The organism is Marinomonas posidonica IVIA-Po-181 (genome assembly GCF_000214215.1).
GTDB lineage: Bacteria > Pseudomonadota > Gammaproteobacteria > Pseudomonadales > Marinomonadaceae > Marinomonas > Marinomonas posidonica.
Genome location: NC_015559.1, coordinates 1,556,621 through 1,782,500 on the forward strand (window position 1 = coordinate 1,556,621; position 225,880 = coordinate 1,782,500).

Below are 225,880 nucleotides of genomic sequence, written 5' to 3' on the forward strand. Positions count from 1 at the left end.
GCCTGCGCGATGAACTTAGCCAATATGAGGAAGAGGGTGTGGTCGTTACCATAGACCCTGTGTCCCGTTGTTTGTTGTTGTATCCCTTGTCTGAATGGGAAGTGATTCAACAAAAATTGGATAAATTGCCCACATTTCAACCACAAGCTCGACGCTTACAACGTTTGTTAGTAGGGCATGCAACCGATTTAGAGGTGGATAAGGCTGGGCGTATTTTGCTGCCAGCGCCGCTACGAGAGTTTGCTCGATTAGATAAAAAGCTGACCATTCTTGGGCAAGGCAAAAAACTCGAAATTTGGAGCCAAGAAGAGTGGGAAGCGCAAAGAGAAGATTATTTGTCCCAAGATGCGCTTGAGGACTTACAGACAGAAACCATGATGGATATTTCTTTATGACGAATGCCGAACACGAACACATCAGTGTGATGCTAAATGAATCCGTCGACATGTTGGTGACCAATGACAAGGGTGACTATGTAGATGGTACTTTTGGTCGAGGTGGTCACACGCGTTTGGTGCTTAGCCGACTTAAAGACGGTCGTATGTTGGGGTTCGATAAAGATCCAGTGGCCATTGAGTTTGGGCGTGAGTTAGCTGCCGAAGATGCGCGATTTAATATTGTTCAAGACAGTTTTGCCAATATGGCTGAGCGTATTCCACAAGTGTTTGGTGATGCCAAAGTTGATGGTGTCATGATGGACTTAGGCGTTTCTTCTCCTCAGTTGGACGATGCTGAACGTGGTTTTAGCTTTATGAACGACGGTCCTCTGGATATGCGTATGAACCCAAATGAAGGGTTGAGTGCCGCTGAGTGGATAGCCCGTGTTGATGAAAAAGATCTTGCTGATGTGATGTATCAATACGGGGAAGAGCGTTTTTCTCGTCGTATTGCGAAAGCGATTTGTGAATACCGTTCGCATACGCCAATTGTCACGACATTGCAGTTGGCAAAAATTGTTGCTGAAGCTAATCCTGCTTGGGAAAAGGGTAAGAACCCTGCCACTCGAGCATTTCAAGGGATCCGCATTCACATTAATAATGAATTAGGGGATTTAGAGAAAGGCTTGGAAGCGGCGGTGGATGCGCTGAAAATTGGCGGTCGCTTGGTGGTGATCAGCTTTCATTCACTCGAAGATCGCATTGTTAAGCGTTTTATGAAATTGAAAGCAAAAGGACCGGAATTGCCTCGTCATTTACCAATTCGGAATGCGCACTTAGACATTAAATTTAAAACGATTGGTAAGGCGATTAAACCCTCAAAAAACGAAGTGGGTGACAACGTGCGTTCGCGCAGTGCGGTGTTGAGAGTACTGGAGAGGGTGAGTGATTAAGACCCGGTTCACACCGTGGATTTACTTATCCGGTGTGCTAACTCTGACTTTGGTCTCTATGGCCGTTGTTGTACAGGTTTATGAGTTTCGGCAAGATTTTTCGTATCTGCAGAAGCTTAAGCAAGAAGAAGTCGATTTTGAAGTGAAGTGGGGGCAGTTGCTTTTGGAGCAAAGCGCTTTAACTCAGCCCAGTCGATTGGAGCAGACGGCCATTAAGAATTTAAAAATGCACGCACCATCTCAAGATGAATTAATAATAGTGAAACCATGAAGACAGTAGATAGCTCTCAACATATAGGAAAGTGGCGCTTACGTTTTGTGTATGGCGTCGCTTTTGTATTGTTTATGGTTGCCGCCGGGCGGTTATTTTATTTAACCGTCGTTGATAAGGCTTTTTTGCAGAACCAGGGCGAAATTCGAGCAGTAAGGACAGAATCCATACCGGCAACCCGTGGGATGATTTTAGATCGTCGGGGTGAGCCTTTGGCAGTCAGTACACCTACTTGGACTATTATTGCAAACCCTAAAGCCTTGTGGAAAATGCCCAGTGATCCCACCATTGGCGTAGGGCCTGAGCAAGAGATTAAGCGTTTGGCCGAAGTGATGGGGGTGGGCCGAGCTTGGTTGCAAGAAAAATTTGAAGCCAACAAAACTCGCTCTTATATGTATTTGCGTCGTCAGATTCCACCGCAAGAAGCAGATGCCATTATGGCTGCAAAAGTGGTAGGGGTGAGTAAAACCAAGGAGTACAAGCGTTTTTACCCAGCTGGTGAAGTGGCTTCTCATGTGGTTGGTTTTACTAATATTGATGATAAAGGCCAAGAAGGTATTGAGCTGGCCTACGATCGTGCATTGCAAGGGCAGCCGGGTCAGCGTAGTTATGTTAAAGATTTGTCGGGCAATATTATTCGCGGCATTGGCGCGGAAAAAAATGAGCGCCCAGGTGAAAATATTGAGCTTAGTATCGACCTTAGATTGCAGTATTTAGCCTATCGGGAGCTTAAAGCAGCGGTAAATGAACATAGAGCTACTTCGGCTTCGGCGGTGATTTTAGATGTCAAAACGGGTGAAATCTTAGCGATGGTGAATCAGCCATCTTATAACCCAAATGACAGAGCGAAATTAGAGTACGAAGACCTACGAAATAGAGCGGTTATTGATTTGTTTGAGCCGGGCTCAACAATGAAACCCTTTACAATATCGGCGGCGTTGATGTCGGGTCAGTACTCTACTGAAACAACCATCAATACGTCCCCCGGTTATTTGCGTTTTGGGCGTTTCACCATTCGAGATGCGGCTAATTATGGTGTGATTGATTTCGAAAAGCTGTTGATTAAGTCGAGTAATGTTGGGGCGTCTAAGATTGCCTTGTCCTTACCGCAAGATGCGGTTTGGAATATGGATTATGAGTTAGGAATTGGTTCTCCGGTTGGGATTGGCTTTCCTGGAGAAGCGTCCGGTGTTTTACCTTCTCATCCAAAGTGGCATCCCTCAGAAATTGCGACCTTGTCTTATGGTTATGGCCTATCTGTGTCGACATTGCAATTAGCGCAGGCGTACATGGCCTTGGCGAATGGTGGTTACCGAGTGCCCATTACCATTTTTAAGCAGGATGTACCGGCAGACGGTAAACAAGTGATTCCTCATCAAATCGCAAAAGATGTGGTGAAAATGATGGAAGCCGTGGTTCAGCGTGGTTCGGGTCGTGCCGCTCAGATTCCAGGCTATCGTGTGGCTGGAAAGACGGGCACGGTACATAAGGTTGGTTCGAAAGGGTACGAGTACGATCAGTACATTGCTTTATTTGCAGGGGTAGCCCCTGCCTCCGACCCTAGATTGGCGATGGTGGTGATGGTGAATGATCCAAAAGGTCGAGAATATTATGGTGGTGAAGTCGCCGCGCCGGTATTTTCGCGAGTTATGGAAGGCGCTTTAACGACCCTAAATATTTATCCAGATTTGCCAGAGGGGTTAAGGGAGGTAAGATTGAAGACGAAGAAACTTCCTTATCAAGTAGCGCAAGGAGGCTAGCAATATGCCAGTTATATCCCATCAAGAATTACTAAATTTGGCGGGCTATTCTGAAAAGAATAGCCCGCGTTCTGCTTTATATACCCACTTAGAAATAGACAGTCGAAAACTGGATGCGAATGGGGTTTTCTTTGCGCTTGCTGGTGTCGGTTCCAACGGTTGGGATTACTTAGATGATGTGGTTGCCCTAGGTTGTCAAATTGCCGTCGTACCGACTGGAGTTGAGCTTGAACGTTATGACATAGAGCTTATTGCCGTCGATGATCCGGCCGCTTTATTAGTGATGTGTTTGCATCAATATTTTGGCCGCATGCCAAGCAAGATGATGGCAGTCACTGGGACCAATGGTAAATCGTCTATTTGTTTTTATGCGGCACAACTTGCCGAGATGATGGGGTATAAGAGCGGCCTGGTGGGTACCTTTGGGATAGGGCCACTGGAGCAGTTGCAAACGGCGGATCAGACGACCCCAGATATTTTGACCATGCATCAAACCTTGATGTCCTTAACTCAGCAGGGTATTGACTATGTGGCTTTCGAGGCTTCTTCTCATGCTTTGGATCAAGGGCGAATTCATGGGGTGCCTTTTCAGACGGCGGTTTTCTCTAATTTGACCCGTGATCATTTGGATTATCATGGGGACATGGCGTCTTACGCGGCTGCGAAGCAAAAGTTGTTTGCCTTTCCCAGTGTGCAAGAGGCCGTGTATTGCTTGGATGATGAGTATGTTGGTTTTATGACTCAACCTGCGATAAATGCCCATTGTATCTATTACAGTGAAGCCAATTCACAAGCCGATTTTTATACCAAGCAATTGACGTTGGAGCCCACTGGATGCCGTTTTGTCTTGTGTCATCCAGAAGGTGAGACGGATGTATTTTTACCTTTGCTAGGTCGTTTTAATGTACAAAATGCTTTAGCGGCTTTGGCTTGTTTGTGGTCAGCAGCAAAGAATAAGGCCGCGCTCATAGCCTGTTTGTCTGAGTTGAAAGGTGCTCCAGGTCGAATGGATAAAGTCGAGGTATTAGCCGCGCCCCTTGTTGTGGTGGATTTTGCCCATACCTCAGACGCATTAGAGAGTGCTTTAAACGCGATTAGAGAGCATATTAATGGGCGCTTAATTTGTGTCTTTGGTTGTGGTGGTGATCGAGATCGAGGTAAGCGACCTCTAATGATGTCAGCGGCATTGGATAATGCGGATTCAGTATGGCTTACATCAGACAATCCAAGAACCGAATCAGTTGAGCAAATCTTTTCAGATGTGTTGGCGAAAACTGACAGTCAAGCCTGTTACCATCTGCAGGCCGATCGACGCTTGGCGATACATGAGGCGATCATGTCTGCGAACCCTGACGATGTTATTTTAGTGGCGGGTAAAGGTCATGAAGCCTATCAGGATATTGATGGTGTTAAGTATCATTTTGATGATAAAGAAGAAGCTTATAAGGTGTTAGAGCATTATGTTAGTTAGTTTGTCTCTTAAAGATATTGCCTTTGCTTGTGATGGTGAGTTGGTGGGAGACAACCAGTTAATCCGTGAGGTGGTGACGGATACTCGGCGAATCGTGCCGGGTTGTCTATTCGTGGCTTTACGTGGCGAGCGTTTTGACGGTCATGATTTTGCTGATCAGGCCATGTCCGCTGGTGCCGTTTGTGTATTGAGTGAGATTAAATTAGAAGGTGTTTGTCATGTGAAAGTGGCGAACACGTTAGAGGCATATGGTCGCGTGGCCAATTTGGTACGCCAAGCGTTTGCTGGTCCAGTGATATGCATTACCGGAAGTAATGGTAAAACCACTGTAAAAGATTGGTTAGCTCAATCACTTGCAGGCCAAAATGTGTTAAAAACACGCGCGAATTTGAATAATCAAATTGGTTTGCCGCAGACATTGTTAGAATTGCAGCCATATCATCAAGTGGCTGTCATAGAAGCGGGTACAAATTATCCAGGTGAAATTGCTAATCTGGCTCGTATTGCGGTGCCGGATGTGGTCATTTTGACTAATGCCAGTGGCAGTCATTTTGAAGGCTTAGGATCGCTGGAAGGTATCGCCAAAGAGAAAGGTTGTTTGATTTCTGGAGCGGCGGAGCAGGCAACAGTGATTTTAAACTCGGATGATGGTTTTTTTGATTATTGGTGTGGTTTAGCAGGTCAAAGAAAAGTGTATTCTTTTGGTTTTACCGAGCAAGCGGATTTGTATGCAAAGCACATTGAGTTAGGTGCGGATAGCAGTCGTGCCATATTGTGTTATCAGGGCGAATCTTTGTCGGCTTTGATTGCGAGCCCAGGTCGTCACCAAATTGCCAATGGTATGGCGATGGTGTTGGCCTTGTTGTCGGTTGGGTTTTCTTTTGCTGCTGCTGTTGCCACGTTGGCTCAGCCTATCCAAGTGGCTGGACGAATGGAGCGTTTGAAAACAAAAAAAGGGGCTCTGCTGATCAATGATTGTTACAATGCCAACCCAACGTCTGTTAAGGCGGCAATCGACGTCTTAACGATGCAGTCTGCTCAATCTACTTGGTTGGTATTGGGCGGTTTAGGGGAGCTTGGCGAGCGCCAAAATGAATTTCATGCAGAACTAGGAGAGTATGCAAAAGCCAAAGGAATTACTAACTTGGTCTGTTTAGGGTCTTTAGCAGCCATCGCTGGAGAGGCATTTAAGCAACAAGGTGGGAGCGTATATTTTTGTGAGAATCATGAAGAAGCGGCTGTTGTAGTACAAGAGCTAAATGAAAACCATGCTATTTTAGTGAAGGGTTCACGCTCAGCTAAGATGGAAAAAATTATAGAAAGATTAAAAGATTAGGATGTTCTTGAACGATGTTACTTCTTCTAACGACCTATTTAAGTAAGTACCACACATTTTTTACTGTATTTAATTACCTGTCATTACGCGCCATTTTAGGTGTGTTAACGGCATTGGTTATTTCCTTGCTAATTGGCAATAAAGTCATTGCCATGTTACAGCGCCTGCAAATTGGTCAGGCGATTCGTGATGACGGCCCACAAACCCATTTATCAAAAGCGGGCACCCCTACTATGGGTGGTGCGCTGATCATTTTTTCCATTTCGGTCAGCACGATCCTGTGGGGTGATTTAAGCAACCATTATCTTTGGTTGGTGGTCTTGGTGATGTTAAGTTTCGGTGCTATTGGTTGGGTGGACGATTATCGTAAAGTGGTTGAAAAAAACCCTAGAGGCTTGCCAGCAAAGTGGAAATATTTTTGGCAAAGTTTTTTTGGTTTAGCGGCGGCGATATTTTTGTATCTTACGGCGACAACGCCTACTGAGACGTCATTGATTGTGCCTTTGTTCAAAGACGTCGTGATACCGTTGGGGATTTTCTTTGTGGTGCTAACGTATTTTGTCATTGTTGGTACTAGTAATGCGGTTAACCTGACAGACGGGCTTGATGGGCTGGCTATTTTACCGACCGTTTTGGTCGGTGGCGCGTTGGGTATTTTTGCTTATTTGACTGGTAACAGCCAATTTTCCGAATACTTATTGATTCCCTATGTTCAAGGAACTGGGGAGTTGCTGGTGTTTTGTGCTGCTTTAGCCGGTGCGGGATTAGGCTTTTTATGGTTCAACACCTATCCTGCGCAAATTTTCATGGGGGATGTGGGCTCGCTTGCGCTTGGTGCGGCTTTAGGTGTGATTGCGGTCATTGTTCGACAGGAACTGGTGTTGTTTATCATGGGTGGTGTGTTTGTTATGGAGACCGTGTCTGTCATCTTGCAAGTTGCCTCCTATAAATTGACCAAGCGTCGTATTTTTAGAATGGCACCAATTCATCATCATTTTGAGTTGAAGGGGTGGGCTGAACCAAAAGTGATTGTGCGTTTCTGGATCATTACTGTGTGTTTGGTATTGGTTGGTTTGGCTACGCTGAAAGTACGTTAGGAGAGTTGTCATGTCGTTGATCGGGTCAGATCGGGTTAGAGCCGTTGTCGGCTTGGGAGCGACAGGCTTGTCTTGCGCGCGCTTTTTGGCGAGTAAAGGCTTGGACTTTTATGTGGTTGATTCAAGAGAGCAGCCACCAGGCTTAGAAGATGTAAAAGCGTTTTGTCCGCCAGAGCGGATTTTTACCGGTGAGCTTGAGGTGTTGGAAACCTTAGGGGTCACCGAATTGTTTGTTAGTCCGGGCATCGCCCTTAAGACCCCTGTTTTACAACGTTTAGCTGAGCAGGGCGTGTCGATGCGTGGCGATATCGATTTGTTTTGCGATTACGCCAACGCACCTTTCATTGCGATCACAGGTTCTAATGCGAAAAGTACAGTCACCAGTTTGTTGGCTTTACTGTTGCAAGCTGTAGGGCATAAAGCCATTGCTGGCGGTAACTTGGGGTTGCCAGCATTGGATCTATTGGCACCAGATGTAGATTTCTACGTATTGGAATTGTCGAGCTTTCAGCTTGAAACCACTCATGCCTTGCAAGCGGATGTCGCTTGTTTATTGAATGTGTCAGAAGATCATATGGATCGTTATGACGATTTATATTCTTATCAACGTGCTAAGCAGAGAGTCTATCGTGGTTGTAAAGCGGCTGTCTGTAATAAGCAAGACATTCTTACCGCACCATTACTCGCAGAAGGTGTACCAGTTCGAGCCTTTACCACTAAAAGCCCTGATCTTAAAGAATTTGGTTTGTTGCCGGATGATTCTGGTGCATGGCTGTGTCGTGGTGTTGAGCGTTTGTATCATACGTCACAAATTGCCTTAAAAGGTTCGCATAATCATGCCAATGTCTTGGCTTGCTTGGCCATGCTGGAATTGCTCAAAGTGGATGTGACATCGCCAAAAATTGCAGCGGTACTAGCAGAGTTTGGAGGCCTGGCTCATCGATGTGAGACAGTACGAGAGCATCAAGGGGTTACTTATATTAATGATTCTAAAGGTACGAATGTAGGGGCAACCTTGGCGGCTTTGCAGGGGTTGGGAACACATCAGAGGAATATTTTGCTGTTAGCGGGTGGTGATGGTAAAGGGGCTGAGTTCAAAGATCTTACCAAGCCTATGCTAACCTATGTTCGCCACCTTTACTTGTTTGGTAAAGATGCACAACGTATTGCTGATATTGTGCCTGAAGGCGTTGAATTATCTCGCTGTGACACGCTTGATGAAATGGTTGCGGCGTCCTCTCAGATTGCTCAGCCTGATGACATTGTCTTGTTTTCACCCGCATGTTCGAGTTTGGATATGTATAAGAACTTTGAACAGCGTGGTCAACATTTTGTTGATTTGGTTAATCAGCTATGACTTGGTTAGCCCTGTTTGATCGAGTGTCTTGGCGCGAATTCATTCGTGTGGATGCATGGTTTTTAGCGTCTGTAGTGGCCATATTGGCGCTGGGTTTGGTGATGGTGTCAAGTGCCTCTATTTCCATTTCTGAAAGCATTCATGGTCATCCATATTTCTTCATGTTAAGGCAATCACTCTACCTTTTGCTTGGATTGACGTTCGGAGCGGTGATGTTGTCATTACCCACAGCGCAATTGCAAAAATGGGGCATCCTGATGATGGGGTTGTCTTTGATTTTATTGATTCTGGTATTGGTGCCGGGCATAGGTAAGAGTGTTAACGGGAGTCGTCGCTGGATCAATCTAGTGGTCTTTAACTTGCAGGCTTCGGAAGTCGCTAAAGTCTGTATGGTGGTGTACGTCTCTGGTTATTTAGTGCGTCGTGCTGATCGAGTTCGCGAGGGCTGGGTTGGTTTTGTCTTGCCTCTTTGCCTTTGTAGTATTTTTTTGCTGTTTTTGCTTTTTGAACCCGATTTTGGTGCTTCTGTAGTCTTGCTGGGAACTGTCATGGTGTTGCTGTTTCTTGGTGGTGCGCCCCTTTATCAATTCTTGCTCTTATTAGTCGCGGCAGTTTCTATGCTTGGTGTCGTGGCAATATCAGAGAGTTACCGTTTAAAACGACTGATGAATTTCATTGATCCTTGGGCTGACCCCTTTAATGAGGGCTATCAATTAAGTCAGGCATTAATCGCTTATGGACGCGGTGAGTGGTTCGGTCTCGGGTTAGGAAACAGTGTGCAGAAATTGTCCTATTTGCCTGAAGCCCACACGGATTTTGTGTTTTCAATTTGGGTTGAAGAGACTGGGATGGTTGGTGGTTTATTGTTGATTCTGTTGTTTGGTCTGATGGTGAGTCGTGCGTTTAAGATTGGTTATCGTGCTATGTCACTTGATCGACCTTTTGCCGCCTATACGTGCTTTGGTTTTGCCATTCTTATTTTGGCGCAGGTGATTATCAATATTGGGGTGAATACGGGCTTTTTACCAACCAAGGGGTTGACCTTGCCGCTGATTAGTTTTGGTGGCAGTAGTTTAATTATTACGCTGGCCAGTTTGTTTGTTGTGGCCCGTGTGGATGTGGAAAATCGTCGTGCTCAATTATCAGATTCGAGTGCCAATATGGATAAAGAGAGTGAGCGATGAGTAATGTAAAAAAAGTCGTCATCATGGCTGGCGGTACAGGTGGTCATATTTATCCTGCATTGGCGTGTGCGCATGACTTTAGGGAAAAGGGCATTGAAGTACATTGGTTGGGATCGAAGGGGGGGATGGAAGAATCCATTGTGCCGCAACACGATATCCCACTACATACTCTGTCTATTAAAGGTGTGCGTGGTAAAGGCGTGTTGGGTCTTGTCGCTGCGCCGTTTCGTATTATTCATGCCATAGGTCAGGCGATTGCCGTTTTGCAATCTCTAAAGCCAGACGTGGTATTGGGCATGGGCGGATTTGTTGCTGGGCCTGGTGGTGTTGCAGCGAAATTGCTTGGTATCCCGTTGGCGATTCATGAGCAAAACGCGGTGTCTGGGACGACAAATAAACTGTTGGGCAAAGTGGCTGGTTTAAAAATGCAGGCGTTTTCGGGAGCTTTGCCTAACGCGTTAACGTTAGGTAACCCAATTCGCCGTGATATTTTGCAACAAGTAGTGCGCTCATCTCGTTTGGAAACAGCAAGGCCATTAAGATTGTTGGTGGTTGGTGGGAGCTTAGGGGCGAAGGCGATTAATGACGTTGTTCCCAAGGTGCTTGCAGAATGGCCTTTTTCTCAGCGACTGGATGTTTGGCATCAAACCGGAAAGCGTAACCATCAGGAAGTTCAGGCTTCGTATGGCATTCTAAAGGTTGAGGCACGAGTAGATGCTTATTTAGAGAATATGAATCAAGCGTATTATTGGGCCGATGTGGTATTGTGCCGCGCTGGTGCAATGACGGTCAGTGAGTTGGCGGTAGCCGGTTTACCTTCGATTTTAGTGCCTTATCCTTTTGCCATTGATGATCATCAAACAGAAAATGCTCGTCATCTTGAGAAAGTGGGTGGCGCATATTTGCTGCCACAGCCTGAGCTCAGCAGTGAGAAAGTCATTTCTATGCTGGCGGGTTTGTTAGAAAGTGAAGAAACATTGTTGAAAATGGGAGGGCAAGCGAAGTTGGTTGCTCATCCGAGTGCAACACAAGATGTGGTTGCGCATTGCTTAAGGTTAGTTAAATCATGATAGAAAACAAAGCTCAATACGATATTCCGACCATGCGTCGAATCCAGAATATTCACTTTATTGGTATTGGTGGAGTGGGGATGTGTGGCATTGCAGAGGTGCTGCATAACCAAGGGTATCAGGTATCTGGTTCTGATCTTAAAGCGTCTTCTACGACGGATCGTTTAGCAGAGTTAGGGATTAAGATATACATAGGGCATTTGGAAGAAAACGTTCATGATGCTCATGTGATTGTCGTATCCACTGCGATTAATGAAGAAAATCCAGAAATTATTTGGGGTAAAGAGCACCGTATTCCAATTGTGCGACGTGCCGAAATGCTCGCAGAGCTGATGCGCTATCGTCATGGTATTGCGGTGGCCGGTACGCATGGTAAGACCACCACAACCAGTTTGATGGCATCAGTGTTGGCGGCGACAGGTGAGACGCCAACCTTTGTAATTGGTGGTCGGTTGACTAGCGCTGGTACGAACGCACAGCTTGGTAGTAGTTCTTATTTGGTGGCTGAAGCGGATGAAAGTGATGCGTCTTTTTTACATTTGCAGCCTCAAACGGTCATTGTTACCAATATTGATGAAGACCACATGGATACCTATCAAGGTGACTTTGAAAAAGTGAAGCACACTTTTGTTGAGTTTGTTCATAACCTGCCTTTCTATGGTTTGGCGGTGATGTGTGTGGATGATGCGAATGTACGAGAGATTTTGCCCGCGCTGAGTCGCCCAGTATTAACCTATGGTATTGAGCAAGAAGCAGACTTTTATGCGACGGATATCAAGCAGACTGGTCGCTATTGTGAATTTATGGCGCATCGTCCTGAGGGTGAACCGTTGAAAATACGCTTGCCTATGCCGGGGCGGCATAATGTCTTGAATGCACTTTCTACGATTGCTGTGGCGACGGATCTTGGTGTTGATGCGGCAGCCATTCAAGCAGGTTTGATGGGGTTTGAAGGGGTTGGTCGACGCTTTCAGGAGCAGCAACCTTTGGCGCTTAGTAACGGTTCAGAGGTTATGTTCGTTGATGATTATGGTCATCATCCAAGCGAGGTATTGGCGACCATTAAAGCCATTCGCGAAGGCTGGCCAGAGAAGCGTCTGGTGATGGTGTATCAACCACACAGATTTTCTCGAACTCGTGATTTGTATGAAGATTTTGTTCGCGTGTTATCGCAAGTGGATGTGTTGTTGTTGTTGGACGTTTATGCGGCGGGGGAGCAGCCTATAAATGGTGCTGATAGTCGCTCTTTATGTGGCAGTATTCGCCAGCGTGGCACAGTCGATCCAATTCATGTGGGTGGTGAATCCGACTTGCGGTCTATTTTAAGTAATGTGTTGCGAGAGGGCGACTTGCTCATTACCCAAGGTGCTGGTGATATCGGTGCTGTGTCGAAAAAATTGTCTGTGGATGGGATTTGATATGTTGAAGTCGTTGCAAGATTCAGTGATTGCTGTGATTTATGGTGGTCGATCCGCAGAGCGTGAAGTGTCGCTTGAGAGTGGCACTATGATATCTAAGGCATTGCGTTCTAAAGGTTATCAAGTCGTTGATGTGGATTTGTATGGTGTTGAGCAAGCGGCAGATCCTATTGCTCAATTACAATCCATTGAATTTGATCTGGCTTTTATTGCTTTGCATGGTGGTGAAGGAGAGGATGGCCGAGTTCAAGCATTGTTGGAAATGATGGGTAAGCCCTACACCGGCAGTTCTCCATTAGCCTGTGGTTTTGCTATGGACAAAGTCCTTACCAAGCGATTCTGGCGAGGTTTAGGTATTCCGACACCGGCTTATTTGTCCTTTTCTGGAGAGGCGAGCGTTACTGAAATAGAGCAGGCGATGTCCTATCCATTGATTGTGAAGCCTTCTCGCGAAGGGTCTACTATCGGTATTAATAAGGTTGCCAATCAAGCAGAGTTAGAGGCGGCTTTGCAGCAGGCTTTAGAATACGATTCGGATGTGTTGGTTGAGGAGTTTGTTAATGGGCCGGAATTTACTATCACCATTATAGATGACGAAGCTTATCCGCCTATTGGTTTGCAGCCTTCAGAAGACCACAAGCTTTATGACTATGAGGCGAAATATCTGGCAGATGATACGCAATATCTTTTGCCTTGTGGTTTGAATGATGTAGATGAAGCTGAGTTAAAACGTTTGTCACTAGAAGCTTACCGGTCATTGGGTTGTCATGGTTGGGGGCGTGTTGATGTGATGCGAGATCAGCAAGGTCAGTTTTGGGTGTTAGAAGTAAACACCGCACCTGGTATGACGTCTCATAGCCTTGTGCCGATGGCAGCAGCACATGTTGGATTGGATTATGCGGCCTTGGTGGAAAAAATCGCACTGCAGGCTTGGTCTCAAGTAAGGTAAATGACATTTATGAGGCTGGCAGCGCTCATTGGAGCGATACTTTTGATCGTAGTGGCAAGTTTTCAAGGCGAAGATTCCCCTGATGCTTGGTTTGCGATTGAAAAAATTGAGATCAAAGGGGATTTTCAAAATACTTCACAAGTTGGCTTGCAAAAAGAATTTGCACCCTTGTTGGGGAGAAGTTTACTTGGTCTGTCGGTGAGCGAGGCATTGGCTGTGGTTCTGTCATCGCCATGGGTAGAAAGCGCAGAGGTTCGTAAAGTTTGGCCAAATACCTTGCAGGTGGTTGTTCATGAGTATATCCCGCTTGCATACTGGCGTGATGGGCAAATCATTTCCGCTTCTGCTGCTGTGATTTCTCCTAGTGTGTTGCCGGATTTGCCGCTGCCGATTCTTTATGGACCTGTGGATTCAAGTGATGTTGTGCTAGAGCAATTCGGCTTAATTAGCCAGGTGTTGGCATCGACGTCATTGCGGATTGCGAAACTCACTTTGGAACCTAGGGGGGCTTGGCAGATTGTTTTTAGCAACGGCCTAGCCGTTAAGCTGGGTCGAGATGAAATTTTAGAGCGATTGCAGCGCTTTATAGCCGTGTATAAAAGCGATTTATCAGGTAGAATAGAACAAATAACTTCAGTCGACGCCCGTTATCCTCATGGGGTTGCCGTGGGCTGGAAGAAAAAAAATTGATTTTGGCCCGTTTGTTGCTTTTTTAAACAATAAATGGGCCGAGTTACAACGTACATAATGCCGGGAAGGTGAAATGATAGTCGGTCTAGATGTAGGCACATCGAAAGTTATCTGTTTAGTTGGTGAAGTGCTGGCTGATGGTAGTTTAGAAATTGTCGGTATTGGCTCTCATAGTGCTAAAGGAATGAAGCGTGGCGTTGTTATTAATATAGAGTCAACGGTTCAGTCCATTCAGCGAGCGGTTGAAGAAGCGGAGCTGATGGCTGGTTGTAATATACATTCGGTTTACGTCAGTGTGGCAGGCAGCCACATCCGAAGTCTTAATTCTCACGGCATTGTTGCCGTGAAGAATGGAGAGGTTCAAACGGAAGATATTGAACGTGTGATAGATGCGGCTCAAGCCGTGCCTATTTCATCCGACCAACGAGTGCTGCATATTCTGCCTCAGGAATATCATATTGACTCGCAAGAGGGGATTAAAGATCCGCTTGGTATGTCAGGTGTTAGATTAGAGGCCAATGTTCATTTGATTACTGGTGCGGTTAACGCAGTAATGAATGTTGAAAAATGCATTAAGCGATGTGGTTTGGGCGTAGATGGTGTCATCTTATCTCAGTTGGCGTCCAGTGATTCGTCATTGAGTGAAGATGAAAAAGATTTAGGTGTTTGCCTGATTGATATCGGTGCCGGTACTTCAGACATTGCAGTTTGGATCGATGGTGCCCTGCATCATACCGCTGTGGTGCCTGTGGCAGGAGATCAAGTGACCAATGATATTTCAATGGCCTTGAGAACTCCGACACAGCATGCTGAAGAGATTAAGGTGAAATACGCTTGTGCTATGTCTTCTATGGCGTCTACCGATCAAGTGTTGCAGGTGCCCAGTGTTGGGGATCGTCAGCCAAGATCAATAACACGTCATGCTTTAACAGAAGTGGTAGAAGCAAGGTATGAAGAAATTTACAATTTAATTCTGGATGAATTAAGACGCAGTGGTTATGCCGAGCGCATCCCTGCAGGTATTGTTATTACTGGTGGTACGTCGCTCATGGAAGGTGCAGCAGACTTGGCGGAGAAGGTTTTTCAGATGCCAGTACGGTTGTCTGTACCAGATTGTACTAAAGGAATGTCAGATATTGTCGATAACCCGATATATTCAACCAGCGTTGGATTGTTGGCTTATGGTAGTAAAGAGGCTGATGTAGCCGAAATCGCTAAAGGGATGATGTCTAAGACGCAAACTAAACGTGAAGCATCAATTTTGGCTCCGAAGAATGAAATCAAGTCATCTTTCAGTGCAACGAAAGCTTGGCAGAAGTTGAAGCATTGGTTTCAAAGTTACATCTAACCAAAATTGATAGCGAATTTTTTTGAGGAGCGAGTAAGCCCATGAATGTCTTTGATATGGCCGAAGATAGTTTGACCGACAATGCAGTGATTAAAGTTGTTGGTGTAGGCGGTGGTGGCGGTAATGCTGTTCGTCACATGCTTGAAAATCAATTGGAAGGTGTTGAGTTTATTTGTGCTAACACTGACTCTAAAGCCCTAGTCGGGTTTGATACAGGAATTTCATTGCAGCTTGGCTCAACCATTACTAAAGGTTTGGGTGCAGGGGCAAATCCAGAAGTAGGGCGTGACTCTGCTTTGGAAGATCAAGAGCGAATTACTCAGTTACTGACTGGCGCGGATATGGTGTTTATTACCGCTGGTATGGGAGGCGGTACAGGTACTGGTGCAGCCCCGGTTATTGCTAAAGTTGCGCGTGAGTTAGGCATCCTAACAGTCGCTGTTGTGACTAAGCCGTTTCCATTCGAAGGCCGCCGTCGAGCAAGAGTAGCTGAAGAAGGTGTTAAAGAATTGCGAGAAAATGTCGATTCATTAATTACAGTGCCGAACGAACGTTTGTTGCCCGTATTAGGAAAGAACATTTCTCTGCTAAAAGCGTTTGGCGAAGCCAACAATGTTTTGTTTAACGCCGTGCAAGGTATTACAGACCTCATTATGCGTCCTGGTCTTATCAACGTCGACTTTGCTGACGTAAGAACTGTGATGTCAGAAATGGGTATGGCGATGATGGGGACAGGTTCAGCTTTAGGTGAAGATCGAGCGAGAGTTGCGGCTGAGGCGGCAATACACAATCCATTATTGGAAGACATCAACTTAAAAGGTGCGCGTGGCGTGCTGGTAAACATTACGGCAAACGAAGAAGTCGGTTTGTCAGAGTTTACCGAGGTGGGTGGCATCATTGAAGAATATGCATCGGAAGATGCAACTGTTGTAATTGGCTGTGCGATTGACCCGAGTGTGGGTGATGAGATGCGAGTTACAGTAGTGGCTACTGGTTTAGAGGGTCGAAAGGCAGTTGAAATGAAGTCTGCTGTTGGCGAATCTGTTGTCTCTCAACCAGTTATGACTAAGGCTGAGCCGGTTATTGAGAAAGAAGTGGTAACACCTCAAGAAACGGTTCAACCAGTGTCAACGCCTTCACCAAGTGTGAAGGTGGAAACGGTAGAGAAAAGCCTAGATGAGTCTAATGAGTCTTCGGATTCAAATTCGAATTCAGGTAGCGATAAATTATCGTATTTGGACATTCCTGCATTTTTGCGTCGTCAAGCTGACTAGTTTAAGTAAAAATGATGCAAAATCAAAATGTTGGATTGTATAAAAAATGAGTTATTGATATATTTGTAAACAAATGTATCCAGTCATAAAAATGTAGGAATAGAATGGTACGCCAACACACACTTAAGAACATTATTCGAGCAACTGGCGTTGGTCTGCACTCTGGCGAGAAAGTGTATTTGACACTGAAACCTGCCCCTGTAAATACCGGCATCGTATTTGTTCGTACGGATCTAGACCCAGTTGTCGAGATTCATGGGGATGCACGCCTGGTGGGCTCAACAAACTTTGCAACTGCTTTGTCGCAGAATGGTGTAGAGGTTAGTACTGTTGAGCATTTGCTTTCTGCTATGGCTGGTCTAGGGGTTGATAATGCTTATGTTGAGGTAAGCGCTAGCGAGATTCCATTAATGGATGGTAGTGCGAGCCCTTTCGTTTTCTTGTTGCAGTCAGCAGGATTGGAAGCGCAAAATGCGCCGAAGAAATTTATTCGCGTTAAAAAACCAATTCGCATCGAAGATGGCGATAAGTATGCTTCTCTTGAGCCGCATACAGGTTTTAGATTGTCATTCAAGATTGATTTTGAGCACCCAGCTATTGGTGAAGATGTTCAAACGACGACACTCGATTTCTCGACCACTACCTTTGTTAAAGAGATCAGTCGTGCACGCACATTTGGTTTTATGAAAGACATCGAATACTTCAAAACGAATAATCTTGCGCGTGGTGCGAACATGGAAAATGCCATCGTACTAGACGACTATCGTGTATTGAATGAAGAAGGTTTGCGTTACCGTGATGAGCTTGTTCGTCACAAGATTTTGGATGCAATTGGTGATCTTTATCTTCTAGGTCATAGCTTGATTGGTGAGTATAAAGCTTACAAGTCAGGTCATGGTCTGAACAATAAGCTTTTATTGGCGCTTCTTGAGCAGCCAGAGGCTTGGGAATACGTTGTATTCGAAGATGAAGCACAAGAAAATCCTGTGTCATACGTTGAGCCCGCTTTCGTTGGTGCTTAATTAAGCGATCAACTAGGTAATGTAAAAAACCAGACTATATGTCTGGTTTTTTTGTGTCTAGGTCCTTGATATTTCATGTTTTGTCACACATTACCGTGATAGACTCTATTTATTACTAATTGGCTACGTTGAATTCGAGATGTTAGGAACTGTAATTAAAAAAATTGTCGGTACTAAGAATGACCGAGAAGTAAAACGTTACAAGAAAGTTGTGACACAGATTAATCAGCTTGAAGAAAGCTTTAAATTATTATCGGACGATGACTTATCCGCTAAAACGGGTGATTTTCGTGAACGGATTGAGCAGGGCGCGTCACTGGATTCTATTTTGCCAGAAGCGTTTGCAACCGTTCGTGAAGGCAGTCGTCGAGTGATGGGTATGCGTCACTTTGATGTTCAGTTGATTGGCGGTATGGTTCTGAATGAAGGCCGTATTGCCGAGATGCGTACTGGTGAAGGTAAAACACTAGTAGCAACCTTAGCTGTCTATCTAAATGCTTTGAGTTCAAAAGGTGTTCACGTTGTTACGGTCAATGACTATTTGGCAAAACGTGATGCTAATTGGATGAGACCGCTTTATGAGTTTCTAGACATGAGTGTCGGTGTGGTTTTCTCTGGGCAAGAAAGAGAAGACAAAAAAGCGGCTTACCTTAGTGATATTACCTATGGTACGAATAACGAATTTGGTTTTGACTATTTACGAGACAACATGGTGTTCCGTCTGGAAGACCGAGTGCAGCGTGATTTGAATTTCTCTGTGGTGGATGAAGTTGACTCCATCTTGATTGATGAAGCGCGTACGCCTTTGATTATATCGGGTGCGGTTGAAGACAGTTCAGAGCAATATCGTAAAATTAATGCTTTGGCAGGCTTGCTTATCCCTCATGTTGAAGCGGATGAAGGTGAAGAGGGACAAGGCGGACATTATGTGCTTGATGAGTCTCAGCGAAGCATTGAATTAACTGAAGAAGGTCATGGTTTTGTTGAGTCTTGGTTGGTTGAACAGGGTATGTTGGAAGAAGGTGAGAGCCTTTATGCCGCCTCTAATCTAGCCTTACTTCATCATGTTCATGCTTGTTTGAAAGCGCATGTCATTTTCAAAAAGAACGTGGATTATGTGATTCAAGGTGACCAAATTGTCATCGTTGATGAGCACACTGGCCGAACCATGGCTGGGCGTCGCTGGTCTGAAGGTATTCATCAGGCGGTTGAAGCAAAAGAAGGTGTGACGATTCAGGCAGAGAGTCAAACTTTGGCATCGACTACCTTCCAAAATTATTTCCGCTTGTATGAAAAGCTGTCTGGAATGACGGGAACAGCGGATACGGAAGCATTTGAATTTCAGCAAATTTATGCTCTGCAAGTGATTGTGATCCCGACCAACCGTCAGGTTCAGCGTAAGGATTATAACGATCTCATCTATATGTCGACTCAAGACAAATTTGAAGCCATTGTCGTGGATATCGAAGACAATGTGAAGCAGGGCCGACCAGTTTTGGTTGGTACAGCGTCGATTGAGTATTCTGAGTTACTGTCGAATTATCTAAACAAGAAAAACGTCAAGCACAACGTTTTGAATGCTAAGCAGCATGAGCGTGAAGCTGAAATTGTGGCGGAAGCGGGTCGACCTGGCGCTGTGACGATCGCGACTAACATGGCAGGTCGTGGTACGGATATTGTGTTGGGCGGTAACTTGCAGGTTGAGTTGGATCAACTTGGTGAGTCTGCTTCAGAAGAACAGATTGCAGCATTAAAAGAGGATTGGCAAGGTCGTAATGATGCCGTGTTGGCGGCCGGTGGCTTGCATATTATTGGTACCGAGCGTCATGAGTCTCGTCGCATCGATAATCAGCTGCGTGGACGTGCTGGACGCCAAGGTGACGTTGGTTCTTCTCGTTTTTACTTGTCACTAGAAGACAATTTAATGCGTATCTTTATGTCTGACCGCATCAAGAAAATGATGGTGGCCTTAGGCATGGAAAAAGGTGAAGCGATAGAGCATAAGATGGTCTCAAATGCCATTGAAAAAGCGCAGCGTAAAGTGGAAGGTCGTAACTTTGATATTCGTAAGCAGTTGCTAGAATACGATGATGTTGCCAACGACCAGCGTCAGGTAATTTACCGTCAGCGCTTTGATATGATGGTGTCTGAAGATTTGTCTGAAGCCATTGCAGCGATGCGTGAAGAGGTTGTTACTGGGGTAATTGATGAGTTCATTCCGCCTCAAAGTATCTTTGATATGTGGGATGTGGCAGGGCTAGAAGAAAAAATTCGTAATGAATTCAGCTTGACGATTCCCGTATCACAATGGCTTGAAGAAGATAAGAAATTGTATGAAGAGCCATTGCGTCAAAAGGTTCTTGATTGCTTTGTAGCAGACTATCAAGCAAAAGAAGAGGTAGCGGGTGCTGAGCAATTCCGCTCTTTTGAAAAGCAGGTTTTATTGCAAGTTCTGGATACATTGTGGAAAGAGCACTTGCAGACGATGGATATGCTGAGACAAGGCATTCACCTTCGAGGCTATGCTCAAAAAAATCCTAAGCAGGAATATAAGCGTGAAGCGTTTGAGTTGTTCCAAGGTTTGATGGAGCAAATCAAATTTGAAGTGGTGCAAATTATTACTAGAGTGAAGGTTCAATCTGCTGATGAAGCAGAGAAGATTGAGCTGGCTCGAAAAGAGCAAGAAGCGAAAATGCAGATGAATATGGTTCATAACTCTGTTGATTCTCTTGCTGACTCAGCGGAAGGTGGGGCGACAAATTCAGCTCAAAATGTACCTAAAGTGGGTCGTAATGAGCCTTGTCCTTGTGGTTCGGGTAAAAAATATAAACAGTGTCACGGTAAACTGGTGTAATTGGAGTAACAAATAAATGGCTGTTGGCTTGCAGGATTTTCCGGCTATCCCTGAGATTGATGGGGTGAGAATTGGCGTTGCGGAAGCAGGTATTAAAAAGCTCAACAAAAAAGATGTTGTGCTCTTTGAAGTGTGTGAAGGTGCGAGTGTCGCTAGTGTTTTTACTCAGAATGCATTTTGTGCGGCGCCAGTTCGTGTCTGTCGATCTCATTTGGCGCAAACAAATGCGCGCTATTTATTGATCAATACAGGTAATGCTAATGCTGGTACCGGCCAGCCTGGTGTTGAAAATGCTTTGAAGACTTGTCAGGCATTGGCGGAGCAAGCTGGCGTGTCAGTTGAATCTGTTTTGCCCTTTTCAACCGGCGTGATTGGTGAGCCGTTGCCAGCGGATAAGATCATTGAGGCCATTCCAGCGGCATTGTCTAGCTTGTCTTCGGCTAATTGGGCTGATGCAGGGCTGGGTATCATGACGACCGATACTTTGCCGAAGGGCTCGTGTCGTGAGTTTGAATTTGAAGGTAAAACATATCGAATTGGTGGTATCTCAAAGGGGGCGGGTATGATCCGTCCTAATATGGCTACCATGTTAGGTTACGTCTGTACTGATGTGGCAATTGCGCCTGACTTATTGCAGCAATTATTGAAAAAAGCGACAGACAAAAGTTTTAATCGCATCACTGTAGACAGTGATACCTCTACTAATGACGCTTGTATTGTCATTGCCACTGGTAAAGCGGGTAATGAAATGATTGCTTCGTTGGAAACGCCGCTGGCGCAAGCGTTTGAAGATGCATTTACTGACGTGATGCAAGAGCTGGCTCATGCCATTGTTCGTGATGGTGAAGGAGCGACTAAGTTTGTCACGGTAGAGGTGATCGGAGCAAAGCAAACTGATGATGCGACTAAGACTGCGTTCGAGATTGCTCATTCTCCTTTGGTAAAAACGGCCTTGTTTGCTTCGGATCCTAATTGGGGTCGTATTTTAGCGGTAGTGGGCCGTGCTGGTGTGGCTGGTTTGGATGTTGATCGAGTACAGCTTCACATTAACGGTTTTGAGATTGCGCGTGATGGTGGGCGCTCTCCAGATTATCTAGAAGAGCACGGAGTGCAGGCGATGGCACCAGAAGACATTCATATCTTGGTAAATTTAGGGATGGGTGATTCTGCAGACACGGTTTGGACGACGGATTTTTCTCATGAGTATGTCACCATTAATGCTGAGTATCGTACCTGATGTTGATTAAAGTCGCTGTTGGTTTGATATTGCGTGATGAGCAAGTATTTATTGCATTGCGTCATGCTTCACAGCATCAAGGCGGGCTTTGGGAGTTTCCTGGTGGTAAATGTGAAGCGTCTGAAGCGGCTGATGTGGCCTTGGCTCGTGAGCTCCAAGAGGAATGTGGTATACAGGTTGAGGCCTGTGAGCATTTTGATACGATTGCGCATGATTATGGTGATAAGCAAGTAGAGCTGATTTTCTTCAAAGTTACTGACTTTACTGGTGAGCCTTCTGGTTCAGAAGGTCAAGAGATTCGCTGGGTGTCGATCACTGAGTTGGCGGATTACGATTTTCCTGAGGCGAATGTGCCTATTGTTAAAGCATTAATGTCAGATTGTTAATGAGTTTGTCAAAGCATAAAAAAAGAGCTCAATTGAGCTCTTTTTTTATGCTTTGACAAATAGGGCTTCTAAGCGAAGGTTTAGTTAAGAATTTGAGCCAGCAGTTGACGGACAGTATTGGGCTCAAAAGGTTTACCACAGACGGCATCAACGCCTTCTTGAGTAATGTTTGAAAGTTGACTGTCTTCTGAGTTTGAGCTCACCATCAAGATTGGGATGTGGGCGATCTCAGGATTTTGTCTGACAGCTTCAGTGAGTTCTCGACCATCCATTTCTGGCATGTTGTAATCGGTCACAATTAGATCAAACTCTGATTCATTAAGCCGTTCAATTGCTTCACGGCCATTCTCCGCAAATTCAATGTCTTCTATGCCCATGGTGTTCAGTGTTTTACTAACGTGCTTTCTTGCCATCAAGCTGTCGTCTGTGACCAGAACGCGTAAGCTTTTCGGGTCAAACATTTCTAAATCAATTTCCTCTTCAACGATGAGGTCGAGAGTGGCGTGAATGGCACGTTTTAAGTCTTTTTGATTGAAAGGTTTGGGTAAAATGGCCAATACGCCAGATTGTTTCAAGTGCTCTAAATAGTTGCGGTTGCTTTCGCTGGAAATCAGCATGAAGCATTGCTCTTCTGTGGCTTGATTGCTACGAATTCTATCAATTAATTCGTTTGCCGAGCCATCAGGTAAATACATAGAGGAAATAACGAGGTCCGGCGGAAAGTTGGATAGAGTTGAGATGGTTTCTTCTATGTTGCTGGCATATTCAATTTGCTTAATGCCGGCATCTTCTAATGCTTTTGTGATGATTTTTCGTTGTGTTTCAGACGGTTCAACAAGGAGAAAGGATAAATCGCTGATGACTGCATATGTGCTCATGAATGTCCTGGCCTATTGGTTATCTTTATATTCATTAATGTCGTAAAAGTTGATTCAACTAGTGATGACACATAGGTAATTCTATTATACTAATTGGGTTAAAGTATTTTATCTAGCAGATTCAACAATTAGAGGTTTTCATGCCAACGGCGAGTGCATGTCACATTTTGGTTAAAACGAAAGCAGAAGCAGCTTCTATCAAGAATAAATTGGATAAGGGTGCGGATTTTCATAAGTTGGCAAAACAGTTTTCGACTTGCCCTTCTGGAAAAAAAGGTGGCGATCTTGGTGAGTTCCACAAAGGTGATATGGTGCCAGCGTTTGATAAGGCTGTGTTTGGTGGGCCTTTATTAAAGGTTCAAGGTCCTGTGAAAACTCAGTTCGGCTTCCATTTGATCAAAGTGTTGTATCGAAACTAAATCTTTTTTTGGTAAGTATTTATCCATTTTCAATAGGAATTAGATCATGACAGTGCCAGTACAATTAGATGACCATTATTTCGTAACGCCGCAGATTTCGGTGGAAGACTTAGCGGCGTTAAAAGCGCAAGGTTTTAGCTTGATTGTTAATAATCGACCGGATGGTGAGGCAGAAGATCAGCCGTCCGCCCAGTCGCTTAAAGAAGCGGCTGAAGCAATGGGCTTTGAGTATGCATGGAACCCAATTGAACTGCCTAAATTGGCTCAGTCTCATGTTGATCTACAGGGTAACGTTTTATCAGAGTCAAAGAAGACGCTTGCATTTTGTCGTACCGGTACCCGTTCTTCTGTTTTGTGGGTGCTGTTAGAAAATGGCAAGGGACGAAATTATAGTGATCTTGTTGCTGAAGTGTCCGCAAAAGGTTTTGATTTGTCTCGTTGCGCGCCGTCTATGGCTCCTTTGGTTAAAGGCTAGTATTGATTTTTTATGGTAAGTCGTCCGTCATTAGAAACTGCTACAGCGTCTGACCCAGATCGTTTTGTTGAGCCTTTGGAATTGGGTAAGCGAGTCAAAAAAATTCGTTTGGCAAAGGGTTGGACTCTCGAAGAAGTGGGAAAACGAACAGGAATTGCTCGATCTACTTTGTCAAAGATTGAGAATGACCAAGTTTCTCCTAGTTTTACCATAGTGCAAAAGCTCATTAATGGGTTAGAAATGGATTTACCTCAGCTGTTTGTTGAGGCCAGTGATCAATCCATTGCAGGGCGACGCGATATTACGCGCAAAGGAAAAGGAGAGCCTCATCCTACAGCCACTTATGAACATGAGTTGCTAAATTTTTCCATTAGTCGCAAAAAAATGGTGCCTTTTAAAACACGAGTAAGGGCCAGAGCCTTTGCTGAGTTTAAGGAGTGGGTGCGTCATGATGGTGAAGAGTTCTTGTTAGTGCTGCAGGGTAAAGTTAATTTTTTCTCTGAGCTCTATGAACCAATTGAATTAAAAGAAGGGGATAGCGTGTATTATGACGCCACTATGGGGCACGCGGTTACCTCTTTGTCAGCAAAGGATGCTGAAATATTGTGGGTAGTCGCCCGCTAACATTTAACTAAAAGCGAATATTAAAATAAGGTTGTATATAGTTATGAAAGACTGGGAGTTAACAAGTTGGAGAAATAAATCGGCCCTTCAACAGCCGATTTATCCAAGTGCTGAGCATTTGGCTCGAGTTGAAAGTACTTTGGGAAAAATGCCTCCTCTTGTTTTTGCAGGTGAAGCACGTCAGCTGAAGGGGGCGTTAGCGAAAGTGGCTAACCGTCAGTCTTTTTTGTTGCAGGGCGGAGACTGTGCCGAAAGCTTTGCTGAATTCCATGCTAATAATATTCGCGATACGTTTAAAGTTATGTTGCAAATGGCGGTGGTGTTGACCTACGCCGGAAAATGTCCCGTTGTTAAAGTGGGTCGAATGGCTGGTCAATTTGCTAAGCCAAGGTCAGCCGGTACCGAAACTGTTGGTGAGATTGAGTTACCAAGTTACCGTGGTGACATCATTAATGGTATTGAATTTACTGAAAAAGCGCGTGTGCCAGATCCGGAGCGTCTGATTCAGGTTTACAATCAAAGCTCGTCGACTATGAACTTGTTGCGCGCCTTTGCTCAAGGTGGTTTTGCAGATTTGCATCAGGTGCATAAATGGAACTTGGATTTCTTGAATGCCAGTCCGGCGGGCAGTCGTTTTCAGGGCGTGGCAGATAAAATTGATGATGCGTTGCAATTTATGGAGGCGTGCGGCATTGGGCCAGGCTTAGCGCAATTGACCGAAACCGAATTCTACACGTCCCATGAGGCGTTATTGTTGCCATATGAAGAGGCGTTAACACGCCAAGATAGTATGACGGGTGAGTGGTATGACTGCTCGGCTCACATGTTATGGATTGGTGATCGTACGCGCCAATTGGATGGTGCGCATGTTGAATTTTTGCGTGGCGTACAAAACCCAATCGGCGTTAAAGCGGGCCCTTCTATGGACCCAGAAGATTTGGTGCGCCTATGCGATGTTTTAAACCCTAATAACGAAGCGGGTCGCTTAAATGTGATTGTTCGTATGGGGGCGGATAAAGTAGAAGATGGAATGCCTGCCTTGATTCGTGCGGTGGAGCGTGAAGGTAAGAAGGTGGTTTGGAGTTGTGATCCAATGCATGGCAATACCGTCAAGGCATCTACAGGCTACAAAACACGTCATGTTGATGATGTGCTAAAAGAGGTTCAGCAATTCTTCCAAGTGCACAATGCTGAAGGTACTTACGCCGGTGGTGTGCATTTTGAAATGACGGGGCAAAATGTGACTGAGTGTGTTGGTGGTGCATTTCAAGTAACGGAAGCTGATTTAGCAGATCGATATCATACGCATTGTGATCCACGTTTGAATGCGGATCAGTCTTTAGAGTTGGCTTTCATGATTTCTGAAACGTTGAAAAAAGCTCGGGCTTGATGTTTTAGTATTTTTACCTCTCTTCTTCCAAAACAAAAAAAAGACCAGCTTGAGGCTGGTCTTTTTTTTGTTTGTGCTTGATCTAGATTGATTAGCCTTTGCGTTTTCTGAAAGCCGAAGAGGCGGATTTAGAGGTGATGTCGATTTTAGCCATGATGCTGGCCATTTCACCTGCTTCCGCTTGCTGTTGGATCTTTAGCTTTTCTTCTCGTTCTTTTTTTGCGGCGCGCTCTGCTTCGTTGAGCATTTTTTGAATGCTGGCTTTGCTGCGTGTGCGAGAAGATGTTTTTTTAGTTTCTTTAATTGGTTCCACAGGTTTATCTAGTCTGTCCTCACCAATAAGCTCGCCGAAAAAAGACTTTGCAGTGGGTGTGGGTTCAATGGCTTTTTTCGGCAGTTCAATGGTCTTTTTTGCGGCCGTTTTTCTTGGTTTTTTCACAGGCTCGGCTGTTGAAACGCCATTGGCGTCAAACATGGCTTTTTTACCAAAGTTGACATTAAGGGATTTCTCAGCGGTTTGAGCGATCTTGTAGCCACGTAAGCTTTCACCATTGTAGATGGTGATGTAATCCGTCTCTAGCTCGTAAAGTTCCTGTTTATCTGTTGTCTCAAATAACTCTTCAACCGTGAAGGCTTCCATACCATGTTCTCGTATGTCGTTGTAGAGTGGAAAGTCTAGACCTTCGTTTGTTGCTTCTACATATTGTTCAAAGCGCTGAAAACCGCTATTGAAAGATGTGCCTATGTAGTGTTTTCCTGAAATGTTATTCGTGATTTTAAAAACAACCAAAATTGCAGCCTCTTAGCTTGTCTTTTTTAAATAGCAAATAACCTCTATTCACCTTTTGCTGAGAAAGGGTGATTGAGGTTGTTAAAGAATATAGTGTTAGTGTTTGACGACGATATTAAGTCCGTCTCGAACATTTAGATGGACATTTTCGACGCGTGCGTCTTGAGCGATAAAACGGTTCAAGTCATTTACGGCGATGTCACTGTTTTCTTGCGGGTCTAAAACTCGGCCTTGCCAAAGAGAATTATCAATGATGATTAATCCGCCTGATTTTACCAAAGGTACTACCGCTTGATAGTAGTTAAGGTAATTGCGTTTATCGGCATCGATAAAGACAAAGTCAAATTCACCGTCTAAGGATTCGATCGTCTCGAGTGCTGGGCCAAAAACCGCTTCGATTTTGTGTCCGTACTCGCTACGAGCAAAAAAGGATTGAGCAAATTCAATGGCTCTTGGATTGGTTTCACAGCAGATAAGCTTACCTTGTTCAGGCATACCTTCCGCAATGGATAGGGCAGAATAGCCTGTAAACATGCCTATTTCTAGAGCACGTTTTGGCTGCGCTATTTTTGCCAATAGCTTCAAAGTGCGGCCAATGGTCTTTCCTGACAATTTATTCGGGTAGCCCATATCAGAATAAGTCTTTTCAACTAATTCTAATAATAGGTCTGGTTCTGCTTGAGTGGTATCAATGCAGTAGTTGTCAAGAATATTGAGATCCATAACGCCTTGGTTCATGAAGTGTGTGAAACGGATGGCAATTTTACCCACTGTGTTGAGAATGTCTATGGCTGAAGGTGAGAAAAAGCACTTGATTTTTTTCTACCTCAAAGAATTCACACCTTTTGCGTAATTGCTAAATTAAGGTCGCAAGGGCGTCAGAAAAATGGTAGGTTAAGCGCTGAAATTTCCATGTGCTCTTTGGTATGGAGCACCACTGACTCCGATAGGGGAAAAAAATGCCTGTAATTACTTTGCCTGATGGCAGCCAACGTTCTTTTTCTGATTCCGTAACTGTGATGCAAGTGGCTGAGGACATAGGTCCTGGTCTTGCGAAAGCCACCGTTGCTGGTCGTATCAATGATCAACTTGTTGATGCTTGTGAACTCATCACTGACGATGTAAATCTTAGCATTGTGACTGGTAAAGATGCCGAAGGCGTCGAGATCATTCGCCACTCTTTTGCTCACTTGGTTGGGCATGCCGTCAAGCAGCTTTATCCTACCGCTGAAATGGCGATTGGTCCGGTCATTGATGAAGGCTTCTATTACGATATCGCTTATGAACGTCCTTTTACACCAGATGACCTTGCGGCCATTGAAAAACGCATGGCTGAATTGGTTAAAAACGACTACGACGTTGTTAAGAAGATGACGCCGATTACTGAAGCACGTCAACAGTTTGTAGATCGTGGAGAGTCTTATAAAGTCGCTTTGATCGATGATATGGACGATTCAGTAAAAGAAGTGGGCTTGTATCATCACGAAGAATACATGGATATGTGTCGTGGACCACATGTTCCGAATACCCGTGTATTACGTCATTTTAAACTGATGAAGTTAGCAGGTGCATACTGGCGCGGTGACTCTAACAACGAGCAATTACAGCGTATCTATGGCACAGCGTGGAATGATAAGAAAGAATTAAAAGCCTATTTGACTCGAATTGAAGAAGCGGAAAAACGCGATCACCGTAAATTGGGTAAACGACTTGATCTTTTTCATGTGCAAGAAGAAGCGCCAGGTATGGTGTTCTGGCATCCGAAAGGTTGGAGCTTGTATCAGGTTGTTGAGCAATATATGCGTCAGAAGCAACTTGATAATAATTATCAAGAAGTTAAAACACCTCAGATCGTGGATAGAGTGTTGTGGGAGAAGTCAGGTCACTGGGGCAAGTATCATGAAAACATGTTTACAACGCACTCAGAAAATCGCGATTATGCGGTTAAACCAATGAACTGCCCATGCCATATTCAGGTGTATAATCAAGGCCTTAAGAGCTACCGTGATTTGCCTTTCCGGATGGCAGAGTTTGGTTCTTGTCACCGTAATGAGCCGTCGGGTGCGTTGCATGGCATTATGCGTGTACGTAATTTTGTGCAAGATGACGGCCACATTTTTGTTACTGAAGGTCAAATTCAACAAGAAGTATCTGAATTTATCGATCTGTTGCATGAAGTTTATGCGGACTTTGGTTTTGATAATATTATTTATCGTTTGTCGACTCGACCAGAGCAGCGAGTGGGTTCGGACGAAGTGTGGGATAAAGCTGAGAAAGCCTTAGCCGATGCTTTGGATTCGGCTAACTTGGCGTGGGAAGAGTTGCCAGGTGAGGGGGCTTTCTATGGTCCTAAAATCGAATTCTCTTTGAAGGATGCCATTGGTCGAGTTTGGCAGTGTGGTACCATCCAAGTTGATTTCTCTATGCCAACACGATTGAACGCGCAATATGTTGCTGAGGATGGTTCGCGCCAAACGCCAGTGATGTTGCATCGTGCCATTGTTGGATCATTAGAGCGTTTTATTGGGATTTTGATTGAAGAAAACGAAGGTGCTTTCCCTGTTTGGTTAGCCCCTGAGCAAGTAGTGATCATGAATATCACCGATCGCCAAGCTGATTATTGCTCAGATTTGGAAAAAAGATTGAATTCAAATGGCTTTAGAGCAAAACTTGACTTGAGAAACGAGAAGATCGGGTTTAAAATTCGCGAGCATACTCTTCAACGAGTGCCTTACATGATCGTTATCGGTGACAAAGAAGTTGAAAATCAACAAGTCGCTGTTCGAACACGTACAGGTGAAGATCTTGGAGTAATGAGTATTTCTGATTTTGAAGATTTGCTTCAAAAAGAAGTTGCTCGCCGTAGCCGTAAACAAGAAGTGGAGATAGAGCTATAAAAGGTAATATGAATCGTGGACGTGCCGCTAGCAAGCAGCGTCCTCAAATCAACGAGAACATTCGAGCAACCGAAGTGCGTCTAATCGCAGCTGATGGTGAACAAATTGGTGTTGTATCGATTGAAGAGGCGCTTAAAGCAGCTCAAGAAGCGAGCCTTGACTTAGTGCAAATTGCTGACTCAGATCCAGTTGTTTGTAAAATTATGGATTACGGTAAGCATATTTTTGAGCAGAAGAAAGCCAAAGCTGCTCAGAAAAAGAATGCGAAGCAAATCCAGGTTAAAGAAATGAAATTCCGTCCAGGGACGGAGGAAGGGGATTATCAGGTAAAACTCCGCAACCTGATACGTTTCCTTGAAGGCGGGGATAAGGCCAAAGTATCACTAAGATACCGCGGTCGTGAAATGGCCCATCAGGAGCTTGGTATGCAGCTTATGAATCGAGTCGCTCAAGACTTAGAGGAATATGGTGCAGTAGAGCAAGCTGCGAAAATGGAAGGTCGTCAATTGACTATGGTGCTAGGCCCCAAAAAGAAGAAGTGATTTCATTGGCTAGCCTATTTAGGTTAGCCAGCTAGAAATTACACTAACATTAACGAATGCGAGAGTGGTTTTATCATGTCCAAAATTAAGTCACACAGTGGCGCAGCTAAGCGCTTCAAACGTACCGCGAATGGTTTTAAGCATAAGCAGTCTCATACTAGTCACATTTTGACTAAGAAATCGACTAAGCGTAAACGTCATCTTCGTTCTTTGAACCAAGTTGCACAAAGCGACAAAGCGTTAATTGTACGCATGTTGCCATACGTTTAAGTTTCATTTTTAGTCATTAATTATTAGTAAAGGGTTTATATTATGCCTCGCGTAAAACGTGGTGTTCAGGCTCGTCGCCGTCACAAGAAGATTTTAAAGCAAGCTAAAGGTTACTACGGTGCACGTAGCCGTGTATTTCGTGTAGCTAAACAAGCTGTCATCAAAGCTGGTCAATACCAATACCGTGACCGTCGTCAGCGTAAGCGTCAATTCCGCGCATTGTGGATTGCTCGTATCAACGCAGCGGCTCGTCTAAATGGTTTGTCTTACAGCCGTTTCATTGCTGGTCTTAAGAAAGCCACAATTGAAATCGACCGTAAAGTTTTGGCTGATCTAGCTGTGTACGAGAAAGAAGTTTTTGCAGCGATCGTTGAAAAAGCGAAAGCAAGCTTGGCTTAATTCTGACGTAGCCTTAGGGTGATTCGATCTTGAAAGAGAGTATCTTAATAGAACGAGTTATCCAATGCAGTCTTTGATAGGGGAAGAGCAAGCGCTCTTCCCCTATTTTATTTTTTGGAGTGTATGATGGAGAACCTAAAGCAGATTCTTGCTGATGCGCTAAGCGCAGTAGAAGCATCTGAAAGTGAGTCCGCGTTAGATGATGTGCGTGTACATTATCTGGGTAAAAAAGGCGCACTGACCGCTTTGTTAAAACAACTTGGTAATGTTTCAGCCGAAGATCGACCTAAATTTGGTCAATTGGTGAATGAAGCAAAAGGACAAGTTCAAGAAAAGCTAAATGCTCGTAAAGGTGATCTTGCCAAAGCCGCCTTGAATGCAAAGTTAGCCACTGAAACAATTGACATCTCTTTGTCTGGTAAAGGCGATGATGTTGGTGGTTTGCACCCTGTTACGAGAACCATGGATCGTATTGAAACTTTCTTTCGGGGCATAGGTTTTGATGTGGCTGCGGGGCCAGAAATCGAAGATGATTATCATAACTTCGAAGCGTTGAATATTCCGGCGCACCATCCAGCGCGTGCGATGCAGGATACTTTCTATTTTAACCCTAATACGGTCCTGAGAACCCATACCTCGCCTGTTCAGGTACGTACTATGGAAACGTCTCAGCCGCCTATCCGAATTATTTGTCCGGGTCGTGTTTATCGTTGCGATTCTGACCAAACTCACACGCCTATGTTCCATCAAGTGGAAGGCTTGTTGATTGATGAGAATATTTCTTTCGCTGATTTGAAAGGTATTCTTCATGAGTTTTTGAATGTGTTTTTCGAAGACGATTTAAAAGTGCGTTTTCGACCAAGCTATTTCCCATTTACAGAACCGTCCATCGAAGTGGACATCATGCGTACCAACAGCAAGGGCGAAGAGTCTTGGTTGGAGGTGTTAGGTTGTGGCATGGTGCATCCAAAAGTATTGGAAATGTCAGGTATTGATCCGGAAAAATACACTGGATTTGCTTTTGGTATGGGTGTTGAGCGTTTTGCCATGCTGCGTTACAAGGTAGATGACTTGCGTATGTTCTTTGAAAACGACTTACGTTTCCTCAAGCAGTTTAAGTAATCAGTCGACCTAGGATGTTTATATGAAAGTTAGTGAGAATTGGCTAAGAGAGTGGGTCAATCCAAACATCAGTAGCGATGATTTGGTTGCTCAAATTACCATGGCCGGCTTGGAAGTAGACGAAGTAATTCCTGCTGCGGAGTCGTTCAGTGGCGTTGTTGTGGGTGAAATATTGGCCGCTGAGCCGCACCCTAATGCCGACAAATTGCAAGTGTGCCGTGTATCGGATGGTTCTGAAGAGTTCCAGGTAGTATGTGGTGCACCGAATGCGCGCCCAGGTATCAAGATTCCGTTTGCCAAAATTGGTGCGGTATTGGGTGCGGATTTTAAAATCAAAAAAGCGAAGCTGCGTCAGGTTGAGTCGTTTGGCATGTTGTGTTCCGCCTCTGAATTGGGTGTGAGTGAAGATAACGATGGCATTATGGAGTTACCGCTAAGCGCTAAAGCAGGTGAAGATTTCCGTGCTTTTCTTGGTCTAGATGATCAGATCATTGATGTTGATCTGACACCGAACCGCAGTGACTGCTTAAGTGTTGCAGGTTTGGCGCGCGAAGTTGGCGTGTTGAACAAAGTCGACCTTACATCTGTTGCGATTGAAGTGGCAGAGGTGACCATCACTGATACTTTCCCGGTGAAAGTCGATGCTACAGAAGCATGTCCTCGTTACCTTGGGCGTGTTATTCGCGGTGTTAACGTCACGGCAGAAACACCATTGTGGATGACAGAAAAACTGCGTCGCAGTGGTATTCGTTCCATTGATCCTATTGTCGACATTACTAATTACGTGATGTTGGAATTGGGTCAGCCAATGCACGCGTTTGACTTGGCGAATTTAAACAGCTCAGTGGTTGTGCGTATGGCTGAAGCGGGCGAGAAAATCGTACTGCTGGATGGTCAAGAGGTTAGCTTACGCGAAGACACCATGGTGATTGCAGATGAGCAAGCGCCGCTGGCTATTGCCGGCGTGATGGGGGGGGAAGGTTCTGGTGTAAACGAGCAAACACAAGATATCTTCTTAGAGAGTGCTTTTTTCACACCGTTAGCCCTTGCTGGTAAAGCGCGTTCTTATGGCTTACACACGGATTCTTCGCATCGTTTCGAGCGTGGTGTTGATGCATCGTTGCAAGAGAAAGCCATTGAGCGTGCGACCCAGTTAGTGTTGGAGATTGCTGGCGGTCAAGTGGGTCCAATGACACAGGCGGTAAATGAAAGTGCTTTGCCAGTTGCTGCAGAAGTCACTTTACGTCGTCAAAAGTTGGATCAATATCTTGCAGTGTCTTTGGATAAAGATTTGGTGACGGATATCTTAACTCGTCTTGGTCTGGATATGGTGGAAGTAACGGATCAGGCTTGGGTGACGAAAGCGCCTTCTCATCGATTCGATATTGCCATTGAGGCGGACTTGATCGAAGAGGTTGCTCGTATTTACGGATACGATAATCTGCCTTCGTCCATGCCAACGGCTGCGGTTAACTTTACGCCATTGAGTGAATCCAAAACGCCGATTCAATCTTTGCGTTCTACCTTGGTCGCTCGTGGCTATCAAGAGGCGGTGACGTACAGCTTTATTGATCCGAGCTTGAGTAAGCAATTTTTGCCTGAAATCGAACCCGTTCCGTTAGAAAATCCGATCTCTGCGGATATGGGGGTCATGCGTCCAAGCTTGATTCCTGGTCTGGTGAAAGCGTATTTGTACAATCAGAACCGTCAGCAGTCTCGAGTGCGTTTGTTTGAAACGGGGCGTCGTTTTATCGGTACGGTTGAAGCGCTAGATGAGTTGGATCAACAGTTACAAATTTCAGGTTTGATTGCGGGTAGCCGTCATCCAGAAGCTTGGTATCACAACAATGAAAAAGTCGATTTTTATGATTTGAAATCGCATGTGGAAGCTCTGTTTGAGGTCAATAACGGTGGTCAGCCAACGTATCAGCGCTCTGAGTGTGAATTTTTGCACCCTGGGCGTTCTGCTGATGTGTATTTGGACGGTCAATTTGTTGGCATGATGGGGGAGTTACACCCTCAGTTAGCCAAATCCCTAGGGGCGAACCAAACGCTTTATGTGTTTGATATTGCCTTGGAAGCGGTATTGAATGCAAGGTTACCTGAATACAAAGCTGTGTCTCGTTTTCCTGAGGTGCGTCGTGATTTGGCCTTGTTGGTTGATCGCGCGGTGCCGGTTAGTGAGCTGGAAAAAGTCATCGTGGAATCCGCTGGTGATGCCTTCAAAGGAGTCTTGGTTTTTGATGTTTATCAGGGGCAAGGTATTGATGAATCGCAAAAAAGTGTCGCTTTGGGCTTGACGTGGCAGCATCCTTCACACACTCTTAGTGATGAAGAAGTAAACAACTCTGTCGAACAGACTGTGAAAGCACTGTCCGAACAATTGGGAGCCGTTGTAAGGGGGTAGATTTATGGGATCGTTGACGAAGGCAGATTTAGCTGAAAACTTAGTCGATTCAATTGGTCTTAGTAAAAAAGATGCAAAAGATTTGGTTGAAGGTTTTTTCGATGTGGTACGAAGCTCACTTGTAGAAAGAGAACAAGTTAAACTGTCGGGCTTTGGAAATTTTGAAGTTCGTGAGAAAAGTCAGCGACCAGGTCGAAACCCGAAAACAGGGGAAGAGATTCCTATCACGGCTCGTACTGTGGTGACCTTTAGGCCAGGGCAGAAGCTTAAGTCTAAAGTTGAAGACTACATGCAAGAGTGATCTGTTGTTTATGATGAAAGCCACCTTAGGGTGGCTTTTTGTTGTTTTGGGATTCGAAAACTTTAGAACAGAATTATGAGCGGACAAAGTCGATAAAATTTCATGGTTTTAGGTGAAATAATGATATTTAGATCAATGCTTAATCGATTATTCTCCGTTTTAGAACTCGCCAGACTAAATTGAAAAAAAAATGATAAAAGTCTTCCCTTTTCAATTCGTTATAGTAATATACGCACCCGCTGACAACGACAGAGTTGTTGTTTGCATCGGGGCGTAGCGCAGCCTGGTAGCGCACTAGCATGGGGTGCTAGTGGTCGCAGGTTCAAATCCTGCCGTCCCGACCAAGAATTTGTTTTAGCCGCTATAGCTCAGTTGGTAGAGCATCTGACTTGTAATCAGAGGGTCCCGAGTTCGACTCTTGGTGGCGGCACCATTTCTTGGTCAAAGTTTCTCACCTGAGGTGAGGGATGAAAAACGATTTTGCTTTTATTTGGCCGCTATAGCTCAGTTGGTAGAGCATCTGACTTGTAATCAGAGGGTCCCGAGTTCGACTCTTGGTGGCGGCACCATTTAATGATTTAAGTGAAGATAAAAGTGAACTGCGTAAGATAAGCCGCTATAGCTCAGTTGGTAGAGCATCTGACTTGTAATCAGAGGGTCCCGAGTTCGACTCTTGGTGGCGGCACCATTACTACTTATTAAAAGTTAGTAATACACAATTTGATTTAGCGTTTAGCCGCTATAGCTCAGTTGGTAGAGCATCTGACTTGTAATCAGAGGGTCCCGAGTTCGACTCTTGGTGGCGGCACCATGCTTTCTTTAAAAGTATCGGTTTAAGGTTAAATGAATTGGGTGTGTAGCTCAGTTGGGAGAGCGTCGCCCTTACAAGGCGAATGTCGGGAGTTCGAACCTCTCCACACCCACCACTTAATAGGAAAGTGGTTAAACAATCTATGACAATGGAGCGGTAGTTCAGTTGGTTAGAATACCTGCCTGTCACGCAGGGGGTCGCGGGTTCGAGTCCCGTCCGTTCCGCCACTTACTTTTGATAGGGTAAGTTGGTAAGTAATACCATCATTACGATGGATGTGTGGTTCAGTTGGGAATTGTCCTGACAAGGCGCATAGATACTGGGAGTTCTTAACTCCTCATCTTCCTCAAAGATGTAAAACTACGATGGGTGTGTAGCTCAGTTGGGAGAGCGTCGCCCTTACAAGGCGAATGTCGGGAGTTCGAACCTCTCCACACCCACCACTTAATAGGAAAGTGGTTAAACAACCTATGACAATGGAGCGGTAGTTCAGTTGGTTAGAATACCTGCCTGTCACGCAGGGGGTCGCGGGTTCGAGTCCCGTCCGTTCCGCCACTTACTTTTGATAAGGTAAGTTGGTAAGTAATACCATCATTACGATGGGTGTGTCGCTCAGTTGGGAATTGTCCTGACAAGGCGCATAGATACCGGGAGTTATTAACTCCTCATCTTCCTCAAAGATGTAAAACTACGATGGGTGTGTAGCTCAGTTGGGAGAGCGTCGCCCTTACAAGGCGAATGTCGGGAGTTCGAACCTCTCCACACCCACCACTTAATAGGAAAGTGGTTAAACAATCTATGACAATGGAGCGGTAGTTCAGTTGGTTAGAATACCTGCCTGTCACGCAGGGGGTCGCGGGTTCGAGTCCCGTCCGTTCCGCCACTTACTTTTGATAGGGTAAGTTGGTAAGTAATACCATCATTACGATGGATGTGTGGTTCAGTTGGGAATTGTCCTGACAAGGCGCATAGATACTGGGAGTTCTTAACTCCTCATCTTCCTCAAAGATGTAAAACTACGATGGGTGTGTAGCTCAGTTGGGAGAGCGTCGCCCTTACAAGGCGAATGTCGGGAGTTCGAACCTCTCCACACCCACCACTTAATAGGAAAGTGGTTAAACAACCTATGACAATGGAGCGGTAGTTCAGTTGGTTAGAATACCTGCCTGTCACGCAGGGGGTCGCGGGTTCGAGTCCCGTCCGTTCCGCCACTTACTTTTGATAAGGTAAGTTGGTAAGTAATACCATCATTACGATGGGTGTGTCGCTCAGTTGGGAATTGTCCTGACAAGGCGCATAGATACCGGGAGTTATTAACTCCTCATCTTCCTCAAAGATGTAAAACTACGATGGGTGTGTAGCTCAGTTGGGAGAGCGTCGCCCTTACAAGGCGAATGTCGGGAGTTCGAACCTCTCCACACCCACCACTTAATAGGAAAGTGGTTAAACAATCTATGACAATGGAGCGGTAGTTCAGTTGGTTAGAATACCTGCCTGTCACGCAGGGGGTCGCGGGTTCGAGTCCCGTCCGTTCCGCCATTTTTCCTCAAGATATAAAATTAAGATGGATGTGTCGTTTAGTTTGGATTTTGTCCTTATAAGACGCATTGATTGCGTGAGTTTATAACTCCGATTGTCAGATCTATAATTGCAACGGGTGTGTAGCTCAGTTGGGAGTTGTCCTGACAAGGCGCATAGATACCGGGAGTTCTTAACTCCACATCTTCCTCAAAGATGTAAAACTACGATGGGTGTGTAGCTCAGTTGGGAGAGCGTCGCCCTTACAAGGCGAATGTCGGGAGTTCGAACCTCTCCACACCCACCATGATTTTGTTTTTTTTATCCTCTCTTTAGATACTCTTTCTCCAGTGGTTCTATTTTTAATTACCCCCTTTTTGCGGAAAGCTCATCTATCTAACACATTCCTTTAGCTTTTGTCTTCTGATAAGGAGTCAACATTGCTCGCAGGGTGATGATGAATGCTATCCACTTATTCCTTGTCCTTCTATTGCCTTCTCTTAAAATATCGCAACTATCTGTCTATACTATATAAATATTCAAATGCCAGTACGGGGTTTGTGATCGCATAATGGGTGGGCTGTAATGTCATTACTTGATAACAAGCAATTATTAAATTTGATTCGGTACGCCCCAGTAGTGGTTGTATTTGTATTTGCATTAGCCGTAAACCTGATCGCAATTAAGGATAACCGTGATCAAGCCGAGCTAAGTATCCAAAACTTACGAGAAGAGCTTATTCTTCAGCGTAAAGACTCAATTCGGTCTCAGGTTCATCAAGTTTATAAGCAAGTTTTGCTTGAGAAGTCTCAATCAGAAAGCGAGCTGAAAGACCTTTCTAAACAACGTGTTTATGAAGCATTCGGAATCGCTAATCATATTTATGCTCAAAATCTAGGGAAGCCGAAAGCCGAGGTCAGTAAACTTATTGTTGAAGCTCTTAGGCCGATTCGCTTCTTTGATGGTCGAGGTTATTTTTTCATTATTGCTAATGATGGCACCGTTATTATGAACAGTGCCCATCCTAGCCTAGAAGGCAAGAATGCTTGGAATTTACAGAACAGTAGAGGCCATTTTATTACGCGTAAAATGCTGAAGTTGACAGGTGAAAGAAATGAGGGCCCGCTGAAATGGCATTATAAAAAACCAGATTCTATAGATGACCAAGAGACGGAAAAAGTCGGATACCTAAAGAAATTTGAGCCTTATAACTGGTCTATTGGTACTGGTGAGTATCTTACTGACTTTGAAGAGGGGGTGAAAACGTCATTGTTAAAATGGTTCTCAGGATATGAATATGGAGATAATGGTTATTTTTTTGTTATTCAGCGTAATGGGACTTTATTAGCACATCATAGAAACGATTTCTTAGGTTTAAATCTATCGGTCGGGAGCAAGCTCGACCATGAGTTGATGAAAAACATCTCGACTCAAGTCAAAAATGGTGGTGGATACGTTCGTTTTTCAAAGCCACTTACGTTAAGTGGTAATGCATCATTAGAGCAAGTGAGCTACGTCAAAGAAATAAAAGAGTGGAATTGGATTATTGGCACGGGCTTTAGTGCTCAAACGTTTGAAAAACACATACGAGAAAAAGAAGAGCAATTGATTGAATTAAATAATCAAAGCTTAATTCGATTGGTTTATCTCACGATTATCTCAATGGTTTTACTGACATTCTCTTCCTTGTATGTGGGCAACTTGATTGCAAGGCGTTTTGGCATTTTCCAAAGTAAGATAAAAGCCGATTTTACTGAGCTCAATAATACCAAAAATAAAATGGAATATATGGCGCTACATGATGCGTTAACGGGTCTGCCCAACCGTATTCTTATGCTTCGAGACATCGAAGAGAAAATTCAATTATCGAACCGGAAAGGCGAAAAACTAGCCATCATGTTTGTTGACTTGGATAATTTTAAGAATGTTAACGATCTGTATGGGCATTATGCAGGGGATTTATTGCTTGAAGTTGTGGCAGAAAGGTTTAAGGCATTTATGGACCTCCATAGCAGTGTTTCACGATTTGGTGGTGATGAATTTGTCTTCTGCTTTTCAAGTTTAAAGAACAAGGCTGAGGCACAAGCAAAAGTCAAATTAATAAATGAGGCTTTATTTTCGCCTGTCATTATAGAGGGTAGAACACTAAATGTAAGCTGTACTATTGGTGTGTCTATGTGTCCGGATGACAGTGTGAATCCGGAAACTTTAATCAGTCAGGCCGATACAGTACTGTATAAGTCTAAAGCGGATAAAAAAGGCGACTTTCTTTTCTACAGCAACTGTATCAGTAAGCAAATTAAGCGAAAAATGAACATCCAGAATGAGCTACTTCATGCCATTGAAAAGGATCAACTGTCACTACATTATCAACCGCAAATGAGAGCGATTGATAAAAAACTGGTTGGTGTCGAAGCCTTAATTCGTTGGAAACATCCAACATTGGGCGATATTTTTCCTGATGAATTTGTATCTATTGCGGAAGAAACAGGAGGCATTCACGAATTGGGCTTATTTGTGTTTAGAAGAGCATGTGAAGATATTTGTGCATTATCTTCAAATGAAGAGGACGCGATTAATTTATCTGTAAATATTTCCCCAGTACAACTGCTTGAACCCGATTTTGGCCCTATCATATTAGATATTTGCCATGATGTTGGTATTGATCCTAAACGTATTACTTTAGAGTTGACCGAAAATATATTTATTCATCGCTTAGACGTCGTAAAGCCCTTGTTAAGTAAACTTAGAGAGTTGGGTTTTGCGTTATCGTTAGACGACTTTGGCACAGGGTATTCTTCACTTAGTTATATCAATAGCTTACCACTCACTGAAATTAAGATAGACCGCTCATTTATCAATAAATTTTTGGAGATTTACCAAAGTGACATGTTGGTTCGTATGATTATTGAGATTGGACGTTTATGTGGTTTATTAGTCGTTGCAGAAGGTGTTGAAACAAAAGAGCAATTTCAAAAGCTATTGAGCTATGGTTGTAATCGAGTTCAGGGTTATTATTTTGCTCGCCCTTTAACCATAGAAACGTTATCTGAAACAATCGCAATATTTCAGTCTGAGAATGAATCCAATCATTATTTGGATAAATAATAGACGTAATGTTTAGGGGGCAATAATGAAACTTCCGGTATGGTGGCTTGTTGGGCTAAGTTTTTTTTCCGATGTGTTAATGGCTGCACCGCAGGAGATATCGCTTTGGCGTCATATGTCCAGTGAAACTGTAGTAAGGAACTCATTGGCGGCCATTCAACGTTTTAATGACAGCCAGAATAAGTGGCGTGTGGTGCCTGATCTTATTCCTGAAGCATCTTACACTTTGTCTATAAGAGCGGCTGCTCAGGCAGAGTTGTTACCTTGTATTATAGCAATAGATCAACCGCTTGTTCCAAATTTTGCATGGAGAGGTTTTCTTCATCCATTGGATGGATTGTTGGATGATAAAGTATTGGCTTCTTTAAATACGACAGGAAAGGGAGTTTATAATGGCAGAGTCTACTCTGTAGGAGGAGCAGAGGTTGCTTTAGCCCTTTTTACGACTAAGTCTCTTCTTGAAAAAATTAGTGTTCGTTACCCGACCATAGATAGGCCATGGAATAAAACAGAATTTATGGCAGTGTTAGATGCCGTCAAAGCAACAGGGGATTACCAATACCCATTGGACATGAGAGCTCAAGACGTGACGGAATGGATTCCTTATGCTTGGGCGCCTTTGATGCTTTCGTGGGGGGCTGATCTTATCGATCGTAGTGACTTTATGACTGTCGAAGGCGTTCTGAACTCCCCAGAAGCAATACAGTTTGGTTTATGGATACAAAGCTTAGTGCAAGATAAGTATATTAATGCCTATCCACAAAACGATAATGGCTTTGTTAATGGTGACATTGGTATTCAATACGGTGGCTCATGGTCTTTAACTTCCTATTATAATCGATTCAAAGAAGATTTAGCGGTACTACCCGTTCCAGATTTTGGTCATGGCGCTAGGATCGGCGGTGGCTCATGGCATTGGGCGATGACCGAGTCATGTTCTTACCCTGAAGCCGCAAAAGATTTACTGACTTTTTTAATGACGGCGGAAGAGCAGGCTGCTGTGTCTAAAGTCATCGGTATTTTTCCGACAAATGCTAATGCTCTAGAACTAACAGACAGTTATTCAGAAGAAGGACGTTGGCGTATGTTGTTTGATTTTTCTAAACGTTTTTCAATATTGAGACCTGAAACACCCGCCTATGCAGTGATCTCTTCTAGTTATAAAAAAGCCATAAGTGATATCTTGAACGATATGCCGCCAAAGCTTGCTTTCGACATAGCGGTGGAAAACATTAAAGTGGCCTTTGAACGAAATCAGAACTATGGTGCTCGCTAACGTTTGTTAGATGAGACGTCACTTTTCAAAGGAAGATTTGCTCTGGTAAATTGTTTGAGCTATCTCATGTATCCAGCGAAGATCAACGCCTTTGTTGATTATAAAAGGGCATCTATCAAAAGGCTCGAATGATTAGGTGAGGATGCCTGTCGTTAGGGGGTATTGTTCAAGGCAAATTGAAACTCAGACTTCGCAATGGAGACACCGTTGACGATTATCTCAACGGCGTGTTGCCCTGGGTAATAGACTCGTGTTGTCACCTGTTTGAATGGATGTCGCTTAGTAAAATTAAGCGTGTTTCCTGCTTTAAGAATGACTTTTTTACCTTTATACACCTTGGGTGAAGTGACACCATTTTTCTTCTGATGATGAATAATATAATCGATCATCAAAGATTGGTTCTCAGACGAGTCTGATACAAGGTGTAATTCAAATTCTAGATGTTCGTTTAAGTATACGGTTGGTGTTGCTATTTTGAGTTTGGCTTTTTTAACTTGAACTGGAAGGTAACCAAAGACTTGCAACGCAGTCGGATGGCTTTGCTTCAACAAGGTGCGGCACGCATGGCGTATGAGTTTTTTGCGATTTTCGTCTGCATCGGCCATCCATTTTAGAGCAATGTTTGCCGCAAGGTCTGGGTGATCTTTGGCAATGTCATTTAGGTTATTGGCAACAGAACGACGCACATACTCTTCTGGATCGTCTTTTAGTGTTTCGAGTAATTCAATGACAGGCATTGGATTCGCGATGAAGTCGGGTAATTGCATTGCCCAAGGAAGGCGAGGGCGAATGCCTTCGGAGACTAAGCGTCGAACATGGTAATTGTCGTCCGTTGTCCACTCTTTCAACGTGGCGAGTGTCTTTGATTTATTCTCTGATAATAGAAAATGACGTATGCCGAACTCAGACGAAAATCGTTTCGTCATTTCTTTTAATAAGGCCATGGATAAGTCAGGGTGACCTTGTCCGTACCAGCCCACATAATCCGCCATTGGCATAATCGCCCAACCAACAATGCCGTCGTTATCTGGCGTTAACCCATAAATATCTTCTGTTTTATAGGGACGTAGGCTGGCGAATAGAATGTCAGACGCTAACGTAAAATCGTTAGGTAAATAGCAAAACATCGCCTCGGTGATTTGTTTGGAGCGTTCCTTTAGCTCTAAATTGGCGAGGTCATTTGTGGCGAAATCAACAAAGCTGACTTGGTCGAATTCACTCCAAGCCGCTTGAAAATGTGCCGCCATCGATTCGATCACTTGAGGATTAAACTTATCTTTGAAAAGCTCGGGCATGAAGCTGTGCCTTGTCTATTAGAAATGAGGTAAAAATTATAGACCTATTTAGTGTCAGATTCTGTCAGTAGCTCATTGATTACAAAGGTGATAATAAGGAGAGGTGCCAATCATTCCGGCGCCTGTTCTTAAAGAAACGTCCTTACAAATAAAATAAATCAAAAGGAAGTAATGATGGGGTTTCAATGTTTGGTTGGGCCATACTTAAAGTGAAGCCCTTGTCTATCAAATAGAATATAGAATTAGAATAACGGCATTAGGGACAAGCCTCGACAGCTTGATTTATTGAGAATTGCCCCTATTTTTTACTCACCTCGTTGATTTAAATTCCTAGCCTAAGGCCTGGCTGATTAAGGCAAACTGACGTATCTTGCTGTCTCTTTGTGGTATTTCACCGCGTACCATTTCTACTACGGTATCCACCTGAGGTAAGCCAATTTCGGTTAACCAAGTGTTTAGCTCACTACTTTGCGGTATGTCGATACGGACAAATTCATTTATATGATCATTGATCAATGATTGGATCATGACTTTGGCTTGCTCTTGTGAGGATGCGATAACAGGACCAATCGCATAACCACGGCCAAATTGACGTATAAGTGCAAAGCCAGTGATGTCACCTTGTGTTTCCATCGCGATGCCAGAAGCCGATTTTAGGATTTCATTGAGTGTTGTTGCTCGAGTAAGGCCGCAGGCTGTTTCGGCTAACTTGGCGATTTTTGCATAATCTTCTCGGTCAATGTGACGCAGTTCTTCTTTCTCATTTGTTTCAATCGCAATCGCATTTTCAACGATGGCTTGGTGCTGATAAACCGTGCCAGAAGCCCTGAAGCCAAAGCTTTCATAAAGAGGTTGGCCTGAGGGGGTTGCGAATAGCAGGACATTTTTCTGTTCACCGATCTCGTCCAATATTTGATTCATTAGCTGGCGCCCAATGCCGTTGCCTTGTTTTTCTGGAGAGACAATGACCATACCAAGAGACGAGTATTTTTCGCCATGGTCCCAACACAAGACGGTACCAATGGGTTGATTATGGTATTCCGCTACAAATCCAGAGCCGAGATGATGAACCATTTTCCAGTCATCAATACGATGTGGCCATTTTACGGCTTGGGAAAGCGTGTAGGCCGTATTCAGGTCGGCTTCAGTCATCGCGCGGTAAGAAATGGAAAGAGGGGTTTGAGTCACTGTCATGATGGCTTGTCTCCTTATAATATGAAGAATATTTTGGAGCTTGAGTTAGGTAAATACTAGGATGTTCTTGCCGTAAAATAAGGTGAAAATGAAATTCGGCAGTAAGCTCTGAGAAGCCAGCATTGATAGTATAAATCTACCGAAATATTGTTCCGTAACGGCACAATATTGTGATGATTTAAAAGAACCTATGAGGATGTTATTCAATAGAATAGTGTAAGTGATAGGCTAATAATGAATAGGTCATCACCAAAGACGCAGTGGCTTTAAATGAGAAAGCACTCGTCTGTTATTTAATTAGGCGAGTGCTTGGCTAACTAAAGCAAAACTATGGAACTCAGACTCTGCTTTTTTAAGTGGTTTATTTGTCATGGCGGTGACCGTATCAAATTCTTGCATGCCTGATGTGTTTAGGAAGTCCGTAAAGAGCTTGTCTTGTTCTGCTGTATCGATGCGTAGGAATTGTCCAGCATGCTGATTAACATGAGGGGCGATTAAGGCAATGGCATCAGCACTGTTTTGAGCAACGACTGGTCCAATAACATGGCCGCGACCAAACTTTCGACATAATGCAAATCCCAAAATCTTATTATTACGGACGAGTACCGAGCCTTGAGATTTTTCTAGGACGGTTTTGATAATGTTGCTTCTATCAGTACCAAAGGTACTTTTATCCAGTTGCAGTATGCTTTCTGTATCTTTGGGTTCAAGTTGTCTAACACTTTCATTAACGACAAGGTGAGATGGATCTATCGACGTGGCAATGCCTTGATATTGAAAAATGGTGCTGACGGGTTGGAAAGAAAGTGACGTATACAGTCGGTATCCAGCTTTTGTTGAGCTCAAGACAATGTCACGATCTTCGCATTGTGCCATCACGTGCTTCATCATCCAGCGTCCACCCCCTAAAGCTTGTAGACGAGGCGAGGTAATCACCATACCAATAGTGGTGAAATCACTGCCTATCGGAAACCACATGCCAGAAGCGACGATTCGACCAATTGGATCACAGCCCACAAATCCCTTCCCTAATGTTAGTAACATGCGCCAATCCTCAGGGCGATGTGGCCAGAGTACGGTGATTGAAAGCTCATGTAGCTTATCGATATCCTCGAGCGTCATTTCTCTGATGGTGAGTTCGTATGTTTCTAATCGCTTCGATGTCTCGCTAGGCACGTTTGCCACCTCTACTTTCTATAAATACAGTGGATTGTAAATACAGCGCTTAGTTTGTCATTGCGTGCCACTAAATACTAGGACGTTCTTGCCACTTAGGCTTGTGATATCAGGGTGATAGACACAAATGAGAATTCAGCATCAATGGCTTAATCATCTTGCTACAAAGGTAGCTTTATATCGTCGTCTTACTTTTTAACGGCATAAAACGCTTCTTCTACCCGCTTAAAATAGAACCAACAGCAAACGCCATGCTTGTGATGACTTCTATTCGCTCAAGGTTCGTTTGTGTAATTCGTATTAAGAGTGAGGAAATGAATACATGACATCTTTTAGTCCAGTGGATGTGCAGATTCCTAATAGCCACTTTATTGGTGGTAAAGCTTTCAACCGTGGTGAAGAAATGGATGTTTGGCGTCCATCTGATGGTCAGGCTTATGCTTCTATTTCTGTTGCTGACCTTGATTTGGTCGATCATGCCGTGGAAAACGCATGGCAGGCTTTTCAGCAAAGTAATTGGGCCACGCAATCTCCTCGTGATAGAGCAAAGGTGATGAAACGTTGGGCAGACTTGATTGAAGCGGATGTGAATGTGCTTGCTCCCCTTGAGGCAATGGGGTCGACTCGCCCTATCTTGGCTGCGACCCAGTGGGATATACCATTTTGTGCAGAGGGTATTCGTTTCTTTGCTGAATTTGCGGACAAATGTGGTGGCGAAGTGATTCCAACGGCTAACGGTAGTTTAGGAATGACAATTACTGAGCCTTATGGTGTGGTTGGTGCGATTGCCCCTTGGAATTTTCCTTTGGTCATGGCGTCTTGGAAAATAGCCCCAGCCATGGCGGCCGGAAATGCCGTGGTTTTGAAGCCTTCAGAAATGACCCCTTTTAGTGTCGTGCGTTTAGCTGAGTTGGCCATCGAAGCGGGCATCCCGCCGGGTATTTTTAATGTAGTACAAGGGGATGGCCGTGTTGGTGATGCTATTTGTCGTCATCCACGTATCTCGAAAGTCACCTTTACTGGATCGACCAAAACCGGCGCTCTGATTATGACGGCTTGCGCACAAACGGGTACGAAACCCGTGACACTAGAGCTGGGTGGTAAGAGTCCACAATTGGTATTCGACGATATTAAAAGTATTGATAAAGTCGCACGCCGAATTGCGGCTGCGATTACCACGAATGCTGGCCAGGTATGCGTGGCTGGGTCACGCCTTTTGGTGCAAAAGGGCATTGCCGATCAGCTGGTGTCACGTATCTCCGATATTTTTACTGAGATGGTATCAGGCCCTACTTGGCAAAGTGATGTCACCATGTCTCCGATTATTTCGTCACGAGAATTGGATCGCATTGATGGTGTTGTACAGCGTACTGTTCAACAAGGTGGTGAGCTCTTTGCTGGAGGTGGGCGTTTAGATGAAGAGAATAGAACGTTTTATAAACCGACCATTTTAACCAATGTAAATATGAGCATGGAAGCCGTACATGATGAGATCTTTGGCCCGGTTTTATGTGTGGAAACCTTTGATAGCGATGATGATGCATTGCAATTGGCATCTCACCCATCCTATGGGTTATCGGCAGGTCTGCATACGGCCGATTTAAATCGTGCAATGCGCATGGTGAAGGCGTTAGAGGCTGGTACCGTCTGGGTAAACCGCTATGGCCGTAGCTGGGATTTTGCGATTCCAACAGGCGGTTTTAAAAGCTCTGGCATTGGTAAAGACCTTGGTCGCTTTGCTTATGAAGCCAATCAAAAAACCAAAAGTGTACTGATCGATTTTTCGGCTGATGAGGCCTAATGATTTATGGCGCCTAAAAGTTTGCCTATTAACGACATTCTGTTTTTATGCAGTAGATTGTGCTGAGGCAAAGGGGCAATACCGCTGAAAATGCGTTACAGGAAAACGAAATCGGGCAAAACAGGTTTTGTTTTAATGATGTAATAAATTCATCAAGTATTTTTAGTTCAAAGAATGTTAAGGCGTTTCAACGAACTCTTTTTGAGTGAATTAAAAATACCGGTTACTGAATCGCTAAATGGAGAGAAAACATGTCTACCCTGAATCCAAAGTACATTACGTTCGATTGCTATGGCACTTTAATTTATTTCCAAATGGGACCTACCGCGCGCCGTGTCTTTGAAGATCGAATCGCTGAGGAAGACATGGACCAGTTCGTAAAAGACTTTGCCGCGTATCGTTTGGATGAAGTACTAGGTGATTGGAAGCCTTATGATCAAGTGGTCTGCAATGCGGTTAAGCGTACTTGCCAGCGCTGGGGGATTGAATACCGTCATGATGAAGGCATGATTTTCTATAATGCTGTTCCTACTTGGGGCCCGCATTCTGATGTGCCTGATGCCTTGGCACGTTTAGCGACAAAATTTAAGTTAGTAGGTTTGACTAATGCCATGGATGAACAAATCCCTCATAACATTGAGAAATTAGGCGCGCCTTTTCATGCTGTTTATACCGCTGAACAAGTTCAGGCTTATAAGCCTAATTTAAAAGGGTTTGAATACATGCTGGACAAACTGGGCTGTGGTCCAGAAGAGGTTTTACACGTTTCTTCTAGTTTACGTTATGACTTGATGTCGGCTCATGATATGGGCATTAAAAATAAAGTCTTTGTTAACCGCGGTCATGAGCCTTCCACCCCTTTTTACGAATATCATGAAGTTAAGGATTTAGCGGGTTTGGCGGATCTGCTGGGCGTTTAGTCTGTCTTTCATAGTCGGAGTCATCATGAAGTTAGAATCCTATTGGCTAGACACAGTTTCCACTTTCACTAAGGGTGAGCAAGGCGCTGCATCTGGACAGTACGATGTGGCGATTGTGGGGGGTGGCTTTACTGGACTTTCGGCGGCCATTGAGCTTGCTAAGCAAGGTCTTTCGGTTGTTTTGTTTGAGGCTGATCGTATTGTTGGGGAAGCATCGGGTCGTAATGGCGGTCAATGTAATGCGGGACTGGCTCATGATTATGCTGCCTTAGCACAGCGTATAGGAACAGAACAAGCCCGTGCGTTTTACCATTCTTATATGGCGGCGGTCGATACGGTGGCTGACTTTGTAAAAGAAGAAGCCATTGATTGTGACTTTACTCGCCATGGTCGCCTTAAATTAGCGGCTAAGCCTACGCACTTCGACAAGTTAGCTCGTGCTCATGACATATTGGTGAACGACGTTGACCCTAATGTGATTATGATGTCCGCCGATCAAGTGCGTGCCGAACTGGGGACAGATCAATTTTATGGCGGCATGTTGCAAACCACCAGTGCTCAGATGCACATGGGTAAGTTTGGCTTAGGCTTAGCCGATGCCGCCGTGAAATATGGCGCGAAGCTTTATGAGACGGCGGCTGTAGACGGAATTGATCGCCTATCCACTGAGCGTTATCAAGTAACGTCTAGTCGTGGCACAGTGACGGCGGATAAAGTATTTCTGGCGACGGGTAGTTCGGCAAATGGGCCTTTTCGCTACTTTCGTCGACGCCTAGTGTCAGTCGGTAGTTTTATCGTGGTTACCGAACCATTGGCCCCAGAATTATTGTCACGTCTTTTGGTCAAACAACGCAGTTATGTCACCTCTAAACACATTGGTAATTACTTTCGGCTAACGCCTGATAATCGTTTGCTCTTTGGCGGCCGTGCCCGTTTTGCCATGTCGAACCCTCGCTCTGATGAGAAAAGTGGCCATATTCTTCGGGCTGCAATGGCCGAAGTATTTCCAGAACTTGGTCAGGTTCGTATTGATTATTGTTGGGGCGGTCTCGTGGATATGACTGCGGATCGCCTACCAAGAGCAGGCCAGCACAACGGCATGTATTACTCACTTGGTTACAGTGGGCATGGGGTTCAAATGTCAACGCACATGGGGAAGGTGATGGCTCAGGTGATGTTGGGAAATGAAATGGCGAACCCGTGGCGAGCGCTAGATTGGCCGTCCGTACCTGGTCATTTCGGAAAGCCTTGGTTTCTGCCTTTTGTCGGAGCTTATTACCGCTTTCAGGACTTAATTCACTAGAAACAACATAAAACAAGGTTTCCGCCTCTTAGGGGCAATAAATAAAAAATTATTATAAATAAGATAAGAATTTATAAAAAAAGCGACACACAAAAGACATAACAACTCACAAAAGGAACCATAAAATGAAAGATGAAAAAACGCGTTCGTTGGTGGATCAAAAGAGTTCAAATGTAGTAACACAGGGTGTTTCACGACGTCAGGTGTTACGTGGAATGGTGACAAGCGGATTGGTTGCCGCAGGGTCTGGTGTTTTAGTGCCAGGTTCGTCTATGGCGTTTGCTGATACCATGAAAGGCACCCGTGGTGGCAAGATTAAAGTCGCCAGTCAATCTGGTTCTACGGCGGATACGTTAGATCCAGCGAAAGGCTCAGGTTCAACCGATTATACTCGTCAATACATGTTCTATAACGGCTTAACCATGCTCGATGAAAGTCTTGCTCCGAAAATGATCTTGGCGGAATCCTTTGATACTCAAGACGCTCAGAATTGGGTCATCAAATTGCGCAAAGGCATCACTTTTCATGATGGAAATCCTTTTACTTCTGCCGATGTGGTATACAGTTTAAATCGTCATAAAGACCCTAAAACAAGCTCTAAAGTCGCCAGTGTAGCGGCGCAGATGGTGGATGTTAAAGCTAAGGGGACGCATGAGGTTCATATTAGTCTGGCCACTAAAAATGCGGATTTACCTGCGATTCTAGCGGTATCTCACTTCTTAATCGTACGTGACGGTACAACGGACTTCAGCAAAGCCAATGGTACAGGGCCTTTTATCTGTAAAGAATTCCAGCCTGGCATTCGCTCTGTTGGTACACGTAATCCAGATTATTGGAAAAAAGGCCTTCCATATTTAGATGAAATAGAGCTGTTCTCTATTCCCGATGAGCCAGCTCGAGTTAATGCGTTATTGTCTGGCGATGTACATTTGATTAATTCAGTAAACCCGCGCTCAATGACCTCGTTAATCGCCAGTCCATTAGCGCGAGTCATACAGTCAGATTCTGGTGGTTATACGAATTTGGTGATGCGTGATCAGCTTGGTCCAGTGCAAAATCCTGATTTTGTATTGGGCATGAAATCTCTGCTCAATCGTGAACAAATCCTTAACATTGCTTGTCGTGGTTTTGGCACGATTGCCAACGACCAACCGATTCCGAAAGGGCATAGATACTACGCGAGCGGATTGCCACAACGTGAATACGACCCAGAAAAAGCCAAATATCATTTCAAAAAAGCAGGCGTATTAGGACAAAGCATTCCATTGGTGGCGTCTTCTGCCGCCGATAACTCGGTTGAAATGGCGCAATTGGTTCAATTATCAGGACAGCAAATTGGTCTTAAACTGGACATAAAACGCGTGCCAGCGGACGGTTATTGGTCCAATCACTGGATGAAGGACTCGTTAGGCTTTTCCAATATAAACCCTCGTCCAACCGCCGATTTGATTTTCAGTTTGTTTTATCAATCTAACGCCAATTGGAATGAATCTGGCTGGCAAAATAAGCAGTTCGATGAATTGCTTATAGCGGCTCGTGGTGAAATGAACGAAGGCAAGCGCAAGCAAATGTATGTCGACATGCAGGCGCTTGTTCATGATTATTGTGGTATTGGTATTCCTACCTTTAGCAGCATCAATGATGCCTGTAGTAGTAAGTTAGGTGGTTATAAAGCACATCCGCTTGGTGGTTTCATGGGTTACATGTTTGCAGAGCAAGTTTGGCTGGAAGTGTAAGGCTCATTTCCTTGTTAATAATGTTTGCGTTGTGGAAGTGCTTTCCACAACGCTCTGCACGATAGGTGAACCATGAATCAAACCATTTCACGGCTTATTATGAATCGCATAGGGTTGGGGTTGTTGACCTTATGGATTGTTTCATTAGTGATTTTTATGATCACCAATTTATTGCCCGGTGATGCCGCACAAGAACTATTAGGCCAGTCAGCCACCCCAGAAACTCTGGCGGCGTTAAGGACTCAGTTAGGCTTGGATTTACCCATTTACACTCGTTATGTTCAATGGCTTGGTGGCTTACTTGTTGGCGATGCGGGTTATTCTATGGTCAACGGCATGTCGATTATGGAGCTAATCTGGAGTCGTTTGCCCAACACATTAATTTTGGCCGCCTTTGCGACCATTGTGTCAGTGCCAGTTGCCTTGTCGATTGGTATTTTCTCGGCCATGTATCGTGGTTCTTGGTTTGACCGTTACAGTAATATGCTGGCGGTATTTGCGGTATCTGTGCCTGAATTTCTCATCGCTACCATTGCGGTATTAATCTTTGCTGTAAAACTTGGGTGGTTTTCGGCTTTATCGCATATTGAGAGTGCACATACTTTTGGGGAGATGCTGACAGTCTTTGCGATGCCTGTACTGACATTGTGCAGTGTTTTGGTTGCTCAAATGGCACGAATGACTCGGGCAGCCGTCATCGATCAGTTAAGTTCGCCTTATGTGGAAATGGCTTTATTAAAAGGCGCTAGCCCAATTCGAATTGTACTACGCCATGTGTTTCCTAATGCGCTTGGCCCAATTGCCAACGCCATTGCTTTGAGTCTGTCTTATTTATTGGGCGGTGTGATTATCGTTGAGTCGATTTTTAATTACCCTGGTATAGCGACCTTAATGCTTAATGCCGTCAGTACAAGGGATATGCCCTTAGTACAAGGCTGTGCCATGCTGTTTTGTTTTGGTTATCTCATTTTAGTGTTGATAGCGGATATTTGTGAGATTGCATCGAATCCGAGGTTACGAACATGAGTAAGAATACGACTTCTGTTACACCGGTTGCCTCCGGTCATAATGTATCTTTTTTCTCCCATTTTCATTTTCATTCTATAGGGGGGGGCATTGGTGGGGTTTTAATTCTGTTTTGGGGCGTCATGGCGATTATTGGGCCGATGGTTGCACCCTATGGTGCTAATGATTTTGTGAGTTATGACGTCTTTGGTCCAATGAGTATGAAGCACTTTATGGGAACAGATTACCTTGGCCGAGACATCTTTAGTCGAGTGCTAAATGGCACGCCTTACACCATTGGTGTTGCGTTAGCGGCTACCGTGGCCGCTTGTACGGCCGGTGTTGTTTCTGGCTTGGTCGCGGCGGCGTCGGCTGGTTGGGTGGATGCGGTGATTAGTCGAGCCCAAGACGCCTTGATTTCAATTCCCAGTAAAATGTTTGCTTTGATTATGGTGGCGTCGTTTGGTTCTTCTGTGCCTTTGTTGATCATAATGGCGGCAATCGCTTATATGCCAGGTAGTTTTCGTATTGCCCGTGCGTTGGCCGTCAATGTGATGACATTAGATTATGTTCAGGTAGCGCGGCTTCGAGGTGAATCCATGCCTTATATAATCTTTAAAGAAGTCTTGCCTAATATGTTTCGTCCAGTCATAACCGATTTTGGTTTGCGTTTTGTGTTTATTGTGCTGTTGTTAAGCTCCATGAGTTTTTTAGGGTTAGGTATTCAGCCACCTGATGCGGATTGGGGCTCTTTGGTTCGCGAAAACATCTCTGGTTTAGGGGCGGGTGCCCCAGCGGTTATTGCGCCTGCTATTGCCATCGCGTCTTTGACTATTGGCGTCAACTTACTGATCGACAGTATCGGCAATTAGTCCGCACCCCATTAAGGAGAACAAAAGATGACAGAACTGGTAAAGGTAAGTGGTTTGCGTGTTGCTGTACGATCTGGAGGAGTGGATATTCCGATTGTTCATGGTGCAAACTTTAGTCTCAACAAAGGCGAAGTATTAGCATTAATTGGTGAATCTGGTTCTGGCAAAACTACGATTGCTTTATCTTTAATGGGCTATGCTCGCAGTGGTTGTCATATTGTAGAGGGTTCTGTGCACATTGATGGTGTGGATGTCTTGACGCTATCCCCAGCTCAGCTAGCGAAAGTCCGTGGTCGTACCGTGTCTTATATCGCGCAAAGTGCGGCGGCTGCGTTTAATCCATCAAAAACCATCATGGATCAGGTAATAGAAAGTGCCATGATTCATAAAACCTGCAGTCGTAAAGAGGCTCAAGAAAAAGCCATAGGCTTGTTTCGTGAGTTGGCATTGCCTAATCCTGAGAGTATAGGTGAGCGTTATCCACATCAAGTGTCGGGTGGTCAACTACAGCGTTTAATGGCGGCCATGGCATTGATTACAGACCCTGCGCTGGTGGTACTGGATGAACCGACAACCGCTTTGGATGTGACGACACAAATAGAGGTATTAAGAGCGTTTAAAAAAGTCGTGCGTGAACGAAATACCACCGCTGTGTATGTGTCTCATGACTTGGCGGTTGTTGCTCAAATGGCAGATCGTATCGTCGTGCTTAAAAATGGTGAAATTCAAGAGAATAATGTTACGAAAGGGATTTTGGAGGCACCACAACACGACTATACCAAAAGCTTATTGTCCGCGATGAAACCAGTGGCTCGTGAAGAGATGGTTGAGCAGAATTCAATGCCGTTGGGCACTCCTTCGCCATTGTTAGAAGTGCGCCAATTAGAAGTGTGTTTTGGTCATAAAAAAGTCCTTCAAGATATAGACTTAAAAATTGGTCGAGGAGCCACCGTCGGTGTCATTGGTGAATCTGGTTCCGGCAAAACCACGTTAGCAAGAAGCATTGTTGGTTTGGTTGAACCCAGCATAGGAAATATTTACCTGGATGGTTTGTCTCTGGAAGCGTCTGCCTCTGATCGTACGCGAGAGCAATTACGACGTATTCAGTATGTTTTTCAAAATGCCGATACCGCCTTGAATCCATTACATAGGGTAGAAGAGATTCTTGCGCGCCCGTTGCGTTTTTATCATGGCATGAAAGGACAAAAGCTGCATGATCGAGTCATCGAGTTGCTTGCCTTAGTGCATTTACCCGAAAGCATTGCCAAACGTCGCCCAACGGAATTATCCGGCGGTCAAAAACAGAGAATAAATTTAGCCAGAGCCTTAGCCGCAGAGCCTGACATTATCCTGTGTGATGAAGTGACATCGGCTTTAGACACAGTCGTTGGGGCGGCCATCCTGGAATTAATGGCCGATTTACGTAAGAAGCTTAACGTTTCTTACCTTTTCATCAGTCATGATATCAGCATGGTCCAAGCGATTTGTGACGAGATAATTGTTCTTTACTCTGGCTTCAAGGTGGAACAAGGCTCAGGGGAGTCCTTTCAGCGTCCACCTTTTCATCCCTATACGCAATTGTTAATTGATTCTGTGCCGGAGATGCAGCAGGGTTGGTTAGAATCGACTAATGCGAATCATGAACTTTTACCTGCGATCAGTGCGGCGAAACCAAGTGTTGAATTGTGTCCGTTTTTGGACCGTTGTTCGGTGCGTGAGGAAGGCAAGTGTAATCGTATTATTCCTTTTCGGAAAAAGCTTAACAAGGGCAATGAGATACTTTGTCATCATACATTCATTGAAGATATGAGTGATGTGTATTCCCTAAATAGTGGCAAAGTCTGTGTAACGGCCGAAAGGGCGTAAAAATATTTATTATCAAGAATGTTGTAAATATGGCGGTGTTAACAAATAGAGAAGAGGTGTCCATGGATGATTTAGGCGGTTTGCCTGTCAATGAGCTAAGCGAATCAGGGTTGTGGCACTTGAATGGATCGGAACCACAAGCGATTACTTTGGCAAAAAACTATATTGATCAGCATTACAGAGAATCCATCAACCTCGACTCTTTAGCGGCTTTGGTCGGATTGACCCGATTTAGTCTGGCTAAACAGTTTCGTCAACAAGTCGGAATCTCTCCTTATCAATACGTCTGTCGAGTGCGCATTTACAATGCACAATCCTTGATTAAGCAAGGTGGGCGGCCGACGGAAATTGCTGGCGCGGTGGGTTTTTTCGACCAAAGTCACTTGGCGAAACATTTTAAGCGCTTGTGTGGTATTACGCCTAGTCAATATCGTGAACGTTTTAATCTGGCCAATTAGATCGTATCCTACTGCTCTCATTAACTCGTATTTTAAGTGTTTATTTGCTGAGATATAAAGTCCTCTCGTAACTGGATAGAAGCATTACGGGAGGACTTTTTATTCTGTTTACTTGTTTATCTAATTGTCGCGGGTCTTATGATGGGAGTTAAAAATCAGACACTTTACCCCAGACACTTTTTTGTAATCGAGACAGCTGATACTGCTTGTGTTCAACAAAGGTTTCTTTTCCTGCAATCATTTCCGCGATCAATTTCCCCGCCCCTGGCCCGATGCCAAAACCGTGACCTGAAAAGCCAGCGGCAATCATAAATCCGGGCATATTCGTGGCATGATCAATAACAGGGACGCCATCAGGTGTGCTATCAATGTAACTGGCCCAAGCATTCTGGACGGGAATGTCCCCAAGTTCTGGCAACAATAGACGAGCACGTTTTAGGGTTTCATCTATTAATTTTTTGGAAGGTCTAGGATCTAAGATACGATTTTTTTCCATGGGAGTCGGTTGATCTAATGCCCATTTTTTGCGGGTTTCATGGCCTGCTAGCCAAGCTTGTAAGTCACCTGGAGACAGCACTTTCCAACGTTTCGCAAACATGGGTAAAAAGTCCACCGCAAAGCGTAGTTGCTGTGGCGTAATATCCACATTAGCCGTTCCAGAAATGGCTAATGTATAGCCGCCATTGCTACGCCGTGTTACTGATATACCTGAAGTATGAAGGGCATTAGGAATTCCTTTGGCACCCGGCATAAGGGAAAGAATGGAGGACCTTACAGCGGATTGTGGGAAACGAATACCAAGTTGATGGCAAAAAGAGGATGCCCAAGCGCCCCCTGCCATAATGACTTGGGAGGTTTTTATGACGCCTTTCTCTGTGATGACACCAGAGACTTTACCTGCTTGAGTTTCTAGGCCTCGCGCTGCGCAAAATTGATGGATACTGCCGCCATGTTTCATCACGCCTTTGGCAATAAGCGGTGCGGCTATAGAAGGGTCAGCAATGCCATCAGAAGGGGAAAATACGCCGCCTAACCATGGTTTATTGGTGGCTCCACCGCGTTCGGCGGCTTCGCTAGGGGTGAGCATATGAGTAGTCACCCCTTCGCCTTCGGCAAAGTCACGCCATTTATCCCAGCCGTCTAATTCGGCTTGGTTATCGGATAAATAGAGAAGACCACAACGTCGAAAGCCCAAATCCTCACCAAGATCGGCTGTAATTTCTTCCCAAAGATCAAGACTTTTGGTAGCGAGTGGAAGCTCTCGGGCGTCACGATTTTGCTGACGACACCAGCCCCAGTTTCGGCTGGATTGTTCGGCACCAATTCGACCTTTTTCGATTAGGGCGACGTTCATGCCTTGGCGAGCGATAAAATACGCTGCACATACACCGACGATACCACCGCCAATGACAACAACATCGGCGTGTTCTGGCAACTCTGGTGTTGATGAAATACTTATTAGTGGAGCGGGCATCTTGTTCTCCTAACCTATGATCACTGTGTTTTCAGTGTTCAAATTATGTCATGTGCTGATTTGTTCAATATGTTTGATGACTACGCACTCTGCAACTCGCCTAGGCGAACGACGGTGACGCCTGGTCGTAGTTGACGAACGGAGGGCATGACTAACACGCAATTTTCATAAGGCGTTGTGACCTGTTGTCCATCTTGATATGCGATAACACTGTTGGCTTTCTGAAAAACTTCGAGACCTTGATAATGGTCGGTAAAGTGAAAATCCATGCTGGTGGCGACAACCGGTTCGGTGACTTGGACTATGTTCATTTTTGACTCTATGGGTTGAAACCAATCACTGGGTAAGTCCTTGTATTGGATAAGGCCATGTAACATCAAAAAACGTGCGGTCACATCACGTGCGACTGTCACGGCGGAGCTTTCCCAATGTTGTCCGCACTCGACTAACAAGGCATTTTTTGTGCTATTGGGGTCACCAAAGTCAGCATAATCACGCATACGACAACCTTCAGGGTGGCCTTCATCGCGAATAATCCAAGCCGGGGATTGTTGCTCTAGAGCAAGCTCTAACCCTTTATCCTGTGGACCGCATACGCAAAGTGGAGGGCATTTTTCATGCATGGAATGTAAATCTAACAGAACGTCTACTTCGTCGATGATGGGGCGTAATTGACGAGCACGTTGTAACTCTGTGGAATCTTGACTGAGGTCGTCGAGTATCTCTTTTGTCCAAACGCGGTTAAGGTCTTGGTCAACGAATCGCGATGCATCAGGATGTTGAGAGTCAAAGGTTAGATAAGCGGCAACATTTGCAAAAGCGAGGGTGAGCTTACCTTGGCGCGGCTGAATGGCTAAGTCGATGAGTTCTTTAACCACGATCGCGCCACATACTTCGTTACCATGAGTCAGCGCATTAATCATGACATGAGGACCCGCCACACCGCTGTCGAAATGATACAAATAAGGAATCTCCCCATTGCCTGTTTTGTAAGGCGTAATGTCTGGGAATGCTATCTCGATTGGATAATCGGGCAGAGATTCATTGTGTGTGTTTGTGTCTTTTTTCATCATTGAAATCGTCTCCAATATTAATCCAAGTTCCCTTGGCAAAGGTATTTAGTGTCCATGTAATCATCTAAACCATAGCGGGAGCCTTCTCGGCCATAACCGGATTCTTTTACGCCACCAAAGGGGGCGGTCTCTGACGCGATGGCACCTTCGTTGATACCAACGATACCGGTTTGCATCTTGTCTGATACGCGCCAAACTCGTTTGATGTCATTTGAATAGAAATAACCCGCCAAACCGAAAGGGGTGTCATTCGCCGCATTAATGACTTCTTCTTCTGTATTAAAACGGAATAAAGGTGCGATTGGTCCAAAGGTTTCATCGTGGGCAAGTTGCATATTCTGGTTCGCATTGGTGAGCACAGTGGGCGCAAAATAATTTGGGCCAGTTGCCATCGCATTTTGAATGCGTGTACCTCCCGTTAGTAAGGTGGCGCCATGTTGAAGGGCGTCTTGTACATGACGCTGTATTTTGTCTATCGCTCGATCATTAATCATCGGGCCGATTTGGCTGTCTTCCTGATCCCAGGGCCCAACCTTTAAAGAGGATACGCGTGCTACCAATTTTTCAGCAAAAGCATCATAGACGCGATCATGAACAAAGATGCGATTGGGGCAGACGCAAGTTTGTCCACCATTACGAAATTTAGCCACCACCAAGCCTTCGACTGCCGCGTCTAAATCGGCGTCTTCAAAGACGATAAAAGGCGCATTGCCACCTAGCTCTAAGGAAAGATGCTTGAGGGTCGCGGCCGATTCTCGAGCCAGAATTTTGCCAACGGCGGTGGAGCCTGTGAAGGTGATTTTGCGCACACGAGAGTCTGTCAGCCAAGCGCCCACCACATCGGACACTCGGTCACGTGATGAGGTGACTATGTTTAATACGCCGGCAGGCAGTCCGGCTTCTTCTGCCAAGACGACCAAGGCCAATGCGGTCAGGGGTGTGTCTTCGGCAGGTTTGGCTATGACGGTACAGCCAGCCGCCAGCGCCGGGGCAATTTTGCGAGCAATCATGGCTAATGGGAAATTCCATGGTGTAATGGCGGCAACTACACCAACAGGCTCTTTAACGACCATGAGTTTCTTTCCTTGAACCACGTTAGGAATGATGTCGCCATAAGTTCGTAATGCTTCGCTCGCAAACCAATCAATATAAGATGCACCATAAGTCACTTCGCCACGTGCTTCGATAAGCGGTTTACCTTGTTCAAAAGACAGAATACGGGCTAAATCTTCAGTGTTGTCGAGGATTAATTGATGCCAACGAAGCAGGCATTGTGAGCGTGTTTTAGCCGGTTGATGTCGCCAATTTTCAAAGGCTGAATAGGCCGCATCGGCGGCGAGTTTTGCATCATCGGCGGTACTGTTTGTCGCTTGAGCAAAGAGCAAGTCTGTGGCGGGATTGCTAATGGGGTATTGTTCGTTCTGTAGGCCGTTTTGCCATTGACCATTAATAAAATTACCGTTTCGAATAAGCTCAGGGCGATTCAGAGTCAAAGTCATTGAGTTGCTGCCTTTAAAATACAGTCATGGTTATAGTGATCACTATTTTAGCGACAGCAGACTAATGATTGCGTTTGTTATGGCGGGATGAAATCGCAGGATTGTGTGTTTTTCCTGCCAGATTCAGAAGCTTATGCTGTTGAGGCAATGGAAGGTGAGACAAGTTAATCTGTCGCGTGATGAGGATTTTAGAGATTAATTTTCTGGGGCGAAGAGGTTATCAATTGGGTAATATTTTTTGACAATGGGAGATTTAATGACGATGTAGCTAAAATATTTATCGATGAAAATATTTTGATCCAATAAGTTTTCCATCACTTCTTGATAATGCACCACATTACGCGTCAAAAAAATCAGCTGGTAGTCGAATCCACCACTAACAAGGTGGCATTCTTGAACTTCATCGACTTTACGAATGTAAGCTTCGAATTGAGCGAAATGATCGGGTCTGTGATCTTTGAGTGTGATTTGTGTGAAAACGCGCTGGATAGTACCAAGCTTCTCTAATTGAATATGAGCACCGTAATCTATGATATAGCCAGCTTTTTCAAGACGCTTAACCCTAGTTAAACAAGGGCTTGGAGATAGGCCAACGGCATCGGCTAGGTTAACATTGGAAATACGTCCGTTGCGCTGTAGATGGCTTATAATACGAATATCAAGTCGATCTAGTTTCGGCGCGCCGTTCATCAAAACCTCCTTTTATTTTAATCAGTTAGGTGCTTCTGATACTAACAGCAAACATTGCGAGGCGTCATCTATTGATACGCCGCAATGTTTGATTATGACAAAAGAAGCTAAATTTAGGTCGGGATTGAATCATTCAAAGCAAGGCGAACCTCTGGTTGTTCGAGTACTTCGTCAAGCGTACGCTTTAAACGCTCAAATAAGAGATCAAAATCCTCTTTTGTATAGCATAGTGCTGGTGCAAAGCCAAGAATGTTGTCGGTAAAGGCTCGGAAAATTAGCCCGTGTTTATAGGCTGCGGTAGAGATGCGTTCAGACAATTTAAGGGCTGAATCAAAGCGTGCTTTGCTGTCTTTGTTGGCGACCAATTCGATTGCGCCCAGTAAACCACGGTTACGGACTTCGCCGACCAATGGGTGGTCAAGCATAGACGCTAAACCGGCCTCAAAATGACACGTTACGGCTTGACCGTTGGCTAATAAACCGCCTTCCTCATAGAGTCGAATGACTTCCAGTGCTATGGCAGCGCTGACAGGGTGAGCAGAATAAGTATAGCCATGACCGACTGGTACATCGGGCGCACAGCCATCGGCAATGCCTTGGTATACAGCGTCACTCATCATCACCGCGCCCATCGGTGCATAACCTGAGGTGAGGCCTTTTGCCATCGTCATCAAGTCAGGCGTAACGTCTTCCGCTAAGCTGGCAAACATGGGGCCTGTACGACCAAAGCCTGTGATGACTTCATCCACAACGAACAGTATTCCCAGTTCATTACAGCAATCCTGCATGGCTTTTAACCAACCTTTTGGAGGAACAATCACGCCGCCAGAACCGATTACAGGTTCACAGAAAAAGGCGGCCACCTTGTCGATACCAAGCTCTTCCACCTTGTTTTTTAAGGCCATCACGGACTCGGCAATGATATTGTCTGGGCTTGTATCGTGTTCACTGCGATAAGCGTACGGACATGGAATGCGATGCTGATTGGGTAAAGGGAGATCAAAGTGGCGGTGGAAGACAGGTAGCGCCGTTAGACCAGCACTTTGAGATGACGAACCATGGTAGCCACGTTCTATGCTGATGAAATGTTTTTTGTTGGGTTTTCCTATGGCATTGAAGTAATTAACAATAAAGCGGATAGCAGAATCGACGGCATCAGAACCGCCGAGGGTGAAATACACATGTTGCAAAGATGTGGGGGTAATGTCGACTAGTTTTGCCGCTAATTGGATGGCGGGTTCAGAGCTAAAATGGAAATAGCCCGTGGCATAAGGCAGTGAACTCATCTGTTCTTTAGCAGCCTCTATAATACTTTCTTGACCATAGCCTACGTTGACGCACCAGAGCCCCGAAAAGGCATCGAGCAGTTCTTTCCCTGTACTGTCTGTTAAATAGGCGCCTTTACCTGATTTAAGAATGGTGGCTCCGCGTTTTTCATGAGTACGATAATGAGTGACAGGGTGGATAAGATATTGTTTATCTAAGGATACTAGTGTGTCGTCTTGCATGATGAGTTCGCCATAGGTCATTAAAAGGTGACTTCTATAGTAGTCTCAAAAAGACGGCGTATTCTGTTGAGTCAGATAGGTAGAACAAGGCAAATGTAACGAATTTTCCTTGTCGGCGGAATATTGTTTGGTTTGTTGTTTTTAAAGGTTTTTATCGGCTTAGATGCCTTTTAAAGTCTCCGTTCGAAGGTTATCGTATTGGATAATATCGCTATTTGTTCAGTGGTTCTGACTGAAACACTTAAATGCAAAGACCTAACTTAAAGGAGAGACGTGAATGAGCCCTGCTATTTTGTTTGCCACCAATTCCCCAACGTATTCGACGACTTTAATGAATCTATGCCGTGAGCTTTATCCTCAGGTTGAAGCATTTTTACCTGGTGATGAAGGCGCAGAAAGGGCTCAATTAGCGGCGTGTTGGGCACCGGACCCGGCGCTCTTGAAACACTACCCTAATATTCAATTGATTCATTCTGTGGCGGCCGGTGTGGACCATATTGGTACGGATCTTTTGTCTTCTGGTGTGCCTATTTGTCGGGTAGTTGATGATGGACAAAAGGTGGGGATGTTTGAATATATTTTATGTGGGGTTTTGAGGGTACAGCGCAATTTCGATAAAGCGGCTATGGAGCAAGCATCGCAACACTGGCAAAGATATCCGATGCGTAAAAGAGCTGACATGCGCATTGGTGTCTTAGGCTTGGGGGAATTAGGCGGTTATGCGGCAAGCCAATTGGCTGAGTTCGGTTATTGCGTCTCTGGCTGGGCTCGAACAGAAAAGTCTCTGGCGGGTGTCCGCTGTTATAACGGTATTGATGGTTTACAAAAATTGCTTAATCAGTCGGATATTTTGGTCAATATGTTGCCGCTCAATGGGCAGACCAAGGGAATTTTAAACGCGGATTTGCTTAGTCAATTACCAGAAGGGGCGTATTTAATTAATTGTGGTAGAGGCGCTCACTTAGTCGAAAATGACCTAATCGAGGCCGTCAATAGCCAGCATTTACGTGGGGCATTATTAGATGTCTTTAGTGTCGAACCCTTGCCTTCTAGTGATCCATTATGGACAACAAAAGACATTTTTATCACACCACATATTGCTTCTGATGCGTCTAAACCTGAAATTATTCATCAACTTGTCAGAAATGCCATTAAGCTTTCTACCGGAGAAGCTCTTAATAATCAGATTAACCCTATGTTAGGCTATTGAAAGGTCAGAAGGTTGAAAAAGGGATGGTCAGATCTTGTTTTACTGAACGATCTGGTCATCACATTGCTTCCATTGTCGCTAAAATGTATAGATGGCAAGTTTAAATACAGTCTTTGAGTAGGAAATGCTAAATCAAGTTGAGGCTAATGCAATTGCCTCAAATACCCTTAAGAAAATAAGGGGCGTGGATTTGGCTTGATCTCATATTCTTCAGCTTAATGCTGTTTATTATGACTGCGGTATTTTGTCTTCTTAACCTTCTTTAATATCGTCTATACTTTTACTCTAATTCCATCTTTTATGATTTGTTTTCAATCTGTCCCAATGTAACCTTTCTCAGTTATTTTTGCATATAGTATTGCGCATGAAATACATACTGGTAATATCAGATGACGGGACTCTATAATAGAAACGTATAAAGTGATAAATCGTAAATTCCAATAAAAATAATAATGGAGATTATTATGACTACCTCATCTAAAGGTTTGTTTAAAGTAAGTGTTGTTGCTGTGTCTGTTGCTGCAGCGTCTAGTGCCTTTTCGGCTGGTTTTGCTTTGAATGACCACAGTGCTACTGCTTCCGGTGCCGCACTTGCTGGTGCTGCCGCTTCTACTAGTGATATTTCTTTTAGCTTCTGGAACCCAGCATTGTTCACAAACGCTGATACTACGACCTTCATGGCCTCTGGTGCTTATATTATGCCGAGTATGGATGTGACTCTTAATTCAGCTGAAGATGCTGCATCTGCTGCTAGTTCAGGAGCATTGGCGAACCAAGATATATCTTCTGATGGCGTTACTCAGGACTCAGTCGATGATACGCTAGTGCCTTCACTCTATTTTGCTAAGCCTATTTCGGATAAAACCGTAGCCGGTATTTCTTTGAATGTTCCTTTTGGCTTATCTGGTGACTATGGTCAAGATTGGGCAGGTCGTTTTCATGCCACTGAAACTGGTATTCAAGATATCGCTCTGAGTTTTGCTTTAGCGCACCGAGTTTCTGAAAAACTCTCTGTTGGCGCAAGTGTGCAGCTACATCAGGCTGAGGTAGTGCTTGAGTCTGCGGTGGGAACCTCAACAGCTCTTGCGGGAGGAGAAGGTATTGGTAGAATTGAGGCGGACGCCACTGGTTATGGTTTTAGTCTAGGTGTGTTGTTCGAACCAGTGAAAGGAACTCGTTTGGGTGCCGGTTATCGAAGTGAAGTGGACTTTGATTTCGAAGGCGATGTCAAGTACACAGATGTTTCTTCGACCCTAACAGCTGCAGGTCTGGTAGACGCAGATGTTACCGATTCTATTACTTTCCCATCAGTGTTAACTTTAAGTGTAGAACATGATTTGAATGACAAAGTGACTCTAGGCCTTTCTGCTATTCGTACTGGCTGGGGGGCAATGGATGGTATCAACATTGATTTTGATAGTACCCAATCTAATTCAGTACTTACCTTTGGATTTGAAGATCAGTGGATGTATTCTGCGGGTGTAAACTATGTTTATTCTGATAAGTTAACCCTACGAACTGGTGTGGCAATGGACAATTCCCCTGTCACTGATGAATATCGTTCTGCACGTACACCAGATGGCGATCGTAAGTGGATTTCAGTTGGTGCGACATACGACTTTAACGATATGACTTCAGCAAGCTTTGCCTTCACGCACGTGATGATTGAGGATGTGACGGTAAATCGTGATGGTTCCCTAACGGAAGATGGTGCTCGAGGAACTTTAAACGCAGACTATGAGTCTTCTGCTAATGTTTTCTCAGCGTCTGTTAGCATGGCGTTTTAATCTGCACTGTTATTCTAAACAATATGAAACCAGAGCCTAGGCTCTGGTTTTTTTTGCTTCGAGTTCAGAGTGAGACGATTTTTTTGGGGAGTCAATGTCTGCTTTTTAACTTGGATCGTTGTGGTGCTTTGGTGCGGTGATGATTTTGTATGACCTTAAGCTGATCTAGTCGTAATGATATAGATTAAGTGCTAAGTCCCCTAAGTTCTAAAGAATAGCGCTACTATTCAAAGTGAAAATGAAGTGATGAAGGTAAGTGGATTGGGTATTAATAAACCATTCTGTGTTGCTTGGCTTTTTCATGACCATTGGCGGTCCAGTCAGAAAGCGGTGAGGGTTTCGAGTAGTAGTAACCTTGTAGCGTGTGGCATCCAAGAGCGATTAGCAGCGTTGCTTGTTCTTTTGTTTCGATGCCTTCGGCAACCACTTGCATATTAAGCGAATTGGCTAATTGAATGGTGGATTTCACGATATCAACATGCCGTTGGTCTTGTGGTAATGGTGAAACAAAGCGGCGGTCAATTTTTAAAATGTTGGCCGGAATGTCGACTAGTTGTCCAAGAGAGGCTTGGCCTGTACCAAAGTCATCAATGGCAATGGCGTAGCCATATTGTGACAAGCTGCGTAAGCGCTTATGTATCAATGGATGGGTCATGACAGAGCTGGTCTCTGTTATTTCCAGTTCCAGCATGTTGCTCAACCAAGGGTTATCGGCAATCAGGGTCATGAGTAAGGCAAAGAAGGCATCATTCATTAGTTCCTGTCCGGCTAAGTTCAGCGCGATGGGAGTTTTGATGTGCTCTTGATGCCATACGGAAAGTGTATCAACCAGTTCTCTCACTAGGTTTTCCGCCAACAAAGGCAGCATACCTAAATCTTCGGCCAGCTTGATAAACACCATTGGAGAAACAAACACCCCTTCGTTTTTCCAGCGAGCAAGGGCTTCAAAAGAGCGAACTTCTCCGCTTGCATTCACTTGTGGTTGTAACCAAATATCAATTTTTTTGTGCTTAATGGCCGCGCTAAGTTTTAGGCTTAGGTTGTGCTCTCGGACCAATTTGCTTTCTAGGTTGTGGTTATAAAAAGAGAATTTATCTGTGCTGGTGGAGTACTCTAGCGCCATCTCACAATGTTCTAGTAACTCTTCTGCGGTTTTTCCATCTGTGTGGTAATACGAGATACCGAGCTGGTAGTCCATATTCAGTCTTCGGCCGTCTAGCATAAGCTGTGCGGGCAATAAGGATTGGATTAAGGCAGATAGGTTTTTTTGAATTAAATGGGTTTGGTTAAGCGGAACAAAACAGGCAAATTTTACGCCCCGTAAACGGCCAACAATGGCTTGGTCAGACAGTTTGTTTTGCAAGGCTTTGGAGAAATTTAAAATAATCTTATTGGCGTTGTCTTTGCCGTATTGTTTGTTTAACAATTTGAACTGACTGATGCGAATAATAAACATGGCGCCGGTTAAGTGATGCTCTTGCTCATTGATCTTGATGTTTACCTGACGGCAAAAGTTTAAATGATTTGGTAACAAAGTCAGTAGATCAAAGTGAGCGAGTCGGCTGTTGGTTTGTTGAGTGTTTTCCAATTGCTGCTGAATGGCGCGAAACTCGGTCATATTATCCAAGTGCAGAATATAATGACCATGATTGGTGAGAGAGGCACGACGGACTTGAATGTGCATATCTGTGTTGTGTTTTAGCGTGCATTCAGCTTTGTTTGATTGCCAGAATAACTTTGATTCATTGTTAAGGGGGGAAAGCCAATCGCCCATGCGAGTGCCGGAAAATGTCGAATGGTGCTTTTGCCCGAGCAATTTTTTGGCTAACTGATTGGCTTTTATCAAAACACCACGCTGATCACACAATAGGGTGGGCGTACCTGTGTTCTCAAAGAACTCCTCATACAATAGATAGTTTTCATTGAGCTTACGATACAGAGCACGCATGCGAGTGCTGTGATTTTCTAATGAATGTATGATCTGTGACACCGCCAAGGGTAAGCCAATATTGAGTGTCATAAAGGTTAATAGTTGGAAGTAAAATGAGGAAGACTCATTGGCTGGCAAACTGTTTAACCATTGTGTGGTCACGAGATAAAAAGGGACAAAATTGAGCACCATAACCACTAAAGAGGCTTTAAAACTAAACAGTAATCGAGTGATTAAAGGAATAGAGTAAAGTGCAATGAGAGCATACTTCTCGGACTCTTTCTCTGGGTTTGTGAGCAACATAACACCACTGACTAGGACCAGTGATAAGACGAATAGAGAAGCGGTTGTTTGAGAGTGGTTTTGACTGAAATACAACAGAGTAAATAATGCACATAAGTACAGGCTGTTCATTTCAAAGAAAAACAATTCACCGTGAATAAACAGTGAATGCAACTCTGAAATGAAAAAAATACTGATGGTCAATGCTATCAGGATTCGAAGGATGCTCAGTTGGAAGGAGGCCTCGCTCTGTCCACTGGTCTGATCCGAATCAATAAAAAAGTACTGCTTTAAAGAGTCTATCAACATTAATCAACTTCATAATGTAAAAAGAAAGGAGCCACATAAAACGGCTCGTTCTAGACAGACAGTACCGAAAAATAATGGCTTTGACCATGCAAGAAATGGCTTAAATCTAACTAATTATGTATTAATTTGCCGTAAATGGTTGTCCCAGTGAACTGTTGGGTGTTTATTGATCAAATTGATTTGTTCTTGTACAGGGTTGCTGACAAATTGGCTACCAGTGCCTGTGGTTAGAATAAACTCGTGCGCATTACCATGGGCGATTAAACCACATACATCGCGACAATTATCAATGCCTAGGAAGGTTTTGCTGTCGACATGCCAATAGGCGACAAAACCACCACGAGGGGTGCTAATGGCCAATACGTCTCCTGATTGGTCAAAGCATACGCTACCGCAATATTGTTTAAATCGGGCTCTCACTTGTTCTGGAATCGGTAAATAGTCCAGCTCAGGCTGATCGATGCGCGACAAGGCAACCAATGGAACCTGATCCCATAATGGACCTTGATATTGAAAGCCGAGCGCCACCGTGCCTTTTTGATTAACATCTAAATGACGAATGCTCAGCTGGTGTAATTCTTCAGCATTGGATGCTTGGTTTAATCGCTCACCATTCTGTAATGACAGATAGGTCACATTAGGCGACATGGTATCCAAGTTAAGAATTTCACGATCTTTGCGAGGATGGGTTTTCAAACCACCATTGGCAATGACTAAGACATCGTCATTTAGTAAAACTGATTCATGAGGCCCAATACCATGGCTTGAGTACACGTTTAAAACCTGCCCACTTGGCCACTCACGAACAAAAATTTTACCTTCACCAGAAGGATAATGATTTTCTTGAGTAATTAAGCGTTGTCCATCATGGCTAAAGATCGCATGACCATAAAAGTGGTGTTCTTTCTCTGGCTCAATACGTATCAATTTTTCGTGAGTGGTAACATTGAAGAAGTCCATATAAAAGCCAGGTCGTCGTGCCACGATCCCGACAATAGTTTGGTTGGGGTGCACAACAGGAGCATGAGCACGATCAGGTAATCTTGTTTGCCAGAAAAGATTCCCTTTTGTGTCAAATAGGCCAAAAAAATGCTCTGTTTTGCTCTTTGAAAATGCTGAAGCAAATAGCGTTTTTTCGTCATTTGATACGGCGATAGAAGCCCAAGATGGCGCGCTAGCAAGCGCGCCGCTCAATGCTAAAAAACGGCGTCTTGATAACATTTTTAATCTCCGTCGCGACTGTTAAAGCCAATCTGGAAACCCAGTTGAGTGACTAATTGTGCTAAATAGGTTTGGCTAGCGGAAATCGATTTAACGAGTGGCGTCGCCATCTCAATGCGCTGGGCTTTTGAATAGCTGGATTGGAAATAGTCATCTGGCAGTTGCAAAGCCAATTTTTGATTATTGATTAACGCCTGCTCAAGTTGATTAGCCAGTTTAGGGTGTTGTTGCTGTGCAATGTCGTATAGTGAAGGCTGACCAGCATGATAGATTTTACGATAGGACATTAGATTGGCTTGAATGGACGGCAATGAAAGGTGACTGCGATAGAATTCCGCCAGTTTCAGGTTTTCATGCCCATTGTAGCCAATTGGTGTTTCCAGTTTTGCGTCTTTCACTGCCGACATGTGTTCAATCCACTGTTGCAGTACTTGCTCCAATGCCGCTTGTTCTGCATCAAACTCCGCGCCTTCTTCTGCAAAGATCCAGTCTTGTGCGCGGCTATCTTGCCATTGCTTTGCCACATCGCTAGCACTGCTAAATTGGTGTGCTGTCACTTTTTCTAATAAATGGCAGTGGTTTTTGGTTTTCATTGGGGTGAAATCTGGATGATACAGAAGGCTTTCTATGGCGGTTAGGCCGCGTACAGCAATACTAGCAGAGGTCCAAAATTTAGGCGCTTCCATCACACTAGAATCTTGTTGAGCCAGTGCTCTTAGCTGGCGCTGGGTCACGCCTTTTTTATCTGGCCAGTATTCGAATGCATAGTAACGCATGAAATAAGTAACAGGGCCAAAGTTTAACCATTGTACTTGTTGCCAATCGAGCACGTTATTTTGGAAAGCCGTTTCTGTAGACGCTTGGTTGGCTTTGGTCGGGGCCGCGCACAATTGGGTAGTTTGTTGAGCAAGGGTATCAGCAGAAACTGCGTAGGTATTATAGCCGCTGCGAATAACGTCAGAGATAATGCCATTTAGTGGTCCTTGCCATTGTCCTGCAAAGCTAAGCAAAGGGACACTGGCACTAATCGCAACAGCCATGATTTTTGGAAAATACTTCATTACAACGACTCCAGAAAATAAATGAGTTTTTGGCGATATTCTTTGCTCAAGCGTTTGTAAGCTTGCTGACTCGATTTGGCTTCACCGCCATGCCATAAAATGGCTTCTTCAATTGTCCGAGCTCGTCCATCATGAAGAAAGCCCACTCGACCTGATACTTTTTCGGATAAACCAATTCCCCAAAGAGGAGCGGTTCGCCATTCTTGAGGTTCGGCGGAGTAAACGGGAAAACCCGAACGTAATTCTGCTCCCATATCGTGTAGAAGCATATCGGTAAAAGGGTAAAAAGTGCGATTTTTTAAGGCTTTATATGGTGAGCCATTGCCTGTTACCATTTTGGGAGTATGACAGCTAGCACAACCTGAATTGATGAAAATGTCTTTTCCCGCTAAGAAATCAGGCTCTGACAAATTTCGTATAGCTGGTGGCGCGGCTAAAGATACGAATAAATCGACTAGTCGGGACTGTTGTTTGTCCACCTCGAGATTATCCAGATGAGGGCTATTACCATTCGGACTCTTCATGCAGTCTGTTTGAAATGTTGTACAGTCGCCTGAAGGCGATGGGAATAGAGTGGTTGAGAGTCCCAAATCAGTATTAAAGGCGAGTTGGTTTTGTGCCGTTACGCTGGGTGTCGTGGCTTTATAGCCAAAACGACCGACTATGGGGTTGTACGGGCCTGGTATCCAGCTGACTTTACCGCTTATACCGTCCTGATTAATGTCGTCTGGGTCGGCCTTGGCGATGATGTATTGGTCAGGAATATTGTCTAGCAATCCCATGCCGACTAACGACGGGGAATTCAGTAAAGTAAACCCCGTGTCAGGTTCAAAAGGGCCATAGTGTAATTTGCTCCAATGAAGCTCTGGCTTTCTAAGTGACACTTTGTGTCCATCATCTAAGACTTCAATATGGGTTTCATAGGTAAGGTAAAAGTCACCTTCAGGTAGAATGCCATTGGTACTTTGGCCTTGAAATTGGCCGCCATAATGTTGATCCCCCACATTAGGGTAAATGCCATCATGATGATTTGTTGTATTGGCATAACGCTTCCCTAAACGAACCATGAAAGAAGGGATGGTTGCACCACGAATATGAGCTTTTGGGGCATGGCCTCGACTATTGTTGACATGGCAGTTGTTACAGGATCGAGTATTGTACAGTGGCCCTAAGCCATCACTGGCTGTTGTTGATGAGGGCGCGGGCACCCAAAATTTCTGAAACACGCCTTCGCCAATGCGAAATTCAAGCTTTTCATCCGCCGACAAGGTTGGCAGTGGCTGTGAATATTCACTGGCAACCGAGATATTAGTAAAACCAAAAAAGCTGGCAAAAAGGCCAGCTAACAATAGCAAATTTTCATTTTTCGATCTGGTCATAGATTAGGCAAACACCACTTATTGACTAAATGACACAAAAGTCTTGTGACCCCATGCACATGTAAAAGGGAAGGGGCAAAACACCGAGTTCGATATCACTCTGTATTTCACGCCTTCCCTATTATAACGCGACTGTTTTCGATTATCGCGTTAGGAGTATTCTATTCCAATGGTCTTATTCGAATACTGCACTTGGGTTATCAAGGCTATCAGAACCTTCTAACGCAATGTCCTGCAGACCAAGAGTTTGAATGATCTCTTCCGTTACATGTGTTTCCACAACTAAGGAATCGACAAAGTCTTGAACCAATTGGTTGCCTTGTGTGTTGTTCATAGCAATCAGAACATCAAAGGTTTGACCTTGTGCCGCTGCATCTACCATAGCTTGTGCGGCGTCTTCTGTCATGTCCAATTTCTGCTTCATGTTGCTGTCTAGAACCGCATTTTGTTGAGCGACGAGTTGTGATAAAGAAGCGCCTTTTAACCAGCTGCCATCAACACGTTGATATTCACCAAGGTAAACATTTTTAATGCCTTTGGCATCGTAGTAATGTGACCAGTGAGTGTTGTCAGAGAAGCAATCATGCTCTTCTTCAGGATCATGCAACATTAGGCCCAATTTAGTACGTTCACCACCTAGCTCGCCGTAAGCTAAACTGCCCATTCCGGTTAGGATAGTAGAAAGACCTTCATCTGCAGATTGATCAAGTAAAGCCTGACGCGCCGCGCCGCCTTGTTTCCAGTTATCAGTCATTTCTTCTAAATCAGAGATGAGCAAATCGGTTGCCGCGGTTAGGTATTCACGACGACGATCACAGTTACCATTGGTACAGTTATTTAGGTCGAAGTCAGTCGCTTTACGCTCACCTGCGCCTGGGTTAGTACCATGTAAGTCTTGACCCCAAAGGAGGAATTCAATCGCATGGTAGCCGCTAGCAACGTTCGCTTCTACACCATCGGCTTCTTGCAAGTGATCAGCAATAAGCTTTGGTGTGATCTTACTTGTATCAACCGTTTCGCCACCAATGACTAAGCTTTTAGAAGCAATAACATTTGCGGTGTAAAGTGGGTTTAGATCCGATTCACTGCCGTAACTACTGGTTGATACATAGTCGATAAGACCTTCATCAAGTGGCCAAGCATTCACTTTGCCTTCCCAGTCATCAACGATAGCATTACCAAAACGGTAAACTTCACTCTGTTGGTAAGGAACACGAGAAGCCACCCAAGAGATGCGTGCGGCTTTTAAGTTAGCTTCGGTAGGATTGTCTAGGAAACGATTGATTGTAGTGCGAAGATCTTGCGCGGTTGTTAAAGAGTCACCATAGATGGCTTCTGCAATGTCAGCGTAATGAGTAACAACAGAATCAGCTGTGACAGAAGCGGAATCATTTTTAACATTGGTTGTACCGCATGCCGTTAGTAGCGCACCTGCTACACAAACCGCAACCGGTGTCAGTAATCGTTTCATTTTGATGCTCCAATATTGAATTGTTACAACACTATATTTGAAATGAAAACGATTATCAATGCGTCCTTTCACATGCTTTTTACGTATTTTGTATTTTAATGTTAATTACTTAGTTGAATGATAAATTTAGCTTATAGTCCGCACTGATTGTAGAAAGCATTTTCGGCTGTGTTGGCTAAACCGTATTCACATGCTTTTTCTCGTAATAGACTTTTACCTTCCCAAGAAACGCTCATGCTGATGGGGGATTTATGTTTATAGCTTGGAATAAAGCGATAAGCGGCAATCACATCAACAGAACTGTTTGGGCCAACTTGCACAGATTGTCCAATTAAGCGTTGGCGCGTCTCTTTGTTATAAAGCGTGTAATCTGTTGTGTATTCTTGGTCACCATTATCATGCGAAAAATTGAGCCAGATTTTACGGTAGGTTTGAGGTTCCGAGGTTGGATTTTCAAAACGCAATTTGGTGTAAATGACTTGAGCACGTGAAAGACTGGTCTGAGCATTATTACTCACGTTTAAATAATGGCTGTGATTTTTTTGCCACGGCATGTTAGCGCCAAAAGAGACATCTACTATTTGAATGGTTTGTTTGGCAAACAAGGTGCCAGTGTAATCCATGAGGTCTTTCACTGGTGCATAAAGTGCGAGAGCAGCAAGTCCTAATGCGGCCATTTTTTGAAGACTAGGGACGGAGGCGAAGCGTTTAATCATAACTAAATCCTTATTTTCACTTTAAGAATATTAATTTAACTGTTTGTTTATACAGTACTGTATGCCTATACAGTTTTTATGTAAAGCCTCTGAATGAATAAAATTTGCACATTTTTAAAAAAAACACTTGCTTTTGTCTTATTGCCTTTTCTTTAAAGAAAAAATAAAAAATGTTTGATTTTGTGTAGTTGATTGAAAAATAAAGGAAAAAACAATCTTCCCACAAGCTTCTTCACGGATTCTGTGGAAAATAAAAAGCACAATAAAATTTCATTAATTTTCTTTGGAGTTTTTGACTAAGCAATGAAAAAAAGCGCCTAAAGCTCTATAATGCTGCCAAAATTAACTTGAGGTAGGCTGTGGATAAGCAAGATGTGATCATAATTGGAGCAGGGGCGTCGGGTTTAATGTGTGCTGCAACGGCAGCGTATCGTGGCAGAAAAGTTTTAGTGCTCGATCATGCGAATAAAGCGGGTAAGAAAATTCTCATGTCAGGAGGCGGACGTTGCAACTTCACTAACATGGATGCCGCCCCGAAACATTTTTTATCGGATAATCCTCATTTTTGTATCTCTGCATTGCGTCGTTATACACCGCAAGACTTTGTTGATTTAGTGGATCGTCATGGTTTGGATTATGTTGAAAAGGCCCCAGGCCAGCTTTTTTGCGAACATTCTGCGAAAGACTTATTGGCTATTTTAATGACGGAAGTGGAGTGGTCTGGTGCTGATATTAAGCTGAATATCAAGGTTGTAAAAATTGACTATCAAGATGACATGACCTTGGTGACCACAAATCAAGGTGTATTTGCTTGTGATTCATTGGTGGTTGCTACCGGTGGTTTGTCGATTCCAACCATGGGTGCGACTGGTTTTGGTTATGATATGGCCAAACAAGTCGGCCATGAAGTGTTGCCGACACGAGCAAGCTTAGTGCCGATTACGGTTCAGCCGGAACGAAAAGAGCAGTTTGCCGCCTTATCTGGTATTGCCTGTGATATCACCGCCACTTCTAAAGGTGTGTCGTTTCAAGAGCCTATGCTCTTTACCCATCGAGGTGTCAGTGGTCCAGCTATATTGCAAATTACCAACTTTTGGCAGCCGGGTGAGTCGTTGGGAATCAATTTGATCCCGAACTTAACGTTAGAATCTCTAATGGCATTACGACAGGAAGCACCGAAAAAGAGTTTTGAGGGTTATCTTTCGAGTTTATTGCCAAAACGTTTAGTGGAACTAGTGAAAGTGCGTTTTGATTGGTTAGATCAGCGCTCTGCACAAACTTCAAACGAACAAATCGAGCAACTGTTCCAATACCTTAGTCATTACGACATTGCACCAAATGGTACGGAAGGCTATCGCACCGCGGAAGTCACATTAGGTGGCGTTAATACCAAGGAAATCTCGTCAAAGACCTTTGAATCGCAAAAACAAAAAGGTCTCTACTTTATTGGTGAAGTGCTGGATGTCACTGGTTGGCTTGGTGGGTATAACTTCCAGTGGGCGTGGGCGAGTGGCTTTGCCGCTGGTCAGTATGTGTAATTTTGAACTTAAAACAGGGACGTTTTAGTTGTTGCGGTTGTAAGCGGTGTTGGCGCTTTGGTCGACGCTGTAGATGGTCCAGCGCTGATTAGCGAATTGCTCTTTTGCAAATACTTCTGCAACAACACGGCGGTTCTGGCTGCGGCCTTCGGGGGTGTCATTGGTGGCGATAGGACGGGTTTCACCGTAACCGATGCCTTTGACGCGGTTGGCTTTAATGCGGAAGCTATCAACTAATACATCTGCAATAGCAGAAGCTCGCTTTTGGGATAAAACGCGATTTGATTCTGCTGACCCTGAGCTGTCTGTATGGCCTTCAATGACAATGTTGCTGTGTGGGTGCTCTTGAAGGAAGGCCGCAAGGTCTTTTAATTCAGAATAGAAACGTGGTTTGATATTCGCTTTGCCTGAGTCAAACAATATGTTTAGTTCAACAGAAAGCAGTTTTGAAGTTTGACTCGAGCAGCCTTCATTGTCTACGGCAGAGTCTGATGGCGTGTCTGGACAAAGATCACGAGCGTCAATTACGCCATCACGATCGGTGTCTGCAAGACGGGCCTTTACATTTGACGCATACAGGCTTTCGGCTGTCGCGAAATGGCTAAAGGCAAGCAGGCAGGCTGCAATGCTGATGTGTTTAATGATTGACGTCATGAATAACTGGCTCTTTATACAACTTTACTACTTAAGCTAATTTTAATTTAAAAAATGATCACTAGCCATGGGCTTTTTGTATCTTTGTTTTGTTAAATTGTTTTTATGTAGCGTTTTGTTAAAGAGGGGGCTGTTTTCTACCAGCTTCCTGTGTTTTCCATCGATGCCCAAGGTTCAGCAGGTTCTAACGAGCCGTCTTTTTGAAGCAGCTCAATTGAGATGTTGTTTGGGTCTTTAATAAAGGCCATGTGGCCGTCGCGTGGTGGTCGTAGAATGGTTACACCCATATTTTGTAGGTTGTCACATACTTGGTAGATATTGTCTACTTCAAAGGCCAAATGGCCGAATTGGTCGCCACCTGAGTAGCTTCTATCATCCCAATTGTGAGTCAGCTCAACTTCAGGTGCGCCTGGTTCAGAGGCGTAGTAGATAAGTGAAAACTGGCCCTTTTCACTGTCCATACGGCGTGTTTGTACCAAACCCAAGCCTTGTGTGTAAAAAGTATGACTTTCCTCTGGCTTATCTGTTCGTATCATTGCATGTAGGTAACGAATCGACATGGTTCTCTCCTTTTTGATTTCTGCTTGCATGGCATTATGGCGCTAAGATTCAGTAAATACAAAAGGTTAACTCGGACTTGCATGCTTTTTACTCATCTTCCCATACCCAACGTAAGGGTTCGCCAAAATCATCATAAATGACTTTTTTCTTCGGTCTAGTCTTGTTTGTTTTCGGGGCTGACGACGAAGAGGGCGGGTGTTTCTTATGCTGAATTGCGGCCACCACATGATTTAGTGGTGTGCGGTCTTGTCTTGGTTCACTAAAGCCGATGTGACTCGTGTTATACTTTCCATCAACAAGGCCTGATTCGCCCATGTCGACTTGTTGGATTTCCCCTTTGGCTTTGATAAATTCCTCGACCAAAGACTCGAGTTCTTGTCGTGTCTCTTTTTTTGTGGTTTTAGGTTTTATCATGGCACTTATTCTATGGAAAATCTTGTTGTGAATGAAGGCGTTACAGATTCAATGAAAAAGTCATTAAACATCCATATTAAACGTAGAGGTAGCTGGTGTCTATTAGCAACTTAATTGTGCATGAAATTCAGAAGCATGAAGGTGAACGCAAGGCCATTTTGATTGCGCGTCCGAATGAAAACCCAGTAGATAGTCAGGCGGAAGCGTTGTCAGCGCAAGTGACCAACTTATTTAATCGATCTGGAATGAACACTGGACGATTTGCCAATCCACAAGGCAGTGATGAGGGGTCTCAGTTACCGGGTTTACTGTATAAACATTTTAAAGATAACGACTTTGCCGATTTTGCCGCGTTTACAAAAGATTGTGCTGCCGAATACTTGAAACACCTTGAATCGGTAGAAGAGGCGGAAGGTGGTTTGTTGTGGTTTAACCATTATGAACTTCATGACACGCACTTTTTATACATTGTTATGTTGAAGCGTAAAAAAGGCATTGGTCTTGGTGCGGATTTGAGTTTGTCGCAAATTGAACAGATCGAAATGGAAAAGCTCCACATGGCATTGCGTATCAACTTGACGGCTTGGCAGTCTGGTGATGAAGGACGTTACATTGCGTTTCGCTTTGGTCGTGCTCCTAAATTTGAAAGTGAATACTTTACACATTTTATCGGTTGTGATGAGCCGAAAGCCGCAGCGAAAGAAACACGCAAATTGGTGGATTTGACATCGGCGTTTTGTCAGGCAGAAGGCATTCCTTCAAAGCAAGCAAATGAATTCAAGAAAGTGGTTTCTGAGCATTGTCAGTCAAAAGCAGAAGAGCGTGAGCCATTGGAGATTAAAGATATTGCGTCGCAGGTTGAATCACGTTTCTCGGTTGAACAAGCCAACAAATTTTTAGAAATTGCAGATTCTGATAGTTTTAAAATGGAGAAAGAAATCTTCGTTGAAAAAGCGGCATTGAAGAAACTAACGCGTTTATCGGGCAGTTCCCGTGCCTTAACCTTAAGTTTTGATAGCGAGTTGCTAGGGGAGTCGATTAAGTTTGATGCAGACTCCGGCACCTTGGTGATCAAAGATTTGCCAAAGAGTCTGCTGAAACAATTACAAGCTGTTAGTGATTAATTCGACCGTGAAAAAAAATTGAATGGAGAGGCTTATGATAATCCCAATAAGCCTTCCAGTTCTTTCATACTGTTGAAGACTTCAGTTGCACCGGCGGCCAGCTGTAATTCTGCTGGTACGCTTTCACTAAAAGCAAACACCCGCATACCTGCTGCCCGTCCTGCTCGAATGCCCGCCACGGAATCTTCAATGACAATGCAATCTTTTGGCTCTGTGCTTAGTGCTTGAGCAGCGGTTAAGTATAATTCTGGTGATGGTTTTCCTTTGGCCACATCTTCAACACAAAATCGTGTGCTGAAACGCTCTGCAAGCTGAATCTTATTCAGTTTATAGTTCATCTCTTGGCGTCTGGCATTGGTCGCCATGGCGATCGGAACCGTGATTTTATTCAGCAATTCGACGACGCCTGTAATGGGGGCTAACTCTTCTTCCATTAGCGCTTGGAATTTTTGACGATAGATTGAATCAAAGTCATCTGGTAGCGCTTTGCCAAGCATTGCCTCGGCATTTTGTAGATTCTCTTGATTGGTAAAGCCGGTGAATTTGTCATGAAGTGTTTGATCGTCAAGCTCTAGCCCTAGCTCTTTGAGCATAGTGCGAAGTAAGTCATTTGATAGGTTTTCGGTGTCAACGATCACACCGTCGCAATCGAATAGAATGGCTTTGTAGGAATGCATCATATAAAAGCATATTGGGTTGAGAATGTGCTTTGATGATAACGAATTATAGGTAGGTTAAGGAAGGGAGGGGCTTTATTGTTTTTCTCCCCAGAAGAAAAATGTTTTACGATATAATCATGCGTCTTTTAAGAGACGTTTGTTGTCTAGGTTGCGCCAAAGCGGCTAAGAGTTAGCTGGCTTGGCTAAGAGTTTGAGAGCGAAGGCTGATTTTTTTGATAGAGCGAAAGCTTGTTTTAAAGAAAGCCGCAATTGCTTTAGCTTGGCGAGCACGCTTTTGACGACGAGCATGATCTTCAACTGTGGTATCTTTATAACCCCATTGTGCAAGTAGTGCTTCGTATTGTTTTTGAGAATCCATGAGTCTCTCCTTATAGGTCGGTTTGCAAAAATGTTGTTTTATTACAACAAGAGTAATACTAGTTAAGGCTGACCCATTGAACAAACGATCCTTTTTCACTCTATAGTTGAGTTTTTTTCACCTTTATTAAATTCTAAGGAAAATTGTCTTGTATCAAGCATTATCTCTGTTCTCAAAAAGTTGGATTTTTAAACGTCAAGACCCTAAGGTGGCACCGGAGGATTTGGCACAAATTCACTTTTTGACAGAATCAAAAGCAGAGCAAATTTGGCGTGATTACGTTAGTCAGGATCAGCTTCATCCAGATCTTTTTACCGAGTTTGATTGGCCTAAGAAAGTCCCTGAAGAGCTTGAGATTAATAAGGTTCAATGGGAAAAAGCATGGGACAGTGATTTATTAGAACTGCCGGAGGCCGTGCTGGCGCACTGTCACCATTGGGGGGAGGACACCACTGTCTATTTTTGTTGCCACAATGAGCAAATTTTTGAGCTCAGCTGGGGAGTGTTTAAGCGGACTTGGAAGGCCTTCTTGTTTTTAGATAATGGCCCAATTTTGGTGGGTAAAAAGAAGAAGCAAGCTTTGCAGTTTCACTCTAATGGTTGGGTTAACTTACTTTTGAGATAAATTAACTGTATGAAAAGCAATCAGTTAATCTGCGCTTTTTTGTAATTTTGCTACATTTTTATTGGTGTTTTGCCAAATGTAGGTGATGAGACCAAATGTTTGTTGTTACCTGGTATGGTCATTGCCTCGTTTACGGCTGTTTAAGCAGGCTTGGTTAAAGGCTTGATAATAACGCAATAGGTGTTCGCTCTGATCCTTGTGGCCTAAGCTGTCTAACAGCATGGCGGTGACTTCTGCGGTAGCAAACTGCATGTCATGCTGCGAATGTCGTACTAAAAATGAGCGCTGTGCTGCTTGGTTGATTTCAAAGTGAGGAATGGTCTTTAACCACTCGCTTTGATGGAACATCTTGCTGGCTTGTTTCCAGGTACCATCAAGAATGACAAAGGTGTGCGGCTTTCCTGTGTTTTCTTTTATTACTTCTATCTGTTGTCTCATAGCTCTTCCTTGTTTTTGGGCTGTTAACGTATTGGGGAAGAGAAGAGTGCAGTGCTGTTTGTTTTCATTTAGCTGGTTTAGGAGAGCTTTTTCTGGTTCGGTTCTGCTCCAGATAAAAGCCTGTGTCTGATTCGGGAAAAGGTCCGCGATCAGTCGGCCACTGTTTGTCGGTTTGTGTATTTCGTCCCGGTGGTAAAGCAAAATAAAGTGAATGGCCGCGTTTTGTGTTTGCCTTTGGTCGCAAAAGCAAGCTGATTTCGCCATTAAGCAGCTGGCGCATCGGTCAGCATTTGAGCCTCTTGCTAGAAAAGGTCGCATGGCTTTGGATTTGCAGTCTTCTCTCAATTGATCGACGGCGTGTTTTTGAAACTCTCTAGTCATCATGGTCTTCGTTTTTAAAGTAGAGCGTCATTATGGTTTTTTTTAGCCTAATGTCTATGGGCGTTTTAGTTATTAAAAATGCCATCTTGTGTCATTGTCTTATTGCTCTTAAATGTATAAATTTGTTAACAAAAAATGGCAAATTTACGATTTCCTGAAGAAAGCTTTAAACAAATTATGCAAATACAGAGGAATGAATTGGAAGCTTCTTTTTAGCGCTGTTCGTGATCTCTTTCTCACGCTAAGGTGTGAGATATTATTTTGGTACCACTGAGTTATTTATGAGTCGTTATATCTCTCCTGTGTTGTATGTTCTTCTGATGTTAGTGGGATGTATGGCCTTTGTTTCAATTGCTGGTGTTCGAGTGGGGATCTTTGAACCACTGACAGGTTTTTCCATGGTGCGTGAAAGTGTTTATGCTTCATTGGTGTTATCTGTATTGGCCATTGTTTCACTAGGCGCTTGTTGCAAAGAAAGAAATATCGGTAGTCAGCGTTTCTTTTTCTTAGTACTCATTGTGTCTCTTGTGTACAGTTTTATGTGGATCGGCTTTTATTTACACCGCTCTGATTTACCTTCTATTAATGACATCTCCACTGACACAGAAATGCCACCTGCGTTTTTGAATGTGAATTTCATTCGCAGTTCCAACGAGAATGACCTTGCTTACAACCCAGATTGGGCACCTATTCAGAAGAAGCATTATCCAAATGTTAAACCCGTATTTACGCCTGAAAGTAAGCAGCAGGTGTATTATGTCGTAGCGGATTTGGTGCAGGATCGTGGTTGGGATGTTGTCGCCAAATACCCGGCAGCAGGTATGATTGAGGCAACCGCTCGTACGCCGATTTTTGGTTTTCGTGATGATGTCGTGATACGTATTTTGCAGGTGGATAATGACAAGGTTCGCATAGACATGCGTTCTTGCTCTCGTGTTGGTCGAGGGGATTATGGTGTGAATGCTCAGCGCATTGAGTCTTTTATGACGGATTTGAACACTCGTCTAGAACGCTCCACCATGCCCAAGGTCAACACTGTTCGATAATTGCACTGCCAGTTTTGGTATTGAAAATCTGCTCGTCATTGAAAATCAGATAGGCTAGGCTTTGATGATTATTCAGTAAAGGGCATGGTGACGTGAGTCTTCGACAGCAGCAAAAACAACATACTCGATCTAAAATCAAAACCATTGCCAAGCAGGCTTTTCTCTCCCAAGGCATCGCCGCCACAAGTACTCGTTATTTAAGTCAGCAAGCGGGCATTGCTGTCGGCACCTTGTTCGTGCATTTTCCCGACAAGCTAGCGCTGGTGAAGGATATCTTTTTTGATGAAATGGATATCGCGCTAAGGGCGGGTGCTCAAGCCCAATCCCATTGTGTGTCACCGCTTGAATACTTGTCGCAGATGGCGCAAGTCTTGTTCCGTTTCTATGATGAATACGCCGAATTTACACGAGAAGTCTTGCTGGATAGCGTGGTGACAGGCGGTTTTCACACCAATCAAATTACGATTATTTCTGAAGGCATTGTGAAGCGTTTCCAGCACGTGGGAGTGGATGAAAAAACGGCGCATGTTTTTGCTGAAAATATGGTCGCAAATTATTGGTTTGTATTACTGGAAAGTGTACCAAAGGGGCAGCTCGGGCACGCTGCGATGGCGCGTCTGAAACGGTTAAACTTACCTTTTGAAGTGTCTTATCAAAACGCCGCAAAGAAATCACAGTAAAGCGCCTTTCTTTTTTATAAGGCGAAAAGAAGGACGTATAAGCTGATTAGTTAAGATCGTTGGCTTTGCGAAAAGGTCCTTGATAATCAAACAGTCGCTCTGTAACTTGCCAGTGCTGTTTGTTCTTTTTCGCGATCACGAAATCGGGGGTAGGTAGGTAGTCTATAAAAGGTGCCACTTGCTCTGCTTGATCAAACTCTAGGGTCTGGCTTGCGTTGGCAATACGACGCCCAAATAGCTCATTAAAGCTTTGTCGAGATTTTTTATAGTCGAAGCGGAAGGTTTCAGTGAGAGTTAAGCCATCTTCGTCATGGTAAGTGATTTTAATGCTGTTGTCTGAAGTGTGTATGCTCGGACTGATGCCTGCGCAGCGCAGTACTTTGTTGTCTTTTAGGTTTAATGCTTTTCTCAGTAGATCATCTGGATCAATCAATTTTTCTTGGCAATGTTGGCAGTGTCGAGCGGCAATGTCGTTTTCTTCATTGCAATGAGGGCAGCGTTTAAATCGAAAGCGATACGAACATTGCTCTTCACCATGCGGTGTTTCAATCAGCCCGTGGCAACGACGCCCAAAATGCTCGATGACATTGCCATCAGCGTCTTTTCGCCCCCAAAAAGTATTCGCAAAATCACACTCAGGGCAATGGATTTGCACAGCGACGGAATCGGCGGTTGGTCGTTTTTCACCTATCTCTGGCTGGAAAATATTGTAGCCGTTGTTGGTGTAGTCCAATACTAGGCAATCTTTCTTGCCTGGGCTTGAACGCAAACCTCGCCCGACAATTTGTTGAAATAAGCTAATGGATTGTGTCGGGCGCAAAATGGCAATGACATCCACGTGTGGGGCATCAAACCCTGTGGTCAACACAGACACATTGACCAAATACTTTATCTCTTTGGCTTTAAAGGCCTGAACCAGTGAATCCCTTTGTTTGTTCTTGGTCTGACCTGTAATGAGGGCGGTTTGATCAGTAGGTAAATAGCTAACGATTTCTTTCGCATGGTCTATGGTGGCAGCGAAAATCATCACTCCTTGACGGTCATGACTCAGTTGCAAAATCTGTTCGCTGATCGCTTGTGTAACCCGTGGGTGTTTGTGGATGAGTTCATTTAGGGCGATATCGTCCGTGCTGTGTTCACCATCGAGACTTTCTGTTAATAGGCTGAAATCGTAGTGGGCAATGGCTGCATCGTAATGGATTGGTGGGGTTAGGTAGCCTTTCTTGACCATGTGTTGCAGTGGTAATTCGTATATGCATTTTTTAAAAAAGGCGTCTTGCGTTGGGCGAGCGTAGCCGTGGTAATGTTGCTCATAAATCCAGCCGCTGCCAAGTCGGTAAGGTGTCGCGGTTAAACCAAGAATTTTTACCTTAGGGTTGAGGGCTTTGAAGTGAGCGATGGTACTTAAATATTGGCCATCATCGTCTTTGCCGATACGGTGGCATTCGTCAATAATGACTAGGCTAATCGCTTGATCAAATCGTTCTAAATTGGCGGAAATTGACTGGATGCTGGCAAAGATGGTTTTCTCATCATGGCTCTTCTGTTTTAAGCCAGCCGAGTAAATGCCGGCGGAGGAGCCTGTCGCGACGAATTTAGCATGATTTTGCTCGACCAGTTCTTTTACGTGTGCAAGGCAGATAACGCGGCCTTTTGCTAGTCGACTTAACTCCGCAATGACTAAGCTTTTGCCAGCGCCAGTTGGCAATACAATCACCGCAGGGTCATCAGAGCGCCGAAAGTGCGCTAGTGAAGACTCGACGGCTTGAATTTGGTAATCGCGAAGTTGAAAAGCTGGGCTCATGGTCAGATTATCTAGGTGTGTTAATTGTGTGGCTACAGTATGATAACCAGATTGGCAATTTTGCCTGTTTAGGAGTGATTAATCTATGCCTCTTGAAACTTTATCCGCTCCTTCTTTGTACGTTGAAAACTCGATTCCGACCTTTAGTCGAGAGGCACCGTTTGCCAATGTCTTGATGGATCTGCAAACTCAGGGCTGGAGTGTACAAGACCAGTTTTTTTCCGATGAATTTACTCAAGCTCTGATGGATGAGGTGCACGGCATTGATCATGCCAATATGCAGCAGGCTGGCATTGGGCGAAAACAAGATCATCAGGTGATGTTAGATGCCCGTCGTGATTATATCCAATGGATTGACCCCGACAGGCCGATACGCCGTGATTTTCTGAAGGTGATGGAAGAATTAAGGGTGGCTTTAAATCGACGACTTTTTCTGGGGTTGTTTGATTATGAGGCGCATTTTGCTCGTTATGAAAAAGGCGCATTTTACGAAAAGCATCTCGATGCCTTTCAAGGGCGCAGTAATCGAGTGTTATCGACGGTATTGTATTTAAATGATGATTGGCAAGACCAAGATGGTGGTGAGTTTGTACTGTACGACGAACGGGAAACCGATAACGTACTAGGGCGTTTTTACCCGCAAAGAGGTCGTTTGGCGATTTTTCTAAGTGAAGCCTTCCCGCATGAAGTGTTGGCCGCCAATCGAACTCGGCACAGTATTGCTGGTTGGTTTCGTATCAATAATTCCACAGGCCAAATAGTCGACCCTGATCAATAAGGTTTTTTCGCTATTGCCGTTTTAATCTGTTGCTATTTTTTGTACCAATAAACTCGAAAAATGGCGAATAAATCTCTATAATGCGCGCCGTTAATCATTGCTCTGGTTTTACGTTCCAGACCGCATAGGAGAGAAAATATGTCAAAAGTCGTTGTATGTGCCCTTTATAAATTCGTTGAACTTCCGCATTACGAGTCCATTCGTGAGCCTTTATTGAAAGTCCTAGAAGACAATCAGGTGCGTGGTACCTTGCTGTTAGCAAGTGAAGGGATCAATGGCACCGTTGCCGGATCTCGCGAAGGCATCGATACCATGTTGGCTTGGTTGGATCAGCAGCCGGGACTGGAAAACATAGTATCTAAAGAATCTTATGACGAAGATATGCCGTTTTACCGTACCAAGGTAAAGCTGAAAAAAGAAATTGTCACCATGGGGGTGGAAGGGATTGATCCAAAACGTGTGGTCGGCACATATGTGAAGCCACAAGATTGGAATGACCTAATTTCAGACCCAGACGTTATGCTGGTCGATACTCGTAATGATTACGAAGTACAGATTGGAACTTTTCAAAATGCGGTCAACCCAAAGACCGATACCTTCCGAGAGTTTCCGTCTTACGTGAAAGACAACATGGATCCGAAGAAACAGAAAAAAGTGGCCATGTTCTGTACTGGTGGCATTCGTTGCGAAAAATCCACCGCCTACATGTTGGAGCAAGGCTTCGAAGAAGTGTATCACTTAGAAGGTGGTATTCTTAAGTACTTAGAAGAAGTGCCAAAAGACGAAACCATGTGGGAAGGTGAGTGTTTCGTATTTGATAATCGCGTTTCGGTGAATCATGATTTGGAAAAAGGTGAGTACGACCAGTGTCACGCTTGCCGTATGCCGATTACCGAGGAAGAGAAGGAAGACGAGCGTTTTCAACAAGGTGTCAGCTGTGTGCATTGTTTCGACAAATACACAGACGAGCAGCGTCAGCGTTTTATTGAGCGTGAACGTCAAGTGCAGTTGGCTCGTCAGCGTGGCGAAGAACACATTGGGGCAGAGGTTTTAGATGCGGTTGAGAAACACCGTCAAGAAAAGGCCGCTGAAAAAGAGCGTCAGCGCAAAATTCGTGAAGCCAAAGCGAACTAATTAGAGCGCAGATCGGCATTGAATGAATAGGCTTACTCATCTGTGTAGGCCTATTTTGTTTTTGCCAAACGCTTGATCTTTAAAGTGAACTTTTTTGCTTTCAGGGTTAAATAGTTAGCATTCTAACGTCGAACAATGGTTTCGAAATTGCTCTGACTACCGTACAATAAAAAATCGCTTTTCATTAGCCAGAATTCATCATGAGTTATCAAGTTTTAGCACGTAAATGGCGTCCTCAGACCTTTCTTGAAATGGCAGGGCAAGACCATGTTCTCCAAGCATTGGTAAACGCTTTGCGTCAGCAACGTTTGCACCATGCTTATTTATTTACAGGGACACGAGGGGTTGGTAAAACCACCATCGCACGTATCTTTGCTAAGTGCTTAAACTGTGAAATCAATGGCATTTCTCCAGAGCCTTGTGGCACTTGTGACAGCTGTCGCGAAATTGCCGAAGGTCGCTTTGTGGATTTAATCGAAGTCGATGCGGCGTCTCGAACCAAGGTAGAAGACACTCGAGAGCTGCTTGAGAATGTACAATATGCACCTACTCGTGGTCGTTTTAAAGTCTACCTGATAGACGAAGTCCACATGCTGTCGACGCACTCGTTTAATGCCTTGTTAAAAACCCTTGAAGAGCCGCCAGAGCATGTGAAGTTTCTATTGGCCACGACCGATCCGCAAAAGCTCCCAGTGACCATCCTTTCTCGTTGTTTGCAATTCAACTTGAAAAACATGTCTCCTCAACGTGTGGTGGATTACTTGCAAACGGTATTAACCACAGAACAGGTGCCATTTGATCAGCCGGCTTTATGGCAAATTGGCCAAGCCGCCAATGGTAGTATGCGAGATGCTTTGAGTCTAACGGACCAAGCCATTGCCTTTGGCGATGGTGGTATCTCCGAATCCGGTGTGACCGCCATGTTAGGTTTGGTCAATCAAGCTCAGATTCTTGACTTGTTGGAGCGCATCGCATCAAAAAATGCCGCCGATGTATTGTCTCGTATTGAGGCTCTCGCAGATTATCAACCGGATTTCGTCGCCATTTGTGGCAGTTTATTGGATACCTTGCACCGTGTGGCGATTGAGCAACAAGTGCCGGGCGCCTTAGCGGATCAGTTAGGGGACTTAGCGCAGATCCAAAATATTGCCAAAACGGTGAGTCCTGAAGAAATTCAAGTGATGTACCAGAGCTTGTTGGTTGGCCGTCGAGATTTACATCTAGCGCATTCGGCTCGTGCAGGGTTTGAAATGCTCATGTTGCGAATGATTGCTTTCCGTCCTGCGCCCCCTATGACCGTGAGTCATCAAATGCCTCCGACGGTGGCAATGGAAAAAAAAACACCTGACGTTGGCCCCAACAGTACATCTGAAAACACATTAGACCCTGCTGCTGAGGCTGAGGCCGATGTTGCCGGAATGACATCCGCTAACGGGTTAGCCGATGCGGAAGATCAACGCCAATCCGACCACATTCAAGCAAAGCAAGCAGCGCCAATACAAACATCTTCGCCGTCTACAGAGCTAAGTGCGGATGAACGTCCCCCATGGGAAGAGGCGCCAGCGGACGAAACAATCGATGAGACGGTAGACGACAATATAGCGCCTGCGGCACAGTCTCAAGCAGTACAGCCTCAAGCAGTACAGCAAGCGGATTCAATGCTTGAGCCTATTGCTGCTTCAGAGAATTCAGAGAGTGCAGCGTCAGATGTCGAGAGTTCAGATCTCTCTCGTTCTGAGGTAGACGCGTCTACCGTGATGACGCGTGAAAGTGAGCGCCCAGTAGAGCATTCAACTGAGGCACCAAAGGCAGATGTTGAGAGCGTGGTCGATCTTGATTCTGGCCAGGACGACCGTAAAATGTCTGAGCGAGCGGTGGCACGAGTGGAGTCGTTGCTGGAAGCGTCTCATAATGCGTCTGAGTCGATTGATGATGACGAAGAGGAAGATGAAGAAGAGGCAGAAGAGCGAGCCATTGCGGATGTGGCTGACCCCTTTAACCCTGCTGCTGATCTTGTTGAAGCGTTAGCCTCTGAGGTCATTGAAGCAGAGCCTGAATCCGCTGAGAAAGATTCATCAGACCCTAGACTGGCCAAAGTACCAGATACCATAGCGCAACCTGCTTTGGGGATGCCATTACCTGAGCTGAATCATTATAATGAGCTTACCATGCAAATCTGGTGGCTGGTGGCACCGCGCTTACCTCTGAGAGGCTTGGTGCAGAATATTTTAATGAATTCCAGTATGGTGGATGCCAGTGACCAAGGCATTCGACTGCAAGTGCCGCTTGAATATGGGCACATGCTAAACCAAGTTCGTTATGAACAAATTCAAGGGGCATTGGGGGATTTTTTTGCCATGCCAGTGCCTTTGATCATTGATACTGTAGAAGAGACCGAAGGGGTCACTGCAGAAGAATTCGCGGCCAGCAAGCGTGCAGAAGCCTTGCAGGTAGCGATTCAACATTTGAATTCACACCCGGTTGTGCAAGCCTTGTCCAGTACAATGGGCGCACAACTGGTTTATGACTCAGTAAAAGTTAAAGCTTAATAATTTGGAGAGAAATGATGTTTAAAGGTGGTATGGGCAACATGATGCGCCAAGCGCAAAAGATGCAAGAAAACATGCAGAAGGCGCAAGAAGAAATTGCCAATATGGAAGTAGAAGGCCAAGCGGGAGCCGGTTTGGTGAAAGTCGTGATGACGGGGCGTCATGATGTGAAACGCGTTTCTATCGATGATTCTTTGTTCGAAGACGATAAAGAAATGCTGGAAGACTTGATTGCCGCAGCGATGAACGATGCCGTGCGCAATATTGAACTTAACCAGAAAGACAAAATGGAAGAAGCGACAGCCGGTATGTCTCTTCCACCAGGCTTTAAAATGCCTTTCTAGGAGCTGACCTCTTGTTTAGTCCTCTTATTTCGGAACTGATTGAGTCTTTGCGTTGTTTGCCTGGTGTTGGGCCGCGTTCAGCTCAGAAAATGGCTTTATACTTGTTGGAACGTGACCATCAAGGCGCCGACAAACTGGCCAGCTCACTGCGCGAAGCTTTAGACAAAGTTGGGCGTTGTGGCAGCTGTCGTACGTTAACGGAAGAGTCCGAGTGCGATATTTGTCAGGATCCAGAGCGCGATAAAAAGCACTTATGTATCGTTGAAACACCAGCAGATGTCGTGGCGATTGAATCGGCTGGTGCGTATCGAGGGCGTTATTTTGTCTTGCTTGGGCACTTATCTCCGATTGATGGAATTGGGCCGGAAGAGTTAGGACTGGATCGTTTGGAGGCCTTGGTGGTCGAAAACGAAGTAGAAGAAGCCATAATCGCAACAAACTCCACAGTAGAAGGCGAGGCGACTTGTCATTATATTGCGGAAAAACTCAAAACATTGAATATTAATGTAAGCCGCATTGCCCATGGTGTGCCCATGGGCGGTGAGTTGGAATACGTTGATGGCAATACTCTGGCCTTAGCGTTAGAGGGACGGAAGACACTCTAAAATGAACGATCATGATGAGGCGTTGAATATTGTATGGGTCGCAGATAATGCGTCCTTGGCCAGCTGGTGTGACTATTGGGCGGAATTGCCTGTTATTGCGGTGGATACTGAATTCATTCGTCGCACAACCTACTTTCCGATTACCGGCCTAATTCAGATCAGCGAAGGTGAGAAAGCGGTTTTAATTGATCCTTTAGGCATTGATGATTGGGCACCATTAAAGGCGTTAATGGTGAACACAGCTGTGATGAAGGTGTTTCATGCCTGTTCTGAAGATCTCGATGTGTTTGATCGTTTGTTAGGGGTACTCCCAACGCCTTTTTACGATACTCAGGTGGGTGAAGCCTATGTCAGTGCGCAATGGTCATTGAGCTATGTGAAACTGATTCATGAATACCTGCGCATTGAAGTGGCAAAAGATGAAACCCGTTCAGATTGGACACAGCGCCCATTGACCGATGCGCAAAAACGTTATGCGGCACTGGATGTGGTCTACCTTGCGAAAGTCTATCCGATGCAGGTGGCGCGTCTAAAAGATAAAAAAATGCTCGATTGGGCATTGGAAGACTGTGACACACTGAAGTGGCAATACCAGATGAACTCAGACCCAGAGCAAAACTGGGCTGGTGTGAAAACCGCATGGCGTTTGTCTCCAGAAGGTCTGACCTTGTTACGTCTGTTGTTTCTTTGGCGCGATGAACAAGCGCGAAAAGAAGACGTGCCAAAGGGACAAATACTGAAAGATCGTACTTTATGGTCTATTGCTAAAATTCTACCAACGCATCATAAAGCCATTTCCTCTGCCGAGGAAATTACGGGTCGTCAGCAGCGCTTGTACGGAGAAACCATTCTTGAGAAAGTCGCAATGGTAAAAGAGCTGTCAGCTGATGAATATCAATCGCCATTGGAAACGCCTTTGCCTTCTCAGGCGGGGGAGTTAACCAAAGCGGTGAAAGCCTTCGTGCGTGGTCGAGCAGAAACCATGGGCGTGGCACCAGAAGCCATGATGAAGCGCAAGCTGTTAGAACCTGTGGTGCGCCATTTGTTTGATGGTTCTGCCATTGATTGGCAAAATCCAGCCATGACGGGTTGGCGTCAAGATGTCATCGTGAACCCGATTTTAGATAAGTTTAAAACGTCCTAATCGGCCATTTGATTGGTCAAGAGAAAACTATGAAACAGCAACTGATTATTGAAGTGTTCCATTCATCGAAGCGAGAAGGTATGTACCTTTTCGTGGAGAAAGCCGTGGGCGTATCGAAAGTGCCAGAAGCGCTTATGGAGCGCTTTGGCAAGGGCATCAGTGCCATGACCATGTTACTGACACCAGAGAAAAAGCTAGCGCGTGCAGAAGCGCAAAATGTGATGGATGAAATCCGTGATAAGGGTTTTTACTTACAATTGCCGCCAGTGAAAGATGACTATTTGTTGGATCTTTATAAAACCCCAACGGAAGCTGTTTACTAACTATGATTGCGAAGCGTTACGAACCTTTCTGGAAAACCGTGCCATTGGAACAAATGTCATCGGATCAATGGGAATCCATTTGTGATGGCTGTGGTAAATGTTGCCTGCAAAAATTGCAAGATGAAGACACGGAAGAGGTGTTTTACACCAATCTATCTTGCCAACAACTCAATTTAACCAGTTGTCAGTGTAATGTTTACGAAACAAGACAGACTAAAGTGGCCAGCTGTATTACTCTGACACCAGATCAAATCGATGAGTTTCATTGGTTGCCTGATACCTGTAGTTATCGAGTGTTAAATGAAACCAAAGAATTGCCAAGCTGGCATCCTTTGGTGGTTGGAAGCCATAAAGAAATGCTCCGTCAGGGGCTAACCGTCCAGCACTATGCTGTGAATGAGCAATCGGTAGAGGAAGAGGACTGGGATACCCATATTATTAAGTGGGTACACGGTATGCCGGAACCTTATGATGTAAGTTAATCCGATTGGTTGGTCAATTACAGCAGTGTAATTCAAGGAGTTCGCAGACGTGAAGTGGTTGAAATTAAATACAGTGTTGTTATTGGCCCTATTAACCTTTTGGGGACCTCTTGCGAAAGCCGACGCGCAATTTCGAGTCATTGTCGATGCGTCAGGCAGTATGCTCATCAGTGATCCTGATAAACTCACCTCCGAGGCCTTACGTCTCATTTCCAATTTGGCGCCAGATGAAAAAGCCACCTTAGGAATTTGGCTGTTTGGCGAAGCACCACGAGTGTTGGTGCCAGAAGCCCCAGTTAATATTCAAACCAAGGCCAGAGTCGCCAGTTACGTTAACAGTTACCTTACGCAAGACGTTAAAACGGACTTAGAAGCCATTATTAAACTCTTGCTTGAGACGCCGGATGCGGGTGGTTTGGAGCCAGGTTTTGACCGTCACTGGATTCTGGTGACCGATGGCATGGTAGACATCAGTTTAGACGAAGCAATAAACAAGGCGTCCCGTGATCGCATTCTCAACGAATTGTCGCAACAACTTGAGTTGTTAGACATTCATTTACACACCGTATCCATGACAGGTTATACCGATAAAGCCTTGTTAGAAAGCTTGTCCCTTCGCACCAATGCAACCCATACAGAGGTGGCCGTCCCCGAAGATTTATTAGACACCTTTGATCGTATTTTCTCGCAAGCCTCTCCATCCGATGAATTGCCTTTGGACGGTAATCAATTTGTGGTGGATCAAGCCATTGATGAATTAACTCTTGTGGTATTTCATGAAAAAGGGGTGTTACCAGAGGTCATTTTACCTGATGGCTCTTCGTTGCCGATCAAAGGGGACTTTAATGTGTCTGTGTCGGCGGCGGATCATTACACCTTGATCAGTGTGCAAGATCCTTTGCCAGGCACTTGGCAAGTTAAAAATGTGGATTTATCGCGCAGTAGCGTTCGTGTCATTACCGATTTGAGTGCGCGAGCCACCAAAATTGCCCCCGTCATTTTTATAAATGAAGAGATTTATTCCTCTATCGGTATTTTCTTAGAGGGTGTGTTAATGCAAGACCCGCAGCTATTGGACTTGGTTACGGTTAAGCAGACCTTGTATCGCTTGAATGGCGAACAAAAAGAGGAAGTTTTGTCTTATGATGTGCCCAAAGCCAATGACCAATTCAAAATCCGTCTGTCAGGGATTGGTGTGGCGGGTAATTACGAGTTAGTCAGTGAAGTAGACGGGCAGACCTTTAAACGTCAATTGAGTCAGTTCTTTACCGTACATCCTGCGATTGAATTTAAAGGCTCGGCGCCAAGTGATAACCTCGTGGCCTTTACGGCGACACCAGTGAATTTGAAGCTAAACCTACTGCGCTCTAGTGTCGTGTTGGAGTTTACGGATAACAAAGGTGACAAGCGAACAGAAGAAATGCCACTCATCGGGCAAGGTTACTGGGAAAAGGTCATGCCAGTCTCTCCGGATGATCATGTGATCGTTCGGGCGAAATTATCTGGTGTGACGCAAGCGGGTTTGCGATTTGAATATCAAACGCCGGAGTGGCATTTTGATCGACTAGGGGAAGCCGATACGACGGTTGGTATTGGAGGGCAAGCGGTTAAAAGTTTACTGGTATCGCCTTCCAATTCCACTAATCGAGAAGTCATGCCAGTCATGGTTGCGCCGGCTATTTCCATTGTGGAAGAAGATGGTGAGCCAGTAGACGAAACGGTCGATAGCGCCCCATCCGAATCGCCCATGGCCGAAATAGATGAGGTAATGGATGAAGTAGACACCATGACATCGACCGATTGGATCATGTACGCAGCACTGAATATCGCTGGCTTGGCGGTAATTGTGGCGGGTGTTTTGTTGTATCGACGCATTCGCAAGAATGGGTCCAAATAAGAGTGAAATAAGCGAGCATGTGTGAATTGTTAGGCATGAGTGCCAATGTGCCAACGGATATTTGTTTTAGTTTTTCAGGCTTACGAGCCCGTGGTGGCCGGACTGGACCACACAAAGATGGCTGGGGAATGGCCATGTATCGAGATGGCGATGTGTGGGCCATTCATGACCCCAGACCCAGTGCCGATTCAGACATGGCGGAAGTGATGAGTCATACGTCGTTAAAATGTGACATCGTTATTAGTCATATTCGTCAAGCAAACGTCGGGGCTGTGTGTTTGCTCAATACTCACCCTTTCAGTCGTTTATTGTGGGGCAAGACTTGGTCGTATGCTCATAATGGCCAACTGGAAGCCGCAGAGGCTTTAGTGATAGACAAAACACACCCATTAGGCAGTACGGATTCAGAACGGGCGTTTTGTTGGATCATTGAACAACTTCAACGCCGTTTTGATAACCTTGAACCAGAGGTTGAAAGCTTGTCGCAAGCTTTATCAGAATTGGCGCTGCAGCTAAAAGAGCGTGGCGTCTTTAACATGATGCTATCGGACGGCAAACGGCTCTATTGCTTCTGCACAACCAAGCTGCACTGGATTACACGGCGAGCACCTTTTCAAAAAGCCAGTTTGTCCGACGAAGACGTTATTGTCGACTTCCAAGCCGTGACCACGGATAAAGACGTGGTCACGGTGATTGCGACGCAGCCGTTAACTCAGGACGAAAGCTGGCAGCAAATGCAAGAAGGCGAACTGTGTGTGTTTGATGGTGGTGAAGTCGTCTGCCAGATAAAACATTCATCATCGGTGGCCTAAGGTTCAGTGCGTCAGTTAGGACTGACGCTGACAAGCTTGGGAATAAATAGTTTGGATAATAGCCATCTTCGGGAACTTTTTATCTGAGCACCAATAACTGGTATCCTTGCGGCATTTGAACAGTAACAGAGTAAACAGAATGATAAATGACAATGAAGTAATTGCCACATTAGAAGAGCTGGAAGCCTTTGTATTGGCGGTTGAATCGGGTGGTTTGGGGTTAAACAATGTGGCAGGACTGGCGCTTGCCACCAATAACAGTAATGGTCGTCCTTTTGTTGCGGTATTGGATGATAATCAGCAGCTTTTATTGGGACGATGGGTATCTGATGAGGTGTTTGAGAATGGTAAAGACATCGTTCGATACGGACCACGCAAACATTAAACACAAAGCATAAAATCAGTCATCTTCTGGCATTCGTTAGAGATGATAAAAAATCCCCGCTTAAGCGGGGATTTTTGTTTGGTCTAAGCCTAAAAGGGCAAAACGAAAAGGCTTATTGCACTAATTCGTTGTCGCTGAATTCCCCTTCAAACAAGGCCGTTGATAGATAGCGTTCACCCGAGTCAGGTAAGACCACAACGATTTTTTTGTCTTTGTAGGCCTCTTGTTGGCTTAAACGCTCGGCGGCCACAACCGCGGCACCACAAGAGATACCACATAAAATGCCTTCTTCACGCATGAGGCGTTTGGCCATGGCAATCGCCTCATCGTTGTCTACTTGTTCAACCAAATCAACCATCGACAAATCTAAGTTTTTAGGTACAAACCCCGCACCAATACCTTGAATCTTATGAGGGGCAGGCGTCGGTGTTTCACCCTTTAAGGTTTGAGTGATCACAGGGGAGCTAGTGGGCTCAACGGCCACACTGATGATGTCTTTCCCTTGGGTATTCTTGATGTAGCGACTCACGCCTGTAATGGTGCCACCTGTGCCAACACCTGCAACGAAGACATCGATGTCCCCTTTGGTGTCTTGCCAGATTTCGGGGCCGGTGGTTTGCTCATGGATTTCCGGATTGGCTGGGTTGTCGAACTGTTGTAACAGCACGAACTTGTCATCTTGAGCAATTTCTTGTGCTTTCTCAATTGCCCCTTTCATGCCTTTGGCGGGCTCGGTCAAGACAATGTTGGCCCCCAATGCTTTCATAACCTGGCGGCGTTCTAGACTCATGCTGGCGGGCATCGTAATGGTGATAGGGTAGCCACGAGAAGCCGCCACGAAACACAATGCAATACCAGTATTGCCACTGGAGGGCTCGACTATGGATTTGCCTTCGGTAAGTAGACCTTTCTTTTCTGCGTCCCATACCATGTTGGCGCCAATGCGGCACTTTACTGAAAAAGCGGGGTTGCGGGATTCGAGTTTAGCGGAAATGTTGCCGTTACCAATGCGATTTAAACGTACCAGCGGTGTATTGCCAATGGTAAGCGAGTTATCTTCAAATACTTGATGAGACATAGCATTCTCCTTTTTTGTCTTTATGATCCGAGTAGATTTGTTTCACTATAACCTCTTCATTGGGATTAATGTTAGAATTTCCAACTATATCGATAGAATGTGGTACGCCTTACCCTTTATTCAGCGTCCCCAACACCCTAATCAATTAGGATACTTCTTTGGAAACCATGCAAAATCATCTTGTGATGACGCGAGATCGTCATCGTATTAGCCGTAAACAAGAGCAAATTGAAAAACGTCAAAAAGACGGTCAGCCATTCGATAAAATGGCCAATGAACTGACGGAACTAGTCGATACCTCAAGAGCTCGCTATCAGGCACGTTTAGCGGCGATGCCGACAGTGACCTATGATGAAAGCTTGCCTGTTGCGGCGCGTGCCGATGAAATTATTAAGGCCATTCAGGACCACCAAGTGGTGATCATAGCCGGTGAAACGGGCTCAGGTAAAACCACCCAATTACCGAAAATGTGTTTGCAAGCCGGTCGTGGCCGAGCTGGACTGATTGGTCATACTCAACCGAGGCGAATTGCGGCTCGCAGTGTGGCCGAGCGTATTTCTGATGAGCTTAACGTTGATCTGGGTGAACAGGTTGGTTTTCAGGTCAGATTTAGCGATGAAAGCTCAGATAATACCTTAATAAAGCTGATGACCGACGGTATCTTGTTGGCCGAAATACAGCAAGACAAACGCCTGTATAAATACGACACCATCATCATAGATGAAGCGCACGAACGCAGTCTGAATATTGATTTCTTGTTGGGCTATCTCAAGCAAGTGTTGGCTGCTCGTCCCGATCTTAAAGTGATCGTGACCTCGGCCACGATTGATGTCGAACGTTTTTCGCAGCATTTTGATCAGGCACCAGTGATTGAAGTGTCCGGTCGAACCTACCCAGTGGAAGTGCGTTATCAGCCGTTATTAAGTAAGGCAGACTCTGATTTAGACGAAGACCAGAGCATGGAGCAGGGCGTGTTGGATGCGGTGGAGTTGCTTATCGCAGAAGAAAGAACGTCCGGTTATCGCGGCGCGGGGGACATTCTTGTCTTTTTACCGGGTGAGCGTGAAATACGAGAGACTGCCGAGATTCTAAGGCGTGCGGAACTTAGATCGACCGAAGTCCTGCCTTTGTATGCCCGTCTCACGGCCAGTGAACAACAGCGTATTTTTAAACCTCATTCAGGTCGACGCATCGTGTTGTCGACTAACGTGGCGGAAACCTCCTTGACCGTCCCGGGCATTCGATATGTGATTGACCCAGGTTTGGCACGCATCAGTCGTTACAGTGTGCGTTCGAAAGTACAGCAATTGCCCATTGAAAAGATCAGTCAGGCCAGTGCCAATCAAAGGGCAGGTCGTTGTGGTCGAGTCGCGGACGGAATTTGTATTCGCTTATACGATGAAGCGGATTTTTCCAGCCGCTCGGAATTTACCGATCCTGAAATTTTCCGAACCAATTTGGCCTCTGTTATTTTGCAAATGGCGAATTTAAAACTCGGTGCGGTTGAAAAATTCCCATTTGTTGAAATGCCGGAAAAACGCATGATTAACGACGGTTACCGAGCTTTGACAGAGCTTGGTGCGTTGAAAAAAGATCGTTTGACGCCGATTGGTCGACAACTGGCCAAATTGCCCATTGACCCCAAATTGGGCCGAATCCTGATCGCCGCTGAGCGACATGGGGTATTAGCGGATGTGGCGATTATCGTCAGTGCCTTGTCGATTGCCGATCCACGGGAGCGGCCTCAAGACAAGAAGACGCAATCAGACCAAGCCCATGCACAAGACAAAGATGAAGACTCAGATTTCGCCGTCTTCTTGAATTTGTGGGAACGCTATGAAGGCCAACGTCAGGCTTTATCGCAAAACCAACTACGACAGTTTTGCCGTAAGCAGTTTTTGAATTTTATGCGCATGCGAGAATGGCGAGACATTCATCGCCAAATCATGATCGCCTGTAAGCAATTAGGCTTTAAAGACCGCGCCAGTGATGCACGAAATTATGAAGCCATTCATCGCGCCTTGCTTGCTGGCTTGTTCACTCAAGTGGCAAACAAAATGGACGACAGCAAGGAAATGCTCGGTTGTCGTTCACGCAAATTGTCCATCTTCCCGGGTTCTATGTTATTCAAAAAGCCGCCGCAATGGGTCATGGCAGCGGAATTAGTCGAAACCAGCAAACTGTATGCACGAGTGGTGGCTCGGATTGATCCGATTTGGATTGAAGAATACGCCGCGCCGTTTGTGAAGCGTCAATATCTTGATCCTCACTTTGAGGCCAATCAAGGGCGAGTCATGGCCAATGAGCAAGTGTCGTTATACGGCTTGATCATAGTGCCGAAACGACGCATGGACTATGGTCATGTTAACCCAGAGGAAGCCCGTGAAATTTTCATTCGCACCGGCTTGGTCGAACGGGAATTACGTTCAAAGCAGGCTTTTTATCGACACAATAAAGCCCTAATTGATGAGTTAGAAACACAAGAGGCGAAACTGCGAAAACGCGATATCTTAGTGGACGATGAGGCGGTTTTTAACTTCTACGACCAGCGTTTACCAGACACTGTCCGTAATCTAAAAAGCCTAGAGCATTTTGTGAAGACGCAGCCTGATGTCTTGATGATGACGAAAGAAAATCTGATCAATCAGGACGTGGCACTGGATGACGTGGCTTTTCCAGATTCATTTGGGTTGAATGGTGTGGCCTTGCCGATTGATTATAAGTTTGAACCGGGCAAGGCAACCGACGGTGCCACTTTGAAAGTACCGGTGGGATTACTGCGTCAGTTAAGCATTGAAGATTTGGGCTGGGCCGTACCCGGCTACATCAAAGAGCGGTGCGAAGCCTTAATTCGTGCTTTACCCAAAGCCCTGCGTCGTCGGTTTGTGCCGATTCCACAATTTGTGGATCGTATTTACCCTAATTTATCGAAAGAGAAAGGCGATTTACTCGAACAGTTAAGCTTGCAGATCAAGCGTGAAACCCTGATTGATATCCCATTGAATGAGTGGAATGCGGAAAAGCTTGAGTCTCACTTAACATTGCGACTGGAGGTGGTGGATGAGCGTGGCAAAGTACTCGGCAGTGGCAAAGATTTAGCTGGGTTACAGAGTCAATTCAGTGATCTAGTGGAAGAAAGCTTTGCTAAATTTGGCACCAAAGCGCATGAAGCGGATGATCTAACCGAATGGCCTGAGCAAGGCATTCCAGAGCGCCAAGAGATCAAGCAAGCGGGAATTAAAGTGACCGCTTTTCCGGCGTTAGTGTCTCAAGGTGAAACCGTTTCATTGAAAATGTTCGATGATCAAAGCACGGCGACCGAAGCGCATCGCAAAGGGGTGATTACATTACTTAAACTGACCTTGAGTAAAGAGGTGCGCTATCTTAAAAAGAACTTGCCGCATTTAAAAGAATCCATGTTGATTTTTTCGCCTTTGGGAGCGAAAGAATCCTTATTGGATGATTTGCTCAGCGCTATTTTGGATAAAGTTTTTTTAGACGGTCGTCCCTTGCCTCGGGCAAAACAAGATTTTGAGCAATGTGTCACGACCAACAAGGGCAATTTGATCTCAATGGCCAATGAAATGGCGACACAGTTGTACCGAGTGTTAGCCTCTTATCAAGGCGTTGCAAAGCGCATGAAGGGCAGCATTCCTTTGCCTTGGTCGCGAATCTATGGCGATATTCAGTTCCAGTTAAAGCAACTTATTTATCCAGGTTTTATTGGTAACACACCCTTGTTCTGGTTGGGGCAATTGCCAAGGTATTTCAAAGGCATTGAAGTGCGTTTAGAGCGCTTTCAAAACCATTTGAACAAAGAGAATCAGTTCGTGTCTGAGTTAGAAGGGCTTTGGCAAACCTATCATAAGCAGAAAAAAGCCCATGATGATAAAGCGCTGTATGATCCGGAGTTGGTGAAATACCGCTGGATGTTAGAAGAGTATCGAATTTCGTTGTTTGCTCAGTCGGTTGGAACCTTAGAGCCTATTTCAGCAAAACGCCTTGCGAAACAATGGCAAGAAGTCAAAAAATTAGTGTAATAAACATGGGTTAGAATGTAATAGCTAGCCGAGATTTCCATTAGTAGGGATTAAATAATGCTCAATCGTATCAATGTCTTGTTGTTTGGCTTTATCATGATGTTGGCTCAATCTACTTGGGCGGCCACTGAGGAAGACCCATGGGAAGGCTTTAATCGTGCGATGTTTTCCTTTAATGACGCGGTGGATGGCGCGGTCCTTAAACCCTTAGCGAAAGGGTATAAAGCCGTTACGCCAACGCCAGTGCAAAAGGGCGTGAGTAACTTTTTCTCCAACCTAGGCGAAATCGGCAACATCACCAATAATCTATTGCAAGGTAAATGGGATCAGACAGCGTCGTCTACATGGCGTTTTATCATCAACAGTACCGCAGGTTGGCTGGGTATTTTTGATGTCGCCAGTGAGTTGGGGTTAAAAAAATACGATGAAGATTTTGGTCAAACCCTAGCCTATTGGGGAGTGTCGTCAGGTCCTTATCTTGTCTTGCCGTTCTTCGGACCGTCGACTGTCCGAGATGGAACGGGCCGAGTGTTTGATATGACATATGACGATGGTATCAGTTATTTGTCGCTGAATTCTGATGAGAAAACCGGCTTGTTTGCGTTGGATGTAGTGGAAACACGAACGCGATTATTAAACGCTGAATCTATGATCTTTGGGGATAGATACAGTTTTATTCGAGATGTGTATTTACAGAACCGTACTTATGAAATTTATGATGGTAATATTCCTCAGAAGTCAGAATCCGATAGTGTTACTAGCCCTGATGACAGTTGGGGCGAAGATGATGATTCTAGTTGGGGTGACGAAAACGAATCTAGCTGGGGGGACGAAGACGATTCCAGCTGGCAAGATGATGACAATGCAGGGAGTAGCTGGTCGGAGTAATGAGGTACGACCAATATGAACCGAAAACCATCCTCGATCAATTTTTGGTTTAATGACGACTACTTTCGAGACGTTATTTTAAAAGGTTTTTTGTGTGTAATTGGTACCGCCAGTGCCATTCTAATTGTGCTCAATTTGTTAGTTGGGCAGACCATACTGGCGCTATTGGAAATGGTTCTATTGGTCTTTACCGTCAGTGTTTGGTTTATGCCCAGAGATTGGCGCGTCTTTAAATGGACTGTACTCTGTTACGTTGCCTTTCTTTTTGGTGGCATTATCGCCTCCATTGCTCTTTCCTCCTTGTTTTCTGGTCGTCAGGTATGGGTGTTGATCTTTCCTGTTGCTTCTTATTTGATGCTAGGTCGACGTATTGCCATGTGCCTTAGTGCGATTTGCTTGGGACTGGTTTCAGCGATCATGATGGTTCGCTTTGAGGGCGAATACCAAAGTTATATGCGTGGGATCTTGGTTAATTTATTGCTGTCCTATGCGTTTATTTGGGGCTTGAGTCATGGTGCCGCACTAGTCATTAAACGAATACTGGCAGCGCTTAGGCAGATCGCTTCCACAGACCCTCTGACTGGTTTATCAAATCGCAGAAACATTGATGTTAAGTTCAAACTGGCATTGCACAGTAAGATAAACTCGACAGGAGGTTTAGGGTTCGTTCTGATGGATTTGGACCATTTCAAAGACGTAAACGATACCTATGGTCACGATGTTGGGGATGCCTTGCTGGTGGACTTTGCCGAGCGACTGCGCTCCTTTAATGAAGCCGATCCTGAATACAGTCTATATCGGTTAGGAGGGGAAGAATTTTGTGTTTGGTTACCAGGTCATCTCAGTCAGTCTTGGTCAGAAGCCTTTTGCCAATACGTGCATGACACGCCGTTTATGTTTCAAGGACATACGATTCATTATACGGTCAGTATTGGGTTGGTTACGTCGGATCAAACCACAGAGACCTTTCAACGTCTATATTCGCTGGCTGATAAATGGTTATATCAGGCCAAAAAATCAGGGCGAAATAGAGTGGTGGTTGAAACCCTGTAAAGGTCAGAGTGTCTTATTGAAGGGTGACTTTTAATAACTTTCCAGAGTCCGTCCCCAAATACAGAATCCCTTGAGTGTCTTGAGCAATGCAGCGCAAGCGCTCATTCAAGTCTTCAAGATAACGGGTTTCCTGAGTGGAGCCGTCTTTTTCAATGTGAATTTTGTTTAAATGCCTTAATGCGAGAGCAGTAGACAAAAAATCACCATTCCAGTTTGAAAACAATAAGCCATCGTATTTGATCAAACTGCTGGGCGCGATGGAAGGAATATACACCTTGATCGGGCTATTAATACCGTCTTTTTCCGTGCCTTCCCCAACGCTCACCGGACCCCAGTATTCTTTGCCATAAGAGACAATCGGCCAGCCGTAATTAGCGCCCGGGCGGATCAGGTTAATTTCATCCCCACCGCGAGGGCCATGTTCATTCGACCAAAGGGTGTGGGTGTTATTGTCATAAAACAAACCTTGTGGATTGCGATGGCCATAACTCCAGATCTCATTACGTATATTGGCATGTGAGACAAATGGATTATCCGCTGGGACCTTACCATCCAGATTTAAGCGAATGATGCTACCCGCATGATTACCAAGGTCTTGGGCATTTTTTCGAACGCCGCGATCACCAATGCTAAAGAACACATGCTGCTGGTCATCAAAGGTAATGCGGCCACCATAATGTTTGCTGGTTGAACTGGCAGATTGGCTGACCAATAAGTCTTGCCAATGGATCAAATGGTTATTGTTTAACTGAGCTCTTGCCAAGCTTGTGACAGAACCCGCCTCAGTCGGTTTCGAATAGGTGAAATACAACCAGCCATCTTGTCCATAGTTGGGTGATTTGGCGACATCCAACAAGCCACCTTGGCCACGGTTATCAACTTTAGGAAGGTTATTGAGAGCCTGCTTTTTACCACTGCTTAGGTCGACCTTATACGCCTCACCTTGCTTGATCGTCACGATGGCAAATTGGTCATCAAGCAGGCTAATGCCCCAAGGTATGCCGTTAAACTTGGCAACTTGTGTGACATTAAGGTGCTGATCATCACTAGACACGTCGGTCGCGTATCCGTTAAGCGATAATAAGCTGATAAAAAGCATGATCCAATAGCGCATTTGGCCCCCTGAAAATTTTCGATCAGTATATAGAAAATAGTCAAAGAAACCGCAGCTGGAAAGCCATTTCCTTTAGTATTGCTGATTGCTTACCTAGTTTGATGAAGTGTTCAGCATCCCGTTCATTTTCGGATGAAAGCGTGATCAATTGCGACCAATTGGACATAACTGCGATCAATTGGACATAATTGCGACCAATTTAGCCCAAATAGCGTTCGCCTTGTGCAACATTGCGAGTGACCACGGCATTGGCGGCAATAATGGCATCATCCCCTATGGTCATGCCGGGGAGGACTTTAGCACCACCGCCGATCCACACACGGTTACCTATGTGAATGGGGCGAGCAAAGCACTCTCCAGAGGCTCTTGCCGCAGCGTCACGGGGGTGATCTACCGTATACAGATGTGCGGCAGGACCGATTAACACTTGGTCGCCAATGTGGATGGGAGCGCTGTCGAGAAGCACACACTGAAAGTTGATGTAGACGCCTTTACCCAAATAAATCTGGCTGCCGTAGTCGCATTGAAAACCGGGTTCAATAACAACCAGTTCAGACTGTGCAAATAAGCGAGTAATGTGCCTGAGATTGCCTTTACTGGGGTGTGCGTTGTATTTGGCACAGGCAAGACGGGCGGCTTCGCGCTTTAGGCGAAGATCTAAGTCTAAGCTGTTGAAGTGCTCACCGTTAATCATTTTTTCAAATTCTGTCATCATGCCTAAGCCTTAAATGGTGTCATCCTTTGTTGCTCATAGATGTTGCTCATAGATGTTGCTCATAGAGCAGCCATAAAAAACGCGACCTAGGTCGCGCTTTTAGAGCATGGTTACTGAACGATAAAACGCCTTATAGCATAGAAGCCAAAGTGTCTTCTAGTTTACGCTGGTCAACGGCGAAGTTACGGATGCCTTCTGACAGTTTTTCAGTCGCCATGGCGTCTTCGTTCATTGCCCAACGGAACGCTGATTCTGTAATCGCAGCGGGTGCGGCTTTCACGTCCGTGGTTGGAACCAATTTACGTTCTAATGTGCCTTCGTCTTTCTTCAATTCTTCTAGCAAAGCTGGGCTAATGGTCAAACGATCACAACCAGCCAGTTGCTCGATTTCACCAATGTTACGGAAGCTTGCGCCCATCACAACGGTTTTGTAACCGTGTTGCTTATAGTAGTTGTAGATTTCCGTCACAGACACAACACCTGGATCGGTTTCGGCTGTGTAGTCTTGACCAGTGGATTTTTTGTACCAATCTAGGATACGGCCCACGAAAGGAGAAATCAGGTAAACGCCGGCTTCAGCACAGGCTTGTGCTTGAGCGAAAGAGAACAGCAGCGTCAGGTTACAGTTGATGCCTTCTTTTTCTAACTCTTCTGCCGCTTTAATGCCTTCCCAAGTAGAGGCGGCTTTGATCAAAACACGGTCACGAGACACGCCCGCTTCTTCGTATAGCGCAATCAACTTACGCGCTTTGGCAAGCGTTGCGTCTTTATCAAAAGACAAGCGTGCGTCTACTTCGGTAGAAATACGGCCAGGAACGTATTTTAAAATTTCTGTACCAACGATCACCGCAAGTTTGTCACCCGCATCTAGAATTTGCTGCGCTTTGTCGTTACTTTGAGTTTTTGCCCAAGCAACCGCTTGCTCAAGAAAAGGAGCGTATTCAGGAATTTGAGCGGCTTTTAGCATTAGTGATGGGTTAGTGGTCGCATCTTCTGGCAAAAAGTCTTTGATTGCCGTGATGTCACCTGTATCGGCCACAATGGTCGTGAACTCTTTTAATTGAGATAACTTGTTGCTCATTGCTCTTATCCTTTGTGTTGATGATGTTTGACCAAATCAATGGCCTCTAATAATACGTTAACCTTTGCGTCGGCTTTATGACCATTTTCGGAAAGATAGCGACGGAACTGTTTGCCGCCGGGTTCACCTTGGAAAATGCCAAGAATGTGACGCGTTAAATGAAGCAATCGTTCACCTTGTGCGAGCTTTTCTTCAACATAAGGCACAAATGCTTCCAATGCTTGATATCTGTCTGTGACCACAGGTGCATTGCCATAAATAGCTTGATCGACTTGGCTTAACAACCAAGGGTTGTGATACGCCTCGCGGCCAATCATCACACCGTCTACTTTTAGCAGATGGGCTTGGCATTCCTCTATGGTTTTAATGCCGCCGTTAATGATGATTTCAAGGTCTGGGAAATCTTCTTTTAACTGATGAACATAATGGTACTTAAGCGGCGGAATTTCACGATTTTCTTTTGGGCTCAAGCCCTGCAAAATGGCATTACGCGCATGCACAATAAAGGTCTTGACTCCTGTGGTGGAGACCTCGCCAACAAAATCACGAACCACACTGTAATCTTGTTGTTCATCCAAACCAATACGATGCTTAAGCGTCACAGGAATGTTGCAGGAATCCTGCATTGCCTTCATCGCGTCTTTGACCTTGTCAGGATGGGCCATCAAACAGGCACCAATCAAACTGTTTTGCACGCGATCACTCGGGCAACCCACGTTCAAATTGACCTCGTCGTAGCCACACTTTTCCGCCATGGCCGCGCATTGACCTAAATCTTTAGCGTTGGAGCCGCCTAATTGCAAGGCAATAGGGTGCTCGCATTCATCGTAATGCAAAAAACGCGCTGGATTATTGCCTTGTAATAAAGCACCCGATGTCACCATTTCAGTATAAAGCAAAGTGTTCTTCGTCAAGGTACGCGCAAACACCCGATAATCAGACGTAGTCCAATCCATCATGGGTGCGACGGAGAAGCGTCGGTCTAGTGTATCGCTTGTGTTATCTGACTTAGCGTCAATGGTATTCAAAGTGTCTGCTTGCATTTAAATGATCGTAAAAAGTAAAAGTGGTGACTTATGGGGCATTGCCCCAAAAGACAGCAATAAATGAGTGTCGTTATTATGTCATAAAATTACAGGATTGTGATATGGGGAGCCTTGCATAAAGTGTGGAATTGAAATTTTCTTTCTGGTGTGAGCGGTGAGAAAAGAGTTGGTAAAGTCTTTTAAAATGGTAATGAGTGCATGATCATAGAGCGCTGTTACCAAAGCCTGACTGATGACTTAGGCATCAAATTCTCCAGCCACGATATACGCAAACTGGCCCGCGACTGCTGGCAAGACATGGGCATCGATTGGACTTTCCTATTTAGATAAGTGGGAAATGCTGCTCAACCACGAACGGGACGGACTGGACAAGCGCTACATGCACACCCATTCGAGAGAACAGATGCGCAAAGCGTTGGGGGAGTGGGAAAAAAAATGATTGACAATTCAAAAGCTTAAATCAAAGATAAGCATCAATTTAAAAAAGTTATAAAGGTTATCTGATGTCAGAAGGTTCAAGGATTGGTTTTCTAGATAAAAGTATCAATGGAAGCATAAAAACTATAAAGGCTAAAGCAAAGTGGAATAAAACTAAAGCCAGTATCATTAATGCGTTAATTATTATGTTAGGGGCTTTAATTACGTTAACACTTGGAGTTGATGTAGATGAAGACCTTGTCAGGATTCAAAAAAATTTAGCATTAATTTTTGGAGCATTGCTCACACTGTTAAGTGGTTGGAATGTTATATTTGACTATAGAAAGCTATGGATTAGACAAAAAATAACTTTGTTAGCTTTGTATCAACTTAAAAATGAATTTGATTATTACAAAGTGGATGAAAATTCTAATTCTGATAATATGAATAAAAAAATTGATAGCTTTTTTTTAAAGTATCAAGAAATATGGGATAAAGATGGCCAAGAATGGAGGGATATTATTAAAAATGAAAAGATAAGGGAGTAAAATGATTGATTTTAACTAATCTCTAAAATAACTTAAACCACTTTCTCGTTGAATATCTTTAATTACATCGAATGAAATTGGCCACTCATTTTCTATTTCTTCAGGGAATTTAGCTGATAACCAGATTAAGAAAAATATGATGCTTTGTCGAAAAATAGGTTTTGTATTGGCTTTATCTTTTATTAGTTCAATATACATTGTTTCTTTTTGAAAAAAAGTTTCAATTTTCATCGCTAAGTTCTCATCTATTATATGGTTATAAGAATTCCAAATTATAATGGAAGACTTTTCAAAGATGGGTGGGACCTCAATCAATACATAATAAAGATTATCCAAATAGGATTTTATATTATATTTTTCAAATTTACTTATGTTTATTTCATTGTTTACGGCACCAAAATATTCATCAGTTGTTTCAATTAGAGCCATGCTCCTTGCTACTTTTCTATGAATATTTGGATCTATGTCTTCTTTTTTTTCTATCTTATAGAGTGCATCGTGAGTTAATTCTGCATAGGCATGCTGAAGTAGAGTTCGTACCTGAACTTCACAAGGTGTATCTACCTGTACTTCTATATCATTTATCAAAAAATCTCCCGTTGGTCTTAAAACATAGTGCATTGACTGATAATCAAAAATTAGAGGAGATTTATTTCTTTCTTCATGAAAATCTCTACTTGAGCCAATGGTCCAAGATTGGCTCTCCTCAATAATGGTGCAAATTTCTTTAACATCTTCTAGAAGAAGGGTTATGAATCGTATGCCAACTTTGTCCTCTATTTGGTTATAAGGGTCATCATAACTCTTGTTGCCGCGGTAAAATGCTTTATCTATTAGCGATGCCTCTTCTTTAATTCGACATGATGCTGGAACTTTCAAAAAACTATTTATATTTTTACCTTGGTCAGTAAGAGTTTTAAGGATTTCATTTTTTACAAAATCCCCCCAAGCCTTATATCGATCTATTTCTTCATTCCAACGCTTTATAAATTCTTCTTCATTCATTCTTGACTCTTTAGTTCATCTTTTATAATGATTTTAGTCCATTTCGGGATGTTTCCGTTTTTATCTGGATCCCCTTCGATTGTTGTAAATGTAACGTTGTTTTTAAATTCTTCTGGCTCGCCTATAACGCTAATGCTATTTTTGAATGACAGCTTTCTATATTTCAGTTTGGTTTTTATTTCTGATATGTCTTTTAAAAAATTGCTTCTTTTGATTTCGTTTTTATCTAAAAAATCAAGAAATTCTTTTTTATCTTTATTTTCTAGATATTTCTCTGAAAAATCTACGGGGCTAACTATGTTTGATTGATCAACTTTTAAATATGTAGTCAAGGCATTAAGGTAGTCATTTCTTTTTTCATTATCAATATTTGCAGACTTTATAAAGTTCATACCCTGATTATAAAATTGCATTGTTTTTCTAGCTGCAGTATCTGGATAAACAAAGCCTAAAAAGTCTTTCAAAAAATAATCTGATGAAACTTTTCCGTTAGCACCTGAAACTTGTTGATCGGAAACCCAAACCTCCCAATTTTTATTAGGATCCATTTCTTTTTCATTATAATTTGGTTTTTTTAAAAATGCTGCACTTTTATAAAGTTTGGTGCCGGGCGTTAGTAGCACCTCCTGTAAAAATTTCAGTGATATTTCTTTTGTTAATGGGTCTTCTATTTTTTCATATCCGCTGTGTATTTCTGCTTTAATGATTCCTAAAAAATCTCTTCTAGGGTAATTACATTTACCGGTAAATATAACTATTATTCCTCCAGATTCAGATGCTTTTTTTTGAGCTCTATCAAGTTTTTTTGTTATTTCAAATGAACTATTAATGAAGTCTGAATCGGTATCAGTGATTGATTTTTTAACGATATTGATCAGATGGTTTGGGTCATTGGTATCAATTAACATCTCTACTGCCTTACTATTACCACCAATAGCTTCGTCATAACGACTTCTAAAGTTATCTAATGCTGAGGCTTCGAAATTTGTAAAGTCAGTATTTTGAAATGGAAGTTTCTTAGTTTGTTTGTCTTTATCTTTTTTGTAAATCTGATGAATAATAATACGATCAATAATAGGGCTCAAAAACTGCATAAATTTTCTCTGTTAGTATGCAGACAAGCTAAGAGAAGGAGAGGTTAACATTGCTCCACCTTCCTTGGTTGTCGCGAAATTGTCATTGGTTAAATTGTTAATTCGATACTATGTGACCTGTCACACTTTGTCAGCCCCTTGCTGACATTTTCTTTACCTGAATTGTGAACTTTTGTTAGTCAGTTGACCTCCCAGCCTTCCTGATCTACTATTTCCCTGCACTGGCAAAATCCAGTGTCGGGATTGAGACCCCGTTTTACAACAGCGGCCTAGAACACGCTCCGCGTGTTTTTTTGTGGCCGAGATTCGCCTGTTATGGTGGGTCTTTGTTTGGGCAGCATTCGTGTTGGCCGTTACCTGTTGGCGGTAGTCTCAACCTGAACTTAGATCCACCACCTTAATTGAGATTGAGACCTTTGTTATGGTGGTCAATGATGACAACAGGAGGCCATAGATGGCTCACTTAATGATTGCTTCAAAAGACATCCGTACACTCGACGGACTGTATTCCCTTAATGATCTTCATAAAGTATCTGGCGCAAGTAAGAAGCATCAGCCAGCAAACTTTTTGCGATTAGAAACCACCCAAGAATTAATTGCTGAAATTGAAAACTCCTCAGATCTGAGGAATTTAGCGGTTAATAAAACTCAGGGGAGAAATGGCGGTACCTATGTCTGCAAAGAACTGGTTTACGCTTATGCCATGTGGATCAGCCCCAAGTTCAACTTAGAAGTCATCCGCGCCTTCGACCAAGCCCAAACAGAACAACCGCCAGAACCCTCCCAACAAAGCCTACCTAACCCCATCAAAGACTATGAAAAACTCAAACTCATTAATGACGTGGCCAAATTCCTAGGCATTTCCGAAAGCATCGCCGTCGTCTCCGCCACCGACATCATGGACATGGTCCAAACCATCCGTAACTACCAACAACAACTCGCCAAAATCCAAACCAGCCCCGCATGGGTCGACCAAACCATCGAACGCATCAAAAACGTCACAGGAAGACACTTCGGGGAAGGGTAGAACAGGGAAGAACAAGGGGCAAAAGCCCCTTGGTTTAGCGGATTTACTAGCTTATAAAAAGGGCATTTTCAAAACTCATTAGGTCATTTTTTTGGCTATAATAGTTACACCTTCAGTATAGCTGTACCCATACCCATAGCTATAACAAGTACTAGCACCACCACTGTTAACCGCTGCTCTACTATAATTGTCCCATTTATAACTATATGCTCCCGATATAATCGATTCTATGGTAACAACCTCATAACCTTCTTTGTTAAGTTGTTCAATTGCTGAATTCATGTCATTAGCAAGTCGCTGTCCATCTATTTCATTATCAGACCACCCAGTTTGTTTCCATTGGGTTTCTCTGGTTACTACTTCCTTTTCGCCGCCAAAGAAGCCCTTTTTTTTCTCGCCTGTCGGAACTTTAACAGTAACGTCTTTTCCTACAGGTTTAAAAAATGCATTAACATAAACAACCTTGTTCAACTTACTCTCCAACGTAATTTTAATTATAAATCTATATTTCTAGATTTTTCTAAATAGTCTTAAATTTAGATAACAAGTGTGGTATCGCAAAGTACATACATATAAAACCAACTACTAGAAGTTTAAATGCTACTTCTTACTAAAGTACAAATACCAATTATAAATAATAGACTGACGAAAAATATATCATGATATTTTGGAGGAGATAAAACAAAATTTGGAATTCCCTAATAAAGCTTAACAGGACAACCACCTCTCAAACCCAATAATACCAAGGGTTTTGGTGGTTGCTCTGCTATTTCCCCCAATAAATTTGGGGTCAGATAAAAAATAGCGTCTAAACTTCAAACAGCGCCACGAGCAAAAACACCTTCCCGCGACCACTGACAGAGCAGCGGTCGCAGAAACCGATAGCTATTCCCTCCAAGGAAAGCAACTGCTCAACAACATAGTGTCGTCCATGAAACTCACCAGCAACCCAGTCGTCCTACCTGCGAGTGAAGTCACCGACATGATACAAGCCATCCGACCTTTACTTGAAGAAGTAAGTAAAAACAAATCGCCCAGCTTTCTTTCTATCAAGGGCAACCCGACTGGGTAAACGACAACATCACCCGCGTCAAAGACTACGCCCAACGTAACTTTGTAGACTTCTAAGTGATAAGCAACTAAAGCCCCGATGTGGGCTTTAGTTGTTGTTTTTATTGAGGTAAAAAGATAAGTTGAGGCTAACAGCTTAATTAAGCTAGATTTTTATTGTTAATGTTTTATTAAGATTTTTCGGATTTATTATCACGGAGTTAAGTATGAGAAACGCTTTTTTATTGGCTGTAATTGGTGCTGCTATGATCTCAGGGTGTTCGACAACGAATCAAAAAACGAATGCTAAGGTAGAAAAGACTAAGAATATGACGAGCGAGCAGTTAGTTGGGGAATGGGGGTGTTTGACCACATATTCAAATCTTGATCTTAGGACTTTTGACAGTATAAATATTAAGAGCGATGGTTTTTTTACCGATCTTTCAGATACTTATTATCCAATCATGGACGATCCTGAGCATACACTTTTCTCATATACCCGTTATTTAACGGGTTCTTGGGTGCTCGCTGATAACAAACTATCTTATCTTTTTTTGACACAAGGAAAAATAATGCATAAAGAATTTAAGAATTCACCGTTATGGGAAAAGATTAAAGCGGAAAAACAAGAAGAAAAAGTAAGGTTGATGGACAAAGTAATTTATAACGCATTGTCTAAACCACCTCCTCAAGACGAGTCAATTACTCTCTCTATTAAGATGTCTAGTTCAGATATGTTCACATATGAGCAGACATATGGTGGCAAAACATATGATGGTTTTTGTACACGAAAATAATAGTTAAGGATCAGACAAAAACAACCCTGAACCTCTCAACCCCCAAGCCCATCCCTGATGGGCTTTTTCGTTTCTAATCCCCACAAAATGAGGAATCCCATGCGCCAAATGATGTCGCTCGGTGGTTTTGTGTTTTCGCTGAGCGAAGGCTCGCCATACGAGGGTTTGCAGCACATGAGTGAAGGCGGTTGGGTCGCGGTGGCGGTCAAAATCCGATGAGCTAAAAAATAAAGCAAATAAAGCAAATAAAGCAAATAAAGCAAATAAAGCAAATAAAGCAAATAAAGGGGTCAGTCCCCTTTAATTTTAATTGCTAAACCACACCTTCCCAGCGGAAATGAAAGGCAACTGGTCCATCGGCAAAGTCACCGCACGGGGCGACAGTAAAGCAGGGTACAGGTGTGTTGTGGTGGCTAGTGAAGTGGTTTGAGGGATTGTTATTGGAAGAGGATAAAAAAGTATTTAGTATCAATTGATCACGATATCATCAGCAGCTTACTTTAAAAGGGAAGTGCTGATGGTAAGTAAAAGTATTTTGGAAGCAATTAGTGTCTAGCAAACTCTGGGTAGTCCATTTATTTAAAATTACCAATCTAGTCAGAAATGAGTGCACCTTCACTCATCATAAGTACGAGGGTGTTATTTATTTGCATCACGGAATCACACCAACTAAAATCCCCGCTTTTAAATTGTAAAATGACAAGGAAATGTCGATGGCATACCGTCTCGTTAAGCTAGACAGCTTAATGGAAATAGAGTTTTCTTCCGTTGAAGGCAACTTATCGCAAGTAGATCAAAACAGTCTCAAAACCATTCTTCCTAAGGGAATCAAGGCGGCGGATTTTTTGGAAAAAGTCGCCTCAGGGGAATGGGTGCTGACCACAGATTCGCCCATTACCCCCTTGCTCCTGCGCAGCACAGACACACAAGAACATCCTTCTGGCTGGCAAATCAACCCCAAGGCCCAGTCTGCTTTCACCGACACCACCTTAGCTGCGCTAACACAACGCATCAACATGATTGGACAGAGCCATTCTGCTACATCGGCGACTTCCACTGGCAGCCTTCATCCTGCCATTGAGCCCAATTACACGCCAGAACCTGTTGTCTCAGATAAGCAAACCACAACAACAAAATCGCTCACCCATGAGTACAACATAGAAATCGCTTTCTCAAACCAAATGCCGCAGGACCCTATCGGTTTCAGTGTCAGTCTTGTTGATCAAGCAGGGAAAAAATCTCAGCAAAACTGGAACGCCAGCCCTACTGAAATGGGCAGCAAATACAGCCTAAAAACAGACTCTGACGCACCGCGCAACCTCACTTTCTCGGTGGCGGAAAAACGCCTTGGTCTGTCGTTAAAAGACGTCAACATGGTGCCACTGGGTTCAGGAACAGTAAAAGACGCCTTTGTTCCCATCATGCCTGTGGTGCAATACGGTGAACGCTTAGGCATCACCGCAACGGGCTACCTTTACCATTTTCAAGACACGCGTCTTATTCAAGCTTACCAGTGGACAGAAGAACAGGGAGACATGGGCTTTAGTCCATTGCCTGCGCTTCCTGACAATACGCCGTACCATCATGTCAACTTAGCGCTCCTAGTGTATTGGAAAATAAATGGGCAAGTCGTCACCGATCAGCACTTGGTATATCGATCCACTCCCTTTACTCAGGAAGAGCTCGACCAATTATCTTACGATTGGCTAGAGCAACACGGGGTTCATCTTGACATAGAAGCCATCTTAGCCGTCACGCAGAGCGCGACCTTGGCACGAGAAACACCTAATGACACGAAAGCCGATGAACCACTCACGACAACCCATACCGTAACGGTCTCTTCGTCCTCCTCGCAGCGACAATCTTGGCCCGAGATAGCCCTACAATATGGCGTCTCCGCCAAAGCGCTGCTAGACCATAATCCAGCTTACCAAGACAATCCCAGTCTGTTAAAAACAGGCGATGTACTGAACATCCCAACCACCTCGGCCCCGAAAAAGCAGTGGCCTCACTACGAGTACCCACCGGAAGCGCCTAGCACCTATAACAACCCGAACAACAGCCACTATCAATACGGGCAAGGCAAAGACGAGCTCAATTCAGCACGTCACAGACCCATACGCCCCCTCAAGAAACACTTTTTGAGCAAAGGCTTGCCACTGGTCAACATTCAACCTGAACGCATCCTGCGCATCGGGGTGTTTTTCGATGGTACAGGGCAGAACAACAAAAACGACGCCTATAAGGAAGATCATGGGGACAAATCCCGTACCAACATCGCAAGGTTGTTTGAAGCTTATCCAGAAAAAACGGCCGAATCAGCAAAAATTTATGTATCAGGCGTGGGCACTGTAGACGACGCTTGGCAACAGCCAACCCTCATTGATTTGGGCGAAGATGAAACCAATCCTTCTGCCGCCACTGGCCTGTATGATGACAACGGTGCCAATAAAAAATGGCAGATCCTCATTAAAGAGCTAAACAGAATCATCAGTTTATTAGGAACTGACTATCAAACCATTACTCACATTGCCTTCGACGTATTTGGCTTTAGTCGTGGGGCCGCCTTAGCACGCCACTTCATTAATGCTCTCATGACAGAAGGTTTGCCAGACTACAGCAAAGCACATCACGCCCCCGCCGACAGAGCGCATTTAAACGCCATGGGCCGCATGCACCCAAACCTGCTCGGTGGCGTGGACCATGACGAATATCACGAGAATAATAATGGCTATTACGCAGACGAAAAACGTAACGCCAGCGTACGATTTGTTGGCCTGTTTGACACGGTGGGCTCCTTCTATTGGCCTGGCAACGAAGACAATGGTCAGTTTCAATTGACGTTAAGACCACAAGACGTGGGACGTGCGGTACAAATCTGTGCTCATCATGAGTATCGAATTAACTTCCCACTCAGCTCTCTTAAAACCCAAGGGCAATTACCCGCGAACTTTTACGAAGAAGTCTTCCCCGGTGCTCACACCGATGTGGGCGGCGGTTACCCTTTTGTTGAACAATACGCCAAACAAGGACTGCCGGAACGCTATGGCGCTCCCACCCAAAGCACCTACAATCATGAACTGGTCAAGGTTGTCTCCTATCAGCAGCAAAGAGAAGACTTGGCTTATCAAGGCCGCTTGGTGGATTTTGATCAAGCCTTTTATAACGCGCAGCAACGCCATCAAGATGAATGGAACGAGGAATGCCAATACACCTACGGCCAACATGGTAAAGTCACTTTTGAAGACGGTGTTTTGTACTTTTATCGCTTACAGCCCATCGACGCCAGCTTAGCCGGTTTGGCGCAAGAGCGCATGAAGCAACAAGCGGAACGCTTTGGAGTTGAGTGGGATGGTGACGACTATAACCTGCCAAAAGACTATAAAGATAGCCCAACTCAAACGGCCTTATGGCCTGCTCTTGCAGATTTGCCCTTAGGAGACATTAGCGCTAGTGATTGGCAGGCTGAGCTTCCAGAGCACTGCGTGCATCGTTCCCACGACAAGGTCATTCACCCCGGTTGCAGCGACTTTATAGAAGACCGTGTCAATGGCATCGCCAACCAAGCTGAGTTTAAACATGACCAACCGAACACCCCATTAAACACACCGAACAGGGAAGTGTACGACAATGAATAAGCTTTTATTATTGCTCCTGACCAGCTTGCTGTTGCTCACAGGCTGTGAAGACGAACCCTTTTATGTGGCCAGCATCGGTAATGGGGGCAGTCTAGACGGCCCGTATAGTATGCGAAACATCAGTGTATATGATGTATTGGGCGGCGGTGGTGGCTTTGGTTACGGTGCCGTCAATGGATACCCAGGCGCCAGTGCCAGCATCGGTAAAATGGGCGTGCCCAATCAGATTGAAGGTTATTGGGCAAAAAAATACCCAGAAGGAGGGTTTCAATACTATTACCGAATTTCCGCCGCCATCGACAGTGACTTAGCAGAGCTGAAAATTCGTACATTGCAAGACTATTACCAGAACTTTGATCGTAAAGATGGCTCTATGCAAGTGTTAGTTGAGGGTCAAAACATCAAGCTACTTTATACTTTAGTATGTGTCGACTTATATGCAGATTGCTCACCTAAAAAAGACAGCGACCCAAATAATTGGGTGCAAAAATCACCTCGCCAAGTAACAGATTTAGTTGTTTTATTCGATGGCATGGGAGAATCCTCCGCGACGCCGTTTCCCGATTCGCCGTATGAAGAGAACTGATAAGGTTGAATATTGGGAAGTGTACGACAATGAATAAGCTTTTATTATTGCTGCTAACCAGCTTGCTGTTGCTCACCGGCTGTGAAGACGAACCCTTTTATTTAGCGAGCATCGGTAAAATGGGCGTACCCAAGGAGATTGAAGGTTGTTGGGCAAAATATAAGCAATTAAAGGGGGCAGACCCCTTTAATTGCCACTTTTTATGTGGGAGTTATACATAAAAAATGTTAAATCATAGTGCAGAAAAAATATCCAAACTAAAGAATATTGATCTTTGGGAATCGTATGTTCTCGGCTGGGAGCGTGCTGATGGTACTCTATCTATCAAGATTGATGCTGTACTACTGCCTAACCATGAGGTTTACACAAAACCAACTCCAGAAATGTGGGCTTGCTACAAAAAAGGAAAGCTACAGTTTAAAGGGGTTTCATCACTTGAAGGGTATCATGAGCTAAAGTCCGATAGAGCAGCTACTGACGCATCTGGTGAAAAAGACTATGGTCACATTGAAGAGTTTAAATTCACAAAGCTTGGCGATTATTATTTTGAGATTGAATTTGCTGGTCCTTTAAAATTCAAAGCAAAGGAGATTGATTTTGTACTCACCAACGTATAACAAGCACATTAAAAACTGCCCACCAAAATGTTGGCTGGACTCGCTACCGCTCGTCTTTTATGTGGGCGTTAACTGCCTGTGAAAATTTGGAAGAAAGTCGCAATTTCCTTGGCAGCCGTGGTTGTTGGCGTTCCACTAGCAATCGCAGGCCTATTCATTTATGGAACCAGCGGCATGTGCGGCAACGAGATCTATTCTGAGGTGCTATCGCCCAATGAAAAGCATAAAGTTGTTGTGTTCCAAAGAGATTGTGGGGCTACGACAGGTTTTAGTACTCAGATTTCAATAATTGAATCTGACGACGAACTGGAAAATGAAAGTGGCAATATATACATTATCGATGGGCACCCAAAAGATGTCTCTCCTAGCATTAAATGGGCTTCGGACACAGAACTTAGAATTGAGAGAAGATTGACAGGTTCAGAATATAAAGCTGAAACTAGCTTGGGATTCTTGAAAAAGATAAAAGTCACTTATAGCGCAGGCAGCAGTTAACAAGTTTGTCAAAAGGATGCACCTAATTAAAGCTATTGCCCAACGTAACTTCGTTGACCCCTAAGCGATAAGCACAAAAAAGCCCATGAAAGTGGGCTTTTTTGATTTGATAGTTTGGGGCCAGATACAAAATAGTTTTTAATTTTCATCTGGCTAAAAATGGCAGTTTCTATTTTCTATTTGAGATAAGGATCGCTAAGACTGTCAAATTCATTGTAGTTGGATTTTAGGCTTTAGTTGCAATGGCTTAAGCTGGTCTTGTAACTGCTCGATATATTCAACGATTAAGTGCTGACAATCTTCAGGAAGTTGAGAGATGTCATTTAGTGTGATGTGTTCGATCGCTTCGAGAAGTTCTAGCAGGTTCAAGTTTTCCATAATTCGTCCTTTTACTTTGTAGAAGCCCTTCCTAGTAGGCTAAAAGTGAAATACGAAATTATCACTTTTAGTGATCAAAAGGCAGTAACTTTAAACGCAAAACGAAAGTTTGATTACAGGTGCTCAAACGGATAAGAAAACGATCACAAAGCACATTTTCAATCAAACTAGATACATCCAGCCACCTCTGTTTTCTAAGAGGTACTTTACAAAAGAGCACTTGTCAGGCAATTGGCATTCTCTCAATGGTTTGCTCATGGTTTTTAAGTTGCTTCATTAGAAGACAAAATGCGTTATCGCGTATTTTAGGAGTGGTGGCGTCTAATGTGTCTATCGAGAGTAAAACAGTGACTGCTGTAGCTTGCTGAGAATACTTAAGAACGTCACCGTGGGGAGCGTCGTTTTTGATGCTGTAATTGTCGATCATATTCCTTATCTCCATGTTCCATAGCCCATAAATCTGTAGGCTTTATCTGTACAAAAAACACTGGTTTTTGAGAATCATCGTTACAAATCAAAACTACATGAGATAAACATTAAAATCTAGGGGTTTTTTTATGGAAAAAACACTGATATTGAATAACGTCGAATATCGCTACGCAACTTATGACTGTGAAGGCTCTGATAACTACGGAGTATTTCTCTTAGGAGCCTTACAAGAAATCGCCACGGTTGAGTTCTTTTCTAAATTTTTTGCACGTACTTTGAACATAATTGTTATTGAGGCGCCGGGTACGGGTGAGAATGCGGTGCTCCCCGGAACGGTTACTATCCGAGAGCAGTCGGAAATGGTGTTAGGTCTTATTCAGTACCTTGGTGTTGAAGAGGCACACATTTTTGCTGTTTCTTATGGTACGGCAATAGGGGTTGAGCTATGTGATATTTGGAATGGCGTTAAATCTTTATCTGTCGCGTGCGGTGTGCCTGGCATTCCTGAGTCAGCTAGAATGGCAACGATCGACGTGATTGCGGCCGCTAGAAGAGACCGAAAGACATTCGCTAATACATTTGTGAATGTGCTGACAGTTGATAAAGATATCATTCCTAAAAACGGTGTAATTAGGCGCTCGGTGATTCGAAGTGTAGCAAAGTACGATGATTATCGTGCCACGTCATTTATTGAAAATAGTATACGACTGTTAGCGCACAAGCCTACCAATTTAGCGGCGGTCTCGATGCCAGCGGTTGTAATTGTTGGTGAGCATGATCCTTATGCAACTCTTAAGATAACGAAAAGCTTTGCTGATCAATTGCCGAATGCTCACTTTGTTGTTCTAAAAGACGCGGATCATCTTTTGCACCTACAACAGCCTGAAAAGTTAGCTCAAGCTCTTATCGCTTTAGCGAAAAATCAAATTAGAACAACGGAGGAGTTTAAACAGCTAGCGAGTTAGCATAAGCCGTGGCGACGCCTTTTATGATTTCTATGACGTAGGGCTTTTGTTTATTTGGAAGTCTTCGCAAAGATTCAACGAGCAGCATGTCACGGACATGTTGCTCTCCTCTAAACTTATGAAACTCATTATATTCAACCATGTGATGGGTAAATGAAAAGTGATCCGAGAGCTGGAAGCCAAGCTTCATGCGAGCCCCAACAAGTATGGATAGAGGCTGAGGGTTGTCTTCATCTTCTAATACGCTGTAACTGTAGGGTGATAGGCCTAAAACCTTCGCCATAGTCAATTTACTTAAGTCATGCTCCGCACGAAACTCTTTTCCATATTTAGCTAAAGCGCGGTAGTAACTGTCACCGAATGTCTTTAAATCAATGATTTTTGGGGCGGCATATTCTGTGTCAATCTTGTGCGTCAGGAGAGGTAAGGATTTTACGAGTTCATCTAGCGTTGTTTTGCCGTCATCGTCAAGATAGAGATAGATGCATTTAAGGACAACATCAAACTGCTCATGCGGCATTCTGCCAATGTTTATAAGAGCTTCAACTGCAGATGGATCCATTCCACGAAACTCTTCACTAATGTTCGCGCCGCGGTAGAAAGATGTCATTGGTAACATGGTTATCCAGCTAAAGGCTGCGATAAAGTGAAGAGGTCGGACTGTCGAATATCGAGGTTGAAAATAACGCTTTAGAAGCCCCGGTTCAATGTTTGAGAATCGTGCAGCAAGCGTCTCCGGCGTCCACCCTTGCGTGCGTTTTACATAGACCATACTTTCGACAGCATTTTGCTCAAAGCCTTCGAGCAATTCGCTTAGTTGGTCTAACATCTCATCCGGTAAAATCTTCAATGTGCGTTCCTAGTTCTTAAACTGTATCAGCCTGTCATTCTATCACTCGTGCGTACTATCTAAAAAGAGTATCGAAATAGGTGAAATAAGAGAGGTTTAGAAAATTTTTTTGCTAAAAAAGGTCTAACGACAAAATCACCCGCGTCAAAGGCTTCGACTATGGTTGCTTTTTAGTCTTTTTAAACTGAAACAATTAAAGCTCACCTATGGGCGGGGTAATGAATCAGTTAATTCCCCTTGTCTTTTATATAAAGGCAAACTAGTTTTAAAAAAAATTTATTATTGATAAATCTAGATCTATAGGATTTTTTAATATAAAAGGAGTGTATTGTGCCAACAATAAATGTAACTGTTCCATTAACCCCATCATATAATTCCGCTTATAATCATTTAGTAGTAATTGAATCTGAAAGCATTAATCTTTCTATTGACCTTAAAGAAGGAACTCATACCTATACAAGTTCTTATCAAACGGTAGGTACTTTGAAGTATTTTGCCGTACCTAGACTTGAAGCTGCAATTAGATTTACTTATACCTATAATTCTTCGGAAGATGTGCTCGAGGTATATGGAAATGATTTCGTTGCCGCGGATAAGTCTACTTGTTTGTTAACAAAACCAGCAAAATCAAACCAAATATGCTATCAGCATACATATAAAAATGACTTGGCTCCTTGCGGAAAGAATCCAAATTGGAACTATTCTCTACAATACACACCAGGGTTACCCTCATTACTAACTAATACAATACGAAGTGCTAATGAAAAAATCATTGCTGCTGCAAAGTCAGTTTGTAAAATTGTTCGTATTCATACGCCCCCTCCACAACTTGATACTATTGAAGACACTCATAAATGGATGAATATGCATAGTGAGGATGGAGCATTTTTAGGCGTGTATGATCCTGAGAAAGAATATCCCGAAGGCACTTTAATGACCAATCATATAGAGTCTACTTGGGGGGGAGTCGTGTTTTTTAATAAAAATGAACATATTGCTAATGTTATCGGCTCTACACCAGACCCAAAGCTTCCCGGTAGCAAGCCTTGGATTGAGCTTTGGGAAAGGCAATTTGGGCTCGAAGATGAATGTACATCTCATAATTGGGCATCTGGCAATGCATTTCCATGTAATGATCATGATAAAAAAAATAGTAGGTGGTCATGTTATTTTAGGGCAAGTAGCGAAACGTATGCCTAATGGTAGTAATAACGTTTATATAATTCCTATTTGTAAGAAACATAATGGTGATGATAGCGTGTATATGAGAGCTGATATTTATTTACGTGGAATCTGGTTAAATAATTATCTGAATTGACCTTACTGGCTAGTTTGAAAACTTCGGGGGGTGAGGAGCTAGATGAAAATTATACATGTTTCACCTAGCCCCATTCTCAATGATTCATGGACACTCATTCGCCCATATCGCTTTTACAAACTCAGGGTGATCGATAAAGGGATTTCGATTGCCTTGTAGTTCTTCTACTCTATCATTTCGGCGTTTCTCAAAGTCTGTTACGGCAAACTCTTCATGCCACTTAACCAGCGTACATAGGTCGCCTATGGAGGGTTGTCCGCTTTGCTTTGCGTTACTGTCTAATATGATTAAGTCTGGCATGTTCTCTGGTGAGGCGTTGTCGCCTTTTTCATAGCGAACTGCCATGTAGAAGATCATGCGGGCGATTTGGCCTTTGGCTCTGTCTGTTGGCTCGAAGGATTCGTTGGCTTTGTCTAGGTAGGCGCCAGATAAGACTTGGCTGCCGTCGGCCAGTTTGTCATAGACTGGCTCGCCACCTTCATCGTAACCATAGTTGCTGTGTGCGCCGTTTATGTTGCGATCAGCAGGGCGTAAGTGGTGCAAATCTGTGTATCCGTCTTGGCTTTGTTTTTTGAAACCACGTGATTTTGGCCATACGTGTTCACGATCCCATGAGTCGTTTTTGCTTTTCCCTCTGTTCGCCTGGTCGATGCGTCTTACATCATCCAGGTACAGCATTTGGACTAAACCGCATTTTGGCGCTTCATCTGGACAAGCTGAGTCGGTGTAAACCAGTGCTTCCCACACATCCATTTTCACCCCATCGTACCAATCGTTATTGCCACTCTTTGTGTATTTTAAGGCCTTCTGACCATCTATGATGGTGTGGAGTTTGGTTTTTAACGCGACGCCTGCAAGTCCTTCGGTATCGTCGTAATAGCCAGCCGACACACCAGCTGAAAAGAATATAAAAAATACAAAAACACTGCGAAACATAACCCACCCCTTGCTTTGAAGATTTGGGTGGATTGTAGGTTAGTGTCAGGTATTTTGTATGAGGGAAATTGCAACGTTTTGTTATTTCGTCAAAACACGTATGTATTTGAAATTTAATGAATTATAAATATATTTTAGAGGGTTGGATGGACTGCATGTTTGATGAAACTTTGCTTGGGTTGGTGAGTTCAACCCACCCAAAAGTGGGTTGAACTCTGGGTAAAACGAGTGGTTATTTATTTACCTTCCTTCCATAGAGGCTTATTTTGGCCAAGTAGCTTGTTTCGGCCATGTGGCTTGTTTTGGCCAAGTGGCTTGTTTTGGCCAAGTGGCTAGTTTCGGCCAAGAGGCTAGTTTTGGCCAAGTAGCTTGTTTCGGCCATGTGGCTAGTTTTGGCCAAGTAGCTAGTTTTGGCCAAGTAGCTTGTTTCGGCCAAGTAGCTTGTTTCGGCCAAGTGGCTTGTTTTGGCCAAGAGGCTTGTTTTGGCCAAGTGGCTAGTTTCGGCCAAGTAGCTAGTTTCGGCCAAGAGGCTAGTTTTGGCCATATAAGGGCTTTGTGGTTGGTGACTTGATTGAAAAGGGATGGTTTTTTTGGCCAGTTAGGCAGGTTTTTGAACGTTACTTCGTGTTTCATATCTTAATCCTTAAAAAAATGAATAACGGGAACGGCAATGTGTTTTTACTTTGAATTCGCCCGAACAAAAAAATGAACAGGCATTTTAAGGCTAGATCCAAGTTTTAAAGAAAGCAAGTTTCCTATTTGGATGTTGCGGATAATGTGGATTAGTCTTTAGCGTCCAAAGCTTTGGATTTGTCGGCTTGTATGCGTTTATAAATTTCGTGGCGATGTACGCTTATTTCACGTGGTGCTTTGATCCCAACCCTAACACAATTGCCCTGTACACCGAGCACGGTAACTTCCATATCGTCGCCAATATTGATGGTTTCACCTGGACGTCGAGTGACTATTAGCATAATGATATTCCTTTACTGATGAGTACTGGTTAAAAATACAGTTAAAACTGTATTTCGGTCAACAGTTTTTGTTGTTTATTTTGATTAATCCTTATTGTTGTTTAGCAAAGGTGTCGTTTTGCCTCTTTCGCTACACCAATGATTTCCATATCAGAGTTCAATTGAACAGGGAGATAATTGGAATTAAGTGGTTTTAAATAGCGATTTCCAGCATCCATCACCAGTTGTTTAAAGGTGATTTCTTGTGAAGTGTTTAATTTTGCCAGCACCAGATCGCCATGCTTCGGTGAGGCTTCTGGCTCGATTAAAATGAGATAGTTTTCAGGGATGCTTAAACCAGATATGCTGCTCATGCTGTCGCCGATCACCATGAACCAAAATGCTTTCGATGAAGCGCTGTGTGGGGCTTCTAACATGGTATCTGCGGTCGAATCTTGTCGGCCAAACAGAGTATTTTGGCTTAACAGTGGGCGCATGTTGTTAGTAGAGTTCTGATTATTGTAGCGGCTCCTTTCCTCACGCACTTCGTCAAGATGACCTGATAGAAGCCACTCTGGATCACAACGAAGCTGTTTGGCAAGGGACAGTAATTTGCGTGGGTTTTGGGTTCGGCCATCTTCGATTTTCTGTAAAGACTGCTGAGTAATACCGACACGTTTGGCTAACTCTGCTTGAGTTAGTGCCAGTTCCATCCGTTTTTCTTTAACGCGTTTTGAAATGCTCATCCGAGGATAGTTACAACTTTATCTGTATTTGACAAACAGTATAAGTTGTTTTTAGATACAATAAAGGTTGTATATAAGGAGGTAGTATGTCAGCGATAGCAAAAGCAGTCGAAGTAGTAGGGAGTCAAACTGGATTAGCGAAAATATTAGGAGTTAATCAATCTCATGTCTGGAACTGGCTGCACATTCATCATAGGTGTCCAGCAAAGTATATCCGCTTAACGGCGTTGGCAACGAAGGGCGAGGTGAGTGAAACTGAGTTGTTAATTGATCATGAAATAGCGCGTCAATAAAAACGCCTTTCGCTGCATTGAGGGAAAGGCGTTTTCGGCCGTCATGGCTTGATGTTTACCGTCGCATCAGGTCATTCTGATGCGACGGTCTTATTAGCTGTCGCTCGGTTGTTCTCCCGGCGGTATGATGTTTTTCTGATGCAATTCATTTTCATCATGGCTTGCTCCGCTAATGGGGCGAATGTGGCCATTATCGCGATAGAAGCCAATGTCTTTTAAGTAATGGTCATCTAGATGACGGAATACTTGGTTCGTGCGACGAGCTTCGAAATAGTCTTTAGCGGCGTTAAATAAAGCGATGATACTCATAAGTGTTCTCCAAAATAATAAAATTTAAGGCGGAACTTACGAGGTTTTAGAAGGGGTGACCGCGTAAATTCCGCGGTCAATGAGGTAAAATTACACAGGCATTGAACGCGTACAGATTGAGATTGATCGAACTTGTTTATTGCAAGTTGCCATAGAAGAAGTTCGGTGATTATTCAGAATGAATGTGGTCATCTTGCTTCTCCTTTTATCTGTTGGTCCATTTAGGTAATTTTGCTCTTTGAGCTCGTTTATTGAGCCTCATTATTTGTCTTATGTCAAACAATTATATTGAAATAACGCATTTTATCTTTGCACGATAAAAGGTGTGACGAACTTTTTTGCTGTACAATACATCGCAATTTTCCCCTGTTCATATTTGAGAAGTAATTATGGCGACTAAAGCAACGGTATATAAAGCCTCGGTACAAGTGTCTGATATGGATAGACATCACTATCAAGGGTATGACTTAACTTTGGCATTGCATCCGTCGGAGACCGAAGAGCGCATGATGGTTCGTCTCGCTGCCTTTGCTTTGTTGGCCGATGAAAAAGAGGGCGATGAGCAATTAAGTTTTACCAAGGGCATCAGCACAGAAGAAGAGCCAGACCTTTGGCAGAAGAATTTTTCCGATGAAATTTTACTTTGGGTCGAATTAGGGCAACCAGATGAAAAACGTTTACGCAAAGCCTGCGGTCGCGCTCAGCAGGTTGTTGTCGTGAATTACAATGACAAATCAGACATTTGGTGGGAACAAAACCGAGGTAAGAATAGTCGTTTTCATAACTTACGGGTACTGCAATTTCCAGAACATCAAGTCCTAGAACTGGCCAAAATATGTGCTCGTTCGATGCAGTTGAATGTGACCATCCAAGATGGTGAAATGTGGGTCTCTGGTGAGCTGGGGGAATGTGCCTTAACACCAAGTTGGCGCGGCGAGCAATAAGCTCGCCTTATCTCGTTAAACGGCTTTGTTAAGGGTGCGTTGAAATAACGCGACGGCTTTTGCGTAATATTCTAGGGCCAACGCAGGATCGTATCTATCTCCCTCATCTCGCATAAAAGCATGTTGGCCATTGACCTCATACCAGCTAAACAATCGATCTGTTTCGACCAGTTGTTGATAGATTTTCTGGCGTCCTTCTGTGGGCACATGAGGATCTTGTTTACCCCAAACCATCACCAGTTCCGCTTGAATTTCCTTAGTACGAGTAAAAGAATCGTTTCCTGCTTGGCAAGGTAAGGTGTTGGAATGAATGTCGGTTGCGTATAGGCAAAAAGCCGCTTGGATGCGAGGGTTTAATGCGGCTCGATACGCCAGATGCCCCCCTAAACACACCCCCATGCTACCAAATTGGCCAGTACAATAGTCTTGTTGTTCAAAGTAGGTGAGCATGGCGACTGTGTCTGAATCATAGGATTCCAGAGGCTTAGTGAATTTGTCATTGTTGCCTTTGTCTTTGCCTTCGTCATCATAACCCAGCACAGTACCGATTGGGTTCAGTTCATGGAACACTTCCGGCACGATGATGACAAAGCCATGGCCAGCCATGATGGCCGCTGAACGCGCGATCGGGGCAGTTTGTTGAAAAATTTCAGAATAAAAAAAGACACAAGGAAAGCGACCTTCCGCTTGAGGGCGATAGACGGTGCAACGCATTGTACCGGTTGGCGTGGTAATATCTTGGTCGTGACGCTGAATGATCATGTTGGTCCTTAGAGGCGTTGTTGCTTTCTTACATGATAAGCGACCAGCCTTCATTGGGCTAGACTCAAAGCGCGCAGTCTTGTTGCGCTTCTTCTGTTAACAAAGAGAGTAAATGGTTGGGTTGTGCGAATATTAATCATCAGTGCGTATGAAGCAAGCAGTCATAAAGTGTGGGCAAAGGCGTTAATGAATGGCCTAGATCAGCATGATTGGTGTTACATGTCTTTGCCTGCTCGCCACTTTGCTTGGCGTATTCGTGGTAATGCCATGAGTTTTGCGTTTGACCCCAAGTTTAAGGACACATTGCAAAAGCCTTATGACTTGGTGATAGCAACCTCAATGACGGATTGCGTTGGGCTGAAAGCTTTTTGCCCTGATTTGCAAAATATTCCTTGGATTCTCTATTTTCATGAAAATCAATTTGCTTATCCTGCGAGTGACAACCAGCAAGGTTTGATCGAGATGCAGATGGTAACCTTATACAGCGCTTTGGCGGCGGATCTGTGCGTGTTCAATAGTGCGTTTAATCAAAGGTCTTTTTTTCAAGGAGCGAAGGCACTGCTGAAGAAACTGCCAGATTACGTGTCACCAGATTGGTTGGCGAATACACAAGCTAACTCACAGGTGATTCCCGTTCCAATTGAATGGCCGCTTGAGTGTTTGATTGAAAAGCCGTTTAGCACAGAAGGGCAAGCGGATTCTCTAATGGGGGCTAGCAGGCTCAAAATAGCTTGGTCAGCGCGCTGGGAATTTGATAAAGGCCCAGATCGCTTATTCGCCATTTTACAAGCATTGGAAGCCACGGGTTTGGACTATGAAATGGCCATCATGGGAGAACAATTTCGGTCTGTGCCAGAGGTGTTTACGAACATTCAGCGTCAGTTTTCACATCGTATTACTCAATTTGGTTACGCCGAAAGCCGAGAGCAATATTTTGCCATATTAGCCTCATCAGATCTCTTTCTTTCAACTGCTTTACATGAGTTTCAAGGGCTGTCTGTCTTAGAAGCGGTGGCGGTAGGTTGTGTTCCCATTTTGCCTAATCGCCAAGTGTATCCTGAATTATTTGGCGAGGAGTGCTTGTATCAAAGTCATCTCGATGACCTGACAAAAGAGGCCAGCAGTGCCGCCGATTTAATTCAGTCTTTTGCTCAACATCGCATAAAGCCGCCCTCAGTAACGGATTTTCGTCTAGAAAATGTGCTGGCGCGTTATCAAGCATTGATTCGATTATTTGAAAAATAATGTCTATACATTGATCTTATAGAAGTTGTTTTCTACCACTCTTCCATTCATGAAATATCGCCATGTCAATGGCCTCAACTGTGGCCCTTTTAGTCGAATATAAGGTCTATAAATCCGCTTCGATGGCGCTTACCAATGTTTCATTATCTGGCGTGGTATCCGGTGCAAAACGCGTTATGTCGCCATTTTTTCTGATGAGGAATTTTTCAAAATTCCACACCACTTCTGGAGCAGCAGTAGGCTCAATGTCATATTGCTTAAGCATGTTTTCCATTCCTTCACGGTGTGGTGTGACAGGGACGGCCTTGATTAAATCTTGGTATAAGGGGTGCTTGTCTTCGCCTGTGACGACAAGTTTGCTGAACATAGGGAAGGTGACATCGTAGGTAAGACTGCAAAATTGCTGAATTTCTTCATTGGAACCGGGCTCTTGACCTGCGAAGTCATTGGCGGGGAAGCCTAAAATTTCAAAGCCTTGTTCGTGATACTTTTTATAAAGTGCTTCTAAGCCTTCGTATTGAGGGGTTAGACCGCATTTTGAAGCCACATTGACCAGCAAGAGTGTTTTGCCCTGGTAACGGGATAGATCGACTGGCTCGCCTTGAATATTGTTGACGGTATGATTTAGCACTGCGCTCATTCTGTTCTCCTTCGGATGGATCTAGGGTGAATCTTGTGTTTATTAGCTTATCTCACTATCGCATCGCTATGACGGCCTTAATGCGTAAACAATGTTACTTTTCCATTTTGAGGGGTTCTAGGTCCAAACATTGTCCTTGCATGGCTTTGGCATCTTCCGAATCATGTGTGACCAACAGGGCCGGAATATCTGACTGGCGAATTTGCTCTAGCACAAAGGCTCTGACATCGCGGCGCAAGGCTGGGTCGAGTTTGCTAAAGGGTTCATCCAAAAGCAGATAGGCAGGTTCGGCTAATAAGGTCCGAAGTAAGGCGACACGAGCTTGCTGTCCGCCAGACAGTTCTGATGGCAAGGCGTTGGCTTTGTCTGGAATGCCGAGCTTTTCTAATGCTTGTTGTGCCTTTCGTTGACGGGTTTTGCTCGGCATAGATTCCGGTATGGCGAAGAGTAAATTCTCAATGATGCTCATGTGAGGGAACAGCAGTGGCATTTGTTGCAACAGTCCCACCTTGCGTTTGTTGGTTGGTAAATCCTGAAGGGGCTGCTTGCCCAAATACACTTGACCACTGGCGTTAAGAGAGGTGTTCAAGGTGCCGCTTAAAAAGTGCAACAGGCTGGATTTTCCTATGCCACTGGGTCCCATGATCGACAAGACTTCCCCTGGTAGGATTCGAAAACTTAGATCCCGAATCAGAGGTTGCTGACCTAGGGTTAATGAAAACTGATTTACGCTAAGCACGAGTCATCCTTATAAAGAGAGATTTAAACGCCAGCCGCCATCTTGTCCAGCGCGGTGGTACCACCAACGCCAGCCAAAATACGAAAATAGGAAAGAGGGTTTGCAACAACGCCATGCTGCCCACTTGTTTTCTGTCACCGGATGCAGCCCGTGTTACGGCTTCGGTGGTTAAGGTGCTGTAACGTCCTTCACCAGCAATCAAAGTGGGAAGGTATTGCGCCACACTGACCGAAAAACCAATCGCAAAGGCCGTGAACAAGGCCGGTTTAAGCATGGCCAGTTTAACCGTCAGGTAATTACGCCAAACATTGGGCTTGAGTCGGTTGGCTTGTTCTAGATAGGCTTGATGGTAAGCCAGATACGGGTTTTTTAAGGTGAGGTAGACGTAAGGTAACACGTATAAAAAGTGCAGCATCATCACGGCGATGAGATCACCGTTTAGGTTTAGGTGGATTAACAGCACATGCAGGCCAAATAAAAAGCCAATTTGCGGCAATAAAATCGGCACATAGATGAGCCAGTCAAAGGCATGCGATGGAGGGTTTGACGCTTGCAGTGAAAGTCGCTGTGAAGAGTGCTGCTGTGATGAGCCATGACTAACGCGTTTGATTTCTAACATGATAAGGCTAATCACACTGGCCAGTAATGTACTTACCAGTGCAATGGCCAATGTGTTGTTGGTCAATTCCATTAATAACGGCGCAGCACGCTCTAAATTATCCAATGTCCATGTGGTGGGGAACACATCGGGAAAGCGCCAGCGTTTGGTCAGAGACCAGATGGGCAATATGACCAGAGCCAGCAGACCAATCAGCAAACTGAAGCACGCCAACATGGCGCCAAGGGACAGCAGCTGATCGGATAAACCTCGTCGTTTGCCGTTGCTTCGCTCCGCACGAGTCAGTGTTGCTAAGAGTCGATGACTTAATTCCCAGCCGGCCAGCACGAATACAATCACCAGCATTAAGCTGATGGCGCCCGCGCTGGCGTTAAATCGCATCGTTAAATCTGGGTCGTTAAACCAGCGAAACAAGGTCACGGCTAAGGTAGAAGGGGTGTTTGGCCCAATGATCAAAGCCAAATCCACCACCGTCAGGCTAAAGCTAATGACGATAAATAGGGGTAAACGGATCAAGGGGTAAAGCTGCGGGATCAACACCTTACGCCAAGCGGTAAAACGACCATAGCCTAACGATTGACAAGCTTGCAGGCTGTCGCGGGCTTGAATGCTTTTCATGCTGGCTAACATGACGAAGAGCAAGTAGGGCATTTCCTTGATGACCAAGGCGAAAATGAGCGAGAGTCCATAAGGGTCTTGCACACTGATCCAATTTGGTGGTCGTTCAAAATCGGTCAGCCATGGGCTGAATAAGCGTACTAACCAGCCAGATGGGCTTAGCAGAAATACCAAGCCGATTGCTATGGCGGCATGAGGAATGGCCAAAATAGGCGCAAGAAGGTTTTCAATGGGGCGAAAAAACGGTTTTTCATAGCCCCAAGCCAATAGCGCCAATGCCAGCCAAAGAGCCATAACAGGGGCCAGAATGCCGCTGATCAGGGTGAGTTTTAAGCTGGCGAAAAACTCTGTGTTGGTGAACAGGTTTTGCCACGGGGTGAAAGAAAATTCGGTTTCCCCAAGCGGTGGAAAATAGTGAAAGGCAGGCAGTAAGGTACCAACCAATCCCGCCAAAATGGGCAAAAGTAATAAAGCGCAAATCAGCCCAGTGGTCATTTGGCGGTATTTGGTTGGCATAAAGCAGTCAAATTCCAGAGAAAATTGAAAAAAGGCGTGTTTATGAAACTGAATGTCTCAACAAGCCAATTCGTTTACAAACGAGCGAGGTTAATTCGCATAACGTTTGCGCCATTCGGTTTCGAGCGCGCTCACCCAGCTACTGTGTGGTTCTGGTAGGGTTTGCCCAAGCTCTTCGATAGATAGGGTGGCGATGCCGCGAGGCAAAGCATCAAATTTTTGTTGGTCCGCTGCACTGAGTTTGTCATACGATAAGACACTTAGATCGCCCCAGACAGTTGGCGTTTGTTTGCGGATCTGAGCTTCTGGCGACAGTAAGAAATTGGCCACAACTTGCGCTCCAGCGGTGGCGCTACTGTTATAAGGAATGGCTAAAAAATGAGTGTTGCCTATGGTGCCACCTTGGAATACATAAGAGCGAACCGTATCGGGCAAGTTGCCTTGGTCAATTTGCACCGATGCGGCGGAAATATCAAAACTCAATGCAATGTCGATTTCTTGGTCGTCGAGCAAACGCATCATTTCCTCAGCGCCAGAAGGGAAGTTTTGGCCGCTGCGCCAAGCCACTGAGTGCAGTTGGTCTAAGTAGGCCCAAAGTGGCGCGGTGACTTTGTTGACGTCCACTTTGTCGACGGGTTGTGACAAGGCTTTACGGTGAGGGGATAATTCGTAAAGCGCTTGCTTCAAAAAAGTAGAACCTAAGAACTGTGGGGGTTCAGGGTAGGTAATTCGCCCTGGATTTGCCTGTGCGTAAGCCAATAGCTGAGTCATGGATTTGGGCGGCGCTGACAGTGTGGCAGTGTCGTACATGAAAATGACTTGTGCCATGCCCCAAGGGGATTCCATGCCGTCTACCTGAGTGCCAAAATCCTGAGTCAAACTTTGACGGGCATCTTCATCGACATAGTTTTGGTAGTTTGGTAAGGCTTGGCTAAAGGGCCCAAACAAGAGTTGATTGTCTTTCATCGCGCGAAAGTTCTCGCCATTCAGCCAGATAAGGTCGATAGAGCCTTGCTTGTCTTGCCCCGCCGCTTTTTCGGCTAATACACGATTTACGGCATCAGCAGTATCGGTTAACTTCACCTGTTTTAAGGTGACTTGATATTTGTCTTCAATGCGCTCCGCAGCCCATTGGATGTACTGGTTGATGTTGTCTGCGCCACCCCAAGCGTTGAAATAGACGGTTTGACCTTGAGCGGCTTGTAAGGTGTCTTGCCAATCGGCTTTGGTGATGGGGGAAGTGAATAATAAAGCGCTGCTGATGGAGGCGGCTAGGATGGATTTGATCACTCTTTGCTCCTAATTTTATGGTCAATGTAGCATGTTTCACTTGTTAATAGCGTTTAGACGTAACCAATGAGCCATTTATTACACTGATTTCATTATAGTATTTGGTTTTTATTAACACGGCGATTTAGCGTACCATGGGCAAGTTTATTTTTGAGCCCATATTTTCATTTTAGCGCTCAGTCCAGTTCGAGGTTGTATGTCTTACCAAATCTATTCTCACGTCTTACCCAGCGCATCTCCTGGTACCCAGCGAGTGTTAAAAGCACATCATTTTGGGGAGGCGGGCGCTCGTCCTAAAGTGTATCTTCAAGCGGGTCTTCACGCGGATGAATGGCCTGGTTTTTTAGTGTTGAATAAGCTGATTGCTTTACTGAAGAAGGCCGAACAGGCGGACTTGATTAAAGGTGAGGTGATTATCGTGCCTGTGGCGAATCCCATTGGCTTGGCGCAGAATTTTCACGGTTATATTCCAGGGCGTTTTGCTTTTTCCGATGGTGGTGGCAATTTTAATCGTAACTGGCCGAATCTAGGGGGAAAAGTGGAGAAGCGCATTAAGGGCGATGTGGCTTCTGAAACAGACGTCAATGTATCTGTGGTGCGTCGGGCGATTCGTGAAGAGTTAGCGCTATTGCCTGAAATGACGGAGTTGCAAGGAATGAAAAAGACCTTGTTGGCTTTGTCGATGGATGCGGACGAAGTGATTGATCTGCATTGTTCTGGTGAAGCCTGTATGCATGCTTATGTGCCGCAAGAATTTGAAGACCATTTTAAGCCTTTGTTAGGGCTTTTAAACGCGACTGTGGGTCTGTCTGAATTGGAAACCGGTGCGGCTTCGTTTGATGAAACCAATGTCAGTGTTTGGCGCTCGTTGAAAGCCCACTATGCGCATTTAATTCCCTGGGGTTGTCGCTCTTTGACTGTGGAATTGCGAGGTGAAAATGACATTAGTCACGAGTTTGCGGAGCAAGATGCGCAGGCTTTGTATGATTACCTAATATATCGAGACATAGTGCAAGGTGTTGTTGCTGAACCCGATGTGTCGGCTGTTAACTATTACCCATTGGATGCCATGGATTTGGTCAAAGCCCCTTGTGCTGGGATTGTCTGTTATCACAAAGCCATTGGCGAACCTGTGGAAGCGGGTGAAGTGATCGGTGACGTGGTGAACTTGCTGGATGACGATGTGGATGGGTCGCATTACCCATTAGTGTCTCGTGCGAACGGCGTGTTTTTTGCCCGAGTGCAGCGCCGTTTGGTGATGTGTGGTGAATCGATTGCGAAAATTGCTGGCAAAGAACACTTAGCTTACCGTGAAATCGGTCATTTATTTGAAGACTAGGCCCGTTATTTTGACCGATTCCATTCTTTCCGCTCCCGCTCTTTCTTTAACGCCTGAGCAATTGGCCGTTGTCCATCATGATTTGCAACAGCCTGCTAAGGTCATTGCGGTGGCTGGCGCGGGTAAAACCACGACACTCATATCGCGTATTGAGTATTTATTATCGCAAGGCATAGACGCGTCGCAAATTGGCGTGTTTATGTTTAATAAGAGTGCTCAAGAAGAATTTTCTCAACGCTTGGCTCAACGCCTTCTGCCACAAGGGATTCGCTCCCCCAGTGTGATGACCTTTCACGCCTTTGGTATGCGTTTTTGTCGCCGTTTAGAGCAACAGGCTTGGTTGGAGCCGGCAAAGTTGCTAACCGATGATTTTAGCTTAATTAAGTTGTTGCGAGAGGCGATGTCGCGCTTATTAAAGCGCGGCGAAAAAATTACCCTTCAGGACGAGAAAGAGTGGCTGGAAGATGTGCTGCTGTTTATTGATCAAGTCAAGGCATCGAACTTGTCGGCTAGCGATGTGTTTGAACAACTGGGTTGGTCGAAGGAACGGCGCTTTTTTGTCGCTCTGTTTGAGGAATTGGAAGGGCTGCGTCAGCGCCAGACTATACGTTTTTTTGCCGATTTATTGAGTGATCCCTATCAATTGGTGAGGGATTTATCCGAGCCAGATTTACAGCGTGTGCGCGCCTTGGTGCCGAACTTTCAATATCTGTTGATTGACGAGTTTCAAGATATTAACCCTTGTCAGTATGAATTGTTAAAACGACTTTACCCAATGCCTTGTCAGTGGATGATTGTTGGCGATGTACAGCAATGCATTTATGAATGGCGTGGTGCCAGCCCTGATATTATGGCCCGTCAATTTGATGCGGAATTTACCGAAGTAAAGACTTTTCCTTTGAGCAGCAGCTTTCGCTTTGGTCATGCCATCGGGCTGATGGCATCTAGTGTGATCAGTGAGAACGATCCAGAGGCTTTAGTGGTGGGGCTGGGTGAGCGGACGCGGGTGTCTTTCGCGAAATCGCCGAAGACAGGTAAAGCCTTGTTAGGGGAATTAAAAGCCTGGGTCGAAGAGGGTAAAGCCTTAACCGACTGCGCTGTCTTGGTGCGTTTGTACAGTGATATGGTGCCAGTGCAATTGGCTTTGATGCACAAAGCCGTGCCGTATCAGTTGCATGGTGATTCGCCCTTATTAGAGAACCGTCAAATTCGCATGTTGATGGCGTATCTGGCCGTCATGGCGGGGGGCTTGGAAACACCGAATCATTTTTTTCATCCAGACGATGTCGAATACCTGTTGACCGTGCCCAGTTTAGGCGGCGCGGTGGCGCAACGACGACTGCTTATTCAGCAAGCGAAACAGTCGCCGCATTTACTGCCGCAGATAGTTGAGAATATGGCTGATGCGAGTGAGGGTTGGCGTGCGAAAAAATTGTATGAAAGAGCGGATTGGTTGCGCAGTTTGAGTGCATATCGCAAGGATCCTGCACAAGGTTTGGTGCATACGCTGGAAAAATTGGGAATTTATCGTTATTTCGAGAGTACCAGTAGCAAAGACATACAAGCGCAGGAAAAAATCGCCACCTGCGAGGCATTCATTGCGTATGTACGTGGTGTGGGCGGCGATGCGGCGAGCATTTTACAACAACTTGCCAGCCTCAATGAACATCAGTCGGATGTGGCACAAGGTGTGCATCTGATGACGATCCATAAATCCAAAGGCTTGGAGTTTGGGCAAGTACTTTTGTGTGGGTTGCAGGAAGGTCGATTTCCCTATTATGAGGAAGACTTGAGTGCGATCGACAAGCAAGCAGCGAACGAATTGGCTGCTGAGCGGCGTTTATTCTATGTGGCCATGACACGAGCACGTCAGAAACTGGTACTATTGGAAACGCCAAGTGCGGAAGAGAACAAACAAATGAAGCTGGGGAGCATTCCCCGAGCCGGTTTAAAATCTTTGTCATTATCCCGCTTTATTTTTGAGGCTCAGCCTCATGCGGTTAGCCAGATTTGCGATGCCTGGTATCAGGCGCGTAATGGCGATGTAATTGACACAGAAAAAGGCTCTGTTTTTCAGCGCTACTTGGCGTTTGTTCAGCCTTCACCTGAAGTCACTTTCCGTCATAAAATGGTAGAGAAAGGGCAGCTTAAGCCGGGGGACAAGGTGCGCCATGATCAGTTTGGTCAAGGGGTGATTGTCCGACAAGAAGAGGACGATAGGCAGATGATTATTGTTGATTTTGGCGAAGCAGGGTTGAAGCGTTTTAACCCAAAACATACGAAATTAGTGAAGCTTTCTTCACGGACTTAATCCGTAACAGGAGACGTTAAATGTCCATTCCACTCATAGATTTAGCCAAATTAACCCATGAAAGCGACTCAGTGCGTTTACCTGAGGTAAAGGCGTTGGATACAGCTTGTCGAGAAATCGGCTTTTTCTATCTTACCAATACGGGCGTACCCGCTTCATTGCTGAAGGCGTTGATGCGTGAGGCAAAACACTTTTTTAACCAGCCTCAAGAGGTTAAAAATGCCATTGATATCAAAAACAGTCCTAATCACCGAGGTTATGGCAATATTGGCGAAGAACAGCTCGATGAAGTGACGCATGCGGACTGGAAAGAAACCTTTGATATGGCATTGGATTTTCCGGCGGATCATCCATTGGTTGCCAAATACCCGACCATGTATGGACCAAATCAAAACCCGAGTGATCCTGCGACCTTGGAAGTCCTGCAAGAGTATTATGTAGAGACCTTCCAAGTTGCACAAAAATTGCTGACCGCCATGGCCCAAGCCTTGTCTTTACAGGATGATTTTTTTACTCGTTGTTTTACCGATCATGTCACTGTGATGCGGATGATTCATTATCCGCCACGCCCTGAAGCGGCTCATGATAATGGTGCTGGCGCGCACACGGATTATGGTTGTGTGACCTTGTTGCTACAAGATCAAACCGGTGGCTTGCAGGTGAAAAATCGTCAAGGTGAGTGGGTGGATGCCACGCCAATAGAGAATGCTCTTGTGGTGAACATCGGTGATTTAATGCAGCACTGGACAAACGACGAATATGTGTCAACGGCTCACCGTGTACGCGCTTCTTTACCGGATGTACATCGTTATTCTTTCCCATTTTTTGTTGAGCCAGACTATGAGACGGAAGTGAGTTGTGTGCCAAGCTGTCAGTCTGACGCTAAGCCAGCTAAATATGACAAAGTTCTAGCGGGTGATTGGATTCAATCCCGATTTGATGCCACTTATGCTTATCGTGAAGACAAGCATTAAGAGGCGACGTTAAAAAGGATTGAATGTCAGAAATGAAATTGAGCGCGTTAAGCGCTCAATTTCATTAGGTCGGGTAGAGCTTGAATCTGATATTGATTGCCTTTGATTTTAGCAAGATGCCCTGCCGGTACTAATGTCCAGCCTTGATTGGAGAGCTCTAACGGTTCTGAACCAATGACGATATGAGTATCAAATGCTTTGCAATAAAGGCTGGGCGCTTGCTCGTCACTGGAAAAACGCACAGCGATCATTTCATCACCGTTAGACACCACAGACGTAAATCTCAAGGGTTCTTGAATGTCTTTCTGTTTCATTAGATCGAGAATTTGTGCCAGGGTATCGGCAATGGCTTGTTCCGGATCTTGCTCCAAACCATTGGCAATCATCAATAAGAAAATCACTTCAGAGTCAGTCGCACCTTGGCGTTCGCCATAGAGAGATTCAGGAATCAGTCGATCCAATTGATAGCGAATGGATTCATAACCACCAACTTGTCCATTGTGCATAAACAGCCAGTTTTTATAGCTGAATGGATGGCAGTTAGAGCGGCTGGTGGCGGTGCCTGTCGAGGCGCGGACATGGGCGAAAAAGAGGCCACTCTTGATGTGCCTTGCTAGGCTTTTTAAATTGCTGTCGCTCCATGCGGGTAAAATTTCATGGTACAAACCTGGTTCACTGCGTTCGTCGTACCATCCAAGCCCAAACCCATCTGCATTGACAGTGACTTCAGATTTTTTCGCACTCAAACTTTGATGAACGAGTGAATGCTCTTGTTCAAATAACAATGACTCAAGGTATACCACGTCACCCTGATAGGCCATCCAACGACACATTTTGTTCTCCTGACTACAAGAAGCATAAAATTAGAGAAAGATAAAAGGGAAACCAAGGGTTTCCCTTTGCTTTGTCGGTATCTTAATGATTAGACATTAAAGTAACTGATTTTGTTCGATAGTTGTTTCGCTAAATCGGCCAGTTGCCCAGCCGATTGACTGATTGCATGAATTGAGTTGGTGGTCTTTTCCGTAATGCTGGTGATGTTCGATACATTTCGGTTTACTTCTGCGGTGACAGAGGCTTGTTCCTCTGCGGTGGCTGAAATACGGTCGTTCATTTCTCGAATCTTAGACACCGACTGATTGATGTTTAACAGTGATTCTTCTTCGTGTTTCACTTGCTCTACTGCGTCCGTCGAGCGTTGATGGCTAGACGTCATCGCTGCAACGGCTGATGAGGTACCTGATTGCAGTAGGGTGATCATTTTTTCAATCTGTTGCGTCGCATCCTGAGTGTTTTGCGCAAGATGACGAACTTCGTCGGCTACCACCGCAAAGCCTCGACCTTGTTCACCCGCTCGTGCCGCTTCAATTGCCGCGTTTAAAGCAAGCAGGTTGGTTTGTTCAGCAATGCCTAAAATGACGTTTAGAATGTTGCTGATTTCATTGGTGTTAACTTGTAATTCGTTAATGGTCTTGGAAGAATCGGCGATTTCTTCGGCCAACTCTTGAATGCTGTGGATGGTTTTGGTGACAATATCCGCCCCTTCATTGGCTGCCGTTTCGGCAGTATGAGCGGCATTACTGGCATCCGTCGTGGATTCTGACACGTGCACTGCTGTCGCCTGAATCTCTTGCACTGCTTGTGAAATAAGATGTGTTTCTTCTTGCTGGCGGTCCACCATAGTGGAGGATTCGTCGGTAATGCGATTCAGGTCATTTGCGGCATTGGTCAACATGTCGCTGGAGTGAGCCACATCATGAAGAATGCTGCTAAGTTGGACAACCAATTTGTCCATGGCGCCTTCTAGCATACCGATCTCATCTTTACGCTTGCTGTTGACTGGTTCTTGCGATAAGTCCCCTGATGCGATGCCTTCCGCACGACGGACGGCTTTAATAAGAGGGCGACAAATACCATTGACGATCAACAAGCTGATGGTGATACCGATAATGATTAATAACGCCGCCACGCCGCCGCTTGCATAAATGGCTTGGTCTAATTTGCTGTTTTGATTGTTTGCCACTTGATGGTTGTACTCGTTGATGGCGCTGATGATGGTTTCCATCTGAGTATTAACACTTTCTAGGCTCGCGTCAGCAACCCGTCGAGCTTTATTGGCTTGTAGGGTTTTAAGTTTGATCCACCAACCATAGGTCTCGGTACTGGCTTTCAAGAAGGTCGCCTGTTGCACTTCTAATAGGTCAATCTGTTCTAATAGGTTGGTTAGGCCATCATTTTCTGGCATTTCGTTCAGAATGCCTTTTACGCTGTCGATGCTGGTCAGTAGCTCATCTGTATAAGCTTTGAATTTTTCTTCTGATTCGGCGATCAGTTCAGTACCGTAGCCGCCCATGGATTTGGCGATCGATACTTGGAAATAACCTCGTTCAAATTCGACTGATTGTTGCAGTAAAAGTTGGCGGCTTTTTTCCAAATGCTTAACCAGTTGCAGGCTTTGTGATGAGAGGCTTTGCAATTCGGAAGAAACGGATTTACTGGACAGAGCCGAGCTAATACTCAAGCCAATAATGACTATAGAGAAGAGAGCAATAAGTGAAAATATTTTGGTGCGTACGGACAAATTTAGCATAGTTGCTCCTGAGTTGTCTTTGTCTTGAGTTGAGCAATCCTTATGCCAGTTACAGTTACATCTAGATACAAATACTGTTTAACTTTCAATGTGCTTCATACTCCTTTTTGGAGACTATGGAGGGGGAAGCCTTTTACTTAAAGGCTTTTTTATAATTGGTCGTTATTATTGCGTGTAGAGTTGCGATAGGCAAGACTTGTAAGAGTGTGTAAACAAAAAGAATTTGAAAAGGTTTGAACTTAGGAAGATGGCTTTAAAAAAAGGATGACTGAAAAGTGGGCATGAAGTGGTTCAGATGTGTTTCCATGCCCAGTTTCGGTGCGATGTAGCTGATGGGGTTTAAGATTGTTTTTCTGGTGCTGAGTCGATGACGACGTGATTTCCTTCTACTTTGAAAAAGAAACAATCTCGGCGGTTGGTATGACAAGCAGGGCCTTTTTGATCCACTTGCAATAAGATGCAGTCACCGTCGCAATCAAAGGACATGGAAATCAGAGATTGGCGATGACCTGAGCTTTCGCCTTTGCGCCAATAGGTTTGTCGAGAGCGTGACCAATAGCAAACCTGTCCTGTTTCTAGCGTTTCACGAATCGATTTTTCATTCATGTAAGCCAACATCAAGACTTCACCCGTATCGTGTTGCTGGGCAATGGCAGCAACTAACCCGGCATCGTCTGTTTTTAAATTGGCTAACACCGTCTCCAGTGGCAATTGCTCGCCTTTTGCCAAATTCTCATACGCTTTTAAACTCATTTCGTTACCTTATATTCAGAAATGGCACCTTTACCAATGCCTTCAAAACCATGTGCTTCAATGAGGCTGCCAACCTGTTCATGCGCTAATACATAGGCTACGTGAGCTGACAAGGACTCTACCGTGGTGTCGCAATTCAACATATAGACTTGCTGGCTATCAATGGTCAGTTCAAATAAGCCTTGTTGACTGGTGTAGCTGAAATAATGGTGTGGGCGGCCGTTAATGTCGACGACTTTTTGCAAATCTTCTTGTGTGCCCAGATAAATGTCTTGCCAGCGTTTTGCCCAATCTTGCTCTAATGCGGCGTCGGCTTTGCCATCACGATAAATTTCAATGGTGGATCGATGACCATGAGCGATACGTTGGCAATTTCCGGCGTGCTTCTTTAGACCATGGCTATATTGATACTGAGCGCCAGATATGGACTCTGGCGTAAAGCGAATACTGACGGCTTCTAATTCTGCCGGCAATAGGTCTAGAATTTGTTGTTCTACCCAAGCGGCCGCTAAAGAGGGGGTAATTTGCTGACAAGGTAATGAGCAGATTGCTTGTGATGGTGCATCACATTGGAAATGTCGACCGTCTTCATGATCGAACTGGAAAGAGACACGATCATTGTCTAACTCAATAAGCCGACTGCTTGGGTGCTCAGTTGGAATGGCGAGCATGTGATCTATGTTGTCGTCTAGCCATTTTTTAATTTGCTTTTTCACTATGCTGAAATCGCAAATCATGCTTTCGTCATTCAGCTTGCCGGTCAGCACGATGTCTGTCTGCCAGCTTTCTCCTAACAATCCGCGTTCTGCATCAAAGTAGGAAAAATCCACGTGAGTTAGGTTTTTTACAAATAGCTTCAACTTGCTACTCCTCAAATCTGATGACGCGTATCTTACCTTAAATACCATGGCGGATATAGGCGAGCCCGAAGCCTTTAGAAATAGAGTCGGTTGTTCGAGCTGCTTGCTTAGGCGTTGTCGATATCCTAGTCGATATAAAGACAAGTGGTGAAAAGGGCATTAGCAACAGAGTTTACGGTTGGAAATGTGACCGGTGAAAAAAGCCGAATCAAGAAAAGCCGTGGTAAAAGGTGAGGGTGGTGGGGATTGAGCAAGATGAGAGCCCAAAAATTAGTTTGGCCAATCATTTTAACTATTTGAAAATACATAAGAATGCGGTTGATATTTCAAATTGGCCGCGTATAATCTCGCCCCAAGGTCAACAGGCCTCCTTTATGGTGTCTCTGCTGGTCCCCTCGCAACAATAAATCGTTAATCTGGTCAGGTCCGGAAGGAAGCAGCCACAGCGATGGACTTGTGTGCCGAGGTGCGGCTGGTAGAGATGCCACCTAATTCTTGTCATTCCAAGCAATTTTTCAAACCGATTATTTCCCGATACTCTTTCCATGTCATGACTCGTTAGCCTAGAAGCCGATTCTAAGCCCGTTAACTCGTCATACCGCCTAATGAGTTTTTCGTTTCCTTTTGTCCCCACTGAATGCCTGCATGCCACGTCTTTTTTGTTCTCTCTGGCTTACCCATGTCTCTGTTTACCCTACGATATTTTGTTAAAGATAAATGATCGCGTAATTTCTTGTTATCTTGTATGAACTTTGTATGAAGTTTCTGAGATGAATTCTATAGTTATTATAGTTAGGGAGGGTGCGGATACGTCTTCTGAGGGTGTGTTTTATCAGAAGGAAGGCATTTCAAGGCAAGTGTTGGAAGAGGCCTGTTGTTGAATGTCCGGATTTGTTCGCTCCTTGCCCAAATGGAATGTCATGTCTTTGGAGAACATAATGATGACACGTTTATGGTTACTTGTTGCACTTCTATTGCCATCCCTATGTGCCGCACAAACTTTGACCTTTGGTGTGGTGCCACAACAGTCGGCGAAAACGCTGGCAGCGAAGTGGTCTCCGGTGCTGAGTTACATCAGTGAGCAAGCGGGAGTGACTTTGCAGTTTGCCACGGCGAAAAATATTCCTGAGTTTGAGAAGCGCTTGTTAGCTGGGGAATACGATCTGGCCTATATGAACCCCTATCACTATGTGGTGTTTCACCAAAAGCCAGGTTATCAAGCCATTGCTAAGCAAAAAGATAAGCAAATACGAGGCATTGTCGTGGTGCGAAAAGACAGTGCTATTCGTTCGTTAGAGGATTTGCAAAATACGCGTTTGGCCTTTCCTTCTCCTGCGGCATTTGCGGCGAGTATTTTACCTCGAGCCCAAATGACTCAGGAAAACATTGTTTTTACGCCTTCTTATGTTTCTTCTCATGACTCGGTGTATTTAAACGTGGCTCGCGGTTTTTTCCCGGCAGGGGGCGGTGTGATTCGTACCTTTAATAATACGTCTCCTGAGGTGCGAGATCAGCTTAAAGTACTGTGGCGAACCAAGCCTTATACGTCTCATGCGATCGCCGCACATCCTAGGGTTCCTCAAGCGCAACTGACTAAAATTGTTCAAGTTATGATGCAAATGAACGGTGAGCCAGAGGCCATGGCTTTGCTTAAGGTGCTTAATTTTAAAGGGTTAGAAGCGGCTTCAAACGATCGATGGGATGACATTCGCGACCTTGATATTAAGTTGCTTGATTATATGCTTGAGTAACCTTTCTATTGAATCGCGCAAGGGAAGGGAGAAGTAAATGTCATTAAGGTTAAAAACCATACTGGGCGTCGCTTTTATCGAAGCGATTTTGTTGGCGTTGTTGATTTCCATGACATTGAATTATTTGGAGTCAACCAACTACGATGGTTTATATAAGCGAGCGACCACTACAGCGACCTTGTTTTCGACAACCACTAAAGACGCGGTGATTTCTTATGACCTTGCTTCGTTAGAAGACTTTAGCTCTGAGTTGATGGCCAACCCGGATATTGTCTATGTGAAAGTGCTGACACCCGAAGGTCAGGTGTTTACTCAAGCTGGGGACGAGCGTCTTTTAACACGCGCTTTTATAGAAGATGAGGATGTCTCTGCTGTAAACGATGGTGTTTTTGATATCAGTGCCTCCATAGAAGAAGGCGGTCAGGTATTTGGTAAAATTGAATTAGGGATTGATACCACAGGGTTAAGCCAATCTATAGAAGAAGCCCGAATCTGGAGTGCTTCTATTGCGATTGGCGAGATGCTGTTAGTGGCGTTGTTTTCATTTTTATTGGGGACTTATTTAACCAGTCGTCTCAGCAGACTCACGGAGGCGGCCAATCAAATTTCACATGGCAGCACTGAGTTTAGTCTATCGACAAAAGGCAATGATGAGATTTCCGATGTGGCTGAGGCATTTAATCAGATGTCTCGGCGTTTGACTCAAGCGGCCGAGCAGAGGGCCGTTTATGAGCAACAGTTAGAGCAGTTAAACCAGACACTTGAAAGTCGAGTGGAGCGTAGAACCGAGCAATTGAAAAGTAACATTTATAAATTAGAAGGCACCAATAAGAAACTGCAAGTGGCTCAGGAGCAATTGATTCAATCCGAAAAAATGGCGTCTATTGGTACGCTGGCGGCAGGCGTCGCACACGAAATCAATAACCCGATTGGTTATGTGATGAGCAATATCAAAACCTTAAAGGAATATAATCAAATCTATCAAGAGGCGATTAATCGCTTTTTAAAACTGACGAGCCAAGTGTCGGAAGATGTCGACCCGTCTCTACAGGAGCTGATGGTGTGGCTACAACAGCAAGACATTGAGTATATTCAAGCCGATGTGTCTGAGCTTATGAGTGATACGGTAGAAGGGACATTGCGTATACGAGAAATTGTCGCAGGCCTAAAAGACTTTTCGCACGTCAAGCTTCAACAGGAAATGCAGGAGGAAGACCTTAATGAGGCGATAAAAAAAACCTTAAAAGTGGCGCAGAACGAGCTCAAGTATAAAGCGGCTGTGAAAGTCAAATTAGGCAATATCCCTAAGGTAAAATGTCGTATCGGCCAAGTACAACAAGTACTGCTGAACCTTTTTATTAATGCGGGGCATGCTATTACGGACAAGGGCGTCATAAAAGTGATAAGCGGGGTGATGGGAAAAGAAGTGTATATTGCTGTGAGAGACAATGGCACAGGGATAGCGAAATCGCTTCAAGAAAAGATCTTTGACCCATTCTTTACGACGAAAGAAGTCGGAACGGGAAGTGGTCTTGGTTTATCCATTACGTATGGCATTATGCAAGATCATAATGGCAGAGTAGAGCTTGATAGTGCCGTGGGTAAGGGCAGCACTTTCACACTGTTTTTTCCAATCGACTAGCCGTTTTATGGCACTAGCTCGCTTATTTTTTGACGTCAATAAGGCGTACCCAGTTCACCTCATTCCACATTACTTTCAAAAAGACGTTTAGCCTATTTTGCAGTTGAAATGATGCGGTATTTTTATGCCGTATAGTGTGAGTTTTTTATCGACCTGTTACTTATCTTGGAGAGCTGGCTCTGCCTCTTTTATTGTTAAGAGACGGGCGGTGTGTCCGCTGCAAAGTTCGAAGGAATGCATTTATTGAGGCGACTACTAGCGACTCGTGAGGTGGAAAATCTCATTGGTTTAAAGGACACATTCTTAATGGTATGTCGTCATAGCGGGTCAAAAGGGAACACCAATGAATCTTTAGTGATCGATTCATTGGTGTGGTGGCGCGTTATACTTTGAATTGAGCTAGTCGCTCATTAAGGTTTGTAACCTCTTCAGCTATGCTGTAGTTGGCGGTTGCGACCTTGCCTGTGTCTTGGCTGGTTGTTTGAGAGATCTGACTAATGTTGTTAACGCGGTCGAGAATTTGCGTTGCTACTGATGATTGTTCCTCGGTCGCGGTGGCAATTTGCTGATTTAAATCCGCAATGTTATTCACCGCGCCAACCACTTCTTCAAAACGCTCTGCTGTCTTTCTGCCAATAACGGTGCAATGTTCAGTGACTTCGATGCCTTTGTTCATACTGTCCATTGCGTCTTTTGCACCTGCTTGAAGATTTTCAACCAGATTTTGAATGTCGACTGTCGATGTCTGGGTTTTTTGTGCCAAAGAGCGAACTTCATCGGCAACCACGGCGAAACCTCGACCAGATTCTCCTGCGCGCGCGGCTTCTATGGCGGCATTCAGTGCTAGCAAATTGGTTTGTTCTGCAATGCCTTGGATCGTGTCTAACACGGCGCCGATGTTATCTGTTTCTTTGGCCAGATTGTCGATGCTGTGAGCCGTGGCTTGCACGTCTTTTGATAATTGAGTGGTGATTCTTTGGTTTTCTTCTGCCGTCGATTTGCCTTGTTCAACGAGTTCCAACACCTCAGAGGCAACATTCGACGCGGAAACGGTATTTTTGGCGACTTCTTCCGTTGCGTCACTCATTTCGCTGACTGCGTCAGCCACAAGGCTGGTTTCCGTTTCTTGCTTGTCGACTGAGGCAAGGGTGTTTTTCACTATCACCGACGCTTTGGCTGAGTTGCTGTCTAAGCGCTTTGAAGACTCTGAAATACCAATAATGATGTTTTGGAGTTTGCTGATGAACTGGTCCAGTTTGTTCGCCACCTTTCCCACTTCATCGTTACGTTTGAAGTCCATTCGAAGGGTTAGGTCGCCATTGCCATTAACCAAATCATCTAAGCGTACCAAAAGGTCTTTTAGTGGCCCAATGATAGAGCGACCAATGAAGACTGGAATGAGGATGCCCACTAGTATGGAAATCGCAATGACAGTCGCAATAACGTTGAGGGCATGTTGTTCATCGGCAAACGCGATGTTGGCGGAATCTAATGCAAACTGTTGAGATTCATTCAAAACCGAAATCATGTGTTTGTCTAATTGCTCATTAGCATGCTCGATCTCTGCAATAGTGTTAAGGGCGTTTGTTATGCCGCTGCTCTTAATCGTCTGTAGAAAATCTATAATAGTGTGTTCTAATGCGAAGAATTCAGATTCTATCTTGATAAATTCTTCTAGGATGACGTCATATTTTTGTTTTGCTTCAGCGCTTTCAAGATTTGACTGTAGTGTTTTAATGGTTTGATCAGCCATTATGATTTCGTCATGTAATTTTTTATTGTTTGTTTCTAACATCGCAATTAAGGCCACCGTTTCTTGTGATGTACCTTTGCCCTTGACTTCATCTAATAGTGCATGAGAAATGACTTTTTCAACGGTGATGGCTTGTTGTAATTGGTGTTCTGTAACAAGGGTTAACGTGTTTGTTAGGGGAAGGTGGTCGTGTGCTATTTCTTTGATTTCATGGCCAATTTTTTGGAATTGGTTGATCGAAAAGCCGCCAACTACAATAATCAAGAGCAATTGAATAGCGCTCATTATGAAGAATTTATGGGAAATTTTCAGCTTAGATATCATATGAACTTCCTATTAGTTTAGAGCTATTTGATAATAAATATCGTAGTCATATTGTTGAGGTCATGCTTTATATAAACTTCATCGTAACCTTCTGAAAGTCAGCAACAAAGTTAGCAACAACAATGGCGTGTGCGTCCATGCGTGTGCGTCAATAAAGATATTAAACTTCTTAGCACGAGATGTACTTTTCTATTATGCGTAGTTCCTGAGTTTATTCTATAAGTGTTTGTTTTTATTTTGTAAACTTTAGTGTTTGGTTTTTACGCTATTGTTACTGTTATGAATTGTTATTTGTAAAACGGGCGTGAATAAAGGGGGTTGAAAAGACGCTCTTGATTGAGTTCTGAGATAATCTTTTGGCCTTGGTTCTAAATCTGCATTCTTCACAAAAATACACTTGGTCAATTCTGCCTATGAAACTATACTGTACGTTTATACAGTTTGGTTTGAGTGTTATATATGCGTGTTACTTATCTTGGAGTGTCTGGCTCCGCCTCTTTTATTGCTGAAAATAGTGTGCAGATTCCTCTTTACAGCGACGCTGTGTCAGCAGGTTTTCCTTCTCCGGCACAGGATTTCGTTGAACGGACGTTGGATTTGAATGAGTTGTGCATTCCTCACCCAAGTGCCACTTTTTTTGTACGAACTCAGGGTGATTCTATGATTGAAGCTGGGATTCACAGTGGTGATGTGCTGGTGGTGGATCGCTCATTAACGGCGCGCCATCGTGACACCATCATTGCTTGCCTGCATGGGGAAATGACCGTGAAGGTGTTGGAGTTGAAGCCGGATGTTTTATTACGTCCTAAAAATAAGGCTTATAAAGCAATACCAATCACGGAAGAATCGGAGTTTGAGGTGTTTGGCGTTGTTACCAGTGTGATTCGTAAGCTAGAGCGCGGTGCATGAAAAATGTGTTTGCTCTGGTGGACTGTAATAACTTTTACGCCAGTTGTGAGACTTTATTCCGGCCTGATTTAAAACATAAACCCGTGGTGGTTTTATCCAATAATGATGGTTGTGTGGTGGCTCGTTCTAAGGCGGTCAAGGCGCTCGGCTTAAAAATGGGCGTGCCTTTGTTTCAAGTTCAGGCCGCAATAAAGCAGCATAATATTGTGTGTTTTTCATCGAATTATGCGCTGTACGCTGATATGTCGAATCGAGTGATGACCTTGCTGGAAGAGCAAGCGCCGCGAGTGGAGATTTACTCCATTGATGAAGCTTTTTTGGACTTGTCTGGTGTTGAGATGGTGACAGACGTATTAAGTTTTAGTCGAGGTGTGAAGGCCAAGGTTGATCAATGGACGGGGATTACGGTTGGCATTGGCATTGCGCCAACCAAGACGCTGGCAAAATTAGCCAATTATGCCGCCAAGACCTATCCGGCCACGGGTTCTGTTGTGGACTTGATGGATAGGGAGAGGCAACAGCGGTTACTGGCGTTGGTCGATGTTAGTGAGGTGTGGGGCGTGGGGCGCCGTATGACGGCTAAATTGCGCGCCAAAGGAGTGAAGACGGCATTGGAACTAGCTAACACGGATCCCAAGCGGATTCGAAGAGAGTTTTCCGTGGTATTGGAACGTACCGTGCGTGAATTAAATGGCGTGTCGTGTTTGGACTTGGAGTGTGTAAGGCCAACCAAGCAGCAAATTATTTGCAGCCGTTCTTTTGGCCATAAGGTGACAGAAAAGCAGACTCTAAGGGAAGCCATTGCAAAGTACACGACGAGGGCCGCGGAAAAGCTCAGAGGGGAGCGACGCCTCTGTCGGGTAGTGAGTGTGTTTATTCGTACCAGTCCACACATTCCGCATGAGCCCTTTTACGCCAAAACCTTATCGGTTGAGTTACCCAATCCTAGTGACGATACACGGGATTTGTTGGAAGTGGTCAATGTGATTTTCAATCGTATTTGGCGGTCTGGGTTTCGTTATATGAAGGCTGGGGTGATGCTGTCGGATTTTTATGAACACGGTGCCTTTTCCACAGACCTTTTTCATTCAGCCACCAATAGAGCCAACTCAAAGGCCTTGATGGCGGTTGTTGATGACATTAACCGCAGTGGTTTGGGAAATGTGTTTTTTGCCTCTCAGGGGGTATCGCCGCAATGGTCAATGAAACGGGAACATCTGTCGCCTTGCTATACTACGCGATGGGAGGATTTGCCCCTGGTGCGATGATTGAGCCGAATGGGCCTGAGGATCGTTTTAATGGCGTGATTGATTCGTCCGGTTAACATCAACATGGGGTGTATCTAAGTTGATGATAATGATCATGAAAATGAGATTGAGTTTACAAATGTGGCCATAAGAAAAGCATGCAAAAGTAAACTTTCATTTTGTTTGAGCGGCTGGGTGTGAAAAAAGCGAGGCAAGCTCGCTTTTTTATTCGAGAGACTTGGTTGGATGATTTACAGTTTTAATCTGGCTTCTCTGACAACACCAATTACCCGACAGTTGTTTGTGACTTCGATTGGTCGGTAATTTGGGTTCAGTGGTTTGAGGTAAGTTTGGCCTGCATCAATGATTAATTTCTTGAAGGTCACTTCTTTTGTGGCGCTGACCTTTGCTACCACCAGGTCACCGTTTTGAGCTTGCATGCAAGGGTCAACCAAGATGATGTGAGCTTCGCTAATGCTATGACCAACAGGAGACACCATACTGTCGCCTGTGACTTTAAGCCAGAACGCCTGATGACTAATGGCTGCTGGGGCGTATTCCCACTCTAATTGTTCTTTAAGGCTTGCTTTGTCGGTAAAGTCACGCCAAGTTTCAGCTTGCTCGTGGCTGATAATAGGAACTTGTTTGCTGATAAAGCTGGGGTTGAAAGAAGTATCATGCTGTGGATGGGATGAAGTTTGTCGGCTGGCCGACACGCCACCAAATAACCAGTTAGCATCACATTGTAACGCTTTTGTGAGTGGGATGATGTATTTACCACCAGGCGATGAAATGCCGTTTAGCCATTGGCTAACCGATCCTTTGGTCGCACCTGTCATTTTTGTTAGGTCAACGGCTCTAAGGTGGTGTTCTGTCATTTTCTGTCGAATGCGATCTGAAATATCCATGTTAAGAATACTAAACCAATTTGAGTTTATTTTTATTCATTTGTTTCGTTTAAAAAATTAAACTTTTAACTTTGTGGTTGAGATGAAGGGCATATGAGGAAAAAAACCATTCGTTATTTTGGTACTCAGTCGCTGCTCGTTAGCATGTTGAATTTCTCTAACCGTTCTGTTTTTCAATGAGGTTGTGTGCTCCTAGAAAAGCCAGTACCAAGTACTGCGTATCGAGAAACTCACTAAGCGTAATGAAACAATCCTAAGCTATACCGTCGCTAACTTGTACATTCATTCTGTGAAGTTTATGAGGCATTTTGTGTTTTAAGGTAGGGAAGGTTGAGTGATCAAAAGAAAAAAGCACATTAAGATGCAAGCGTGAGGCATCATACTAGGGTGAAGAAAGTGTCAAAAGAAAAGCCAACATGTTTAACATGTTGGCTTTTCTATGGCATCAGCGCTTTAGAAATAGATGACCAAGAGTCGACCTAGTTAAGCGACATTGGCGTCCGTATTCTGTAGGATTTTCTGGTTTACGGTTGCCATTAAGGCCTGCACTGAGGCCGAAACGATATCACTATCGATGGCAACACCATTGAATCGATCACCATCGATATTGGCTTGCACATATGCGATGGCTTGTGAATCGCTGCCGACGGTTAGAGCGTGCTCTTGATACTGGATAATATCAACGCGCATGCCAAAGTGTTTGCCCAAGGCTTCACTGAAAGCAGACAACGCGCCATTGCCTGTACCGGTAATGTTTATCACGCCCGAATCACTGTTTAGCTCAGCATGAACCGTATCCACATCGTCTTTGGCGTGATCGTATTTACCCAGTTGGTAAGGTTTATCACCTGTCATAAAGCGGGACTCAAATAAGCCTTTCATTGATTCGGCATTCACCACGCCACCATCTTGTTCAGCAAACTGTTGTACGATCGGACTGAACTCAACTTGCAACCAGCGAGGCAATGCCAAGCCATATTCTTGCTCAAGAGTATAAGCCACACCACCTTTACCAGATTGGCTGTTGACGCGAATGACTTCTTGGTAACTGCGACCAACATCACGAGGATCGATTGGCAAGTAGGCCACGTCCCAAGGTTTGTCATCGGTCTGATTTGCCAAACATTTTTTGATGGCGTCTTGGTGAGAGCCAGAGAAAGCGGTAAACACCAATTCGCCTGCGTAAGGGTGGCGCGGGTGAACTTGTAATAAGGTGCAAGCTTGGACGACACTTATGATGCGGTCCATATCGCCTAATGCTAACTCTGGATCAATGCCTTGGCTGTACATGTTCATGGCCATGGTGACCACGTCCATGTTGCCGGTTCTTTCGCCATTGCCTAACAAGGTGCCTTCGATGCGATCGGCACCCGCCATCAAGCCAAGTTCTGCCGCCGCCACACCACAACCTCGGTCGTTGTGAGTGTGTAAGCTGATGATCATGCTGTCACGTTGTTTCACATTGCGACAGAAGTATTCGATTTGGTCAGCAAAACGATTTGGCGTGGCCACTTCGACTGTGGCTGGTAGGTTAATAATGGCTTTGTTATCCGGTGTTGGTTGCCATACGTCGATGACGGCATCAACGACTTCAATGGCGAAATCGGTTTCGGTGCCGGTGAAACTTTCAGGTGAGTATTGAAATACCCATTCCGTTTCTGGGTGTTTCGCCGCATGTTCTTTAACACATTGAGCGCCTTTCACGGCAATCTCTTTGATGCCGTCTTTGCCCAAGCGGAAGACTTGCTCACGCTGAGTTTTAGAGGTTGAGTTGTAAACGTGTACGATGGCTTTTTTCGCGCCTTTTAGTGACTCATAAGTACGCTCAATCAATTCTGGGCGTGCTTGCGTTAAGACTTGAATGTAGACATCGTCAGGAACTTGGTTTTCTTCAATTAACCAACGGACGAAGTCGAAATCCAATTGCGATGCGGCCGGGAAACCCACTTCGATCTCTTTGAAGCCTACGTCCACAAGCAGGGCGAAGAATTGTTTCTTTTGTTCCACTGTCATTGGTTCAACCAGTGCTTGGTTGCCATCGCGCAGGTCAACGCTTGACCAAATTGGGGCGCTGGTGATTTCTTGGTCAGGCCAAGTGCGATTCTCAATGGCGACAGGCTCGAATGCTCTGTACTTAGTGTGATCAAAAGAGGTCATGATCTTTCCCTTCTTATGTTAAGGAGCGGATAAGCTCCGGTTTGAAACAGATAGTATTGAAAAAGATTTATGCGTTACTTTTTCAGGCTTTTCTCTATGTTTCTATCATAGCGAATTTTTTAGGGTAAAAGATTGCGTTTTTTATGGAAGTTTTGGTCCAAATGGCAGTATATTGCGTATATGTAAAATAATTTAGCAATATAAGGCGGATGTTTTGGGTTTTGATAAGATTGATTTGAATATTTTACGTGAGTTACAGCAAGATTCTAGCTTAACAAATCAGGAGTTGGCCGACCGAGTTGGCTTGTCTGCGTCGCCTTGTCTGCGTCGTGTGAAGGCTTTAGAAGAATCGGGTGTGATTGATCGTAGCGTTACCTTGCTGGATCAAAAGAAACTGGGTCTAAAGCTGACGGCTTTTCTACAAATTAGCATGGACCGACACACACCAGATCGTTTTAGTGTGTTTGAAGAGCAGGTTGATTGTTTTCCAGAGGTCAGAAATTGCAACTTGGTTACAGGTCAGAACTGTGACTACCTATTAGAGGTTGTGGTGGAAGATATGGAAAAATATCATGACTTTCTATTGGGAAAATTAACACGAATTCCTGGTGTAACCGGTGTGCAATCTAGTTTTCTATTGCGCAGTGTAAAAGAGAGCACTTCTTTACCCCTAGAGCATTTGATGTAATGGGATATTTCCAAGCTAAAGCATTGATTTTTTCATATTTGACCAAATGTAAGGGCGTTATACTTTGCGTCATAAATAATCCCTAGAGAGAGCAGTAATGACAGATTTAACCATTAAGCGTCGCGTGATGATCCCAGTTCGGGCGGGCGACGTGAGTGCTGAGTTTATTTCCTTTGATGGTGATGATTCAGGCAAAGAGCACATAGGGATATTTTTTGAAGGACAACAGCAGCAAGAGGACCATGTGCCACTGGTTCGTTTGCATTCAGAGTGCTTAACCGGAGATGTGTTTGGCTCTGGTCGTTGTGACTGTGGTGAGCAGCTTGATGAAGCCATTGACCGTATTAATGAAGAAGGCGGTTACATTCTGTACCTTCGTCAGGAAGGTCGTGGCATTGGTTTGTATGCAAAGTTAGAAGCGTATGCTTTGCAGGATCAAGGTTATGATACTTATCAAGCCAATGAAATGTTGCATTTACCAGACGATGGTCGTGATTTTGGTGTCGCCGCAGATATGTTACTCGCGTTAGGTGTGAGTAAGGTTAGGTTATTGACAAACAATCCAGATAAGGCTCAACAATTGAAAGAGCATGGCATTGATGTGGTTGAGTTGGTGCCAACGAAAGTGCATGTAAATCAGCATAACCGTCAGTACCTAGAAACCAAAGCGAAGCGTAAACAACACACTTTAAAGTTTGATTAGCGCTTCTTTAAGGTCAAAAAATACCGTCATAAGGACGGTATTTTTGTCTAGAAAAGCTGGCAAGTAGGGTGTCTCTCTTACTTCTTAGCTTTTTTCTTTTTCTTCTTGAAACGTGGAGATCTGGCCTTGGTTTTGGCTTCTAGTCCTTCAATGCGACCAAATTTAATATTGGTCTGCATAAAACGCTGAATTTTTTCGATCATCGGCAAATCATTAATGTCGATCAAGGAAATGCATTCGCCTGGCGCGCCTTCTCGCGAAGCGCGACCGGCACGGTGAATATAAGAGTCGGCTTTACGGGGCAAGCGTAGGTTGATCACAGTATTGATTTCTGGCAAGTCGATACCACGTGATGCCACATCAGTGGCGACCAGCACTTGCAAGCGTCCGCGTTTCATTTGCTTTAAATGTTCGCTGCGATCACCTTGTTTCATTTCACCGTGCAAACCATCACACATGATGTTCATGTTACGAATTTTTTGTACCCACACATCCACGTGATCACGATTGGAGACAAAAACCACGGTTTGTTGTACGCCTTCTTTATTGAGTAGATGCTTAAGCATGGCTTCTTTATGAGCATCATCGTCAACACGATAGGCGACTTGGTGAATTTGGTTGGGCACGGTGCGAGATGATTCGCCAAGACGAATTTGCTCTGTCTCAGGGCTTAATAAAGCACTGGCAAAGCGGCCCATTTTTTCACCTTCCAACGTGGCTGAGAACATCAGGGTTTGATGTTCCTGTGGTAGTTCTTTGGCGATCTTGTTGATGGCATTCACAAAGCCCATGTCTAACATGCGGTCTGCTTCATCAATGACGAAGTAGCTTACATCCGTTAAGTCTAACCATTGTTTTTCATCAAGTTCGACCAAGCGGCCTGGTGTTGCAACAAGAATGTCACAAGGTTCGCTTAATTGTTGTTGCTGCATGCCATAAGGTGTGCCGCCAATGATTAGCTGAGATTGAATACGAGTATGCTGTGTTAATCCGCCGATGACATTGAAAATTTGTCGAGCAAGTTCGCGGCTAGGCGCTAAAATAAGAACTTTAGGGGCGGTGGTGGATGTTTCGTCACGGTCTAAAACATGTTGCACGGCGGGTGCGCAAAAAGCGATGGTTTTGCCTGTGCCAGTTGGGGCGGTTGCCAAAAGGTCGGAGCCTTCCAAAATGACGGGGATGGCTTGCTGTTGAATTTCAGTAGGTGTTTCAAAACCTAGGCTATTGATTGCTTCTTCGATCGTGTAATCTAGGTCTAACTCAGCAAATGACATGTAAACTCTCTGTTGCAGGAAAAGGAGTGCCTTATGCCGCTAAACTCGACAAAAGGCTAATGGGCAGAATGATACCTTGTTTTATGTTGTTTCGAAATCAAAAGCCGTTTTAAAGCGGGTGTGTTTACGCCTGGTCTTTAATATGGTGGTTAATGTCACTACTAAGAAGATACTGTATGTTGTTATCAGATGATTTGGTGGTCAGCCAAACAATGAATTGGGTGAAGGATTTTATTGTGGGTCACAATGTTTGCCCCTTTGCCAAGCGAGAAGTGGAAAGAGACAGTGTACGTCTTGTTGTATTGCGTTCGAAAAAAACAGATGTCGCCTTAGAAGAGTTGATGTCTGAAATTCAGTGGTTAGACGAGCATGCCGAAACGGAAACCACACTGCTTATTTTTCCGACCTTATTTAAAGATTTTCAGCGTTACTTGGATTTTGTCGAAGTGTCTGAGAACCTGATGTTTGATCAGGGGTGTGAAGGTGTCTACCAGTTGGCCACCTTTCACCCAGATTATTGTTTTGCTGGGGCAGAAGAAGAGGATGTGTCTAATTATACTAACCGTTCTCCTTATCCTATGCTGCACATATTACGAGAGGCCAGTTTGGATAAGGCCATTGAATTTTATGGGAATACGGCTCAAATACCGGATGAAAATATCGCTAAAATGGAAGCTTTGGGACGAAATAAACTGGAAGACATTTTTAAAGCTTGCATGAATGTAAACTAATCTTGCGCTCGACGGATAAGTCAGTATAGTGCGTGAAAAAATCCTTGCCGGAGAAACCATGGCTACACAAATTGGACGCTTAAATACCTTAAGAGTCGTTAAAGAAAAAGAGTTTGGCGTCTATTTGGATGCTGATCCATTGGGTGAGATTCTGCTGCCAAAACGCTACGTGCCAAAGCAGGTGGAAATTGGCCAAGAAATTGATGTGTTTGTTTATCTTGATTCTGATGACAAGCTCATTGCGACGACGGAACTCCCGAAAGCGCAAGTGGGTGAGTTTGCGGCATTGAAATCGGTTGCGGTCAATCAAGTGGGTGCGTTTTTTGATTGGGGATTACCAAAAGATTTATTGGTGCCTTTTAGTCAGCAAAAAAACCGCGTGGAAGAAGGTGAAACGCATTTATTGTTTATTTACCTTGATCAAATTACCAATCGTATTGTCGCGACAACCAAGGTTGATCCTTTGTTGAACCGTGAAGAAGCGCCTTATCGCGTCGGTGATAAAGTCTCCGTGGTGATTGGTGATAAAACCAACATCGGCTTCAAATGCGTGATTGATAATCGTTTTTGGGGGGTGTTGTTCTTCGAAGACGCTTTTCGTCAGTTGTACAAAGGCGAGAAAGCCACAGCCTATATTAAGCAGATGCGCGAAGACGGAAAAATCGATTTGAGTCTTCAAGAAGTGGGCTACAAAAAAGTGCGTAACATCTTGGACGATGTATTGGATTATTTGGACTCACAAGGTGGGGAATCTGAATTGACCGATAAAGCGTCGCCGGAAGCCATTTATAAGGTGTTCAAGGTGAGTAAGGCAACGTACAAAAAAGCACTGGGTGCTTTGTACAAAGATAAAAAAATTGCTTTGACCAAGGAAAAAATTACTAAGTTGTAATTTTTCTAAGAGAATGTCTTTTGATCAAAAGCTGCTAAGTAAGACTTAGCAGCTTTTTTTGTACCTCAGGGCGAGAGTCTGGTTGGTTGATGCCTTCGTACAGAAGCGCTTGTACGGTCAGTTTGACCGGACTGTTTTTCATTAAGAAGCCAGAAATAAAGTCGTTCTCGGTTTGTCTTTGCAATCGCATGTCTTCAAACATAGAGGAGCGATTCAATCGGGTGAGTTTGGCGACGGTACTGACACGGTTTTTTAAATTGTCATAAGATAAATGCTGACTGTGCTTAGCGTAAGCAAATTTAGGGTGAGTAAAGACGCGTTCCAATTCCGTCAGAGTGGCTTGCATTAAGGTTTGAAATTCGTCGTTTAAAATATCCCCGTTATGTAGGTTGAAGATGGCGGTAATCGGGTTGATGACGGCGTTAACAGCCAGCTTTTCGAGAATTCTTTGGTGAATGTTTTGTACTTCAAAGCCTTCTAACGGAAAGGCTTTTTCGGCTTCTGAGGGCAACCAAGGGCCAAAGTAGGTGTCGCCTAATCCTGTGTGCTTAATGTGATTAGGTTCAATTTTGAGTACCCCTTCACTGGTCACGCCTGCCCATAAAGTTTGTTCTGGTTTTATTTGCTTTTGTAATTGATCCTGTGCGCCTAAACCATTGCATAGGCAGACGATGTCCGCTTCATCACTGAGGTGCTCAGACACTTGTTGATAGGCTTCCACAAGGTCAAATGACTTAGTGCATAAGAGTACTTTTTGGTATTGCTTTTCGAGTGTGCTGGCGGTGAATGTTTTTATTTTATACGTCTGTGTTTCGGCTTGCTGTTGTCCGCTTTCATCCACTAAGGAGTCGAGGGTGATTTTTTTTCCGGGGTCGGTGCTTCGATAAACTAGATGCACTTTGTGGCCGAGACTTTTTAGCTTACAGGCCCAAAATAGGCCGATGGCGCCAGAGCCAACCACTAACCAAGGAGATGGTTTCATAACTTGATCCATTAGGTGTTTTATTTCAATTCTTGCTATTATCGCGCCAAACGAACTGATTGAAAATGCAAAGGAGCAGAAAATGCCATCATTTGATGTGGTCTCTGAATTGGACTGGCACGAAGTTAGTAACGCCGTGGACCAAGCAAACCGAGAAATTACAACGCGTTATGACTTTAAAGGCGTCAAAGCCAGCTTTGAAATTAAAGATAAATCCAGTGTTGTTATGCAGGCTGAAGCTGAACCTCAGCTTCGTCAATTGTCAGATATTTTGAATCAAAAGCTGGTAAATCGAGGTATCGATCTGAAGAGTCTTGAAAAAGAAGACATTGAGAAAGGCAATATGCGTGTGTCACAAGCGGTCAAGATGAAAGAAGGCATCGAGGCGGCGGAAGCGAAAAAAATTGTCAAAATGATCAAAGACAGCAAGATCAAAGTGCAAGCGCAAATTCAAGGGGATCAATTGCGTGTCACAGGTAAAAAACGTGATGATCTGCAACAGGTCATGACATTGCTGCGTGGCGCGGACTTGTCACAACCCGTGCAGTTTAATAACTTCCGAGACTGATTTTTGGGTAAAGACAGTCATCTGCTTGGGATGGCTGTTGCCTCGATGATGTTATTGGTCTTTGTGCTTAAGCTTGCTGCCAATAATGATCCAGCCTTCGGCCTCTAATTTTTCTTTTTGACGAAAATAGGCCTCAGATCCTTCCATGAAGCTAATGCACTTTTGGGCATTGACGACTCGGTGCCAGGGCAGTTTGGTGTCTTTGGGTAATTTCTTGAGTAATTGGCCAACTTGTCGTGCGTAACCTGGAAACCCCGCTAATTTGGCGATTTCTCCATAGCTTAGGCATTCTCCTGCTTGTGACTGGTGCAAAATCAGAAATACTTGAGATTTAAAATGCGTCATTGCTTGATTAGTCACGGTGTTGCCCATAGTTATAGGTTAAGTCAAAAACAAAAGAAGGTGATCATGAGATTCGCGTTATTACTATTTATCCTTGTGCCCATTATCGAAATGACTGTGTTGATTCAAGTTGGCAGTGAAATCGGTAGTTTGGCGACAGTGGGCTTAGTCTTTCTGACAGCCATTGTAGGGGTGAGTTTGATTCGTAAGCAAGGTTTAGAAACCTCTTTAAAGGCTCAAGAAAAAATGAGCCGTGGTGAACTGCCGGCATCAGAAGTTGCCGAAGGCGTGATGTTGCTGTTTGCAGGTTTGTGTTTGTTGATTCCTGGTTTTGTCACGGATGCCATTGGTGGTTTGTTGCTGATTCCAGTGCTGCGTAAGTTGTTCGCGGCTGGTTTAGTGGTTAAGTTGATGAGCTCTGTGATGGCGCGGGGTACTCAGTGGCGTACTCGTGGTCATTATGAATCTACCCATGAGGGTGAGATCATCGAAGGCGAGTATGCTAACGAAGATAATGATTTAATTGATAAAAAATAATTTATTGGATGGGTTGAAAAATAAATTAGCAACCGTATATAAAAGTCCGATAGAGATTCTCGCAACTGAGCGAGATAAGTCCTGCCAGGGGAGTCCTGGTATTGTTTTAATTGGAGAAAATGATTGATGAATATTCGTCCTTTGCACGATCGTGTCGTTGTTCGCCGTAAAGAAGAAGAAACAACAACCGCATCTGGTATCGTCCTACCTGGATCTGCTACAGAAAAACCAACACAAGGTGAGGTTTTGGCTGTGGGCACTGGCCGTATTCAGTCTAATGGCGATGTCAGTGCACTTGCTGTTAGCGTTGGTGACACTGTGCTTTTTGGTCAATACTCAGGCCAGACAGTAAAAATCAACGGTGAAGAACTGCTTATCATGAAAGAAGATGAAATTTACGGCGTTATTGAAGCCTAATTCGTCTTATCCTTCCTATTTATTTTTGTAACATTAAAACAGTTAAAAGGTATTAGAGCATGTCAGCTAAAGAAGTTAAATTTGGAGACAGTGCACGCCAGCAAATGCTGAAAGGCGTTAATGTACTAGCCGATGCAGTGAAAGTTACTTTAGGGCCTAAGGGTCGTAATGTTGTCATCGAAAAATCTTTCGGTGCGCCTTTGGTGACAAAAGACGGCGTGACCGTTGCGAAAGAAATCGAATTGGAAAACAAATTCGAAAACATGGGCGCGCAAATGGTAAAAGAAGTGGCGTCACAAGCGAACGATGTAGCGGGTGACGGTACGACGACGGCGACTGTATTGGCGCAAGCTTTGGTAACCGAAGGTCTTAAATCGGTTGCAGCGGGTCGTAACCCAATGGATCTTAAGCGTGGTATCGACAAAGCGGCAGCGGCTGTTGTAACTGAAATCGCAGCCTTGTCTACACCTTGTACCGACACTCGTGCGGTTGAGCAAGTCGGTACTATCTCAGCAAACTCTGATGTGTCGGTTGGTAAGATCATCGCAGAAGCCATGGAGCGTGTTGGTAAAGAAGGTGTTATTACCGTTGAAGAAGGTTCTGGCTTTGAAGATGAGCTAGCGGTAGTAGAAGGTATGCAGTTTGACCGCGGTTACCTATCTCCTTACTTCATTAACAACCAAGAAACCATGAGTGCGGAACTTGAAAACCCATTCATCCTATTGGTTGACAAGAAAATTTCTAACATCCGTGATTTGCTACCAGTATTGGAAGGCGTTGCGAAAGCGTCTCGTCCATTATTGATTGTTGCTGAAGACGTTGAAGGCGAAGCCTTGGCGACATTGGTGGTAAACAGCATGCGCGGTATCGTGAAAGTGGCGGCGACAAAAGCGCCTGGCTTTGGTGATCGTCGTAAAGCTATGTTGGAAGACATCGCGATCCTAACTGGTGCGACTGTGATCTCTGAAGAGGTTGGTCTAAGCCTTGAAGGCACAACACTAGAGCAACTAGGTACTGCGAAACGTGTTACCTTGACAAAAGAAAGCACAACCATAGTAGACGGTGCAGGCCAAGCGGCGAACATCACGTCTCGTGTTGAGCAAATTCGTGCAGAAATCGCGAACTCTTCTTCTGACTACGATAAAGAGAAGCTACAAGAGCGCGTTGCTAAATTGGCTGGCGGTGTTGCGGTTATCAAGATCGGTGCAGCAACAGAAGTCGCGATGAAAGAGAAGAAAGCTCGTGTTGATGATGCGCTTCACGCGACTCGCGCGGCTGTAGAAGAAGGTGTTGTTGCGGGTGGTGGTGTTGCTCTGGTTCGCGCATTGACGAAAGTGGTTAGCTTAGAAGGTGACAACGAAGATCAGAACGTTGGTATCGCGCTAGCACTTCGTGCAATGGAAGCGCCAATGCGTCAGATCGTGACTAACGCAGGTGATGAAGCGTCTGTTGTGGTAGACAAGGTGAAGCAAGGCGAAGGTAACTACGGTTACAACGCAGCGACTGGTGTTTACGGCGACATGTTGGAAATGGGTATCCTAGATCCAGCGAAAGTAACACGTTCTGCACTTCAAGCTGCAGCGTCTGTTGCAGGTCTAATGATCACCACTGAAGCTATGATTGCGGATCTTCCAAAAGAAGACGCACCAGCTATGCCAGACATGGGTGGCATGGGCGGCATGGGTGGCATGGGCGGCATGATGTAATAGATTTAGCCTAAATCGCTTGAAGAAGGCCACAACACTTAGGTGTTGTGGCCTTTTTTTATTTTTGTAGGGTGCATTTTATTAAAATGTAAAGGTATAAAGTGGGGGATTATAGAAGTCTCAAAATACTATCGCCTCATGGAGGGAGTTTGTTTCCCTCATTAATTGAAAGGCCTGAATTTAAGTCGAAGTGCGACACTTTTCATTTCAAGCAGCTAAACACATCTGTTTAAAAATAATGGCTGGCTGCTTGAACCCTAAACACTTCCTTAGACGATTGTTTATTCGTCTCATCGCGAAGGCTATTCTCTCGCAGTTGGCTTCTTCTACACCTGATTAGCAGTGTCGCACTTATTATCTGAATTTAGGTTTTTCAGGGACGACTAACAAACACCTGTAAAAATACGAGTATCTATCAGGTCAAGTAAAAACTAAAACCAAGAAAGCAAAGTGATTTTTTTAATGTCGGCATTAGCTTAAAAACTGATAAATCAAGCCAAGCAAAGCACTTATTATAATCACTGTCATGATTCCTAGCTTTAACCTTATCAAAGCAATGAATGCTGCCGTACCAATTAGCAATGCAAACCACTCAAATCTTCCTGAAAGATTAAAATCTTGGCTTTCAGGCCAAAGTACATGCAGCGCAAAGAACACTGCTAGGTTTAAAATCACACCTACCACAGCGGCTGTTATTGCGGTCAATGGCGCGGTAAATTTCAAATTATCTCGTGTTGCTTCAACCGCAGGCCCACCAACGAGTATAAAGATGAATGAAGGTAAAAAAGTAAAGAAAGCGGCAACAATTGCGCCTATCGCACCAGCCAACGGAAGCATTTCAGGCCCGAATACTTCTTTAGTCCATGCGCCTACAAACCCAACAAATGATACGACCATAATTAAAGGGCCTGGTGTCGTTTCTCCCAGCGCTAAACCATCGATCATTTGAGATCCTGTTAACCAGGTGAATTGTTCTACACCTCCCTGATAAACATAAGGTAAAACAGCATATGCTCCACCAAATGTCACTAAGGCAGCCTTTGTGAAAAACAAACTCATTTTAGTCAGTGTACCTTCCCATCCATACATTACTGTAAGTACTCCCATTCCTGTAAGCCAAAGTAAAAGTCCAATAACCAGAAAGGTAAACATCCGACGCCATTTAAAACTAGCGTGTTCTGGGGCGGGTGTTTCATCATCGATTACTGCCGGCCCGAAATTTATATTTTCATCGCCGTGATGATTACTTGTCTGAAAATACTCAGGGGCAAATCGAGAGCCTAGAATCCCTATTAAAGCTGCAGCTATGACAATGTAAGGAAAAGGAATTTTCAAAGCAAAAATCGCGACGAAAGCTAATATGGCTATTAATTTTAATACAGGATTAGGGAGAGCTTTTGAGCCAATTCGATAAGCGGCAAACAAGACAATAGCCGTCACTGCTGGTTTTATTCCGTATAAAATGCCTTCAATTTCAGGAACATTTCCGTAGGCTAAGTAGACCCAAGTGAGCGCTATAAGAATAAATAAAGAGGGTAGTACAAATAAGACTCCTGCCATTATCCCACCGCGAACGCCATGCATGAGCCAACCAATATATGTGGCTAATTGTTGTGCTTCGGGGCCTGGAAGCACCATGGTGTAATTCAGTGCATGTAAAAAGCGTTTATTAGAAATCCAGCGACGTTTCTCTACTAGTTCTTGGTGCATCATGCTTATTTGACCTGCCGGGCCACCAAAGCTAATAAAGCCAAGTTTCAACCAATAGATAAAGGACTCTATTAGTGTAACCGATTGAGTAGGATTGTTTTTTTGATGCTTGTTTTTCATTATCAAATTATCCTTTTTTATTATTTGTTAGCCAATCGTGGCCTTCATTACTCGCATCACGAGCCCATCGATAAAATGCATCGTACAAAAGCATTCCGGCATCGAGCTGTTCATTATCATCTCGATACATACGTGATAACCCTAACGAAGCTGCCAAAAGTCCAGCGCATTCCGGGGCAAGATCATGTCTATTGGTATCAGCACCTCTAATTACTTTGGCAAGATGGAGTATAGCGGGAGTTTTTATCTCAAATTCTTCGACCATTACATCAAAGGTGCATAGTTCACTACGATGGCTCCAAAAGACATCTTCAACGTCAAAAGGAGTCGCATTAAATTTTTCTGCAACACCTAATACCTCAGAAGCAGCAACGAATAGAAACTGTGCTTGTGGATCAATAAACCTTCTTATCAACCATGGACATGCGATACGGTCTATTTTGGGTCTTTGTTTAGTCACCCAAACCGTTTGCTGATTTAAATTTTTTTGGGGAAGTTTATCGTATGGAATTAGCGTTTGGCCTGCATCTCGCCAGCCAAAATGACCACCTTCGAGGCTTTCAGCTGCAACTCCCATGGAGCGCAATATCGCTAAGGAGCCTTGGCTAATCTTTTTACCTTGTTGACAATAAATCACAACTCTTTGAGCGTTTAATTTAGGTGCTAATTCTGCAACTTTTAAATGCGGGCACCGAATTGCAGTAGGTATTATTTGTGGGTCAAGATCAAAGTCTTCGTTTATTCTAACGTCAATAATAACAGGAGCATTAGGAGTGCCGATAAGGCGAGATAGTTGACTTACGGTAATTTCAGTAGGTGAGGCCATAAAACATCCTTTCTTAGTACAGACCTAATATATTAAAATTAGCATTAGCTAATAATACAAAAAGAGCTGTACTATTCATTAATAAAGAGTTGGATGCGAGTCTTAGGCTGGCGCCTCACGGGGTGTTCGCAACCCCATGAGTGAATTCTGCCTGCATTTTTTTGAAGCGTCAAAATTATTTATCAGGCCATGTACCTCACAAAGCCAGTAAATCCGAACCTTTAGCCATTTTCTCAAATTTTCTTGGTGATCTTTTCTAGGCAATATGGGCTAAGGGGAAACCGAGTTCAGCCAAAGCAGCAGCACCCAAAGTGGTATCAACACGGCTAACTTAATCATTATGGGTGAAGAAGCTCAGCAAGCGCTAACAGATGAAACGGCAGAGCAAGCCAGTGGTGCCTTAGACAACATCAACACATTGATTTACTTGGTCAACTCTACGACAGAACCATTTATGCTGAAATTTTCAATAGTAAAAGGCAAAATCTGCCCCCAGAAATAGGGAGTGTACTTACGTAGGGTGGGGAATAAATAATCAGAGGGGGTTAAGCTTTGGTCATGTATCCAAATATTTAAAGACTAAGTTTTGCATATACCATAAGTCCTTTGAGCTAGCATGGATTAGTTACCACTTTCAGTAAGGTGCATTCAAGATATACAAGAATTACTTACCCTATTTCTGTTTTATTCTTACAGCTCAAACCTTTTTGATAAGAAATTGGCGAGGTCAATTTACCCACCTTATTAATTTTTTATTTTATCGGAGGTTTTTTTATATCTTACATATTGCTATAAAGCCATTTCATGCAACTATTGATAATAGAAGTGTTAACTTTTATATATTTCACAAATATGCTTGTTGATTTTACTCTGAACTTGCCTCGATAATTAATTTCAAGCCTAAGCTACCAATAATAAAACTTGCTACGCGATCTAAAACTGTTTTTAAATTTAAATATATTTTCCTAGGAGAATGTGAAGAGAGTGCTAAAGCAACAATAGCATACCAGCCAGCTTCAAGTATAAATAACATTAGAGCTAAAATAAGTATCACCGAAATAGACAAATTGGTAGGAAGTAAAGCTGCAAAAACACTTCCATAAAATATAGCTGTCTTAGGGTTGCTTAGTTGAGTAATCAGCCCTATTTTGAACGATTGGTAAACTTTATTTGGCTTTTCACCTGAGTCATTAACAATATCAACAGTCTGTTTTGAGCCTCGCCATATTACAACAGCAAGGTAGAGTAAATAGGCTCCGCCTAGTATTTTTAACGCCATGTATAGAGTAGGTATATTTAACAATACTGCTTGTAACCCCAAAAGTGCCAAAGTTGCAAAAAATAGAGCACCAACTCCCATACCTAGAGCAGCTGCTAAACCGTCGGCTCTAGAGTTGGCTACCGCTGTTCGTGCCACTAATACAAAACTTGGACCAGGGCTCATTATGCCAAGGCTCATTACACCTAATATGCTTATGAGGGGCGCTATAAATTCCATATTATATTCCTATAAAACCTTTTGTTGAAATTTGAATGACACTAATTAAAGCGTAATTCTAATCGTTTATTATGTAGGTGCCTTAGTACTAATACTTACTTAGCAGGTACAGTACCAGAAAACCTAGGAAAGGTACGAATAAGTCTACTAAGCCTCAGTCTTTCAGAGAAATCGTCAAATAAGGCGCGACTCTGAAGGAATGTAGGTACCTTTCAAAGAGTCGCAACGCAGTAGGACGTTTTCTCTGAAAGACCCGTATGCTTACATGGATGTGGGTAATAAGAGCAACGCATAACCACAGGGATGTGGTGCAGTAGGGCAACGCAGGAGCAATTGCCGAGGCAAGAGGACTTGTTTGCACCTTCCTTAGATGGCAAAGCTGATCATAAGGATTATGTTCTTACAGAAGATGAAAGAGCAAGGAACTCTCGACTTATGACCTGTTGTTCTCGTTCAATCACTCCATCTCTAACGCTAGACTTATAATTTAGTTAAATTGAACCATATAGATGGATCGTTTATTGATTCACTGGAAAGTGCTTTTTCAAGAATGCCATGACGTTAGGGACGTATTTTTCACTGTCAAAAATACGGGCGCTGTGGCCAACGCCTTGTTCTACGTATAGTTCGTTGTCGACACCGTATTGATCCAGCAAGGCTTTGAGGCTCTCACTTTGTGACAAGGGAACGCGTTTGTCTTGATCGCCGTGCAGTTGGATGTAAGCTGGCGAATTGGCATTGATGTAGCTAGTGGAAGAGGCTTGTTTGGCTAATTTTGGATTGTCAGTGGGAGCGCTACCAAGAAACATGGAAACAGAGGATCTTGGGCCGACTTTCTTGCCGCCTTTGGTGCCCATAGCAAGTAGGTCCGTAGGCCCAAAGAAGCTGACTACCGCTTTGACTTGGTAGTTGGGTTGAGCGTAAAAATCGACCTTCTCATAAGCGGCGTTCGTGGCACCAATAAAGCCAGCCAAGTGGCCGCCGGCTGATCGCCCCATTATCACTAATTCATCGGCTTTTAGATTGTAAGCGTCAGCGTGTTTATGAATAAAGTTGATGGCGTCGTTAATGTCCTGCACTGGGGCAGGAAAGCTGGCGTCGCCGCTGAGTCGATAATCAACCGAAACTAAAGCGTAACCTTCTTTTAATACTGAGTTTAGAAGCAGTGGATTTTTATTGGGAATGGCGTCTTTGCTGCCACGTTTCCAAGCGCCACCATGAACCCAGACCAATAGTGGATGTTTTTGGTCGGGTTTAATCGTGGGGAGGTAGATGTCCAGTTTGATGTCTTTGTTATCAACTTGCTTAAAGCGAATGTTTTTCTCAAGGGTGTAATGATTCTGCAGAGCGTCTGCGGCGTTGGCACTGGATAAGCCAATTAAAGAAACGGTTAATGCGCTTAGTAGTTTTTTCATACATTCCTTAAGAGTGAAGATGGTTAGGCGATATTGATAAATGATATCTTTTCTCAATTGGAGCGAAAAGTGAATAGACACTTCTTTACATTGTGGTTTCTGCTGATAATGCTTGTTTTTGAGCTTTGAAACGCATTCATTTCACTAAGGGATTGTTAGTAAGGTTTTGAAAATACTTATAAAATTGCATTTTTTTGAGCGGCTTGTCTTGCCTTTTGTCTATATGGGTATCATTATCATTAGCCTTTTTTAGTGGTTAGATATGGCTTGTATAGAATGTTATCCAATAGAAAGTTATTAGAGTTAATTGAGTCACAACGTTTTGGGGTGGAGTTTCAACCGATTATTGAATTAAAGAGTGGTGATGCGTACGCGTATGAAGCGTTATCACGTTTTAGAATGGCGGATGGTAGTTTGATTCGTCCTGACTTTGTGTATGCGGCTTTGCATGATAACCCGCTGCTATTATTGCAAGTTGAGTTGGCGCAAAAACGCATTCAGCTGGAAGGATTGTCCCGTCAGCAAAGGGTGTTTGTAAATCTGGATCAGGATGCCTTTTATGCGTGTGGGACAGACGTCGAAGATAATCCTTTCATAGAGTTAATCCAAGATCATGACCAAGATCGAGTCATTGTTGAATTGATTGAGAATTCAGCAATGAGTGATGCTTTAATGAGTTTGTCTATGATTGAAGTGTTTAATAAGCTTGGTGTCAGAACGGCTTTGGATGACTTATGTAACCCTAAATCCATGCTGTCAGTTGCGGTGCTACAGTTAGTTGAATGGGTTAAATTGGATAAATGTGTGCTAGAACAAAGATTAGATGCTAATTTTATGGTGTTCGTTGAAAAAATGATCGACTTTGCTAAGGTGACCGGTAAAAAAGTGGTGTTGGAAGGAGTGGAAGAGGAGTCTGATCTGGCATTTGCTCATCACATCGGGGTGGATTATGTGCAAGGTTTTTATTTCAAAGACCGTTTTGTATCAGAGTGGACTTAGTTTTCTAAAGGGGTATTTAGGGATCGTTATTTTGTTTTTGGGAATGCGACTTTTGTGTAAATATTGAACGAAAATGAAGGCCCAACTCATTTAGTCCAAACCATTGATTCTAAAGCTATTGATAAATGCTCACCTGTGTAAGATACTTGTTTAATATTTGTGTCCGTTATTTGTAAATAAAGGGAAGCTTATGCTCAGAAAAACCCTCGTCAGTATTGCTGTGTCTGGAGCTTTGTATGTCTCCAGCAGTTACGCGCTAGAGTTGGGTGAGTTAACCTCGCAGTCAAGCTTAAACGAGCCATACCGCGGGAAAATTGAGCTTTCTGATGTGGGCGCATTAACCAGTGACGATATTTTGGTGCGCTTAGGCAGCGAAAGTGAATTCCGTCAGGCTGGCTTTATGCCGACCCGTGTTTTATCTCAATTGAAGTTTGATGTGGCGCAGGATAACGGCGACTTCATCGTTTCTGTCTCCTCCGATCGTCCTTTGATGGTTGATGAATTGCATTTTGTGCTGGCTGCTCGCTGGCCAAGTGGCCAAGTGGTACGAGAGTATCAAGTTCCACTTAATCAGACCGCATTGGTTGATAAAGCGCAAAGTGAGGTGGTGCAAGCGGCACCAGTGACGTCAACGCCGACTCCTACCGCAAATCAAGCAACGGATGCATCTGTGTTTACAGAGGCAACGTCGACGGCTGAGAAGATGCCTATTCAAAGCGAATTGGATGTGGTCAAAGGTAATACCCTTTGGTCTATCGCTGGCCGTAATCGTCCGACGAATCAATTGACCATTTATCAAACCATGATGGCGATTCAGGCGTTGAACAAAGACGCTTTCTATTCTGAGAACATTAATTTGCTGAAAGAGGGGGCCGTGCTGCGTCTTCCAACACAAGAGCAAATTGCCCTGTTTAACAATAATGTTTCCAAAGCCGAATTTCAGCGACAACATGCGGCTTGGATGGCCTTAAAGGCGACCAAAGGCGATCAAGGAAATGTTGAGCAAGCACAACTTAATACTCAGGCCAAGGCTAAGCCAGCGGCGAGTGCGGCGGAGAAAACCGGCGATCAATTAACCTTGGCGTCGGGCCAAAGTGTGCTGCCTGAAAAAGAATCCAGTTCAAACGCGGGTGACAGTAATAGTGCGATGGTGGACTCGTTAAAGAGTGAGCTGTCTGCGTCACAAGAAATGCTAGACAAAGAAAAGCGTGAGAAAGGTGAGTTATCTGACAAGCTCACAGACCTAAACAAGCAATTAGAAACGCTTGAAAAACTGATCAGTCTAAAAGACAAACAAATGGCGGAATTGCAGCAGCAATTTGCCAGTGCTCAACAGGCTCTACAAGAGCAAAAAAATACCGTCGATCAGCTTTTAGAGGCGGATCAGATTCGTCGAGAAAAAGAGCTAGCTGAAGCGAACTCTTTGATGAATACGATTTTCGGTAACCCTATTATTATGGCGATTGGGGCTGGGGTATTGCTTCTATTAGGCTTCTTGATTGGCTTAATTATGCGTCGTGCAGGTAAGAAGCAAGCTGAGGGACTAGAAAACTCAAAAAAGGATGAATTTGATTTATCAACTGCGGCGGCGGTGGCTCCTGTTGCGGCGGCCGTGGCGTTGGATGAGACAACTGATGAACTGGACGTGAAAGAGGATATAGCGGAAGAAGATCCTTTTGCATTCGATTTTGATACGCCAGAAGAAGATGAGCCAGAGGATTTTAACTCTTTTGATGAAGAGGTCGCTTCAACAGATTTCCCAGAAGTGGCTGATGACATGGATATGGGCTTTGAGGATGAGTCAGCCGCGGAAGACATACTTGAAAGCGCTGACGAGCCAGAGGAAGAGTTTCCTGGGTTTGAAGACATAGACGATTTGCCGGATCCAGTGTTGGATCTTGATGAAGATGATGTGGCAGAAGAAGCGTTTGATGGTGATGATATCCCAACCATGGAGCCTGAGGCGGATGATTTTGACGCTTTAGATGAGCCAGAGGCAGAAGACGATCTGTCAGAGTTCACCGCGCCAGACGATCTACAGATTGACAGTGAAGAAGAGTCTTTTGTGTCAAATTTGTTGGAAGACACTGAGCAAGAAGATGTGGATGAGTCTGCTATCTTTAGTGGTATACCAGATGACAGCGTTGAGAATTCAATTGAAGAGACACTTGCAGGAATGCAGGACGAAGTCGAAGAAATTGACGTGCCAGCATTTGGTGAAGCAGAGGCCGCCTCTGATGAAGAAATCAGTGATGACGAAGAGGAATTTGATTTCTTTGATGCCAGTGGTGATGAGGTTGCCACAAAACTTGACCTAGCAAGAGCCTACATGGATATGGGTGACGAAGAAGGTGCGCGAGTCATTTTAGAAGATGTGGTTGAATCAGGTAATGAACAACAAATCGCCGAAGCACAAAGTATGATGGAGCGAATGTTCCCAAGTGACTAAGAAAGTAGTATTGGTCGTTGAGTATAACGGCTCAGCGTATAAGGGCTGGCAAGCCCAAAAGTTTGATGTTCCAAGTGTTCAAGAAAATTTAGAAAAAGCCTTGTCTGTGATCGCCAATCATACTGTGAAAGTAGTATGTGCAGGGCGCACAGACTCAGGTGTTCATGCTAGCGCACAAGTTGTGCATTTTGAGACTCAGGCCGAGCGAAGTGAGCGAGCTTGGACTCTGGGTGTTAATACTTACCTTCCTGATGATATTTCCGTTGTTGCAGCCCGTCATGTAGACGATGACTTTCATGCTAGATTTAGCGCATTAAGCCGTCGCTATCGTTATGTGATATATCAAGCCGATTTTTGCCCAGCCATCTTGGTAAAAGGGGTGACTTGGACGTACAAATCACTTGATGTTAATGTGATGCGACAAGCTGCTAAGACCTTTATTGGTACACATGACTTTTCTTCCTTCCGGGCGGTCGGATGTCAAGCCAATACGCCAGTTCGCACTATCTTAAATTTTGATGTCCATCAGCTTGGGCAGTACATTGTTCTGGATGTGCGGGCGAATGCTTTCCTGCATCATATGATACGAAATTTTGCCGGAGTGCTGATGACGATTGGGGCAGGCGAGCAACCACTGGAATGGGCGCAGCAAGTGTTAGACGCAAAAGATAGGACGAAAGGTGGTATTACAGCATCGCCTTATGGCTTGTATTTTGTCGACGCAGAATACCCAGAGCACTTTAATGTGCCTGTGTGCAAATTAGGCCCTCATTTTTTACCCTTTGTAGACGAGTCCAGTTATGAGTTGTCGAGTTAAAATCTGTGGTATTACCAATTTAGCGGATGCGTTAGCTGCGTGTGAAGCGGGTGCTGACGCCTTGGGTTTTGTGTTTTATGAAAAGAGTCCGCGTTACGTTAGCCCAAATGTGGCCAATGACATTGTCGCTCAACTACCGCCATTTGTGGTGCCAGTCGCTTTGTTTGTGGATGCGGAAAAGAGTTTGATTGAGTCTGTTATTGGTCCAAGTGATCGTTGGATGATTCAGTTTCATGGTGATGAATCTGAGGCTGAATGTCGGTCTTACCAGCGTCAATATCTGAAAGTTTTACGGGTGAAAGAGGGTGATGACATTGCTAACAGTGTGTCACAATACCCCAGTGCGAGTGCCATTTTATTGGATGCTTATAAAAAAGGCGTTCCAGGTGGTACAGGCGAAACCTTTAACTGGTCTTTGATTCCGACTAATTTGCCCAAGCCCATCGTGTTAGCGGGCGGTTTAACCCCTGATAATGTGGCTCAGGCAGTGGCTCAAGTCGCCCCTTATGCTGTCGATGTGAGCGGTGGTGTTGAGCAATCAAAAGGCCTTAAAAATAATTCAAAAGTGACAGAGTTTATAGCGGGAGCAAAACGTGGATAGCAAGAAAAATCATACCAATCTGCCAGATGAACACGGGCGTTTTGGTGATTATGGTGGTGTGTTTGTTTCCGAAACCCTGATGTCGGCACTAGACGACTTGTCGAAAATGTATGAGACCTTATCAAAAGACGCGGATTTTCACGCGGCGTTTGATTACGATTTGGCTCATTATGTGGGTCGGCCTTCGCCTTTGTACTTTGCTGAACGCCTGACACAAAAAGCCGGTGGGGCAAAAATTTATTTAAAGCGTGAAGACCTGAACCACACGGGTGCGCATAAGATCAACAACACCATAGGTCAGGCATTGCTGGCTAAGCATATGGGGAAACCGAATATTATTGCTGAGACGGGGGCTGGTCAGCATGGTGTTGCATCGGCAACGGTTGCTGCTCGCCTTGGTTTGAAATGCAAGGTGTTTATGGGGGCGGAGGACATTCGTCGTCAATCTCTAAATGTTTATCGCATGAAGTTGTTGGGCGCAGAGGTGATTCCGGTTGAATCGGGAACGCAAACCTTGAAAGACGCGTTGAATGAAGCCATGCGTTACTGGGTTGGCAATGTTGATGATACCTTTTACATCATAGGTACCGCAGCAGGTCCACACCCTTACCCTAAGTTAGTACGTGATTTTCAGGCGATTATTGGCCGTGAAACCAAGCAACAGTGTATTGAGCATGAAGGTCGTTTGCCAGATGCTGTAGTGGCTTGTGTTGGTGGCGGTTCCAATGCGATTGGTATGTTTTACCCTTTCATTGAAGATGAGTCTGTTGCTATGTACGGTGTTGAAGCGGGCGGAGATGGTCTGGAAACGGGTCGTCATGCTGCGCCGTTATCGGCTGGTCGTCCAGGTGTACTGCATGGTAATCGAACTTATGTTATGGCTGATGATGACGGGCAAATTATCGGCACCCACTCAATTTCGGCTGGACTTGATTACCCAGGTGTAGGGCCAGAGCACGCGTGGTTGAAAGATGTTGGTCGTGCCAATTATGTGGCCATCAATGATGATGAAGCCATGGATGCGTTCCGTGATTTAACGCGTCTTGAAGGCATTATGCCAGCATTAGAGTCCAGTCACGCGGTGGCCTATGGTATGAAGCTTGCGGCGACCATGAATCCGGACCAAGTGGTTGTGGTGAATTTGTCTGGGCGTGGTGATAAAGATATTTTGACAGTCGCTGAATTGGATGGGATTGAAGTATGAGTCGCATAAAGCAATGTTTTGAAAATTTAGAAAAATCTGGTAAAAAGGCGCTCATTCCATATATCACGGCAGGTGACCCTTCTCCAAAGCACACAGTGACCATGATGAATGCGCTAGTGGATGCGGGTGCCGATGTAATTGAGATCGGTATGCCGTTCTCTGATCCAATGGCGGATGGTCCGGTTATTCAGCTTGCCTGTGAACGCAGTTTGGCCGCTGGCACCAGTGTCCGAAAAGTATTGGAAATCATTGCTGAGTTTAGGCAAGGCAATAGCACTACCCCAGTGGTTTTGATGGGCTATTTAAACCCAATTGAGTTCTTTGGTTATCAAGAATTTGCTGATGCAGCAAAAGAAGCTGGGGTAGATGGCGTTTTATTAGTAGATCTGACTCCAGAAGAGGCGACAGATGTAGTAGAATGCTTCCGACAAAATGAGATTGATCTGATTTACTTGCTGTCTCCGACTACCACGCTTGAGCGAGCAAAGAAAATTTGTGCCCTAGCGTCTGGTTATGTGTATTACGTTTCAGTAAAAGGCGTAACAGGTTCAAGTGAATTGGACGTGGACAGTGTTAAGCAGCATGTAGAGACTTTACGCAGTGTAACGTCATTACCGATTGGGGTAGGTTTTGGCATCCGTGATGCAAAAACGGCCGCCGCGGTGAGTCGTTGCTCTGATGGTGTGATTGTCGGTAGCGTATTAGTGAATTGCATTGCTGAAAATAAAGATCAACAAAAAGAATATATAGCTGACGCTCTAGGGGCAATTTTGACTCCGATGCGTAGTGAAATGGACGCCTGAGTGGCAGCAAATACAGAAGTATGGAGAAATAAATGAGTAGCTGGTTAGATAAATTTGTACCTTCCATTGTACGCAGTGAGTCACGACGTACGTCATCTGGCTCTGTGCCAGAAGGTCTTTGGAAGAAGTGCCCAAAATGTGAAAACGTTTTGTATCGCCCAGAGTTAGAAAAGAATTTAGATGTTTGCCCTAAGTGTAACCATCATTTACGTGTGAACGCGCGTCGTCGTTTGGACATCTTTTTAGACAAGGAGGGTCGTACTGAAATTGGTGCGCACCTAGAGCCAGAAGACAAATTGAAGTTCAAAGATTCTAAGCGTTACAAAGATCGTATCGCCGATGCGCAAAAAGCCACGGGCGAGAAAGATGCTTTGGTCGCGATGCAAGGTGAATTGAACGGCATGCCTGTTGTGGCGGTGGCGTTTGAATTTAGTTTCCTTGGCGGTTCCATGGGGGCCATTGTCGGTGAGCGTTTTATTCAGGCAGTGAATGTTTGTTTAGAAAAACGTATTCCATTGGTGTGTTTCTCTGCCAGTGGTGGTGCTCGTATGCAAGAAGCCTTGATCTCCTTGATGCAGATGGCGAAAACCAGTGCCGGTCTTGAGCGCATGAAGCAAGATGGCATTCCTTACATTTCTGTTATGACAGATCCTGTGTTCGGAGGTGTGTCGGCATCTTTGGCCATGTTAGGGGATTTGAATGTGGCCGAGCCAAATGCTTTGATCGGTTTTGCTGGTCCTCGTGTTATTGAGCAGACAGTTCGTGAAAAATTACCAGAAGGTTTCCAGCGCAGTGAATTCTTGCTGGAAAAAGGCGCCTTGGACATGATTGTTAAGCGTGAAGAAATGCGTGATCGCTTATTTAATGTATTGTCGTTGTTGACCAAGCATAAGGTTGCATAATTAAATGACGCCAACGTCATTATTGGATTGGCTCTCATACATTGAGAGCCAACACCCCTCTGAGATCGAATTGGGTTTAGAAAGAGGGCTTCAAGTCCTATCAAAATTGGGCTTAAAACGTCCTAAGCACAAAGTCATTACAGTGGCCGGTACCAATGGTAAAGGGTCCACTTGTGCCATGCTGACACAATATCTGGTGTCTCAAGGGCATTCTGTCGGTACCTACACTTCCCCGCACTTTATCGATTTCAATGAGCGTATCGCGCTGAATAATTCACCCTGTGAAGACGCTTTGATCTGTCAGGCTTTTGAATTGATCGAGCAGGTGCGTGGCGACATCCCATTGACCTATTTTGAGTTCAGTACCTTAGCCGCCCTTTGGGTGTTTGATCAGTCCGAACTGGATTATTGGGTATTGGAAGTGGGCTTAGGTGGTCGTCTTGATTCGGTGAATATGATTGATGCCGATGTGGCGGTGGTGACTTCCATTGCATTAGATCATGTGGATTGGTTGGGTGATGACATTAACGTCATTGCTTGTGAGAAAGCTGGGATTGCGCGTCAGGGTAAATTGTTAGTCAGTGGCGTGGTCAATCCACCTAAAGGGATTGCTGATACTGCCGTCGATATTGGTGCTGATCTAAAACAAAAAGGCGTTGATTTTCAGTTTTCAGCTAATCAGAAGACGTGGTCTTGGGAGAATGAAGCGCATCAATTTGATGACTTGCCGATTCCTTCATTACCATTAGAGAATGCAGCCACAGTGGTGGCAGTGTTGATTTATATGGGCTTAGAGCTTCAAGTATCTGATTTGATTGAGTTGTTTGCCACGGTTGAATTGACAGGCCGTTTTCAACAAGTGTCTCAGCAGCCTGATGTGTATATTGATGTGGCTCATAATCCAGAGGCAGCCGTTGAATTACAGCATCGATTAGCGGTGTTCGAGACTCAGCCAATTGCCGTATGTGGTATGTTACATGATAAAGACATTGGCTCAGTGGTGAAGACCCTTGCAAACTCCTTTGTGACTTGGCATTGTTCCGATTTAGCTGGTCCCAGAGGGGCAACAGCGCAAGAGTTAGTGGCGTATTTAGATCCGCTTGATGCCATCAGTCAGTGTTACTCTGATATCGCCAGTGCGTTTGTTAGCGCGATTGAGCAAGCGCAACAAGAAGGGCGTCCGGTCGTGGTATTTGGGTCTTTTGTTACGGTTTCTGACTATCTAGAGTTCGCCAAGGGAAAGAATGATTTATGATTGACAAACGTTTGACTTATCGTTTGATTGGCGCAGGCTTAATGGTGTTGTCTGCTGCCATAGTATTGCCGTTAGTGTTAGATGGCGAGCGTCCACCTGAACTGGATATGCAAGTGGATGTTTCTGAGCCACCGGCGTTTGAAGTCGTGAAGATTGCGCCGGTTAAGTCTGTGCAAGAAATCGCTTCAGAAGAAGCGGAAAAAGCCCCCCAAGATATTCAGTTAATTCCGCTGGCCAAATCCGTTTCACCGCAAACGACTCAACCTAAACACGATGCGAAAGCGCCAGTAAAAGTGGTAAAAGCTGAGCCTAAAAAAGTTGCGGATCGGTGGACAGTTCAAATCGCCACCTTTAAAAGTAAAAGCAATGCGACACGTTTGGTTGAGAAACTGAATAAGGCTAATTACGATGCTTACAGTGTGACGACCAACTCTTTGTATAAGGTCTTTGTGGGTCCGGAGTTTAAGCGAGATACGTCGAAAAAAATTCGCGATGACATCAAAAAAGAATTTGGTTTGGCGGGGCTTGTGGTGAAGTATTCAGTGAATTAATGTCACTTGTCTTCCTCAGTATTTAGAATCAGGTGTTCATCTGATACACTCCCCAGCGATTTTAGCATGTTCACGGAGCAAGGTTATTAATGGCAACAGTTGATTGGTTGATCATTGCAGTAGTGGTTATGTCTTCTTTATTAAGCTTGAAAAGAGGCTTTGTGAAGGAGGTGCTTTCCCTGTTAACTTGGGTGATTGCTTTTGTCGTGGCGGTAAAGTTTTCTGATCAGATGCAATCGTTGCTGATTGAGCAGGTGCAGAATGACCAAATTCGCTATATCGTCGCCTTTGTTTCTTTGTTCGTTGCTTCATTAGTGGTCGGCGCTTTGGTGAGCTTTTTGTTAGGCTCATTGATTCAGGTGACTGGATTATCCAGTACCGATCGAGTTATGGGCATGTTGTTTGGTTTTGCCCGCGGTAGTTTAATTGTGGTGGCGTTTGTCTCCCTGTTGAGTTTAAGCCCAGCCATTCAAGAAACAGATTTTTGGAAAACATCGCAATTGATCCCTCAGTTAGGGCAGTTGAATGACTGGACGCGTGAAATGTTAGGCAAGAGTTCGGAACTGATTGATTCGACTCTCATTGAGCGCGCCCTGAGTAATTAATCACTTAGTAAGTGGTTAAAAATTAGAGAGAAAATCGTGCGGTTTATCAAGCCGCAATTCCCCAACACGAGGATCTAGATAATGTGTGGTATCGTTGGTGTCGTAGGCACGTCGGTGGTTAATCAGTCAATTTTTGATGCGTTAACCCTTCTTCAGCATCGTGGGCAGGATGCTGCAGGTATGGTGACCAGCCATAATGGACGTTTATGCTTGCGCAAAGACAATGGTCCGGTGAGTGAAGTATTTCGCACTCGCCATATGAAAAAATTATTGGGTAACATTGGCATCGGCCACGTTCGTTACCCTACGGCTGGTACGTCTAGTTCAGCAGAAGCTCAGCCATTTTATGTGAACTCTCCTTACGGTATTTCGTTGGCGCATAATGGCAACTTAACCAATACCGCTAAGCTGAAGCAGGAAGTCTTTGAATCGGATTTACGTCACATAAACACGACGTCTGATTCTGAAGTTTTGGTCAATGTTTTAGCTCATGAGCTTCATGAAGAAGGTAAATTAATCCCTAAGCCTGATGATATCTTTAATGCTTTGGAGCGTGTTTATCATCGTATTGAAGGTGGTTATGCGGTGGTTGCTCTGATCACTGGCTACGGCATTTTGGCTTTTCGTGATCCAGATGGTATTCGTCCTTTGATTTATGGCTCACGTCAGACCGATACGGGTATCGAATACATGGTAGCGTCTGAAAGTGTGGCGCTGGATGCGGCGGGTTTCAAACTGGAGCGTGATATTGAGCCAGGTGAAGCCATCTTTTTTGATGTGAATCATAATGTGCACGTTCGCCAATGCACACCGAAGAAAGTGCCTCGTCCTTGCTTGTTTGAGTACGTGTATTTTGCTCGTCCGGACACAGTGATTGACAGCATTTCGGTATACAAAGCGCGTATGAACATGGGCGATCGTTTGGCCGATAAGATTCGTCGTGAGTGGCAAGACCATGACATTGATGTGGTGATTCCGATTCCGGACACCAGCCGTACCGCAGCGTTGCAAATTGCGCAGACATTGAATATCCCTTTCCGTGAAGGCTTAGTAAAGAACCGCTATATTGGTCGTACCTTTATCATGCCGGGTCAATCGGTACGAAAAAAATCCGTCCGTCAGAAACTGAACCCAGTACCGTTTGAGTTTAAAGATAAAACGGTTTTATTGGTCGATGACTCGATTGTACGTGGTACCACCAGTAAAGAAATTATCGAAATGGCCAGGGAAGCGGGCGCGAAAAAAGTCTACATCGCCTCAGCAGCCCCAGAAGTGCGTTACCCGAATGTGTACGGCATTGATATGCCAGCGGCGAAAGAGCTGATTGCTCATAATCGCAATGTCGATGAGATTTGTGAGTTAATTGGAGCCGATAAATTGATCTTCCAAGACTTACAAGATTTGATCGAAGCGTGTATTGATGAGAAGCACTCAGAAGTAAGAGAATTTGATACGTCGGTATTTGATGCGACGTACATCGCTGGCAACATTGACTTAGAGTATTTGACTCAGTTGGAAGGCAGTCGTAATGATCAAAACAAGGCCTCCGTTGAATCGGTGCAAGCTAGTGATATGATGCACCCTATGTAATACTCATAGGGCCTAATTAGTGTTCATTCTAAGCCAGGTCTCGCCTGGCTTAGTTTTTTGGAAAGCTTTATTAAGAAAGTGTTTTAGATTGTTTGGTGGAGAACAAAATGTCGGCTTATAAAGACGCAACCAACGCGATTCATGCGGCAACGCGTCAAACTCAAGAGCAAGAAAACAGCGAAGCCATTTTTGTCACCTCCAGTTTTGCCTATGCCAGTGCGGAAGAAGCGGCGGGCAAATTTTCAGGTGATGACGATGGCAATGTTTATTCGCGTTTTACCAATCCAACGGTAGAGCTATTCGAGAAGCGTTTGGCGACTCTAGAGAAAGGTGAGGCTGCGATTGCCACCAGTTCTGGTATGGCGGCTTTGATGACCTTGGCATACAGCTTGTTAAGCGCAGGCGATCGAGTGGTTTGTTCGCGTAACATCTTTGGCTCTACTGTGAAGTTTTTTAACACTTACACGACCAAGTTTGGTGTGGAAGTGGTGTATGTTGACGCCACCGATTACGAGGCATGGCAAGCGGCGATCACTGATAAGACTCGCCTGTGTTATTTTGAGACGCCGTCGAACCCATTGTACGAGGTCGTGGATGTTGCCAAGGTAGCGGAATTGGCTCATGCGAAAAACGCCTTATTGTGTGTGGATACCGTGTTGGCCACGCCCGCGTTGCAAAATCCGTTAACGCAAGGTGCCGATATTGTCATGCAGTCAGCGACGAAGTTTATTGATGGACAAGGTCGTTGCTTGGGGGGGGCGTTAATTGCCAGTCAAGAGATTGTGGATGTTTTCACTGCCTTCATGCGCAGTGCTGGGCCTTGTATGAGCCCTTTTAATGCCTGGGTGTTGCTGAATGGTCTTGAAACCTTATCCTTACGAATGAAAGCCCATTCCGCCAGTGCTTTGCAGCTGGCAGAATACCTTGAAGCGCATCCGAAAGTGCTTAAGGTCAATTATGGTGGTTTGCCTAGTCATAAGTATCATCAGCTTGCCAAGCAGCAGCAAAAAGACTTTGGTGGCTTGTTGTCATTTGAATTAGAAGGCGGACGTCCTTCCGCTTGGGCATTCATTAACAGTACTAAGTTAATGTCAATCACCGGCAACCTAGGTGACAGCAAGACGCTTGTGACGCATCCGGCCACGACGACCCATGGTCGCCTAACCGATGAAGAAAAAGCCAAAGCGGGCATTACGGAAGGCCTGATTCGTGTCTCAGTTGGACTAGAAGACATTGAAGACATTATTGCGGATGTGGAAGCGGCATTGACGCAATTACCTTAACGATATACAAACATAAAAAAGCGGGCTTAGAATTTTCTAACCCCGCTTTTTTTGTGTGCTTTGATTGGTTGGTTTTGATCAATGAGATCTAAACCAACCAGTGTATTAGTCTAAATCGACTGGGGAGCGGACGGCCCTGTAGGCGTGTCGACTAAGTCGCTCATCTCAGATTCGTCCACCGCTTGTAACGCTTCAAGCTGTTTGCGTTCTTTACGGCGATAGCCTAATACCAAAAGACAGGGTGTTAGGATCAAAGTGAGCGGCGTTGCGAACGTTAAACCACCAGCAATGGCCGTCGACAGTTGCGTCCACCATTGAGCGGAAGGGGCGCCAACACTGAGTGACTGGTGAACCAAGTCGATGTTCAGTTGGAACACCATAGGCACTAAGCCTAGAATGGTGGTAATGGTCGTCAAGATAACAGGACGCAAACGCTGAACACCTGTGCGAATGGCGGCTTCTCTTACTTTCATGCCTTGTTTGCGCAAGCCATTAAAGGTGTCGATCAGGACAATATTGTTGTTCACCACAATGCCGGCTAAGGCAATGACACCAACGCCACTCATGACCACACCAAAAGGTTGTCCTTTCACCATTAAGCCGATGAAAACCCCCATGGTTGAAAACACCACGGCGCTAAGGATGAGTAGACATTGGAAGAAGTTATTGAACTGTGTCACCAAAATAATGGCCATGATGAAAAAGGCCACACCAAAGGCTTTAGCCAAGAAAATCATCGACTTTTGTTGTTCTTCGGTGTTTCCGCGGAACTCATAATTCACCGTTTGACCAAGGTCTGATTCATCCAGCTTGGCTTTGATTTTCTTGATGACTTCGTCCACCACCAGTCCGTCAACCACGTCAGCGTCAATGGCGATGGTCTTTTTCCCATCAGTACGGATTACGACGCCTTGTTTGGGAGCGGCATAGCGATGAATGAAGTTACTCGCAGGAATACTGCCTTGGTTAGTTGGTATTTGCAGCTGGTCGAGCTGATCTAGGCTGCGTTGATTAACTGGGTAGCGTAAGACAATATCAATCTTATCGTCAGCGCCTTCAGGTAAGAAATCGCTCAATGTAATGCCGGTGGTGACCAGCTTGATCACATTGCCTAGGCTGTTTACATCGACACCGTAGCGACTCGCTTCTTCCCGGTTGATGTCAATTCGCCATTCGATTCCGGGTAAAGAGCGATCATCGCTGACGGTGACGATTTCATCCCTTTGCAAAAGCTCTTTGGAAATTCGGTCGGCGGCGACATTTAACGCTTCACTGTAACTGGAGCTTAGTTGTAACTGGATATCAGCGCCGGATTGTGGACCACCTTGCTCTTTCTCAGCACTGACTTCAATGCCCGGAATTTGTTTGGTTTTATCGCGTATTTTGTCTAGGATTTGGCTGGCGGGAGGACGCTCATACCAATCGATGAACTCCATACTAATTGAGCCAATGCTATCAGGAGCAGAGCTGTTACCAGGCTTGGTGTAGGTTCTTACCACGACACTTTTCAATTCTGGTGTACCAAGTACTTGTGCTTCCACTTGTCTGACTAAGGCATCTTTTTCATCCAAGGATAAATCGCCGCGAGCGCGAATGTCTAAGTTCGCAGATTCCGGCTCTACATCAGGGAAGAACTCCACACCTTTGCCAAACTTACCATAACCGGTAAGCACGCAAACCAGTAGGGTAATGGTAAAAAGTAAAACCCAAATAGGGTGTTCTACTAGGCGAGTCAGCATTCGACCATATGCGCCAGTAAAGCCTCTTAGTTGGCTTAGATCCCCCGTTTCCGTGATGCGCAATGTGTTCATGGTTTTTTGACTGTAAGCGCCTTTTTTACCAATGATTGAACCAATGGTTGGCAATACAATCAAGGCCATAACAAGGGAGGAGGCAAGGGTCGCAATAATGGTGATGGGCATAAATCGCATGAACTCACCGACAATGTCTGGCCAGAATAACAATGGCATAAAGACCGCGAGAGTGGTGGCTGTTGAGGCGGTAATAGGCCAGGCCATGCGTTTCGCGGCTTCACTGTAGGCTTGACGCTTAGATGCGCCTTCTGCGAGTTTTCGATCGGCGTATTCGGTGACAACGATGGCCCCATCCACCAGCATACCGACACTCAAAATCAACGCAAACAAGACCACCATGTTGATGGTGAACCCTTGTAGATTGAGCAATAGAATACCGGTTAGAAAGGCCCCAGGAATGGCCAAGCCGACTAAGATTGAGCTGCGTATGCCCAACGCCCAAACAATGACGATCATAACCAGTAAAGTGGCGGCCAGAACATTATTGAAGAGATCGTTTAGGGAGGTTTCAATATCGACCGATTTATCACCTGTTAAGCTGTATTGCACCCCATCAGGCCAAGATTCGCTTTCTTTTTCGACCACGGCTTTGACCGCTTCGATGGTTTCAATAATGTTAACGCCGACCCGCTTAGAAACCCCAAGAGTAATGCTGCGCTTGCCATTCACACGTGCATAGCTGTTTGGGTCTTCAAAGGTCAGTTCGCCCGTTGCGATATCACCTAATAAAACGACTTGATCACCGTCTACCTTGACTGGCAGATTAAGAATGTCCTCTTTGGTTTTGAGCAAACCGGGAACTTTTAGAGAGAACCGGCCCGCGCCCGTGTCCAGATTGCCTGCCGCCACAAGGCGGTTATTGCCCGCGACAAAGTTGGCCACTTCAGTCAGAGACAGATTATAGGTTTCAAGCTGTTCAGGTCGAACAATAATTTGCGCTTGTTGGTCGCGATCACCACTGATGTCGGCTTCTAAGACGCCATCAATGGCTTCAATGGAATCTTGTAGATGTTGTGCTGTCTGACTGAGCGTGGCGAAATCAACGTTGCCAGACAAGTTGACTCGAATGACTGGAAAGGTGGATAAGTTTATTTCGGTGACAGTGGGTTCTTCAGCATCGTCAGGCAGTTCGCTTTTTGCGCGATCAACCTTGTCACGGGTATCGCTGATGGCTTGGTCTATGTCCACGCCGGACTCAAATTCCAACATGATGGAAGCATGACTTTCCGAGGCGGTTGACTTGAGTTCTTTTAACCCTTCTAAACCTTGTAGCTCTTTTTCAAGTGGATGAACCAATAAACTGTCAGCGTCTTCGGGTGAAATCCCATCTAATGTCACCGAAACATAAGCCATAGGAATGGTAATGTCTGGGTCGCTTTCTTTAGGAATCTCAATGTAGGAGACCGTGCCCATAATCAGCACCAGCACAAAGAACATCATTACGGTTCTAGAGCGGGCTAAAGCGGCTTCAATTAATGTTTGCATACGATAAAGCCTCGTTAGAGTTGATAATGTGCGTCAACTGTGTCGCCTTCGGACACAAAGCCCTGACCGACGGTGATGATATTCACATTATTCGGTAGGCCTTTGACCCATATTTGATCACGCTCTGACTTGACGATAACCACGGGCATGATTTTGACCTTATTGTTGATGTCGATGATTTTTACGGCCGTATGGCCAGAGTCATCTAAGGTCAGAAGGGCGGGGGAAAAAGCATGGGCTTTTTGCTCTTCTAAAATGAAATCGACACTGGCGGTTAAGCCTGATGATATTTTGTTGTCTGGGTTGTCCACTTCCATTTCGACTTGGATAGTGCGACTTGAGGTGTTTGCCGTGGTGTTGATGAAAGACACGGCGCCTTCGGCTTCATAGCCTGATTCAAGTGTGACTTTGCCAAGGGTGCCGAGTTGAATTTGTTGGATTTTATTCTGCGGGATGTTGACGCTGATTTTTATAGGGTTTAATGACACTAAATGGCCAACTTGTGTGCCAACGGACAGTACTTGTCCTTGTTTAACCTCTAGGCTGTTTACTATGCCGGAAAATGGCGCCGTAAGAGTGGCATTTTCAAGGTCGATTTCTAATGCTTTTAGGCTGGATTTGGCCGAGGCCAGATCCGTTTCGGCTTGAGCCAAATTGACCTTCGAACTCAAATTGCCCACATTCAGTTTCTTAATGCCGTCTAATTCCAAAGCACGTTGCTTGATTAATAGCTTGGCTTGTTCAATCTGGCTTTTTAAGGTGCGGGTATCGATGGAAAGAATGGCTTGATTTTGCTTTACCTCATCGCCTTTTTCGATGGCTAACTTGGTGACTTTGCCCTGATAGTTGTTGACGAGCGTTAAGGTCTCATTCGCGACGGTTTGGCCACTTAGAGGGAGGTGAACTTCAATGATTTGTGCGCTCAGGGTTTTGGCTTGTACCGAATAAGCAAGTTTGCTTTCGTTGGTTTGAGTAACAAGGGTATTTTCTTGCGGGATCGTATTGGCGTTGGTTGGGCTGACGGTGATGCCATTGCCACCAAGCACCATCCAAGCGACAGCAGCACAGGACAAACCGATTGCCGTCATCATCCCCGCCTTACTTTTTAATTCCATCGACCACTCCGTGAAGTTCAAAATTTATCGTTATAACGAAATAATTATATTAAATAGTATAAAGAAAAGCTGTTTCAGGTATATAGAATGTCGTTATATCATCTATTTTATTTGTTCCAACTCTTGAAATCGCTTCAAACTCGCTCTTAATGTCCTTTAAAAATTCTTTAATCTTAAGTTCTTAGTGATAACGCAAGCTCTAAGCTAAACCTTCCAAAGGAAGAGTGATATGATAGCGCCACAAATTTTCCCTATTATAACTGGATAGATATGAGTCTATTGTCTTTAGAGCAGGTGAGTGTTGCATTTGGGCATAACCCGCTGTTGTCAAAAATTAGTTTTTCCGCGGAAGCGGGCGAACGTGTTGCAATCATTGGCCGCAATGGTGCTGGCAAATCAACCTTTTTAAAAGTGGTGTCTGGCGAACAAATTCCAGATGAAGGCGTGGTACGCCTTGAAGGTGGGATGCGCATCGCACAACTGCCACAAGAATTGCCAGAAGCGAATGGTAAAACAGTACGTGAAGTGGTCAGTGAAGGGGCGGGTGAAATACATCAATTGATGACGCGCTATTTTAAGCTCCTGGAAGATATGGAACAGGATCATTCTGATGAACTGGGCCACATTCAAAATGATCTTGATCGTTTACAAGGTTGGGATTTAGAGCAACGTGTCAATCACATGATTCAGCGTTTGGCATTACCCGCGGATAAGTTGATGTCTGAATTATCCGGTGGTTGGCGTCGTCGAGTGATCTTAGCGCAAGCTTTGATTTCGGCCCCGGACGTTTTATTACTGGACGAGCCTACCAACCATTTGGACGTACCGACCATCGAATGGATGGAACAACAGCTGCTACAGTTTCGGGGCTTGATTCTTTTCATTACCCACGATAGACGTTTCCTTGAGAAGTTGGCCAATCGCATCGTTGAATTAGATCGCGGTAACTTGTTGTCTTTTACGGGCAACATTAATGAATTTTTAGTCTTCAAAGAAAAGCTGTTGGAAGAAGAAGAGCGCGCCAATGCGTTATTTGATAAACGTCTAGCTGAAGAAGAAGTCTGGATTCGACAGGGAATCAAAGCTCGTCGAACTCGTAATGAGGGCCGAGTAAGAGCATTGAAGGCCTTGCGAGTTGAGCGTTCAGAGCGCATTGATCGTCAAGGCAACGCCAAAATGTCGATCGAGACCAAAGATAAATCCGGTAAGTTGGTCGCAGAGTTTACGCAAGTCGGTCATGCCTTTGAAGACAAGGTGATCCTGCAACCCATGGACTTCATGGTGAATCGTGGTGATCGCATTGGTCTAATTGGTCCTAATGGTTGTGGTAAGAGTACCTTCCTAAAGATTCTGCTTGGCAATTTAGAGCCGAGCTCAGGTACCGTGCGTCAAGGTACCAAACTCAATGTTGCGTATTTTGATCAGCTACGTGAACAGCTTGACCCAGAGCAAACGGTGGCGGAAAACGTTGGCGAAGGCAAAGAGACCATTGAAATTAATGGCCAGAACAAGCACGTTATCGGTTACTTAGGGGACTTCCTATTTCCGCCAGAGCGAGCGCGTACCCCTGTTAAGGCCTTGTCCGGTGGTGAGCGAAATCGCGTCTTGCTGGCCAAGCTTTTTACCAAGCCAGCGAACCTTTTGATCATGGACGAACCGACCAATGACCTAGACGTTGAAACGCTTGAGTTACTGGAAGAGTTATTAATGAACTACGATGGCACCTTGTTATTGGTCAGTCACGATCGTGCTTTCCTAGACAATGTGGTGACCAGTGTTATTGCCTTTGAAGGTGAAGGGCGAGTACGAGAATACGTCGGTGGTTATCAGGACTGGATTCGTCAGGGCGGTAAGTTCCCAACGGAATCAACCTCACAGACGACCGAGACCAAGCCAAAAGCCGACACGTCAACGAGTGACGTAAACAAACCCGCGCCAGCCAGCAAAGTAAAAAGCAAACTGAGCTATAAATTACAGCGAGAGTTTGATGGTATGCCAGATGCCATTGCTAACTTAGAGGCTGAGATTGAAACCTTTCAGCAAATAACGGGCGCGGCGGATTTTTACAGCGGCGATGCGCAAAAGGTACAGGACACCTTAGCGAAGATGGCCGAAAAAGAACAAGAACTGGAGACAACAATGGAACGTTGGCTTGAGTTAGAAGAAATGCAGAACGGATAAAACATGAGTCAAACATTAACGAAAGTGTCTTTCATTCCGCGCTTTTTTGGCGCCTTTGGTCAGTTTTTTAAATACTTGAGCAATGGTGATTACGCGGCTCGTTGTCTAGCCGTAGGCCAAGGTGAAAAGTTGGCTTTTGAAGTAGAGCCTAACGTCATCACAGAAGAAGTTGAAGTGATTCGCGAGATTGAGGTAGCCGCGCCGGCGCTAGCGTCTGTGAATACGGATGGCGCTTTGCAATTACTGCAGCTCTTGCAGCAAGAAGCGCGTTTTATTGATTTTGTACAGGAAAGCATCGACGCCTATTCCGATGAGGAAGTGGGTGCGGCGGCGCGTCAAATTCACGCTGGTAGCAGCAAGGTTTTGGCGCAAAACTTTACCCTTGAGGTAGTGAATCCGGCGCCTGAAAATACCTCGGTGACTATCCCTGCGGATTATGATGCGCAGCAAATTAAGCTGGAAGGTCGTGTCGAAGGAACGGGTCCATATTCGGGGAACTTGATTCACTCAGGTTGGCAAGTGACAGACATCCGATTGCCTCAGGTTAGCCAAACCCAAAGCTTGTCTATTCTGGCACCTGCTGAAGTCGAGGTGTAATCATGAGTGACTATGTCATTGGTATCGATTTAGGTACCACGCATTCGGCTGTCTACTTTTTAGAGAAAAAGAAAGCGGATGAGCCGTCTCTTGGCTTACAGCAATTACTGATTCCTCAATTAAGTGCCGCAGGGCAGGTAGTAGAACGTCCGTTATTACCATCCTTTGTGTATTACCCTCATGCCACGGAATTTCTTGAAAGTGACTTACAGTTACCCTGGGGGAAAACTTCGTACATTCTTGGTCAACTGGCCCGGGAGTTGGGTGCAAAGTCATCGGGGCGCATGGTGCAAAGTGCGAAAAGTTGGTTATGCCATTCGCAAGTGGGGCCTGACGAAGCGGTATTGCCAATCGATGCTTTGGAAGAAGTCGACAAGGTGTCACCCGCTCAGGTGACTGAAAGCTTGCTAGGTCATTTGGTGTCTGCTTGGAATCATGCTTTTCCAATGTCACCTATGTCACAACAAGATGTTGTGATCACGGTGCCGGCATCATTTGATCCTGCGGCTCGAACTGTCACTGAACAAGCGGCCGAGAAAGTAGGGCTAAGGGCGCGACTCATCGAAGAGCCTTTGGCGGCATTTTACGCTTGGTTGGCGGATCAGCAGGATTGGCAAAGTGAGTTAACAGTAGACGAACAGATTCTTGTGGTTGATGTCGGTGGTGGTACAACCGACTTATCATTGATTCAAGTGACTGAAGAGTCAGGTTCGTTGGGCTTAGAGCGCATTGCCGTTGGTCGTCATATTCTACTTGGCGGCGACAATATGGACATGACCTTAACTTATCATTTGGCCGGGCAATTAGCGCAACAAGGGACCCAGCTTGAGGCGTGGCAAATTAGCGGTTTGACTCAAGCGTGTCGGGATGCGAAAGAGCGTCTGTTAGCCAATCCAGAGTTAGCGGAAGCCTCGGTTGTGGTACCAAATCGTGGGCGTAGCATTTTCAACAAAAGCATCAAAGCCAATTTAACGCAAACTGATGTTCAGCAATTATTAATTGAGGGTTTTTTCCCTAAGGTGATGGCCGGTGAGCAAGCTCAAAAAGTAGCTCGATCTGGTATCAGTACGATCAATCTGGATTACGAAAGTGACCCAGCGATTACTCGACATATCAGTGAGTTCATAGGTCAACATCAGGCGAAGCCGACCAAAGTCTTGCTAAACGGTGGTGTGTTTAACGCTTTGCCTATGGTGACAAGCTTGTCTTGTCGACTGAGTGAGCTGCTTGAAGGGGCTCAATTTACTATGTTGACGCCAGCTCACCTAGATCATGCGGTGGCGAAGGGCGCGACTTATTATGCTCAGGTTCAAGCCAATGGCGGTGTCAAAGTAAAAAGCGGCTTAGCAGCGAACTATTACATAGGGGTTGCCAGTCCCATGCCGGCGATTCCGGGTATGCCGCCGCCAGTCGATGCTATCTGCGTGGCGCCGTTTGGGTTGGAAGAAGGCAGCGCAGAACAGATGCTACCAAATGAGTTTTCATTGGTTGTTGGTGAGCCCGTTCACTTTCGTTTCTTTCAATCGCAAATAAGTGAAGCCGAGCCGTTGGGCAAGGTCGTTTCTTCTTTTGCCTTGGCGCAGCTGAGCGAATTGAGCCCATTAAGCATTCAACTTGATGAAGGGCATTATGCCAAAGGCGAGATGGTGCGTGTTTACGTTACTGCACAAGTGACGGATTTAGGTTTATTGCTGTTACAAGCTCACGATACTCGTTCGGATTTACAGTGGAAAATTGAGTTTCAGGTGAGGGAAGGTTAATGACAAAAGGCGCTTATCGAGTTGGTATTGATCTAGGGACAACAAACTGTGTGGTGTCTTATTTAGCCCCAGATGCGTCCGAGCCCTTGTTATTATCCATGCCGCAGTTCATGGCGGATGCCTCGGTACAAGCGTTCGACTATCTACCCAGTGCCATTTACCTTTTAGCCGACGACGAACAGGGTAAGATTGACCCCGTTTTACCTTGGCATAATAGCCAAGATAAAGACTACATTGTTGGTGTGGGGGCCTTGGCATTAGGTCAACGTCGCGCGGGTCAATTGGTACAAAGTGCCAAAAGCTGGCTTAGTCATCGTCAAGTGGATCGCCGTGCGGGTATTTTGCCGTGGGGAAGTGAGCTGAAAAATAAAATCAGTCCACTCAAAGCCAGTGAACTCTTGTTGCAGCACATTCGTCGAAGTTGGAATCAGCAATTTGCCGATGCGCCTTTGGAACAGCAACAAGTGGCGTTAACCTTACCGGCTTCGTTCGATGAAGAAGCGCGAGCATTAACGCTAGAAGCGGCGAAGAATGCAGGTTTGAATGAACTGTATTTATTAGAGGAACCGCAAGCGGCTTGTTATCACTATATCAGCGATGATCAAAAACGTGCTGATCTTGCGGATAAAAAAATGCTGCTGGTGGTGGATATTGGTGGTGGCACCAGTGACTTCAGTTTGGTATCGATTTTACCCAGTACGAAGAAGAACCACATTGCCTTGAAGCGAATCGCCGTTGGTGAACACCTGTTATTGGGCGGCGATAATCTTGATCAAGCCTTGGCGTTTCAGCTGGACCCCAAGCAAATCTCTGCTTTATCGGCCTCCCGATTAGCGACTTTGGTGCAGCAAACCCGTCGAGCAAAAGAAACCTTGCTCAGTGATAACGCACCTGAATCCTTGAGTATTACGGTATTAGGCGGTGGCAGTCGATTGATTGGTGGCGCACAAAAGTTTGATGTCTCCCGTGAGGCATTATTAGAGCAGGTCAGTTCTGGCTTTTTCCCAATTGTGGCATTGGACGATGCCGTGCATAAAAGCTCATATGCTATGCATACTCTAGGTTTAGCCTATGAATCTGATCCGGCTTTCACACGTCATCTTGCGGATTTTATTTGTCAACACCAAGCCGATATTCAGCAAGCGACCCATTCGTCTATGCCTGATGCGGTGCTATTTAATGGTGGCTTATTTAACAGTGCGCTTTTAAAAAGTCAGTTGCGCAAGCAGTTAAATACTTGGACTGATCAGCCTATTTTAGAATGCCTTGCGGAAGCCCCGAACGAAGCGGTTGCTAAAGGGGCGGCTTGGTATCTGAAAGCCTTGGCTGGGGAAGGGCATCGAATTGAGAGTGGTGTGCCACATAGCTTGTATTTAAAACTGACGGAACAGCAGTTTGTTTGTATCTTGCCTAAAGGCACATTGACGGCTGAAACCCTGTCTCTGTCACGGGATTTTATGGTGACTTTGGGAGAGGAAGTGCAATTCCCTCTTTTTCGTGCAGACGACCATATCATTAGCAAGCTTGGTGAAGTGCGTGACGAGTCAGGTCTACATTATATTTCTACTTTAGCCACTGAGTTAGATGCGCAGCAAGACAGCGCAGAAGTGCTGGTCAATGTTGCAGCGCAAATGACAGACGTTGGTGTTCTGCAGCTGGAGCTGTTAAGTGCGGGTTCATCTGACAAATGGCGCTTGGACTTTTCCACGCAAGCGTCGGAAGAGAGTGTTAACCGCCAAAATGAAGGTTTGCTCGCCGCCAAAATGGGTGAAGCAGAAGAGCATTTGGCGCGATGCTATTCCAGTGCAGGTCAAAAGCAATCGCCAGATTTGGTGAAATCGTTAAAACAAGATCTGGATCAACTGCTCGGTGCTCGTGATGATTGGAGTTTGGCGACTTCCCGCAGAGTGGTGGATAAATTGCTGGTATTGAAATCAGGTCGACTGAAAAGTGCCCAGCATGAACGACAGTGGCTTCAGTTATTAGGCTACTGTTTACGTCCAGGTTATGGTGCTGAGGGCGATGAAGACAGAGTTCAGCAAGTCATCAACTTAACCAAAGCGGGCACTCAGTTCGATAGTTCTGCGGTTTGGGGGCAATATTGGACCTTATATCGACGGGTTGCGGGTGGTTTGTCTTTAGATCAACAAAGGACACTGTTTAAGCAATTTAGTCAGTTTTATTCGCCTTCAGGGCAGCGTTCGAGAGAGAAAATGAAGGCGCTAGCAAGCCGCTCTAGCGATGATCTAATCCGCTTAGTGGGCGCGTTGGAAGCCTTGCCTCTGTCAGAAAAACAAACCTTGGTAGAATGGTTGTTGAAGCGTTTGACGAAATCGTCTGAGCCGGACACGGCTTGGTGGACGCTGGGGCGAATTGCTTCTCGTCGTCTCTTATCTGGTGAAGCGTCCGATAGGTTGCCTGAGTCGGATTTGCCGGTCATTTTGGATCGAGCATTGAAAGAAGATTGGAAAAAACGTAAGCAGGCGGGTTTGGCGGCGGTACTAATGTGCCAGATATCGGTAATGGAAACGGATTTGCTGTCTGACTACCGCAAGAAAGTGTCTAAAAAGTTAATCAAAGACAAATGCCCATCACAATGGGCAAGTCGTCTTGATAGTCAGGTGGAAATCAGTTCAGAAGAGTTAAATTCGTTAGTGGGCGAGAGTTTGCCCATTGGCTTGCGTTTATCCTCTGACTAGTCAATGGAAATCCCAAACAGGTTAATGTCCATGCGATAGGGGACGGCTTGTCTGTTCTGCTGCAATTGCTCCAATAGGCTCAAATATTGCGCTATGGTATGGGCAAGCAAGTTATCTTCACTTGGTAATTTATTGGTGAATTTGGTTGCTCTCATGGCGCTTTTTAGACCACTGGTGATGGAATACTGGTGAGGCGCTAAAAGAATGATTTCTTCTCCAATGTGCCAAAAAATGTCTAAATTCCGAATTTGCAATGGGCTGATGGGTGGCACTAAGGGGACAATGTCGTCTTGTGTTACGACACGGATCAGAGGCAAGTCTGCAAACCTTTTTGCACCGCTGACATTGGTCACCTTGGGTTGTCCAAACGTCGTAATTTTCTCAAGTGGCAAGGTTTCTTGTTGGATCAACATCCCCAATACCACCGCAATGGCGCCACCTAAACTGTGACCTGTAATTTGGATCGGCTTGTTGTCTTTGAGGTGAGGTCTAACGTCTTCTAATACCTGTTTAGCGGCTTCGGCAAAACCTTGATGTAGAAGGATGCCCAGCGCTTTATTGGGTTGAAGTGACACGGTTAAATCCACTATGACATTGTTTAGGTTTGCGGTACCGCGAATCGCGATGGTTTGGTAGTGGTCATTTTCTGATAAAAAATACAACACATCTGAATTGGGTATGACAGCATCATGTAATAGGACTTCGTCTTGTAGCGCTAGCTTATTGGCTAACGTGGTTGTGTTGAGCTCTTCTTGCTGGACGGCTTCATAGGTATCCGAGGAAAGTTGTGCCATGTGTTTTATGTGAGCAAAATCAGGTTCGGCGAGTGCTGAATTAGAGGCACTGATGATCAAAAGGGAAAGCAGTATGATGGCACGCATTGGCTTGTTTCATTCTCAATAAGTAAACCTCAAGCTTACGTGAAAATGGCTTAGTCGAACAGGCTTAGGAAAGGCAAGAATAACACCTCTGAGCTTCTGCCTTATCATAGAAAGGGTTTGTTAATGTGGTCATTTACAGCCAAATTGGCTGACGCATTCAATGAATGAGATCGATAGATCACTGGCTTGTATGAAAGAGGCGAGTTAAGGAAGATAAAGTATGAAAATAATGGCGGTTTAAAGGGGAAAAGACTGGACATGACGTTGTTTAGAAATTAATCTGTGCACGATTTGACCAAGTGGTTATTTTTTACTTCTTCTTGGCAACCTAAAACGAACCTTGTCATAACCCTAAGATATTGTTTGGCTTTTTATATCATGTGTTATGAGACGTTAAGTGGCCTTTTCTCAGAAATTGCCAATGATGGTTAAATGCTTTAGTTTTATACGCAGGAATTGACACAATAAAAATCATCTCAAGGAGTGAGATATGTGGATTAAATGTTGTTTGATTGGGCTCGTGTTGAGCCTTCCCGCCTTAGGTGTTGCGCAAACAGAGGTGCAATTAGCCACTCAATTTAGTGATGACATTCACGTTCAAGACTACTTTGTCAGTGAGAAATATGATGGCATTCGAGCCATCTGGACAGGGTCAAAACTGATTACCCGCAAAGGCAATAACATTCATGCGCCTAAGTGGTTCACTGAAAAGCTGCCTAATATTTGGTTGGATGGTGAGCTTTGGACTCAGCATAATGACTTTGCCAATATTCTGTCTATTGTGCGAAAAAAGCAGCCAATTGATCAAGAGTGGCGGCAGATCAAATACATGATTTTTGATGCACCGGATCAAGAGCGGAGTATGACTTTTGAACAGAGATACGCTCGCTATAAGCGTATTTTGGAACATCTTGAGTTACCTCACGTGTTACCTGTGCAACAATTTACCGTAGTGGATTTGCCCGAGTTGTATGATCAGCTTAATGAGTATGTTGCATCGGGCGCGGAAGGCTTGATGTTGCATCGTAAATTGGCGGTGTTTGAAAGTGGTCGAACCGACAATCTGTTAAAGTTAAAACCCTATGTTGAAAAAGAAGCTAAGGTCGTGGCCGTGTTGGCTGGCCAAGGCAAATATGAGCACAAAATGGGCTCTGTTTTGGTGGAAATGCCGTCAGGTGTGCGTTTCAAAATTGGTAGTGGTTTTAGCGATCAAGAAAGAGAAAATCCGCCAGCAGTGGGCTCAACCATCATTTTTAAGCACAGTGGTTTCACTCAGCGAGGCATTCCTCGTTTTGCGGTCTTTCAAAGGTTAAGATATGCCACTTATTAACTGCATAAAGAGTGGATTGTGACTGAGATACATTGTTTACCAGGGACCATGTGTGATGAGCGTCTTTGGCATGAAGCCAGCGAACATCTCGGTCAGAATGTCCGCTTAATTCATCAGGCAATTCCATTCGAAAATACATTAGACGGCATGATTAATTGCTTGCTTAAGCGATTGCCCGAAACGCCGGTTAATCTACTGGGCTTTTCCATGGGAGGTTATCTCGCAGCCGCATTGACGGTGAAACATCCGCATCGAGTTAAACGCTTAATGTTGGTGTCCAATCTGGCGACGGGTTTACCTGAATCAGAGCGACAACAAAGACACGTTGCGCTCAATTGGGTGGCCACGCGAGGGTATTCTGGCATACCGAGAAAGAAGGCTCAGTCGATGTTAGGACTGTCTTCTCGAGAAAAAAATCCTCTAATTGCTCTGATTCAGGCGATGGATGCAACTCTTGGTGAAGTGTCTTTAGTGCAGCAGTTAACAGCCAGTCTGCAGCGACCGGACTTGATTACCAGTTTGCAGGCGTTAGAAGTGCCTATTTGTGTATTAGCAGGAACGGAAGATAATCTATTATCGTCATTTGATCGGCAACGTCTTAAAGACAGTCAAGTGGCAGAGGTGTTTGAAATTGATGCTTGTGGTCACATGCTACCAATAGAGTGCCCGCAGCAGTTTGCTCAATACGTTATGGGGTATTTTGACTCGCTGGTTTAGTCGTGATTAGGTTCTGACAGTGAGCCGTTTCACTTGAATGGCTTTTATAGCGTTGGGCAAAACAAACTGTGCATGGTTTCAATCAAGGTTTTAACCCGCTGATCCCCTAGGCTGTAGTAGATGGTTTGGGACTCACGACGGGTGGCGACTAGGTTATCTTTTCGAAGTACCGCAAGATGTTGTGATAAAGCCGATTGGCTGAGGGGTAATTTTTCATTCAAAGCCGTTACCGACATTTCCCCTTCTAATAAATGACATAAGATTAACAATCGGTTTTCATTGCTTAGCGCTTTTAAAAACATCGCAGCTTGAGATGATTGAGTGATCATCTCTTGCATTGTCATTGAATTATTCGCCATACATTTTTCCTTTATGCCGTACTACCTTGCATTATCTTATAAAGTGAAAAGTCATCCACAATGTCTGTGGATAAATCTGGGGGTAGTGTTAGTTAATATTTATTCTCATCAAGTAAGGCGGCCTTTGTTTGGCTTGTTTAAAAAACAAACAATGGCCGCCATGGAATCTCGATTACTTGAAGTCGAAGCGTGTCCAAATAGGAGCATGGTCAGATGGCTTCTCCAGACCTCGTAATTCATAGTCTACATCAGCCTCGGCCACATAGGGCGTTAAGCCAGCAGAAGATAAAATAACGTCAATTCGAAGACCACGCTTGGGTTCATCCGCAAAGCCTTTCGAACGGTAGTCAAACCAGCTGAATCGGTCGTTTTTAGAGGGATTCAGGTGGCGGTAGGTGTCTGTAAAACCCCAATCTAGTAAGGTTTTAAACCATTCTCTTTCTTCTGGTAAGAAACTACACTTGCCGGTCTTGAGCCAGCGCTTAGCATTGTTTTCACCAATGCCAATGTCGAGATCCGTCGGGGAGATATTCACGTCACCCATGACGATGATTTTCTCATCTGCAGTATGCTTGGTAAGGTAGTCCATTAAATCCGCGTAGAATTTACGCTTTGCTGGGAATTTCGTCTCATGATCGCGACTTTCCCCTTGTGGAAAATACCCATTAAGGACTTTGATTGGTCCTTGTGGGGTGTCAAAAGTCGCAATGATCATACGACGTTGAGCGTCTTCATCATCTCCTGGAAAGCCGTATTCGACTTTAGTGGCTTCTTGCTTACTGAATATGGCCACGCCGTAGTGGGATTTTTGACCATAATAGTATGCGTGATAGCCAACGGCTTGTGGAATTTCATGAGGAAAAGCGTCATCGTGCACCTTGATTTCTTGCAAGCCAATGACATCAGGTTGATGCTTTTCCACCAAAGCATCAATTTGGTGTGGTCGAGCGCGCAGACCATTAATATTAAAAGAGACAAATTTCATAGCATGCTTCCAACTGTATTTTTGACAATAATAGCAGATGTATCTACGTCAATCTTGTCTTTGACTTGCACATTTAAATGCTTTTTTTGATCGCTCTAATAGAATGATTCTTTTAAACTTTTTCAGTCAGCCCTGCTACACTGGCAAGCATATTTGTGATGCAAGAAGTTGGAGTACAGTGTAATGGCTTATCAATACGATTTATTTGTTATCGGTGCAGGCTCTGGTGGCGTAAGAGCAAGCCGAGTGGCGGCGTCAAAAGGTTTCAAAGTGGCCGTGGCTGAAGGCAGTGCATTAGGTGGTACTTGCGTGAACATAGGTTGTGTTCCGAAAAAACTCTTTGTTTATGGTTCGGAATACGGTCATGGCTTTGACGAAGCGGCTGGGTTTGGTTGGCAGCATGAGGGTGTATCCTTTGATTGGTCTGTTTTGCGTGATAACAAAACCAAAGAAATTGAACGCTTGAATGGCATTTATGGCAATTTGCTTAATAATGCTGGTGTTGAGCTAATCTCTGGCTTTGCAAGTTTTGTTGATGCGCACACGGTGGAAGTAAATGGTCAAACTTACACAGCAGAGCGGATTTTAATCGCCGTGGGCGCTAAGCCATTTATTCCAGACTTCGAAGGCAATGACCTTGTGGTCAGTTCCAACGAAATGTTCTATTTAGAATCTTTACCTAGCAAAGCCTTGGTGGTCGGTGGCGGTTACATTGCCGTTGAGTTTGCCGGCATTTTAAATGGTTTGGGTGTGGATACGACCCTGGCTTATCGTGGTGATCAATTGCTGCGAGGTTTTGATCAAGATGTGCGTGATTTTGCCAGTGTGGAGTATGAGAAATCGGGTATTGATGTTCGCTTGAATACAGACGTTGCAAGTATCGAGTTGGTTGATCCTCAGCAACCAAATGCTTCCCGCTTGGTGCATTTTAAAGACGGGCACAGTGAAGCGTTTGGTTTGATTTTGTACGCAACCGGTCGTGTGCCCAATGTGTCTACACTGGCATTAGAAAAAGCGGGGGTTGAAACAGTTAAAAACGGTGCGGTTAAAGTGGATCGTAATTTCACCACAACTGCGGACAGTGTTTTTGCGCTCGGTGATGTAACGGATAACATTCAATTGACACCTGTTGCCATCAAGGAAGCCATGGCATTGATCGACTATTGGTTTGAAGCTAAACCAGTTAACTTTGATTATGACAATATCCCAACGGCGGTATTCAGCCAGCCAGCGATTGGAACGGTCGGATTGTCAGAACAAGAAGCCGAGACTCGTGGTATTGATTTTCGAGTGTATCAAACCGATTTTCGTCCAATGAAGCACACCTTGAGTGGTGGTACATCACGCTCTTTGATGAAGTTATTGGTCAATAATCAGAACGATAAAGTCATTGGCGCACACATGGTGGGTGATTACTCAGGCGAGATCATTCAAGGGTTAGGTATCGCCATAAAAGCCGGTGCGACCAAAGCAGACTTTGATGCAACGGTGGGTGTCCATCCGACCAGCGCAGAAGAATTTGTGACTTTCTCTGAAGGATCCCTGAAAAAGCGCGACTGATTAAACGGCTCACCAATATGTGATTTTAAAAGACGCCTAGTGCGTCTTTTTTGTTTTCTTCTGCTCATAAATAAATCTCACATCCATGATGTTTTTCACCTGTCCGTTATCAAGCAAGATGTCCCCATGAATGTAGCCACCTCGGCTGCGATAAATCGGTATTTGATCAAATGAGCCTTTTTTATGGGCGATCCAGGTGAGTATGGCCAGTGGGGCGACATCATCAAAGCGACAATAAATGTGTGCTTTGGAGGGGGTGAATAAACCATGATGAGCGGTTTGTTTAAAGAGAGCGCTTGCCAACGTATCCGATAATGTCATAAAGAAAGGGTCTTGTGTTGAGCTATGCATTTCCAGTGCGGCGAACAACAATAAAGGATCGACTGGTCCATCAAATTCGATCACGTTTCTATTTTGCCAATCTCCCAAGCCAAAGTGGGTTGCCATGGCGCAAACGCTGGGCCAGAGCTTTTCGCTACGGCTTTCTGTCCAGTTCGTCACGTAGGCAAGGAAGACATGGGCAGGCAGAGGACGACGAGTGAATACTTGGTCTTTTTGACCATAGTAGCCAAAGCGAGGAATTTTGTGTCCGGTGAGATCTTTACCATCCGCGAACATGGGTTTTATTTCGTTGGTATCCGCGTCGTAAGCGTAATGCGCCCAGGCTTCTAGCCCTTCTGTTGTCCAATTCAGTAATTGTTTGCCTCTTGTGCCTAACTCTCTGGCGAGTAACGTTTGTGCTAAGGCGCAGTCACCGTATATGCCTTCTGGGCCATTAAGGGCGTCTTCGTCAACCTTGAATAATACCCAAGCTTCTTTCGCCACTTCACCGTATTCTGGTCCAAATTGACGTTGTGCTCTGTCTCCCCAAAACGAAAAGGTGTATTGAGGGTGATGTTCATCGGCTGGCGCATCGCCGGTTTTAAGGGGCTGATTGTATTGATAGCAACCCAACTGGGTATCAGGATGACGGCTATTGATGTATTGGCGCGTTAAATATTCAGCCCAAGACAAGGCCTTTTCATCCCCATCTAGTTTGTAAAGCATGCCAGCACTGAACACCAAATCGTTACCAATATTGATGAAGGATAAGCCTTTCATTTCCCGTAATGGTTGAAGGTTAGTGTGTTTGGGTTTGTCCCAGAAACTTAATTCATCAAAGTTGAGACCGTATTGCCCATGACGAGACATTTCCATTTGTTGCCAATCGGTGACATGGGTATTCCAAATAGCCTTGATCAATTTTCGTGTGGCGGCGGGGTTGGTTTCGTACATGAGTTCATAGAAAGGGCAATGGTGTTTGAGTTCGTGCACCATGTTTTTGTTTTCAGGGCCGACCGAGTCTAAGGTTTTTAAATCAATAAATGAATGACCGCCCCAGCGAATCAAGCCGCTGGAATCAGCATGATCGAAATGCCATCGGATGGCGTCTTGCGCGGCCTGTTTGTATTGAGGGTCTTGTGTGATATTGGTTAAGCCGACCAAGAAACGAAATAGATTTTGTTGGCTGGCAAGGTTAGAAGGTTGCCAAATCCGACCATCGGTATTGTTCCAGCAAACGGCTTGTTTACTCTGCGCATCACAGCCATCAAAAAACAATGGCGTGCCATGATAAGGGTCGCGAAAATCGCGCAAAATGGTATCCGCATATTGAGTGAGGTAATCCAGTACAGCTTGCATGGTGACGTCCTGTTTTTTTATTGGTGTTGTTTGATAGACGGTGTTGAGCGTTCATATTAGCGAAATATCAAATGCGATTCTATAAAATAAAACGCCATTTCAAATTATTAGGTGTTGGCATGCTCAGTAACATGCGTTTTCTGTATGGGGCTAGGCTTAATTTCGATTGCCTCTGTATTTGAGCTTCTTTACCCTAGTGAAAAATTGACCATTGTTAAGAGTATCGAATGAACCAAGTATTAAGCAGTTTGCAGCCAGAAGCTATTTGGCGTCACTTTCAAACCCTTTGTAATATCCCAAGACCTTCCTTTCATGAAGCGCAGTTACGAGATCAGTTAATTTCTTGGGCTGAGCAACTGGGTTTGACCACTTATGTTGATCCTGTGGGCAATTTGTTGATTCGTAAACCTGCTAGTAAGGGCATGAAAGATAGACAAACCGTCGTGTTGCAAGGTCATTTAGACATGGTGGCGCAAAAAGAAGCCGGACTTGAGCATGATTTCACCAAAGACCCGATTCAAACCCAAATCATCGACGGTTGGGTGTCAGCAAAAGGCACAACCTTGGGGGCGGATAATGGCATTGGTGTCGCAGCCGCCTTGGCGGTATTGGAATCTACTGACATGGCACATGGCCCCATTGAAGCCTTGTTTACCATTGAGGAAGAAACCAGTTTACGCGGTGCTTTGCAGCTTGAGGAAGGTATTTTAAAAGGAAAAATCTTACTCAATTTGGATTCTGAAGATCGAGGCGATGTCTACATTGGTTGTGCGGGTGGGGTCGATATTAATATCGATAAGCTTTATACGCCGATTCCAGTCACAGCAGATAAAAAAGCGTATGAGATTACGGTTTCCGGTTTACGCGGTGGTCACTCTGGATTGGATATCCATAAAGGTCGTGCCAGTGCAAACCTATTGATTGTTAGACTATTAAACTTGTTAAAAGAGCAATGTGATTTTGGGCTAAGCGCTTTTTCTGGTGGTACTCTTCGCAATGCCATTTCCCGTGATGCTACGGCGACAATTAATGTGAAAGCCCATGCTGAGGCTGACCTATTTCGCTTTATTGAATCATTTGAGCAAAACACTAAGCTTGAGTTTGCTTCCATTGAGCCAGATTTAAAAGTGGCCTTAACACCAGCGGCATTAGATTCTGAACTGGATAAAACGGCTACGGACCGTTTATTAAGTGCTTTATATTGTGCACCTCATGGGGTCCATAGAATGAGTGCGGAATTAGACGGTGTGACTGAAACATCGTGCAATCTAGGTGTCATCAACCTTAGTAACCTAGCATCAGGAGAAAAGAAATTTGATGCCTGTTTGTTGGTTCGATCGTTAGTCGACTCAGCTGTTGAGCATCAAGCCTATGTGGCTAAATCGGCATTCTCTTTGATTCATGCTCAAGTGCGTTTGGAAAATGGTTATCCTGGTTGGCGACCCGATCCGAACGCAGGCTTACTGAAAGCGTTTTTGCAGGTGCATAAAGAGGTCATGGGCTATCAAGCGAATGTGAAAGTCATTCATGCGGGCCTAGAGTGCGGCATCATTGGGGCAAAGTATTCCGGCATGGAAATGGTGTCCTTCGGTCCAAATATTCGCGGCGCTCATTCGCCAACGGAGCGCATGGAGATTGATTCTGTGTCCGATTTTTGGGATCTATTAGTGGCCTTGTTGGCTTCGGTACCGGAAGCTTAAAGCATTGCGATTGTGCCACCTTAGATTAAATTCAAAGGTGGCACTTAAGTTCGGATTTGTTGATAAGGGTTACTGATTAACATTTTGTTTCTATATTGTACAAATTCGATTTGTGCTGGTGTGCCGCTACCTTGAATGCAGTCTTGGAAATATGATCCAAGCTTCCCCTTATAAATTATGTCATAATCTTGGCTTTCAATTTGGTTAGGTTAGACCATGAGTTCGCAAGGACTGACGATAAGTTTGAATGGTAAGAAGGTTCGTGCAGCGTTTGGAGAAAACCTACTGTCGGCGTTACTTGCCAATCAATGCGATGTTCATTATGGCTGTCGGGCGGGGGCCTGTGGCGCATGTCGTTTATACGATCAAAATAACGGTGAATCACTTTTAGCCTGCCAAACCCAGCTTGTGTCTCCCATGTCACTGACCACACAACCTGTGTCATCAAACATTCCTTTTGCCCTGATTTCCAAAAAATGGCTAGATGAGGCCAGCATTGAATTAACCTTAATGGGTCCTAGTGATGAATCCTTTGGGGATCGCCTGCGTTTAGCATTTGATCAAGATGGCTTGACTGAAGAATTCATGGCTTTAAATGCGGCTGGTCAAGCGTTGACGCTGGTGTTGTCAAAACCGCATTTATCTACAACTGACTGGCAACAGGCTTTGAATCTTACGCCAGCTGATCGTGTTTTTTTGCAACTTCAACAGGGCGTTCGAAAAGGTCGTTTGTTGTATGAGTTAGGGGTAGATCATGGCTCTTGGCTAGTAATTTTAGCGGCGGAAAATGCGGCCTATGAAGGACATTGGCGAGAGGTACTTGCTAACGTGGATTGTCATTTATTGGCGTGTTGCACTTTATCCGATGAGTCTGAGGGCTTAGCAGAGCAAACGGATTTGAAGGAAGCCTTTGCGCATGTTTTAAGTAAAACCAACTCGACTGATTTAAACATTCTGTATCATGGTCAAAAACGTTCTCTGCAACAATGGGATACCTATTTAAGGCCATTACGTATTCGAACCCGTCAGCTGCATTTCGTGCGCTGAATAATCAAATTAGGTTACCAAATGAAGATTTTACACACCTCAGATTGGCATTTGGGGCAGCATTTCATGGGTAAGTCCCGTCGTGACGAGCACAAAGCTTTTATTGATTGGTTGCTGGTTTTAGTGGAAAAACAAGCCATTGAGGCAGTGATCATCGCGGGGGATATTTTCGATACTGGCTCGCCGCCAAGTTATGCCCGTGAAATGTACCACCAGTTGGTGTTGGACATGAAAGCGCGAAGCTGTCAGTTGGTGATTGTGGCGGGGAATCACGACTCGGTGAGTATGCTGAATGAATCGAAAAGCCTACTTTTTTATCTTGATGCGCAAGTCACTAGCCAAGGCAATTTAGATGACCTTGAATCTCATGTTATTCCCTTAAAAGACAAAACAGGCGAGATCGGTGCATGGGTGTGTGCTGTGCCGTATTTGCGCCCTAAAGATGTGATGAAAAGCCTTGTAGGTCAGTCTGAACAAGATAAGAAGCACAGTTTGCTCGAACAAATTGGCGATTTTTATCAGCAGGTGTTTGATTTTGCTTGTGAGAAAAATCGAAACCTTAAAACCCCCGTTCCAATTATTGGCACTGGGCATCTTACTGCCATGGGCGGACAGGCAAGCGAGTCGGTTCGTGATCTTTATGTGGGCACGTTAGAGGCTTTGCCTACGTCGGTATTTCCTAAGTTTGATTACCTTGCTCTTGGGCACATTCACAGGGCCCAAGCGATTACTAAGGATGGCCGCTTTCGTTACAGTGGTTCCCCAATTCCGTTGAGCTTTGATGAATTAGGCCGAGAGAAATCCCTTGTTATTGTGGATACCGATGCCTTTGGTGAACAAGGACCGGTGATGGATTTGTTTGAGGAAAGCCAAGAGCCTATTCAACTGGTGCCGATTCCTAATTTTCAGTCGCTGCAAAGTATTAAAGGCAACCTAAAAAGCCTCTTGAAACAGATTGATGAACTCGAGCTGACGGTAAGTGCTTCTTTCTTTAAAGGGAAAAGTCTTTGGTTGGAAGTGACTGTGATTGCCGATGAATACTTAAGCGATGTGCATAAGCGGCTGGTGGAAGCCATTGCAGATAAGCCCATTGAGTTGCTACGGGTAATGAGAAAAAGCGCCATTGAACAAAAGAATGAAGTGTTTGAATCTCGTCAAACCTTGTCTGAATTAACGGTAAAAGAGGTATTTGAGAAAAGCTTGCAGCTGAACCTTGATGTGGAGGATGAGGAAGCCGTCACATTGACTGAGTTGTTTAATCGCTGCTTGATCGAAATGGAAGAAAGCCAACAAGAAGCGGACCAAGATTTGTTTGAGGCGACCCCGGCAACAGAGACGAAAAAGTCAGTTGAGAAGGAGAAGCCAGCATGAAAATTTGTAAGCTTCGTCTGAAGAACATTAATTCCCTAAAAGGTGAATGGGAAATCGATTTTACCAAAGCGCCGTTTGATGACGCTGGTGTGTTCGCCATTGTTGGTCCAACTGGGGCGGGTAAGTCGACCTTGCTGGATGCCATTTGCTTGGCTCTGTATCACGAAACGCCACGCTTGAAAGTCTCACCCAGTCAGAATGAATTGATGACGCGCCATACGGCTGAATGTATTGCGGAAGTGGAATTTGAGATTAAAGGCAAAGGTTACCGTGCTTTCTGGGGGCAGCGTCGAGCACGTGGCAGCAGTGACGGTAAGTTACAACCAATGACCTGCGAGTTGTGTGAGCGGGATGGCAGCATTATTACCACTAAGATAAACGAGAAAATAGAGAAAATAGCAGAGATCACAGGGTTAGATTTTTCTCGTTTTACTAAGTCCATGTTACTGGCGCAAGGGGGATTTTCGGCCTTTCTCAATGCGTCTGCTAATGACAGAGCGGAGCTGCTGGAGGAGTTAACGGGCACGGAAATTTATGGTCAGGTGTCTCAATGGGTATTTGAAAAACATAAATCTGAACGTCAGAAAATTGCGCAGTTAGAAGCGGTGAATGCTCAACGTCAATTATTGAGTGACGAGGAGTTGCAGGCGCTGGTTGAGCAAGAAAAGACGTATTCTGCGCAAGAGAAAACACTCTCGGAGAGCGTAAAGCAGCATAAGCAACATTTAGACTGGCGTCAGGCCGAGGCAAGGCTTGCAAAGCAGTTGGCTATGCATACTCAGCAACATGACGAAGCGGTTGCGGCTGTGGAGGCATTTAAGCCGAAGCAAACTGCATTGGACAATGCCGCTGTGGCGAATGCTTTGCTAGGTCAGCATCAGAGCCTGAAAGACGTGCAGCGCCGAGTTGTGGAACTTGAAACGGAGCAGACAGAGGTTTCGAAAAAACACCTTGAGCAGAACCAGGTTTTTAAAACGGCAGATGAGCATACCGAGCAACGACAGCAGACCTTTGATGAACAAACGGCTCAATGGGAAGCGCTGAACGAAGAGATAGCGAAGGTGATTCAGCCTTTGGTGTCTCGTCGAGACAGTGTTAATGAACAGCTGATGGAAGCCAATAATCGTCGCCTTGTTATAGAACAAAAGCATGCAGACAGCCTAAAAGCGTTAGAGCAGAAGAAAACCAAAGCGAACGAGGTTAGGTTGGCGGCGCAGCAAAGCCAGCAGAGTTTGTCTGAATGGCAAACGCCAGAAAAGATTGAGGCGCAAGTTACTAACTGGTTGTATCAGCAAGGGGCAATTCAGGCGCTAGATCAAACCCTAATGGGGTTATCGGCGGAGGTGTCTAGTGCCAAAGAGTCTCTTGATTCGGCTTTGAATTCATTTGCCGCCAGTAAAAAAGGCGTCGAACAGCAAAAATCCAATACCGCCGCCATGGAAGGGCAATTGAAAGAGCGGGTGGAGGAATTTCTTGGCTTATCCTCTGGTCGAGAATGGGGGGATTGGCAAGAGCATTTCCGTCATGAGGAAGCAAAGCAGCAAAAAGCTGTGGAGCTAGTGAGTCGCTATGAGTCTTATCAAGCTAAGTGCCAACAAGCTCAAGAAATTGATCACTCTATTGGTGAGTTAAACAATCAACTGGCGTTGCAAGAACAGCAGCTGGTTCAGCAAAGACTGACTTACAAAGAGAAAAATGCCCATTTAAACGATTTAACCAAGCTGGTGGACGCCGAACGTCATATCCTTGTGTTGAATGAATTACGTGTTGCACTGGAAGATCATCAGCCTTGTCCCTTGTGTGGTTCCCATGAGCATGAGTTGGGTCAGGCTTGGTATCAAGAAGTGAACCAGGAAAACCAACAAAGATTGGAGCAATTGAAGTCTGATTTAGATGAATTGGTACAAGTTGGGCAAGGGTTGAAGGCGAATCAGCAGGTGTTAACCCGTGAGCTGGAAATGCGACAGGATCAACGCCTTACGCTAGTGAGTGAGTTATCAGCAACGGAGGCGGAGCTGCTGGCATTGTTAAATGGCTTGATGGTCAGTGATCCGGTCGAAGTGTTGGATGGTAATCATATTTCAAGCTGTGTCGATAGGGTTCAGCAAGCTTGGAGCCATGTGAATGATCTGAATGTCATCTTGCTCGAAAAGCATCAGCAGCGTGTGGCATTAGAAGAGCAATTGACCATGAGTCAAACTCAACTGCAACACATGACCTTGCAACTTCAGGAGTCGGAATCCCAAGGTCGCTTACTCCGTCATACCTTAGAGTCAAAACAGGCGGATCATCAAAAAACGGCTTCAGAGAAAGAGCGTATTCACAGTGAGTTGATGACTTCCCTTGTAGAGGCTGAGGTGCCGGAGCGTTATCTGTCTTCGCCATTGAGTGAAAGTCTTCTGGCCTTGCAAACGTCTTTGCAGACGTGGCGAGAAGCCAAGGCGAATTATGATACGCAGGTTCAGCAAGAAGAACAGCTTGCTTATGAGTTAGTGTCGTTAGAAGAGCGAGTCAAAGAGAGTCAGCTTCAGGTGAATGAGGTGGTGTCACTAGTGAGCGAACAGGCCAACACCTTGAGCGAATTGGATACAGAGTTAGATAAAAGGCTGAAAGGCAAAACGTTGGCGGCATTCCGTGCTGATGTTCAGCAAGCCTTGATGCAAAAACGCGAAGAGTATGACGCGGCGGTAAAAGAGCGTGAGCTGGTTCAAACCAAATTGGCGACATTGTCGGCAAGTTTGAAAGCAATTGAGAAGTCCCTTGTTTCCCTGAAAAAAGACCTTGAACTTGTGGATTCGGTTTGGCAAAACGCGTTGCAAGAGAAAGGCTTTGGAAGTGACTTAGATTGGCAATCTGCTTGCCTGTCCGAGGCTGAATTTACCTTGCTGCAACAGCTTTCTAGCGATTTAAAGGACGCCATAACCCGCCAAACCGCCTTGCTAAAACAATCGGAACAAGCGTGTCTTGAGCATGCTCAATCCAAGCCTAAAAATGATCCGCTTGATAGTATCGCGCTTGATGAGCTAGTGGCTTCGGTGGAGCGTATTGAAAGTCAGCAACAACAGTTGAATCGCAGCTTGGGAGAGGTTTCTCAGAAAATACGTGAAGAAGTGCAACGACGTGAGCAAGCGCAAGCGTCCGCAGAGGAACTCAATGCTTTACGTGAAGAGTTGGTACATCTTGATCGATTGAATCATTTAATTGGTTCGGCTGATGGTGCTAAGTTCCGTCGCTTTGCGCAAAGTCTAACACTGGATCATCTGGTGTATTTAGCCAATCAGCATTTGGTTATTTTGCATCGTCGTTATCAGTTGAAAAGACAAGCAGAGGCCTTGTCCTTGGCGGTGGTGGATACTTGGCAAGCGGATGTTTCTCGCGATACTAAGACCTTGTCGGGTGGGGAGTCTTTCTTGGTGAGTCTGGCTTTGGCTTTGGCGCTGTCGGATTTGGTGTCTCATAAAACCAGTATTGATTCATTGTTTCTTGATGAAGGCTTTGGCACCTTGGACAGCGAAACCTTGGAATCGGCCTTGGACGCCTTGGACAATTTGCATTCATCAGGAAAAACCATTGGCATAATCAGTCACATTAGTGCGTTGAAAGAACGAATTCCTGTGCAAATTAAGTTAACGAAACAAAGTGGTTTGGGGGTGAGTCGATTAGCGTCAGAATTTGCCGTCACAGATTGATTATCTATGGTGCAAAAGTTTTCCCCAGATTAATGGGAACAAGTATGTAAGTAACTTGTAAAATATCAATAGAATCATAACGTTAAAAGATCGCTCATTATTGAGCACACAAGCCACATGAGGCACTATAAGGGAGCAAGTGATCGTGTTTCTTTATTGTAATTTGCGTTTCTTTCGTCTGTGGCCTTGGTAGAATGCTGCGCTATCAAGGTCATGCTGTATTTTTTGCGTATGTGGCCATGTTTAGACTGTTAAATAAGGATACTGTAGATGACTGATTCTGGCTTCCAATTAAAAGGAAGTGTGGTTACTACTATTTTATTGGAGATTCACTCGTTTTCATTAGAGGGAATCGTCATTCAATTAGAGAAAAAAATTGCGCAAGTACCAAACTTCTTTAATCAGGCACCGATCATAATTGATCTGTCAAAGATGAAGCGCGGTATTCGCATTGATGAATTTGAAGCATTGATACAAGCCATTTCGCCACTTGGATTAAGTGTCATAGGTTGGCGCTGTGATCCTGATGCTCTGCCGGTATGGCATGCTCAAGTATCGATCGCTTTATTGCCTGCCAGTAAAGCTCGTGCGATTAATATGGCACCAATAACCTCAACCGATGTCAGTCCAGATGTCGTAGTAAAAACGATCGTTGAAGAAAAGTTGGTTCCACAAGCGACAAAAGTGATTACTAAACCCATTCGTTCAGGTCAGCAAGTGTACGCGGAAGGGGATTTGATTGTGCTAACGCAAGTCAGTGCCGGTGCTGAAGTGTTGGCTGATGGCAATATCCATGTTTATGGTGCTTTGCGTGGCCGTGCTTTAGCTGGCGTCAAAGGAGATTCAGCAGCGCGAATTTTTTGTAAAAGTATGGAAGCCGAGCTGGTTTCTGTTGCGGGTAATTTTATGCTGAGTGATGCATTGCAGAAGATCGTTTGGAAAGACAGTGCTCAAGTGTATTTAACGGACGAACAATTAGAAGTGGTTCCGTTGTAGTTTTATAGATTAATTAAAATGGCTTATTTCGAGTCATTGGAGGATAAAGCATTGGCAAAGATTATTGTCGTTACCTCAGGTAAGGGTGGTGTTGGAAAAACAACGTCGAGTGCAGCAATTGGTACTGGCATTGCAATGAAAGGGCATAAAACTGTCATCATAGATTTTGATGTGGGTTTACGCAATCTTGATTTGATTATGGGCTGTGAACGCCGAGTGGTGTATGACTTTGTGAATGTCATCAATAAAGAAGCGACGCTGTCACAGGCATTGATTAAAGATAAGCGTACCAAAGGCTTATTTATTCTGCCTGCGTCACAAACCAGAGATAAAGACGCGTTGACAATCGAAGGGGTTCAAGGCGTTCTAGAAGAGCTTTCTAAAGAGTTTGATTACATTATTTGTGATTCCCCTGCAGGTATTGAGAAAGGGGCTCAGATGGCTTTGTATTTTGCTGACGTTGCGATCGTCGTAACGAATCCAGAAGTGTCTTCGGTGCGAGATTCGGATCGTATTTTGGGGATCTTGCAAAGTAAGTCGAAACGTGCGGAAGAGGGTAAAGAGCCAATCGAAGAGCATCTTCTTTTAACTCGTTATCATCCAGAACGTGTTGCGCAGGGTGAGATGCTGAGTGTGTCGGACGTGGAAGATATTCTGGCCATTCCATTATTAGGCGTTGTTCCAGAGTCCGAAGCCGTTTTGAAGGCATCGAACCAAGGTACACCGGTAATTTTAGAGACTGACGCTGAGGCAGGCATGGCGTATACCGATGCTGTTGATCGCTTAATGGGAGAAGAAAAACCATTACGCTTTTTGGACGTTCAAAAGAAAGGCTTTATTAAGCGCCTGTTAGGAGGTTAGTGTGGGTATTTTTGATTATTTTAAAAGCAAAGCTGAGCCAAGCTCAGCTTCTGTAGCAAAAGACAGACTGCAAATAATCGTCGCGCATGAACGCACTAAACGACAGCAGCCTGATTATTTGCCGCAAATGCAGCAAGAAATTATCGATGTCATTCGAAAGTATGTGCAAATTGGCAGTGAAGATGTGCAGATTCAGTTAGACAATACGGATGAATGTTCTGTTTTAGAATTAAATGTGACCCTTCCTGAACAATAATACGTATTCATTTTAGGTTGGCCTAGGAGGCATTTATCACTTTGTTTGATATACATCGTGGTAAGTGCTTCGATAGGGCGAAATTAAGTAATAATGATTGTCATTATTTTACTGAGTTTTGTCTTGGGTGTATCATGCCTTTCAAAGTGAAAACAAAATGCTGAGTAGTCAATGATTTTTCGAATTTCTTTGGGCATAACTGCCGCTATTTTATTGGCTGCTTGCAGTGAGCCAAGCCAAGTTGTCAGTCAAACTAAAGTGGTTAAGCAGGTTAAAACGCCTCAGCATAAGGCGTCTAAAGAGTTGCCTATCCCTGTGTCAGATCCAAAAGCCTTGTTGGGATCACAGTTATTTTTTGATACCAATTTATCAAAAGAGCGAAATCAATCTTGTGCAACATGTCATGCAATCGCCACGGCGTTTGTTGATAAGCGCATTGAGGCTTTAGAGGGTGCGGTATCCTTGGGCAGTGATGGTCATTCAATGGGTGGCCGTAATGCTCCAACGGCGGGTTATGCTGCCTTTTCCCCGGCTTTTCATCAAATGTCTAACGGCGAATACCGTGGTGGACAGTTCTTGGATGGCCGAGCTTCAGGATTGGTGGAACAAGCTCAAGGCCCATTCGTAAATCCGGCTGAAATGGCTTTGCCAAATGGTGATGCTGTTGTTCAGAGGGTGAAAGAAAGCCCTCAATATCTACAGTCCTTCAATGCCTTATATGGTGAAGGGGTCTTGGATGATCCTAAAGCGGGCTATGATGCCATTGCTGATGCCATCGCTAGCTTTGAGAAAACCGAACTCTTTATGCCATTCGATTCAAAATATGATAGAGCGTTACGTGGAGAAGTGACATTGACGCCGCAGGAAGAATTGGGAAAGACCTTATTTTTCTCACAACAGTTTACCAACTGTAATGCTTGTCACCAATTGAATAGCTCACCCTTAAATCAGCAAGAAACCTTTACAAATTACGAATACCGAAATATTGGTGTGCCTGCGAATCCGGCCTTAGTTGCGCAGAACGGCGGTGCCATTGACCGTGGGTTATTGGATAACCCTGATATCAATGATCCTAAGCAAGCGGGTAAGTTCAAAGTTCCTTCTTTGCGAAACGTCGCGGTGACAGGGCCCTATATGCATAATGGGGTGTTTAAAGATCTGCGTACTGTGGTGTTGTTCTATGACAAATATAACAATCCAACGCGTACGATTAATCCAGAAACTGGAAAGCCTTGGGCAGAACCGGAAGTGGCGGACAATATTGACTTTGTCGAGTTGGAAAAAGGTCCAGCGCTTCCTGATCAGCGAGTTGATGCGATTGTGGCTTTCTTGCAGACACTGACCGATCAACGCTATGAGTCTCTATTGGAAGGCTCCAGTGCTGCTGAAAATTAGCTTTTAAATTAACGCTCTTCTTGTTTTCATTGATAAAACTGGTCTGATGGCCAGTTTTTTGTTTTCATGGGTACTTTCTTTTTCCTAAGAAGGATGTGAATGATGAAATATATGTCATTAGGGCGAACGGGGTTAGAGGTTTCAAGGGTTTGTTTGGGGACTATGACCTGGGGAACTCAAAACACGCAAGCGGATGCAGATGAGCAGATTGAATATGCTTTAGATAACGGCGTTAACTTTATGGATACGGCAGAGATGTACTCTGTGCCTCCGTCACCACAGACTTACGGTAAAACTGAAACCATTATTGGTGATTGGTTATCTCGACATCCTTCTAAGCGTGATGATTTTGTTTTGGCTACCAAAATAGCTGGGCCGGGATTGAGTTATGTGCGTGATGGTGGTCCTATTACTGGACAGGCTGTGATTGATGCAGTGGATGCTTCATTAAAGCGGCTGCAGACAGATTACATCGATTTATATCAATTGCACTGGCCTAACCGTGTGTCTCCTCATTTTGCCAAACACTTTCCAAACCGGATTCGTTTTACGAATGTGGATGGTGCAGAGCACTCTAATCAGATGTTGGATATTTTGCAGGGCATCGATGCGTGTGTAAAAGCAGGCAAGATTCGCCATTTTGGTTTGTCTGACGATACCACGTGGGGCATTAACGAATATATTCGTTTGAGTGAGCAGCACAACTTGCCAAGAGTGGCATCGATTCAAAACGAGTTTAGTCTATTGCATGCCAAAGATTGGCCTTACCTAGTTGAAAACTGTGTTCATGAAGATGTCGCCTATTTACCTTGGTCACCATTGGCCGCAGGGGCGTTAACAGGTAAATACCTTGGTGGCGCTCGTCCTGCAGGGAGTCGATGGAGTTATGAGCAGCGTAACGGTACTTTCCGTGACACCCCCTTGGTCGATAAGGCGGTTTCAGCGTATTTAGACGTTGCTAAGGCTTATAATATGACGCCAGCACAATTGGCATTGGCCTGGTGTGATCAAGTGGATGGTGTAACTTCGACCATTATTGGGGCGACGTCATTAGATCAATTGAAAGAGGACATGGCTGCCTTTGACATGGCCCTTAGTGAGCAGGCATTAAAAGACATCATGACGGTCTTTAAAGAGTATCCTGTGCCTTTCTAAGGCTTTCAGTCCTTTGTCATAGATGAAAAGCTGGCCGCATGTTATGTGTCCAGCTTTTTTATTGCTTCACTGTCGACAAGCTAAAAGCAATAGAGCAAAAAAAAACCGATGCAAGCATCGGTTTTTTTTGCTCAAGAAAGATTATTCTTGGCTTTTCTTCTCTTTTTGCGCAGCAATAACCGTTTCAGCTACGTTAGAAGGACATGGTAGGTAGTGAGAGAACTCCATAGAGAACTGACCGCGACCAGATGTCATTGTACGTAGTGAACTGATGTAACCAAACATTTCAGAAAGAGGAACGTCGGCTTTAATACGAACGCCAGTTGCACCTTTCTCTTGGTCTTTGATCATGCCACGACGACGGTTCAAGTCACCGATTACGTCACCAACGTGATCGTCTGGCGTGAACACGTCAACTTTCATGATAGGCTCGATCAACTGAGGACCCGCTTTCGGGATAGACTGACGGAAAGCGCCTTTAGCGGCGATTTCGAAGGCAATAGCAGAGGAGTCAACTGCGTGGAAACCACCGTCGAACAACTCAACTTCAACGTCTAGTACAGGGAAACCTGCTAGAACGCCTTCTTCCATCATAGACTTAAAGCCTTTTTCTACTGCTGGGAAGAATTCTTTCGGTACGTTACCGCCCACAACAGAAGAAGAGAAGGTGAAGCCAGAGCCTAGCTCGCCTGGTTTGATGCGGTAATCGATCTTACCGAATTGACCAGAACCACCAGATTGTTTCTTGTGCGTGTAGGTATCTTCAACTTCTTTCGTGATGGTTTCACGGTAAGCAACCTGTGGTTGACCAACAACTAGGTCTACACCATAAGTACGTTTCAAGATATCCACTTTGATGTCTAGGTGAAGTTCACCCATACCACGTAGGATTGTTTCGCCAGAATCTTGATCAGTTTCTACACGGAACGTTGGATCTTCTGCAACCATTTTACCAATTGCAATACCCATTTTCTCGTTACCACCTTTGTCTTTAGGTGTAACAGAGATAGAGATTACAGGCTCTGGGAATACCATGGCTTCAAGCGTACAAGGGTGCTTAGGATCACAAAGAGTGTGACCAGTTTGTACGTTTTTCATGCCTACGATGGCCATGATATCACCCGCTTGCGCGCGACTGATTTCTTTACGGTCATCGGCTTGCATCTCAACCATACGGCCAACACGTTCTGTTTTGCCTGTGAAGCTGTTTAGAATTGTGTCGCCTTTGTTGATCACACCAGAGTATACGCGTACGAAAGTCAAGGCGCCGAAACGGTCATCCATGATTTTGAATGCAAGTGCTTTGAAAGGTTCGTCAGCAGAAACAATGGCTTTTTCGCCGTTTGCATTACCTTCTTCATCCGTAAGATCTTGTGGAACAACATCTGTTGGGCTAGGTAGGTAATCAACTACTGCGTCAAGAAGAAGTTGCATGCCTTTGTTTTTGAAGGCAGAACCACAGTAAGTTGGGAAGAACGCAAGGTCACGAGTACCTTTACGGATACAGCGCTTAAGGTCTTCCATTGAAGGCTCTTCGCCTTCCATGTAAGCCATCATTAGGTCGTCGTCTTGTTCAACCGCTGTTTCAATCAATGCTTCGCGGTATTCTTCAACTTGGTCAACCATGTCGGCAGGAACGTCTTCAACTTTGTAGTTTTCAGGCTGTCCACTTTCGTCCCAGATGTATGCTTTACGAGTCAGTAGGTCAACCACACCAACGAATTCATCTTCTGTACCGATTGGCAGAACCATCACAAGAGGTGTCGCACCTAGAACGTTTTTAACTTGGTCAACAACGCGGTAGAAGCTTGCGCCTAGACGGTCTAGTTTGTTAACGAAGATCAAACGAGCTACTTCAGATTCGTTTGCGTAGCGCCAGTTAGTTTCAGATTGTGGCTCAACACCACCAGAACCACAGAATACACCAACACCACCGTCAAGAACTTTAAGTGAACGGTATACTTCTACTGTGAAGTCAACGTGTCCAGGTGTGTCGATAACGTTGAAACGGTGGTCTTTCCAGAAACAACTAACCGCAGCAGATTGGATGGTAATACCGCGCTCTGCTTCTTGTTCCATGAAGTCTGTTGTAGATTCACCTTCATGTACTTCACCGATTTTATGGATAATACCAGTAAGTTTAAGAATACGTTCTGTTGTGGTTGTTTTACCCGCGTCTACGTGGGCAAAAATACCGATGTTTCTGTATTTTGATAAGTCAGCCATTACATTACTCTAAATAAGTGAGGACGAAATTTGCGCGTTATTATACAAGACTTCTTGATAAGAGTCAGGTATTTCGCGCTATTCTATTATATTTTGTGTGACTAAAGAAAGGGTTAGATTAAAGCATTTGATAATTGTTGGTTTCGTCTTGGTGAAGCCTAATAAAATAGCGTGTTCACCGTTAATCTCTCCTGAGTTTATCTGAGATGGCAATCGGCGTAGGGTAGTTTAGGATGACCACATAGGTTGAGAGTGCAAAGCTTAAAATAGCGGTTGCTTGAATAACATGGGATGCTTCTTGCCCCAGTAGACCAATGTTGGCTGCTAAATAGGCGATCAGTAGAGAAAACTCACTCACCTGTCCAAGGCGAAAGCCAACTTCCCAAGCGGTATTTGAATCTTCTTTCATGCCTTTTAATAGATAACGGAAGATAACTGGCTTAATCAGCATGGCGCCAACCGCCAAAATCAAGGCTGGCAAGATAACGGCTCCGAGTAAATCTAAATTGAAGCTGGCCCCAATAGAGAAGAAGAAAAGAATTAAAAAGAAATCCCGCAGTGGTTTTAGGTGTGTTGCTATGTATTGTGAAATAGGACTTGTGGCTAGACTTACGCCAGCGATGAAGGCCCCCATCTCAGCAGACAGCCCGGCAGTCTCGGCCAATACCGCCATGGATAAACACCAGCCGATAGACACCAAAAATATATATTCATGAAAGCGATCAAAGCGCGTGATCAACTTCAATAAAATGTATTTAACGAATAAAAAAGAGGCGCAGATTAAAAGTGGCAAGCCAATGAGGGGTTTTAAATAGTTCATAATGCCGGCATGGTCATTCCCGGACATGCTATATAAGACGAGCAGCACTGCAATGGCGATTAAGTCTTGCAGCAGTAATAAGCCAACGACCAATTCACCTGTGTGTTTATGATGTAATACCGTAGTGGGTAGCAGCTTGATGCATACTATGGTGCTAGAGAACATCATGGCCACACCAATAATAAGGCTTTCGATTTGGCTATAACCACATAAGAATGATACCAGATAGCCAAGTGCTGCAAATATTGCTGAGCTTAAAAGCGCCACCCAGGAGGCTTTCTTTAGCATATTAAGAAGGTGGCTGGGCTGCATATCCAAACCCAATAAAAAGAGTAGGAAAATGATGCCTATGTGGCTCATTTCGTCCATGAGTTTGGGTTCGTCAATTAAAGATAGGGCAGAAGGGCCGAGCAAGACGCCAAGGGCGATGTAAGCAATAATCATTGGTTGTCGAGTATACAAAGCGAGTGAAGCAACGACTGCCGCTCCAGCAAATATTAGGAAAAAGGAGTGGACAATCGAAACTTCTGTCATTTAATTATGCTCTCTTACCAGCTGCCTTTGCCTGCTTTTTTGCGTCTGATTAACGGGAGAAAGGCGCCAAGCAATAGTCCACCGAAGAGGGTGCCGACACCGATCATAAACCATTTTTGTTGGTGATTGTTCTGTAAATGAAGGCTGTTTTGTTTGGCAATGTCAGCTTGTTGTTTAAGGCTTTCTATTTGATAAGTGACGGTGTCATTTTGTGACACAATGATTTCGGCTTTTTCAGCAATGGATTGAACATTTTCAAGCTGTGCTTTTAATGCTTGGTTTTCCTGTTGTAGCTCGGATTGCGCCTCTAATAATGACGTTGTTTGTGCTTGGCTTTCTTTTAGCTCATTACTAATATTATTGCGACGTTGGATGGCTGTTGTAAGGCGTTTTTGCAATTCTTCTAAGTGATCACGAGTTACCATGTCGTCGGATAGGTAGTAATCAGCGACCCAACCTTCGGCACCATTTGGTGTGCGTACTTTGCTGTAGCCGTTAGATTGTTCTAAAACTTCTAACGGCGTACCGCTTTTGATTCCACGCTCGACGGCTCTGGTGCTATTGTCTTGTCCTTCTCGAATAGCCACAAACTGAATGTCGGAAACATATACGGTTGCCGCAGGAGCAGAAGCGGATAAAACACTGCCTACTAATAGGCTAATTAGGTGCATCTTTGTCACGTGTTATTCCTTTCACAATGAATCGATCTTTTACAACGATAATCATGACTTAGGCAAGACGCAATAGAAAAAGGCCATCGAAATGGCCTTTTATGTGACAAATAGTTAATAAGTCGTCTAGCGACGTAAAAATATTGGTCTTGGGTCTGCTACATCACCTTGGTAGGCGACTGAAAATGGTTTGTGTAGCAATAGTGCTTTTTCCAAATCCACTTCTTCTGCGAATTGAAAGCCATTAAAGCCAACGCGCAATAAATAGCCTAATTGATCTGGAATAAAGTCGCCGAGTGCTCTGACTTCACCTTGATAGTTGAAGCGCTCTCTTAGTAGGCGAGCATAGCTGAAACCACGACCATCTGCGAAAGCTGGAAAGTGAATACCGATGACATCAAACTGGTTTAGATCCACGTCGTTCAAGATGTCTGTGCCATCACCAGCTTCTAGCCAAATACCTGCAACGTCACCTAGTGTGTCTTTCTCGGCGAGCCATTTTTGCGCACTGACAATACTGTTTGCTGATATGACGGCTTCTGGGTCTTGTTGCCATTCGTATTGATTGTCGATGATGGCGCCATCTTTAATTAGTTTTGGCATAAGCAGCCTCCTTGAATGCGGCAATACCAACGCGACGGAAAGTATCGATAAAACGTTCTTCTGCCGAGCGGTTATCGACATAGACTTGCATCAATTTTTGGATGACACCGCTAATTTCTTCTTGAGCAAATGAAGGGCCTAAGATTTTACCAATGCTGGCATCGTGCCCAGAGGCTCCACCAATAGAAACTTGATAAAACTCTTCGCCTTTTTTATCAACCCCTAGAATACCAATGTTACCCACATGGTGGTGTCCACATGCATTCATGCAGCCTGAAATGTTTAGGTCAATATTGCCTAGGTCGTACAGGTAATCAAGATCACTGAACGTGTCTTGAATCTGTGCCGCGATAGGAATTGACTTAGCATTGGCTAAGGCACAAAAATCACCGCCAGGGCAGCAAATCATATCCGTTAGCAAACCGAGAGTTGGAGTGGCAAAGCCGGCGTCTTTGGCGGCTTCCCAAAGCTCAATAAGTTGGTCTTGACGAACATCCGCTAAGACCAAATTTTGCTCATGGCTGACGCGTAATTCACCAAAACTGAATTGGTCAGCTAAGTTGGCTGCTTTTTCCATTTGCTCTGCGGTCGCATCGCCCGGAGCTTGCCCTGCTTTTTTCAGGGTAAGGGTGACGATACGGTAACCCGCTTGTTTGTGTTCAAAAGTATTGCGCTCATACCAACGAGCAAAGCCAGCGCTGTCTGCTAATTTGCTTACTAAAACCTCTGGTTGATTCACTAGGCTCTGATATGCGGGTTCCGTGAAGAAAGAGGCTAGGCGCTCGAACTCACTCATAGGAACCGTACTTTCTGAACCGCGAAGGTGAGCCCATTCAGCATCTACACGGCGTCGGAATTCTTCAATGCCGAGTGCTTTTACTAATATTTTAATTCGAGCCTTATATTTGTTGTCGCGACGACCTTGTTGGTTGTAAACACGAATGATGGCATCTAGATAGGTTAGCAAGTCTTCGCGCGGTACAAATTCACTGATCGTGACACCAACCATAGGTGTACGTCCTAAGCCGCCACCGACAATGACCTTAAAGCCGATTTCGCCAGCTTCATTCTTTTTAATATGTAAGCCAATGTCATGTACTTGAGTTGCTGCACGGTCAGCCGACTCAGTTGCATTGACGGCAATTTTGAACTTACGTGGTAAGAAGGCAAATTCAGGGTGAAACGTAGACCATTGGCGAATTAATTCGCAATAAGGGCGTGGGTCAACGACTTCGTCAGAAATGACACCAGCGTATTGGTCGGTTGTGGTGTTACGAATACAGTTGCCACTGGTTTGAACAGCATGCATTTGAACGTCTGCCAGTTCAGCCAAGATGTCTGGCACATCTTCTAGTTTTGGCCAGTTCAATTGTAGATTTTGACGTGTACTGAAGTGACCGTAAGCTCTGTCGTAGCGACGACTTATATCGGCTAGTTTTCTAAGTTGTGTGCTTGATAGCATGCCGTAGGGAATGGCAATGCGCAGCATCGGCGCATAACGCTGAACATAAAGACCGTTTTGTAAGCGTAGTGGCAAAAATTCTTGCTCGCTGAGCTCTTCGTTCAGGTAGCGACGAGTTTGGTCGCGAAACTGGGCAACACGCTCTTCAACAAGCTGTTGGTCAATGGCGTCGTATTGATACATATTGAATTGAACCGTGATTAATAAAATTAAGTAAGCGAATACTAGCAAAAACTCTTTATTCTAAAAATGAATATTTATCTATATCTTTAGGGGTTTTCCTAATAAGGCTTATTCGCATATTTTTGTTGGGAAGGAGTCTTAATTGCTATTGATAAGCACTCTCAATAAAAAGAGGAAAAATACCTTAGTTTTTTACTAGGTCTTTGGTTTTATCTTTTAACTGAGTTAATATAAGCCTTATTAATCGTTACCTAGATTTAAGGTTGTATATGAACATTACTATTACCGACGCCGCTCAAGAATACCTTGCTTCTTTACTAGAAAAGCAGGGTGTCGAAGGTATGGCTGTGCGTATTTTTATCCAGCAACCGGGTACGCCATATGCAGAAACCTGTTTGGCTTATTGTCGCCCCGATGAAGTAAATGAAACGGATGAAATTCTGAATCTGCCAAAATTAAAAGTCTACATTGAGAAAAACTCAGTCAACTTTTTAGATGAAGCATTCGTGGATTACGCCACTGAGAAAATGGGCGGTCAGCTGACTATTAAAGCGCCTAATGCAAAAATGCCGAAAGTCACTGAAGACAGTCCGATTGAAGATCAGATCAACTATGTGTTGTATTCTGAAATCAACCCAGGATTGGCTGCACATGGTGGTGAAGTAAGTCTAGTGGAAGTGATTGACGGTGAAGTGGCTGTGTTGAAGTTTGGTGGTGGCTGTCAAGGTTGCAGTGCGGTTGATCTTACGTTGAAAGAAGGTGTTGAGAAAACCTTGATTGAAAAGGTTGCCGGTTTGACGGCGGTAAAAGATTCTACTGACCATACCGTGACGGATAACGCATTTATGTAAGTCCTAATACTTTTGAGTAAAGGTCTTTAAAGCTAAATCCAATAAAAAAACGCGAACCCAGGTTCGCGTTTTTTTATATCAAGTCATTAACCAAAAGAATTAGTCGCGTTGGCGTTTTGGTAATGCACTTCGAAGTTCGTTAGCCATTTGAGTTAAGGCTTTTTCGGTTGCTTCCCAATCGATACAAGCATCGGTAATCGAAACACCGTATTCTAGGTTGCTAATATCAGCGGGTACTTTTTGATTGCCCCAACCAATATTACTTTCAATCATTAACCCCATGATGGATTGGTTACCCGCTAGGATTTGCTGAGTAGAATCTTCCATTACTGTGATTTGGCGTTCAGGTTGTTTGTTCGAATTTTCGTGTGAGCAGTCAACCATGATGTTGTGTTTTAGATTGGCTTTCGTCAAAGCGGCTTCACTCAACGCAATGTTAGCGGCATCATAGTTTGGCTTTCCATTCCCGCCACGAAGTACTAAGTGTCCGTACGCATTGCCTTTTGTGTTAACAATGCTGACTTGACCATTTTCATTGATGCCAAGGAATGAATGGCCATGGGAAACAGATTGCATGGCATTAACGGCGACCGTCATGCTGCCATCGGTGCCATTTTTAAAACCAACAGGGCCAGATAGACCGGAGGCCATTTCACGGTGAGTTTGTGATTCTGTCGTACGTGCACCAATGGCTGACCAGCTGATGAGATCCTGAATGTATTGAGGTGAAATTGGATCCAATGCTTCTGTCGCCAAAGGTAGGCCAAGCTCAGCTAAATCAATTAATAATTTACGGCCAATACGGATACCTTTATCAATATCAAAGGTGCCATCTAGATTCGGGTCGTTAATCAAGCCTTTCCAGCCAACAGTGGTACGGGGCTTTTCAAAATATGCGCGCATGATTATGAATAGACTGTCATCAAGCTTTTCAGATAAGGCTTTTAGTCGCTTAGCATAATCCAGAGCGGCGTCAGTATCATGAATAGAGCATGGTCCAATCACGATGGCCAGACGATGATCTTTGCCGTCCATGATGTTTTTGATGGTGTCGCGAGACTCAGCAACATGATTGCTGACAGTATCGCTGATTGGAAGTGCTTGTTTCAGTTCACTTGGTGTTACCAAGGAATCAAAAGAAGCGATGTTTAGGTCTTCAAGACGCTTGTTACTCATTGCGGGGGATTCCTGCTTGCTGCTTTTTTAGTTATGGCGGACAACCATATCCTTTTTTTTAAATCGAATGAACCTTTGTTAGACGATTTTTCTCTATTTTTGGCTCTTATTAGAAGAAAAGGTATTTTACCCCAAATGAAAGTAGGGCGGTCGCTAAGATCGGCTGTAGTATTTTATTAGGAACATGGGTTGCAATGCGCGTGCCTAGGTAGATGCTAGGAATGGAGCCAATTAATAGTGCGGCCAATAATGTGTAGTCGACATTGCCTAAGAAAATGTGTCCTGTGCCGGCGATGAGGGTGAGCGGTACGGCATGGGCAAGATCGGTACCAACAATGTTTTTGGCGCGCATCAATGGGAATAAAAGCATCATGATGGCTGTGCCTAATGCGCCAGCTCCGACCGACGTGAGTGTTACTAATATGCCTAGGATAAACCCGCATACCATAATGATTCTGCGGCTTTTGCTTTCAGTGAAATTGAGTTTGAGAGACTGGATAAGCTTATTTCGAAAAAGTACAACAATGGCCGTTAGTGTTAGCATTAAACCTAGGCTTGTGGTGAGGATTTCTTGATAGTGATCGGGTTTATCGAATTGCGATAACAGCCAAATTGTCAGAATTGAAGCGGGGATGCTGCCTGATGCCATGGCAAATACGATGTTCCAATTTACATTGCCGCGTTTTGCATGCATCACAACGCCCGTGCTTTTGGCAATACCGGCATACATTAGATCGGTACCAACAGCGATGTGCGGTGGGAAGCCAAAAAGTAGCAGTAATGGTGTCATAAGCGATCCACCGCCAACACCGGTAATGCCAACGGCTAAACCAACTACTGCACCCGCAAAAATGTACCAAATAAATTCCATTGAATCGCCGTAAATAAATGATTTGAGCTGGCAACCTTAGAGCTTTTTCACTATTCTATAAAGTAATATTTTCTTATGTTTTTAACTCTTTTTAGAATAAGGTAGTCGATGAAGTTACAGCAGCTTAGATATATATGGGAAGTAGCGCGTCATGACTTGAATGTCTCGGCTACTGCGCAAAGTCTTTATACTTCGCAGCCTGGTGTGAGTAAGCAGATTCGCTTATTAGAAGATGAGTTAGGTGTTGAGGTGTTTGCTCGCAGTGGTAAGCATTTAACTCACATCACGCCAGCGGGTGAAAAAATTATTGCTTTAGCAGGTGAAGTGCTGAATCAAACTCAAAATATTAAACGTGTTGCCAGTGAATTTAGTGATGAGCGTAAAGGTTCTTTGGACATTGCGACGACACACACTCAAGCGCGTTACGCGTTACCAAAGGTTATTAATCAGTTTATCGAAGGATATCCTGAAGTGAGCTTGCATATGCATCAAGGAACACCTATGCAAATCGCCGAAATGGCGAATGATGGTGTGGTGGATTTTGCGATTGCGACAGAAGCGTTAGAGTTGTTCGGTAATCTTGTTATGTTGCCATGTTATACTTGGAATCGTTCTGTTGTCGTGCCTAAAGATCACCCATTGGCGAGTATGAGTGTATTAACGCTTGAGGCACTTGCGGCATATCCCATTGTGACCTATGTGTTTGGTTTTACTGGGCGCTCACAACTGGATGAGGCCTTCCAACAGGCAGAATTAGAGCCAAATGTGGTCTTTACAGCAGCCGATTCGGACGTCATTAAAACCTATGTGCGTCTTGGTTTAGGAGTTGGCATTGTAGCTTCCATGGCCTATGACGAGACTTTGGATGCGGATTTGGTTGCGCTTGATGCTTCCCACTTGTTTGCGGATAGTTGTACTAAAATAGGCATTCGCAGTAACACCTTTATACGGGGTTATATGTATAAGTTTATCGAGTCTTTTGCACCGCATTTGATTAAGGATGTTGTGATTGCGGCCATGGAAGCGCCGAATCGCCACGAAGTAGAGCAATTGTTTGAAGGTGTTGAGTTGCCACGACATTAATGATCTGGTGACAGCTTTGCTGTACATAAAAAAACCGCTGTTTATGGTGAATAAACAGCGGTTTTTTTATGTTCTCAAATGGGCTTTATGAGTTCAGTTTTACAGCCATCTTAGCGATGCGCTCACCTTGCGCTTCACACAAGGCTTTTTCCTCGGTGGTGAGGTTGTTTTCTTGCGTGCTACTGGCTAGGTGACTTGCGCCGTATGGCGTGCCGCCACTGGTGGTGCTGATCAGCTCTTTATTTTTATAGGGAAGGCCAAGCCAAACCATGCCATGATGAATCAGCGGTGTCATCATACTGTGTAGACATTGTTCTTGACCGCCGTGCATGGTACTGGCGCTGGTAAAGCCACAAGCAGGTTTGTCGATTAATTGCCCTGTCATCCATAGGGTCGAAGTTTGATCAATAAAGTGCTTCAAGGGAGCGGCCATGCTGCCAAAATAGGACGGTGAGCCTAATGCTAAACCAGTACATTCGCTCAATTCGTCTAAAGTGCAGTAAGGTGCGCCTTCATCCGGTAGCGCAGGAGACGTTGCTTCTGCTGTGCTGGAAACATCAGGGACTTGGCGTATCTTGGCTTCTATCCCGGTGACTTTATTGACGCCACGGGCAATATGCTTAGCCATCTCGGCAATGGAGCCGTGTCGGCTATAGAAAAGTATTAAGATGTAGGGTGATGAGCTCATCCAAACAATTCCAAAACGTTTTCAGGTGGTCTGCCCAGCTTAGCTTGGTTGTTATGGACGACAATGGGGCGCTCGATAAGACTTGGGTTGTTTAACATAGCCTGAATGCGTTCTTCATCTGAACTGTCTTTGTTCAATCCAAGCTCTTTGTATGCCGTTTCTTTCGTGCGCATCAGTTCAATTGGTTGAATCTTCAGTTGAGCTATAAGCAGTTCAAGTTCTACCTTACTTAGAATGTCTTTTTGGTACAGTCGAATATCGGCCTGAATGCCGTTTTCTTCCAAAAGAGCTAAGGTTTGGCGGGACTTTGAACAGCGTGGGTTATGGTAGATGGTTGTCATGTTTGTATCGCTTAATCTGGTTTAAAGAAAAAACGCCATTCAGGAGAATGGCGTTTTGCGGTTTAGTTCTTTGCAGACAGTATAAAGTTGCATGCTTGGTCAATAGCAATGTCTTGGTTTTCACCTTGAATGCGGTTCTTGTATTCGAAGGTGTTGTTCGCCAATCCTTTGTCACCTACGACAAAGCGGTGCGGAATGCCTAATAGCTCACAATCAGCAAATTTAACACCAGGGCGCTCTTTGCGATCATCCAAAAGTACGTCCAAACCTTTTGCTGTCAAGTCTTGGTAAAGCGTTTCGCAAGCTTCGCGAACGGCCTCTGATTTATCGTAATTCATTGCAACGATGGCCACATCAAAAGGCGCGATGCTCTCAGGCCATAAAATGCCTTTGTCATCAAAATTTTGCTCGATAGCGGCGGCAACGATACGAGACACTCCAATACCGTAACATCCCATGTGCATGATTTGCGCTTTGCCATTTTCATCTAGAACGCTAGCATTTAGGGCTTGGGCATATTGTTGGCCAAGTTGGAAAATATGACCGACTTCGATACCGCGTTTAATGACAATGGAGCCTTGTCCATCAGGCGAAGGGTCGCCTTCGACAACGTTTCGCAAATCGGCTACTTCAAATTCTGGGCAATCTCGTTCCCAGTTAATGCCGGTAACATGGTAGTCGTCTTTGTTGGCACCGGCGCAAAAATCTGACATCACGGCAGCAGTTCGATCCGCGATAATACGAATGCCTTTTTCGGTCAGGCCTTGAGGTCCAATCGAGCCAGGGGCGCAGCCAATTTTGTTGATGATGTCGGCTTCACTTGCAAACTCAAAAGGCGAAACAATGCCATTGAGTTTTTCAACTTTTAATTCGTTGATATTGTGGTCGCCACGTAATACGAGAGCAACAATGGTTTCTGATTCATTTTCATCCATGCCTTTTACAAGCATGGTTTTAACGGTTTGAGTAACATCCAATTTTAGGTATTCTGCCACCTTTGGGATGGTCTTGCAGTCAGGAGTGAAGACTTCTTCTAAAGATTGTGTTGCTGTATCCGCGGTTTTTTTCAAGCAAATGGCTTCTGCCAGTTCAACGTTGGCGGCGAAGTCTGAGCTGTCGCTGAAGGCAATGTCATCTTCACCGGAATCGGCTAGTACGTGGAATTCATGTGAGAATGCGCCGCCTATACTGCCTGTGTCCGCTCGGACTGGGCGATAATCTAATCCAATTCGGTCAAATACATTGCAGTAAGCTTGATGCATTACATCATAGGTCTGTTGCAGTGATTCTGGATTTACGTGAAATGAATAGGCGTCTTTCATACTGAATTCACGAGAGCGCATTACGCCAAAACGAGGGCGTACTTCATCGCGGAACTTTGTTTGAATCTGGAAGAAGTTAATTGGCAGTTGTTTGTAGCTGGTTAATTCGTTACGCGCCAATTCGGTAATCACTTCCTCGTGAGTAGGGCCAACACAATAGTCTCGGTTATGGCGATCTGTTAAGCGCAACAGTTCAGGGCCATATTTCTGCCAACGACCAGATTCTTGCCAAAGTTCGGCTGGCTGGACGCTTGGCATGATAACCTCTAATGCACCTGCCTTCTGCATTTCATCTCGGACAATGCTTTCTACTTTGCGAAATACTTTTACGCCGGTTGGGAGCCAGGTATAAAGACCTTTTGAAATCTGGCGAATCATGCCAGCTCGCACCATAAGTTGATGGCTTGTTACAACCGCATCGGTTGGGGCGTCACGTAATGTGGAAAATAAATAGTTGCTAGCGCGCATAGTGTTATTGGTTCTTTAATTGATTTAAGTGACGGTTAGCCCGCAAAGCGAGGCTCAACCTGTCCTGTTACGGACGTTTCTAGTGCAAAAATACCGCCAGCCTGCGGAAATGTTTGCAGTTCTTTTTCTGTTTGTGCAGCGCGACAAGTGCTGACATACAAGGTGCTCATGTTTGGTCCGCCAAAGGCCACCATAGTCGGATAAGTTGCTGGAACCGGGTGTTCTTCCAGAATCTCACCTGCCGGACTTATTTTAACAACTCTTTGGCCTTGATATAAGGCCGACCAATAGTTTCCGTCAGTATCAACTGCAGCACCATCCGGTCGCCCGTTGCCATGAGGAAAGCGGATAAACTCGCGTTTGTTGGTCGCTTCACCTGTTTCAATGTTGTAATCAAACTGATATACCACATGATTTGGTGTGTCCGAGTAGTACATGATGCTTTGATCTGGAGAAAAGGCTAAACCATTTGATGTCCAAGCGGCTTGATCCAGTACTTTTTGTTGGCCATGACTAAATTGATGAAGTGCACCTTTGAAGGCATCTTTTGGGGAATACATGGTGCCAGCTAAAAAGCGTCCTTTTGCGTCACAGCGTCCATCATTAAAACGAGTCGTCTGCTGGTCGTAATCCGCTTGCCAGTATGGCTTGAGTTCTGCGTTTAAGTTGTCAAATGTGTAAACGCCAGAGCGAAATGCTGCAATGAATCCACCGTCTTCGGCTAAAGAAAAACAACCGATTTCTTCACTGAATTTACGATTGTTGAGGGTTTTCGAATGTGTGTCGTAGGCGTATAGTACGAAGGAATCTATGTCGACAAAATACAGAGTTTGTGTGCGTTCATCCCAACGTGGGCATTCTGCTAATTTTGCTTGTGCGTCCACAGCACATTGCATATCCGTCATGGAAGCTCCGAGGTCACTGAGTGTTTTTAAAAATAGGGTGCTATAGTGCTTATGAATGAGTTTTTTGTAAATAGGAATGTGTAAAGATGTTTCAGTTAGATCCGGTGTTGCGCCGTGATTCCATATTGGTGGGTAGTCTATCATTGTGTGAGTTACGTTTAATTAATGATGCTCAGTTTCCTTGGTTTATTTTGGTGCCAAGACGTAACAATATTACTGAAATTTATCAATTGCTTGATGAGGATAGACAGCAGTTAATGGCAGAAAGTTGCCTGTTGGCGGAAACGTTACACGATGCTTTTACCGCAACTAAGCTAAATGTTGCCGCTTTGGGAAACCAAGTGTCGCAACTGCATCTTCATCATGTGGTGCGTTATGACACAGATGCGTGTTGGCCAGGGCCAATATGGGGAAAATTTGCAGCAGTTCCCTATACTGATAAGAAGTTGGCTGAAATTTTGCAAAAGGTACAAGTATTACTAAGTGATGATTTGCAGTTGCCTGGTGATGATGTGGATTTGTATTATTAAGCGATCGTTTTTGATTTATCTTTGATTTGACTAAGCCCATTTGGAAGCCTGTTTTATGAGCACGCGCAGAAGAAAGAAGGCCATACAGAAAGTGGTTAAACTACTGAATCTTGCTACCTCTAGTAATTTAAGTGAGTCTAATCTGGCGTTACGCCATGCTGAGTCTTTGATTCGGCAATATGCTATTGCGCAGCGAGAGCTGCCAATATTGCAGCTGTGTGATCGATCTATGCTTTATAAAGTGAGTTGGGGTAATAGTGCGCCAAGGTTTGTGAAAGAGACTTCTCAAAGAGGAACACCGACCGATTCGGTTTATCAGCGTCGTTTTAGTGAAAAGACCTCATCAGACCCTAGTCGAGCATACGAGTCCGTCAGAACCATTTTAGATGATATGGAAGAAATGGACGTAGGTTCTCATGAAGATCATCAGCCTAGTGCAAAAGAAGGCGACCGCAGGGAGTTTGAATCTGATCACCAGTCTATGGTGGTTGATCCGGCTTCAAGTGCTGATGCTCACATTTTAGATGATCAGGATATGGATGATATGGCTGCTGAAAATATTGTTGATGATGTCGAAAGTTCTAGCGATCGGGTTGATGCAGAGAGTGCTTCATCAATGAATGGGTTTACCGATAATGTAATTGATGCGGCTCAGGCGTTTCGCCCAGCGCATGCCGATTTCGGTGAGGCGCTTAAAACACAATATTCGACCAGTGACCCAAGCGTGCCTTTTTCAGAAGACGACTATTGGTCTAGTGTGTATGAGAAATTAGCTGATTTTGATGAAGCAAAGGTTCAGTCTGAAATTGAGGATTTAGACACTCAGTTGTCTTTGGCTCAGGAAAATCTCCAGTTAAAGAAGCAGAAGCGTCATGAGCACGAGCAGGAAGAGGTGCTTGAACGTGCTGAAAGGGCTCGAATTGAGCGGAGTTTTGAAGAGGCCATTGAGCGTGCTTTCCAAGCCAGAGCCAAATCCTATGAGGCGTGGGAGGCAAGTTGTAATAATATTCGTATGGATCGACTAAGGGATGAGCAAGAAGCGATTCAAGGTTATGAGTCCGTTAGTCAGGCCCTAGAAAAGAATAAGGATGCCTTTCAGCAGCATTTGCAAAGAAAAGAAGATTATCGTGCCGCTAAAATTATGCATGAATTGCGTCGACAGTTAATGTTGTCTGTATCGACTGGCGATGATGCAAGTGCATCTTATGACAGAGTAATTGAGATCATGGAAGAAAATAGCCTGTCACTTAAGGATCTTGAATTCTCTGATATTAAGAATAAGAGTTTGTTTATTCGCTTGCTAGAGCGCGAATCGGCACTTATTTCAGATGTTCAAGAGCGAGAAGGTTACACAGAAGAGATGTTGGATAAATTCTTAACATCAAATTACAGTAAAAAAGAGTCAAAAGTGTCTGAAAATCCAGTTCAGCAGATTCAGCGTTTGTTAGTGGTGGCAAGTGAAGGCGGTCAATTTGAGACTCAGAAGAGCTTGGAGCAAGTGCTTTATTTGATGGAGTCAAATGATATCGGTGTTCGAGATATCGGTTATCAGTTCATCAAAAAATATTCCGTATTCATTCGTTTAATTAACTGGGAGGCAGAACAGATCGTGTCCTTGCCTGAGAGAGAGAAGTTCACTGCGAAAATTTTGGAAGAGTATATTCAGCATTCTGTGCAAAAACCAAGCTCGGCCAAAGAGCATAAAATAAACCAGTAATCATTTCCGAATAGCCTCTTATTTGTGTCAATAATAAGAGGCATATCTTTCTAAAATCTTTTATAAAGCTTTCTTTGCTGCTCCGCATCTTTTAACATTTCGATTTTGATTCATTCATAATACTCGGCAGGAGAGAAGCATGAGCATTATTAAAGAAGATGATCTGATCGATAGCGTTGCAGACGCATTACAGTTTATCTCTTACTACCATCCGTTAGATTTTGTTAATGCAGTTCATCAAGCATACGAACGTGAGGAGAGTCAGGCGGCAAAAGATGCGATGGCGCAGATCTTGATTAACTCTCGTATGTGTGCGGAAGGTAAGCGTCCAATGTGTCAGGATACTGGCATTGTCACGGTTTTTGTGAAAGTTGGCATGAACGTGCAGTGGGAAAGCACAAAAAGTGTGACTGAGATGATAAATGAAGGTGTTCGTCGCGCCTACTTGCATCCTGATAATGTTTTGCGTGCTTCGATTTTAGCGGATCCAGCTGGTGCGCGTAAAAACACTAAAGATAACACGCCTGCTGTTATTCATATGGAAATTGTGCCTGGCGATAAGGTTGACGTTCATGTGGCTGCTAAAGGTGGTGGTTCTGAAAATAAATCCAAATTGGCCATGTTGAATCCATCGGATGATATTGTTGAGTGGGTTAAGAAAACCGTTCCGACAATGGGGGCGGGTTGGTGTCCACCGG

199 protein-coding genes, 16 tRNA genes, 1 other RNA gene and 1 pseudogene (2 of these 217 cut by a window edge) are annotated in these 225,880 nt (G+C 44.5%); 140 read left to right on the forward strand and 77 right to left on the reverse strand.

The genetic code is table 11. The annotated features are described in order from the left end of the window. The 19 genes from mraZ to mutT all read left to right on the forward strand — a co-directional run. Positions 1 to 395: the 3' portion of a division/cell wall cluster transcriptional repressor MraZ gene (mraZ, locus tag MAR181_RS07310; RefSeq protein WP_013795965.1), read on the forward strand. Its footprint begins 61 nt before the window's first position; the window shows 395 of its 456 coding nt (coding positions 62–456); its start codon lies off the left edge, out of view; its stop codon occupies positions 393 to 395. After that, the gene (rsmH, locus tag MAR181_RS07315; protein ID WP_013795966.1) at positions 392 to 1,330 is read left to right on the forward strand and encodes a 16S rRNA (cytosine(1402)-N(4))-methyltransferase RsmH; all 939 of its coding nucleotides are present in this window, start codon (positions 392 to 394) and stop codon (positions 1,328 to 1,330) included. The genes mraZ and rsmH overlap by 4 nt, the downstream gene beginning before the upstream one ends. Continuing rightward, complete coding sequence (gene ftsL / locus MAR181_RS07320) at positions 1,323 to 1,601, forward strand: cell division protein FtsL (RefSeq protein WP_013795967.1); 279 nt, start codon at positions 1,323 to 1,325, stop codon at positions 1,599 to 1,601. The genes rsmH and ftsL overlap by 8 nt, the downstream gene beginning before the upstream one ends. Then, positions 1,598 to 3,361 carry a peptidoglycan D,D-transpeptidase FtsI family protein gene (locus tag MAR181_RS07325; RefSeq protein ID WP_013795968.1) on the forward strand — a complete coding sequence of 588 codons (1,764 nt, stop codon included), beginning with the start codon at positions 1,598 to 1,600 and terminating at the stop codon, positions 3,359 to 3,361. Before ftsL ends, MAR181_RS07325 begins: the two co-directional genes overlap by 4 nt. Positions 3,362 to 3,365: 4 nt before the next feature. Next, positions 3,366 to 4,832 (forward strand): UDP-N-acetylmuramoyl-L-alanyl-D-glutamate--2,6-diaminopimelate ligase, encoded by a 1,467-nt coding sequence (locus MAR181_RS07330; RefSeq protein ID WP_013795969.1) that lies wholly within the window; start codon positions 3,366 to 3,368, stop codon positions 4,830 to 4,832. Further along, entirely contained in the window at positions 4,822 to 6,168 is a 1,347-nt protein-coding gene (locus MAR181_RS07335) for a UDP-N-acetylmuramoyl-tripeptide--D-alanyl-D-alanine ligase (RefSeq protein ID WP_013795970.1), read from the forward strand. Before MAR181_RS07330 ends, MAR181_RS07335 begins: the two co-directional genes overlap by 11 nt. 14 nt (positions 6,169 to 6,182) lie before the next feature. Then, on the forward strand, positions 6,183 to 7,265 hold the full coding sequence (gene mraY, locus MAR181_RS07340; protein ID WP_013795971.1) for a phospho-N-acetylmuramoyl-pentapeptide-transferase: 1,083 nt from the start codon (positions 6,183 to 6,185) through the stop codon (positions 7,263 to 7,265). A gap of 10 nt (positions 7,266 to 7,275) precedes the next feature. After that, on the forward strand, positions 7,276 to 8,622 hold the full coding sequence (gene murD, locus MAR181_RS07345) for a UDP-N-acetylmuramoyl-L-alanine--D-glutamate ligase (RefSeq protein WP_013795972.1): 1,347 nt from the start codon (positions 7,276 to 7,278) through the stop codon (positions 8,620 to 8,622). Continuing rightward, on the forward strand, positions 8,619 to 9,806 hold the full coding sequence (gene ftsW, locus MAR181_RS07350; RefSeq protein ID WP_013795973.1) for a putative lipid II flippase FtsW: 1,188 nt from the start codon (positions 8,619 to 8,621) through the stop codon (positions 9,804 to 9,806). The genes murD and ftsW overlap by 4 nt, the downstream gene beginning before the upstream one ends. Further along, positions 9,803 to 10,876, forward strand: coding sequence for an undecaprenyldiphospho-muramoylpentapeptide beta-N-acetylglucosaminyltransferase (murG, locus tag MAR181_RS07355; RefSeq protein WP_013795974.1), 1,074 nt, complete (start codon positions 9,803 to 9,805; stop codon positions 10,874 to 10,876). The genes ftsW and murG overlap by 4 nt, the downstream gene beginning before the upstream one ends. After that, positions 10,873 to 12,294, forward strand: coding sequence for a UDP-N-acetylmuramate--L-alanine ligase (murC, locus tag MAR181_RS07360; RefSeq protein WP_013795975.1), 1,422 nt, complete (start codon positions 10,873 to 10,875; stop codon positions 12,292 to 12,294). Before murG ends, murC begins: the two co-directional genes overlap by 4 nt. Position 12,295: 1 nt before the next feature. After that, the gene (locus tag MAR181_RS07365; protein WP_013795976.1) at positions 12,296 to 13,243 is read left to right on the forward strand and encodes a D-alanine--D-alanine ligase; all 948 of its coding nucleotides are present in this window, start codon (positions 12,296 to 12,298) and stop codon (positions 13,241 to 13,243) included. After that, a complete protein-coding gene (locus tag MAR181_RS07370) occupies positions 13,244 to 13,933 on the forward strand; it encodes a cell division protein FtsQ/DivIB (RefSeq protein WP_245546224.1) in 690 nt (229 codons plus the stop codon). It abuts the gene before it with no gap. Positions 13,934 to 14,006: 73 nt separating this feature from the next. After that, on the forward strand, positions 14,007 to 15,281 hold the full coding sequence (ftsA, locus tag MAR181_RS07375) for a cell division protein FtsA (protein ID WP_013795978.1): 1,275 nt from the start codon (positions 14,007 to 14,009) through the stop codon (positions 15,279 to 15,281). A 41-nt stretch (positions 15,282 to 15,322) separates the two neighbouring features. After that, positions 15,323 to 16,555, forward strand: a complete 1,233-nt coding sequence (gene ftsZ / locus MAR181_RS07380) for a cell division protein FtsZ (RefSeq protein WP_013795979.1) — start codon at positions 15,323 to 15,325, stop codon at positions 16,553 to 16,555. A 104-nt stretch (positions 16,556 to 16,659) separates the two neighbouring features. After that, complete coding sequence (gene lpxC, locus MAR181_RS07385; protein WP_013795980.1) at positions 16,660 to 17,577, forward strand: UDP-3-O-acyl-N-acetylglucosamine deacetylase; 918 nt, start codon at positions 16,660 to 16,662, stop codon at positions 17,575 to 17,577. A gap of 139 nt (positions 17,578 to 17,716) precedes the next feature. Next, positions 17,717 to 20,431 carry a preprotein translocase subunit SecA gene (secA, locus tag MAR181_RS07390; RefSeq protein ID WP_013795981.1) on the forward strand — a complete coding sequence of 905 codons (2,715 nt, stop codon included), beginning with the start codon at positions 17,717 to 17,719 and terminating at the stop codon, positions 20,429 to 20,431. Positions 20,432 to 20,447: 16 nt separating this feature from the next. Next, positions 20,448 to 21,668, forward strand: coding sequence for a bifunctional glutamate N-acetyltransferase/amino-acid acetyltransferase ArgJ (gene argJ, locus MAR181_RS07395; RefSeq protein WP_013795982.1), 1,221 nt, complete (start codon positions 20,448 to 20,450; stop codon positions 21,666 to 21,668). After that, positions 21,668 to 22,054, forward strand: coding sequence for an 8-oxo-dGTP diphosphatase MutT (gene mutT / locus MAR181_RS07400; RefSeq protein WP_013795983.1), 387 nt, complete (start codon positions 21,668 to 21,670; stop codon positions 22,052 to 22,054). The genes argJ and mutT overlap by 1 nt, the downstream gene beginning before the upstream one ends. An 80-nt stretch (positions 22,055 to 22,134) precedes the next feature. Here mutT and MAR181_RS07405 read toward each other — a convergent pair whose 3' ends face one another. Beyond that, positions 22,135 to 22,932, reverse strand: a complete 798-nt coding sequence (locus MAR181_RS07405) for a response regulator (RefSeq protein ID WP_013795984.1) — start codon at positions 22,930 to 22,932, stop codon at positions 22,135 to 22,137. Between the two features lie 140 nt (positions 22,933 to 23,072). On the opposite strand from MAR181_RS07405, the gene ppiC reads away from it, so the two are divergent. The 4 genes from ppiC to MAR181_RS07425 are packed head-to-tail and all read left to right on the forward strand — an operon-like array spanning position 23,073 to position 25,840. Then, the gene (ppiC, locus tag MAR181_RS07410) at positions 23,073 to 23,351 is read left to right on the forward strand and encodes a peptidylprolyl isomerase PpiC (protein ID WP_013795985.1); all 279 of its coding nucleotides are present in this window, start codon (positions 23,073 to 23,075) and stop codon (positions 23,349 to 23,351) included. A gap of 46 nt (positions 23,352 to 23,397) precedes the next feature. Continuing rightward, positions 23,398 to 23,826, forward strand: a complete 429-nt coding sequence (locus tag MAR181_RS07415) for a protein tyrosine phosphatase family protein (RefSeq protein WP_013795986.1) — start codon at positions 23,398 to 23,400, stop codon at positions 23,824 to 23,826. 12 nt (positions 23,827 to 23,838) lie between these two features. Next, a complete protein-coding gene (locus MAR181_RS07420; RefSeq protein WP_013795987.1) occupies positions 23,839 to 24,450 on the forward strand; it encodes a helix-turn-helix domain-containing protein in 612 nt (203 codons plus the stop codon). 43 nt (positions 24,451 to 24,493) lie between these two features. Further along, on the forward strand, positions 24,494 to 25,840 hold the full coding sequence (locus tag MAR181_RS07425; protein WP_013795988.1) for a class II 3-deoxy-7-phosphoheptulonate synthase: 1,347 nt from the start codon (positions 24,494 to 24,496) through the stop codon (positions 25,838 to 25,840). A 91-nt stretch (positions 25,841 to 25,931) separates the two neighbouring features. Here the strand turns inward: MAR181_RS07425 and MAR181_RS07430 are convergent, their stop codons facing one another. Together MAR181_RS07430 and MAR181_RS07435 are read right to left on the reverse strand one after the other, a co-directional pair. After that, positions 25,932 to 26,630 (reverse strand): GIY-YIG nuclease family protein, encoded by a 699-nt coding sequence (locus tag MAR181_RS07430; protein WP_013795989.1) that lies wholly within the window; start codon positions 26,628 to 26,630, stop codon positions 25,932 to 25,934. Positions 26,631 to 26,726: 96 nt separating this feature from the next. Continuing rightward, a complete protein-coding gene (locus tag MAR181_RS07435; RefSeq protein ID WP_041651242.1) occupies positions 26,727 to 27,353 on the reverse strand; it encodes an O-methyltransferase in 627 nt (208 codons plus the stop codon). Between the two features lie 236 nt (positions 27,354 to 27,589). On the opposite strand from MAR181_RS07435, the gene thrS reads away from it, so the two are divergent. The 25 genes from thrS to MAR181_RS07560 all read left to right on the forward strand — a co-directional run bounded on the left by thrS (position 27,590) and on the right by MAR181_RS07560 (position 41,281). Continuing rightward, positions 27,590 to 29,527, forward strand: coding sequence for a threonine--tRNA ligase (gene thrS, locus MAR181_RS07440; RefSeq protein ID WP_013795991.1), 1,938 nt, complete (start codon positions 27,590 to 27,592; stop codon positions 29,525 to 29,527). Between the two features lie 8 nt (positions 29,528 to 29,535). After that, positions 29,536 to 30,069 carry a translation initiation factor IF-3 gene (infC, locus tag MAR181_RS07445; RefSeq protein ID WP_013795992.1) on the forward strand — a complete coding sequence of 178 codons (534 nt, stop codon included), beginning with the start codon at positions 29,536 to 29,538 and terminating at the stop codon, positions 30,067 to 30,069. 75 nt (positions 30,070 to 30,144) lie between these two features. Next, the gene (gene rpmI, locus MAR181_RS07450; protein ID WP_013795993.1) at positions 30,145 to 30,339 is read left to right on the forward strand and encodes a 50S ribosomal protein L35; all 195 of its coding nucleotides are present in this window, start codon (positions 30,145 to 30,147) and stop codon (positions 30,337 to 30,339) included. Positions 30,340 to 30,381: 42 nt separating this feature from the next. Next, on the forward strand, positions 30,382 to 30,738 hold the full coding sequence (gene rplT, locus MAR181_RS07455; RefSeq protein WP_013795994.1) for a 50S ribosomal protein L20: 357 nt from the start codon (positions 30,382 to 30,384) through the stop codon (positions 30,736 to 30,738). Positions 30,739 to 30,864: 126 nt separating this feature from the next. Continuing rightward, positions 30,865 to 31,860 carry a phenylalanine--tRNA ligase subunit alpha gene (pheS, locus tag MAR181_RS07460; RefSeq protein ID WP_013795995.1) on the forward strand — a complete coding sequence of 332 codons (996 nt, stop codon included), beginning with the start codon at positions 30,865 to 30,867 and terminating at the stop codon, positions 31,858 to 31,860. Positions 31,861 to 31,882: 22 nt separating this feature from the next. Next, positions 31,883 to 34,267 carry a phenylalanine--tRNA ligase subunit beta gene (pheT, locus tag MAR181_RS07465; protein ID WP_013795996.1) on the forward strand — a complete coding sequence of 795 codons (2,385 nt, stop codon included), beginning with the start codon at positions 31,883 to 31,885 and terminating at the stop codon, positions 34,265 to 34,267. A 4-nt stretch (positions 34,268 to 34,271) separates the two neighbouring features. Then, positions 34,272 to 34,568, forward strand: a complete 297-nt coding sequence (locus tag MAR181_RS07470; protein WP_013795997.1) for an integration host factor subunit alpha — start codon at positions 34,272 to 34,274, stop codon at positions 34,566 to 34,568. 267 nt (positions 34,569 to 34,835) lie between these two features. Further along, a tRNA-Pro gene (locus tag MAR181_RS07475) sits at positions 34,836 to 34,912 on the forward strand. Positions 34,913 to 34,925: 13 nt separating this feature from the next. Beyond that, positions 34,926 to 35,001 (forward strand) — tRNA-Thr (locus MAR181_RS07480). Positions 35,002 to 35,061: 60 nt separating this feature from the next. Further along, positions 35,062 to 35,137: transfer RNA gene (locus MAR181_RS07485), tRNA-Thr, on the forward strand. Between the two features lie 43 nt (positions 35,138 to 35,180). Then, positions 35,181 to 35,256: transfer RNA gene (locus MAR181_RS07490), tRNA-Thr, on the forward strand. A 47-nt stretch (positions 35,257 to 35,303) separates the two neighbouring features. Next, positions 35,304 to 35,379 (forward strand) — tRNA-Thr (locus MAR181_RS07495). Positions 35,380 to 35,418: 39 nt separating this feature from the next. Next, positions 35,419 to 35,494: transfer RNA gene (locus MAR181_RS07500), tRNA-Val, on the forward strand. 35 nt (positions 35,495 to 35,529) lie between these two features. Further along, a tRNA-Asp gene (locus MAR181_RS07505) sits at positions 35,530 to 35,606 on the forward strand. A gap of 140 nt (positions 35,607 to 35,746) precedes the next feature. Next, positions 35,747 to 35,822, forward strand: a tRNA-Val gene (locus MAR181_RS07510). A gap of 35 nt (positions 35,823 to 35,857) precedes the next feature. Next, positions 35,858 to 35,934: transfer RNA gene (locus MAR181_RS07515), tRNA-Asp, on the forward strand. A 140-nt stretch (positions 35,935 to 36,074) separates the two neighbouring features. Then, positions 36,075 to 36,150: transfer RNA gene (locus MAR181_RS07520), tRNA-Val, on the forward strand. Between the two features lie 35 nt (positions 36,151 to 36,185). Then, positions 36,186 to 36,262, forward strand: a tRNA-Asp gene (locus tag MAR181_RS07525). Between the two features lie 140 nt (positions 36,263 to 36,402). Then, positions 36,403 to 36,478: transfer RNA gene (locus tag MAR181_RS07530), tRNA-Val, on the forward strand. 35 nt (positions 36,479 to 36,513) lie between these two features. Further along, positions 36,514 to 36,590 (forward strand) — tRNA-Asp (locus tag MAR181_RS07535). A gap of 140 nt (positions 36,591 to 36,730) precedes the next feature. Further along, positions 36,731 to 36,806: transfer RNA gene (locus MAR181_RS07540), tRNA-Val, on the forward strand. A gap of 35 nt (positions 36,807 to 36,841) precedes the next feature. Continuing rightward, positions 36,842 to 36,918: transfer RNA gene (locus MAR181_RS07545), tRNA-Asp, on the forward strand. 210 nt (positions 36,919 to 37,128) lie between these two features. After that, a tRNA-Val gene (locus MAR181_RS07550) sits at positions 37,129 to 37,204 on the forward strand. 278 nt (positions 37,205 to 37,482) lie between these two features. Continuing rightward, positions 37,483 to 40,005, forward strand: coding sequence for a bifunctional diguanylate cyclase/phosphodiesterase (locus tag MAR181_RS07555; RefSeq protein ID WP_013795998.1), 2,523 nt, complete (start codon positions 37,483 to 37,485; stop codon positions 40,003 to 40,005). A 25-nt stretch (positions 40,006 to 40,030) separates the two neighbouring features. After that, a complete protein-coding gene (locus MAR181_RS07560) occupies positions 40,031 to 41,281 on the forward strand; it encodes an ABC transporter substrate-binding protein (protein WP_013795999.1) in 1,251 nt (416 codons plus the stop codon). A gap of 152 nt (positions 41,282 to 41,433) precedes the next feature. Here the strand turns inward: MAR181_RS07560 and MAR181_RS07565 are convergent, their stop codons facing one another. From MAR181_RS07565 to MAR181_RS07575, 3 genes are all read right to left on the reverse strand, one after another. After that, a complete protein-coding gene (locus tag MAR181_RS07565; RefSeq protein ID WP_013796000.1) occupies positions 41,434 to 42,576 on the reverse strand; it encodes a DNA alkylation repair protein in 1,143 nt (380 codons plus the stop codon). A 330-nt stretch (positions 42,577 to 42,906) separates the two neighbouring features. Beyond that, entirely contained in the window at positions 42,907 to 43,770 is an 864-nt protein-coding gene (locus MAR181_RS07570) for a GNAT family N-acetyltransferase (RefSeq protein ID WP_013796001.1), read from the reverse strand. Positions 43,771 to 44,067: 297 nt separating this feature from the next. Beyond that, positions 44,068 to 44,814, reverse strand: a complete 747-nt coding sequence (locus MAR181_RS07575; RefSeq protein ID WP_245546225.1) for a GNAT family N-acetyltransferase — start codon at positions 44,812 to 44,814, stop codon at positions 44,068 to 44,070. Between the two features lie 454 nt (positions 44,815 to 45,268). Here MAR181_RS07575 and MAR181_RS07580 point away from each other — a divergent pair, with 454 nt between their 5' ends. The 8 genes from MAR181_RS07580 to MAR181_RS07615 all read left to right on the forward strand — a co-directional run bounded on the left by MAR181_RS07580 (position 45,269) and on the right by MAR181_RS07615 (position 54,907). Then, positions 45,269 to 46,747 (forward strand): aldehyde dehydrogenase family protein, encoded by a 1,479-nt coding sequence (locus tag MAR181_RS07580; protein WP_013796003.1) that lies wholly within the window; start codon positions 45,269 to 45,271, stop codon positions 46,745 to 46,747. Positions 46,748 to 46,998: 251 nt separating this feature from the next. Then, positions 46,999 to 47,667 carry a haloacid dehalogenase type II gene (locus MAR181_RS07585; protein WP_013796004.1) on the forward strand — a complete coding sequence of 223 codons (669 nt, stop codon included), beginning with the start codon at positions 46,999 to 47,001 and terminating at the stop codon, positions 47,665 to 47,667. 25 nt (positions 47,668 to 47,692) lie between these two features. Then, positions 47,693 to 48,970 (forward strand): NAD(P)/FAD-dependent oxidoreductase, encoded by a 1,278-nt coding sequence (locus MAR181_RS07590; protein ID WP_013796005.1) that lies wholly within the window; start codon positions 47,693 to 47,695, stop codon positions 48,968 to 48,970. 125 nt (positions 48,971 to 49,095) lie between these two features. Beyond that, positions 49,096 to 50,706 (forward strand): ABC transporter substrate-binding protein, encoded by a 1,611-nt coding sequence (locus MAR181_RS07595; RefSeq protein ID WP_013796006.1) that lies wholly within the window; start codon positions 49,096 to 49,098, stop codon positions 50,704 to 50,706. A gap of 72 nt (positions 50,707 to 50,778) precedes the next feature. Beyond that, positions 50,779 to 51,732 (forward strand): ABC transporter permease, encoded by a 954-nt coding sequence (locus tag MAR181_RS07600; RefSeq protein ID WP_013796007.1) that lies wholly within the window; start codon positions 50,779 to 50,781, stop codon positions 51,730 to 51,732. Further along, a complete protein-coding gene (locus MAR181_RS07605) occupies positions 51,729 to 52,583 on the forward strand; it encodes an ABC transporter permease (protein ID WP_013796008.1) in 855 nt (284 codons plus the stop codon). Before MAR181_RS07600 ends, MAR181_RS07605 begins: the two co-directional genes overlap by 4 nt. A gap of 27 nt (positions 52,584 to 52,610) precedes the next feature. Beyond that, positions 52,611 to 54,449 (forward strand): ABC transporter ATP-binding protein, encoded by a 1,839-nt coding sequence (locus MAR181_RS07610; RefSeq protein WP_013796009.1) that lies wholly within the window; start codon positions 52,611 to 52,613, stop codon positions 54,447 to 54,449. Positions 54,450 to 54,511: 62 nt separating this feature from the next. Beyond that, positions 54,512 to 54,907 (forward strand): helix-turn-helix transcriptional regulator, encoded by a 396-nt coding sequence (locus tag MAR181_RS07615; protein WP_013796010.1) that lies wholly within the window; start codon positions 54,512 to 54,514, stop codon positions 54,905 to 54,907. A 148-nt stretch (positions 54,908 to 55,055) separates the two neighbouring features. On the opposite strand, the gene MAR181_RS07620 is transcribed toward MAR181_RS07615, so the two are convergent. The 5 genes from MAR181_RS07620 to MAR181_RS07640 all read right to left on the reverse strand — a co-directional run bounded on the left by MAR181_RS07620 (position 55,056) and on the right by MAR181_RS07640 (position 61,151). Then, the gene (locus tag MAR181_RS07620) at positions 55,056 to 56,381 is read right to left on the reverse strand and encodes an NAD(P)/FAD-dependent oxidoreductase (RefSeq protein WP_013796011.1); all 1,326 of its coding nucleotides are present in this window, start codon (positions 56,379 to 56,381) and stop codon (positions 55,056 to 55,058) included. Positions 56,382 to 56,461: 80 nt separating this feature from the next. Further along, on the reverse strand, positions 56,462 to 57,454 hold the full coding sequence (locus MAR181_RS07625; RefSeq protein ID WP_013796012.1) for a M14 family metallopeptidase: 993 nt from the start codon (positions 57,452 to 57,454) through the stop codon (positions 56,462 to 56,464). Positions 57,455 to 57,471: 17 nt separating this feature from the next. Then, entirely contained in the window at positions 57,472 to 58,953 is a 1,482-nt protein-coding gene (locus MAR181_RS07630; protein ID WP_013796013.1) for an NAD-dependent succinate-semialdehyde dehydrogenase, read from the reverse strand. A 195-nt stretch (positions 58,954 to 59,148) separates the two neighbouring features. Continuing rightward, positions 59,149 to 59,643, reverse strand: coding sequence for an Lrp/AsnC family transcriptional regulator (locus MAR181_RS07635; RefSeq protein ID WP_013796014.1), 495 nt, complete (start codon positions 59,641 to 59,643; stop codon positions 59,149 to 59,151). Between the two features lie 113 nt (positions 59,644 to 59,756). Beyond that, the gene (locus MAR181_RS07640; protein WP_041651686.1) at positions 59,757 to 61,151 is read right to left on the reverse strand and encodes an aspartate aminotransferase family protein; all 1,395 of its coding nucleotides are present in this window, start codon (positions 61,149 to 61,151) and stop codon (positions 59,757 to 59,759) included. 277 nt (positions 61,152 to 61,428) lie between these two features. On the opposite strand from MAR181_RS07640, the gene MAR181_RS07645 reads away from it, so the two are divergent. After that, positions 61,429 to 62,361 carry a 2-hydroxyacid dehydrogenase gene (locus MAR181_RS07645; RefSeq protein WP_013796016.1) on the forward strand — a complete coding sequence of 311 codons (933 nt, stop codon included), beginning with the start codon at positions 61,429 to 61,431 and terminating at the stop codon, positions 62,359 to 62,361. A 464-nt stretch (positions 62,362 to 62,825) separates the two neighbouring features. Further along, positions 62,826 to 64,148, forward strand: a complete 1,323-nt coding sequence (locus tag MAR181_RS07650; protein ID WP_013796017.1) for an OmpP1/FadL family transporter — start codon at positions 62,826 to 62,828, stop codon at positions 64,146 to 64,148. Between the two features lie 268 nt (positions 64,149 to 64,416). Here the strand turns inward: MAR181_RS07650 and MAR181_RS07655 are convergent, their stop codons facing one another. The 6 genes from MAR181_RS07655 to MAR181_RS07680 all read right to left on the reverse strand — a co-directional run bounded on the left by MAR181_RS07655 (position 64,417) and on the right by MAR181_RS07680 (position 72,517). Then, positions 64,417 to 66,669, reverse strand: a complete 2,253-nt coding sequence (locus MAR181_RS07655; protein ID WP_013796018.1) for a GGDEF domain-containing phosphodiesterase — start codon at positions 66,667 to 66,669, stop codon at positions 64,417 to 64,419. 114 nt (positions 66,670 to 66,783) lie between these two features. After that, positions 66,784 to 67,890 (reverse strand): DUF1513 domain-containing protein, encoded by a 1,107-nt coding sequence (locus MAR181_RS07660; protein WP_013796019.1) that lies wholly within the window; start codon positions 67,888 to 67,890, stop codon positions 66,784 to 66,786. A 2-nt stretch (positions 67,891 to 67,892) separates the two neighbouring features. Next, the gene (locus MAR181_RS07665) at positions 67,893 to 68,951 is read right to left on the reverse strand and encodes an imelysin family protein (protein WP_013796020.1); all 1,059 of its coding nucleotides are present in this window, start codon (positions 68,949 to 68,951) and stop codon (positions 67,893 to 67,895) included. Beyond that, positions 68,951 to 70,330, reverse strand: coding sequence for a di-heme oxidoreductase family protein (locus MAR181_RS07670; RefSeq protein ID WP_013796021.1), 1,380 nt, complete (start codon positions 70,328 to 70,330; stop codon positions 68,951 to 68,953). Before MAR181_RS07670 ends, MAR181_RS07665 begins: the two co-directional genes overlap by 1 nt. 175 nt (positions 70,331 to 70,505) lie before the next feature. Further along, positions 70,506 to 71,801, reverse strand: coding sequence for an imelysin family protein (locus MAR181_RS07675; RefSeq protein WP_013796022.1), 1,296 nt, complete (start codon positions 71,799 to 71,801; stop codon positions 70,506 to 70,508). Between the two features lie 131 nt (positions 71,802 to 71,932). Next, positions 71,933 to 72,517: a hypothetical protein gene (locus tag MAR181_RS07680; RefSeq protein ID WP_013796023.1), complete on the reverse strand. Its 585-nt coding sequence runs from the start codon at positions 72,515 to 72,517 to the stop codon at positions 71,933 to 71,935. 359 nt (positions 72,518 to 72,876) lie between these two features. Between MAR181_RS07680 and MAR181_RS07685 the strand changes: the two genes are divergently transcribed. Continuing rightward, positions 72,877 to 74,055, forward strand: a complete 1,179-nt coding sequence (locus tag MAR181_RS07685) for a BaiN/RdsA family NAD(P)/FAD-dependent oxidoreductase (protein ID WP_013796024.1) — start codon at positions 72,877 to 72,879, stop codon at positions 74,053 to 74,055. A 24-nt stretch (positions 74,056 to 74,079) separates the two neighbouring features. Here MAR181_RS07685 and MAR181_RS07690 read toward each other — a convergent pair whose 3' ends face one another. From MAR181_RS07690 to MAR181_RS07700, 3 genes are all read right to left on the reverse strand, one after another. Beyond that, the gene (locus MAR181_RS07690; RefSeq protein WP_013796025.1) at positions 74,080 to 74,709 is read right to left on the reverse strand and encodes an OmpA family protein; all 630 of its coding nucleotides are present in this window, start codon (positions 74,707 to 74,709) and stop codon (positions 74,080 to 74,082) included. Positions 74,710 to 74,846: 137 nt separating this feature from the next. After that, entirely contained in the window at positions 74,847 to 75,269 is a 423-nt protein-coding gene (locus tag MAR181_RS07695) for a VOC family protein (RefSeq protein ID WP_013796026.1), read from the reverse strand. 88 nt (positions 75,270 to 75,357) lie between these two features. Next, positions 75,358 to 75,684 carry a hypothetical protein gene (locus tag MAR181_RS07700; protein WP_013796027.1) on the reverse strand — a complete coding sequence of 109 codons (327 nt, stop codon included), beginning with the start codon at positions 75,682 to 75,684 and terminating at the stop codon, positions 75,358 to 75,360. 95 nt (positions 75,685 to 75,779) lie between these two features. On the opposite strand from MAR181_RS07700, the gene MAR181_RS07705 reads away from it, so the two are divergent. Continuing rightward, complete coding sequence (locus MAR181_RS07705; protein ID WP_013796028.1) at positions 75,780 to 76,808, forward strand: nucleoid-associated protein; 1,029 nt, start codon at positions 75,780 to 75,782, stop codon at positions 76,806 to 76,808. Between the two features lie 32 nt (positions 76,809 to 76,840). On the opposite strand, the gene MAR181_RS07710 is transcribed toward MAR181_RS07705, so the two are convergent. Both MAR181_RS07710 and MAR181_RS07715 read right to left on the reverse strand, forming a co-directional pair. After that, positions 76,841 to 77,488, reverse strand: a complete 648-nt coding sequence (locus tag MAR181_RS07710; RefSeq protein ID WP_013796029.1) for an HAD family hydrolase — start codon at positions 77,486 to 77,488, stop codon at positions 76,841 to 76,843. 169 nt (positions 77,489 to 77,657) lie between these two features. Next, positions 77,658 to 77,846 carry a hypothetical protein gene (locus MAR181_RS07715; RefSeq protein ID WP_013796030.1) on the reverse strand — a complete coding sequence of 63 codons (189 nt, stop codon included), beginning with the start codon at positions 77,844 to 77,846 and terminating at the stop codon, positions 77,658 to 77,660. Positions 77,847 to 77,994: 148 nt separating this feature from the next. On the opposite strand from MAR181_RS07715, the gene MAR181_RS07720 reads away from it, so the two are divergent. Then, the gene (locus MAR181_RS07720; RefSeq protein ID WP_013796031.1) at positions 77,995 to 78,471 is read left to right on the forward strand and encodes a DUF2947 family protein; all 477 of its coding nucleotides are present in this window, start codon (positions 77,995 to 77,997) and stop codon (positions 78,469 to 78,471) included. A gap of 105 nt (positions 78,472 to 78,576) precedes the next feature. Here MAR181_RS07720 and MAR181_RS07725 read toward each other — a convergent pair whose 3' ends face one another. Next, the gene (locus MAR181_RS07725; RefSeq protein WP_013796032.1) at positions 78,577 to 79,293 is read right to left on the reverse strand and encodes a tRNA-uridine aminocarboxypropyltransferase; all 717 of its coding nucleotides are present in this window, start codon (positions 79,291 to 79,293) and stop codon (positions 78,577 to 78,579) included. Between the two features lie 278 nt (positions 79,294 to 79,571). Between MAR181_RS07725 and MAR181_RS07730 the strand changes: the two genes are divergently transcribed. Next, complete coding sequence (locus MAR181_RS07730) at positions 79,572 to 80,336, forward strand: DUF1499 domain-containing protein (RefSeq protein WP_013796033.1); 765 nt, start codon at positions 79,572 to 79,574, stop codon at positions 80,334 to 80,336. Positions 80,337 to 80,428: 92 nt separating this feature from the next. Further along, positions 80,429 to 81,016, forward strand: a complete 588-nt coding sequence (locus MAR181_RS07735) for a TetR/AcrR family transcriptional regulator (protein ID WP_013796034.1) — start codon at positions 80,429 to 80,431, stop codon at positions 81,014 to 81,016. 46 nt (positions 81,017 to 81,062) lie between these two features. Here the strand turns inward: MAR181_RS07735 and radD are convergent, their stop codons facing one another. Continuing rightward, positions 81,063 to 82,820, reverse strand: coding sequence for a DNA repair helicase RadD (gene radD / locus MAR181_RS07740; protein WP_013796035.1), 1,758 nt, complete (start codon positions 82,818 to 82,820; stop codon positions 81,063 to 81,065). An 85-nt stretch (positions 82,821 to 82,905) separates the two neighbouring features. On the opposite strand from radD, the gene MAR181_RS07745 reads away from it, so the two are divergent. From MAR181_RS07745 to MAR181_RS07795, 11 genes are all read left to right on the forward strand, one after another. Beyond that, on the forward strand, positions 82,906 to 83,598 hold the full coding sequence (locus tag MAR181_RS07745; protein ID WP_013796036.1) for a 2OG-Fe(II) oxygenase: 693 nt from the start codon (positions 82,906 to 82,908) through the stop codon (positions 83,596 to 83,598). 138 nt (positions 83,599 to 83,736) lie between these two features. Beyond that, a complete protein-coding gene (gene trhO, locus MAR181_RS07750; protein ID WP_013796037.1) occupies positions 83,737 to 84,732 on the forward strand; it encodes an oxygen-dependent tRNA uridine(34) hydroxylase TrhO in 996 nt (331 codons plus the stop codon). A 200-nt stretch (positions 84,733 to 84,932) separates the two neighbouring features. Further along, positions 84,933 to 87,281, forward strand: coding sequence for a DNA polymerase III subunit gamma/tau (gene dnaX / locus MAR181_RS07755; RefSeq protein WP_013796038.1), 2,349 nt, complete (start codon positions 84,933 to 84,935; stop codon positions 87,279 to 87,281). A 17-nt stretch (positions 87,282 to 87,298) separates the two neighbouring features. Continuing rightward, a complete protein-coding gene (locus MAR181_RS07760; protein WP_013796039.1) occupies positions 87,299 to 87,625 on the forward strand; it encodes a YbaB/EbfC family nucleoid-associated protein in 327 nt (108 codons plus the stop codon). Positions 87,626 to 87,636: 11 nt separating this feature from the next. After that, entirely contained in the window at positions 87,637 to 88,230 is a 594-nt protein-coding gene (recR, locus tag MAR181_RS07765; protein ID WP_013796040.1) for a recombination mediator RecR, read from the forward strand. A gap of 1 nt (position 88,231) precedes the next feature. Then, positions 88,232 to 89,374 (forward strand): ribonuclease D, encoded by a 1,143-nt coding sequence (gene rnd, locus MAR181_RS07770; protein ID WP_013796041.1) that lies wholly within the window; start codon positions 88,232 to 88,234, stop codon positions 89,372 to 89,374. A 29-nt stretch (positions 89,375 to 89,403) separates the two neighbouring features. Continuing rightward, entirely contained in the window at positions 89,404 to 89,697 is a 294-nt protein-coding gene (locus MAR181_RS07775) for a YcgL domain-containing protein (protein ID WP_013796042.1), read from the forward strand. A 2-nt stretch (positions 89,698 to 89,699) separates the two neighbouring features. Beyond that, complete coding sequence (locus MAR181_RS07780; RefSeq protein WP_013796043.1) at positions 89,700 to 90,179, forward strand: YcgN family cysteine cluster protein; 480 nt, start codon at positions 89,700 to 89,702, stop codon at positions 90,177 to 90,179. Positions 90,180 to 90,228: 49 nt separating this feature from the next. After that, on the forward strand, positions 90,229 to 92,076 hold the full coding sequence (locus tag MAR181_RS07785) for a VWA domain-containing protein (protein ID WP_013796044.1): 1,848 nt from the start codon (positions 90,229 to 90,231) through the stop codon (positions 92,074 to 92,076). Positions 92,077 to 92,093: 17 nt separating this feature from the next. After that, positions 92,094 to 92,888 (forward strand): class II glutamine amidotransferase, encoded by a 795-nt coding sequence (locus tag MAR181_RS07790; RefSeq protein ID WP_013796045.1) that lies wholly within the window; start codon positions 92,094 to 92,096, stop codon positions 92,886 to 92,888. A gap of 139 nt (positions 92,889 to 93,027) precedes the next feature. Next, a complete protein-coding gene (locus tag MAR181_RS07795) occupies positions 93,028 to 93,273 on the forward strand; it encodes a hypothetical protein (RefSeq protein ID WP_013796046.1) in 246 nt (81 codons plus the stop codon). A gap of 112 nt (positions 93,274 to 93,385) precedes the next feature. Here the strand turns inward: MAR181_RS07795 and cysK are convergent, their stop codons facing one another. Then, complete coding sequence (gene cysK / locus MAR181_RS07800; RefSeq protein WP_013796047.1) at positions 93,386 to 94,351, reverse strand: cysteine synthase A; 966 nt, start codon at positions 94,349 to 94,351, stop codon at positions 93,386 to 93,388. A 167-nt stretch (positions 94,352 to 94,518) separates the two neighbouring features. On the opposite strand from cysK, the gene hrpA reads away from it, so the two are divergent. The 3 genes from hrpA to MAR181_RS07815 are packed head-to-tail and all read left to right on the forward strand — an operon-like array spanning position 94,519 to position 100,332. After that, the gene (hrpA, locus tag MAR181_RS07805; RefSeq protein WP_171810330.1) at positions 94,519 to 98,391 is read left to right on the forward strand and encodes an ATP-dependent RNA helicase HrpA; all 3,873 of its coding nucleotides are present in this window, start codon (positions 94,519 to 94,521) and stop codon (positions 98,389 to 98,391) included. Between the two features lie 57 nt (positions 98,392 to 98,448). Next, entirely contained in the window at positions 98,449 to 99,279 is an 831-nt protein-coding gene (locus MAR181_RS07810) for an MlaA family lipoprotein (protein WP_013796049.1), read from the forward strand. Between the two features lie 15 nt (positions 99,280 to 99,294). After that, positions 99,295 to 100,332, forward strand: a complete 1,038-nt coding sequence (locus MAR181_RS07815; RefSeq protein ID WP_013796050.1) for a GGDEF domain-containing protein — start codon at positions 99,295 to 99,297, stop codon at positions 100,330 to 100,332. Between the two features lie 13 nt (positions 100,333 to 100,345). Here the strand turns inward: MAR181_RS07815 and MAR181_RS07820 are convergent, their stop codons facing one another. From MAR181_RS07820 to dusA, 4 genes are all read right to left on the reverse strand, one after another. Beyond that, positions 100,346 to 101,446: a PQQ-dependent sugar dehydrogenase gene (locus MAR181_RS07820; RefSeq protein ID WP_013796051.1), complete on the reverse strand. Its 1,101-nt coding sequence runs from the start codon at positions 101,444 to 101,446 to the stop codon at positions 100,346 to 100,348. Between the two features lie 199 nt (positions 101,447 to 101,645). Beyond that, positions 101,646 to 102,161, reverse strand: a complete 516-nt coding sequence (locus tag MAR181_RS07825) for a sugar O-acetyltransferase (RefSeq protein WP_013796052.1) — start codon at positions 102,159 to 102,161, stop codon at positions 101,646 to 101,648. A 130-nt stretch (positions 102,162 to 102,291) separates the two neighbouring features. Beyond that, on the reverse strand, positions 102,292 to 103,242 hold the full coding sequence (gene tal / locus MAR181_RS07830) for a transaldolase (protein WP_013796053.1): 951 nt from the start codon (positions 103,240 to 103,242) through the stop codon (positions 102,292 to 102,294). 5 nt (positions 103,243 to 103,247) lie between these two features. Next, positions 103,248 to 104,285 (reverse strand): tRNA dihydrouridine(20/20a) synthase DusA, encoded by a 1,038-nt coding sequence (gene dusA / locus MAR181_RS07835; protein WP_013796054.1) that lies wholly within the window; start codon positions 104,283 to 104,285, stop codon positions 103,248 to 103,250. Between the two features lie 506 nt (positions 104,286 to 104,791). Between dusA and MAR181_RS07840 the strand changes: the two genes are divergently transcribed. Beyond that, a complete protein-coding gene (locus MAR181_RS07840; protein WP_013796055.1) occupies positions 104,792 to 105,253 on the forward strand; it encodes an SLATT domain-containing protein in 462 nt (153 codons plus the stop codon). Between the two features lie 15 nt (positions 105,254 to 105,268). Here MAR181_RS07840 and MAR181_RS07845 read toward each other — a convergent pair whose 3' ends face one another. After that, positions 105,269 to 106,258: a GTP pyrophosphokinase gene (locus MAR181_RS07845; protein WP_013796056.1), complete on the reverse strand. Its 990-nt coding sequence runs from the start codon at positions 106,256 to 106,258 to the stop codon at positions 105,269 to 105,271. Then, entirely contained in the window at positions 106,255 to 107,352 is a 1,098-nt protein-coding gene (locus MAR181_RS07850) for a nucleoid-associated protein (protein ID WP_013796057.1), read from the reverse strand. Before MAR181_RS07850 ends, MAR181_RS07845 begins: the two co-directional genes overlap by 4 nt. Before the next feature lie 454 nt (positions 107,353 to 107,806). On the opposite strand from MAR181_RS07850, the gene MAR181_RS07855 reads away from it, so the two are divergent. Then, positions 107,807 to 108,379, forward strand: coding sequence for a KilA-N domain-containing protein (locus MAR181_RS07855; RefSeq protein WP_013796058.1), 573 nt, complete (start codon positions 107,807 to 107,809; stop codon positions 108,377 to 108,379). A gap of 78 nt (positions 108,380 to 108,457) precedes the next feature. Here MAR181_RS07855 and MAR181_RS07860 read toward each other — a convergent pair whose 3' ends face one another. After that, positions 108,458 to 108,850 (reverse strand): hypothetical protein, encoded by a 393-nt coding sequence (locus MAR181_RS07860; protein WP_013796059.1) that lies wholly within the window; start codon positions 108,848 to 108,850, stop codon positions 108,458 to 108,460. 460 nt (positions 108,851 to 109,310) lie between these two features. Here MAR181_RS07860 and MAR181_RS18540 point away from each other — a divergent pair, with 460 nt between their 5' ends. The 7 genes from MAR181_RS18540 to MAR181_RS07890 all read left to right on the forward strand — a co-directional run bounded on the left by MAR181_RS18540 (position 109,311) and on the right by MAR181_RS07890 (position 115,562). Next, on the forward strand, positions 109,311 to 109,451 hold the full coding sequence (locus tag MAR181_RS18540; RefSeq protein ID WP_216086358.1) for a hypothetical protein: 141 nt from the start codon (positions 109,311 to 109,313) through the stop codon (positions 109,449 to 109,451). Between the two features lie 205 nt (positions 109,452 to 109,656). Beyond that, a complete protein-coding gene (locus MAR181_RS07865) occupies positions 109,657 to 110,226 on the forward strand; it encodes a hypothetical protein (protein WP_013796060.1) in 570 nt (189 codons plus the stop codon). Positions 110,227 to 110,939: 713 nt separating this feature from the next. After that, on the forward strand, positions 110,940 to 113,864 hold the full coding sequence (locus MAR181_RS07870) for a DUF2235 domain-containing protein (protein ID WP_013796062.1): 2,925 nt from the start codon (positions 110,940 to 110,942) through the stop codon (positions 113,862 to 113,864). After that, positions 113,857 to 114,450: a hypothetical protein gene (locus tag MAR181_RS07875; RefSeq protein WP_013796063.1), complete on the forward strand. Its 594-nt coding sequence runs from the start codon at positions 113,857 to 113,859 to the stop codon at positions 114,448 to 114,450. Before MAR181_RS07870 ends, MAR181_RS07875 begins: the two co-directional genes overlap by 8 nt. 29 nt (positions 114,451 to 114,479) lie before the next feature. Further along, the gene (locus MAR181_RS07880; protein ID WP_013796064.1) at positions 114,480 to 114,671 is read left to right on the forward strand and encodes a hypothetical protein; all 192 of its coding nucleotides are present in this window, start codon (positions 114,480 to 114,482) and stop codon (positions 114,669 to 114,671) included. Between the two features lie 3 nt (positions 114,672 to 114,674). Then, positions 114,675 to 115,067: a hypothetical protein gene (locus MAR181_RS07885; RefSeq protein WP_013796065.1), complete on the forward strand. Its 393-nt coding sequence runs from the start codon at positions 114,675 to 114,677 to the stop codon at positions 115,065 to 115,067. 78 nt (positions 115,068 to 115,145) lie between these two features. Then, positions 115,146 to 115,562, forward strand: a complete 417-nt coding sequence (locus MAR181_RS07890) for a DUF5412 family protein (protein ID WP_013796066.1) — start codon at positions 115,146 to 115,148, stop codon at positions 115,560 to 115,562. Between the two features lie 210 nt (positions 115,563 to 115,772). Here the strand turns inward: MAR181_RS07890 and MAR181_RS18465 are convergent, their stop codons facing one another. After that, positions 115,773 to 115,940, reverse strand: a complete 168-nt coding sequence (locus MAR181_RS18465; protein WP_013796067.1) for a hypothetical protein — start codon at positions 115,938 to 115,940, stop codon at positions 115,773 to 115,775. Between the two features lie 223 nt (positions 115,941 to 116,163). Then, positions 116,164 to 116,367, reverse strand: a complete 204-nt coding sequence (locus tag MAR181_RS07895) for a hypothetical protein (protein ID WP_013796068.1) — start codon at positions 116,365 to 116,367, stop codon at positions 116,164 to 116,166. Between the two features lie 130 nt (positions 116,368 to 116,497). On the opposite strand from MAR181_RS07895, the gene MAR181_RS07900 reads away from it, so the two are divergent. After that, a complete protein-coding gene (locus MAR181_RS07900) occupies positions 116,498 to 117,334 on the forward strand; it encodes an alpha/beta fold hydrolase (RefSeq protein WP_013796069.1) in 837 nt (278 codons plus the stop codon). On the opposite strand, the gene MAR181_RS07905 is transcribed toward MAR181_RS07900, so the two are convergent. Continuing rightward, a complete protein-coding gene (locus MAR181_RS07905; protein WP_013796070.1) occupies positions 117,315 to 118,184 on the reverse strand; it encodes a hypothetical protein in 870 nt (289 codons plus the stop codon). The genes MAR181_RS07900 and MAR181_RS07905 overlap by 20 nt on opposite strands. A 330-nt stretch (positions 118,185 to 118,514) precedes the next feature. On the opposite strand from MAR181_RS07905, the gene MAR181_RS07910 reads away from it, so the two are divergent. Continuing rightward, a complete protein-coding gene (locus tag MAR181_RS07910; protein ID WP_013796071.1) occupies positions 118,515 to 119,384 on the forward strand; it encodes a hypothetical protein in 870 nt (289 codons plus the stop codon). A 202-nt stretch (positions 119,385 to 119,586) separates the two neighbouring features. On the opposite strand, the gene MAR181_RS07915 is transcribed toward MAR181_RS07910, so the two are convergent. The 4 genes from MAR181_RS07915 to MAR181_RS07930 form a co-directional block, all read right to left on the reverse strand. After that, on the reverse strand, positions 119,587 to 120,438 hold the full coding sequence (locus tag MAR181_RS07915; protein ID WP_013796072.1) for an endonuclease I family protein: 852 nt from the start codon (positions 120,436 to 120,438) through the stop codon (positions 119,587 to 119,589). 261 nt (positions 120,439 to 120,699) lie between these two features. Further along, positions 120,700 to 121,071, reverse strand: coding sequence for a hypothetical protein (locus tag MAR181_RS07920; protein ID WP_013796073.1), 372 nt, complete (start codon positions 121,069 to 121,071; stop codon positions 120,700 to 120,702). A gap of 149 nt (positions 121,072 to 121,220) precedes the next feature. After that, positions 121,221 to 121,412 carry a carbon storage regulator CsrA gene (gene csrA / locus MAR181_RS07925; RefSeq protein WP_013796074.1) on the reverse strand — a complete coding sequence of 64 codons (192 nt, stop codon included), beginning with the start codon at positions 121,410 to 121,412 and terminating at the stop codon, positions 121,221 to 121,223. A 101-nt stretch (positions 121,413 to 121,513) separates the two neighbouring features. Beyond that, positions 121,514 to 122,137: a LexA family protein gene (locus tag MAR181_RS07930; protein WP_013796075.1), complete on the reverse strand. Its 624-nt coding sequence runs from the start codon at positions 122,135 to 122,137 to the stop codon at positions 121,514 to 121,516. 86 nt (positions 122,138 to 122,223) lie between these two features. Here MAR181_RS07930 and MAR181_RS07935 point away from each other — a divergent pair, with 86 nt between their 5' ends. After that, positions 122,224 to 122,430 carry a YdaS family helix-turn-helix protein gene (locus tag MAR181_RS07935; protein WP_013796076.1) on the forward strand — a complete coding sequence of 69 codons (207 nt, stop codon included), beginning with the start codon at positions 122,224 to 122,226 and terminating at the stop codon, positions 122,428 to 122,430. Between the two features lie 93 nt (positions 122,431 to 122,523). On the opposite strand, the gene MAR181_RS07940 is transcribed toward MAR181_RS07935, so the two are convergent. Further along, the gene (locus MAR181_RS07940) at positions 122,524 to 122,739 is read right to left on the reverse strand and encodes a hypothetical protein (protein ID WP_013796077.1); all 216 of its coding nucleotides are present in this window, start codon (positions 122,737 to 122,739) and stop codon (positions 122,524 to 122,526) included. A gap of 389 nt (positions 122,740 to 123,128) precedes the next feature. Between MAR181_RS07940 and MAR181_RS07945 the strand changes: the two genes are divergently transcribed. After that, entirely contained in the window at positions 123,129 to 123,683 is a 555-nt protein-coding gene (locus MAR181_RS07945) for a YaeQ family protein (protein ID WP_013796078.1), read from the forward strand. A gap of 15 nt (positions 123,684 to 123,698) precedes the next feature. Here MAR181_RS07945 and MAR181_RS07950 read toward each other — a convergent pair whose 3' ends face one another. After that, a complete protein-coding gene (locus tag MAR181_RS07950; protein WP_013796079.1) occupies positions 123,699 to 124,445 on the reverse strand; it encodes a dienelactone hydrolase family protein in 747 nt (248 codons plus the stop codon). A gap of 123 nt (positions 124,446 to 124,568) precedes the next feature. Between MAR181_RS07950 and MAR181_RS07955 the strand changes: the two genes are divergently transcribed. Next, positions 124,569 to 125,690: a tRNA-queuosine alpha-mannosyltransferase domain-containing protein gene (locus MAR181_RS07955; RefSeq protein WP_013796080.1), complete on the forward strand. Its 1,122-nt coding sequence runs from the start codon at positions 124,569 to 124,571 to the stop codon at positions 125,688 to 125,690. 106 nt (positions 125,691 to 125,796) lie between these two features. Here the strand turns inward: MAR181_RS07955 and MAR181_RS07960 are convergent, their stop codons facing one another. The 4 genes from MAR181_RS07960 to MAR181_RS07975 form a co-directional block, all read right to left on the reverse strand. Then, entirely contained in the window at positions 125,797 to 126,330 is a 534-nt protein-coding gene (locus tag MAR181_RS07960; protein ID WP_013796081.1) for a glutathione peroxidase, read from the reverse strand. Positions 126,331 to 126,424: 94 nt separating this feature from the next. Continuing rightward, positions 126,425 to 127,069: an ATP-binding cassette domain-containing protein gene (locus MAR181_RS07965; RefSeq protein WP_013796082.1), complete on the reverse strand. Its 645-nt coding sequence runs from the start codon at positions 127,067 to 127,069 to the stop codon at positions 126,425 to 126,427. After that, positions 127,062 to 128,822: an ABC transporter permease gene (locus MAR181_RS07970; protein ID WP_013796083.1), complete on the reverse strand. Its 1,761-nt coding sequence runs from the start codon at positions 128,820 to 128,822 to the stop codon at positions 127,062 to 127,064. The genes MAR181_RS07965 and MAR181_RS07970 overlap by 8 nt, the downstream gene beginning before the upstream one ends. A gap of 90 nt (positions 128,823 to 128,912) precedes the next feature. Further along, positions 128,913 to 130,112, reverse strand: coding sequence for an ABC transporter substrate-binding protein (locus tag MAR181_RS07975; protein WP_013796084.1), 1,200 nt, complete (start codon positions 130,110 to 130,112; stop codon positions 128,913 to 128,915). A gap of 196 nt (positions 130,113 to 130,308) precedes the next feature. Here MAR181_RS07975 and MAR181_RS07980 point away from each other — a divergent pair, with 196 nt between their 5' ends. Genes MAR181_RS07980 through MAR181_RS07990 form a run of 3 tightly spaced genes read left to right on the forward strand, consistent with a single transcriptional unit; the run spans position 130,309 to position 134,736 of the window. After that, entirely contained in the window at positions 130,309 to 131,451 is a 1,143-nt protein-coding gene (locus MAR181_RS07980) for a succinylglutamate desuccinylase/aspartoacylase family protein (protein ID WP_013796085.1), read from the forward strand. 10 nt (positions 131,452 to 131,461) lie between these two features. After that, entirely contained in the window at positions 131,462 to 133,762 is a 2,301-nt protein-coding gene (locus MAR181_RS07985; RefSeq protein WP_013796086.1) for an ATP-dependent helicase, read from the forward strand. Between the two features lie 20 nt (positions 133,763 to 133,782). Continuing rightward, the gene (locus MAR181_RS07990; protein ID WP_013796087.1) at positions 133,783 to 134,736 is read left to right on the forward strand and encodes an isopenicillin N synthase family dioxygenase; all 954 of its coding nucleotides are present in this window, start codon (positions 133,783 to 133,785) and stop codon (positions 134,734 to 134,736) included. A 47-nt stretch (positions 134,737 to 134,783) separates the two neighbouring features. Here the strand turns inward: MAR181_RS07990 and MAR181_RS07995 are convergent, their stop codons facing one another. The 4 genes from MAR181_RS07995 to MAR181_RS08010 form a co-directional block, all read right to left on the reverse strand. Next, complete coding sequence (locus MAR181_RS07995; RefSeq protein ID WP_013796088.1) at positions 134,784 to 135,569, reverse strand: class II glutamine amidotransferase; 786 nt, start codon at positions 135,567 to 135,569, stop codon at positions 134,784 to 134,786. 89 nt (positions 135,570 to 135,658) lie between these two features. Further along, positions 135,659 to 137,326, reverse strand: a complete 1,668-nt coding sequence (locus MAR181_RS08000; protein WP_013796089.1) for a methyl-accepting chemotaxis protein — start codon at positions 137,324 to 137,326, stop codon at positions 135,659 to 135,661. Between the two features lie 339 nt (positions 137,327 to 137,665). Continuing rightward, entirely contained in the window at positions 137,666 to 138,079 is a 414-nt protein-coding gene (gene hisI, locus MAR181_RS08005; RefSeq protein WP_013796090.1) for a phosphoribosyl-AMP cyclohydrolase, read from the reverse strand. Beyond that, positions 138,076 to 138,939, reverse strand: a complete 864-nt coding sequence (locus MAR181_RS08010) for a 6-carboxytetrahydropterin synthase (RefSeq protein WP_013796091.1) — start codon at positions 138,937 to 138,939, stop codon at positions 138,076 to 138,078. Before MAR181_RS08010 ends, hisI begins: the two co-directional genes overlap by 4 nt. Before the next feature lie 384 nt (positions 138,940 to 139,323). Between MAR181_RS08010 and ffs the strand changes: the two genes are divergently transcribed. The 3 genes from ffs (at position 139,324) to MAR181_RS08020 (ending at position 142,332) form a co-directional block, all read left to right on the forward strand. After that, positions 139,324 to 139,420: signal recognition particle sRNA small type (gene ffs / locus MAR181_RS18175), an RNA gene on the forward strand. 457 nt (positions 139,421 to 139,877) lie between these two features. Continuing rightward, positions 139,878 to 140,690, forward strand: coding sequence for a phosphate/phosphite/phosphonate ABC transporter substrate-binding protein (locus MAR181_RS08015; protein WP_013796092.1), 813 nt, complete (start codon positions 139,878 to 139,880; stop codon positions 140,688 to 140,690). Between the two features lie 37 nt (positions 140,691 to 140,727). Further along, on the forward strand, positions 140,728 to 142,332 hold the full coding sequence (locus MAR181_RS08020) for an ATP-binding protein (RefSeq protein WP_013796093.1): 1,605 nt from the start codon (positions 140,728 to 140,730) through the stop codon (positions 142,330 to 142,332). Positions 142,333 to 142,714: 382 nt separating this feature from the next. On the opposite strand, the gene MAR181_RS08025 is transcribed toward MAR181_RS08020, so the two are convergent. Beyond that, positions 142,715 to 144,409, reverse strand: a complete 1,695-nt coding sequence (locus MAR181_RS08025) for a methyl-accepting chemotaxis protein (RefSeq protein ID WP_013796094.1) — start codon at positions 144,407 to 144,409, stop codon at positions 142,715 to 142,717. Positions 144,410 to 144,868: 459 nt separating this feature from the next. Here MAR181_RS08025 and umuD point away from each other — a divergent pair, with 459 nt between their 5' ends. Further along, on the forward strand, positions 144,869 to 145,318 hold the full coding sequence (gene umuD, locus MAR181_RS08030; RefSeq protein ID WP_013796095.1) for a translesion error-prone DNA polymerase V autoproteolytic subunit: 450 nt from the start codon (positions 144,869 to 144,871) through the stop codon (positions 145,316 to 145,318). Next, positions 145,315 to 146,586: a translesion error-prone DNA polymerase V subunit UmuC gene (gene umuC / locus MAR181_RS08035; RefSeq protein ID WP_013796096.1), complete on the forward strand. Its 1,272-nt coding sequence runs from the start codon at positions 145,315 to 145,317 to the stop codon at positions 146,584 to 146,586. Before umuD ends, umuC begins: the two co-directional genes overlap by 4 nt. Positions 146,587 to 146,816: 230 nt before the next feature. On the opposite strand, the gene MAR181_RS08040 is transcribed toward umuC, so the two are convergent. Together MAR181_RS08040 and leuA are read right to left on the reverse strand one after the other, a co-directional pair. Beyond that, positions 146,817 to 147,473: a LexA family protein gene (locus tag MAR181_RS08040; protein WP_013796097.1), complete on the reverse strand. Its 657-nt coding sequence runs from the start codon at positions 147,471 to 147,473 to the stop codon at positions 146,817 to 146,819. A 483-nt stretch (positions 147,474 to 147,956) separates the two neighbouring features. Continuing rightward, positions 147,957 to 149,630, reverse strand: coding sequence for a 2-isopropylmalate synthase (gene leuA, locus MAR181_RS08045; protein ID WP_013796098.1), 1,674 nt, complete (start codon positions 149,628 to 149,630; stop codon positions 147,957 to 147,959). Between the two features lie 214 nt (positions 149,631 to 149,844). Here leuA and MAR181_RS08050 point away from each other — a divergent pair, with 214 nt between their 5' ends. Together MAR181_RS08050 and ribA are read left to right on the forward strand one after the other, a co-directional pair. Beyond that, complete coding sequence (locus MAR181_RS08050) at positions 149,845 to 150,318, forward strand: Lrp/AsnC family transcriptional regulator (protein WP_013796099.1); 474 nt, start codon at positions 149,845 to 149,847, stop codon at positions 150,316 to 150,318. 97 nt (positions 150,319 to 150,415) lie between these two features. Further along, positions 150,416 to 151,021 (forward strand): GTP cyclohydrolase II, encoded by a 606-nt coding sequence (gene ribA / locus MAR181_RS08055; RefSeq protein ID WP_013796100.1) that lies wholly within the window; start codon positions 150,416 to 150,418, stop codon positions 151,019 to 151,021. A 77-nt stretch (positions 151,022 to 151,098) separates the two neighbouring features. On the opposite strand, the gene MAR181_RS08060 is transcribed toward ribA, so the two are convergent. Beyond that, on the reverse strand, positions 151,099 to 152,295 hold the full coding sequence (locus MAR181_RS08060) for a DEAD/DEAH box helicase (RefSeq protein WP_013796101.1): 1,197 nt from the start codon (positions 152,293 to 152,295) through the stop codon (positions 151,099 to 151,101). 176 nt (positions 152,296 to 152,471) lie between these two features. On the opposite strand from MAR181_RS08060, the gene MAR181_RS08065 reads away from it, so the two are divergent. Together MAR181_RS08065 and MAR181_RS08070 are read left to right on the forward strand one after the other, a co-directional pair. Then, positions 152,472 to 153,026, forward strand: a complete 555-nt coding sequence (locus MAR181_RS08065) for a DUF1415 domain-containing protein (RefSeq protein ID WP_013796102.1) — start codon at positions 152,472 to 152,474, stop codon at positions 153,024 to 153,026. 58 nt (positions 153,027 to 153,084) lie between these two features. After that, positions 153,085 to 153,918, forward strand: coding sequence for a CvfB family protein (locus MAR181_RS08070; protein ID WP_013796103.1), 834 nt, complete (start codon positions 153,085 to 153,087; stop codon positions 153,916 to 153,918). A gap of 34 nt (positions 153,919 to 153,952) precedes the next feature. On the opposite strand, the gene MAR181_RS08075 is transcribed toward MAR181_RS08070, so the two are convergent. After that, the gene (locus MAR181_RS08075; RefSeq protein ID WP_013796104.1) at positions 153,953 to 154,900 is read right to left on the reverse strand and encodes a ketopantoate reductase family protein; all 948 of its coding nucleotides are present in this window, start codon (positions 154,898 to 154,900) and stop codon (positions 153,953 to 153,955) included. Between the two features lie 82 nt (positions 154,901 to 154,982). On the opposite strand from MAR181_RS08075, the gene MAR181_RS08080 reads away from it, so the two are divergent. Further along, on the forward strand, positions 154,983 to 155,468 hold the full coding sequence (locus MAR181_RS08080) for a YajQ family cyclic di-GMP-binding protein (protein ID WP_013796105.1): 486 nt from the start codon (positions 154,983 to 154,985) through the stop codon (positions 155,466 to 155,468). A gap of 51 nt (positions 155,469 to 155,519) precedes the next feature. Here the strand turns inward: MAR181_RS08080 and MAR181_RS08085 are convergent, their stop codons facing one another. Then, positions 155,520 to 155,828, reverse strand: a complete 309-nt coding sequence (locus MAR181_RS08085) for an MGMT family protein (protein ID WP_245546227.1) — start codon at positions 155,826 to 155,828, stop codon at positions 155,520 to 155,522. A gap of 48 nt (positions 155,829 to 155,876) precedes the next feature. On the opposite strand from MAR181_RS08085, the gene MAR181_RS08090 reads away from it, so the two are divergent. The 3 genes from MAR181_RS08090 to groL all read left to right on the forward strand — a co-directional run bounded on the left by MAR181_RS08090 (position 155,877) and on the right by groL (position 158,470). Further along, positions 155,877 to 156,347 carry an FxsA family protein gene (locus MAR181_RS08090; RefSeq protein WP_013796107.1) on the forward strand — a complete coding sequence of 157 codons (471 nt, stop codon included), beginning with the start codon at positions 155,877 to 155,879 and terminating at the stop codon, positions 156,345 to 156,347. Positions 156,348 to 156,473: 126 nt separating this feature from the next. Beyond that, complete coding sequence (locus MAR181_RS08095; protein ID WP_013796108.1) at positions 156,474 to 156,764, forward strand: co-chaperone GroES; 291 nt, start codon at positions 156,474 to 156,476, stop codon at positions 156,762 to 156,764. A gap of 59 nt (positions 156,765 to 156,823) precedes the next feature. Next, positions 156,824 to 158,470 (forward strand): chaperonin GroEL, encoded by a 1,647-nt coding sequence (gene groL / locus MAR181_RS08100; RefSeq protein ID WP_013796109.1) that lies wholly within the window; start codon positions 156,824 to 156,826, stop codon positions 158,468 to 158,470. Positions 158,471 to 158,677: 207 nt separating this feature from the next. Here groL and MAR181_RS18745 read toward each other — a convergent pair. The 5 genes and pseudogenes from MAR181_RS18745 to MAR181_RS08120 all read right to left on the reverse strand — a co-directional run. Then, positions 158,678 to 158,776, reverse strand: a pseudogene (locus MAR181_RS18745) (IS30 family transposase); the annotation flags it as partial. Positions 158,777 to 158,941: 165 nt separating this feature from the next. Beyond that, a complete protein-coding gene (chrA, locus tag MAR181_RS08105; protein ID WP_013796110.1) occupies positions 158,942 to 160,300 on the reverse strand; it encodes a chromate efflux transporter in 1,359 nt (452 codons plus the stop codon). A 7-nt stretch (positions 160,301 to 160,307) separates the two neighbouring features. Continuing rightward, complete coding sequence (locus tag MAR181_RS08110; protein ID WP_013796111.1) at positions 160,308 to 161,126, reverse strand: chromate resistance protein ChrB domain-containing protein; 819 nt, start codon at positions 161,124 to 161,126, stop codon at positions 160,308 to 160,310. Positions 161,127 to 161,991: 865 nt separating this feature from the next. Further along, complete coding sequence (locus MAR181_RS08115; RefSeq protein ID WP_013796112.1) at positions 161,992 to 162,624, reverse strand: LysE family translocator; 633 nt, start codon at positions 162,622 to 162,624, stop codon at positions 161,992 to 161,994. 518 nt (positions 162,625 to 163,142) lie between these two features. Then, positions 163,143 to 164,039 (reverse strand): alpha/beta hydrolase, encoded by an 897-nt coding sequence (locus MAR181_RS08120; RefSeq protein ID WP_013796113.1) that lies wholly within the window; start codon positions 164,037 to 164,039, stop codon positions 163,143 to 163,145. Between the two features lie 276 nt (positions 164,040 to 164,315). Between MAR181_RS08120 and MAR181_RS08125 the strand changes: the two genes are divergently transcribed. From MAR181_RS08125 to MAR181_RS08180, 12 genes are all read left to right on the forward strand, one after another. Then, the gene (locus MAR181_RS08125; protein WP_013796114.1) at positions 164,316 to 165,038 is read left to right on the forward strand and encodes an EAL domain-containing protein; all 723 of its coding nucleotides are present in this window, start codon (positions 164,316 to 164,318) and stop codon (positions 165,036 to 165,038) included. Positions 165,039 to 165,228: 190 nt separating this feature from the next. Beyond that, a complete protein-coding gene (locus MAR181_RS08130; RefSeq protein WP_013796115.1) occupies positions 165,229 to 167,487 on the forward strand; it encodes a FimV/HubP family polar landmark protein in 2,259 nt (752 codons plus the stop codon). Next, positions 167,480 to 168,304, forward strand: coding sequence for a tRNA pseudouridine(38-40) synthase TruA (truA, locus tag MAR181_RS08135; protein ID WP_013796116.1), 825 nt, complete (start codon positions 167,480 to 167,482; stop codon positions 168,302 to 168,304). The genes MAR181_RS08130 and truA overlap by 8 nt, the downstream gene beginning before the upstream one ends. Then, a complete protein-coding gene (locus MAR181_RS08140; protein WP_013796117.1) occupies positions 168,288 to 168,905 on the forward strand; it encodes a phosphoribosylanthranilate isomerase in 618 nt (205 codons plus the stop codon). The genes truA and MAR181_RS08140 overlap by 17 nt, the downstream gene beginning before the upstream one ends. Continuing rightward, positions 168,898 to 170,109 carry a tryptophan synthase subunit beta gene (trpB, locus tag MAR181_RS08145; protein WP_013796118.1) on the forward strand — a complete coding sequence of 404 codons (1,212 nt, stop codon included), beginning with the start codon at positions 168,898 to 168,900 and terminating at the stop codon, positions 170,107 to 170,109. The genes MAR181_RS08140 and trpB overlap by 8 nt, the downstream gene beginning before the upstream one ends. Continuing rightward, positions 170,106 to 170,912: a tryptophan synthase subunit alpha gene (gene trpA, locus MAR181_RS08150; RefSeq protein ID WP_013796119.1), complete on the forward strand. Its 807-nt coding sequence runs from the start codon at positions 170,106 to 170,108 to the stop codon at positions 170,910 to 170,912. The genes trpB and trpA overlap by 4 nt, the downstream gene beginning before the upstream one ends. 32 nt (positions 170,913 to 170,944) lie before the next feature. Then, on the forward strand, positions 170,945 to 171,814 hold the full coding sequence (accD, locus tag MAR181_RS08155; protein ID WP_013796120.1) for an acetyl-CoA carboxylase, carboxyltransferase subunit beta: 870 nt from the start codon (positions 170,945 to 170,947) through the stop codon (positions 171,812 to 171,814). A gap of 4 nt (positions 171,815 to 171,818) precedes the next feature. Then, on the forward strand, positions 171,819 to 173,069 hold the full coding sequence (gene folC, locus MAR181_RS08160; RefSeq protein ID WP_013796121.1) for a bifunctional tetrahydrofolate synthase/dihydrofolate synthase: 1,251 nt from the start codon (positions 171,819 to 171,821) through the stop codon (positions 173,067 to 173,069). Beyond that, positions 173,066 to 173,620 (forward strand): SPOR domain-containing protein, encoded by a 555-nt coding sequence (locus MAR181_RS08165; protein WP_013796122.1) that lies wholly within the window; start codon positions 173,066 to 173,068, stop codon positions 173,618 to 173,620. Before folC ends, MAR181_RS08165 begins: the two co-directional genes overlap by 4 nt. An 89-nt stretch (positions 173,621 to 173,709) precedes the next feature. Beyond that, positions 173,710 to 174,225 (forward strand): CvpA family protein, encoded by a 516-nt coding sequence (locus tag MAR181_RS08170; protein ID WP_013796123.1) that lies wholly within the window; start codon positions 173,710 to 173,712, stop codon positions 174,223 to 174,225. 81 nt (positions 174,226 to 174,306) lie between these two features. After that, positions 174,307 to 175,815, forward strand: a complete 1,509-nt coding sequence (gene purF, locus MAR181_RS08175) for an amidophosphoribosyltransferase (RefSeq protein ID WP_013796124.1) — start codon at positions 174,307 to 174,309, stop codon at positions 175,813 to 175,815. Positions 175,816 to 175,922: 107 nt separating this feature from the next. Then, complete coding sequence (locus MAR181_RS08180; protein ID WP_013796125.1) at positions 175,923 to 177,098, forward strand: O-succinylhomoserine sulfhydrylase; 1,176 nt, start codon at positions 175,923 to 175,925, stop codon at positions 177,096 to 177,098. Positions 177,099 to 177,208: 110 nt separating this feature from the next. Here the strand turns inward: MAR181_RS08180 and MAR181_RS08185 are convergent, their stop codons facing one another. Together MAR181_RS08185 and MAR181_RS08190 are read right to left on the reverse strand one after the other, a co-directional pair. Further along, a complete protein-coding gene (locus MAR181_RS08185; RefSeq protein WP_013796126.1) occupies positions 177,209 to 180,397 on the reverse strand; it encodes an efflux RND transporter permease subunit in 3,189 nt (1,062 codons plus the stop codon). A gap of 14 nt (positions 180,398 to 180,411) precedes the next feature. Then, positions 180,412 to 181,512 carry an efflux RND transporter periplasmic adaptor subunit gene (locus tag MAR181_RS08190; protein ID WP_013796127.1) on the reverse strand — a complete coding sequence of 367 codons (1,101 nt, stop codon included), beginning with the start codon at positions 181,510 to 181,512 and terminating at the stop codon, positions 180,412 to 180,414. A 270-nt stretch (positions 181,513 to 181,782) separates the two neighbouring features. On the opposite strand from MAR181_RS08190, the gene MAR181_RS08195 reads away from it, so the two are divergent. From MAR181_RS08195 to MAR181_RS08210, 4 genes are read left to right on the forward strand one after another with little or no spacing between them, the layout of a single operon-like run. Next, the gene (locus MAR181_RS08195; RefSeq protein WP_013796128.1) at positions 181,783 to 183,693 is read left to right on the forward strand and encodes an ATP-binding cassette domain-containing protein; all 1,911 of its coding nucleotides are present in this window, start codon (positions 181,783 to 181,785) and stop codon (positions 183,691 to 183,693) included. Positions 183,694 to 183,696: 3 nt separating this feature from the next. Further along, positions 183,697 to 184,290, forward strand: a complete 594-nt coding sequence (locus MAR181_RS08200; RefSeq protein ID WP_013796129.1) for a DUF2760 domain-containing protein — start codon at positions 183,697 to 183,699, stop codon at positions 184,288 to 184,290. Between the two features lie 2 nt (positions 184,291 to 184,292). Next, entirely contained in the window at positions 184,293 to 186,050 is a 1,758-nt protein-coding gene (locus tag MAR181_RS08205; RefSeq protein WP_013796130.1) for an Hsp70 family protein, read from the forward strand. Next, complete coding sequence (locus tag MAR181_RS08210) at positions 186,050 to 188,749, forward strand: hsp70 family protein (RefSeq protein ID WP_013796131.1); 2,700 nt, start codon at positions 186,050 to 186,052, stop codon at positions 188,747 to 188,749. The genes MAR181_RS08205 and MAR181_RS08210 overlap by 1 nt, the downstream gene beginning before the upstream one ends. On the opposite strand, the gene MAR181_RS08215 is transcribed toward MAR181_RS08210, so the two are convergent. Further along, positions 188,746 to 189,630, reverse strand: coding sequence for a lipase family protein (locus MAR181_RS08215; protein ID WP_013796132.1), 885 nt, complete (start codon positions 189,628 to 189,630; stop codon positions 188,746 to 188,748). The genes MAR181_RS08210 and MAR181_RS08215 overlap by 4 nt on opposite strands. Before the next feature lie 490 nt (positions 189,631 to 190,120). Here MAR181_RS08215 and MAR181_RS08220 point away from each other — a divergent pair, with 490 nt between their 5' ends. Together MAR181_RS08220 and MAR181_RS08225 are read left to right on the forward strand one after the other, a co-directional pair. After that, positions 190,121 to 190,960, forward strand: coding sequence for a DNA ligase (locus MAR181_RS08220; protein WP_013796133.1), 840 nt, complete (start codon positions 190,121 to 190,123; stop codon positions 190,958 to 190,960). Between the two features lie 18 nt (positions 190,961 to 190,978). After that, a complete protein-coding gene (locus tag MAR181_RS08225) occupies positions 190,979 to 191,677 on the forward strand; it encodes an alpha/beta fold hydrolase (RefSeq protein ID WP_013796134.1) in 699 nt (232 codons plus the stop codon). 44 nt (positions 191,678 to 191,721) lie between these two features. Here the strand turns inward: MAR181_RS08225 and MAR181_RS08230 are convergent, their stop codons facing one another. Further along, the gene (locus MAR181_RS08230; RefSeq protein WP_013796135.1) at positions 191,722 to 192,036 is read right to left on the reverse strand and encodes an ArsR/SmtB family transcription factor; all 315 of its coding nucleotides are present in this window, start codon (positions 192,034 to 192,036) and stop codon (positions 191,722 to 191,724) included. A gap of 172 nt (positions 192,037 to 192,208) precedes the next feature. Further along, positions 192,209 to 193,021: an exodeoxyribonuclease III gene (gene xthA / locus MAR181_RS08235; protein ID WP_013796136.1), complete on the reverse strand. Its 813-nt coding sequence runs from the start codon at positions 193,019 to 193,021 to the stop codon at positions 192,209 to 192,211. 183 nt (positions 193,022 to 193,204) lie between these two features. Between xthA and gorA the strand changes: the two genes are divergently transcribed. Beyond that, positions 193,205 to 194,581, forward strand: coding sequence for a glutathione-disulfide reductase (gorA, locus tag MAR181_RS08240; RefSeq protein ID WP_013796137.1), 1,377 nt, complete (start codon positions 193,205 to 193,207; stop codon positions 194,579 to 194,581). A gap of 36 nt (positions 194,582 to 194,617) precedes the next feature. Here the strand turns inward: gorA and MAR181_RS08245 are convergent, their stop codons facing one another. Next, positions 194,618 to 196,261 (reverse strand): pectate lyase, encoded by a 1,644-nt coding sequence (locus MAR181_RS08245; protein ID WP_013796138.1) that lies wholly within the window; start codon positions 196,259 to 196,261, stop codon positions 194,618 to 194,620. Positions 196,262 to 196,488: 227 nt separating this feature from the next. On the opposite strand from MAR181_RS08245, the gene MAR181_RS08250 reads away from it, so the two are divergent. From MAR181_RS08250 to MAR181_RS08290, 9 genes are all read left to right on the forward strand, one after another. Further along, on the forward strand, positions 196,489 to 197,961 hold the full coding sequence (locus tag MAR181_RS08250) for an aminoacyl-histidine dipeptidase (protein ID WP_013796139.1): 1,473 nt from the start codon (positions 196,489 to 196,491) through the stop codon (positions 197,959 to 197,961). Between the two features lie 216 nt (positions 197,962 to 198,177). Next, positions 198,178 to 199,008, forward strand: a complete 831-nt coding sequence (locus MAR181_RS08255; RefSeq protein WP_013796140.1) for a 2Fe-2S iron-sulfur cluster-binding protein — start codon at positions 198,178 to 198,180, stop codon at positions 199,006 to 199,008. A 21-nt stretch (positions 199,009 to 199,029) separates the two neighbouring features. Beyond that, positions 199,030 to 200,379: an exonuclease subunit SbcD gene (sbcD, locus tag MAR181_RS08260; protein ID WP_013796141.1), complete on the forward strand. Its 1,350-nt coding sequence runs from the start codon at positions 199,030 to 199,032 to the stop codon at positions 200,377 to 200,379. Next, positions 200,376 to 204,068 (forward strand): AAA family ATPase, encoded by a 3,693-nt coding sequence (locus tag MAR181_RS08265; RefSeq protein ID WP_013796142.1) that lies wholly within the window; start codon positions 200,376 to 200,378, stop codon positions 204,066 to 204,068. Before sbcD ends, MAR181_RS08265 begins: the two co-directional genes overlap by 4 nt. Positions 204,069 to 204,338: 270 nt before the next feature. Next, positions 204,339 to 205,064: a septum site-determining protein MinC gene (gene minC, locus MAR181_RS08270; RefSeq protein ID WP_013796143.1), complete on the forward strand. Its 726-nt coding sequence runs from the start codon at positions 204,339 to 204,341 to the stop codon at positions 205,062 to 205,064. Positions 205,065 to 205,115: 51 nt separating this feature from the next. Next, positions 205,116 to 205,925: a septum site-determining protein MinD gene (minD, locus tag MAR181_RS08275; RefSeq protein ID WP_041651698.1), complete on the forward strand. Its 810-nt coding sequence runs from the start codon at positions 205,116 to 205,118 to the stop codon at positions 205,923 to 205,925. Position 205,926: 1 nt separating this feature from the next. Next, entirely contained in the window at positions 205,927 to 206,181 is a 255-nt protein-coding gene (gene minE / locus MAR181_RS08280; RefSeq protein WP_013796145.1) for a cell division topological specificity factor MinE, read from the forward strand. 171 nt (positions 206,182 to 206,352) lie between these two features. Further along, the gene (locus MAR181_RS08285; RefSeq protein ID WP_013796146.1) at positions 206,353 to 207,576 is read left to right on the forward strand and encodes a cytochrome-c peroxidase; all 1,224 of its coding nucleotides are present in this window, start codon (positions 206,353 to 206,355) and stop codon (positions 207,574 to 207,576) included. Between the two features lie 99 nt (positions 207,577 to 207,675). After that, on the forward strand, positions 207,676 to 208,731 hold the full coding sequence (locus MAR181_RS08290; protein ID WP_245546228.1) for an aldo/keto reductase: 1,056 nt from the start codon (positions 207,676 to 207,678) through the stop codon (positions 208,729 to 208,731). A gap of 141 nt (positions 208,732 to 208,872) precedes the next feature. Here the strand turns inward: MAR181_RS08290 and fusA are convergent, their stop codons facing one another. From fusA to MAR181_RS08315, 5 genes are all read right to left on the reverse strand, one after another. Then, positions 208,873 to 210,957: an elongation factor G gene (gene fusA / locus MAR181_RS08295; RefSeq protein ID WP_013796148.1), complete on the reverse strand. Its 2,085-nt coding sequence runs from the start codon at positions 210,955 to 210,957 to the stop codon at positions 208,873 to 208,875. 181 nt (positions 210,958 to 211,138) lie between these two features. Continuing rightward, positions 211,139 to 212,311 (reverse strand): cation:proton antiporter domain-containing protein, encoded by a 1,173-nt coding sequence (locus tag MAR181_RS08300; protein WP_013796149.1) that lies wholly within the window; start codon positions 212,309 to 212,311, stop codon positions 211,139 to 211,141. A gap of 14 nt (positions 212,312 to 212,325) precedes the next feature. Then, positions 212,326 to 212,982, reverse strand: coding sequence for a TIGR04211 family SH3 domain-containing protein (locus MAR181_RS08305; RefSeq protein WP_245546240.1), 657 nt, complete (start codon positions 212,980 to 212,982; stop codon positions 212,326 to 212,328). A gap of 126 nt (positions 212,983 to 213,108) precedes the next feature. Then, entirely contained in the window at positions 213,109 to 213,585 is a 477-nt protein-coding gene (locus MAR181_RS08310; protein ID WP_013796151.1) for a DUF934 domain-containing protein, read from the reverse strand. Beyond that, complete coding sequence (locus MAR181_RS08315; protein ID WP_013796152.1) at positions 213,569 to 215,230, reverse strand: nitrite/sulfite reductase; 1,662 nt, start codon at positions 215,228 to 215,230, stop codon at positions 213,569 to 213,571. Before MAR181_RS08315 ends, MAR181_RS08310 begins: the two co-directional genes overlap by 17 nt. A gap of 269 nt (positions 215,231 to 215,499) precedes the next feature. On the opposite strand from MAR181_RS08315, the gene nfuA reads away from it, so the two are divergent. Next, positions 215,500 to 216,081 (forward strand): Fe-S biogenesis protein NfuA, encoded by a 582-nt coding sequence (gene nfuA, locus MAR181_RS08320; protein ID WP_013796153.1) that lies wholly within the window; start codon positions 215,500 to 215,502, stop codon positions 216,079 to 216,081. 99 nt (positions 216,082 to 216,180) lie between these two features. On the opposite strand, the gene MAR181_RS08325 is transcribed toward nfuA, so the two are convergent. Then, a complete protein-coding gene (locus MAR181_RS08325; RefSeq protein ID WP_013796154.1) occupies positions 216,181 to 217,257 on the reverse strand; it encodes a 3-deoxy-7-phosphoheptulonate synthase in 1,077 nt (358 codons plus the stop codon). A gap of 109 nt (positions 217,258 to 217,366) precedes the next feature. Next, positions 217,367 to 218,128, reverse strand: coding sequence for a sulfite exporter TauE/SafE family protein (locus MAR181_RS08330; protein ID WP_013796155.1), 762 nt, complete (start codon positions 218,126 to 218,128; stop codon positions 217,367 to 217,369). A gap of 108 nt (positions 218,129 to 218,236) precedes the next feature. Between MAR181_RS08330 and cysB the strand changes: the two genes are divergently transcribed. After that, on the forward strand, positions 218,237 to 219,211 hold the full coding sequence (gene cysB / locus MAR181_RS08335; RefSeq protein WP_013796156.1) for an HTH-type transcriptional regulator CysB: 975 nt from the start codon (positions 218,237 to 218,239) through the stop codon (positions 219,209 to 219,211). An 85-nt stretch (positions 219,212 to 219,296) separates the two neighbouring features. Here cysB and wrbA read toward each other — a convergent pair whose 3' ends face one another. From wrbA to MAR181_RS08355, 4 genes are all read right to left on the reverse strand, one after another. Continuing rightward, positions 219,297 to 219,899, reverse strand: coding sequence for an NAD(P)H:quinone oxidoreductase (gene wrbA / locus MAR181_RS08340; RefSeq protein WP_013796157.1), 603 nt, complete (start codon positions 219,897 to 219,899; stop codon positions 219,297 to 219,299). Further along, positions 219,896 to 220,240, reverse strand: coding sequence for an arsenate reductase (glutaredoxin) (gene arsC, locus MAR181_RS08345; protein ID WP_013796158.1), 345 nt, complete (start codon positions 220,238 to 220,240; stop codon positions 219,896 to 219,898). The genes wrbA and arsC overlap by 4 nt, the downstream gene beginning before the upstream one ends. Before the next feature lie 62 nt (positions 220,241 to 220,302). Continuing rightward, positions 220,303 to 222,030, reverse strand: coding sequence for a proline--tRNA ligase (locus MAR181_RS08350; RefSeq protein WP_013796159.1), 1,728 nt, complete (start codon positions 222,028 to 222,030; stop codon positions 220,303 to 220,305). Positions 222,031 to 222,065: 35 nt separating this feature from the next. Beyond that, positions 222,066 to 222,935, reverse strand: coding sequence for an SMP-30/gluconolactonase/LRE family protein (locus tag MAR181_RS08355; RefSeq protein ID WP_013796160.1), 870 nt, complete (start codon positions 222,933 to 222,935; stop codon positions 222,066 to 222,068). A gap of 86 nt (positions 222,936 to 223,021) precedes the next feature. Here MAR181_RS08355 and MAR181_RS08360 point away from each other — a divergent pair, with 86 nt between their 5' ends. The 3 genes from MAR181_RS08360 to MAR181_RS08370 form a co-directional block, all read left to right on the forward strand. Continuing rightward, positions 223,022 to 223,465 (forward strand): HIT domain-containing protein, encoded by a 444-nt coding sequence (locus MAR181_RS08360; protein ID WP_013796161.1) that lies wholly within the window; start codon positions 223,022 to 223,024, stop codon positions 223,463 to 223,465. Between the two features lie 55 nt (positions 223,466 to 223,520). Continuing rightward, entirely contained in the window at positions 223,521 to 225,182 is a 1,662-nt protein-coding gene (locus MAR181_RS08365) for a DUF2786 domain-containing protein (protein ID WP_013796162.1), read from the forward strand. A gap of 139 nt (positions 225,183 to 225,321) precedes the next feature. Then, positions 225,322 to 225,880 carry the start of a fumarate hydratase gene (locus MAR181_RS08370; RefSeq protein WP_013796163.1) on the forward strand. 959 nt of this gene lie beyond the right edge of the window, so only the first 559 of its 1,518 coding nucleotides appear in the window; it begins with the start codon at positions 225,322 to 225,324; the stop codon falls past the right edge of the window.

What these genes read in the sequence shown, in the direction of transcription:
- mraY (WP_013795971.1), top strand. Translation starts at nt 6,183, where the DNA reads ATGTTACTTCTTCTAACGACCTATTTAAGTAAGTACCACACATTTTTT.
- MAR181_RS08245 (WP_013796138.1), bottom strand. Translation starts at nt 196,261, where the DNA reads ATGCAAGCTGTACTGGATTACCTCACTCAATATGCGGATACCATTTTG.
- ppiC (WP_013795985.1), top strand. Translation starts at nt 23,073, where the DNA reads ATGCCAACGGCGAGTGCATGTCACATTTTGGTTAAAACGAAAGCAGAA.
- MAR181_RS07840 (WP_013796055.1), top strand. Translation starts at nt 104,792, where the DNA reads ATGTCAGAAGGTTCAAGGATTGGTTTTCTAGATAAAAGTATCAATGGA.
- MAR181_RS08180 (WP_013796125.1), top strand. Translation starts at nt 175,923, where the DNA reads ATGTCGGCTTATAAAGACGCAACCAACGCGATTCATGCGGCAACGCGT.
- MAR181_RS08215 (WP_013796132.1), bottom strand. Translation starts at nt 189,630, where the DNA reads ATGCGTGCCATCATACTGCTTTCCCTTTTGATCATCAGTGCCTCTAAT.
- MAR181_RS07570 (WP_013796001.1), bottom strand. Translation starts at nt 43,770, where the DNA reads ATGACAGTGACTCAAACCCCTCTTTCCATTTCTTACCGCGCGATGACT.
- MAR181_RS07845 (WP_013796056.1), bottom strand. Translation starts at nt 106,258, where the DNA reads ATGAATGAAGAAGAATTTATAAAGCGTTGGAATGAAGAAATAGATCGA.
- chrA (WP_013796110.1), bottom strand. Translation starts at nt 160,300, where the DNA reads ATGAAAAACAAGCATCAAAAAAACAATCCTACTCAATCGGTTACACTA.
- MAR181_RS08015 (WP_013796092.1), top strand. Translation starts at nt 139,878, where the DNA reads ATGATGACACGTTTATGGTTACTTGTTGCACTTCTATTGCCATCCCTA.
- MAR181_RS07425 (WP_013795988.1), top strand. Translation starts at nt 24,494, where the DNA reads ATGAAAGACTGGGAGTTAACAAGTTGGAGAAATAAATCGGCCCTTCAA.
- MAR181_RS07370 (WP_245546224.1), top strand. Translation starts at nt 13,244, where the DNA reads ATGACATTTATGAGGCTGGCAGCGCTCATTGGAGCGATACTTTTGATC.
- MAR181_RS08365 (WP_013796162.1), top strand. Translation starts at nt 223,521, where the DNA reads ATGAGCACGCGCAGAAGAAAGAAGGCCATACAGAAAGTGGTTAAACTA.
- rplT (WP_013795994.1), top strand. Translation starts at nt 30,382, where the DNA reads ATGCCTCGCGTAAAACGTGGTGTTCAGGCTCGTCGCCGTCACAAGAAG.
- MAR181_RS07610 (WP_013796009.1), top strand. Translation starts at nt 52,611, where the DNA reads ATGACAGAACTGGTAAAGGTAAGTGGTTTGCGTGTTGCTGTACGATCT.
- MAR181_RS07695 (WP_013796026.1), bottom strand. Translation starts at nt 75,269, where the DNA reads ATGTCGATTCGTTACCTACATGCAATGATACGAACAGATAAGCCAGAG.
- MAR181_RS07915 (WP_013796072.1), bottom strand. Translation starts at nt 120,438, where the DNA reads ATGTTTCGCAGTGTTTTTGTATTTTTTATATTCTTTTCAGCTGGTGTG.
- sbcD (WP_013796141.1), top strand. Translation starts at nt 199,030, where the DNA reads ATGAAGATTTTACACACCTCAGATTGGCATTTGGGGCAGCATTTCATG.
- trhO (WP_013796037.1), top strand. Translation starts at nt 83,737, where the DNA reads ATGTCAAAAGTCGTTGTATGTGCCCTTTATAAATTCGTTGAACTTCCG.
- argJ (WP_013795982.1), top strand. Translation starts at nt 20,448, where the DNA reads ATGGCTGTTGGCTTGCAGGATTTTCCGGCTATCCCTGAGATTGATGGG.
- MAR181_RS07620 (WP_013796011.1), bottom strand. Translation starts at nt 56,381, where the DNA reads ATGCCCGCTCCACTAATAAGTATTTCATCAACACCAGAGTTGCCAGAA.
- hrpA (WP_171810330.1), top strand. Translation starts at nt 94,519, where the DNA reads ATGCAAAATCATCTTGTGATGACGCGAGATCGTCATCGTATTAGCCGT.
- MAR181_RS07995 (WP_013796088.1), bottom strand. Translation starts at nt 135,569, where the DNA reads ATGTGTCGTTGGATGGCCTATCAGGGTGACGTGGTATACCTTGAGTCA.
- gorA (WP_013796137.1), top strand. Translation starts at nt 193,205, where the DNA reads ATGGCTTATCAATACGATTTATTTGTTATCGGTGCAGGCTCTGGTGGC.
- hisI (WP_013796090.1), bottom strand. Translation starts at nt 138,079, where the DNA reads ATGAGTTTAAAAGCGTATGAGAATTTGGCAAAAGGCGAGCAATTGCCA.
- minC (WP_013796143.1), top strand. Translation starts at nt 204,339, where the DNA reads ATGACTGATTCTGGCTTCCAATTAAAAGGAAGTGTGGTTACTACTATT.
- MAR181_RS07865 (WP_013796060.1), top strand. Translation starts at nt 109,657, where the DNA reads ATGAGAAACGCTTTTTTATTGGCTGTAATTGGTGCTGCTATGATCTCA.
- thrS (WP_013795991.1), top strand. Translation starts at nt 27,590, where the DNA reads ATGCCTGTAATTACTTTGCCTGATGGCAGCCAACGTTCTTTTTCTGAT.
- wrbA (WP_013796157.1), bottom strand. Translation starts at nt 219,899, where the DNA reads ATGAGCTCATCACCCTACATCTTAATACTTTTCTATAGCCGACACGGC.
- MAR181_RS18465 (WP_013796067.1), bottom strand. Translation starts at nt 115,940, where the DNA reads ATGGAAAACTTGAACCTGCTAGAACTTCTCGAAGCGATCGAACACATC.
- MAR181_RS07675 (WP_013796022.1), bottom strand. Translation starts at nt 71,801, where the DNA reads ATGAAACGATTACTGACACCGGTTGCGGTTTGTGTAGCAGGTGCGCTA.
- MAR181_RS08125 (WP_013796114.1), top strand. Translation starts at nt 164,316, where the DNA reads ATGTTATCCAATAGAAAGTTATTAGAGTTAATTGAGTCACAACGTTTT.
- MAR181_RS07420 (WP_013795987.1), top strand. Translation starts at nt 23,839, where the DNA reads ATGGTAAGTCGTCCGTCATTAGAAACTGCTACAGCGTCTGACCCAGAT.
- purF (WP_013796124.1), top strand. Translation starts at nt 174,307, where the DNA reads ATGTGTGGTATCGTTGGTGTCGTAGGCACGTCGGTGGTTAATCAGTCA.
- rpmI (WP_013795993.1), top strand. Translation starts at nt 30,145, where the DNA reads ATGTCCAAAATTAAGTCACACAGTGGCGCAGCTAAGCGCTTCAAACGT.
- MAR181_RS07575 (WP_245546225.1), bottom strand. Translation starts at nt 44,814, where the DNA reads ATGTTACTAACATTAGGGAAGGGATTTGTGGGCTGTGATCCAATTGGT.
- MAR181_RS07715 (WP_013796030.1), bottom strand. Translation starts at nt 77,846, where the DNA reads ATGGATTCTCAAAAACAATACGAAGCACTACTTGCACAATGGGGTTAT.
- MAR181_RS08195 (WP_013796128.1), top strand. Translation starts at nt 181,783, where the DNA reads ATGAGTCTATTGTCTTTAGAGCAGGTGAGTGTTGCATTTGGGCATAAC.
- groL (WP_013796109.1), top strand. Translation starts at nt 156,824, where the DNA reads ATGTCAGCTAAAGAAGTTAAATTTGGAGACAGTGCACGCCAGCAAATG.
- nfuA (WP_013796153.1), top strand. Translation starts at nt 215,500, where the DNA reads ATGAACATTACTATTACCGACGCCGCTCAAGAATACCTTGCTTCTTTA.
- MAR181_RS07820 (WP_013796051.1), bottom strand. Translation starts at nt 101,446, where the DNA reads ATGCGCTATTGGATCATGCTTTTTATCAGCTTATTATCGCTTAACGGA.
- MAR181_RS07590 (WP_013796005.1), top strand. Translation starts at nt 47,693, where the DNA reads ATGAAGTTAGAATCCTATTGGCTAGACACAGTTTCCACTTTCACTAAG.
- MAR181_RS08070 (WP_013796103.1), top strand. Translation starts at nt 153,085, where the DNA reads ATGGCTACACAAATTGGACGCTTAAATACCTTAAGAGTCGTTAAAGAA.
- MAR181_RS07950 (WP_013796079.1), bottom strand. Translation starts at nt 124,445, where the DNA reads ATGATCATTCAGCGTCACGACCAAGATATTACCACGCCAACCGGTACA.
- MAR181_RS07745 (WP_013796036.1), top strand. Translation starts at nt 82,906, where the DNA reads ATGCCTCTTGAAACTTTATCCGCTCCTTCTTTGTACGTTGAAAACTCG.
- MAR181_RS07640 (WP_041651686.1), bottom strand. Translation starts at nt 61,151, where the DNA reads ATGCAAGACGACACACTAGTATCCTTAGATAAACAATATCTTATCCAC.
- MAR181_RS07825 (WP_013796052.1), bottom strand. Translation starts at nt 102,161, where the DNA reads ATGATGACAGAATTTGAAAAAATGATTAACGGTGAGCACTTCAACAGC.
- MAR181_RS07625 (WP_013796012.1), bottom strand. Translation starts at nt 57,454, where the DNA reads ATGATGAAAAAAGACACAAACACACACAATGAATCTCTGCCCGATTAT.
- MAR181_RS08090 (WP_013796107.1), top strand. Translation starts at nt 155,877, where the DNA reads ATGAGATTCGCGTTATTACTATTTATCCTTGTGCCCATTATCGAAATG.
- MAR181_RS07795 (WP_013796046.1), top strand. Translation starts at nt 93,028, where the DNA reads ATGATAAATGACAATGAAGTAATTGCCACATTAGAAGAGCTGGAAGCC.
- MAR181_RS08220 (WP_013796133.1), top strand. Translation starts at nt 190,121, where the DNA reads ATGTGGATTAAATGTTGTTTGATTGGGCTCGTGTTGAGCCTTCCCGCC.
- MAR181_RS08115 (WP_013796112.1), bottom strand. Translation starts at nt 162,624, where the DNA reads ATGGAATTTATAGCGCCCCTCATAAGCATATTAGGTGTAATGAGCCTT.
- MAR181_RS07665 (WP_013796020.1), bottom strand. Translation starts at nt 68,951, where the DNA reads ATGAAGTATTTTCCAAAAATCATGGCTGTTGCGATTAGTGCCAGTGTC.
- rsmH (WP_013795966.1), top strand. Translation starts at nt 392, where the DNA reads ATGACGAATGCCGAACACGAACACATCAGTGTGATGCTAAATGAATCC.
- MAR181_RS08355 (WP_013796160.1), bottom strand. Translation starts at nt 222,935, where the DNA reads ATGACGGATATGCAATGTGCTGTGGACGCACAAGCAAAATTAGCAGAA.
- murD (WP_013795972.1), top strand. Translation starts at nt 7,276, where the DNA reads ATGTCGTTGATCGGGTCAGATCGGGTTAGAGCCGTTGTCGGCTTGGGA.
- MAR181_RS07615 (WP_013796010.1), top strand. Translation starts at nt 54,512, where the DNA reads ATGGATGATTTAGGCGGTTTGCCTGTCAATGAGCTAAGCGAATCAGGG.
- MAR181_RS07775 (WP_013796042.1), top strand. Translation starts at nt 89,404, where the DNA reads ATGAAACAGCAACTGATTATTGAAGTGTTCCATTCATCGAAGCGAGAA.
- folC (WP_013796121.1), top strand. Translation starts at nt 171,819, where the DNA reads ATGACGCCAACGTCATTATTGGATTGGCTCTCATACATTGAGAGCCAA.
- pheS (WP_013795995.1), top strand. Translation starts at nt 30,865, where the DNA reads ATGGAGAACCTAAAGCAGATTCTTGCTGATGCGCTAAGCGCAGTAGAA.
- MAR181_RS07650 (WP_013796017.1), top strand. Translation starts at nt 62,826, where the DNA reads ATGACTACCTCATCTAAAGGTTTGTTTAAAGTAAGTGTTGTTGCTGTG.
- umuD (WP_013796095.1), top strand. Translation starts at nt 144,869, where the DNA reads ATGCGTGTTACTTATCTTGGAGTGTCTGGCTCCGCCTCTTTTATTGCT.
- MAR181_RS07365 (WP_013795976.1), top strand. Translation starts at nt 12,296, where the DNA reads ATGTTGAAGTCGTTGCAAGATTCAGTGATTGCTGTGATTTATGGTGGT.
- MAR181_RS07885 (WP_013796065.1), top strand. Translation starts at nt 114,675, where the DNA reads ATGTTAAATCATAGTGCAGAAAAAATATCCAAACTAAAGAATATTGAT.
- MAR181_RS07555 (WP_013795998.1), top strand. Translation starts at nt 37,483, where the DNA reads ATGTCATTACTTGATAACAAGCAATTATTAAATTTGATTCGGTACGCC.
- MAR181_RS07940 (WP_013796077.1), bottom strand. Translation starts at nt 122,739, where the DNA reads ATGAGTATCATCGCTTTATTTAACGCCGCTAAAGACTATTTCGAAGCT.
- MAR181_RS07960 (WP_013796081.1), bottom strand. Translation starts at nt 126,330, where the DNA reads ATGAGCGCAGTGCTAAATCATACCGTCAACAATATTCAAGGCGAGCCA.
- murC (WP_013795975.1), top strand. Translation starts at nt 10,873, where the DNA reads ATGATAGAAAACAAAGCTCAATACGATATTCCGACCATGCGTCGAATC.
- trpA (WP_013796119.1), top strand. Translation starts at nt 170,106, where the DNA reads ATGAGTCGCATAAAGCAATGTTTTGAAAATTTAGAAAAATCTGGTAAA.
- MAR181_RS08360 (WP_013796161.1), top strand. Translation starts at nt 223,022, where the DNA reads ATGTTTCAGTTAGATCCGGTGTTGCGCCGTGATTCCATATTGGTGGGT.
- MAR181_RS08140 (WP_013796117.1), top strand. Translation starts at nt 168,288, where the DNA reads ATGAGTTGTCGAGTTAAAATCTGTGGTATTACCAATTTAGCGGATGCG.
- umuC (WP_013796096.1), top strand. Translation starts at nt 145,315, where the DNA reads ATGAAAAATGTGTTTGCTCTGGTGGACTGTAATAACTTTTACGCCAGT.
- MAR181_RS08330 (WP_013796155.1), bottom strand. Translation starts at nt 218,128, where the DNA reads ATGGAATTTATTTGGTACATTTTTGCGGGTGCAGTAGTTGGTTTAGCC.
- MAR181_RS07895 (WP_013796068.1), bottom strand. Translation starts at nt 116,367, where the DNA reads ATGATCGACAATTACAGCATCAAAAACGACGCTCCCCACGGTGACGTT.
- MAR181_RS07335 (WP_013795970.1), top strand. Translation starts at nt 4,822, where the DNA reads ATGTTAGTTAGTTTGTCTCTTAAAGATATTGCCTTTGCTTGTGATGGT.
- MAR181_RS07970 (WP_013796083.1), bottom strand. Translation starts at nt 128,822, where the DNA reads ATGCCAACCAAATACCGCCAAATGACCACTGGGCTGATTTGCGCTTTA.
- lpxC (WP_013795980.1), top strand. Translation starts at nt 16,660, where the DNA reads ATGGTACGCCAACACACACTTAAGAACATTATTCGAGCAACTGGCGTT.
- MAR181_RS07780 (WP_013796043.1), top strand. Translation starts at nt 89,700, where the DNA reads ATGATTGCGAAGCGTTACGAACCTTTCTGGAAAACCGTGCCATTGGAA.
- cysK (WP_013796047.1), bottom strand. Translation starts at nt 94,351, where the DNA reads ATGTCTCATCAAGTATTTGAAGATAACTCGCTTACCATTGGCAATACA.
- MAR181_RS08265 (WP_013796142.1), top strand. Translation starts at nt 200,376, where the DNA reads ATGAAAATTTGTAAGCTTCGTCTGAAGAACATTAATTCCCTAAAAGGT.
- MAR181_RS07645 (WP_013796016.1), top strand. Translation starts at nt 61,429, where the DNA reads ATGAGCCCTGCTATTTTGTTTGCCACCAATTCCCCAACGTATTCGACG.
- MAR181_RS07325 (WP_013795968.1), top strand. Translation starts at nt 1,598, where the DNA reads ATGAAGACAGTAGATAGCTCTCAACATATAGGAAAGTGGCGCTTACGT.
- MAR181_RS07560 (WP_013795999.1), top strand. Translation starts at nt 40,031, where the DNA reads ATGAAACTTCCGGTATGGTGGCTTGTTGGGCTAAGTTTTTTTTCCGAT.
- MAR181_RS08000 (WP_013796089.1), bottom strand. Translation starts at nt 137,326, where the DNA reads ATGCTAAATTTGTCCGTACGCACCAAAATATTTTCACTTATTGCTCTC.
- MAR181_RS08190 (WP_013796127.1), bottom strand. Translation starts at nt 181,512, where the DNA reads ATGGAATTAAAAAGTAAGGCGGGGATGATGACGGCAATCGGTTTGTCC.
- MAR181_RS08250 (WP_013796139.1), top strand. Translation starts at nt 196,489, where the DNA reads ATGAACCAAGTATTAAGCAGTTTGCAGCCAGAAGCTATTTGGCGTCAC.
- MAR181_RS07990 (WP_013796087.1), top strand. Translation starts at nt 133,783, where the DNA reads ATGTCCATTCCACTCATAGATTTAGCCAAATTAACCCATGAAAGCGAC.
- MAR181_RS07980 (WP_013796085.1), top strand. Translation starts at nt 130,309, where the DNA reads ATGTCTTACCAAATCTATTCTCACGTCTTACCCAGCGCATCTCCTGGT.
- MAR181_RS07470 (WP_013795997.1), top strand. Translation starts at nt 34,272, where the DNA reads ATGGGATCGTTGACGAAGGCAGATTTAGCTGAAAACTTAGTCGATTCA.
- MAR181_RS08080 (WP_013796105.1), top strand. Translation starts at nt 154,983, where the DNA reads ATGCCATCATTTGATGTGGTCTCTGAATTGGACTGGCACGAAGTTAGT.
- MAR181_RS08310 (WP_013796151.1), bottom strand. Translation starts at nt 213,585, where the DNA reads ATGCCAAAACTAATTAAAGATGGCGCCATCATCGACAATCAATACGAA.
- rnd (WP_013796041.1), top strand. Translation starts at nt 88,232, where the DNA reads ATGAACGATCATGATGAGGCGTTGAATATTGTATGGGTCGCAGATAAT.
- radD (WP_013796035.1), bottom strand. Translation starts at nt 82,820, where the DNA reads ATGAGCCCAGCTTTTCAACTTCGCGATTACCAAATTCAAGCCGTCGAG.
- MAR181_RS08130 (WP_013796115.1), top strand. Translation starts at nt 165,229, where the DNA reads ATGCTCAGAAAAACCCTCGTCAGTATTGCTGTGTCTGGAGCTTTGTAT.
- MAR181_RS08300 (WP_013796149.1), bottom strand. Translation starts at nt 212,311, where the DNA reads ATGACAGAAGTTTCGATTGTCCACTCCTTTTTCCTAATATTTGCTGGA.
- MAR181_RS08075 (WP_013796104.1), bottom strand. Translation starts at nt 154,900, where the DNA reads ATGAAACCATCTCCTTGGTTAGTGGTTGGCTCTGGCGCCATCGGCCTA.
- MAR181_RS07730 (WP_013796033.1), top strand. Translation starts at nt 79,572, where the DNA reads ATGAGTCGTTATATCTCTCCTGTGTTGTATGTTCTTCTGATGTTAGTG.
- arsC (WP_013796158.1), bottom strand. Translation starts at nt 220,240, where the DNA reads ATGACAACCATCTACCATAACCCACGCTGTTCAAAGTCCCGCCAAACC.
- MAR181_RS08095 (WP_013796108.1), top strand. Translation starts at nt 156,474, where the DNA reads ATGAATATTCGTCCTTTGCACGATCGTGTCGTTGTTCGCCGTAAAGAA.
- MAR181_RS08285 (WP_013796146.1), top strand. Translation starts at nt 206,353, where the DNA reads ATGATTTTTCGAATTTCTTTGGGCATAACTGCCGCTATTTTATTGGCT.
- MAR181_RS07790 (WP_013796045.1), top strand. Translation starts at nt 92,094, where the DNA reads ATGTGTGAATTGTTAGGCATGAGTGCCAATGTGCCAACGGATATTTGT.
- MAR181_RS07875 (WP_013796063.1), top strand. Translation starts at nt 113,857, where the DNA reads ATGAATAAGCTTTTATTATTGCTCCTGACCAGCTTGCTGTTGCTCACA.
- MAR181_RS07600 (WP_013796007.1), top strand. Translation starts at nt 50,779, where the DNA reads ATGAATCAAACCATTTCACGGCTTATTATGAATCGCATAGGGTTGGGG.
- MAR181_RS08185 (WP_013796126.1), bottom strand. Translation starts at nt 180,397, where the DNA reads ATGCAAACATTAATTGAAGCCGCTTTAGCCCGCTCTAGAACCGTAATG.
- infC (WP_013795992.1), top strand. Translation starts at nt 29,536, where the DNA reads ATGAATCGTGGACGTGCCGCTAGCAAGCAGCGTCCTCAAATCAACGAG.
- MAR181_RS07635 (WP_013796014.1), bottom strand. Translation starts at nt 59,643, where the DNA reads ATGAACGGCGCGCCGAAACTAGATCGACTTGATATTCGTATTATAAGC.
- ftsW (WP_013795973.1), top strand. Translation starts at nt 8,619, where the DNA reads ATGACTTGGTTAGCCCTGTTTGATCGAGTGTCTTGGCGCGAATTCATT.
- MAR181_RS07585 (WP_013796004.1), top strand. Translation starts at nt 46,999, where the DNA reads ATGTCTACCCTGAATCCAAAGTACATTACGTTCGATTGCTATGGCACT.
- MAR181_RS07815 (WP_013796050.1), top strand. Translation starts at nt 99,295, where the DNA reads ATGAACCGAAAACCATCCTCGATCAATTTTTGGTTTAATGACGACTAC.
- cysB (WP_013796156.1), top strand. Translation starts at nt 218,237, where the DNA reads ATGAAGTTACAGCAGCTTAGATATATATGGGAAGTAGCGCGTCATGAC.
- mutT (WP_013795983.1), top strand. Translation starts at nt 21,668, where the DNA reads ATGTTGATTAAAGTCGCTGTTGGTTTGATATTGCGTGATGAGCAAGTA.
- MAR181_RS07725 (WP_013796032.1), bottom strand. Translation starts at nt 79,293, where the DNA reads ATGATGACTAGAGAGTTTCAAAAACACGCCGTCGATCAATTGAGAGAA.
- MAR181_RS07690 (WP_013796025.1), bottom strand. Translation starts at nt 74,709, where the DNA reads ATGACGTCAATCATTAAACACATCAGCATTGCAGCCTGCCTGCTTGCC.
- dnaX (WP_013796038.1), top strand. Translation starts at nt 84,933, where the DNA reads ATGAGTTATCAAGTTTTAGCACGTAAATGGCGTCCTCAGACCTTTCTT.
- pheT (WP_013795996.1), top strand. Translation starts at nt 31,883, where the DNA reads ATGAAAGTTAGTGAGAATTGGCTAAGAGAGTGGGTCAATCCAAACATC.
- MAR181_RS07655 (WP_013796018.1), bottom strand. Translation starts at nt 66,669, where the DNA reads ATGTTGATAGACTCTTTAAAGCAGTACTTTTTTATTGATTCGGATCAG.
- MAR181_RS08120 (WP_013796113.1), bottom strand. Translation starts at nt 164,039, where the DNA reads ATGAAAAAACTACTAAGCGCATTAACCGTTTCTTTAATTGGCTTATCC.
- fusA (WP_013796148.1), bottom strand. Translation starts at nt 210,957, where the DNA reads ATGGCTGACTTATCAAAATACAGAAACATCGGTATTTTTGCCCACGTA.
- MAR181_RS07810 (WP_013796049.1), top strand. Translation starts at nt 98,449, where the DNA reads ATGCTCAATCGTATCAATGTCTTGTTGTTTGGCTTTATCATGATGTTG.
- MAR181_RS07580 (WP_013796003.1), top strand. Translation starts at nt 45,269, where the DNA reads ATGACATCTTTTAGTCCAGTGGATGTGCAGATTCCTAATAGCCACTTT.
- MAR181_RS08325 (WP_013796154.1), bottom strand. Translation starts at nt 217,257, where the DNA reads ATGAGTAACAAGCGTCTTGAAGACCTAAACATCGCTTCTTTTGATTCC.
- MAR181_RS07710 (WP_013796029.1), bottom strand. Translation starts at nt 77,488, where the DNA reads ATGATGCATTCCTACAAAGCCATTCTATTCGATTGCGACGGTGTGATC.
- tal (WP_013796053.1), bottom strand. Translation starts at nt 103,242, where the DNA reads ATGAGCAACAAGTTATCTCAATTAAAAGAGTTCACGACCATTGTGGCC.
- MAR181_RS07330 (WP_013795969.1), top strand. Translation starts at nt 3,366, where the DNA reads ATGCCAGTTATATCCCATCAAGAATTACTAAATTTGGCGGGCTATTCT.
- MAR181_RS08065 (WP_013796102.1), top strand. Translation starts at nt 152,472, where the DNA reads ATGTTGTTATCAGATGATTTGGTGGTCAGCCAAACAATGAATTGGGTG.
- MAR181_RS08165 (WP_013796122.1), top strand. Translation starts at nt 173,066, where the DNA reads ATGATTGACAAACGTTTGACTTATCGTTTGATTGGCGCAGGCTTAATG.
- MAR181_RS08315 (WP_013796152.1), bottom strand. Translation starts at nt 215,230, where the DNA reads ATGTATCAATACGACGCCATTGACCAACAGCTTGTTGAAGAGCGTGTT.
- ftsA (WP_013795978.1), top strand. Translation starts at nt 14,007, where the DNA reads ATGATAGTCGGTCTAGATGTAGGCACATCGAAAGTTATCTGTTTAGTT.
- MAR181_RS07630 (WP_013796013.1), bottom strand. Translation starts at nt 58,953, where the DNA reads ATGACTTTGACTCTGAATCGCCCTGAGCTTATTCGAAACGGTAATTTT.
- accD (WP_013796120.1), top strand. Translation starts at nt 170,945, where the DNA reads ATGAGTAGCTGGTTAGATAAATTTGTACCTTCCATTGTACGCAGTGAG.
- MAR181_RS07680 (WP_013796023.1), bottom strand. Translation starts at nt 72,517, where the DNA reads ATGATTAAACGCTTCGCCTCCGTCCCTAGTCTTCAAAAAATGGCCGCA.
- MAR181_RS07565 (WP_013796000.1), bottom strand. Translation starts at nt 42,576, where the DNA reads ATGCCCGAGCTTTTCAAAGATAAGTTTAATCCTCAAGTGATCGAATCG.
- MAR181_RS07855 (WP_013796058.1), top strand. Translation starts at nt 107,807, where the DNA reads ATGGCTCACTTAATGATTGCTTCAAAAGACATCCGTACACTCGACGGA.
- MAR181_RS07930 (WP_013796075.1), bottom strand. Translation starts at nt 122,137, where the DNA reads ATGAGCATTTCAAAACGCGTTAAAGAAAAACGGATGGAACTGGCACTA.
- MAR181_RS07595 (WP_013796006.1), top strand. Translation starts at nt 49,096, where the DNA reads ATGAAAGATGAAAAAACGCGTTCGTTGGTGGATCAAAAGAGTTCAAAT.
- MAR181_RS07900 (WP_013796069.1), top strand. Translation starts at nt 116,498, where the DNA reads ATGGAAAAAACACTGATATTGAATAACGTCGAATATCGCTACGCAACT.
- MAR181_RS07660 (WP_013796019.1), bottom strand. Translation starts at nt 67,890, where the DNA reads ATGTTATCAAGACGCCGTTTTTTAGCATTGAGCGGCGCGCTTGCTAGC.
- MAR181_RS08170 (WP_013796123.1), top strand. Translation starts at nt 173,710, where the DNA reads ATGGCAACAGTTGATTGGTTGATCATTGCAGTAGTGGTTATGTCTTCT.
- dusA (WP_013796054.1), bottom strand. Translation starts at nt 104,285, where the DNA reads ATGCAAGCAGACACTTTGAATACCATTGACGCTAAGTCAGATAACACA.
- MAR181_RS08205 (WP_013796130.1), top strand. Translation starts at nt 184,293, where the DNA reads ATGAGTGACTATGTCATTGGTATCGATTTAGGTACCACGCATTCGGCT.
- MAR181_RS08025 (WP_013796094.1), bottom strand. Translation starts at nt 144,409, where the DNA reads ATGATATCTAAGCTGAAAATTTCCCATAAATTCTTCATAATGAGCGCT.
- MAR181_RS07945 (WP_013796078.1), top strand. Translation starts at nt 123,129, where the DNA reads ATGGCGACTAAAGCAACGGTATATAAAGCCTCGGTACAAGTGTCTGAT.
- MAR181_RS07760 (WP_013796039.1), top strand. Translation starts at nt 87,299, where the DNA reads ATGTTTAAAGGTGGTATGGGCAACATGATGCGCCAAGCGCAAAAGATG.
- MAR181_RS07435 (WP_041651242.1), bottom strand. Translation starts at nt 27,353, where the DNA reads ATGGATCTCAATATTCTTGACAACTACTGCATTGATACCACTCAAGCA.
- MAR181_RS08060 (WP_013796101.1), bottom strand. Translation starts at nt 152,295, where the DNA reads ATGTCATTTGCTGAGTTAGACCTAGATTACACGATCGAAGAAGCAATC.
- murG (WP_013795974.1), top strand. Translation starts at nt 9,803, where the DNA reads ATGAGTAATGTAAAAAAAGTCGTCATCATGGCTGGCGGTACAGGTGGT.
- csrA (WP_013796074.1), bottom strand. Translation starts at nt 121,412, where the DNA reads ATGCTAATAGTCACTCGACGTCCAGGTGAAACCATCAATATTGGCGAC.
- MAR181_RS08040 (WP_013796097.1), bottom strand. Translation starts at nt 147,473, where the DNA reads ATGGATATTTCAGATCGCATTCGACAGAAAATGACAGAACACCACCTT.
- MAR181_RS07880 (WP_013796064.1), top strand. Translation starts at nt 114,480, where the DNA reads ATGAATAAGCTTTTATTATTGCTGCTAACCAGCTTGCTGTTGCTCACC.
- MAR181_RS07850 (WP_013796057.1), bottom strand. Translation starts at nt 107,352, where the DNA reads ATGCAGTTTTTGAGCCCTATTATTGATCGTATTATTATTCATCAGATT.
- MAR181_RS07415 (WP_013795986.1), top strand. Translation starts at nt 23,398, where the DNA reads ATGACAGTGCCAGTACAATTAGATGACCATTATTTCGTAACGCCGCAG.
- MAR181_RS08290 (WP_245546228.1), top strand. Translation starts at nt 207,676, where the DNA reads ATGATGAAATATATGTCATTAGGGCGAACGGGGTTAGAGGTTTCAAGG.
- MAR181_RS08350 (WP_013796159.1), bottom strand. Translation starts at nt 222,030, where the DNA reads ATGCGCGCTAGCAACTATTTATTTTCCACATTACGTGACGCCCCAACC.
- MAR181_RS08255 (WP_013796140.1), top strand. Translation starts at nt 198,178, where the DNA reads ATGAGTTCGCAAGGACTGACGATAAGTTTGAATGGTAAGAAGGTTCGT.
- MAR181_RS07405 (WP_013795984.1), bottom strand. Translation starts at nt 22,932, where the DNA reads ATGAGCACATATGCAGTCATCAGCGATTTATCCTTTCTCCTTGTTGAA.
- secA (WP_013795981.1), top strand. Translation starts at nt 17,717, where the DNA reads ATGTTAGGAACTGTAATTAAAAAAATTGTCGGTACTAAGAATGACCGA.
- MAR181_RS08305 (WP_245546240.1), bottom strand. Translation starts at nt 212,982, where the DNA reads ATGCACCTAATTAGCCTATTAGTAGGCAGTGTTTTATCCGCTTCTGCT.
- ribA (WP_013796100.1), top strand. Translation starts at nt 150,416, where the DNA reads ATGACAGATTTAACCATTAAGCGTCGCGTGATGATCCCAGTTCGGGCG.
- MAR181_RS18540 (WP_216086358.1), top strand. Translation starts at nt 109,311, where the DNA reads ATGAAACTCACCAGCAACCCAGTCGTCCTACCTGCGAGTGAAGTCACC.
- leuA (WP_013796098.1), bottom strand. Translation starts at nt 149,630, where the DNA reads ATGACCTCTTTTGATCACACTAAGTACAGAGCATTCGAGCCTGTCGCC.
- MAR181_RS08020 (WP_013796093.1), top strand. Translation starts at nt 140,728, where the DNA reads ATGTCATTAAGGTTAAAAACCATACTGGGCGTCGCTTTTATCGAAGCG.
- MAR181_RS07935 (WP_013796076.1), top strand. Translation starts at nt 122,224, where the DNA reads ATGTCAGCGATAGCAAAAGCAGTCGAAGTAGTAGGGAGTCAAACTGGA.
- MAR181_RS07670 (WP_013796021.1), bottom strand. Translation starts at nt 70,330, where the DNA reads ATGACCAGATCGAAAAATGAAAATTTGCTATTGTTAGCTGGCCTTTTT.
- MAR181_RS07870 (WP_013796062.1), top strand. Translation starts at nt 110,940, where the DNA reads ATGGCATACCGTCTCGTTAAGCTAGACAGCTTAATGGAAATAGAGTTT.
- MAR181_RS08230 (WP_013796135.1), bottom strand. Translation starts at nt 192,036, where the DNA reads ATGGCGAATAATTCAATGACAATGCAAGAGATGATCACTCAATCATCT.
- MAR181_RS07920 (WP_013796073.1), bottom strand. Translation starts at nt 121,071, where the DNA reads ATGAAACACGAAGTAACGTTCAAAAACCTGCCTAACTGGCCAAAAAAA.
- MAR181_RS08110 (WP_013796111.1), bottom strand. Translation starts at nt 161,126, where the DNA reads ATGGCCTCACCTACTGAAATTACCGTAAGTCAACTATCTCGCCTTATC.
- MAR181_RS07605 (WP_013796008.1), top strand. Translation starts at nt 51,729, where the DNA reads ATGAGTAAGAATACGACTTCTGTTACACCGGTTGCCTCCGGTCATAAT.
- MAR181_RS07700 (WP_013796027.1), bottom strand. Translation starts at nt 75,684, where the DNA reads ATGATAAAACCTAAAACCACAAAAAAAGAGACACGACAAGAACTCGAG.
- MAR181_RS08210 (WP_013796131.1), top strand. Translation starts at nt 186,050, where the DNA reads ATGACAAAAGGCGCTTATCGAGTTGGTATTGATCTAGGGACAACAAAC.
- MAR181_RS08200 (WP_013796129.1), top strand. Translation starts at nt 183,697, where the DNA reads ATGAGTCAAACATTAACGAAAGTGTCTTTCATTCCGCGCTTTTTTGGC.
- ftsZ (WP_013795979.1), top strand. Translation starts at nt 15,323, where the DNA reads ATGAATGTCTTTGATATGGCCGAAGATAGTTTGACCGACAATGCAGTG.
- xthA (WP_013796136.1), bottom strand. Translation starts at nt 193,021, where the DNA reads ATGAAATTTGTCTCTTTTAATATTAATGGTCTGCGCGCTCGACCACAC.